207 protein-coding genes, 1 tRNA gene, 4 pseudogenes and 1 riboswitch (2 of these 213 only partly in view) are annotated in these 230,686 nt (G+C 44.4%); of the genes and pseudogenes, 156 read left to right on the top strand and 56 right to left on the bottom strand.

The genetic code is table 11. The features are described from left to right. Positions 1-425: the 3' portion of a ribose ABC transporter substrate-binding protein RbsB gene (gene rbsB / locus MHI53_RS24785; RefSeq protein WP_340372536.1), read on the top strand. The gene continues 496 nt to the left of window position 1, outside the view; 425 of the gene's 921 nt are visible here — the last part of the coding sequence; its start codon lies off the left edge, out of view; its stop codon occupies positions 423-425. A 254-nt stretch (positions 426-679) separates the two neighbouring features. On the opposite strand, the gene gdhA is transcribed toward rbsB, so the two are convergent. Then, a complete protein-coding gene (gene gdhA / locus MHI53_RS24780) occupies positions 680-2,062 on the bottom strand; it encodes an NADP-specific glutamate dehydrogenase (RefSeq protein WP_340372535.1) in 1,383 nt (460 codons plus the stop codon). A 443-nt stretch (positions 2,063-2,505) separates the two neighbouring features. Between gdhA and MHI53_RS24775 the strand changes: the two genes are divergently transcribed. Both MHI53_RS24775 and MHI53_RS24770 read left to right on the top strand, forming a co-directional pair. Then, the gene (locus tag MHI53_RS24775) at positions 2,506-3,498 is read left to right on the top strand and encodes a PTS sugar transporter subunit IIC (RefSeq protein ID WP_061141818.1); all 993 of its coding nucleotides are present in this window, start codon (positions 2,506-2,508) and stop codon (positions 3,496-3,498) included. Between the two features lie 105 nt (positions 3,499-3,603). Then, entirely contained in the window at positions 3,604-4,803 is a 1,200-nt protein-coding gene (locus tag MHI53_RS24770; protein ID WP_340372534.1) for a class I SAM-dependent rRNA methyltransferase, read from the top strand. Positions 4,804-4,885: 82 nt separating this feature from the next. Here MHI53_RS24770 and MHI53_RS24765 read toward each other — a convergent pair whose 3' ends face one another. Together MHI53_RS24765 and MHI53_RS24760 are read right to left on the bottom strand one after the other, a co-directional pair. Continuing rightward, positions 4,886-5,557 carry a lysoplasmalogenase gene (locus MHI53_RS24765; protein ID WP_340372533.1) on the bottom strand — a complete coding sequence of 224 codons (672 nt, stop codon included), beginning with the start codon at positions 5,555-5,557 and terminating at the stop codon, positions 4,886-4,888. Between the two features lie 94 nt (positions 5,558-5,651). Next, the gene (locus MHI53_RS24760; protein WP_340372532.1) at positions 5,652-6,920 is read right to left on the bottom strand and encodes a dicarboxylate/amino acid:cation symporter; all 1,269 of its coding nucleotides are present in this window, start codon (positions 6,918-6,920) and stop codon (positions 5,652-5,654) included. A 165-nt stretch (positions 6,921-7,085) separates the two neighbouring features. Here MHI53_RS24760 and MHI53_RS24755 point away from each other — a divergent pair, with 165 nt between their 5' ends. Beyond that, complete coding sequence (locus tag MHI53_RS24755) at positions 7,086-7,907, top strand: alpha/beta hydrolase (RefSeq protein ID WP_340372531.1); 822 nt, start codon at positions 7,086-7,088, stop codon at positions 7,905-7,907. A 201-nt stretch (positions 7,908-8,108) separates the two neighbouring features. On the opposite strand, the gene MHI53_RS24750 is transcribed toward MHI53_RS24755, so the two are convergent. From MHI53_RS24750 to MHI53_RS24740, 3 genes are all read right to left on the bottom strand, one after another. After that, the gene (locus MHI53_RS24750) at positions 8,109-9,065 is read right to left on the bottom strand and encodes a class F sortase (RefSeq protein ID WP_340372530.1); all 957 of its coding nucleotides are present in this window, start codon (positions 9,063-9,065) and stop codon (positions 8,109-8,111) included. 101 nt (positions 9,066-9,166) lie between these two features. Next, positions 9,167-10,510, bottom strand: coding sequence for a copper amine oxidase (locus MHI53_RS24745; protein WP_340372529.1), 1,344 nt, complete (start codon positions 10,508-10,510; stop codon positions 9,167-9,169). Between the two features lie 199 nt (positions 10,511-10,709). After that, positions 10,710-10,847 carry a hypothetical protein gene (locus MHI53_RS24740; RefSeq protein ID WP_340372528.1) on the bottom strand — a complete coding sequence of 46 codons (138 nt, stop codon included), beginning with the start codon at positions 10,845-10,847 and terminating at the stop codon, positions 10,710-10,712. Positions 10,848-11,264: 417 nt separating this feature from the next. Here MHI53_RS24740 and MHI53_RS24735 point away from each other — a divergent pair, with 417 nt between their 5' ends. After that, positions 11,265-12,020: a threonine/serine exporter family protein gene (locus tag MHI53_RS24735; RefSeq protein WP_061141816.1), complete on the top strand. Its 756-nt coding sequence runs from the start codon at positions 11,265-11,267 to the stop codon at positions 12,018-12,020. Positions 12,021-12,039: 19 nt separating this feature from the next. Beyond that, a complete protein-coding gene (locus MHI53_RS24730) occupies positions 12,040-12,486 on the top strand; it encodes a threonine/serine exporter family protein (RefSeq protein ID WP_061141394.1) in 447 nt (148 codons plus the stop codon). Between the two features lie 64 nt (positions 12,487-12,550). Here the strand turns inward: MHI53_RS24730 and MHI53_RS24725 are convergent, their stop codons facing one another. Next, positions 12,551-14,089 carry a cation acetate symporter gene (locus MHI53_RS24725; protein ID WP_061141393.1) on the bottom strand — a complete coding sequence of 513 codons (1,539 nt, stop codon included), beginning with the start codon at positions 14,087-14,089 and terminating at the stop codon, positions 12,551-12,553. A 13-nt stretch (positions 14,090-14,102) separates the two neighbouring features. Continuing rightward, positions 14,103-14,441: a DUF485 domain-containing protein gene (locus tag MHI53_RS24720; protein ID WP_100533244.1), complete on the bottom strand. Its 339-nt coding sequence runs from the start codon at positions 14,439-14,441 to the stop codon at positions 14,103-14,105. Between the two features lie 272 nt (positions 14,442-14,713). Between MHI53_RS24720 and MHI53_RS24715 the strand changes: the two genes are divergently transcribed. The 9 genes from MHI53_RS24715 to MHI53_RS24675 all read left to right on the top strand — a co-directional run bounded on the left by MHI53_RS24715 (position 14,714) and on the right by MHI53_RS24675 (position 23,577). Beyond that, positions 14,714-15,685 carry an HlyD family efflux transporter periplasmic adaptor subunit gene (locus MHI53_RS24715; protein ID WP_340372527.1) on the top strand — a complete coding sequence of 324 codons (972 nt, stop codon included), beginning with the start codon at positions 14,714-14,716 and terminating at the stop codon, positions 15,683-15,685. Between the two features lies 1 nt (position 15,686). Then, on the top strand, positions 15,687-16,427 hold the full coding sequence (locus tag MHI53_RS24710) for an ABC transporter ATP-binding protein (protein WP_061141390.1): 741 nt from the start codon (positions 15,687-15,689) through the stop codon (positions 16,425-16,427). Further along, positions 16,354-17,544 carry an ABC transporter permease gene (locus MHI53_RS24705; protein WP_340372526.1) on the top strand — a complete coding sequence of 397 codons (1,191 nt, stop codon included), beginning with the start codon at positions 16,354-16,356 and terminating at the stop codon, positions 17,542-17,544. Before MHI53_RS24710 ends, MHI53_RS24705 begins: the two co-directional genes overlap by 74 nt. A 109-nt stretch (positions 17,545-17,653) precedes the next feature. Beyond that, positions 17,654-18,325, top strand: a complete 672-nt coding sequence (locus tag MHI53_RS24700; RefSeq protein WP_100533558.1) for a response regulator transcription factor — start codon at positions 17,654-17,656, stop codon at positions 18,323-18,325. Between the two features lie 10 nt (positions 18,326-18,335). After that, complete coding sequence (locus MHI53_RS24695; RefSeq protein ID WP_340372525.1) at positions 18,336-19,574, top strand: HAMP domain-containing sensor histidine kinase; 1,239 nt, start codon at positions 18,336-18,338, stop codon at positions 19,572-19,574. 107 nt (positions 19,575-19,681) lie between these two features. Continuing rightward, positions 19,682-20,134 carry a hypothetical protein gene (locus tag MHI53_RS24690; RefSeq protein ID WP_340372524.1) on the top strand — a complete coding sequence of 151 codons (453 nt, stop codon included), beginning with the start codon at positions 19,682-19,684 and terminating at the stop codon, positions 20,132-20,134. A gap of 260 nt (positions 20,135-20,394) precedes the next feature. Next, positions 20,395-21,579, top strand: coding sequence for a nucleoside transporter C-terminal domain-containing protein (locus MHI53_RS24685; protein ID WP_061141385.1), 1,185 nt, complete (start codon positions 20,395-20,397; stop codon positions 21,577-21,579). Positions 21,580-21,747: 168 nt separating this feature from the next. Then, positions 21,748-22,701, top strand: coding sequence for a peptide-methionine (R)-S-oxide reductase MsrB (gene msrB, locus MHI53_RS24680; RefSeq protein ID WP_340372523.1), 954 nt, complete (start codon positions 21,748-21,750; stop codon positions 22,699-22,701). A 24-nt stretch (positions 22,702-22,725) separates the two neighbouring features. After that, positions 22,726-23,577 carry an STAS domain-containing protein gene (locus MHI53_RS24675; RefSeq protein WP_340372522.1) on the top strand — a complete coding sequence of 284 codons (852 nt, stop codon included), beginning with the start codon at positions 22,726-22,728 and terminating at the stop codon, positions 23,575-23,577. A 47-nt stretch (positions 23,578-23,624) separates the two neighbouring features. Here the strand turns inward: MHI53_RS24675 and MHI53_RS24670 are convergent, their stop codons facing one another. The 4 genes from MHI53_RS24670 to MHI53_RS24655 form a co-directional block, all read right to left on the bottom strand. Further along, positions 23,625-25,277 carry a glutamine--tRNA ligase/YqeY domain fusion protein gene (locus MHI53_RS24670; RefSeq protein WP_340372521.1) on the bottom strand — a complete coding sequence of 551 codons (1,653 nt, stop codon included), beginning with the start codon at positions 25,275-25,277 and terminating at the stop codon, positions 23,625-23,627. A 350-nt stretch (positions 25,278-25,627) separates the two neighbouring features. Further along, positions 25,628-26,368: an amino acid ABC transporter ATP-binding protein gene (locus MHI53_RS24665; RefSeq protein ID WP_061141381.1), complete on the bottom strand. Its 741-nt coding sequence runs from the start codon at positions 26,366-26,368 to the stop codon at positions 25,628-25,630. An 11-nt stretch (positions 26,369-26,379) separates the two neighbouring features. Next, a complete protein-coding gene (locus tag MHI53_RS24660) occupies positions 26,380-27,045 on the bottom strand; it encodes an amino acid ABC transporter permease (RefSeq protein ID WP_061141380.1) in 666 nt (221 codons plus the stop codon). Positions 27,046-27,071: 26 nt separating this feature from the next. Then, entirely contained in the window at positions 27,072-27,851 is a 780-nt protein-coding gene (locus tag MHI53_RS24655; RefSeq protein WP_061141379.1) for a transporter substrate-binding domain-containing protein, read from the bottom strand. A gap of 885 nt (positions 27,852-28,736) precedes the next feature. On the opposite strand from MHI53_RS24655, the gene MHI53_RS24650 reads away from it, so the two are divergent. Both MHI53_RS24650 and MHI53_RS24645 read left to right on the top strand, forming a co-directional pair. Beyond that, positions 28,737-29,411: a hypothetical protein gene (locus MHI53_RS24650; protein ID WP_340372520.1), complete on the top strand. Its 675-nt coding sequence runs from the start codon at positions 28,737-28,739 to the stop codon at positions 29,409-29,411. Between the two features lie 257 nt (positions 29,412-29,668). Then, positions 29,669-29,992 carry a hypothetical protein gene (locus tag MHI53_RS24645; protein ID WP_340372519.1) on the top strand — a complete coding sequence of 108 codons (324 nt, stop codon included), beginning with the start codon at positions 29,669-29,671 and terminating at the stop codon, positions 29,990-29,992. A 1,310-nt stretch (positions 29,993-31,302) separates the two neighbouring features. Here MHI53_RS24645 and MHI53_RS24640 read toward each other — a convergent pair. Next, positions 31,303-31,434 carry a hypothetical protein gene (locus MHI53_RS24640; RefSeq protein ID WP_340372518.1) on the bottom strand — a complete coding sequence of 44 codons (132 nt, stop codon included), beginning with the start codon at positions 31,432-31,434 and terminating at the stop codon, positions 31,303-31,305. A gap of 874 nt (positions 31,435-32,308) precedes the next feature. On the opposite strand from MHI53_RS24640, the gene purU reads away from it, so the two are divergent. Beyond that, positions 32,309-33,208, top strand: coding sequence for a formyltetrahydrofolate deformylase (gene purU / locus MHI53_RS24635; protein WP_285768120.1), 900 nt, complete (start codon positions 32,309-32,311; stop codon positions 33,206-33,208). Positions 33,209-33,266: 58 nt separating this feature from the next. Here the strand turns inward: purU and MHI53_RS24630 are convergent, their stop codons facing one another. From MHI53_RS24630 to MHI53_RS24620, 3 genes are all read right to left on the bottom strand, one after another. Continuing rightward, positions 33,267-33,908, bottom strand: coding sequence for an SIMPL domain-containing protein (locus tag MHI53_RS24630; protein WP_340372517.1), 642 nt, complete (start codon positions 33,906-33,908; stop codon positions 33,267-33,269). Between the two features lie 134 nt (positions 33,909-34,042). Beyond that, positions 34,043-34,237 (bottom strand): YwbE family protein, encoded by a 195-nt coding sequence (locus tag MHI53_RS24625; protein ID WP_061141372.1) that lies wholly within the window; start codon positions 34,235-34,237, stop codon positions 34,043-34,045. Between the two features lie 101 nt (positions 34,238-34,338). Next, entirely contained in the window at positions 34,339-35,859 is a 1,521-nt protein-coding gene (locus MHI53_RS24620; protein ID WP_340372516.1) for an FAD-dependent oxidoreductase, read from the bottom strand. Positions 35,860-36,225: 366 nt separating this feature from the next. On the opposite strand from MHI53_RS24620, the gene MHI53_RS24615 reads away from it, so the two are divergent. Together MHI53_RS24615 and MHI53_RS24610 are read left to right on the top strand one after the other, a co-directional pair. After that, positions 36,226-37,422, top strand: coding sequence for a ParM/StbA family protein (locus tag MHI53_RS24615; protein WP_061141370.1), 1,197 nt, complete (start codon positions 36,226-36,228; stop codon positions 37,420-37,422). 8 nt (positions 37,423-37,430) lie between these two features. Continuing rightward, a complete protein-coding gene (locus tag MHI53_RS24610; protein WP_061141369.1) occupies positions 37,431-37,976 on the top strand; it encodes a hypothetical protein in 546 nt (181 codons plus the stop codon). 109 nt (positions 37,977-38,085) lie between these two features. Here MHI53_RS24610 and MHI53_RS24605 read toward each other — a convergent pair whose 3' ends face one another. The 3 genes and pseudogenes from MHI53_RS24605 to MHI53_RS24595 form a co-directional block, all read right to left on the bottom strand. After that, positions 38,086-38,580 carry a DUF4825 domain-containing protein gene (locus tag MHI53_RS24605; RefSeq protein ID WP_340372515.1) on the bottom strand — a complete coding sequence of 165 codons (495 nt, stop codon included), beginning with the start codon at positions 38,578-38,580 and terminating at the stop codon, positions 38,086-38,088. A 148-nt stretch (positions 38,581-38,728) separates the two neighbouring features. Beyond that, positions 38,729-39,014, bottom strand: a pseudogene (locus MHI53_RS24600) (IS1595 family transposase); the annotation flags it as partial. A gap of 132 nt (positions 39,015-39,146) precedes the next feature. After that, on the bottom strand, positions 39,147-40,439 hold the full coding sequence (locus tag MHI53_RS24595; protein ID WP_061141368.1) for an NCS2 family permease: 1,293 nt from the start codon (positions 40,437-40,439) through the stop codon (positions 39,147-39,149). A 311-nt stretch (positions 40,440-40,750) separates the two neighbouring features. Between MHI53_RS24595 and MHI53_RS24590 the strand changes: the two genes are divergently transcribed. The 4 genes from MHI53_RS24590 to MHI53_RS24575 are packed head-to-tail and all read left to right on the top strand — an operon-like array spanning position 40,751 to position 45,393. Then, positions 40,751-42,244: a DEAD/DEAH box helicase gene (locus MHI53_RS24590; RefSeq protein WP_340372514.1), complete on the top strand. Its 1,494-nt coding sequence runs from the start codon at positions 40,751-40,753 to the stop codon at positions 42,242-42,244. Between the two features lie 14 nt (positions 42,245-42,258). Further along, the gene (locus tag MHI53_RS24585) at positions 42,259-43,167 is read left to right on the top strand and encodes a phosphotransferase (RefSeq protein WP_340372513.1); all 909 of its coding nucleotides are present in this window, start codon (positions 42,259-42,261) and stop codon (positions 43,165-43,167) included. 33 nt (positions 43,168-43,200) lie between these two features. Continuing rightward, the gene (locus MHI53_RS24580) at positions 43,201-44,385 is read left to right on the top strand and encodes a class I SAM-dependent methyltransferase (protein ID WP_340372512.1); all 1,185 of its coding nucleotides are present in this window, start codon (positions 43,201-43,203) and stop codon (positions 44,383-44,385) included. Positions 44,386-44,439: 54 nt separating this feature from the next. Continuing rightward, positions 44,440-45,393, top strand: coding sequence for an alpha-L-glutamate ligase (locus tag MHI53_RS24575; RefSeq protein WP_340372511.1), 954 nt, complete (start codon positions 44,440-44,442; stop codon positions 45,391-45,393). 110 nt (positions 45,394-45,503) lie between these two features. Here MHI53_RS24575 and MHI53_RS24570 read toward each other — a convergent pair whose 3' ends face one another. After that, positions 45,504-47,054 (bottom strand): ABC-F family ATP-binding cassette domain-containing protein, encoded by a 1,551-nt coding sequence (locus MHI53_RS24570; protein ID WP_100532195.1) that lies wholly within the window; start codon positions 47,052-47,054, stop codon positions 45,504-45,506. Between the two features lie 401 nt (positions 47,055-47,455). Then, positions 47,456-49,645: a DNA topoisomerase III gene (locus tag MHI53_RS24565; protein WP_340372510.1), complete on the bottom strand. Its 2,190-nt coding sequence runs from the start codon at positions 49,643-49,645 to the stop codon at positions 47,456-47,458. 123 nt (positions 49,646-49,768) lie between these two features. Between MHI53_RS24565 and MHI53_RS24560 the strand changes: the two are divergent. Then, a pseudogene (locus MHI53_RS24560) lies at positions 49,769-50,076 on the top strand (DNA topoisomerase III); the annotation flags it as partial. Positions 50,077-50,179: 103 nt separating this feature from the next. On the opposite strand, the gene MHI53_RS24555 reads toward MHI53_RS24560, so the two are convergent. The 3 genes from MHI53_RS24555 to MHI53_RS24545 all read right to left on the bottom strand — a co-directional run bounded on the left by MHI53_RS24555 (position 50,180) and on the right by MHI53_RS24545 (position 51,282). Then, positions 50,180-50,320, bottom strand: a complete 141-nt coding sequence (locus tag MHI53_RS24555) for a hypothetical protein (protein WP_155645404.1) — start codon at positions 50,318-50,320, stop codon at positions 50,180-50,182. A gap of 251 nt (positions 50,321-50,571) precedes the next feature. Then, positions 50,572-50,955 carry a hypothetical protein gene (locus tag MHI53_RS24550; RefSeq protein ID WP_340372509.1) on the bottom strand — a complete coding sequence of 128 codons (384 nt, stop codon included), beginning with the start codon at positions 50,953-50,955 and terminating at the stop codon, positions 50,572-50,574. Between the two features lie 253 nt (positions 50,956-51,208). After that, positions 51,209-51,282 (bottom strand) — tRNA-Arg (locus tag MHI53_RS24545). Between the two features lie 219 nt (positions 51,283-51,501). On the opposite strand from MHI53_RS24545, the gene MHI53_RS24540 reads away from it, so the two are divergent. The 20 genes from MHI53_RS24540 to MHI53_RS24445 all read left to right on the top strand — a co-directional run bounded on the left by MHI53_RS24540 (position 51,502) and on the right by MHI53_RS24445 (position 70,319). Further along, entirely contained in the window at positions 51,502-52,365 is an 864-nt protein-coding gene (locus tag MHI53_RS24540) for a polysaccharide deacetylase family protein (protein WP_340373726.1), read from the top strand. A gap of 77 nt (positions 52,366-52,442) precedes the next feature. Next, positions 52,443-52,617: riboswitch (cobalamin riboswitch) on the top strand. Positions 52,618-52,767: 150 nt separating this feature from the next. After that, on the top strand, positions 52,768-53,739 hold the full coding sequence (locus MHI53_RS24535; RefSeq protein ID WP_340372508.1) for an ABC transporter substrate-binding protein: 972 nt from the start codon (positions 52,768-52,770) through the stop codon (positions 53,737-53,739). Next, positions 53,702-54,769, top strand: a complete 1,068-nt coding sequence (locus tag MHI53_RS24530; protein WP_061141349.1) for an iron ABC transporter permease — start codon at positions 53,702-53,704, stop codon at positions 54,767-54,769. Before MHI53_RS24535 ends, MHI53_RS24530 begins: the two co-directional genes overlap by 38 nt. After that, positions 54,762-56,234, top strand: coding sequence for a heme ABC transporter ATP-binding protein (locus MHI53_RS24525; protein WP_340372507.1), 1,473 nt, complete (start codon positions 54,762-54,764; stop codon positions 56,232-56,234). Before MHI53_RS24530 ends, MHI53_RS24525 begins: the two co-directional genes overlap by 8 nt. Beyond that, positions 56,231-57,196, top strand: coding sequence for an adenosylcobinamide-phosphate synthase CbiB (gene cbiB / locus MHI53_RS24520; RefSeq protein WP_340372506.1), 966 nt, complete (start codon positions 56,231-56,233; stop codon positions 57,194-57,196). Before MHI53_RS24525 ends, cbiB begins: the two co-directional genes overlap by 4 nt. Then, positions 57,171-58,244, top strand: coding sequence for a threonine-phosphate decarboxylase CobD (cobD, locus tag MHI53_RS24515; protein ID WP_340372505.1), 1,074 nt, complete (start codon positions 57,171-57,173; stop codon positions 58,242-58,244). The genes cbiB and cobD overlap by 26 nt, the downstream gene beginning before the upstream one ends. After that, positions 58,217-58,792 (top strand): bifunctional adenosylcobinamide kinase/adenosylcobinamide-phosphate guanylyltransferase, encoded by a 576-nt coding sequence (locus MHI53_RS24510; protein WP_061141346.1) that lies wholly within the window; start codon positions 58,217-58,219, stop codon positions 58,790-58,792. The genes cobD and MHI53_RS24510 overlap by 28 nt, the downstream gene beginning before the upstream one ends. Further along, a complete protein-coding gene (gene cobS / locus MHI53_RS24505) occupies positions 58,789-59,580 on the top strand; it encodes an adenosylcobinamide-GDP ribazoletransferase (protein ID WP_061141345.1) in 792 nt (263 codons plus the stop codon). Before MHI53_RS24510 ends, cobS begins: the two co-directional genes overlap by 4 nt. After that, positions 59,538-60,155 carry a histidine phosphatase family protein gene (locus tag MHI53_RS24500; RefSeq protein WP_340372504.1) on the top strand — a complete coding sequence of 206 codons (618 nt, stop codon included), beginning with the start codon at positions 59,538-59,540 and terminating at the stop codon, positions 60,153-60,155. Before cobS ends, MHI53_RS24500 begins: the two co-directional genes overlap by 43 nt. Continuing rightward, entirely contained in the window at positions 60,107-60,535 is a 429-nt protein-coding gene (locus MHI53_RS24495) for a bifunctional adenosylcobinamide kinase/adenosylcobinamide-phosphate guanylyltransferase (RefSeq protein WP_340372503.1), read from the top strand. Before MHI53_RS24500 ends, MHI53_RS24495 begins: the two co-directional genes overlap by 49 nt. A 14-nt stretch (positions 60,536-60,549) precedes the next feature. Continuing rightward, positions 60,550-61,134 (top strand): cob(I)yrinic acid a,c-diamide adenosyltransferase, encoded by a 585-nt coding sequence (locus MHI53_RS24490; protein ID WP_340372502.1) that lies wholly within the window; start codon positions 60,550-60,552, stop codon positions 61,132-61,134. A gap of 1 nt (position 61,135) precedes the next feature. Further along, positions 61,136-61,630, top strand: a complete 495-nt coding sequence (locus tag MHI53_RS24485; protein WP_061141341.1) for an ECF transporter S component — start codon at positions 61,136-61,138, stop codon at positions 61,628-61,630. Then, positions 61,627-62,322: a hypothetical protein gene (locus MHI53_RS24480; RefSeq protein ID WP_061141340.1), complete on the top strand. Its 696-nt coding sequence runs from the start codon at positions 61,627-61,629 to the stop codon at positions 62,320-62,322. Before MHI53_RS24485 ends, MHI53_RS24480 begins: the two co-directional genes overlap by 4 nt. Before the next feature lie 336 nt (positions 62,323-62,658). Then, positions 62,659-64,197 (top strand): gluconokinase, encoded by a 1,539-nt coding sequence (gene gntK / locus MHI53_RS24475; protein WP_061141339.1) that lies wholly within the window; start codon positions 62,659-62,661, stop codon positions 64,195-64,197. Between the two features lie 80 nt (positions 64,198-64,277). Further along, positions 64,278-64,754: a Cys-tRNA(Pro) deacylase gene (gene ybaK, locus MHI53_RS24470; protein WP_061141338.1), complete on the top strand. Its 477-nt coding sequence runs from the start codon at positions 64,278-64,280 to the stop codon at positions 64,752-64,754. A gap of 91 nt (positions 64,755-64,845) precedes the next feature. Further along, positions 64,846-65,964: a PRK06851 family protein gene (locus tag MHI53_RS24465; protein WP_061141337.1), complete on the top strand. Its 1,119-nt coding sequence runs from the start codon at positions 64,846-64,848 to the stop codon at positions 65,962-65,964. A gap of 142 nt (positions 65,965-66,106) precedes the next feature. Further along, positions 66,107-66,976, top strand: a complete 870-nt coding sequence (locus MHI53_RS24460) for a Cof-type HAD-IIB family hydrolase (protein ID WP_061141336.1) — start codon at positions 66,107-66,109, stop codon at positions 66,974-66,976. Between the two features lie 27 nt (positions 66,977-67,003). Further along, positions 67,004-68,101 carry a PQQ-dependent sugar dehydrogenase gene (locus MHI53_RS24455; RefSeq protein WP_340372501.1) on the top strand — a complete coding sequence of 366 codons (1,098 nt, stop codon included), beginning with the start codon at positions 67,004-67,006 and terminating at the stop codon, positions 68,099-68,101. 573 nt (positions 68,102-68,674) lie between these two features. After that, positions 68,675-69,097, top strand: coding sequence for a MarR family transcriptional regulator (locus MHI53_RS24450; RefSeq protein WP_061141334.1), 423 nt, complete (start codon positions 68,675-68,677; stop codon positions 69,095-69,097). Between the two features lie 16 nt (positions 69,098-69,113). Continuing rightward, positions 69,114-70,319, top strand: coding sequence for an MFS transporter (locus MHI53_RS24445; RefSeq protein ID WP_340372500.1), 1,206 nt, complete (start codon positions 69,114-69,116; stop codon positions 70,317-70,319). Positions 70,320-70,451: 132 nt separating this feature from the next. Here MHI53_RS24445 and bshB2 read toward each other — a convergent pair whose 3' ends face one another. From bshB2 to pdxK, 3 genes are all read right to left on the bottom strand, one after another. Next, on the bottom strand, positions 70,452-71,117 hold the full coding sequence (gene bshB2 / locus MHI53_RS24440; protein WP_061141332.1) for a bacillithiol biosynthesis deacetylase BshB2: 666 nt from the start codon (positions 71,115-71,117) through the stop codon (positions 70,452-70,454). A gap of 77 nt (positions 71,118-71,194) precedes the next feature. Further along, positions 71,195-71,542, bottom strand: coding sequence for a YojF family protein (locus MHI53_RS24435; RefSeq protein WP_061141331.1), 348 nt, complete (start codon positions 71,540-71,542; stop codon positions 71,195-71,197). 124 nt (positions 71,543-71,666) lie between these two features. Continuing rightward, on the bottom strand, positions 71,667-72,494 hold the full coding sequence (gene pdxK / locus MHI53_RS24430; protein WP_198512518.1) for a pyridoxine/pyridoxal/pyridoxamine kinase: 828 nt from the start codon (positions 72,492-72,494) through the stop codon (positions 71,667-71,669). A gap of 356 nt (positions 72,495-72,850) precedes the next feature. On the opposite strand from pdxK, the gene MHI53_RS24425 reads away from it, so the two are divergent. The 4 genes from MHI53_RS24425 to MHI53_RS24410 are packed head-to-tail and all read left to right on the top strand — an operon-like array spanning position 72,851 to position 75,209. Next, complete coding sequence (locus MHI53_RS24425) at positions 72,851-73,486, top strand: molybdenum cofactor guanylyltransferase (protein ID WP_340372499.1); 636 nt, start codon at positions 72,851-72,853, stop codon at positions 73,484-73,486. Continuing rightward, the gene (locus MHI53_RS24420; RefSeq protein WP_061141328.1) at positions 73,476-73,940 is read left to right on the top strand and encodes a molybdenum cofactor biosynthesis protein MoaE; all 465 of its coding nucleotides are present in this window, start codon (positions 73,476-73,478) and stop codon (positions 73,938-73,940) included. The genes MHI53_RS24425 and MHI53_RS24420 overlap by 11 nt, the downstream gene beginning before the upstream one ends. Continuing rightward, on the top strand, positions 73,933-74,166 hold the full coding sequence (gene moaD / locus MHI53_RS24415; protein ID WP_061141327.1) for a molybdopterin converting factor subunit 1: 234 nt from the start codon (positions 73,933-73,935) through the stop codon (positions 74,164-74,166). Before MHI53_RS24420 ends, moaD begins: the two co-directional genes overlap by 8 nt. 23 nt (positions 74,167-74,189) lie before the next feature. Then, on the top strand, positions 74,190-75,209 hold the full coding sequence (locus MHI53_RS24410) for a MoeB/ThiF family adenylyltransferase (protein WP_340373725.1): 1,020 nt from the start codon (positions 74,190-74,192) through the stop codon (positions 75,207-75,209). Between the two features lie 75 nt (positions 75,210-75,284). On the opposite strand, the gene MHI53_RS24405 is transcribed toward MHI53_RS24410, so the two are convergent. Both MHI53_RS24405 and MHI53_RS24400 read right to left on the bottom strand, forming a co-directional pair. Next, positions 75,285-75,605, bottom strand: a complete 321-nt coding sequence (locus MHI53_RS24405; protein ID WP_061141326.1) for a general stress protein — start codon at positions 75,603-75,605, stop codon at positions 75,285-75,287. Positions 75,606-75,742: 137 nt separating this feature from the next. Then, complete coding sequence (locus MHI53_RS24400) at positions 75,743-77,176, bottom strand: phospholipase D family protein (RefSeq protein ID WP_340372498.1); 1,434 nt, start codon at positions 77,174-77,176, stop codon at positions 75,743-75,745. 148 nt (positions 77,177-77,324) lie between these two features. On the opposite strand from MHI53_RS24400, the gene MHI53_RS24395 reads away from it, so the two are divergent. From MHI53_RS24395 to MHI53_RS24385, 3 genes are all read left to right on the top strand, one after another. Then, on the top strand, positions 77,325-78,023 hold the full coding sequence (locus MHI53_RS24395; RefSeq protein WP_340372497.1) for a uracil-DNA glycosylase: 699 nt from the start codon (positions 77,325-77,327) through the stop codon (positions 78,021-78,023). Positions 78,024-78,278: 255 nt separating this feature from the next. Beyond that, positions 78,279-78,533: a YwdI family protein gene (locus MHI53_RS24390; RefSeq protein ID WP_157805546.1), complete on the top strand. Its 255-nt coding sequence runs from the start codon at positions 78,279-78,281 to the stop codon at positions 78,531-78,533. Between the two features lie 26 nt (positions 78,534-78,559). After that, positions 78,560-78,928, top strand: coding sequence for a DUF423 domain-containing protein (locus MHI53_RS24385; protein ID WP_061141322.1), 369 nt, complete (start codon positions 78,560-78,562; stop codon positions 78,926-78,928). Between the two features lie 79 nt (positions 78,929-79,007). Here the strand turns inward: MHI53_RS24385 and gerQ are convergent, their stop codons facing one another. After that, entirely contained in the window at positions 79,008-79,526 is a 519-nt protein-coding gene (gene gerQ / locus MHI53_RS24380; RefSeq protein ID WP_061141321.1) for a spore coat protein GerQ, read from the bottom strand. A 404-nt stretch (positions 79,527-79,930) separates the two neighbouring features. After that, positions 79,931-80,680 carry a hydrogen peroxide-dependent heme synthase gene (gene hemQ, locus MHI53_RS24375; protein ID WP_061141320.1) on the bottom strand — a complete coding sequence of 250 codons (750 nt, stop codon included), beginning with the start codon at positions 80,678-80,680 and terminating at the stop codon, positions 79,931-79,933. Between the two features lie 222 nt (positions 80,681-80,902). Here hemQ and pta point away from each other — a divergent pair, with 222 nt between their 5' ends. Further along, on the top strand, positions 80,903-81,889 hold the full coding sequence (gene pta, locus MHI53_RS24370; protein ID WP_061141319.1) for a phosphate acetyltransferase: 987 nt from the start codon (positions 80,903-80,905) through the stop codon (positions 81,887-81,889). A gap of 35 nt (positions 81,890-81,924) precedes the next feature. Further along, complete coding sequence (locus MHI53_RS24365) at positions 81,925-82,773, top strand: lipoate--protein ligase family protein (RefSeq protein WP_340372496.1); 849 nt, start codon at positions 81,925-81,927, stop codon at positions 82,771-82,773. A 179-nt stretch (positions 82,774-82,952) separates the two neighbouring features. Here the strand turns inward: MHI53_RS24365 and MHI53_RS24360 are convergent, their stop codons facing one another. Then, positions 82,953-83,699 (bottom strand): RsfA family transcriptional regulator, encoded by a 747-nt coding sequence (locus MHI53_RS24360; RefSeq protein ID WP_061141317.1) that lies wholly within the window; start codon positions 83,697-83,699, stop codon positions 82,953-82,955. Positions 83,700-83,978: 279 nt separating this feature from the next. Here MHI53_RS24360 and MHI53_RS24355 point away from each other — a divergent pair, with 279 nt between their 5' ends. From MHI53_RS24355 to MHI53_RS24345, 3 genes are all read left to right on the top strand, one after another. Further along, the gene (locus MHI53_RS24355) at positions 83,979-84,200 is read left to right on the top strand and encodes a DUF1450 domain-containing protein (RefSeq protein WP_048683566.1); all 222 of its coding nucleotides are present in this window, start codon (positions 83,979-83,981) and stop codon (positions 84,198-84,200) included. 223 nt (positions 84,201-84,423) lie between these two features. After that, on the top strand, positions 84,424-85,731 hold the full coding sequence (locus MHI53_RS24350; protein ID WP_061141316.1) for an HD domain-containing protein: 1,308 nt from the start codon (positions 84,424-84,426) through the stop codon (positions 85,729-85,731). Between the two features lie 32 nt (positions 85,732-85,763). After that, positions 85,764-86,273, top strand: a complete 510-nt coding sequence (locus MHI53_RS24345) for a hypothetical protein (protein ID WP_061141315.1) — start codon at positions 85,764-85,766, stop codon at positions 86,271-86,273. A gap of 562 nt (positions 86,274-86,835) precedes the next feature. On the opposite strand, the gene MHI53_RS24340 is transcribed toward MHI53_RS24345, so the two are convergent. Further along, the gene (locus MHI53_RS24340; RefSeq protein WP_034315897.1) at positions 86,836-87,021 is read right to left on the bottom strand and encodes a 2-hydroxymuconate tautomerase; all 186 of its coding nucleotides are present in this window, start codon (positions 87,019-87,021) and stop codon (positions 86,836-86,838) included. A 136-nt stretch (positions 87,022-87,157) separates the two neighbouring features. Here MHI53_RS24340 and MHI53_RS24335 point away from each other — a divergent pair, with 136 nt between their 5' ends. Further along, positions 87,158-87,823 carry a site-2 protease family protein gene (locus tag MHI53_RS24335; RefSeq protein WP_061141314.1) on the top strand — a complete coding sequence of 222 codons (666 nt, stop codon included), beginning with the start codon at positions 87,158-87,160 and terminating at the stop codon, positions 87,821-87,823. Between the two features lie 39 nt (positions 87,824-87,862). Next, positions 87,863-88,372: a YwhD family protein gene (locus tag MHI53_RS24330; protein WP_061141313.1), complete on the top strand. Its 510-nt coding sequence runs from the start codon at positions 87,863-87,865 to the stop codon at positions 88,370-88,372. Between the two features lie 148 nt (positions 88,373-88,520). Here the strand turns inward: MHI53_RS24330 and MHI53_RS24325 are convergent, their stop codons facing one another. Continuing rightward, on the bottom strand, positions 88,521-90,590 hold the full coding sequence (locus tag MHI53_RS24325; protein WP_340372495.1) for a PBP1A family penicillin-binding protein: 2,070 nt from the start codon (positions 90,588-90,590) through the stop codon (positions 88,521-88,523). Between the two features lie 198 nt (positions 90,591-90,788). Between MHI53_RS24325 and speE the strand changes: the two genes are divergently transcribed. The 6 genes from speE to MHI53_RS24295 all read left to right on the top strand — a co-directional run bounded on the left by speE (position 90,789) and on the right by MHI53_RS24295 (position 96,346). Next, a complete protein-coding gene (speE, locus tag MHI53_RS24320; protein ID WP_061141311.1) occupies positions 90,789-91,616 on the top strand; it encodes a spermidine synthase in 828 nt (275 codons plus the stop codon). A 13-nt stretch (positions 91,617-91,629) separates the two neighbouring features. Continuing rightward, positions 91,630-92,508, top strand: a complete 879-nt coding sequence (speB, locus tag MHI53_RS24315; protein ID WP_061141310.1) for an agmatinase — start codon at positions 91,630-91,632, stop codon at positions 92,506-92,508. Between the two features lie 76 nt (positions 92,509-92,584). After that, a complete protein-coding gene (locus MHI53_RS24310) occupies positions 92,585-92,731 on the top strand; it encodes a hypothetical protein (protein ID WP_155645402.1) in 147 nt (48 codons plus the stop codon). Positions 92,732-93,526: 795 nt separating this feature from the next. Further along, positions 93,527-93,967 (top strand): DUF1934 domain-containing protein, encoded by a 441-nt coding sequence (locus MHI53_RS24305; RefSeq protein ID WP_340372494.1) that lies wholly within the window; start codon positions 93,527-93,529, stop codon positions 93,965-93,967. A gap of 3 nt (positions 93,968-93,970) precedes the next feature. Next, the gene (gene argS, locus MHI53_RS24300; protein ID WP_340372493.1) at positions 93,971-95,641 is read left to right on the top strand and encodes an arginine--tRNA ligase; all 1,671 of its coding nucleotides are present in this window, start codon (positions 93,971-93,973) and stop codon (positions 95,639-95,641) included. 309 nt (positions 95,642-95,950) lie between these two features. Further along, complete coding sequence (locus tag MHI53_RS24295; protein WP_340372492.1) at positions 95,951-96,346, top strand: transposase; 396 nt, start codon at positions 95,951-95,953, stop codon at positions 96,344-96,346. A gap of 151 nt (positions 96,347-96,497) precedes the next feature. Here the strand turns inward: MHI53_RS24295 and uvsE are convergent, their stop codons facing one another. Together uvsE and cls are read right to left on the bottom strand one after the other, a co-directional pair. After that, on the bottom strand, positions 96,498-97,451 hold the full coding sequence (gene uvsE / locus MHI53_RS24290; RefSeq protein ID WP_340372491.1) for a UV DNA damage repair endonuclease UvsE: 954 nt from the start codon (positions 97,449-97,451) through the stop codon (positions 96,498-96,500). A gap of 23 nt (positions 97,452-97,474) precedes the next feature. Further along, the gene (cls, locus tag MHI53_RS24285; protein WP_340372490.1) at positions 97,475-98,677 is read right to left on the bottom strand and encodes a cardiolipin synthase; all 1,203 of its coding nucleotides are present in this window, start codon (positions 98,675-98,677) and stop codon (positions 97,475-97,477) included. A gap of 301 nt (positions 98,678-98,978) precedes the next feature. Between cls and MHI53_RS24280 the strand changes: the two genes are divergently transcribed. The 9 genes from MHI53_RS24280 (at position 98,979) to MHI53_RS24240 (ending at position 112,845) form a co-directional block, all read left to right on the top strand. Beyond that, the gene (locus tag MHI53_RS24280) at positions 98,979-101,108 is read left to right on the top strand and encodes a (Fe-S)-binding protein (RefSeq protein WP_061141810.1); all 2,130 of its coding nucleotides are present in this window, start codon (positions 98,979-98,981) and stop codon (positions 101,106-101,108) included. A 174-nt stretch (positions 101,109-101,282) separates the two neighbouring features. Further along, positions 101,283-102,473, top strand: coding sequence for an acetyl-CoA C-acetyltransferase (locus tag MHI53_RS24275; protein ID WP_061141306.1), 1,191 nt, complete (start codon positions 101,283-101,285; stop codon positions 102,471-102,473). Positions 102,474-102,502: 29 nt separating this feature from the next. Further along, on the top strand, positions 102,503-103,354 hold the full coding sequence (locus tag MHI53_RS24270) for a 3-hydroxybutyryl-CoA dehydrogenase (RefSeq protein WP_061141305.1): 852 nt from the start codon (positions 102,503-102,505) through the stop codon (positions 103,352-103,354). Positions 103,355-103,399: 45 nt separating this feature from the next. Continuing rightward, positions 103,400-104,530 carry an acyl-CoA dehydrogenase gene (locus MHI53_RS24265; protein ID WP_061141304.1) on the top strand — a complete coding sequence of 377 codons (1,131 nt, stop codon included), beginning with the start codon at positions 103,400-103,402 and terminating at the stop codon, positions 104,528-104,530. 30 nt (positions 104,531-104,560) lie between these two features. After that, positions 104,561-105,700 (top strand): acyl-CoA dehydrogenase, encoded by a 1,140-nt coding sequence (locus MHI53_RS24260; protein WP_061141303.1) that lies wholly within the window; start codon positions 104,561-104,563, stop codon positions 105,698-105,700. Positions 105,701-105,813: 113 nt separating this feature from the next. After that, a complete protein-coding gene (locus tag MHI53_RS24255) occupies positions 105,814-106,464 on the top strand; it encodes a TetR/AcrR family transcriptional regulator (protein ID WP_061141302.1) in 651 nt (216 codons plus the stop codon). A gap of 11 nt (positions 106,465-106,475) precedes the next feature. Then, positions 106,476-109,742 (top strand): fused isobutyryl-CoA mutase/GTPase IcmF, encoded by a 3,267-nt coding sequence (icmF, locus tag MHI53_RS24250; RefSeq protein WP_340372489.1) that lies wholly within the window; start codon positions 106,476-106,478, stop codon positions 109,740-109,742. 487 nt (positions 109,743-110,229) lie between these two features. After that, a complete protein-coding gene (rpoE, locus tag MHI53_RS24245; protein ID WP_311316466.1) occupies positions 110,230-110,823 on the top strand; it encodes a DNA-directed RNA polymerase subunit delta in 594 nt (197 codons plus the stop codon). A gap of 414 nt (positions 110,824-111,237) precedes the next feature. After that, on the top strand, positions 111,238-112,845 hold the full coding sequence (locus MHI53_RS24240; protein ID WP_061141299.1) for a CTP synthase: 1,608 nt from the start codon (positions 111,238-111,240) through the stop codon (positions 112,843-112,845). A gap of 303 nt (positions 112,846-113,148) precedes the next feature. On the opposite strand, the gene MHI53_RS24235 is transcribed toward MHI53_RS24240, so the two are convergent. Continuing rightward, the gene (locus MHI53_RS24235) at positions 113,149-113,682 is read right to left on the bottom strand and encodes a DUF2529 domain-containing protein (RefSeq protein WP_061141298.1); all 534 of its coding nucleotides are present in this window, start codon (positions 113,680-113,682) and stop codon (positions 113,149-113,151) included. Between the two features lie 280 nt (positions 113,683-113,962). On the opposite strand from MHI53_RS24235, the gene MHI53_RS24230 reads away from it, so the two are divergent. The 46 genes from MHI53_RS24230 (at position 113,963) to spoIID (ending at position 158,680) form a co-directional block, all read left to right on the top strand. After that, the gene (locus MHI53_RS24230; RefSeq protein WP_053348452.1) at positions 113,963-114,334 is read left to right on the top strand and encodes a response regulator; all 372 of its coding nucleotides are present in this window, start codon (positions 113,963-113,965) and stop codon (positions 114,332-114,334) included. Between the two features lie 246 nt (positions 114,335-114,580). Then, positions 114,581-115,438 (top strand): class II fructose-bisphosphate aldolase, encoded by an 858-nt coding sequence (locus MHI53_RS24225; RefSeq protein WP_061141297.1) that lies wholly within the window; start codon positions 114,581-114,583, stop codon positions 115,436-115,438. A gap of 187 nt (positions 115,439-115,625) precedes the next feature. Continuing rightward, the gene (gene fsa / locus MHI53_RS24220; RefSeq protein ID WP_061141809.1) at positions 115,626-116,276 is read left to right on the top strand and encodes a fructose-6-phosphate aldolase; all 651 of its coding nucleotides are present in this window, start codon (positions 115,626-115,628) and stop codon (positions 116,274-116,276) included. A 211-nt stretch (positions 116,277-116,487) separates the two neighbouring features. Further along, complete coding sequence (locus MHI53_RS24215; protein WP_061141296.1) at positions 116,488-117,771, top strand: UDP-N-acetylglucosamine 1-carboxyvinyltransferase; 1,284 nt, start codon at positions 116,488-116,490, stop codon at positions 117,769-117,771. Positions 117,772-117,872: 101 nt separating this feature from the next. Next, positions 117,873-118,835: a class II fructose-bisphosphatase gene (gene glpX, locus MHI53_RS24210; RefSeq protein WP_061141295.1), complete on the top strand. Its 963-nt coding sequence runs from the start codon at positions 117,873-117,875 to the stop codon at positions 118,833-118,835. A gap of 326 nt (positions 118,836-119,161) precedes the next feature. Next, positions 119,162-120,451, top strand: coding sequence for a transcription termination factor Rho (gene rho / locus MHI53_RS24205; RefSeq protein WP_061141294.1), 1,290 nt, complete (start codon positions 119,162-119,164; stop codon positions 120,449-120,451). A gap of 150 nt (positions 120,452-120,601) precedes the next feature. Next, the gene (gene rpmE / locus MHI53_RS24200) at positions 120,602-120,802 is read left to right on the top strand and encodes a 50S ribosomal protein L31 (RefSeq protein WP_053348458.1); all 201 of its coding nucleotides are present in this window, start codon (positions 120,602-120,604) and stop codon (positions 120,800-120,802) included. A gap of 138 nt (positions 120,803-120,940) precedes the next feature. Continuing rightward, entirely contained in the window at positions 120,941-121,546 is a 606-nt protein-coding gene (locus tag MHI53_RS24195) for a thymidine kinase (protein WP_061141292.1), read from the top strand. A 180-nt stretch (positions 121,547-121,726) separates the two neighbouring features. Next, positions 121,727-122,182: a hypothetical protein gene (locus MHI53_RS24190; protein ID WP_340372488.1), complete on the top strand. Its 456-nt coding sequence runs from the start codon at positions 121,727-121,729 to the stop codon at positions 122,180-122,182. Positions 122,183-122,332: 150 nt separating this feature from the next. Continuing rightward, positions 122,333-123,412 carry a peptide chain release factor 1 gene (prfA, locus tag MHI53_RS24185; RefSeq protein WP_340372487.1) on the top strand — a complete coding sequence of 360 codons (1,080 nt, stop codon included), beginning with the start codon at positions 122,333-122,335 and terminating at the stop codon, positions 123,410-123,412. Next, entirely contained in the window at positions 123,405-124,274 is an 870-nt protein-coding gene (gene prmC, locus MHI53_RS24180; RefSeq protein WP_340372486.1) for a peptide chain release factor N(5)-glutamine methyltransferase, read from the top strand. The genes prfA and prmC overlap by 8 nt, the downstream gene beginning before the upstream one ends. 133 nt (positions 124,275-124,407) lie before the next feature. Then, positions 124,408-125,292, top strand: coding sequence for a stage II sporulation protein R (gene spoIIR / locus MHI53_RS24175; protein WP_340372485.1), 885 nt, complete (start codon positions 124,408-124,410; stop codon positions 125,290-125,292). Between the two features lie 280 nt (positions 125,293-125,572). Beyond that, positions 125,573-126,625 carry an L-threonylcarbamoyladenylate synthase gene (locus tag MHI53_RS24170; protein WP_061141289.1) on the top strand — a complete coding sequence of 351 codons (1,053 nt, stop codon included), beginning with the start codon at positions 125,573-125,575 and terminating at the stop codon, positions 126,623-126,625. Between the two features lie 78 nt (positions 126,626-126,703). Further along, a complete protein-coding gene (locus tag MHI53_RS24165; RefSeq protein WP_061141288.1) occupies positions 126,704-127,270 on the top strand; it encodes a manganese efflux pump MntP family protein in 567 nt (188 codons plus the stop codon). Between the two features lie 190 nt (positions 127,271-127,460). After that, entirely contained in the window at positions 127,461-127,904 is a 444-nt protein-coding gene (locus tag MHI53_RS24160) for a low molecular weight protein arginine phosphatase (protein WP_340372484.1), read from the top strand. 22 nt (positions 127,905-127,926) lie between these two features. Beyond that, a complete protein-coding gene (locus MHI53_RS24155; RefSeq protein WP_340372483.1) occupies positions 127,927-129,216 on the top strand; it encodes a methyl-accepting chemotaxis protein in 1,290 nt (429 codons plus the stop codon). 127 nt (positions 129,217-129,343) lie between these two features. Further along, positions 129,344-129,790 carry a ribose 5-phosphate isomerase B gene (rpiB, locus tag MHI53_RS24150; RefSeq protein ID WP_057911903.1) on the top strand — a complete coding sequence of 149 codons (447 nt, stop codon included), beginning with the start codon at positions 129,344-129,346 and terminating at the stop codon, positions 129,788-129,790. Between the two features lie 81 nt (positions 129,791-129,871). Beyond that, entirely contained in the window at positions 129,872-130,465 is a 594-nt protein-coding gene (locus MHI53_RS24145) for a TIGR01440 family protein (protein ID WP_185113038.1), read from the top strand. Between the two features lie 521 nt (positions 130,466-130,986). Then, positions 130,987-132,228 carry a serine hydroxymethyltransferase gene (gene glyA, locus MHI53_RS24140; RefSeq protein WP_061141286.1) on the top strand — a complete coding sequence of 414 codons (1,242 nt, stop codon included), beginning with the start codon at positions 130,987-130,989 and terminating at the stop codon, positions 132,226-132,228. 219 nt (positions 132,229-132,447) lie between these two features. Beyond that, positions 132,448-133,077 carry a uracil phosphoribosyltransferase gene (gene upp, locus MHI53_RS24135; RefSeq protein WP_061141285.1) on the top strand — a complete coding sequence of 210 codons (630 nt, stop codon included), beginning with the start codon at positions 132,448-132,450 and terminating at the stop codon, positions 133,075-133,077. Between the two features lie 24 nt (positions 133,078-133,101). After that, a complete protein-coding gene (gene wecB, locus MHI53_RS24130; protein ID WP_340372482.1) occupies positions 133,102-134,244 on the top strand; it encodes a UDP-N-acetylglucosamine 2-epimerase (non-hydrolyzing) in 1,143 nt (380 codons plus the stop codon). Positions 134,245-134,535: 291 nt separating this feature from the next. After that, entirely contained in the window at positions 134,536-136,773 is a 2,238-nt protein-coding gene (locus MHI53_RS24125) for a S8 family serine peptidase (RefSeq protein ID WP_340372481.1), read from the top strand. Between the two features lie 286 nt (positions 136,774-137,059). Then, entirely contained in the window at positions 137,060-137,428 is a 369-nt protein-coding gene (locus tag MHI53_RS24120) for an ATP synthase subunit I (RefSeq protein WP_061141282.1), read from the top strand. A gap of 22 nt (positions 137,429-137,450) precedes the next feature. After that, positions 137,451-138,167: a F0F1 ATP synthase subunit A gene (atpB, locus tag MHI53_RS24115; RefSeq protein WP_061141281.1), complete on the top strand. Its 717-nt coding sequence runs from the start codon at positions 137,451-137,453 to the stop codon at positions 138,165-138,167. A 74-nt stretch (positions 138,168-138,241) separates the two neighbouring features. Then, positions 138,242-138,466, top strand: coding sequence for a F0F1 ATP synthase subunit C (gene atpE, locus MHI53_RS24110; RefSeq protein WP_061141280.1), 225 nt, complete (start codon positions 138,242-138,244; stop codon positions 138,464-138,466). Between the two features lie 152 nt (positions 138,467-138,618). Then, entirely contained in the window at positions 138,619-139,137 is a 519-nt protein-coding gene (gene atpF / locus MHI53_RS24105; RefSeq protein WP_061141804.1) for a F0F1 ATP synthase subunit B, read from the top strand. Next, entirely contained in the window at positions 139,134-139,670 is a 537-nt protein-coding gene (locus MHI53_RS24100) for a F0F1 ATP synthase subunit delta (protein ID WP_061141279.1), read from the top strand. Before atpF ends, MHI53_RS24100 begins: the two co-directional genes overlap by 4 nt. A gap of 24 nt (positions 139,671-139,694) precedes the next feature. Continuing rightward, positions 139,695-141,203, top strand: a complete 1,509-nt coding sequence (gene atpA / locus MHI53_RS24095; RefSeq protein WP_061141278.1) for a F0F1 ATP synthase subunit alpha — start codon at positions 139,695-139,697, stop codon at positions 141,201-141,203. Positions 141,204-141,240: 37 nt separating this feature from the next. Then, on the top strand, positions 141,241-142,101 hold the full coding sequence (locus MHI53_RS24090) for a F0F1 ATP synthase subunit gamma (protein ID WP_061141277.1): 861 nt from the start codon (positions 141,241-141,243) through the stop codon (positions 142,099-142,101). A gap of 92 nt (positions 142,102-142,193) precedes the next feature. Then, positions 142,194-143,591: a F0F1 ATP synthase subunit beta gene (gene atpD, locus MHI53_RS24085; RefSeq protein WP_061141276.1), complete on the top strand. Its 1,398-nt coding sequence runs from the start codon at positions 142,194-142,196 to the stop codon at positions 143,589-143,591. A gap of 25 nt (positions 143,592-143,616) precedes the next feature. Further along, complete coding sequence (locus tag MHI53_RS24080; protein ID WP_061141275.1) at positions 143,617-144,018, top strand: F0F1 ATP synthase subunit epsilon; 402 nt, start codon at positions 143,617-143,619, stop codon at positions 144,016-144,018. A gap of 338 nt (positions 144,019-144,356) precedes the next feature. Further along, a complete protein-coding gene (locus tag MHI53_RS24075) occupies positions 144,357-144,731 on the top strand; it encodes an NADH-quinone oxidoreductase subunit A (protein WP_061141274.1) in 375 nt (124 codons plus the stop codon). Then, complete coding sequence (locus MHI53_RS24070; RefSeq protein WP_340372480.1) at positions 144,722-145,234, top strand: NADH-quinone oxidoreductase subunit B family protein; 513 nt, start codon at positions 144,722-144,724, stop codon at positions 145,232-145,234. The genes MHI53_RS24075 and MHI53_RS24070 overlap by 10 nt, the downstream gene beginning before the upstream one ends. Further along, complete coding sequence (locus tag MHI53_RS24065) at positions 145,235-146,458, top strand: NADH-quinone oxidoreductase subunit C (RefSeq protein ID WP_340372479.1); 1,224 nt, start codon at positions 145,235-145,237, stop codon at positions 146,456-146,458. It begins immediately after the preceding gene. Positions 146,459-146,463: 5 nt separating this feature from the next. Beyond that, positions 146,464-147,561, top strand: coding sequence for an NADH-quinone oxidoreductase subunit D (locus MHI53_RS24060; RefSeq protein WP_100531089.1), 1,098 nt, complete (start codon positions 146,464-146,466; stop codon positions 147,559-147,561). Beyond that, entirely contained in the window at positions 147,562-148,569 is a 1,008-nt protein-coding gene (gene nuoH, locus MHI53_RS24055; protein ID WP_340372478.1) for an NADH-quinone oxidoreductase subunit NuoH, read from the top strand. 35 nt (positions 148,570-148,604) lie between these two features. Next, positions 148,605-149,024, top strand: a complete 420-nt coding sequence (gene nuoI / locus MHI53_RS24050; RefSeq protein WP_340372477.1) for an NADH-quinone oxidoreductase subunit NuoI — start codon at positions 148,605-148,607, stop codon at positions 149,022-149,024. After that, the gene (locus MHI53_RS24045; protein ID WP_061141268.1) at positions 149,021-149,539 is read left to right on the top strand and encodes an NADH-quinone oxidoreductase subunit J; all 519 of its coding nucleotides are present in this window, start codon (positions 149,021-149,023) and stop codon (positions 149,537-149,539) included. The genes nuoI and MHI53_RS24045 overlap by 4 nt, the downstream gene beginning before the upstream one ends. Further along, positions 149,536-149,850, top strand: a complete 315-nt coding sequence (nuoK, locus tag MHI53_RS24040; RefSeq protein ID WP_061141267.1) for an NADH-quinone oxidoreductase subunit NuoK — start codon at positions 149,536-149,538, stop codon at positions 149,848-149,850. Before MHI53_RS24045 ends, nuoK begins: the two co-directional genes overlap by 4 nt. 34 nt (positions 149,851-149,884) lie before the next feature. Continuing rightward, positions 149,885-151,756: an NADH-quinone oxidoreductase subunit L gene (gene nuoL / locus MHI53_RS24035; RefSeq protein ID WP_340372476.1), complete on the top strand. Its 1,872-nt coding sequence runs from the start codon at positions 149,885-149,887 to the stop codon at positions 151,754-151,756. Then, positions 151,753-153,276 (top strand): NADH-quinone oxidoreductase subunit M, encoded by a 1,524-nt coding sequence (locus MHI53_RS24030; protein WP_061141265.1) that lies wholly within the window; start codon positions 151,753-151,755, stop codon positions 153,274-153,276. Before nuoL ends, MHI53_RS24030 begins: the two co-directional genes overlap by 4 nt. Positions 153,277-153,279: 3 nt before the next feature. Next, positions 153,280-154,806, top strand: coding sequence for an NADH-quinone oxidoreductase subunit NuoN (gene nuoN / locus MHI53_RS24025; RefSeq protein ID WP_061141264.1), 1,527 nt, complete (start codon positions 153,280-153,282; stop codon positions 154,804-154,806). Between the two features lie 151 nt (positions 154,807-154,957). Continuing rightward, positions 154,958-155,200, top strand: coding sequence for a DUF1146 family protein (locus MHI53_RS24020; protein ID WP_061141263.1), 243 nt, complete (start codon positions 154,958-154,960; stop codon positions 155,198-155,200). Between the two features lie 162 nt (positions 155,201-155,362). Beyond that, positions 155,363-156,112, top strand: a complete 750-nt coding sequence (locus tag MHI53_RS24015) for a YwmB family TATA-box binding protein (RefSeq protein ID WP_340372475.1) — start codon at positions 155,363-155,365, stop codon at positions 156,110-156,112. Between the two features lie 32 nt (positions 156,113-156,144). Further along, complete coding sequence (gene murA / locus MHI53_RS24010) at positions 156,145-157,446, top strand: UDP-N-acetylglucosamine 1-carboxyvinyltransferase (protein ID WP_061141261.1); 1,302 nt, start codon at positions 156,145-156,147, stop codon at positions 157,444-157,446. Between the two features lie 196 nt (positions 157,447-157,642). Beyond that, positions 157,643-158,680: a stage II sporulation protein D gene (gene spoIID / locus MHI53_RS24005; RefSeq protein WP_260320131.1), complete on the top strand. Its 1,038-nt coding sequence runs from the start codon at positions 157,643-157,645 to the stop codon at positions 158,678-158,680. Positions 158,681-158,700: 20 nt separating this feature from the next. Here spoIID and MHI53_RS24000 read toward each other — a convergent pair whose 3' ends face one another. Then, positions 158,701-159,126 (bottom strand): VanZ family protein, encoded by a 426-nt coding sequence (locus MHI53_RS24000; RefSeq protein WP_340372474.1) that lies wholly within the window; start codon positions 159,124-159,126, stop codon positions 158,701-158,703. Between the two features lie 152 nt (positions 159,127-159,278). Here MHI53_RS24000 and MHI53_RS23995 point away from each other — a divergent pair, with 152 nt between their 5' ends. The 8 genes from MHI53_RS23995 (at position 159,279) to MHI53_RS23960 (ending at position 165,718) form a co-directional block, all read left to right on the top strand. Continuing rightward, a complete protein-coding gene (locus MHI53_RS23995) occupies positions 159,279-160,178 on the top strand; it encodes a M23 family metallopeptidase (protein ID WP_340372473.1) in 900 nt (299 codons plus the stop codon). Positions 160,179-160,609: 431 nt separating this feature from the next. Beyond that, positions 160,610-160,882 carry a sporulation transcriptional regulator SpoIIID gene (spoIIID, locus tag MHI53_RS23990; RefSeq protein WP_034315767.1) on the top strand — a complete coding sequence of 91 codons (273 nt, stop codon included), beginning with the start codon at positions 160,610-160,612 and terminating at the stop codon, positions 160,880-160,882. Positions 160,883-161,160: 278 nt separating this feature from the next. Then, the gene (locus MHI53_RS23985) at positions 161,161-162,162 is read left to right on the top strand and encodes a rod shape-determining protein (protein WP_061141258.1); all 1,002 of its coding nucleotides are present in this window, start codon (positions 161,161-161,163) and stop codon (positions 162,160-162,162) included. A gap of 271 nt (positions 162,163-162,433) precedes the next feature. Further along, positions 162,434-163,270 (top strand): flagellar hook-basal body protein, encoded by an 837-nt coding sequence (locus tag MHI53_RS23980; RefSeq protein ID WP_340372472.1) that lies wholly within the window; start codon positions 162,434-162,436, stop codon positions 163,268-163,270. Positions 163,271-163,325: 55 nt separating this feature from the next. Further along, positions 163,326-164,174, top strand: a complete 849-nt coding sequence (locus MHI53_RS23975; protein ID WP_061141256.1) for a flagellar hook-basal body protein — start codon at positions 163,326-163,328, stop codon at positions 164,172-164,174. Positions 164,175-164,345: 171 nt separating this feature from the next. After that, on the top strand, positions 164,346-164,600 hold the full coding sequence (locus MHI53_RS23970) for a DNA-directed RNA polymerase subunit beta (protein WP_061141255.1): 255 nt from the start codon (positions 164,346-164,348) through the stop codon (positions 164,598-164,600). A gap of 123 nt (positions 164,601-164,723) precedes the next feature. After that, positions 164,724-165,152 (top strand): 3-hydroxyacyl-ACP dehydratase FabZ, encoded by a 429-nt coding sequence (gene fabZ, locus MHI53_RS23965; RefSeq protein WP_061141254.1) that lies wholly within the window; start codon positions 164,724-164,726, stop codon positions 165,150-165,152. A 263-nt stretch (positions 165,153-165,415) separates the two neighbouring features. After that, positions 165,416-165,718: a hypothetical protein gene (locus tag MHI53_RS23960; RefSeq protein ID WP_061141253.1), complete on the top strand. Its 303-nt coding sequence runs from the start codon at positions 165,416-165,418 to the stop codon at positions 165,716-165,718. 108 nt (positions 165,719-165,826) lie between these two features. Here the strand turns inward: MHI53_RS23960 and MHI53_RS23955 are convergent, their stop codons facing one another. Beyond that, positions 165,827-166,261, bottom strand: coding sequence for a YwpF family protein (locus MHI53_RS23955; protein ID WP_061141252.1), 435 nt, complete (start codon positions 166,259-166,261; stop codon positions 165,827-165,829). Positions 166,262-166,633: 372 nt separating this feature from the next. On the opposite strand from MHI53_RS23955, the gene ssb reads away from it, so the two are divergent. The 9 genes from ssb to MHI53_RS23910 all read left to right on the top strand — a co-directional run bounded on the left by ssb (position 166,634) and on the right by MHI53_RS23910 (position 178,182). Further along, positions 166,634-166,996 (top strand): single-stranded DNA-binding protein, encoded by a 363-nt coding sequence (gene ssb, locus MHI53_RS23950; RefSeq protein WP_340372471.1) that lies wholly within the window; start codon positions 166,634-166,636, stop codon positions 166,994-166,996. 163 nt (positions 166,997-167,159) lie between these two features. Further along, positions 167,160-167,306: a hypothetical protein gene (locus tag MHI53_RS23945; RefSeq protein ID WP_155645400.1), complete on the top strand. Its 147-nt coding sequence runs from the start codon at positions 167,160-167,162 to the stop codon at positions 167,304-167,306. Between the two features lie 291 nt (positions 167,307-167,597). Continuing rightward, positions 167,598-168,602 (top strand): ABC transporter ATP-binding protein, encoded by a 1,005-nt coding sequence (locus MHI53_RS23940; RefSeq protein ID WP_185113036.1) that lies wholly within the window; start codon positions 167,598-167,600, stop codon positions 168,600-168,602. Then, positions 168,583-169,551 carry a dipeptide ABC transporter ATP-binding protein gene (locus MHI53_RS23935; protein ID WP_061141249.1) on the top strand — a complete coding sequence of 323 codons (969 nt, stop codon included), beginning with the start codon at positions 168,583-168,585 and terminating at the stop codon, positions 169,549-169,551. The genes MHI53_RS23940 and MHI53_RS23935 overlap by 20 nt, the downstream gene beginning before the upstream one ends. Positions 169,552-169,595: 44 nt before the next feature. After that, the gene (locus MHI53_RS23930; RefSeq protein ID WP_340372470.1) at positions 169,596-171,206 is read left to right on the top strand and encodes an ABC transporter substrate-binding protein; all 1,611 of its coding nucleotides are present in this window, start codon (positions 169,596-169,598) and stop codon (positions 171,204-171,206) included. Positions 171,207-171,320: 114 nt separating this feature from the next. After that, positions 171,321-172,325 carry an ABC transporter permease gene (locus tag MHI53_RS23925; protein ID WP_061141247.1) on the top strand — a complete coding sequence of 335 codons (1,005 nt, stop codon included), beginning with the start codon at positions 171,321-171,323 and terminating at the stop codon, positions 172,323-172,325. 12 nt (positions 172,326-172,337) lie between these two features. Further along, entirely contained in the window at positions 172,338-173,240 is a 903-nt protein-coding gene (locus tag MHI53_RS23920; RefSeq protein WP_340372469.1) for an ABC transporter permease, read from the top strand. A gap of 210 nt (positions 173,241-173,450) precedes the next feature. After that, a complete protein-coding gene (locus MHI53_RS23915) occupies positions 173,451-177,185 on the top strand; it encodes a S8 family serine peptidase (RefSeq protein ID WP_340372468.1) in 3,735 nt (1,244 codons plus the stop codon). Between the two features lie 595 nt (positions 177,186-177,780). Beyond that, positions 177,781-178,182 (top strand): hypothetical protein, encoded by a 402-nt coding sequence (locus tag MHI53_RS23910; protein WP_340372467.1) that lies wholly within the window; start codon positions 177,781-177,783, stop codon positions 178,180-178,182. A gap of 89 nt (positions 178,183-178,271) precedes the next feature. Here the strand turns inward: MHI53_RS23910 and MHI53_RS23905 are convergent, their stop codons facing one another. Then, positions 178,272-179,660: a PLP-dependent aminotransferase family protein gene (locus tag MHI53_RS23905; RefSeq protein ID WP_340372466.1), complete on the bottom strand. Its 1,389-nt coding sequence runs from the start codon at positions 179,658-179,660 to the stop codon at positions 178,272-178,274. Between the two features lie 179 nt (positions 179,661-179,839). Here MHI53_RS23905 and MHI53_RS23900 point away from each other — a divergent pair, with 179 nt between their 5' ends. Then, complete coding sequence (locus MHI53_RS23900) at positions 179,840-180,448, top strand: LysE family transporter (RefSeq protein WP_340372465.1); 609 nt, start codon at positions 179,840-179,842, stop codon at positions 180,446-180,448. Between the two features lie 68 nt (positions 180,449-180,516). Here the strand turns inward: MHI53_RS23900 and MHI53_RS23895 are convergent, their stop codons facing one another. From MHI53_RS23895 to MHI53_RS23885, 3 genes are all read right to left on the bottom strand, one after another. Then, positions 180,517-183,489, bottom strand: a complete 2,973-nt coding sequence (locus tag MHI53_RS23895; protein ID WP_340372464.1) for a DEAD/DEAH box helicase — start codon at positions 183,487-183,489, stop codon at positions 180,517-180,519. Continuing rightward, the gene (locus tag MHI53_RS23890) at positions 183,482-185,107 is read right to left on the bottom strand and encodes an SWIM zinc finger family protein (protein ID WP_061141241.1); all 1,626 of its coding nucleotides are present in this window, start codon (positions 185,105-185,107) and stop codon (positions 183,482-183,484) included. The genes MHI53_RS23895 and MHI53_RS23890 overlap by 8 nt, the downstream gene beginning before the upstream one ends. Before the next feature lie 501 nt (positions 185,108-185,608). Further along, on the bottom strand, positions 185,609-186,502 hold the full coding sequence (locus tag MHI53_RS23885; protein WP_061141240.1) for a helix-turn-helix domain-containing protein: 894 nt from the start codon (positions 186,500-186,502) through the stop codon (positions 185,609-185,611). Between the two features lie 545 nt (positions 186,503-187,047). Between MHI53_RS23885 and MHI53_RS23880 the strand changes: the two genes are divergently transcribed. The 4 genes from MHI53_RS23880 to MHI53_RS23865 all read left to right on the top strand — a co-directional run bounded on the left by MHI53_RS23880 (position 187,048) and on the right by MHI53_RS23865 (position 194,102). Next, a complete protein-coding gene (locus MHI53_RS23880; protein ID WP_061141239.1) occupies positions 187,048-187,365 on the top strand; it encodes a hypothetical protein in 318 nt (105 codons plus the stop codon). 626 nt (positions 187,366-187,991) lie between these two features. After that, complete coding sequence (locus MHI53_RS23875) at positions 187,992-189,431, top strand: hypothetical protein (RefSeq protein ID WP_061141238.1); 1,440 nt, start codon at positions 187,992-187,994, stop codon at positions 189,429-189,431. Positions 189,432-189,802: 371 nt separating this feature from the next. Continuing rightward, positions 189,803-191,809, top strand: a complete 2,007-nt coding sequence (locus MHI53_RS23870) for a penicillin-binding transpeptidase domain-containing protein (protein ID WP_340372463.1) — start codon at positions 189,803-189,805, stop codon at positions 191,807-191,809. Positions 191,810-192,038: 229 nt separating this feature from the next. Further along, positions 192,039-194,102 carry a SpoIID/LytB domain-containing protein gene (locus tag MHI53_RS23865; RefSeq protein ID WP_340372462.1) on the top strand — a complete coding sequence of 688 codons (2,064 nt, stop codon included), beginning with the start codon at positions 192,039-192,041 and terminating at the stop codon, positions 194,100-194,102. A 228-nt stretch (positions 194,103-194,330) separates the two neighbouring features. On the opposite strand, the gene MHI53_RS23860 is transcribed toward MHI53_RS23865, so the two are convergent. After that, positions 194,331-195,764, bottom strand: coding sequence for an alkaline phosphatase (locus MHI53_RS23860; protein WP_340372461.1), 1,434 nt, complete (start codon positions 195,762-195,764; stop codon positions 194,331-194,333). Positions 195,765-195,854: 90 nt separating this feature from the next. Continuing rightward, positions 195,855-198,692 carry a YhgE/Pip domain-containing protein gene (locus MHI53_RS23855; RefSeq protein WP_340372460.1) on the bottom strand — a complete coding sequence of 946 codons (2,838 nt, stop codon included), beginning with the start codon at positions 198,690-198,692 and terminating at the stop codon, positions 195,855-195,857. Between the two features lie 619 nt (positions 198,693-199,311). On the opposite strand from MHI53_RS23855, the gene secA reads away from it, so the two are divergent. The 3 genes from secA to MHI53_RS23840 all read left to right on the top strand — a co-directional run bounded on the left by secA (position 199,312) and on the right by MHI53_RS23840 (position 204,170). After that, a complete protein-coding gene (gene secA / locus MHI53_RS23850; protein WP_340372459.1) occupies positions 199,312-201,678 on the top strand; it encodes a preprotein translocase subunit SecA in 2,367 nt (788 codons plus the stop codon). After that, complete coding sequence (locus MHI53_RS23845; RefSeq protein ID WP_340372458.1) at positions 201,675-202,142, top strand: SLAP domain-containing protein; 468 nt, start codon at positions 201,675-201,677, stop codon at positions 202,140-202,142. The genes secA and MHI53_RS23845 overlap by 4 nt, the downstream gene beginning before the upstream one ends. Before the next feature lie 261 nt (positions 202,143-202,403). Further along, positions 202,404-204,170 carry an LTA synthase family protein gene (locus MHI53_RS23840; protein WP_340372457.1) on the top strand — a complete coding sequence of 589 codons (1,767 nt, stop codon included), beginning with the start codon at positions 202,404-202,406 and terminating at the stop codon, positions 204,168-204,170. Between the two features lie 556 nt (positions 204,171-204,726). Here MHI53_RS23840 and MHI53_RS23835 read toward each other — a convergent pair. From MHI53_RS23835 to tagD, 6 genes and pseudogenes are all read right to left on the bottom strand, one after another. After that, the gene (locus MHI53_RS23835) at positions 204,727-205,653 is read right to left on the bottom strand and encodes an LCP family protein (RefSeq protein ID WP_061141230.1); all 927 of its coding nucleotides are present in this window, start codon (positions 205,651-205,653) and stop codon (positions 204,727-204,729) included. Positions 205,654-205,917: 264 nt separating this feature from the next. Beyond that, a pseudogene (locus tag MHI53_RS23830) lies at positions 205,918-206,337 on the bottom strand (transposase); the annotation flags it as partial. Then, positions 206,286-206,468, bottom strand: coding sequence for a hypothetical protein (locus MHI53_RS23825; RefSeq protein ID WP_340372456.1), 183 nt, complete (start codon positions 206,466-206,468; stop codon positions 206,286-206,288). The pseudogene MHI53_RS23830 and the gene MHI53_RS23825, both read right to left, overlap by 52 nt. A 386-nt stretch (positions 206,469-206,854) precedes the next feature. After that, entirely contained in the window at positions 206,855-207,892 is a 1,038-nt protein-coding gene (locus MHI53_RS23820) for a LysM peptidoglycan-binding domain-containing protein (RefSeq protein WP_340372455.1), read from the bottom strand. 280 nt (positions 207,893-208,172) lie between these two features. Then, positions 208,173-209,336 carry a CDP-glycerol glycerophosphotransferase family protein gene (locus tag MHI53_RS23815; RefSeq protein ID WP_340372454.1) on the bottom strand — a complete coding sequence of 388 codons (1,164 nt, stop codon included), beginning with the start codon at positions 209,334-209,336 and terminating at the stop codon, positions 208,173-208,175. Continuing rightward, positions 209,329-209,727, bottom strand: a complete 399-nt coding sequence (gene tagD / locus MHI53_RS23810) for a glycerol-3-phosphate cytidylyltransferase (RefSeq protein WP_061141227.1) — start codon at positions 209,725-209,727, stop codon at positions 209,329-209,331. Before tagD ends, MHI53_RS23815 begins: the two co-directional genes overlap by 8 nt. A gap of 761 nt (positions 209,728-210,488) precedes the next feature. Here tagD and MHI53_RS23805 point away from each other — a divergent pair. The 5 genes and pseudogenes from MHI53_RS23805 to tagH all read left to right on the top strand — a co-directional run bounded on the left by MHI53_RS23805 (position 210,489) and on the right by tagH (position 218,456). Continuing rightward, positions 210,489-213,818 carry a CDP-glycerol glycerophosphotransferase family protein gene (locus tag MHI53_RS23805; RefSeq protein ID WP_340372453.1) on the top strand — a complete coding sequence of 1,110 codons (3,330 nt, stop codon included), beginning with the start codon at positions 210,489-210,491 and terminating at the stop codon, positions 213,816-213,818. Between the two features lie 90 nt (positions 213,819-213,908). After that, a complete protein-coding gene (locus tag MHI53_RS23800) occupies positions 213,909-215,447 on the top strand; it encodes a glycosyltransferase family 2 protein (protein ID WP_340372452.1) in 1,539 nt (512 codons plus the stop codon). Between the two features lie 232 nt (positions 215,448-215,679). Next, a pseudogene (locus MHI53_RS23795) lies at positions 215,680-216,840 on the top strand (CDP-glycerol glycerophosphotransferase family protein); the annotation flags it as partial. A 3-nt stretch (positions 216,841-216,843) separates the two neighbouring features. Beyond that, entirely contained in the window at positions 216,844-217,641 is a 798-nt protein-coding gene (locus tag MHI53_RS23790; protein ID WP_061141222.1) for an ABC transporter permease, read from the top strand. A gap of 17 nt (positions 217,642-217,658) precedes the next feature. Further along, a complete protein-coding gene (gene tagH / locus MHI53_RS23785) occupies positions 217,659-218,456 on the top strand; it encodes a teichoic acids export ABC transporter ATP-binding subunit TagH (protein WP_340372451.1) in 798 nt (265 codons plus the stop codon). Between the two features lie 41 nt (positions 218,457-218,497). Here the strand turns inward: tagH and MHI53_RS23780 are convergent, their stop codons facing one another. The 3 genes from MHI53_RS23780 to MHI53_RS23770 are packed head-to-tail and all read right to left on the bottom strand — an operon-like array spanning position 218,498 to position 222,642. Continuing rightward, on the bottom strand, positions 218,498-219,661 hold the full coding sequence (locus tag MHI53_RS23780; protein ID WP_340372450.1) for a glycosyltransferase family 4 protein: 1,164 nt from the start codon (positions 219,659-219,661) through the stop codon (positions 218,498-218,500). A gap of 19 nt (positions 219,662-219,680) precedes the next feature. Next, positions 219,681-221,207 carry a murein biosynthesis integral membrane protein MurJ gene (gene murJ, locus MHI53_RS23775; RefSeq protein WP_340372449.1) on the bottom strand — a complete coding sequence of 509 codons (1,527 nt, stop codon included), beginning with the start codon at positions 221,205-221,207 and terminating at the stop codon, positions 219,681-219,683. Positions 221,208-221,211: 4 nt separating this feature from the next. Continuing rightward, the gene (locus MHI53_RS23770) at positions 221,212-222,642 is read right to left on the bottom strand and encodes an O-antigen ligase family protein (protein WP_340372448.1); all 1,431 of its coding nucleotides are present in this window, start codon (positions 222,640-222,642) and stop codon (positions 221,212-221,214) included. A 111-nt stretch (positions 222,643-222,753) separates the two neighbouring features. Here MHI53_RS23770 and MHI53_RS23765 point away from each other — a divergent pair, with 111 nt between their 5' ends. The 3 genes from MHI53_RS23765 to MHI53_RS23755 all read left to right on the top strand — a co-directional run bounded on the left by MHI53_RS23765 (position 222,754) and on the right by MHI53_RS23755 (position 225,745). After that, positions 222,754-223,497, top strand: a complete 744-nt coding sequence (locus MHI53_RS23765) for a WecB/TagA/CpsF family glycosyltransferase (RefSeq protein WP_061141217.1) — start codon at positions 222,754-222,756, stop codon at positions 223,495-223,497. Positions 223,498-223,515: 18 nt separating this feature from the next. Beyond that, a complete protein-coding gene (locus MHI53_RS23760) occupies positions 223,516-224,619 on the top strand; it encodes a glycosyltransferase family 4 protein (protein WP_061141216.1) in 1,104 nt (367 codons plus the stop codon). Positions 224,620-224,695: 76 nt separating this feature from the next. Further along, on the top strand, positions 224,696-225,745 hold the full coding sequence (locus MHI53_RS23755; RefSeq protein ID WP_061141215.1) for an MraY family glycosyltransferase: 1,050 nt from the start codon (positions 224,696-224,698) through the stop codon (positions 225,743-225,745). A gap of 132 nt (positions 225,746-225,877) precedes the next feature. Here the strand turns inward: MHI53_RS23755 and MHI53_RS23750 are convergent, their stop codons facing one another. After that, on the bottom strand, positions 225,878-226,903 hold the full coding sequence (locus tag MHI53_RS23750; protein ID WP_061141214.1) for an LCP family protein: 1,026 nt from the start codon (positions 226,901-226,903) through the stop codon (positions 225,878-225,880). A 177-nt stretch (positions 226,904-227,080) separates the two neighbouring features. Continuing rightward, on the bottom strand, positions 227,081-227,716 hold the full coding sequence (locus MHI53_RS23745) for a YigZ family protein (protein WP_100530820.1): 636 nt from the start codon (positions 227,714-227,716) through the stop codon (positions 227,081-227,083). Positions 227,717-228,343: 627 nt separating this feature from the next. Between MHI53_RS23745 and MHI53_RS23740 the strand changes: the two genes are divergently transcribed. The 3 genes from MHI53_RS23740 to MHI53_RS23730 all read left to right on the top strand — a co-directional run. Continuing rightward, the gene (locus MHI53_RS23740; protein ID WP_061141212.1) at positions 228,344-229,486 is read left to right on the top strand and encodes a sensor histidine kinase; all 1,143 of its coding nucleotides are present in this window, start codon (positions 228,344-228,346) and stop codon (positions 229,484-229,486) included. 55 nt (positions 229,487-229,541) lie between these two features. Beyond that, entirely contained in the window at positions 229,542-230,225 is a 684-nt protein-coding gene (locus tag MHI53_RS23735) for a response regulator transcription factor (RefSeq protein WP_061141211.1), read from the top strand. Between the two features lie 184 nt (positions 230,226-230,409). Then, a protein-coding gene (locus MHI53_RS23730; RefSeq protein WP_340372447.1) for a DegV family protein crosses the window boundary here: on the top strand, positions 230,410-230,686 show its 5' end (the start). The gene runs 566 nt beyond the window's last position; the window shows 277 of its 843 coding nt (coding positions 1-277); it begins with the start codon at positions 230,410-230,412; its stop codon lies off the right edge, out of view.

The following is a 230,686-nucleotide window of genomic DNA, read 5'->3' as shown; positions in this document are numbered from 1 at the left end:
TTGAAGGTGTATCAGGAGCGTCAGCAACTCGCGAACGCGGAAAAGGCTTCCATAATCTTGCGGACAAGCAATTGGATGTCGTGACAAGCCAGACGGCAGAATTCGACCGGACAAAAGGCCTTAACGTAATGGAAAATATCCTGCAAGGCAATAAAGATATCCAAGCGGTATTCGCTCATAATGATGAAATGGCATTAGGTGCCATTGAAGCGATCAAGGCAGCAGGCAAAGATATCATCGTGGTTGGCTTCGATGGCAATGATGATGCATTGAAGGCAGTCGAGAACGGTGAACTACAAGCGACAATTGCCCAGCAACCTGCCCTTATCGGCGAAGAGGCGGTTAATGCAGCGGAAAAGATCTTGAAAGGCGACAAAGTGGACGAGACCATTTCCGTACCGCTGAAATTAGTCACGAAAAAATAAAAAAACAAATTTTGAGAGTGCCGGAGCTAATCCGGCACTCTATTTTTGAGAGGTTTTCTGCGTCTCGGAAACGCTGCATACGTGTCTTTCAGATGCCGCTGGACTTACTAACGCTTAGTAATTTCATAAGGGCTATATGATTTGAATGTACATTCCTATGTGGGGAGAATGAGCGGGCGCGGTGAAAAGACGGACATTATATTGCAAAAGTAAAGCGGCCCATGTGTAGGACCGCTTCATGATTTAGCTTAAAGCTAGAGTATCCCTTGAGTAAGCATGGCATCCGCCACTTTAAGGAATCCAGCAATATTGGCACCCACAACCAAGTTACCAGGCTCACCGTATTCTTCTGCGGCTTCTATACTGTTTTTATAGATGTTTTTCATGATGCCGTATAATTTTGTATCGACTTCTTCAAACGTCCAAGGCATCCTGGCACTGTTTTGAGCCATTTCAAGGGCAGACACAGCTACTCCGCCTGCATTTGCCGCTTTTGCAGGCCCAAAAAGAATGCCATTATTAAGGAATACATCAATTGCCTCAAGCGTTGAAGGCATGTTGGCACCTTCACCGACTGCTTTCACATTATTTTTGATCAATAATTTTGCCGCTTCTTCATCCATTTCATTTTGTGTGGCACAAGGAAGGGCGATATCACAAGGTACGGACCAAATGCCGTAGCTGCCTTCATTGTATTCAGCTTCCGGATGTGCATGGACATACTCACTCAACCTTTTTCGGCCCACTTCTTTTAAATGTCTAATCGTATCAAGGTCCAGGCCATTTTCATCATAGATGTAGCCATTGGAATCACTGCAAGCAACAACCTTAGCTCCCAGTTGTGCAGCTTTTTCCATTGCATAAATGGAGACATTTCCAGATCCGGAAACGACAACCGTGCTGCCATGGAATTGTAAGCCTTTGTCCTTAAGCATCTCCTCGACGAAGTAAACCGTCCCATAACCAGTCGCTTCGGTACGGGCCAAGCTTCCGCCGTAGCTTAATCCTTTTCCGGTTAAAACTCCAGCATGGTAGCTGCCTTGCATCTTTTTATATTGACCAAAAAGATAACCGATTTCCCTGGCGCCGACCCCGATATCTCCAGCTGGTATGTCTGTGTCCGGCCCGATATAGCGACCGAGTTCCGACATGAAGCTTTGGCAAAAGCGCATGATTTCCGAATCTGATTTGCCTTTCGGATCGAAGTCCGACCCGCCTTTTCCTCCTCCAATCGGCTGGCCTGTAAGAGAGTTTTTAAAGATTTGCTCGAAACCAAGGAACTTTATGATACTTGAATTGACTGTGGGGTGGAAGCGCAGACCGCCTTTGAATGGACCGATTGCACTGTTGAATTGAACACGAAAACCACGATTGACTTGGACATTGCCTAGGTCATCGACCCAGGAAACGCGGAAGTTGATCATTCTTTCGGGTTCGACCAATCTTTGTAATATTCCATTTTTCATATATATGGGGTGTTTTGCAAATACGGGGACAAGTGAAAGGAATATTTCTTTGACCGCTTGATGGAATTCACTTTCATGTGGATTACGCTCCTTAACCTGTGCGTATACGTGCCTTACATATTCTTTTGCTGCCTGTAATTCTTCATGATCGACTGTTAGTGAAGTTGTCATTGATTTCGCTCTCCTTATCGGTAATTGGGACATCTGATAGTATAAATGAATGATTGAAACGATCTGCCTTTGGGTGATTCTTTCATGATATACCTAAAAATCGCAACGAACAATCTGAATATTAGATCAATTATTACCTGTTTTGATATGAAAGATGGAGCTTAAAGTGAAAAAATACACATAGAACATATACTAGAATAATACAAATCATGATATTACTTGGATAAAACCCTACGAAAATCATACAATTGTAAGCGTTTTTATTTTATTAGTATATAAATACATCTTACATTGTCTGAAAATTCATGTTATTATACGGAAAGTGGCCAGTGAGTTGTGAATCATTGATCACAATTGATATTGTTGTTTTTATTTATAAGGTAAATTCAGATAAATGATAAGGAGTGAATATAGTGAGCAGGAAAGCATATATCAACGAGCGAATGTACAAAGCCTCAACAGGAATAGCTAACGCCGTATTGGTTACATTAGGGATCGGGTTATTGTTCGAATCGGTAGGCGGGTATTTAGGGTGGGAGGTCTTCCTTGCCATAGGCGGAGCCGCAAAGGTCTTGCTTGCGCCTGCGCTGGGGGCCGGCATCGCGTATCAGCTTGGCGGGAATTCGTTAATTATTTTTAGCGCCATGGCTTCTAGTGCCGTTGGCGGCGCTGCAATTCACAGAACGGCCGAGGGGGCGTTCACGATCGCTACGGGGCAGCCGTTAAGTGCCGTCCTGGCAGCAGTAGTGGCAACATATGTAGGTAAGCGGCTAATCGGCAAAACAAAGTTGGATATCATGGCCATCCCATTGGGGGCGGTTCTAGTCGGGGGAGTGGCCGGATATGGCCTGGCTCTAGTCACGACGCCATTCCTAACATGGTTAAGCGGTCAAATTACCGCTGCCGTCGGTGGGTCGCCTTTAATCGGCTCCATGGTCATCGCTTTGGTATGGAGCATTTTATTGATGACCCCGGCGTCATCCGCGGCGCTTGCGATCGCCCTGCAATTAGATCCCGTTTCCAGTGCGGCAGCTTTAATCGGATGTACCGTACAGTTTGTCGGGTTCACTGTCATGTCTTATAAAGATAATGATATGGGCGGGTTCCTGGCCCAGATGGTCGTTACGCCAAAAGTCCAGTTTCCTAATTTAATCAAAAAGCCATTATATGTCGTCCCGCCTTTCATTGCGGCAATCATTTGCGCCCCGATCGCTACCATGGCATTTGATTTTCAGGTGCCGTATGAGCTTGGAGGGATGGGGTTAAGCTCAATGATTGCCCCGATTGCCATCATTACCGGGCAAGGATTGTATACGTTCTTGGTTTATGTCGCAGTCGGCATGGTCTTGCCAGCCGTGATCACCCTTGTCCTGCATCGAGTATTGAAAATGATGGGTAAAGTGAAACCGGGCGACCTGCATTTAGAAGTATCATGAGCAAGGATTTTCGTGAAGCCAGCCCGTGTGACGGGCTGGTTTTTATTTATAAAGCGATTAGGGTAAAATGGAAAGGAAAGCATTTGCATAGATAGGATGATAAGGATGGGAAAAGAAATAGATATAAAAGTGAAAGCTAAGTTTGCAAGCAAAATCGGCAAGGGCTTTCCGTTGATCGCTAAAGAGTCGATCGCCAATCTCGATGACCTCCAGGAAGAGGGGTCTCTAGTACGTCTGGTCGATGAGAATAAGCGATTCCTGGCAAAGGGATATTACGGGAAACAAAATAAGGGCTACGGATGGGTATTGACCAAAAGCGAAAATGAAAAAATCGACCAAACCTTCTTTAATGGAAAAATCGGCGCTGCCGTTGAATTCCGTAAACCGTATTATGACGATCCCGAGACGACCGCTTTCCGGTTGTTTAATGGGGAGGGCGATGGAATTGGTGGTTTAATCATCGATCATTATGACGGTCACTATGTCATCAGCTGGTATAGCAAAGGGATTTATTCGTTTAAAGACACCATTATCAAGGCATTGCAGGATACGGTCGAGGTCAAATCGATTTATCAAAAGAAACGCTTTGATACGAAGGGGCAGTATGTCGATGAAGATGATTTCGTCATGGGTGAACAACCGGAATTTCCCCTACTTGTTAAGGAAAATGGAGTCCAGTTCGCCGTTTATTTGAATGATGGCGCGATGGTCGGTGTCTTCCTCGATCAGCGCGATGTCAGACGGAAAATCCGCGATGAATACGCAAAAGGAAAAACGGTGCTGAATATGTTCTCCTACACGGGGGCATTTTCCGTGTTTGCCGCTTTGGGCGGTGCGATTAAAACAACAAGCGTCGATCTTGCGAATCGGAGTTTACCGAAGACGATCGAACAGTTCGGCGTGAACGGAATAGATCCTGAAACACAGAACATCGTGGTGATGGATGTATTCAAGTATTTTAAATATGCAGTGAAGAAAGAGTTGAAATTCGACTTGGTCATCCTCGATCCGCCGAGTTTTGCCAAATCGAAGAAGTTTACGTTCAGCGCTGGCAAAGACTATACGAATCTATTGAAGGACACCATTGCAATTACTGAAGACGACGGAGTCATCATCGCTTCGACTAATTGCAGCACGTTCGACATGAAAAAGTTCAAGAGCTTCATCGATGCAGCCTTCAGGGAATGTAACGGGAAGTATGAAATCGTCGAGCAATTCTCATTGCCGGCTGATTTCAAGACAAGTCGGGAATATAAGGAAGGCAACTATTTAAAAGTGGTCTTCATCAAGAAAATCATGGGTTGAAAAAAAGGGCAATCACCGCTTATTTAAGGCGGCGATTGCCTTTTTTCATTGTTTCATGTGGAACGGAATCAACATCATCCTGTCATGTGCTGGGCGTTTCATTTTTCAGTCCGTTCGCAAAACCGAAAGAAGGGTCTTTGCGAATGCTGGTAGCGATGAAAAATTGGGCAGCATAATAGGTAAGCATGATCAGTGGACCAGAGAAGGCAATGACGTCGACGAATTTGTTCCAAGCTAGGATGGAATCGGAAATCACAAACAGCATCCCGCCGATGATTACAACGGCATTTCTGGTCATCATCGCCGTCCAGCCCATGAGCGAAATGACCGTCACATAACCGATTACAGGGATGATGAGGCCATTTTCACCCGTTTCTATCAAGGAAAGGATAATTTCCCGACAAATCACCGTCGAGTAAGCGGCAATCGGCAGAATCGTTGCGAATCGAAGCCAGGAAAAGTTCCATGATTTCAGGAAGGCCGCAATATAGAAAAGGTGGCCGATCAAGAAGGCGGAAAGGCCGATAAGAAACCAAATCAACAAGCCATCTCCAAGCATGCAAAAGAATAGTCCAAGGAGGATCGGAATTTGATATCGATTCCCTCGTCCTCCTTTTTTGCTGGCATAAAGCAAAATCAATAACATCGGAATCACTTTAAAGCTGATTTTCAGAAGCAATGGCTCTTCAGGTATGACGAATATATAGGCTAGTCCCGTAATAAGGATCGCCGCAGGCAACCACTTCGTTAACATCGGAATCCCTCCTTTACAGTTACATTCTATGCATCGGCATGGAACACCTTGCTCCTAAAAAAAAAGACGCCTGGAAAACCAGGCGTCCATTCGATCATAAGGCCGAATCTTCTTTAATAAAAGCTTGCTTTAACCAGTTCTTGCCCTCGACGAGCCGTGACACGAGCATGGCACAAACTGTGTTTCCTGTTGAGTTCAACAGTGTAGCAGGTGCATCGATTATCGTCGATATAACGGCAATGATCGGCAAAACTTCAACCGGGAAGCCGAATACGCTGAGAATCAGCATTTCCCCGATCATCCCTCCTCCAGGAATGGCACCCATGACAGCACCAACCAAAAAGGCAACGGCAAGGATGCTCAATATGCTTGAAATGCTGGTCATATCCTTACCGAATAAGCTGAATAGGAATACGATTTTCAGAACCCCGCCAAATACGGACCCATCCTTATGAGTGTTGGCTCCGAGTGGAATGACCGTTTCCGCAATATCCTTTGGCACGCCCATTTTCTTGACTGATTCCAGATTGACTGGAATGCACGCGGCACTGGAGCACGTAGCGATGGCTGTAATTGATGGTGCCAAGGCATTTTTCCAAAATAATTTGACGCCATCCTTCCCTCCTGCGATGAAGGCATACAAAGTGAAGAAGCCAAAATAATAAATTAAAGCTAAGACGAGATAAAGAACGAAGGTACGGGCATAGCCCTCCAAAATCTGCGGCCCGAGCTGTCCGATGATCGTCGCAAAATAAGCGCCAAGTCCAATGGGTGCATAGTACATGACGATCTTCACGACCTTCATCATGACTGCCGTTCCAGCTGTTAAAAATTCGGTGATCGGTCTAGCCTTCTCGCCGACAAGTGCAGTAGAAAGTCCAATTAATACCGAGAAAACGATAAGCTGGAGCATATTGCTCCTGGAGAACAGTTCGGGAAAATCGGATACGGTTACAGTGTTGACCAGTTGACTGAAGAAAGAAACTTCTTCAACCTTTTCCTCAGGGGAACTGTTTTCCATCAATTCTTTGATGGCTGTCGTATCTGTGCCCTCCAAAGGGTTTATGATGGTTGTCCCAATGAATCCAATCACGGCAGCCAATGCGGCTGTCGTCAGGAAAACGATCACGATGCTGCCCATGATTTTTCCGAGGCGGTTCATTCCACTCATATTGGCAATGGCCGAAGCGATGCTGAAAAATACCAAGGGAACGATGATCGTGAACATCAGATTTAGGAATAAGTCTCCCAGCGGTTGTATGACCGAGGTTTTCTCACCGAAAACGACGCCTGCTATCCCACCGATAATGATGGCAGTGAGTAGGATCAATGAGGATCGATAGTTTTTAAAAAAGCTCTTCATGAAAAATTCCGTCCTTTCAGGATGAAGATAATCAATAAAAATATACTTCATTATCAACTTTAGATGAAGGTTTGACAATATATTTTTAAAGGAAGGAATGTTAAAAGGCGAAACGCAATACATAATAAGAAGAAAGAATGAAAAGCGTGGGTAAGGAGGAGTAATATGACATTTTTTGATGTGGAAGAGGGTGTCCGGCTATTTTATGAAGAAAAGGGACAGGGCCGGCCAATCATTTTTATCCATGGAGTATGGATGAGCAGTCGCTTCTTTACAAAGCAACTTCCATACTTCTCCCAAAATTATCGCACGATATTGCTTGATTTAAGAAGTCATGGAAAATCAAACCAAGTTCATTACGGAAATACGGTTTCCGTATATGCAAAGGATCTCCATGCGTTCATTACTGAACGGGGATTGAAGGATGTCATCCTTGTCGGCTGGTCGATGGGGGCTTTTGTCGTCTGGGATTACCTGAAGCAATTCGGCGGGGGGAATGTCCATTCAACCGTGATCGTCGATGAGCTGGCTTCTGATTTTAAATGGCCTGACTTTGATATTGGTGCATTTGACATTGGCACATTGATCGCCTTCATGACGGAGATCCAAACGAATCGCACGCCTTTTTTACAAACCTTCCTATCCTCCATGTTTAAAAACGAATTATCCGCGGAGGATGCAAATTGGATGCTCGGGGAAGTAACGAGAATGCCTGAATCTATTGCCAGCAGCATTCTATTCGACCAATCAATCGTTGATTATCGTGAATTCCTGCCCCAAATTACCGTTCCCACGCTTCTTTGTTTTGGAAGGGAGGAAAAAGTGATTCCTGTTGCTGCAGGGGAGCATTTGCATGAACATATCCCGGAATCCCAACTCGTAATCTTCGAAGATAGCTGCCATTGTCCTTTTTTGGAAGAAAGCGATTTGTTTAACAAAACCATCGATGCCTTTATTCAAAAAGGAATAGGAAGGGCTGGAGGATAAGCATTTTCCCCGTTTCCAATGGCTAAGAAATTCGGGGGTGCGAAAGGAAGCGTATCGCTAAGCGGGATTTTCGCACCTTCCGTAACGATCAGGAGCTGATTACAGCGGTGGAAGGCAAAAGTAAAAGGACCGGTCCGGTTCAATACCGAATACGATCCTTGAAAGTGGTATCTAAAGTTCACTTTTAACAGTGGGCCTTTATCATTCGGCAATGCTGGATGGAGCGGATTCCTGCCCATATTCATTAACGGCTGTTACATAATAATGAGCTTTTGAGGCATTTTTATCTACATAACTTTTACGTTCGTACTCTGAGATGCTTCCAATGTGCGTGAATGTCCCTCCAGGCACTTTTTTGTATATCCGGTAGCCAATAATGTTTCCTTCTCGTACGGCATACCAGGATAACAAATCACCGCTTATTTTTACGTTCGTTGGCGAATCTGGCAGCTTCGCTTCATTTTCAAGCTGCATCGCTTCTTCTTCCTTTAATTCTGCATATACGACCAATCGTTCCTGATGCGTGCCTTTTGATCGGTCGAAGGTGCCTGTGCATGTAATTAAGTTCAAATGGCGCCCTTTGCTATATCCGAAGATTTCGTTAAGAGGGGCTTTGTCTCGTGGGTAGCTTTGTTTCTTTTTCACCACAAATGTGAGTTTTGTTCCTTGTTTGTCCTTAACCGTAATTTCATCGCCTTTTTCGAGGTCTTTCAAATGATAAAAAATGGCGGGTCCTGTCTTGCTGTCTACATGCCCTGCCAATACTGCATTCCCTTTCACCCCTGGTTTTGAACCAGGTTCAAACCAAGCGACACCGTCTTCAGTGGAAGGGGCATCCATTTGCCCTGTTTCCAATAAACCGACTTGCTCGATTGAAGCATTCACATCAATGGAAGGAATGGCTATATCCGTTGGGATAATGCCAGTGAATTTTTTATTGAGCGGTTTTTTTTCTGTCTTATGCTCCTTTAATACCGTGAATTCTTCTGCAAGTGTGACGCGGTTTTTTAAGTTTTCCTTTTGTATTTCTTTAACCTGTTTCATATCCTGCTCTTTCGTTTCTGATGCTTGAACCATTAATTGTTTCACATAAATCGTTCCACTTACTAGAATAATGGCTATTAAGATAAAACAAGCGAAATGAATTAGTTTATTCATATCATGACCTCATTTCAATCACTCAATTTGAAAAAAAAAAGAGAGATTACACTCTCTTTTTTTCATTATTATATAGGGTAAGGAAAATTTGTTTTTTCTTATTAAGACAGTTTTCTTTTACGTACGACCACTACTGCCATTAACGCGGCTAATGAACCTAACGCTGTCCAAATGACCGTTAGTGGGTTCGTTGTTTGTTCGGAAGCACCGCCCATGCCCGTTTTAGGCATATCGGATGGCATCGCCGTTCCGGCAAACTTGTCTGGGTTTTGCTTTACAATCGCATCGCCAAGCGCTTGACCGACACCAAACATTAATTTGTACCCTTCACGGTATGTGTCATAGCTTCCAGCATAGTCACCCGCTACATATTGTTCAAACGTTTTGATGACAGTATCTTCATGCGCTTTAACCGCTTCTTGAGCTGCCTTCGTTGGCAGATTCTCTCCTGTTGCACTACCTAGGAATGTACCAAACTCTTGTGCAAATTTATGGAGCTTATCTTTTGCGGCCTGTTCGCCTGCTTTATCGTCTTTTATTTGTGCACTAACGAATTCAGCTTGGGCATTGATGTGATCTCCCTGCCAAATTTTTTCGAATTGGGCGGCACCTTCATCACCATATACTGAACCGATCGCTGCTTTGAAATCAGCTGTATTGACATTTTCAGACCATCCAATATAATCATAGTCCTTTGCCCCTTCGAAGCCTTTTTGCATGCCCATTGTTGCTAAAGCAAAGTGTTCAGCTGTCAAACTATTCAATGTAGACCGTAAATCAGCGGCAGGTGTGTCCGCTTTTGAATTTTCAAATTTATCCGGCATTTGCGTTACAATGGAAGTGGATAACGCTTTACTGATGTCGAACATATGTTGGAAGCCTTCACGATATGTTTTGGCAGCACCTTCATAATCGCCTTCTACGTAGTCTTCAAATGTTTCTTTTACTTGTTCTTCATGCATGCGAAGCGCTTCTTTGGCTGCAGCTTCAGGTAGTTTACCTTCAGTCGCTGTACTTAAAAACTTGGCAAATTCGTTTACGAATTGTTCCACTTCTTTATCTACTTCAGCCATGGCAGCTTCATCATTATCCTTTGTCGCTTTCACAAAATCATCTGTATAGTTGTTATGCTCCCGGAAGATTCTCTCAAATTCAGCTGCGCCTTTCTCTCCATAAATGGAGGCAATGGCTGGTTCCATATCGACTGCATTTTGATCCAGGGCCTTGAATGCTTCGTCTGCATCTTTAGATCCTTCGTAAGCCGTTGTCATTGCTGCTACTGCCAATGTGAAGTGCTCAGATAATAAGTAGTCCAGGTCAGCCCGTAAATCGGCTGCCGGTGTCACCGCCGTTGGTTTCATTTCTGCAGCACTTACGTTGGCCATCGTTGGCATTAGTAGTGAAGCACCTAATACAGGAATAATAAATTTTTTACTCAATCTCATTTTATCCACTCTCCTCATTCATAATGTTTCACTCCGTTTTTCTTTACACCTAATAAACGGGGAGAGGGATGGGTTTGGATCACTATTTTTAAAAATAAATTTTTATTTTCTATTTTCTTGGTCTAAAGAACAGGTTTTTTCACCTGTTATAAGGAGGAGAAAGGGGAGGATTCAGTCAGCTGGATTAATGAAAACCGCACTATTCCTTATCTCTAATTTCTTCTAAGTTCTCTATTACACGGATATTTTGTTTTTCTATATTCTTTAATCTTTTTTCAATGATATTTGAAGAAAAAAATACGATTAGTATAAGAGCCATTCCAATTAGAATTTCCATATTTCCCTCCTTTGAAATCGAAGCCAATGCTTGAAGGATATGTATATACTTACTGTATAAAAGCTTATCACTTTCATAAAATCTTGATTAACAAGTAAAAAAAGAGAAATTAATAGTAGTAAATAGATGGAATGCGGAAAATGAGTCCACTTAAACCCATCTTTATTTTACTACAATTATCCAAACTGAACCTTTGTAAGAGAGATTTGTTTCAATTGCTTCCGGAAGCTCTCAATTTCAACAATTTAAGTGATTTCAGCATGCAATAAAGGGAATACTGGAACTAATGCAAGTCCTGCATGAACATTTTTATATCCTTTTCACGGGAATTGGGCTATTATGAGGTGGATTTAAGCTGGTAAGTTCGTGATTCTTAGAATGAGAGAAACTTACAGGGAAAGTGATGGAGAGGATAAAATGGATGAACAGTTGCCATACAATGAAATTATAGATGTTTGTTTACTTGCGGGGAAAATCATGCTCCAGAACGGGGCGGAAACCTCACGTGTGGAAGATACGATGGTCAGAATTGCTGCAGCGTTTGGATGTGGGGATTCACACAGCTTCTCGACCCCTACGGGAATCATTTTTTCCTTGGATGGCATGCACCCGGCTTCCAAATTGATCCGGGTTTCCACGCGGTCTACGGATTTACACAAGGTAACCTTGGTCAATAGCATTTCCCGGAGCATTTCGAGCAAGGAAATGACACCAGCGGAGGCTTTTTTACGGTTAAAGGAAATTGAAAGGGCGGGAATGGGTTATCCCCTTTGGGGCCAGATCTTTGCTGCCTTCATAGCGAGCGGATGTTTCTTGATCATGTTCCAAGGACAATGGAATGACTTCATCTGGTCCTGTATAGCGGGTGGCATGGGCTTTTCCTGTCTGCTTTATTTACATAGGTTACTGGAGGTTCGTTTTTTCGCTGAATTCATTGCCTCATTAGTGGTGGGCTTGGCGGCCATATTCTTTGTGTACATTGGCGTAGGAAGTCACTTGGATACGATCATCATTGGTGCGGTGATGCCGCTTGTTCCAGGGCTGTTAATTACGAATGCAGCCAGGGATTTAATCGCAGGCCATTTAGTTTCGGGTCTATCCAAGGGAGCCGACGCAGGTTTGACTGCTTTAGCGATAGGGGCAGGAATATCGGCTGCGTTTGTTTTCTTATGAGTTTTGGGGAGGAGAAAGGATGTTAGCACAGCTTATAACAAGTTTCATTGCCTCTGCCGCCTTTGGAGTCATCTTTAATGTACCGAAAAGTTCATTGTTCCAGTGTGGCTGTGTAGGGATGATCGGATGGATCTTATATTATTTTTTGGTTGAAAATGAGATAGACAGCATCATAGCGACTCTTGCCTCTGCCTTTGTCGTAGCGGTCATCAGTCAATATTTTGCTAAAAGGTTTAAAACACCGATTACCATATTCAATGTATCGGGAATCATTCCCCTCGTGCCGGGCGGCCTGTCTTATAATGCCATGAAGCATTTTGTCGTGAATGACTTTTATGTAGCGGTTCAATTGGCCGCTAAGGTTTTCATGCTGGCGGGAGCCATAGCGATGGGATTGATCTTTGCGGAAGTGATGAACCAACTGGTAATCAAGTACAATAGAAGAAAGATGAGATTAAGAAGGTAGGCAAAAAAGAGAAAGGAGAGTTGAGATCCTTTCTCTTTTTAATATTTTAAAATAAGATTCGCACTTACAGAGGATCTTTCATTCCCGTGTTGGCCGTCACCAGGATCTCGTCATATTTTTTGGCATCGGCTTTCTTGCTTGACAGCAATGTTCCGGCGATGGCGGCGATGAAGCCGATCGGAATCGAAACGATGCCTGGATTGGCAAGCGGGAATACTGGGTCGCCTACGAATATGGCGGCTCCCTCGATGGGTGACCAGACATTGGGGCTAAGGAAAACAAGAATCAAGGAACTGGCTAGCCCGACGACCATCCCCGTAACAGCGCCGGCGGTGTTAAAGCGTTTCCAGAATACCGTGAAGATGATGATGGGCAGGTTGGCACTGGCAGCGACTGCAAAGGCAAGGGATACAAGGAAAGCGACATTCATGTTTTGGGCAAACAAGGCAAGGATGATGGAAAGGACCGACACCCCGATTGATGCCCAGCGAGCCGCAACGACTTGTTCTTTGTCGGTGGCCTGGCCTTTGCGAATGATATGGCCATAAAAATCATGGGCAAAGGCAGAGGCAGCCGATAGAACGAGTCCGGCCACAACCGCCAAGATGGTAGCGAAGGCAACTGCAGACACGAAGGCGAACAGGAAGTCGCCGCCGATGGCATCGGCAAGCAGCGGAGCCGCCATATTGCCGGCAGCATTCGCCGCGATGATTTTGTCATAACCAACAAAGGCCGCGGCTCCAAATCCAAGGAAAATGGTCATGATATAAAAGATTCCGATGATCCATGTGGCATAAACGACGGACTTCCTGGCAGTGATGGCGTCTTTTACCGTAAAGAATCGGATGAGAATGTGAGGCAGTCCCGCTGTCCCGAGGACGAGAGCCAAATTAAGGGAAAGGGTATCCAATGGATCCTTGAATTTATTCCCCGGATTGAGGAAATCGCCCCCTAAAGGGGTTGCTGTTTTCATTTGCTTGAACATCTCGATCACACTAAAGTCGAATTTAGCCAACACGATCAGCGAGATGATGAACGTACCTGCCATCAATAATACGGCTTTGACGATCTGGACCCAGCTGGTGGCCGTCATCCCGCCGAATACTACATAAACGGTCATTAAAATGCCTACGATGATAACGGAGTACAGATAATCGATTCCGAGTAAGAGTTTTATAAGGGCACCTGCACCGACAAGTTGGGCGATCATATAAAAAGTGGATATGGATATGGTGTTAAGGGCAGCGACCCCGCGCACCTTCTTTTCATTGAAGCGGGCAGCAATCATATCCGCCAGCGTATATTTCCCAAGGTTACGCAACGGTTCGGCCACGATATAAAGAACGACCAGGTAAGCGACAAGAAATCCTATGCTGTAGAAAAAACCATCAAAACCGGACAGTGCGACCATCCCCGCGATCCCGAGAAAAGAGGCGGCAGACATATAATCGCCTGCAATCGCCCAGCCGTTTTGCCAACCAGACAGGCTGCTGTCCGCCGTATAAAAGTCGGCGGTCGTTTTTGTGCGCCGAGAAGCAAAATAGGTAATCACCAATGTTAAGCCGACGATGAGTAAAAATAGTATAAATGCGAGCATATTCATGATTATTTCACCCTTATCCTTTCGCTTCTTTAACGATTTTTTCAACCAATTCGTCAAAACGGGCCGCTTTTCTGGAATAAAGGATGCACAAGGTCCAGGTCATGATGAATTGGGCAAAAGCAAAGACCCATGCCCAGCTGATGTCCCCGAATGCATTGGAGTTAAGAACTTTCGAATAGGAAGTAAGGATGGGTAAGGTGAAATAAAAGACCATGAAAAAGATGGATAGCGGGACGATGAAATTGCGCTTTTTCTTCAGGAGTTCTTGAAACGATCGAGATTGGACGATTTTACTGTAATCCTTGGAAGCGCTTACTTCCGCTTGTTTTGCAATTGAATCGTTTGATGCCAAAGTGGTTCCCCCTTCACTTTTTAAGATTTGGTTTTAAATTACCAATTTTATGATACCAGCTTTTAGTATATATTTATCTGAATATATTGTAAATTCAAAATTTACAAATCGTCCCTTTTTCATTCGACATCAAAGACCGGAAAAAGTCGGCCAATGGCCGGAATATCGGTGAAAAAGGCCGGATTATTCCATTACGATAAAACGACCCTTAAGGAAAAATTAAGCTTCGTTAGCGATACTTCTTTCAGCAAAGGAAATCTGAAGGGAGAAAAATGATGAAAAAGTGGATGATGCTAAGCGCGGTATTGGTGCTAGCCATTGGGGGTTCGTTTTGGTTTTTCATGAAGGAAAAAGCGGAGCCAGCTGTGGCTAAGTCGGTGACGGCCCAGGTTGAAAAGGGAGACCTTGAAGTCGAGATAAGTGGTTCGGGTTCTGTTGCTGCAATCAATAGTGAGGACGTCACTTCCTCGGCCGCAGCCGAGGTGGATGAGGTGCTTGTAGAGAAAAATGAATCGGTTGAAAAGGGTGACGAGCTCATTACCTTCACGGATGGAAGTGATCCGGTAACGGCCCCATTCGATGGTACGGTAACCACGTTGGATGTAGAGGCGGGCGATAGAATATCAGGCAGTGATGTGGTGGCACATGTTACGGATTATAAAAAATTGAAAACAACGGTCAGTGTGGATGAGTTGGATATTCCAAGCGTCAAAAAAGGACAAACGGTCGAGATAAAAGCGAGCGCCTTCGAAGATGAAACGTTCACGGGGAAGGTGACCAGTGTATCAAGGGAGGGTACGTATGAAAATGGCGTCTCTTCATTCGATGTCACGATTCAAATTGATAAGCCTCGCGATATCAAAATTGGGATGTCGACTGAGGTGAGCATTTTGACGAATCGTGCGAAAGATGCCTTATATGTCCCGATTGAAGCAGTCCAAATGGATGGTGATCAGAAATATGTCAATGTCCAGGAGGCTGGTGCAACGGATGCAGTAGCCCGTTCAAAGACGTTGGTCGAGACTGGAATCAGTAATGATAGGTATATTGAAATAACTTCTGGGCTGGAAGAGGGACAGGAGGTTTCGTTACCGATAACGATCTCCAATGAAAACCGGACAGGCAGCGGCTTCAATGGAATGAGGGGCGGCCAAGGAATGCCAAGTGGCGGGGAAATGCAAATGCCAAGCGGAGGCGGGATGCCAGGCGCTGGCGGAATGCCGAGCGGCAAGGGAGGTCAGTGAAATGGTGAAACCCATCATCAAAATCCAAAATATGTCCAAATCATATGAACTGGGCGGTGAAACCGTTAAGGCGCTTCAGGATGTATGTCTTACCATCGATAAAGGCGATTTCATTTCCATCATCGGTCCATCCGGATCAGGGAAATCGACGTTCATGAATATGATAGGGTGCCTCGATAAGCCTGACACAGGTGAATATCTTCTTGACGGAAAAGAAGTTGAAAAAATGAAGGATAATGAGCTAGCGGCAATTCGCAATATTAAAATAGGGTTCATCTTTCAAAATTTCAATCTGTTGGCGAAGTTGACAGCGCTGGAAAATGTCGAGCTTCCCCTTGTCTATAGAGGAGTGAGCGTGAAGGAAAGAAAAGAGGCCGCCGTTGCCTGTCTTGATAGGGTAGGCCTGGGTGACCGGATGAACCATTTGCCGAATCAACTTTCCGGCGGACAGCAGCAAAGGGTGGCAATCGCAAGGGCATTGGCGGGCAACCCTCCCGTTTTATTGGCGGATGAGCCGACGGGGGCACTTGATAGCAAAACAAGTAAAGAAGTGCTGCAGATGCTAAAAGATTTAAACGAAAAGGGGCAAACCATCATCCTTATCACCCATGACATGGAAGTGGCAAAGGAAGCAACTCGTGTCGTTCGGATTCAGGATGGACAGCTTTTTGAAAGCGGAGGTGATTGGATTGAACTTGAGCGAATCGATGAAGATGGCCATACGCTCTATCAAAACCAATAAGGTCCGTGCTTTTTTAACCATGCTTGGCATCATTATCGGCGTTGCCTCCGTCATTGTCCTGGTTTCGATTGGGCAAGGGTCCTCACAGTCCGTTCAAGATGAGATAAATAGCCTGGGAACGAATTTATTGACGGTAAGTGTCACGGATACGGATTCAGTGGAGCCGACGGAGGACACGATTGATCAGTTTAAGGAACTAGACGGGATAGCCGATGTGGCGCCTGTGGTCACGGGCCGCGTTTATGCAAAAAACGGTGAAAATTCGGCCCAGGTCTCCATGACAGGTGCCACTTCAGCTTATTTATCGGTTCGGGACCTTGAGCTTAGTCAAGGGCGATTTTTGACGGACCTGGAAACGGAATTACGCTCCAAGGTCGTTATCCTAGGGTCTGATACAGCAAGCACGCTTTTTGAAGGTCAAAACGCGGTGGATCAAAACGTTCTTATCGGCGGTGTTTCCTATCGAGTGATCGGTGTGCTGAAATCAGTAGGAACCTCCATGGGCTCGAGCGGCGATGATGTAATCATTGCACCGATCACCACTGCCGAACGGGCGACGGGCAGCACGACGATCGGGACCGTTTATGTAAAAGCCAAGAACGAGAACATCGTGGAACGGGTCATGTATCAAGTGCAAGGTGTGATGACAGCTTCATTTCCTAGCCAAAGTGATAATTATTCCGTATCCAATCAAGAGGATTTGATGGAAACAATGAGCTCCGTATCCGATACGTTCACGCTCATGCTTGGCGGCATTGCCAGTATATCGCTGCTTGTGGGCGGGATAGGCATCATGAATATCATGCTGGTATCCGTCTCGGAAAGGACGAAGGAAATCGGGATCCGAAAGGCAATCGGGGCAAACCGGAAATCGATCCTTCTGCAATTTTTAATTGAAGCGGTCGTCTTGAGCTGCCTAGGGGGATTGTTGGGAGTGGCAATTGGATTCGGAATCGCAAGGTCGATTTCAGCTTTTTCAACATTAACGATTAGTTATTCATGGTCGGTGACACTGTTTGCCTTCTTATTCTCGATATTGATCGGGATTGTCTTTGGCGTATTCCCTGCCAATAAGGCATCGAAATTGAATCCAATCCAGGCACTGCGGCACGAGTGAACATACAAATTATAAAGAAAGCGGCTAGGAATATGCCCGCTTTCTTTTGTATATGAAAAAGGATAAAATCAACATAAATAGCAAGAGAAACGGTCAGGGGGGACTCTTCATGAAGATTTTGGTGGTGGAAGATAATGCTTCATTATTGGAATCGATCCGGCAAATTTTGGCGGATGAATATGAAGTCGATACGGAGACTAACGGGGAGGATGGGCTGTTCATGGCCCTGCAAGGCATTTACGATATCATTTTATTGGATGTGATGCTTCCGGGAATGGATGGCTTCGAAATCGTCCGAAACATCAGGGAAGCAAAAATCGATACAAGCGTTTTATTTTTGACGGCAAAGGATGGTCTTGAGGATCGTGTCAGAGGGCTTGAGATGGGCGGTGATGACTATTTAGTCAAACCGTTCCAGGCACCGGAGCTTAAGGCAAGGATACGTGCCCTCCTTCGCCGAAGCGGCATCATAACGCTTTCGCAGCATGTGAAGTACCGTGGAATCGAATTGCTGGAAAAAGAGAAGGATATTTCAGTTGATGGAAAGGTCATCAAAATGACCTTGAAGCAGTACGAACTATTGGAGTACCTCATTCAAAACAATGGGAAAATCTTGACCCGGGAGCAAATCTTCGACCGCATTTGGGGATTTGACTCGGATACGACGATTGCGATAGTCGAAGTGTTCATCCATCATCTCAGGAAAAAGCTGGAACCTTACAATTACCATAAGGACATTCAAACCGTCAGGGGCATTGGTTATATGCTCAAACAACCATAAGGGGATCATTATGTTCCAAAAAACAAGACTTCAACTAACATTATTGAATTCTATCGTCTTTATTGTCTTGATAGCCATATTAAGCCGAACGATTTATTTTTATACGGAAAATCAAATCTATAGGGATGTCAATGATTCGCTGAAAAAGGATTACAGGGGCTTCATCAATGGGGGCATGCCCGGAGGCCGGCCGCAAGGCGAGTTTCTCTTGGGACCGGGTCCGAGCGTCATCGTATGGGGACCTGAAGATACGATCATAGAGCCTAGACTTAGTGCGGACGATTTCTTCAAGGTCAATGAATCGAAATTCCACCCTGAAAAATTTGACGAGATCGAAGAAATCCCGGCGAATGGCTACACGTATCGCGCCCTTTCCACCAAGGTCGATACGGATTATGGGGAGTTGATCGTACAATTCATCAGGAATGTCGATTCCGAAAAAGATATGCTCGATCGCCTGCTGCTCATATTGTTTGTTGGCGGGGGCATTGGCAGCTTGGTGGCAGTTGGGGCCGGTTATCTATTGGCAGGACGGGCCCTTATTCCGGTAAAACGCTCATGGGATCAACAGCAGCAGTTTGTTTCGGATGCTTCGCATGAAATCCGCACACCGCTTGCCGTCATACAATCAAGGGCTGATTTGTTATTCCAATCACCGAACGCGACAATCGAGGAAAAAGCCGTCGATATATCGATCATTTCAAAGGAAGTCCGCCGCCTGAATAAGCTTGTTAACGGACTTTTGACCTTGACCAGGACCGATTCGAATCAGGTGCAGGTGAATAAAGCGAATTTTTTTCTCGACGACTTACTTATGGATATCGTGGAACAGTATACTGATATAGCTTCTTTTCAAGAAAAAACCATCGTTAGCCATGCTCCTGAACAGGTGGTGTTTCATGGCGATAAAGAAAGGATTCATCAGCTGTTGGTGATTCTGGTCGATAATGCGATGAAGTTCACGGAGGAAGGCGGGGAGATTTCGCTTTCCTGCATCAAGAATGCAGCGTCGATCATCCTTGCCGTTGAAGATAATGGAATAGGAATGCCACAGGAAGAACTCCCCTTGATTTTTAACCGGTTTTATCAAGTGGAGCAATCCCGTTCAGCAAATGAGGGCTCCGGTTTAGGGCTATCCATTGCCAAATGGATTGTACAAGCACATCAAGGGAACATCAAGGTTACGAGTGAACAGAATGTACGCACTCGTTTTGAAATCATTTTTCCTAGAAACCAAAAGAAAATGTAAGACGGCTGAAATATCTAACCCATTCCGTGTTGCTTAAGGAAAAATTAAGGGTCTTTTTAGATAATGTCTATCAGTAATCCATTTCTTTTGGCAAAGGAGAATCATCAATGGTGAATAAACTTGGTAAAATGCGTTTTTTAATCGCGATCGTGGCATTTTTTCTTTTAATCGTTCAAGCGGTAATGGGGATCATGATGTTTGTCGACAGTAGCGACAATGTGCCCATGAATGGCCAAGCGATGGCGGGGCAGCCTGCAGATCGCGGCACGGGGGCATCTGGAGATTCGTCCAAGAGCAGTGAATCCGCAGGTGAGGCTGACGAAACCGCACCAAATGATGCAAGCGGCAATTTGGGGAGGCCTCCACAAGGGTGGGCTGATGGCAGCGGAACAAAAGAAGAGATGCCAGGCGGCGGAGGCTTCCAGCGCGGGAATTCTCTAGCTCGTGAATACATCGATTTTTATCAAGGGGCAGGCGGCTTGGCAACATCCATCATCATCCTTCTGATCGGGGGAGCTGGAATTGCGACGGCGATATTGACGAGAAAGACGGCAGCCTGAAAATGGTAAAGAAGTTCATAAACAGGGAGGCTCCTCGAGAAGGGACCTTTCTTTTTGTTTTGAGAAAATCACACATGTAACTAATTGCCATTTTTGAATGAGAAATAATGATTGCACTTCAAAATAAATTAGTTTAATATATAGTTCTAAAGAGGTACGTACAACTATTTTGGATGAAAGAGAAAACGTTTGCATAAATTTTTTGAGGGTACCCTACTATTAATGCACGAACATTAAATTCACCTTAGTGGAGGCAGAATATGAAATTTCTGATTGCTATTTTAGGACTGCTTATTGTTTTTGGACTAGCCTTATTAGTGAGTAGTGACCGGAAGAAGGTTAAAATTAAACCGATTATCTTCATGGTGATCATTCAGCTAATTTTGACTTATCTTTTATTGAATACGAAGTTCGGGTTAGTGATCATCAACTCGATTGCCGATGGCTTTGGAAAACTCCTGGAATGGGCAAATGAAGGGATTAGTTTCGTATTTGGCGGCATTGCAAATGAAGGAGCAGCACCGTTCTTTTTAAATGTTCTTCTTCCCATCGTATTCATCTCGGCATTGATCGGGATCTTACAGCACTTTAAAATCCTTCCATTCATCATGAAATGGATCGGTTTACTGTTAAGCAAGATAAATGGAATGGGTAAATTGGAATCTTACAATGCGGTCGCATCCGCAATTGTCGGACAATCCGAGGTTTTCATAACCTTGAAAAAACAACTTGGTGCCATTCCGCCAGCACGGATGTATACACTTTGTGCATCAGCGATGTCAACCGTATCGATGTCAATCGTCGGAGCATACATGACAATGATCGAGCCAAAGTATGTCGTGACGGCAATTGTCATCAATATGTTTGGCGGATTCATCATTGCATCGATCATCAACCCTTATACCGTTACGGATGATGATGATATCCTCGTCGTTGAAGAAGGGGCAGAAAAGCAGTCATTCTTTGAAATGCTTGGCGAATATATCATGGATGGCTTTAAAGTCGCCATGACGGTTGCAGCCATGCTAATCGGGTTCGTGGCATTGATTGCAGGGATCAACAGCTTATTCGATATGATCATCGGCATCAGCTTCCAGGACATCTTGGGCTATATCTTTGCACCATTTGCTTTCATCATGGGTGTTCCGATTTCGGAAACCGTGACGGCTGGCGGAATCATGGCGACAAAGCTAGTGACGAATGAATTCGTTGCGATGCTGAGCTTAGGGGATGCCGCAAAAACATTGAGTGACCGTACGATTGGAATCGTTTCCGTTTTCTTGGTTTCCTTTGCGAATTTCTCTTCCATCGGGATCATTGCAGGTGCAGTCAAAGGCCTGCATGAGAAGCAAGGGAATGTTGTTGCTCGTTTCGGGCTGAAGCTTCTATATGGTGCGACGCTTGTCAGCATCCTATCAGCGATCATCGTCAGTGTGATCATTTAAGTAACTCATGCTATGAAATGAAATCGGATTTATCTTGAGAGGCACTTGGATATACTTCTAAGTGCCTCTTTCATATTTTGTTACAAGAATTTATAGAAATGGAAGGGTATCGGCATACCGGTATATAATACATAAAATGACTTGTCATGAAGGGAATGATGGTGGAAAATGAATGAGAATGAAACGGCCATTTTTGCAGGAGGTTGTTTTTGGTGCATGGTCGCTCCCTTTGATGAAACAGATGGAATTATTGAAGTGACATCAGGCTATACGGGAGGTATTGCTCCCAACCCGAGTTATAAACAAGTGATAACCGGATCGACTGATCATGTTGAAGCGGTTCAGGTGATATTCGATCCATCGATCATTTCATATAAGGAATTAGTGGAGATATTTTGGCGCCAAATCGATCCTACAGATGACGGCGGCCAATTCACCGATAGGGGACAGCCATATAAGGCAGCCATTTTCTATCGTGATGAACGCCAGAAACGGGAAGCCGAGCGATCAAAGGAAGAATTGATGATGAGCGAACGGTTTATAAAGCCGATTGTCACGGACATTTTACCATCGGGAAAATTTTATGCAGCTGAAGAGTATCACCAACAATTCCATCGGAAGAATCAATTTCGGTATGCATTATATCGTAAAGGCTCGGGTCGGGAATCCTTCATAAAAGAAAATTGGCCTAAGGATAACGCCCATCTTAGAAATAGGTTGACCGAGACCCAGTTTTATGTCACCCAGGAAAATGGTACCGAGCCACCTTTTGATAATGCCTATTGGAATCACTTTGAAGAAGGCATATATGTGGATGTCGTTTCTGGTGAGCCTCTATTCTGTTCAAAGGATAAGTATGATAGCGGATGCGGCTGGCCGAGTTTCACGAAGCCCATCATGTCGGCAAGTGTCCATGAGAAAGTAGATGTAAGCCACAGAATGACCCGCACGGAGGTGCGCAGCAGGGAAGCCGATTCCCATCTGGGCCACGTATTTCCTGACGGACCAGGCCCCAAAGGCACAAGATATTGCATGAACTCCGCCGCCCTTCGCTTCATTCCAAGGATGGATATGGAAAAAGAGGGATATGGGGATATATTGTTGCTTTTTAAGATGAAATAACTTTTTTGAGATAGGGGAACGAAAATGGAAAAAGTAGACGGGATTTTATATCGGTATATCCTTGATCATTCATCAACGATTACGGATAAATGGCTGGCTTTAAGGGAAAAGCAGGTTGGTTCGATCTATTCCGTGGATACCGATGCGGAAGTGGAGGAGCTCCTGAGGAAACAGAATACGTTGACGATCAAGACCGTGACCAGTGCATTACTAGAAGATAAAAATTCTTTTATTGAAAATATGGAGCATTGGGCGACTATGGTCGCTAAAAGCAGGGTTGAATCTGACACACCGATATACGAGGTATTGGAAGCGCTTAATAAAGTGAGGGAAACATACTGGGATTTCATCACTGACCATATGCTTAAGGATGATAATAAAATTCCGAAGGATACGATCATTCGCTGGAGCCGGCTAATTAACCAAGCATTCGATCAATTGAACCGTGAGTTCACTGAGCAGTATTATCTATTGACCCAAAAACGGTTGCTGGCTCAACAGGATTTGATCACGGAATTAGGTTCACCGGTCATTCCGATCGTTGACGCCATGGCGGTGTTGCCTTTGATAGGGGAAATCGATACCCATCGGGCAAAGGAAATCATGGATACGACTCCAAGCAAATGCATCAGCAAAAATATTTCTCATCTGTTCATCGATTTATCGGGGGTCACACTCTTGGATACGATGGTTGCCCAACAAGTCTTTGAATTGATAAGCACCCTTAAATTATTGGGCATACAATCGACCATTTCCGGAATACGTCCGGAGGTAGCCCAGACGTCGATTCAGCTCGGCCTCGATTTCAGCCAGGTCTCGACCTATAGCACGTTAAAGCAGGCCCTTTCCAAGCAAGGGGTCAAACTATACGCTTGAAAATAAGCAAAGAACCAGTGCCCGCGGGGCCTGGTTCTCTTTTTTGGTTACAGCTTGAATGAACTTTTCAATCCGACAATTTGGTTGAATACCAGGTGATCGGCCTTCGTGAGCTTTGGATCGACATTATAGTAGCCATGCCTGAAAAATTGGAATTTATCCTGAGGCTGTACATCTTTCATATTGGGCTCGGCGAAGCCTTGTAGAATTTCAATCGATTCCGGATTGACCCGCTCCAGGAATGTTTTTTCTTCTTCATCGTCCGCTGCGGAATCCAAGATCAAGGGTTGGTAGTTGCGGAATTCCGCTGGAATTGCTTGCGAAGCCTCGACCCAGTGCAATGTCCCTTTTACCTTGCGTCCAGTGAAGCCGGATCCGCTTTTCGTTTCCACGTCATATGTGCAGTGAAGCTCAATGACATTGCCAGCATCGTCTTTTATCACTTCTTCACATTTAATGAAATAAGCGTGCTTTAAACGGACTTCATTGCCCGGGAAAAGACGGAAGTATTTTTTTGGCGGATTTTCCATGAAATCGTCTTGTTCGATATAGATTTCACGAGAGAATGGGATTTTGCGCATGCCCATTTCCGGAACTTCCGGATTGATTTCAGCATCCAGCCATTCAACCTCGCCTTCCGGATAATTGGTGATGACGACCTTAAGCGGGTTCAACACAGCCATCGTCCGTGGGGCCTTCAGCTTTAAATCCTCCCTTACGAAATGATCGAGCATTTGGGAGTCCACGACACCGCTTGTTTTCGCGACGCCAATCTCTTGGCAGAATGCACGAATGGCTTCAGGAGTATACCCGCGCCTGCGCAAGCCTGAGATGGTTGGCATCCGGGGATCGTCCCAGCCGTCCACGAAGCGTTCGTCGACCAATTGTTTCAGTTTTCGCTTGCTCATTACGGTATTGGTCAGATTAAGGCGGCCAAATTCATATTGCTGCGGTTTACTTTCCATTTCACAATGTTCGACGATCCAGTCATAAAGCGGACGTTGATCCTCGAACTCAAGAGTACAAATCGAGTGTGTGACTCCTTCGATCGCATCTTCTATTGGGTGGGCAAAGGCATACATCGGATAGATGCACCACTTATTGCCGGTATTATGGTGCTCGGTATGGGAAATGCGGTAGATCACCGGATCGCGCAAATTGATGTTCGGCGAGCTCATATCGATTTTGGCACGCAGCACCTTTTCACCGTTTTCGAACTCACCGTTGCGCATCTTTTCGAATAGTTCAAGGTTTTCCTCAACCGTACGATTGCGGTAAGGGCTGTCTTTTCCAGGCTCTGTCAGCGATCCGCGATATTCCCGGATTTGATCGGCATTAAGGTCGTCCACGTATGCCAGTCCTTTATTGATGAGCAGCACAGCTCGTTTGAACATTTCATCGAAATAGTCGGAAGCGAAGAAAAGATTATCCCAATCGTAACCAAGCCATTTTACGTCTTCCTTGATGGAATTGACATACTCGATATCTTCCTTCAGCGGATTCGTATCATCGAAGCGCAGGTTCGTTTTGCCGTTGAAATCATCGGCCACCCCAAAATTCAAAATGATTGATTTGGCGTGCCCGATATGCAAATATCCATTTGGCTCAGGAGGGAAGCGTGTGATGATATGATCATGTTTTCCGGTCTCCAGATCATCTTTTATGATCGTTTTAATAAAATTCGAAGCGTTATTTTCCAACTGAATTCGACCTCTTTCATTTATATACTTCTTTTACTTTTACCTGTATATATACCATAAATACAGATATTTTTCCATGTTCGAGCCGGGAACAAGGTTTGGAGGCGCATTCTTAAACCATTCATCAAGTATATCGTTTTTGCCTCCAAAAAGAAAATATCCTTGAATCGTTCATTTTATGGGTCGAGTATGATCTTTACCTGGCAAATAAAATAAGCAATACAGGAACTTACGCCTGTATTGCTTATAATGATGTCCTGGCTTCAGGCCGGAAAATCGGTGTAGAAGGACGAATTATTCCCGGTCTTGGCCGGAATACCGGTGGTGAAGGACGAATTCTCCCTGCCAAATCAAAAGACTGTCGTTTGCAGGAACTCCTTTGTCCGCTCTTCTTTTGGATTTGTGAAGAAATCTTTTGGCGGGCCGCTTTCGACAACCCGGCCATCATGCATGAAAACGATCCAGTCGCCAACATCACGGGCAAAGCTCATTTCATGCGTTACGACCACCATCGTCATCCCTTCCAGGGCAAGCTCCTTCATCGTAGTTAGAACCTCGCCGACCAACTCGGGGTCGAGGGCGGAGGTAGGCTCATCAAAGAGCAGGATATCAGGCTTCATCGCAAGCGCACGGGCGATGGCAACACGCTGTTTCTGCCCGCCTGAGAGCTTGCTGGGATAAACATCGGCTTTATCTGATAAGCCGACTTTGGCAAGCAGGGCCTTTGCTTCTTCGATTGCCTGGGCCTTCGGCACTTTTTTGACGTGAGTGGGTGCTTCAATGACGTTTTCAAGGACCGTCATATGCGGGAAGAGATGGAAATGCTGAAAGACCATTCCGACTTTCGCGCGGATTTCATTGATATCATGGGTGCCTGGCTTGACCTCCGTCCCCTCAATGAGAATTTGCCCGCTATCTTTCTTTTCCAAGTAATTCAAGCAGCGAAGCAGGGTGCTTTTACCGGAACCGCTTGGCCCGATCAGACATACCACATCGCTATCCAATACCTTCATATCAATATCTTTCAGTACATGCAGATCCCCGTAAGATTTATTTAAATTCCTGATGCGAATCATTTCTTTTTGTTCCATTTCAATTCCCCCTATCGATCACTAATGGACAGTTTCTTTTCGAATAAATTGACGACAATGGTCAGGAATGCCACAAGAATCAAGTAGTAGACCGCTACGATCAATAAATACGTCATCTCATCGAAATTATTCGAGCCGAGCGTAGTGGCTACGTTAAACAGCTCATTCATGGAGATGAAGGCTGCTAGAGAAGAATCCTTCAGTCCGATGATGAATTGGTTGCCTAGCGGCGGCAATGCGCGGCGGAAGGCCTGTGGCAGGATGATTCTCCTCAATGCGAGTGAATTGCTCATTCCAAGGGAACGTCCGGCTTCCATTTGGCCTTTATCGATCGATTGAATCGTACCTCGCAATATTTCGGAGATATAAGCTCCGTTATGGAAGGCGAGGGCAAGAGACGCCGCCCAGAAGTCCGGCAATAAGAAGAGATTGCTGATACCGAAGTAGAGGATGAAGATTTGGACGATCAGCGGTGTACCCCGTACGAGGAATACATAAGCATCAGAAATCCAGGCAAGGACCTTTATATTGGAAATTTTTAAAAGGGCAAAAAGCAAACCGATGACGATCCCTACAATAATGGAGACTACCGTCAGTTCCAATGTGAGGAGCATGGCACGGATGAACACGTCCGACGAGCTAAATAATGTATCGAAAAAATGTGAAAAACTTGGCAATGTAATGACTCCCTTTCTATCATTCTTTATTCAGGCTTAGTAGTGATGTCCTCACCAAAGTACTTTTTGCTGATTTTCGCAAGCGTTCCGTCTTCCCGGAGGTTCTCTAGCGCCTCGTTGATGCGTTTAAGCAGCTGGGGATTGTCGCTTGGCAGGACGACCGCCTGCTCGCTGCGTTCGATCAATTGCCGGCCCTTGACATCGAAACCTTCCTTGGCTGCTTCCTTGCCGGTGACGAAGTCGGTGATGACGGCATCATGACGTCCTTCGCTCAACGCTTTAAGCGCGGTGATATCACTGTCATACGTTTTTACATGATTTGTATATTTTTCTGCAGTGGTTGCATATGTAGAGCCTTTCGAAGCCGCAACTTCCTTTCCCTTTAAATCATCAACCGTTTTAATATCGCTATCGGATCGGACGAAGATTTGGGGCCCCGAGTAATAATAGGGGGTCGAGAAGGCAACATGTTTACTTCGTTCTTCATTGATCGTATGGCTGGCAACCGCGGCATCCGCCCGGCCGGTTTTAACACCCTCGACGATCCCTTTGAATTTAATCCGCTTAGGGACTGGCTTAAGGTTAAGTTCCTTGGCAATGGCATCGCCCACTTCGATATCGAAACCTGTTACGGTCATGTCATCATTGACATAACTGAATGGCTTGAATTCACCTGAGGCAGCGAAAACAAACTGGTCCTTATCAATCAGCTTACTCCCATCCTCTAGCTGATCCTTTTCGGCACAGCCGGACAAAAGCCCGAGAATAACCAGTATGGATAGAATGAATGTAACGGATGATTTCATGATAATCTCATTTCTCCCTTCAAAAAAACTAATCGAAAGGTCTATACCCTTCCGAAGTAGTGGATAACCTTATTTTATCGGGAATATAAACAGAATATTATAAAAATACGGTGTGATTTGAACGAGAAGGAATTTAGACACAGGAGAACTGTCGGTGATTTTATAAGTGTTACTAAAGTGTAAACTAGTGACTTTAATTCATTTGATAGAATTACTTTCTCAAAACTGAAACCTGATGTTTCAATGTTGGAACAATACAAAAATGAGTTTTAGATACAATTAAATTATGGGCATTCAAAGGAGGTGACATGGGCACATCTTAGGTGAATCTTTACATGATATTGTCGAGGATGTATCCGGCTTGTATCAAGAAGATGATTGTATCCCTATGTAACTAGGCCAGATAGAGAGGAGAGACAAGATATGAAAAATCAAATTAATGAAACAATTCATTAGTTTGGGAAGTGTTAACTTTTTAATTTTAAAAGAAATGCATTCGTAACTTCTACCATTTTCCTTATTTCTTTTGCGCTATTAATACCTATTGCAAATGCAAAAGGAGTCAAAAGTGAAAATGAAGAAATTGAACAGCTTGCTGAAGATCTAGAGTTTTTTATGGAGTGTATTCTAATCCATATTATGTATATAATTTCAAAATAAAAGTATTCCCTTATAAATTTTTTCTAGTCTATTTATTTAATTAATTTTTAATAAATACAACCTATGTACTGTTTAACACCACTTAATTAATAGTACTTATTTTATGTTTGGAGGTTTTTTTTTGGGAGATATTATTTGGCAATTGTTGAACCTTGGAGGATTTTTGTTATTTATTTATTTGTTAGTTCTTGTTTTTAAAAAGTTAAGAAGTAAGGAGAAACAGGTATGAAAAAAATTGTTATTTCTTTTTTTATGATAGTTTGTTTAATTTTTGGATTGACTATAACGCCTTCGCTTGCTGATGAAAATGGAATTGATATTTTAGAAGCATCTACTTCTTCGGATTATGAAATTGTTGATATTGAAAAAGCTCAACAACAAAATGCAACAAAATCTGAAGAGAAAGAAATTGGAAATTTATTTAAAGAAAATGGTTTAGAACCACTAGAAATGTCCAAAATCCCTGAAGATGCGCAAGTGATTAATTTTGATAGTATTGAGGAGTTTGAAAAATTTCTTGGGGATACACAAGGAGTTGTTGAAATTGAAGAACAATCAAATGATATTGAATTATTAGGATTGATAACAGGTTTAAATGCTGTAAGTGCAGCAGTTAAAACTTACAAAACAAGCATAACAAAAGGTGTTTCTTCTAAAGTTAATCTTTATGCAGATGTAACTAGGAATTCTAAAGGAGTTATTACAAAAACTAAGGTATGGACTAGTCATACTGGTGTGACACTTGGCCTTTCTTGGAAACAGAATTCTGCATATGCTAATTTAAATTCAACTAAAAAGAATGGAACGGCATATGGTAAAGGAACAATGTCATGGGTAGTATTTGTAAAAGGTATAGGAACGATTTATTCATATGATGTGAGCCTATCTTTGAAGTTTTAAGAATACATGCATTAAGGAAGAAGAAGGCTACTTTGTCTTCTTCTTCCGTTTGTTTGAATAATGGCACCCACGACTAGAAGGCTGGCTCAAGTTTTGGCGTTTTTTCTTATTAATTATTTGGTTGCTACAAAATATTAATTATTAAATATTAATTATTAAATATTAAACAAATAGATGTTATATACCTATAAAAAAGGGATGTAACCCAAAGTAGTTGGGATACATTGGTATGTATTTGAAACAAGAGGAGAATTCATATGTTAAGTAGTTCCAATCAGGCGATATATAAGCCTGATTATATATCTCTGCTATTACTTCTCTTAGGAATCGTGTATTTGATTTATTTAGGGTTGACAATCGCTAGAATCAAATTAGATAGACTAACTATAAGGACACTTGCAATTTCCGTTCTAACTTATTTACTAGTTGGATTTTATATGGCAGGCTCGGGCTTTTATATTGATGAGGAGACCCCTAATAATCTAGTATTTAAGAAATACGGATTCCCGGATTTAATTTTATTAGCTTTTCCATATATATTTTTATCTTTAGCAGCAAGTTTAGGTGAGAAAAGAAATTAATAAAAATGAATATCTAAACAGAGAGACATCCGGTTTCACTATCAGTTTCTCCATTTCTGTGATTACTCCCCCCCTTTATGCATTATACTAAGGATAGTAATGTATGTAGGTAGTATCCAAATGATTTTAAACTGAGCATCACTCAATATAAGTTCTTTTATGGCAAATTACGATATACTTGTCCTAAATGACAATATGCTTCGTCGAATCAGTGAACTTGTTTACTTTTAACTATACTATATAGACATTGGAATATTTTTGTTACTTTATAAGTTTAAATGAATATTTCTTAAGGTGAAATAATATCATTACTTATATTAAAATGTGATGGACATCTAGATACATATATTACACCTTATGCTATTTGGGTATTAATTCAAGCTGTGATAACTTTTTTCGTATCTTTCTTTTAATACCACATTAATAGTACTTTATTTATTTTTCTATAAAAAAGGGAGGTCTTTTGGTGGGAGATATTATTTGGCAATTGTTGAATCTTGGAGGACTTTTGTTATTTTTTTATTTATTAGTTCTTGTGTTTAAAAAGTTAAGAGGTAAGGATAAACAGAAGTGAAAAATGTTCATTTCTTTTTTTATGGTAGTTTTTAGATTTTTCAATTGACTATAATGCCTTCGCTTACTTATGAAAATGGAATGGATATTTTAGAAGAACCTGACCTAAAGAAGGAAAATATGTATGTTTTTTAGACCAGATACGCCACAATGTAGGTGTACAATTACGATTCCTTTAACATAAGAGGTAAATATATGCTGCTGCGGCACATAGTTATTTTTATAATAGGTATCTTATCAACTTTCATTATTCAAGAGGATCTTTTCAACCAGTACAATCTTATGCTAAATATATTTTTTAGAATTACTTGGGCGTTATTTTTCTCACTAATTATTTGGTTGCTACAAAATTATAAGAGGAAAAGTGATTGAAAGCGATTGTTTTTAAAACAAGAGGTGATTTCATATGTTCAGCTTTTTTTTGCGAGCTTCCAGCGACTAACATGACTTTCTTAAAACCAAATTAAAGAAAAGAATGGGATAAAATTAAAAACTTATGATGGATTTCGAGTATACGAAGAAGAATAAATATTTGCTATACGTCTATTGTCTCTTTTTTAATACATCAAATGTATTAAAAAAGAGACATTTGTGCAAAAGCAGTTAGAGGAATTTCTCATGAAAAATTAAGGTTTTATGGCACTTGTGCAGCTGGCAATATCTTAAAAAAGAGAACGCCTTAAAGACGTTCCCGGTTTATCTTGAGCCACTCTGTCTCTAAACTTGAAACTTGAATATTAAAAGTTAGATTTTTTATTACGCTTTTTTCTTTTTACCAAATGGATAATGAAAGAAATTAAAGCAACGAATAATATGAATATAGTAATTTGATATCCTACATCAAACCAATTCACTATTGTTTCATTCATGTAATGCCTCCTCAACCATTGCATTAACTAGGTGATTTAAGCGTTTTCTAGATTTTTAGTCAATTTGAAGTCATTCCAGTACTATATTCTTTAGGAGTTAAACTTTGTTCAGGGATTGATCTTAGATGGGTTAAAACCGAGGAATGTGTTTGATTTGTTTAAACGTTTACCCTGAAAAACCCCTGTGTTATCTTCTTTTTAATACAATAGCTAATATTAAAGAAAGCTGCAGTGAAATGATAATTAAAAAGGAGATAATAAATTGTTCATCTAAAGGCGCAACAAAGATAAAGATATATAATAACAATACAGATACGAATAGAATGGATATGAAATAAATAATGGTTTGCCTCATGGCCCCTCCCTTTCTAACAACCAATCAATAAGACAGAGTTAAATACCCCCTGTTCTGTCTATAAGTGTGCTTTAATTAAAAATCCTGTCGAATTATTCCATTAAAACCTCAACCTGTAATAAAATTAACATGAATAATGCTTTTTTTGAGTTTCAATATAGAGCTAATCGATTTCATTTTTGAAACAATCTCATTGTTCATAGGGTGTATAAAAACGTGAAATTTTTTAGAGGGAGAAATTAGGAAGAATGATTGCGCTTATATTTACCTAGTCGTTACTGGCTTGGAGATAACGAGTTATTGCGTACAGGTCCATATGATCAGCCTATATGGATGCAAGTCTTTTTCCTTTATTCATGTATTTAGTTACTTATATTCAATGGAGTGGACCGCAGCCGTTTACAGGAAAAATGGCCCGTAGTTAAGCATCATTCCCTCCCATATTGATGACCGACTTTAATTCTGCCCATGACATGAAGTATAATGTAGCAAAATAGTAGAAGGGCAGTTGGGAAAATGGTGAGCAACTTTGTGCAAGGGCAATTAGAGGAATTTCGCGAAAAAAATCAAGATAGGGGCCGTTTGATTATTCAATGTCCGGACCAGCCAGGAATCGTTTCGACAGTTACGGCGTTTCTTAAACAATATGATGCAAATATCGTCGAGTTAAGCCAGTATTCGATGAATCCTGAGGGTGGTACTTTTTTTACGCGGATTGAATTCGATTGCCCGGGATTAAAGGAGAGGGCAGCGGAAATGGAATCGGCTTTTGAAGAGGTTTCGGAAGCCTTTTCAATGGAATGGACGCTTACGCATGTGAGTGATTTGAAGCGGACGGCCATTTTTGTCTCCAAGGAGCCGCATTGCCTGCTTGAATTGCTATGGGAATGGCAAAGCGGGGATTTGTTGGCCGATATAGCGCTCGTTATCAGTAATCATGAAGATACGAGACAAATTGTCGAATCGATGGGCATTCCTTTTTATTATATTCCTGCAAACAAGGATATTCGTAAGGAAGTGGAGACGAAGCAGCTTGGCCTTCTCGAGGAATTCAATATCGACCTGATTGTGTTAGCGAGGTATATGCAGATCCTGACGCCGGATTTCGTAGCGGCCCATCCGAATAAAATCATCAATATCCATCATTCCTTTTTACCTGCATTCATCGGGGCACGGCCTTATGAACGGGCATATGACCGGGGTGTCAAGCTGATTGGGGCGACCTCACATTATGTGACGAATGACTTGGATGAAGGTCCGATCATCGAGCAGGATATCGAACGTGTCGATCATCGTGATTCGGCAGGGGATATGAAGAAAATCGGCCGTTCGGCTGAACGGAGGGTGCTCGCCCGTGCCGTCAAATGGCATTTGGAGGATCGTGTCCTCGTCCATGAAAATAAAACGGTAGTCTTTTAAAGTGAAGTGCCCCCCTTGGCAAACCAAGGGGGGTTTTTAGCATGGAAAGAGGGGTGTTTTAGTACGTGTATTCGACCCTTACGGAGGCAGTGATGTTCAATTCCCCAGGCTGGATTGGGGTGGCAGCCATTTTTGCAAAGGAACTCGACTGGTAAAGCATGGGAGCTGCCGTTTCGGATACCTCTTCAACCTGATTGGGGATGGGATTCAATGGGATTCCTATCGTTTGGGCCATGGAGAGCGCTTTTTCGTAAGCATTATTTAATGCGAGCGAAAGTGCTTGGTTATAGTAAGCTTCTGGATTTGATAAGGAAAAGCGAATGCTCGTGACCGTATTGGCGCCGCTTTTGACAGCTGTGTCAAGTAAACTTCCGATTTTTTCGATGTCGGTCGTTTGGACCTGGATGATATGCTGGACTTTATAATTCTTGAACAATTCCTTTCCATCGATATAATCATATTGCGGATCGATTCTGTATTCACTCGTTTTCATATGTTCTTCGGGAATGCCCGCGGATTTAAGGGAGGCGATGACATTCGCGATCGCTTGGGAATTGGCCTGCTGTGCCTGCTGCGGGTCCTCATTCTCCGTCATGACCCCAAGGGTGATGGTGGCTTGATCGGGAGCTGCTTGCAGCGTTTCCGAGCCGGAAACCTTCAATGTATGTTCATCATTGCGGGCAAAAGATTGTTGATTCATTATGACACCAGCCTTTTTAAAGAGATACATAACCCTATTGTACGAAGTATGGGCGGGAAACATGATTGAAATATCGCTGTCATTCCCGTTTGCTTGAAAAATCAAAAAAACACTCGGCCTGGACCGAGTGCGGTTTACTTATGGATGACTTGGACCCTACCAACCTGGCCATCGGTCAATCTTACTTTTATTCCATGTGGGTGACTGCTGGAGTTGGTCAAAATATCCTTTACCGTTCCGTTTGTCAGTTTACCGCTGCGTTGATCAGCTTTCAGTACAATATCTACAGACGTACCTGGTGTAATATCTTTCCGGTTTTTACCGTTCATGCTCGATCCCATCCTTTTTGAGGTATTTGCAACGATTCGTTCATGCAGTAACTTCAGTATAAGGAAAACAGCGGGCCTAGTCGACCATTAGGTGAGGACCATTATTGTATTTTCTTCAAAGGCTCGACAGCTGGGCCATTCAGCACCTCTCCTGTGATGGAGAACCGAGAGGCATGGCAAGGGCAGTCCCATGTACGGTCACCGCTATTCCAGACAACCTCGCAGCCCATATGGGTACACGTGGAGTCGACGATATGAAGCTGGCCGTCATGATCGCGGTAACAGCCCGCCTTGTCTCCGTCGACTTTCACGATCGCTCCTTCATCGATGCCTACATCCTCTGGAGTTTTTTGGATGACGGCCAATTTCCCCTTAATCATATGCTTCGCGACATCGGCATTGTCTTCGACCATATTCATCAAACCCTTTAAGCGGGAAGGGTTATACAAATCGGCATACCGATTGTCCTTTTGCAAAATATGGTCGGTCATGATCTTTGCAGCGATCGATCCATTGGTCATGCCCCATTTAGCATAACCGGTAGCAATCAGGACGTTTGGATGATTGGGGGTCACCGGACCGACGAAGGGAATCTTATCCGGTGTCACGATATCCTGTGCCGACCAGCGATAAGGAATATCCGTAACATCGAAATAGTTCGAGCTGAAGTCTTTCAAAGCTTCATAATGCTCGATCGTCGAGACTCCCTGCCCCGTTTTATGGCCATCGCCGCCGACAAGGATCAGCTTCTCGCCAGCTTCACCTTCCGTGTAGCGGAGGGAGCGTGAAGGGCTGTCGGCACAATAATACATGCCGCCGGGATACTCCTTCTCGGTCCTGATTGCCAGTACATACGACCTTTTTACATGCACACGGGCGAAATATAGGCCCGTTTCATCATTGAAAGGGAAGTGGGAAGCCACGATTACTTGCTTGCTTTTGATGCTATGTCCCGTATCAGTCAAGACGGTCGGTGGATCGCCGTCTTCAATTTTCATTGCCGTTGTATATTCGTGGATTGTGCCGCCAGCCTCCTGGATTGTGGAAATCAGCGCCGTTAAATATTTCAACGGGTGAAACTGGGCTTGATCCTTCATGATCACGGCAGCTTTACAAGGGATGGAGAACGGGATTTCATCGGTGTAGTCACCCCTGATGCCAAGCTTTTGATAGGCTTTCAGTTCTTTTTGGATTTTGTTTTTATATTCATCCGTATTCGCGTAAACATAGGCATCCTGTGCGGTCAGGTCACAGTCGATGGAATGTTCGGCGACCAGGTCTTTGATTAGCTGCATTCCTTCAGCATTCGCTTCATAATAAAGCTTGGCCTTCTCTGCTCCATGGTCCGTGATCAATTGATCGTAAATGAGGCCATGCTGGGCCGTGATTTTCGCTGTCGTGTGTCCTGTCGTTCCATTCAGGATTTTGCCTGCATCAATGAGTGTGACCTTTACCCCCTGTTTCGCTAGAAGGTAAGCAGAAGTGATTCCGGTAATTCCGCCGCCCACGATTAAGATATCGGTGGTGATATCCGAATCCAACTTAGCAAATGAGGGAAAATCCAATGCATTACGCCAAAAAGGTTCCGGGAATTGAGGAAGATCTGTATTTTTCTCAGTCATGTAATTACCTCCATTACTCTCCAATAGTGAATTGTCCATTTATTACCATACCCAAAATCACTTTTTATACGCTTGTTTTTTGAAGGAGGGGGGAGATGCGGAATACATTATTTGGGTGTTTACAAAAACGTATACAAGTAAACAAAGATAGATGTATTGTACACAAATATGTAAACATGTTTACAAACATGTACACATGGCTATATATAAGGTGTGTACATATTTGTTCCTATTGTAAACAATTTGAAAACATTTCGACAAATATAGCTACAACTTATGAAGGATTGACTATCGTGGCAATTTTTTCTATCCTTGAGAAGGATGCTTCACTTAAATTTTTTTCTATGAAAAAGGGGATGTTTTTAGATGAGTTCTAGAATCGCAGCAGTAGACGTAGGTAATGATGCTATCAAAGCTATTTTTGGAAAGCTAGAGTCAGAGCTATATATACCAAACGTCATTGCAAAGGACATAGAAGATCGCCCGGTCATCGGGATTGAAGAACTTGATGAAAAAAACCCGTTGGAAGGGATTCATATCAGAGTTCATTCACCAGCCCTGCAAGATAATAATGCCATCTATCGCGTCGGGAATCTGGCAACAAAGAGTGATAACCCTACCGAATTGGATATGGGAAGCAGTAAATCGGAAGAAGATCAAACATTGGTCATGCTTTTTGCAGCCCTGGCTTTGGACGCTGCCAAACAAGGGAACAATGATACATTCAAAAAAGTGAATAATGTTGTGGAAGCCAATTATACACTTGGAACCGGCTTGCCCCTTCGTGAGGTTAAAGAAGGAAAAGACGTCGGGTACCGCTCGAAGTTACTAGGTTCGGTCCATCAGGTGGAATTCCTGATTACCCCTAAATACCAAGGGTTGAAGGTCAATATCAAATTCGATGAAGTGAAGGTCTATCCAGAGGGCTTTGCTGCTTATATCAATTTGGTCATGGACAATGACTTGAATATCATCAACCGTGAATTAATAGATAGAAGGATACTGATTCAGGATATCGGCGGACTTTCGACGGATATCGCGGTCATTAAAAACCGTAAAGTAGACGACGATAAGGCGCAAGGTTTCAACTTGGGAGTGGCTGAAGCGCTTGAGTCGATCCGTGAGGAAATCAGGAAAAAACATGGTGTCGAGCTGGACAGCAGGCGCGATGTCGTTGAAATCATCACGAAGAAAAATGATCGCAATCATATCATGGTCCGCGGAAGCCGGACAAGCGTGCATGATATCGTCGACCGTATTTTAGGTGAGCTTGCCAAGAAACAATATCGCCACCTGCGCAACGTCTGGCAAAAAAATTCCCAAACGGAAATTTGCTACTTTGTTGGCGGGGGATCGATTGTCCTGAAAGATTACTTGAAAACATTGAACCAAAATTTCGATGGCTACAATATCGACTTTTTCGAAGACGAGCGGGAAAGCGTTTGGATGATGGCAAACGCCTATTATAAATTGATTTCGGACTTCAATCGCCGGAATGCAAAAAAGGAACAAAATCAAGCCCATCCAAAGAGGAAAGAGCAAAGAACAGGCTCCATTAAATAGGTGGGAGAATGAAAAAAACAGCTTCTTCTGAAATTAAGAGAGGACAAGCCATCACTTTTCGTATCCCTTCGGATGTATCAGATTATACGTTAAGGCTGCTACAGAAATTGAAGGAAACGGAAAGAAGGAATTTTTCCAGTAAAATTGCCGAGTATGTTCTCGATGGAGTCGGGCAAGCCACCCATCAGGATCGGGAAATGATCGCCCTGCCGATGCCGAATAAGCTAAGCAAATCGCAGCGTGATTGGCTCAAGCATTCCCACTCGGAAGCTATGCTCGGAACGATCATGTATCACCTTTTATCCGATCCTTTACGCGCTACGGCGTTGCTTGCGTCTTTAAACGGCAATGTATTGAATGAGGAACCATATTTACAGGCCGAACCGGAGGAAGACGATCCGATCATGGAAGTCCAGGAAAACTTGCCCAAGAAGGAACTGGATGACTTTGACTGGGGCTTGAATGAATTGGAACGGCAAGAGGAAGAACCGGAGACGGAAGAGGAGAACCTCGACGATCTTCTTGGAGATTTTCTCGATCAAATGAATCAATGAATGAAAGAGAAGGATATCCGACGGCAAGTTGGATATCCTTTTTTGTTTTAAGCTCTGTTAAAGTTAGTTATTGAACCTAAAAAATAAAAGTCTCTGGTTAAGAGCACTTTTATTTTCTACTGTTAAAAAACTGATTAACTGATTCCTCAGACTTCAGGTGTTCCTGTATCCGTTTCTTTAAGTCCTGTTCATTTTCAAATCCATCCAACTTATTGTTGTACCACTCTTGTAATTTCTCTTTTGTTACAGAGAATTCATTGTCTGGAAATTTGAATGTAATCCAATCTACATTTTTGATCAAAGCAAAAAGAAATGTAGAGTTTGATATTACAGTTTCTTTCATTTCTTTATCTACTTTTTCCGCATCAATATCAATGTATTCCAAAGTAATTCCATATGGTTCTTTCTTGGTTTCCAGTGAAATTTGATTCAACTCTTTGTTGTGTGCCAATTCTTTTACGATATTCCCAACTGCACTGTTATCACCAACATATGAATTCTTATATTGAAACAAATCAGTTTTTGAATCAGCATTTAGACTGCATCCACTCAATAATATCATTGGGGATAACAATGATATAAAAAAAATGGTAATCCGCTTCACTAGATCCTCTCCTTTCATCTAATATTATCTAAAAATTCCATATGAATAAAATTAAGGAGAATTTAGAGAGACGTAAGCTATCATAAGTATCCGTCATTTCAAATACAAATGATGTTAGTAGAAATTCCTTGATATGCTGTTTAGTGCTTTCGTTACATTTTCGGGTACGGTACAAAACGGTGTTAGTTGTATCAATGAAGGTTTTTCCACAACATTTACAGCGATACCGTTGCCGACCATTATATTTTCCAAATCGAACAATGTGGACACTCAAATCCATCCTTGAAGCGAGTTTCTCTCCTTTCATTAATTAAACTACCACCAGCAGAGGAAGAAGGTTTAACATAGCGTTTAACCCATTGGTAAACGTGTTCTTTTTATGTATGTGGTAATGTGTCGATATACCTTAATAAGTTGCTAAACGATTTGCTCACCTTGATATCACTCGAACTCCTGTTCTTATTCTAATTATAGCAGGATTTCGGACAAGCATAAGATATCATCATTTACCTTTAACAGAGCCTTGTTTTAAAAAAAAGGGACCCACGGGGCCCCTCTGGAAACGATCAAGCTAGGAAAATCAGTTGATATAGAAACAGGATGGCAAAGATGTACACGAAAGGATGCACTTCACGAAACTTCCCTCTGGCCAATTTCAAAATCGGGTAGGCGATGAATCCAAGCGCTATCCCGTTTGCGATGCTCGACGTTAACGGCATGGCGACAATCACCAAAAAGGCTGGGAAGGATTCGTCAAAGTGTGTCCAATCAATTTCGTTTATGCTTTTGATCATCATGCTTCCGACGATGATCAAGCTTGGTGCCGTGATGGCCGCTACATTTGAAACAGCCCCTATCAGTGGGCTGAAAAAAGCGGTTATCAAGAAAAGGATCGCCACTACAAGTGCGGTTAAACCTGTCTTGCCGCCGGCTCCCACCCCAGCGGAGGATTCGACGGATGCTGCCGTCGGGCTAGTACCGAACATGGCGCCGACGGTCGTGCCGACTGAATCCGCAAAAAAAGCACTGCCCGATTTCTCAAGCTTATTATCCTTGAGCAAACCAGCCTGACGCACGATTCCCAAAAGGGCTCCCGTCGTATCGAAAAGCATGACAAGCAGGATGGAGAAGACGACGCCGTAAAGTCCATAGTTGATGACATCCGCAATGGACGTGATGGGATTCGCGACGATGATTCCTTCTGGTAGCGAAGGGGTCGACACAAGACCATCGATTTTCAACTGACCTGTAAAGAAAGCGATGATGGCCGTCAGGATCATGCCGATGAATATCGCTCCCTGTACATTACGAACGATCAGCACGATCGTGATGACCAAACCAATCAGTGTGAGCGCTACACTCGGCTCCCTGAAGCTTCCAAGCGTTACAAGGTTCGATTCATGCTGTGTTACGACACCTGACAGACGAAGCCCGATGAACGTGATGAAAAGGCCGATCCCGGCACTGATTGCATGCTTTAAATTGTTGGGGATGGCTTCGATCAACTTCGACCGGAATGAAGTGAGCGATAAAAGGATGAAGATGATCCCGGTAACAAAAACTGCCGAAAAGGCGACAGTGTATGAGATATCATGGGTCCCGAGAACCGAATAGGCAAAATAGGCGTTCAATCCCATTGCCGGCGCTATGACGATCGGGTAATTGGCTAAAAGGGCCATGCATAGGGTCCCGACTATTATGGCAATGACGGTTGCCGTGAAAGCCTGGTCGAAAGGAACACCGGCATCGGAAAGGATCATTGGGTTTACAACGATGATATAAGCCAGCGTTAAAAAGGTTGTAAGCCCCGCAAGCACTTCCGTCTTGATATTTGAATTCCGTTCTTTTAATTTAAACATGCGGTCACTCCCTTTTTTATATACAAAAAATCCTTGCAAAGCACTACAAGGAGGAGATGCTTACCATTTTCTCAAGTAAGTAGCTCGATTTATGATTCGGTAATAAAATCTTATAAATTATATTAGAAAAATAACTAAAGTACAATAGCATGAAAAATTTTATGTGACGGGTTTTCTCGAAATTAGATAATGATATACTTACAAATAGCTCAGAATAAGAAAAATGATCAGAAGCGAAGGAAGATACATCCACAATTTCAAGTTGATTTACCATTGAATAAAATGAAGAAATTCAGAAAGTAGGCAATAACATGAAAAATTTCATCGACCTTGGCGTCAGCCCGGCGATTAATACGATATTAAAGCAAATAGGAATAGCCACTCCAACTCCGATCCAGGAAAAAGCGATACCTGATATCCTGGCTGGAAGGGATGTCATCGGGAAGGCGCAGACAGGGACGGGGAAAACCCTGGCATTCTTGCTGCCAATCCTGGAAAAAGTCGATCCCGCGGCCTCCCACATCCAATCGCTGATCGTCACGCCGACAAGGGAGTTGGCTTTGCAAATCACTGCGGAATTGAAAAAATTCGCCAATGAAATCGAGGAGCTTCAAGTGCTTGCCGTTTATGGCGGACAAGATGTCGAGCAGCAAATGAAGAAGCTGACAAGGAATATATCGGTGGTCGTCGCCACACCTGGCAGGCTATTGGACCATTTACGAAGGGGAACCATCGACCTTTCCGAAACGCGGACGCTCGTGCTCGATGAAGCTGATCAAATGCTCCATATTGGCTTCTTACCTGAGGTGGAGGAGATCATGGGGCAGCTTCCCGAGCAACGCCAAACTCTGCTGTTTTCGGCCACGATGCCTGAACAAGTGCATCAGCTGGCTAAACGGTACATGGAAAGACCGTTGACGGCCGCTGTAAAGGCAGAGCAGGTGACGGTCGAGCAAATCAGGCAGCTTGTCATCGAGACGACCGACCGTGCCAAGCAGTCATCATTGATGAACATGCTTAAGGAAGAACAGCCATATCTGGCCATTATATTTTGCCGCACGAAACGCCGTGTTTCCGTATTGAATGATGCCCTAAAGGCCGCTGGCTTCAATTCCGAAGAACTGCACGGCGACCTCTCACAGGCCAAGCGTGAACGTGTCATGAAAAACTTCAGGGATGCAAAGCTGCAATACTTGGTTGCCACCGACGTTGCGGCACGGGGGCTCGATGTAGAAGGCGTGACGCATGTATTTAATTATGATGTCCCAGAAGATGCGGAAAGTTACATCCATCGAATTGGCCGTACAGGCCGGGCGGGCGAGAATGGCCTTGCTGTAACCTTCATCGCGACGAAGGATCTTCAGCTTTTAAGTGAAGTGGAAAAAGGGATTTCCATGAAAATCGAAAGAAGGACGATTGAAGGCGTGAAAATGTTCCAGCCTGATGAAGTGGCACATAAAAAGAAGCGTTATGAAGATTCCGCTGAAGACGGTGCCCGCCGGCCGCGTACTGGCGGGGGAAGACGCCATCGGGAGCGAATAGATACAAGAGGGCCGAACAGGGGCAGCCACCGTTCCGTGAACCAGGCGGACAATCGGGAATTGGACAAGGAGAAACCACGCGGTGGCCGGCCTGAGCGTGAGGATTCACGGGGGAGGCGCCCTGAAAAAGGTAAGGCACAAACTCGCGAAAATCCACGAGACAGCCGCCAAGAAGGACGCGGTTCCAAAGGGGCGCGTGCACAAGGACCAAGCAGCCGAAGGGGCGGTTCCGGCAGCAGCTCCAACAGAGGGAGAAACCGGTAAAAGGAGGAGACGGAGTGGAAAAGCCTTGGGTGGCAGAATATCCAGTTTCGCTGGAGCTGGCAGGGAAATTGATCATGCAGCAGTTTCCGGAAATTGAATGGAAAGAAATCAAGCAGCTAGGGGAAGGGTTCGATAACACCGTCATGCAAATCAATGGTGAATTTGTATTCCGTTTCCCGCGCCGTCCGCTTGCCGTTACGTTGATTCAGGTGGAGAATCACCTTTTGCCTTCCATTGCCGGAACTTTACCGCTCACTATCCCTGAACCGATCTTTTTTGGGGAGCCTAGTGCCATCTATCCGTATCCCTTTACCGGCTATAAGATGGTAAAGGGACATCTGCCTGCAGAAGGATCTGTTGCAAATGAGGTTGAATCGGCAAAAAGATTGGCCGGTTTCCTGAAGATCCTCCACAGCTTTCCGCTCGGTAAGGCCAGGCAGTCAGGTGTGGAGCCTGATGGGTTGAGAAGGCTCGATGCAGCCTTTCGCCGAGAATCGCTGTTTGCGCATGTCGCAACGCTGGAAAAGCTGGGATATATGGAACGGGCTCGTTCGGTTACATGCTTTGTTGAAAGGCTGGGCGACATGGACGTGCCGCGGCCCTCAACACTCGTTCATGGAGATATTCACGTCAGGAATGTCTTACTGGATGACGACGGCATTCTGGCTGGCATTCTTGATTGGGGAGATGTCCATATCGGAAGTCCAGCCATAGATATCGCCTTTTTATACAGTTATTTCCCAAGGAATGCGCGCCAAGCATTCTTTGAAGTTTATGGGAACATCGATAAGGAAACGGAGCGGTTAGCCCGCTTCAGAGCCGTCTATATGCTCGTTACATTGCTCGTCTATGGCATTGATCGCGAGGATGAAAAGCTGGTCGCGATCACGGAAAAAGGATTGGCATTGGCGATAGAAGAATAACAGGTAAGTGCTTTTGATGATTAGGAGGTTACTATGAAGGCAAGCTATTATCATACAATCACATTAATGGGGGAAATGCTGGACGAGGCCGATATTCCTTATCAATTTACAGGCCGTTCAGCCCTATTTGTCCAAGGAGTGGATGTCGATGTCGAGGGCATCGACCTGGACGTGCAATGGGACGTGTTCCAAGAGGCCTTGTCCCATTTCGGCGCATACTCCCCGACAAGTCCTGAAAGAAATCCTGAGCGTGCCTCCTTTACAATGGAAGTTGAGGGTGTTTCCGTCAAAGTTGGCTGCAGGTATAACACGACCATAAAAACCGACCCCTACCGCTTATCGATATCGCTTGGGGGGGCAGCTGTCTGGTGCCGGTCGCTGTACAGTTATTTCTATGATGATGAAATGAAAAGATACAGTGCCGAGATCCATGCTTACCTATCTGCCGAGCAGCAGGGTTTCACAGCCGAAAATGAACAGGCATGGAATCAGAATAATTATTTGGCGCTGGTCAATCGGTATGGCGAGCCTGTCGAAATCGCTGCTAAAATCAAGCAAAATCCAAAATGGCGTTTGCATCCATTTTATAAATATATAGGCGAGGCCAAGGATAAAAAAATCACACATTTGATGGGATCGAACGGTGTTAAAGCGGTGGCCTTGGCGATATTGGGTGCCTCCGTGAAGGTCGTCGACTTTTCCAGGGAAAACGCGGCCTTTGCTATGGAGCTCGCAAGCGGCGCCGGTGTCACCATCGATTATATCGTTTCCGACGTCCTTTCCTTGCCGGAAGAGCATGCATCAGGGAATCAGGATGTGGTATTGATGGAGCTGGGCGTGCTGCACTATTTGATTGATCTGCAGCCATTATTTACAAAAATCAAAGAGATGCTGAAACCGGGAGGCCAATTCATCCTCCATGAATTTCATCCGATTTCAACCAAACTGATTACCTCCAATGGTAAGAAACATAAGGTTGCAGGCAACTATTTCGCCCCGGAAATCGAAAACAACGAAGTCGCTTTTTCCAAGCATATGCCGGATGAAGAAAAAGGGGGCCTTTCAAAGGTTGTCCAGCGTAAATGGACAATCGGCGAGCTTATCACGGCAATAGGTCAATCAGGTCTTGTCATTAAAGTGCTCGAGGAAGAACCGAATCATAAAATTCACGATATCGGCATTCCAAAGACCTATACATTGGTGGCTGAACGGGTATAAGGGTACAGTCACAATTAAAGACATAAAATGTTAAACAATCAGGAGGAACCTTTTATGAGCAAAGTGTATATCATTCATGAAAACGAGGAATGGACGGCCCATTTAACCAAAAGAATGAATGAGTTGGAGCTTCCCTATGAAGAATGGCATCTTGATCAAGGTGTGGTCGATTTAACGGAGGAGCCGCCAGAGGGCGTTTTTTATAGCCGTATGAGTGCAAGCTCACATACTCGCGGGCATCGATTTGCGCCTGAAATGACGGAAGCCGTGCTAGCGTGGCTTGAACAGCATGATCGTACGGTCTTCAATGGGTCACGGGCGCTGCGGTTGGAGGTCAGCAAAGTCAATCAATATACGGCACTGACAAAGGCCGGAATTAAGACACCGAAAACGATTGCAGCTGTAGGCAAGGAAAATATCATCAAGGCAGCAGAGAAATTAAATGTCGCTTCGTTCATCACGAAACATAACCGTGCAGGTAAAGGACTCGGTGTTCAATTATTTCAATCAGTAGAAGCGTTGAAACAATATGTGGATGGTCCGGAATTCGATGAGCCAGTTGATGGGATTACATTAATTCAGGAATACATAAAAGCGCCGGAGCCATTCATCACTCGTTGTGAATTCGTGGGTGGCAAGTTCATCTATGCGGTAGAGGTCGATACATCCGAAGGTTTCGAGCTTTGTCCGGCAGATGCATGCCAAATCGGTGACTTATTCTGCCCGATCGGTGAAGAGGTGGAAGAAAAACCAAAATTTCAAATTGTGAAAGGCTTTCATGATCCGATCATTGAAAAATATGAAGCATTTTTAAAAGAGAATGGAATTTCGATCGCAGGAATCGAATTCATTCGTAACGGCGCTGGCGAAATCTACACGTATGACATCAATACCAATACGAATTATAACAAGGACGCCGAGGAAGCAGCGGGCCAATACGGCATGCTTGAATTGGCGAAGTTCCTGGGATCTGAATTGGCGAAAGAAAAACTTGTGCAAATGAAATGAATAAAACGGTGATCCTGACTGGACGGGCAATTTTTTATTTGCCCTTCCAGTCTTTTTTAATATAAAAAGAAGGTGCCCGTCTCTATTGGGCACCTTCTTTATGGATTGAATCAATTATTGCTCGACCACTCTTCAACATCCCATACCTTCGTCACCCAATCTTCATAGAAATCAGGTTCATGGCATACGAGGAGAATCGTCCCTTTATACTCTTTCAATGCACGCTTCAGTTCTTCTTTGGCAACGACATCCAAATGGTTCGTCGGTTCATCGAACAATAGCCAGTTGCTTTCGGTAAGCATAAGCTTGCACAACCTTACTTTGGCTTGCTCGCCACCGCTTAGATGGCTCATTGGGCGTGTAATATGCTCGTTTTTCAAACCGACACGGGCAAGGATTGCACGAACCTGCGGTTGGTCAAGATGCGGGAAGGCATTCCAGACCTCATCGATAGGTGTCGTATTTCCTGCCTTCACTTCCTGCTCGAAATATGAAGAAAAGAGGAAGTCGCCAAGTGATCTTTTTCCGCCAAGAGGATCGATTTTACCTAAAATCGTTTTTAACAGCGTCGATTTCCCGACTCCGTTACAGCCGACCACGGCGATTTTCTCTCCCCGTTCGATGGTCATCGACAGCTTCGGAAGCAATGGACGGTCATAACCGATTTCAAGGTCTTCCCCTTCAAATACATAACGGCTGCTTGCACGTGATTCCTTGAAATCGAAGGTCGGTTTCATGGCCGTTTCCGGACGGTCGATCCGCTCCATGCGATTCAATTGCTTTTGACGGCTTTTTGCCCGGCCTGTCGTTGAGTAGCGGGCTTTGTTTTTCGCAATGAAATCTTCCTGCTTTTTAATGAATTCACGCTGTTTTTCGTATGCGTTGATATGTTGGTTCTTATTCAATTCAGCAAGCTCAAGGAACTTTTCGTAAGTGGCCGTATAACGGGTCAGCTTCGAGAATTCCAGGTGGAAAATGACGTCAACGACACCGTTCATGAACTCGGTATCATGAGAAATCAAGAGAAAGGCATGCGGATATTCCTTTAAGTAGCTGCTCAGCCAGCGGATATGCTCGACATCCAAGTAGTTCGTCGGTTCATCAAGGAGCAGTACTTCAGGCTGTTCCAGAAGTAACTTGGCCAGTAAAACCTTGGTCCGTTGTCCGCCGCTCAGCGCCGAAACATCGCGATCCAGCCCGATTGCATCCAAGCCCAGTCCGCGTGCCGCTTCTTCAATTTTAATATCGAGATTGTAAAAGCCGCCCGCTTCAAGCTTGTCCTGAATTTCACCCATTTGCTCCAAAAGCTCTTCAAGCTCTTCGGGAGAGGCCGTACCCATTTTTTCCGTTACCTCATTAAGTGCCTTCTCCTGCTCGAATAGTGGTAAGTAGGCATCCCTTAGGACATCGCGAATCGATTTTCCTTTCTCAAGGATCGTATGTTGGTCAAGGTAGCCATATTCGACGCCGGGAGTCCATTCGACCCGGCCTTCATCATGGATAAGCTGCCCTGTGATGATATTCATCATCGTTGATTTTCCGACACCATTTGCCCCGACCAGCCCTACATGTTCTCCGGCCATCAGGCGGAAGGAAACATCCTTGAATAAGGTGCGATCGCCAAAGCTATGTGCTAATTTATCTATAGAAAGTAAGCTCATGTATGTTGAACCTCCCAGTTAATTTGAAAAAATCCCTACGTTTCATCATACTAAAAACTGCCCGGGATTGCTATCTAATCTATTCATTTACATATATGTGGGTGCAGTGAACTCCTTGGGTCGGAAGCCATAGCGCGAACCGAAACCGAGCCTTTTCATTTACATGTAAGAACGGATATTCATGATTTGAAAGATTCAAAACCATTCAAACAGAAGGACTTGCTTTCATTTATTGAATTTATACTAATGAGCAGATACTTATGGTATGCCCATGCTCCAAATTCCTCAACTCCAAACAGTGAAAAAGATTCGTGGTCAATTTCCTTTATAACTAACGGTGTGACAAAAAAATAGAAATGCCTATCTTAACTTCTAGACAGACACTTCTATTTTTATATATTTTAATCAAACTTCATCCCTTTTAATAAATCCGCAAATGGATTATTAATCGGTTCCGCTTCTTTTTCCTGCTCTTTTAAGTACTTTTGTACGGAACGTTTATCCACTTTTCCGCCAGTTTCTTTCTTCCGTCTTGCTTCAAAAGCAGACAGTTTTTCGCGATATCCGCATTTACATGTGAAGATTTGACCGTCGCCTTCACCACGCAATTCCATTTTCTTTTTACATTGCGGGCAGCGTGCATTCGTTACACGGGCGACGTTCTTTTTATGGCCGCATTCACGATCTTGGCAGACGAGCATTTTACCTTTTTTACTATTCACTTCAAGCATGGGCTTACCACAGTCTGGACAAGATTTCGTTGAGATATTGTCGTGTTTATATTTTTTGTCACTCGTTTTGATTGCACTGACAATCTCTTTTGTGTAATTTTTCATTTCATTGATGAACACGTCTTTTTTCAGTTTCCCTTTTGCGATTAGCTCGAGCTTTTGTTCCCATTCAGCTGTTGTCGCAGGAGATTTCAGCTTTTCTGGCACTAAATCCAAAAGCTGACGTCCCTTGGATGTGATATGGATTTCCTTGCCGCCGCGTTTTTCGAATAAGAACGAATTGAATAGCTTATCGATGATATCGGCACGAGTGGCGACTGTTCCAAGTCCGCCCGTTGATTTCAACGTGTCTGCAAGCTTCTTATCGTTTGTTTTCATGTATTTCGCAGGGTTTTCCATTGCTGATAGTAAAGTCGCCTCCGTAAAGCGTGCAGGGGGCTTTGTTTGGCCTGACGTTTGAGTGATTAATTTTGTCTTTAATACATCGTCTTTTTCCATACGAGGCAATAGCTGCTCTTTTACATCCTCTGTTGATTCTTCATCATCAAAGTGGTTTGCATAAACTTCTTTCCAGCCGGAATGAATCACGGATTTTCCTCTAGCGATAAACGTTTGATCGCCAATTTTCGTTTGCACCGTCAATTGCTCATATTCAAACGCAGGGAATAAAACTGCCAAGAAACGTTTCACGACAAGGTCGTAGATTTTGCGTTCTTTGTCAGTGAAGGCTGAAAGATTCACATAACCCTCGGTCGGAATAATGGCATGGTGATCACTGACTTTACTATCATCCACAAATGCTTTTGACGTCTTAATAGGCTTATTCAACACCTTATTTGCAAGAGGACGATATTCACCTATGGCACAGGCTTTTAAACGCTCCGGAAGCGTACCGACGATATCGGATGATATATATCGTGAATCCGTACGCGGATAAGTCAAGACCTTGTGATGCTCATACAATTTTTGCATGATGTTCAATGTTTCTTTAGCAGAATAGCCAAAGAGTTTATTCCCATCACGTTGTAACTCTGTTAAATCATATAGACCAGGTGCGAATGTTTTCTTTGCTTTGCGGTCAATGGAAACAACAGTCGCATCTTTACTTCCAAGCGATTTCACGATTGCATCGGTCTTTTCTTTATTAAAGCTGCGGCTATTTCCATTTTCATCTTGCCACGTTAACTTAAGTCCATCCGTTTGGGCTTCGATTCCATAATAGGTTTGCGGTTTGAAATTCGCAATTTCCTCTTCGCGTGCTGCAACCATTGCAACCGTCGGTGTCTGAACGCGTCCACAGTTTAATTGCGCATTGAATTTTGTCGTTAAGGCACGGGTTGCATTTAAACCGATATACCAATCCGCTTCCGAACGTGCTACTGCAGAAGTATATAAGTCTTCATACTCTTTACCAGGCTTTAAGTTATTGAATCCATCCTTAATTGCTTTATCCGTTACGGAAGAAATCCAGAGACGTTTGATGGGCTTATTCACTTTTGATTTCTCGATGATCCATCGTGCAACTAATTCTCCTTCTCTCCCCGCATCAGTCGCCACGATTATTTCATTCACATCATTGCGATTCAATTGTGTTTTAACCGCATTGAATTGCTTTCCGGTTTGTTTCATGACAACTAGCTTCATGCTTTCAGGAAGCATAGGCAGGTCTTCCAGCTTCCATGTTTTATATTTCATATCATATGCCTCTGGATCTGCTAGAGTAACCAGATGACCTAATGCCCACGTAACGATATACTTATCGCCTTCTAAAAATCCATTTCCTTTTTTATTACACTTCAATACATTCGCAATATCACGTGCAACTGAAGGCTTTTCAGCAATTACCACACTTTTTGACATTTGTTCAAACTCCCTTACTAACTATTTACCGTCTAATATAACATAATTTCAAGGCAGGAATGGCCTATACACTTCATTTGAGCCCTTGAAACGAAGCCGCCGGGATCGGGACAGTGGCAACTGTTCGAAAGCTTCTTGGTCGAAAAGAGAGGGAAGGGCCTTCACGTAAATTCAAAAGGAAAGCAAATCCTTGAGTTGGCGCCTGAAAACCTGAGGTCGCCTGCTTAGACGGCATAATGGGAGCAAAAGCTGAAGGCAATTGCAAAAGGAAAACTTGCCAAACAGGTTTTCATTAACGAAATGCGCCAGAAATGCAAGCAAGATCATGTGGCAGGTTGATGCGTGTAGTGAATAATGAAAAGGGGGAAATGCTTGTCTGTCAGGATCGTGAATGCGGCCACAAGGAAAGTGTTTCACGTGTAACAAATGCGCCGTATGCCTGCAGTGCGCACAAGAAAAAAGGATGGAGCATTCGCTCCATCCTTTTTCTGTATATTACTGCTTCGACTAAATTTCATTCAGTACGGTGCCATGTCATTCATATTCAAGTGTGTTGTCCATTTTTTTTGTGTGTTTTTCGGAATCTACTCGTATGAGCGTACTGAATGGCTGCTGATCACCTGGACTGAAAATCGCTTCATCATTCTCTGGATTCCATCGGCTGTAAATACTCATGATCAGTATCTTCCTCCTTTGGATGAGAAGAGTAGTAATTCCCATTTTGATTAGCATCTAACGCTTCAATTGACTCTAACGCTGATCACCGGGACTAAACACCGCTGCGTCATTCTCCTTGTTCCATTGGCTTCTGATTGTACTCATGCACATCATCTCCTTTGGTTGAGAATGTCTTACAGTATTTATATACCCGGGTAGGACAGGTTGAAACATTTATTTTGAATTTTTTTCGCAATCCTGCGCGAACATCATTTCACGCCAAGGTTTTCTATATATTCGTCGTCCTTTAGCTTTCCTGTAATTTTGTTATATTTAGCGGAATGAACAGGAACCCATTTATATTCACCCTTTTTCTTATTGAAAACATATAAAACTTCTATTTTCTTATTACTTGAATCTATTTCATACATAAGCTCAATAACCTCGCCATTGGAATACACAACGATACCTGTATCTTCCCTTTTCTGTATTTCATCATCGGCCACTGCATTTTCTTTTTGTAACCTTATATTTTCCTGCGTGATAACTTGATTAATCCGATTATCATATTTTTTTTGATCAACTTCCTTTTGATCTTCACAACCATATATAAAAAGCAGCGATGAAAAAATAAGGAACACGCTTATTTTCATGAAAGCCATGACCTCCTAAGGTTTTTCTATATGTATACAAAATTATACAATAAAGCAAGATATCATTGCCGCTGGCTGCATAAAAAAGGTACTTATTATTCAACGTTTATTTGTGTCACGGTGGAATCGCATTATGATAATTAGAATATTCAAAAAAATAAACAGGTAGAAAGTTATTTTGTAATTTTATTTTAGGAAAACAAACTGTTATATAAAACAAAAAACCCCTTAACATGTAAGGGGTTTTTTTTAGCGTCCCAGATAGGAATCGAACCTACGACCTACAGCTTAGGAGGCTGTCGCTCTATCCTGCTGAGCTACTGGGACATGTTAAAAGGTCGACGACTTGTTTATTATATTTGTTATAGGCAAACTTTTCAAGTGAGTAGCTTATAATTATGAAAAAAAATGCCTGGCGGGTCATATAACGATGATTTTTACCTTTTATTGCGTTAATTGGGATACTTTATTATTCGCTGATTTTCTGGTACTATTATGCTAGAAAAAAATAGGAGAATGATAGTGGGAAAATACAGATTGGTATGGATGGCAGCAGTGTTTGTAGTTTTCATTTTAGCTGGCTGTTCACAAGGTGTTTTAGAGAAAATAGGTAAAAAGACGGCTGCGCCGATTGTGGAAGAGAATATCGAGGTGGCTGCAGCAGAGGAGAATGAGGCCGAAATAGATTCGGAGGATGGAGCAAATCCTGAACGAATCGACACGAGTGGCTGGATAAGGGCCGAGTCCGCGGTTAGGCTTCCGATATTGATGTATCACAGCATATCGGAGGGGAATAACCTTCGGGTGCCGAAGGAGGAATTCCGGCTGCAAATGGCTTGGCTTCGGGAAAATGGCTACCAGACTTTATCGCCTAATGAAGCCTTTCTCGTTTTAAGCGAAAATATAATGCCAAGTGAAAAGTGTGTCTGGATTACTTTTGATGATGGCTATACAGATAACTACACCGAGGCTTTTCCTATATTGAAGGAATATGAGTTGAAAGCGACCATCTTCATGATCGGGAAGTCCATTGGTAAAGCTCATCACCTGACGGAAGATCAAATGATGGAGATGAGTGCGAATGGGATTTCCATCGAGAGTCATACAATCAACCATCTTGAGCTGAACCGGATGACTTCCGGACAGCAGGAAGCTGAAATGGTCCAGTCCAAGGATTTATTCGATCGCATTCTGAACCAGGAGACGACGGTACTTTCGTATCCAGTCGGCCGTTATAACGAGGAGAGCCTCAGGTTATCGGAAGAAGCCGGATACAAGATGGCAGTCACCACCGAACCTGGCGGGGCAACAAGTGATCAAGGGATGCATGCCCTGCATCGCGTTCGGATTTCACCGGGATTATCCGTAGGGGGATTTGCATCACTGATTGAAAATGCGTCCAATTACTGAAGCTGGACCGGCGTTTTGTGAAAAATCACCCAATAATCGCTTCTTGCATGGTGTATAATGATAAGCAGTGAAAATTATATACATATGAACGATTTGGTGTCTAAATGACTTAAAAGGGAAGCTGGTTCAATGCCAGCGCGGTCCCGCCACTGTATATGGGAGCTGACGGCTGTATGCCACTGTTTGGGATATGGGAGATGCCGTTGACGATGACCATGAGCCAGGAGACCTGCCAAGATTCGTACACCTGTGACCCACGCGGATGGGGAGGTGTGTGGCAGACCGTAAAGAGTCCGTAATGATATTGTTGCCATACAAGCATCTTCCGTTTGACGGGGGATGCTTTTTGTCATGAGGTCCTCGCTTAAGGCGGGCTAAAACTAAATGAAATGATTGTGGGGAATGAACGTGAAGAAGATTTTTGGCCTGATACTGGTGATGGTGCTGACGGCTGGCATGATGGTTGGCTGCAGCGGCACGGCCGATGAAGGAAAAGGAAAGCAGCAGACGAATCAGGCTACACAACAAGCCTTCCCGGTTACGATTAAAGATGCAACGGGCGAAAAGGTGACGATAGAAGAAAAACCGAAGAAAATCGTTACGTTGATACCAAGCAATACGGAAGTGGTCTTTGCGCTTGGTTTAGGTAATAAGGTTATTGGCGTGTCCGACAATGATAATTACCCGGAAGAAACGAAGGATATCGAAAAAGTGGGCGGCATGGAGATGAACACGGAATTGATCGTATCCTTGAAGCCCGATCTTGTTCTTGCCCATGCATCGAGTGCCCATAATTCGAAGGAGGGGCTCCAGCAGCTTAAGGATGCGGGAATAGATGTGCTTGTAGTCAATGATGCCCAAAGCTTCAATGAGGTGTACAAATCCATTGATATGATCGGGATGGCAACAGGCGAGCAAGCTAAGGCAAAAGACATCATCACGGACATGAAAACGAAGCTGAAGGTTATTTCTGAGAAGGCCAAATCGGTAAAGGAATCGGAAAGAAAGACCGTTTTAGTGGAGGTTTCGCCGTCCCCGGATATCTATACACCTGGTAAAAATACATTCATGAATGAAATGCTTGTGATGATCTCAGCTGATAATGCTGCAGCGGATGTGGATGGCTGGGCCAAAATGGATGAAGAGTCGATGATTGCAGCCAATCCGGATGTCATCATTACGACTTATGGTTATTACACAAAAGACCCGGTAAGTGGAGTGACGGGCCGAAAAGGGTGGCAAGACGTAACGGCGGTTAAGAATGCCCAAGTCTTTGATGTCCATTCCGACTTGGTGACCCGTTCAGGTCCACGTTTAATAGAGGGAGTAGAGGAACTTGCCAAATCAATCTATCCGAACGTATTTGACAACTAAATGGGCGCTTGCTTATTTGCTTGCGTCATTGTTTTTACTTTTTGCCAGTACGATCGGCATCTCATTCGGTTCGGTGTCCGTACCGATCCCCGTACTTATGCAAATAATCGGCAAGGAGATTTTTCATTTGCCGATTTCCGCTGATCCCGATGTGATGCTGACGAATATCGTGATGAACATCCGTTTGCCGCGTGTATTGCTTGCTGGTTTGGTCGGGGCATGCTTGGCGATCGCGGGTGCGGCATTTCAGGGGCTGCTCCGGAATCCGCTTGCCGATCCCTACACGCTCGGGATATCGTCAGGAGCATCAGTCGGGGCAGTGGTGACGTTATTCCTGAATATATCACTCCCGTTCATCGGCTTATATACGCTTCCTGCATTGAGCATCTTATGTTCCGTGATTACGATTTTTTGTGTGCTGACATTCGCAAAAAAAATGGATCGATCGATGAAGGTCGAAACGATCATTTTGACCGGAATCATCTTCAGCTCGTTTTTAAGCGCCTTCATATCCTTGATGATTGCGTTGACGGGGGAGGAATTAAGACAAATCATCGGCTGGCTCATGGGCAGCGTGTCCATGCGCGGGTGGAATTATATCGGAATCATTCTGCCGTTTTTCATCATTGGCTCGTTGATTCTGATCATGAATACGAGGGAATTGAATGCGATGACCTTCGGGGAGGACCGGGCAAAACATTTAGGTGTCGACGTGCAGAGGCGGAAAATGTGGATCCTGATCGCGGGCTCGATATTGACGGGCGCAGCGGTTGCCGTTTCAGGCACGATCGGCTTTGTAGGGCTGGTGATTCCCCATTTGGTCCGGAGGATATGGGGGCCAGATCATAGGCATCTGCTTCCGTTATCATTGCTGGTAGGAAGCGGGTTCTTGATTTTGGCAGATCTTGTGGCACGGACGATCATCGCCCCGTCGGAACTGCCGATCGGGGTCATCACCTCACTGATCGGGGCACCTGCATTTGCCCTCATTTTATTAAGGAGACGGAGAGTGGGTAGGACGGATGCTTGAAGTTAAAGGGTTAACAGGTGGATATGATAACAAAAGCGTTTTGGATTCCATCTCTTTCGACGTTCAAAAAGGAGAACTATTCGGGATCCTCGGTCCAAACGGCAGCGGAAAAACGACGCTGTTGAGTATGCTCAGCGGGGTGCTCGCTTACAAGCAAGGAAGCATACGGATCAAAGGAAAAGATTTGCAGGATTATTCGGCAAAACAGCTTGCACGGGTCATTGCGGTGCTTCCTCAACATTCCTCGTTAGCTTTTTCGTATACGGTGAAGGAAACGGTCTCGCTTGGGAGGTACGCCCATCAAACAGGCTGGTTCCACAGCTGGTCTGAGGAGGATGAAAGGATTGTCCAACGGGTGATGAAACAAACGGGAGTGGCCGAATTCCAGGATCTTCATTTCGAACGGCTATCAGGAGGGGAGAGACAGCGGGTCTTGCTGGCCCAGGCGCTGGCCCAGGAGCCTGAAGTACTTTTTTTGGATGAGCCGACGAACCACTTGGATCTATCGTATCAAAAGGAACTTCTTGATTTGATGAGGAAGATGGCAAAGGAGCAGGAATTGACCGTCATATCGATTTTTCATGACTTGAATCTGGCTGGATTATATTGTGATCGGCTCTTGCTGCTTGCAAAAGGGAAAATCCAAGCCCTTGCTGCCCCTCATGAAGTGCTTCAACAGGACCGGATCCAGGAAGTCTATCGTACGACGATTGAAAAGCATCCGCATCCTGCACTTCCGAAGCCGCAAATGTTCATCGTTCCCCAAAAGCATGGCAGCGATTACGAACCATTCGAAATCAATGAATCCCATTTGACGGTCGGGCGGGAGATGATCCGGTTGAATGCCCCCAATCCCCTTAGAACGATGTCTTCTGGAGTGACTGGATCGGGGATGGGCTGGCATCGATATTTCGTGAATAGGCACGTCCATCACGATTATGATTGCGCCGACCATCTTGCGGAAATGGCGGATTATTTAAAAGCCAATAACATCGATCCGCAGGAAACGGTAGGGATGATGACGGCAGTCTTCCTTGATACGGCTGCCTTCCAATTAGTAAAAGCGGAAGGTTTCTCGGTTTTCATCATCGTGACGGCTGGAGTCGGCAATGCGATCGACGCTTCATTAGCGGACCGCCACTCCTGGAGTTCTGCGCCAGGGACCATCAATACATGGATATTCGTAAATGGCCACCTGGCAGAAGAAGCGTTCATTCACAGCATCGTTACCGCGACCGAGGCAAAAGTAAAAGCGCTTCATGATTTGCAGGTGCTGGACAAGGTGACGAACACCTATGCGACAGGAACATCGACCGATAGCATCTCGATTGCAGCGACACAAAGAGGGGAGAAGCTTCAATATGCAGGAACCATCACCCCGCTAGGGAAGCTGATCAGCCGCGGAGTATATGATTGTACCGCCGAAGCAATAAGGAATAGTCGTAAACGGAATGAGGCATTATGATCTATCATCACCTTTTTGCCGTTACGCTGGCGTTTTTCCTTGATTTGATAATAGGAGATCCGCCGAATTGGCCGCATCCAGTCAAATGGATCGGAACGATGATAAGCAAGCTCGATCGCACATTCAATGAAGGCGTACATAAGAAAAGAAATGGACTGTTCATGCTGGCTATCGTCTTGACGACGGTACTATTGCTTACAGGTCTGTCGGTTTATTTGGCCTATCTTATCCATCCGCTGGCGGGAATCATTTGGGAAGCTGCCGTGATTTCCACTACGATTGCCCAAAAGGGTTTGAAGCAGGCTGGAATGGAGGTGTGCCGTCCGCTGAATGAAAGGGATTTTCCTGAAGCGCGGCTTAAGCTTTCCTATATCGTCGGCCGTGATACCGACATGCTTGATGAGTCCGAAATAGTCAGGGGCACTGTTGAAACCGTAGCTGAAAATACGAGTGATGGAGTAACGGCCCCGTTGTTTTGGGCAGCGGTTGGCGGGGCGCCGCTTGCGATGGTATACAGGGCAATCAATACGTGTGATTCGATGGTTGGCTACAATAATAATAAATATGGCCAATTTGGCTGGGCTTCGGCAAAGCTCGATGATATCGCGAACTACCTTCCCAGCCGTCTCACTGGATTTTTGATGCTAGTATGCTCGAAGTCTAGCCATCATGATCTTCAGGGCAGATGGAGGATCTTATTCAGTGATGCGAAGAAACATCCAAGTCCGAATAGCGGCTGGTGTGAAGCAGCCGTAGCGGCGATTTTGGGTGTGCAGCTTGGCGGGCTCAATATGTACAAAGGAGTAGTTTCTGACCGGGCGCGCATGGGTGTTCCGCTTGTTCCGCTGGAGGCAAAACATATACCAAAAACGATTGCCATCATGCATCGATCGTCTTTTCTATTTTTACTGATGCTTTGGCTGGGGGGAATTGCATTTGAAATTACCATCTCATGGTTCTAATCCACATTATCTTTACGAAGCGCTGGAAATCGAAATGCCTGGATCGATCATCGATTTCAGCGCAAACATCAACCCATTGGGACCGCCTTTGCGAATCAAGGAACGATGGTCCGGTTTTTTTGAAGGGGTCATGCATTACCCGGACCCCCATGCCGTTGAACTGACAAAAGCGATTGCAGAGAAAGAAGCGCTTCCCATGGCATCGGTTTTGGTAGGGAACGGTGGTGCAGAGATCATCATGTTGGTGGCCAGCATTTTGACCGATCGGAAGGTGTTGATCATCCAGCCGGCTTTTGCGGAATATGAGCAAGCTTGTTTGGCAGCTGGTTGTGAGGTCGACTTCCACCAGCTTGATGCTCCTGATTGGCAGCTGGATGTGGCTCGCTTGATTCCGAGATTACGTGAATATGATGCGGTTTTCCTCTGCACTCCCAATAACCCGACGGGCGTGTCATTTGACCGTGGGGCTGTGATGGAATTGATCAGCGAATGCCAAAAAGCGGATTGCCTGGTTGTCATCGATGAGGCGTTTTATGATTTTACCGAGGACGCCTTTACGTATGCGCCATTAATCAACCGATTTCCACATTTGCTTGTTCTAAGGTCGATGACGAAAATCTTTGCGATTCCGGGCTTGAGACTAGGCTATTTACTTGCCGAATCGAACATCATCAAGACGGTGAAAAGCTATAAACCGCATTGGAGCGTCAACCAAGTCGCATTGGAAGTGGGCAGAATCTGTCTAGAAGAAGAGGCATATATAAGTGAAACAAGAGAATATATTCAATCACAAAAACAGAAACTATCCCGGTTTTATCGGGAGCTTGGAGTAACAGTCTCCGACAGCACGGTCAATTTTTACTTACTGAAAGATGAAACGCTCTCTTTGTTTCCCTTTTTGCTGAAAAGAGGAATCGTCCCGCGTCATACCGATAATTTTCCCGGGGTGGACGGAATGTGGCTCAGGTTTGCAGTGAAGGATGAACGTGATAACGAGGCGCTGATGGAGGGGGTAAGGCAGTGGAAAAGGCAAGGCTCTGCTTTGTAACTGGCGGTGTCCGCAGCGGGAAAAGCAGTTTTGCAGAAAGAAAAGCGCTGGAATATGCACGCCTGATGGAGGGGAACTTGCATTACCTCGCCTGCGGGCGTGGCAGTGATGCTGAAATGGGGGAACGCATCCTAAGGCACCAAAAAGACAGGCAAAGAAGCCCGATCGCTTGGCAGACCTCTGAATATGCAACGGATATTACTAGAATCGCAGCGAAAATAGATTCCGATTCCATCATCCTGCTCGATTGCCTGACAACCTTGCTCGATCATGAACTTTTCGGTCCTGGAGTTCCGCTTGAAGCGGAATTTTTACATAGCATTCAGGCAAAAATCATCAGCGCCATCGATGAGCTAAGACAACAATCGGGCTGCTTGATCATCGTCAGCAATGAAGTGGTCCAGGAACCGATTTTCCAAAATGAATTGCTGCATATATACGGAAGGATGCTTGGCAAGCTCCATCGAACGATCGTAGGACAGGCGGATGAGGCGTATCTTGTTGAATCGGGGATTCCGTTGCAGATGAAGGGAGGAAAACAGGCATGAACGGATGGATCGGATTTTTAATCAACCTGCAGTTCTTTACGGTTTTTCCAATCAAAAAGCAGCTTCCGATGGAAAGGAAATATATGCACCGGGCCATTCAAACCTTTCCCTTGGTAGGCCTTTTACTAGGTGTGATCATGGGCGGAGCCTTATATGTGCTAGTGGAGTGGACGCCGTTTTCATCCCTTGCGATTGCCTTTTTCCTTTGGTTTTTGACAATTGCGTTATCGGGCGGCCTGCACCTTGATGGTTGGATCGATGCTAGCGATGCTTTTTTTTCCTATCAGGATAAAGAGCGCAGATTGGAGATCATGAAGGATTCGAGAACAGGTGCATTCGGTGTCATCTCCGTCATCGTACTTTTGGCCGCGAGATTTCTCTTCATCTATGAAATCGTCGAACGGGCCAATGAATGGACTTACTTCTTGATCATCGCTCTGCCGCTCTTGAGCAAATGCGTGATGGGTTATTTACTGATCCGGATGCCGCTTGCTAAAGAAGAAGGGCTGGGCGCATTTTTTCAACAGGCGGTAAAGAAGAGCAGTTTACCCATATACGGACTGTATCTCCTTGCGAGCCTGGCCGCGGCCTTGGTCATCGATGTTAAGCTTGTTGCCCTACTTGTTATCATGTGCTTGGCAGCGCTACTTTTCCTGCTTTATCTCAAACGTAAAATCAACAGCTGGTTCGGCGGGATAACCGGGGATGTCTTGGGGGCATCCGTGGAAGGGGTTGAGCTTTGGTTATGGCTGATTCTGTGGCTATTACACTACTTCGCCATGGGCTGACAGTAGCGAATGAGCGAAGAGCCTATCTAGGCTGGAGCGATTCACCTTTAAGTGCAGAAGGAGAGAAGCAAATTCAGGCTTTAAGGGGTTCTTACCCCATGTACGAAAAAATCCATACGAGCGATTTACCTCGTTGTGTGGAAACGGCAAGGCTGCTGTTTCCGGATGCTGAAATTATCAAAAACCGCTCCTTCCGCGAAATGAACTTCGGTCATTGGGAAGGGCGGACATACGATGAATTGAAGCGTGATAGCAAATATCTGGATTGGCTGGAACACCCCATGGAGGCCATGGTGCCTGGCGGGGAAAGCTACCCGGAATTTTCGGAACGGGTCCAAAATGGCTGGAACGAATGGATGGCCGATGAGGAAGGCCCTTATGTTTTAATGACCCATGGCGGGGTGATCCGGGATTTATTGGTCCGCTTTGCCCCGGCGGAGAAGGCTTTTTTCGATTGGGGCATATCCCACGGCAGGGGCTATGAGCTGATTTGGAAGGACCGGAACAGTTTAAGGAGGGGTGAGCGATGCACTTTGTTACAGGCGGTGCCTATAATGGAAAATCTGAATGGGTAAAGCGGGTGTATGAACTGGAGAGTGAGGTCCTGTGGCTTTCCGGTTATCAAAAAGAACAGCCAAGGCGAAAGGATTTCCAAGGCAAGACCGTCGTATTGCAAGGCTTGGATGGCTGGATTCAGGCGGATGCCAGAAAGATGACGACTGATTCAATTCGCGAAAAATGGCAGGAAATCATCGCCGACTGGCGAATATGGGAGAAGGAAAGGGCTGAACGCAGCTGCATCGTCATCGGCTCTGACCTATCCAAAGGAATCGTGCCGATGAAAGCAACCGATCGTCGCTGGCGTGATGCCTGCGGCTGGGTCTATCAGGATGTGGCATCCTTATCGAGCCGGGTTGATATCATCTGGTATGGAATTAACCAGCGAATAAAATAGAGGAGGCAATTGGAATGAAAATCTATACGCGTACAGGAGATAAAGGACAAACGAGTGTTATCGGGGGGCGCCTTGACAAGGACGACATCCGGGTCGAATCATATGGAACGGTCGATGAGGTGAATAGCTATATCGGCCTTGCGGTGGCTGAATTGGACGCAGCGCTATTTGCCGATGTACTGGCAGATCTCGAGAAAATCCAGCATGAGTTATTTGACTGTGGCGGTGATCTGGCGACGGTATCCGAGAAGGCCCCGCAAAAGCTGACGGATGAGGCGATTACGTATTTGGAAGAACGGATTGACGCGTTCATCGTCGAAGCGCCGGAATTGGAAAAATTCATTTTGCCAGGCGGATCGAAAGCGGCAGCAACCATCCATATCGCCCGTACGGTTACTAGAAGGGCGGAACGATTGGTCGTTTCCTTGATCAAGTCGGGCGCAGCCGTCTCCCCTTTATCGCTTCAATATTTAAACCGTTTATCGGATTACTTCTTTGCGGTAGCACGTGTCATCAACTTCCGGCTAGGTGTGAAAGATGTGGAATACATCCGCAGTGCAAATGTATTCCGTGGAGGGAAAAGAAAGGAAAAGGAGTAACATGGACGTAAGAAGAATCAGTGTGATCGCTTTATTCATTGCCTTATCCGCCGTGGGGGCGATGCTCAAAATCCCTTCCCCGATCGGCAGTATCGCCTTGGACAGTTTTCCGGCCCTTTTGGCGGCTGTCATCCTCGGCCCGGTATCGGGAGCGCTCGTAGCGGGACTTGGACATATCATTTCAGCGTTCATCGGCGGCCTGCCATTGGGGCCATTTCACTTTTTGATCATGGCTGAAATGGCCGTGCTCGTATGGATGTTTGGCGTTTTATTCATACAAGGAAAAAAACTGTCCGCCTATTTCCTCTTTTTTATCGGCAATTCATTCATTTTGGGCCTGCCGTTTGTGTTTCTGGTCAGTCCCGGATTCTATATGCTGACAGTGCCGGGATTAACAGCTGCATCGGCGATAAATATTGCCTTGGCGGCCCTTTTACTGCCCCGCTTGCAGCCTATCTTGAGAAAATCGATTCTTAAAGATGGATCGATATCATGAGTGATTCCTTGGTTTTGCCATTCTCCGAATCGGAATCATTGATACTATCAAGTGACAATAGTGGCGGAATAGGACTGAAGGAAAACGATTTTGTTCAGGTTCCATATGAAATCGTCGGCTATTATTCCTTCAGGGTGGCCGTCATGGAATGCTTAAGCGTTGGCGGAATTCCCATATCGGTCGTCCTCCATAATTTTTGCGGCGATGAAGCTTGGGAGGGCTTGAGCAAAGGTATCATGCAAGGCTTGGACGAATTGGGTCTGGATCTTCCGATTACGGGAAGCACGGAAACGAACATGCCGCTGCTTCAATCGGCTCTTGGTCTCATCGTCCTTGGCAAGCGAAGGAATGACCTGGCAATGCAACCAAACCATTCACGGAAAATGGCCCTCATCGGCAGGCCGCTCGTCGGGGAGGACGTGCTGAAACAGCAAGAATGGGTTGCCCCTCTATCCTTATATAAAAGTCTTTGTGAGCTTGAAGGAGTGGAGGCGCTTCCAATCGGATCGAAGGGAATCGCCTATGAATGGAAGCACCTGGACCGAAGCGGGGAAGGTGTTCCCGATTGTATAAGCAATAGAGTCGATATCGAAAAATCATCCGGCCCATCCACCTGCTTCCTTCTTGCTTATCCCTTATATTTGGAGGAAGAAATCAAGCGTAAAGCAGGGCCTCTTTTTATTGGTGAATGACAGCACTTCAGAATAGATGGGGCATCGGGTTTAGTTCATCATGAACGGATTCGCTGCTCCTTTTTTCATTGAAATTGCGAGCCGCCTCTAAAAAATGATAGATATGGATACTCTAGTAAAGCGGTTCAGGGATCACTCATCGTGTTATCCAGATCGGATCCGTAATGCCCGTCCTTCTGCAGCGTGTGTTAAGATGAAATTATTGGTATTAAATGAAGGATATTTCACAAATGAAAAAAATCTTAATGGTTGTGGACTCGATCATAGCAATCGTTCCACAGCTTCCATTTTTACTATTGAATTCAATCGTTTAAGAGGAAGGAGCATGATGTTAGTATGGCAGGTTATATGATGGGCATCGATATCGGCACGACAAGTACGAAGGTCGTTCTTTTTTCAAAAGGGGGGGAGGTCGTCCAATCATGTTCGAAAGGATATCCCCTTCATAGCCCTACCCCGTCCGTTGCTGAACAAGACCCCGAGGAAATATATAAAGCGGTCATCCTGGCGATAGCCGAAGTGATGATAGCAAGTGAAGTGGGCAAGGACGAACTGGGCTTCCTATCATTCAGTTCAGCGATGCATAGCTTGATCGCCATGGGGAAGGACGGCAGGCCGCTGACGAATAGCATGACTTGGGCAGATAACCGAAGTGTTGCTTATGCAGAGCAATTGAAGGCCTCGGAACAAGGGATGCAATTGTATCATCGGACAGGGACCCCCATTCACCCGATGTCCCCGATTACGAAAATCATGTGGTTAAGAAACGAGCATCCGGACATTTTTGAAGATACATACAAATTCATCGGAATCAAAGAATATATCTTTTATAAATTCTTCAATGAGTATGTGATGGATCACTCGCTAGCTTCCGCAACGGGTATGTTCAACTTGAATGAGCTGAAATGGGATGAAGAGGCACTTAGCATTGCCGGAATCGATGCGGACAGGCTGCCGGCGCTTGTCCCGACAACACAGGTCCTTTCTGGCTTAAGTACGGAATTGGCCGCAGCCATGAACATTCAGGAAGGCACCCCGTTCGTGATCGGTGCGAGTGATGGCGTACTTGCCAACTTAGGGCAAAATGCCATCAAGCCAGGGGTCCTGGCAATCACGGTCGGCACGAGCGGTGCAGTAAGGACCGTCAGTGATCGCCCGCTTACTGATCCAAAAGGCAGGACCTTCTGTTACGCTCTTACTGAAAATCATTGGGTGATCGGCGGGCCGGTCAATAACGGGGGCATCACCTTCCGCTGGGCTCGAGATCAATTTGGCCGTGTCGAAATTGAAAAAGCGAAGGCTTCCGGACTGGATTCTTATGAAATTTTGACGGATATGGCCTCGACTATTGCACCTGGATCGGATGGGCTCATTTTCCACCCGTATATGGCTGGGGAGCGTGCGCCATTATGGAGTGCCGATGCAAGGGGCTCCTTCTTTGGATTGGCCCTTCACCATACACGTGATCATATGGTCCGGGCGGTACTCGAAGGCGTGATGTATAACCTCTATAGTGTCCTCCTTGCTGTAAGGGAACTGGCTGGCGCACCCGAGAAGATCCATGCAAGTGGCGGGTTTGTCCGCTCGAAGCTGTGGCGTCAAATCATGGCTGATGTCTTCAATCAGAACGTGACGATCCCTGAAAGCTTTGAAAGTTCTAGCTTAGGGGCAGCCGTGCTTGGGCTTTATGCTTTAGGGGAAATCGAAAGCCTCGATGAAGTGGAAGGGATGATAGGCGATACGGATGAGCTTGTGCCGATCGAGGCTAACGTTAAAGTTTACGAAGAGCTGATGTCGATCTATTTATCCGTGAGCAGGCAATTGGAGGCTGACTACAGCCGCATTGCCGAATTTCAAAGACGCCATTTGGAATGAACGTGAAGGAAAGGCACAGCTGCATAAGCACTGTGCTTTTGTTTTTGATAAGATGGTAAAAAAGATAAGGGGAATGTCATATGGGAGCCAGTAAAACGAATGCAATGCGAATTCTTGATAACCATTCAATCGAATATGGGATGATGAGTTATGATGCACGTGATGGAAAGATCGATGGAATTACCGTCGCCGAAAAAATCGGAAAGGCGCCTGGAAGCGTCTTTAAAACGCTCGTTACCCATAGCGGGCCGCAGCAGCTTTATGTTTTTGTGATTCCAGTAGCGGCCGAACTGGATATGAAAAAAGCGGCCAAGGCGGCAGGAGCGAAAAAAATGGAAATGCTCGCCGTCAAGGACCTTCAAAAAAACACCGGCTACATACGGGGGGGCTGTTCACCGATCGGCATGAAAAAGCAATACCCGACCTTCATCGATGAAAGTGCATCGAACTTGTTTGAAATCATCGTAAGCGCGGGGAGGATCGGCACCCAGATTGTCCTGAATCCGGCAGATTTCCTCGAAATCACGCAGGCGGAGTCCGTCGCTCTTATCAAATAGGACAATGGCATCCTTGGGCATTCACCTATTTGATTTTTGCCGCATACGCTGTCTTGAAGATCACATTTCTATTGTGAGGGAGAGTGTGGAAGTGACGGGAAAAGTGATGCATTATTTCGCCGGCGGCAATACCGCTAAAGGTTTTTATAGTTTATATGATTCGAATTTGGCAGGTTTGGAAAGATTATTCATTTTAAAAGGCGGACCTGGTTCGGGAAAATCGACCATCATGAAAAAAATCGGCCAGGAATGGCTGGATAAAAACTTTGATATCGAGTATTTACATTGTTCTTCCGATAATGATTCCATCGATGGGGTCATCATACCGGCTTTGAAAATCGGTCTTGTGGATGGGACCGCTCCGCATGTGATTGAACCGAAGGCACCAGGGGCTGTAGAGGAATATGTCAATTTGGGGTCAGCCTGGAATTCACAGCAGCTCGCTTCGGAAAGAGCGTCCATCATAAGGCTGACGAATGCGAGAAGCAAAAGCTTCGAGAAGGCCTATGCCCTTTTCTCCGAAGCATTGAAGATACATGATGAATGGGAGGACATCTATAAGGCAAACATCGACTTCGCTAAATTGAATGGGCTGACCAATAAATTGATAGAAGGCTTTTATCGAGATATCGTCCTTAATAAGAAGGCGGATGTTCGTCATCGTTTTTTAGGTGCCGCCACGCCAAAGGGAGCGGTCGATTTCATACCGAATATCACGGAGGGCGTACAGAAACGCTACTTTTTAAAAGGGCGTCCCGGTTCGGGAAAATCGACGATGCTGAAAAAGATTGCAAAGGCTGCGGAGCAAAGGGGCTTCGATGTGGAGGTGTATCATTGCGGTTTCGATCCGCATAGCCTGGACATGGTCATCGTCCGCGAGGTAGGTATCGCCATATTCGACAGCACAGCTCCTCATGAATATTTTCCGAGCTGCGAAGGTGATGAGATCATCGATATATATAAAACGGCGATCCTGCCGGGAACGGATGAAATTTATGCCGATCAGATCAAGGATGTTTCCTCCAGGTACAGGGAGAAGATGAATGAAGCGACAGCAAGCCTGGCCAAAGCAAAAGAGCTGCATGACGAACTTGAAAAAATTTATGTGAAAGCCATGGACTTTACTGCGATAGATGACATTCGTAGTGACATTCATGAACAGATCATTGAACGGGCGCAGGCGATTGACAGCCAAACGATCCTGCATTAAAAAATTGAACTGCACCTCTCCTTATCAGGTGCAGTTTATTTATATTTTTTCGATCAATATTCACTGCAAGGTTGTAAAACGTGTTTATCGACGCTCTTTCGGTTAGAATAGGGATTATATTGTAATAAAGGAGCCGGTTGAATTGATAAAGACGATTGCGATTGACATGGACGGAACATTATTAAACAAAATGCAAAAGGTCAGTGTGGAAAATAAAGAGGCGATCCAGAAGGCACAAAGAGAAGGGGTGGAAGTGATCATCGCCACTGGGAGATCATACGTCGAAGCAAGGTTCGCTTTAGATGAAGCGAATATCGATTGCCCTGTCATCTCTGTGAATGGGGCGGCCTTGTTCACAAAGGAAGGAAAGATTGCCGCTTCGAATCCAATGTCTGCTGCCACTGCAAAAATGGTCGCTGAAATCCTTGAGGAACAAGGGATTTATTTCGAAATTTATACGAGCCAGGGGATTTATTCCAAAAATTACGAAAAATCAATATCCGTTTTGGTGGACATATTCGTAACGGCCAATCCCGAGATGGATGCCGAGAGAATGAGGAAATTCGCAGAGGAGCGCTTGCAGCTTGGACAAGTTACATCGATCTCCGACTATTCCGAGCTATTCAGCCATTCTAATGTGGAATATTATAAAATCCTCAGCTTCTCCAAAGATTTAGATTTATTGAATCAAGTTGCTTCGAAATTGAACGGGCAAGGTGGAGTCACCGTCACCTCATCAGGACGTGAAAATGTGGAAATCATGAGTACGGAAGCCCAAAAAGGTACGGCGCTCGAAGCATATGTGAAGGAAAAATCCGGTTCCATGCAGGAAACGATGGCCATCGGCGATAATTATAATGATGTATCCATGTTTGAACGGGTAGGCTTGGCTGTGGCCATGGGAAATGCCCCGCTCGACATTCAAAAACTGTGTGATGAAGTGACAGGCAAGAATGATGAATCAGGTGTAGCGCAGGCAATATTGAAGGTGCTCAAACAGTCAGCCTATTAAACTCACGAATCGAAGGGGGAAAGGCGTTTGAAAAGATGGCTTCTATATTTCCTTATGGCTGCATTGACTCTGGCAGGTTGTAATGGCAAAGAAGAGGACAGCAAAACCGATCCAAAGCCTGATAAAGAAGTGGCGGGCACGCTTGGTCAAGATCCTGAAGTACTCGTGACGAATCTGCATTCCCCATGGTCGATCCAAAAGGTTGGGAGTGCGATGTATGTTTCAGAACGGACAGGCTCCATCGTGGAATGGAACAAGGGCAAGCTGACACGGCAACCGGTCGAGCTTAAGAAAACATTATCTTCAAAAGCGGAAGCTGGACTGCTTGGTTTTTTATTGACGCCCGACTTTTCTGAAAGCAGGCGAGCCTACGCCTATTATACGTACGAAGATGGCAGTGGGAATTCCATCAACCGAATCGTCTCCCTGCAAAAGGACAATGATAAATGGCTGGAGCGAGAAACGTTAATCGATGGAATACCAAGCGGTGACTACCATCACGGCGGACGCCTCAAGCTTGGCCCCGATGGCATGCTTTACGCAACAACAGGGGATGCCAAGAAACCGGAAATCGCACAAGATACTGTTTCATTAGGCGGGAAGATTTTGCGCATGAATCCAGACGGCACCATTCCTAAAGATAATCCTTTCGCAAATTCGTACGTCTATTCGTATGGCCATCGCAACCCGCAAGGACTGGCCTGGGATGATGCCGGGAAGTTATATGAAAGCGAGCACGGAGAGTCCGCTCATGATGAAATAAATGAAATTGATCCAGGCAAGAACTATGGCTGGCCGGAGATTGAAGGTGATCAGCAAAAACCGGATATGATCAATCCATTGATCCACTCAGGCGAAAACACTTGGGCCCCCTCCGGACTGGCCTATTTTGATGGGAAGCTATTTATTGCAGCCTTAAGAGGTGAATCGCTTAAGCAGTACGATATCAAGAGCGGCAAAATGACGGATATCATCACGAATGCCGGGCGGATCCGCGATGTCTTCGTGGATGAAGAATTCCTATACTTCATAAGTAACAATACGGACGGACGAGGAAATCCCGATGAAACAGATGATAAACTTTATCGTCTGCCCCTATCCCAATTAGAAGGAAATATGCCCTGAAGGATTCAGGCCCCCGCTAATAGAGGCAGCGAAAAAATGCCCGCAGTTGTGCGAACGCTTACCTACACCGATTTTTATTGTTACACGTGAAGCCCTCGCCCAATGGCGGGGGCTCCTGCTGCTGCATGAATTGGTGAGTAACGCGCTGAAATCGTGAAAATAAGCAGTAGTCATGCGGAGAAACCGCGTCAAATTGATGAGCAACGCCAGAAATTGGCGCGAAACAGCAAAAAAGCGTGTGAAAAGCGATATCTTTCCGAGAACCCGCCTCACATTTCGAGGCAACGCCCAAATTGGCGAGTAAAGTCGTCAAATTGGCGAGTAAAAGTCCCAAATTCGCCGAGTGAATTCCCGATATTCGCAAGCAACTTCCGAGAAACCGCCCCGAACCGACAATGGTTATCGTCTGCCGAGTAACCATCCCGAATCATCCGCAATCAGTCAAAACGAACATTTGATCAAGAACCTGCTGTTAAGTTGTGTTCAGGGCTCGGATTCTTCGTTTGGAGGCTGGACTTTAATAAAGAAATATTGTATAGTTACCTAGGTAACTACTTTACAGGAGGAATACCTATGCCCTTCCATGATGGGTTTTTTCATCAAAATTTACAGTTCTCGAGGTCATTTACAAAAAAGTTGAACGAACAATTGGCTAAGGTTGATCTTTTTCATTCTCAGTGGTTGATTGTTTTTTATTTGAATCAATATGGGAGTTCGACGCTTGTGGAAATCAGCAACTATCTCGATGTGGAGAAGCCGACGGTTACACGGACGGTGAACCGTTTGGAGGAACGTGATTTAATCGAACAAATACCCGGGAAAGATAAGCGGGAACGGAGAATACAGTTAACGGAGTCCGGTAAAAGGACTTTTCAAGAGGCCAAAAAAGTGGTGGAGGAATTTGAGCACCAATTATTGAGTGGTATGGCCGAAGAGGATCTTGAGGTAACGCAAAAAACCTTGAAATTCTTGAAGGAAAAATTAAAACAATTGTAAGGAAGAAGGATTTTACATGAATCAAAAACCAAAGCTGTGGACGAAAGATTTTCTGATTGTGTCTTCAGCGAACTTTTTTCTCTTTTTAACTTTTTATGTGTTGATGGTGACATTGACGATTTACACGATCGATCAATTCCATGCGTCTCAAGCCCAGGCGGGACTCGCTTCAAGTATTTTTGTCCTTGGGGCTGTGCTGGTCAGACCGGTTGCCGGGAAGAAAATTGACCAGGTCGGCCGCAAAAAAATGCTTTTTGGTTCCTTGATTTTATTTTTGTTAGCTTCGATTGGCTATTTCATGGTCAATGGTTTGTTTCTTCTATTGATCGACCGGCTTATTCACGGTTTCGCTTTTGGTCTTGCGACGACTGCAACCGGAACGATTGCCGCAGATATCATTCCGAATGAAAGGCGTGGGGAGGGGACAGGGTATTTTGCGATGAGTACAAACTTGGCCATGGCTTTCGGTCCGTTTATCGGTTTGCTGATCACCCAGCATTTTAGTTATTCAATCATCTTCTATGCTGCCTCGGTGTTTGCCGCATTTGCTTTAGTCGCTTCGTTGTTCATGAATGTGCCAGAAGGCGAAAAGGGCAAAGTTTCATCACGAAAAGGGTTTAAGATCAGTGATTACTTTGAAAAAAGTGCCCTGCCGATTGCCATTTTCATCGGATTTGCCGGATTTACTTATTCGAGCATCTTGTCTTATTTAACATCGTTTGCAAAGGAAATGAATTTGATGGATGCCGCAAGCTTTTTCTTCGTCGTATTTGCCGTATTCCTGCTTGCGTCGCGACCGTTTACAGGACGGATGTTTGATGTGAAGGGGGAGAATGCGGTGATTTATCCGGCCTTGATTTTTTATGCGGTCGGCATGGTCATCCTCAGCCAATCCCATCATGGAATCACGCTTCTGGTAGCCGGTGCTTTTATCGGTGTTGGGTATGGTACGTTCCAATCAAGCTGCCAAGCGATTTCCATCAAGGAGGCACCGTCAAATCGGATGGGTTTGGCCACTTCCACGTTTTTCACCATGTATGATTTCGGGATTGGGGTTGGCCCGTTCCTATTGGGTTTCCTTATCCCATTTACCGGATTCAAAGGGTTATTCATCGGCATGTCGAGTTTCTCATTCATACTTATCGGAATTTATTTCTTGGTACATGGTAAAAAAGCCTCGAGCAGAAAGAAACTGCAGGCGGAAGAGCGGATGTCTGCTTAAAGTATAAAATGAAAAAATGAGGGCATGCTAGTTATATGATTGATTTTCCAAAGTATCCCCCTTTCTCCGCCTGTATATAACAGGCGTTTTTTTTATGCCATAAACAAAGAAACCGCCTAATGGGCGGTTTCTTCAAAATTTATAGGTCCATAATCGTTCCTTGCGTATCCACTCTAGGAAATCGGCATCCTGATTTTCGAATTTTTCCTTCCAATCAAGTACCATCGCCTCCGTTTGGGAACGGTGAGCCGTAACGGCAGCAACTTTTTTCTCTTCGACCGCAGTGATATCATGGATGATGTCAGGTTGCCCTAACTCTTGGATGCAGTTGTTGGAGAATGCGACACAATGAAGTTTTGGACGTTTCGTTTCCTCGATTCTTTCCACGGCACGAACCACGGCCCTCGCCGTCGCTTCATGGTCAGGATGGACGCTGTATCCTGGGTAAAACGTGATGATCAATGATGGATTCAATTCATTGATGGCATCGGTAAATATGGACGTCAGCTTTTCATCATCCTCGAATTCTATCGTCTTATCACGCAAGCCGAGCATGCGTAAGTCTTCAATGCCGATCGCATTTGCTGCATCGATCAATTCCTTTTTACGGATTTTGGGGAGCGATTCTCTCGTTGCAAATGGCGGATTGCCTAAATTACGTCCCATTTCTCCTAGTGTTAAGCATAAATAGGTAACAGGTGTGCCCGCTTCTCTATGGATGGCAACCGTACCGGAAACCGAGAAGGCTTCATCATCGGGATGTGGGAAAATGACTAAAACATGACGTTCTTTTTCCAAGGTATATTTCTCCTTCCGTTTACTTACATTGAGTATGGTTAAAGGTAAATGGGAATGGGATTAAAGGTATGTCAGGATCATTCAAAGGGTGTGGGACTGAGCTGCATGGAGACGGCAAGCTTTCCGGAAAAATCAAGACCTGCGACTAGCAACCTTCCTTGTTCATCCACTTCGAAGTGGTTTACGCCTTCTGCATATACCCAGCCGATATTGAGCTTTAAGCCGATGCGGTAGGGGCCGTCCCCAACGATCTTGCCATGTTCATATTGTATAAGAGCGTTACGAATATAAGCACCTGCCGAAAAGAAGGCTTCATCTACATGAGTGGCATAGGCACCATTTGTCGTTTCCAGGTGAAGATATACATCTTTTCCGGCGAAAGAATCAATAGCATTTTGCACCTCGGTGCGGTCTATAGGTTTCATTCTATAATTTCCTCCTTAACTGGGCGGCTAGATAAGCTTTTCCTTCTTCCCATTTTACTAAATAAAATCAAAAAAAGCGAAAAAGGCCGCTCGATGAATTGGAGCGGCCCGTAAACGTGATGATTTATTTTTGTGTGTTTTGCGCATTTCCATATTTATGGTATGCCCCATGGTTGACCGGTCCTACATAGTCATTCATCTTCCAGGAATGGCGAACCGCTTCTGTAATGAAGTCTTTCGCGATGTGGATGGCCTCTCGCGGGCTTTTTCCTTCAGCCAGCTGCGCTGTAATCGCCGCTGATGATGAACAGCCGGCACCATGTGTATTGGTTGTTTCAATTTTCTCGGATTCAAGGATTTCAAATTCTTTTCCATCATAGAGAAGGTCGATGGCTTTATCAAGATCAAGCTTATTTCCACCCTTGATCAAGACATATTTTGCACCAAGTGCATGTATTTTTTCGGCGGCAGCCTTCATATCATCGATCGTTTTGATAGGCGCCGTCCCTGCTAATTGGGCAGCCTCGAAAAGGTTAGGCGTCACTACCGTTGCACGCGGAACGAGTAGATCACGCAGAGCCACGGCTGTTTCAGGGTGCAATACTTCATCCTCACCTTTGCATACCATAACTGGGTCGATTACGACTTTGTCCAATTTCAACTCGTCAATTTTACGGGCAACGAGTTCGATGATTTCAACTGAACCGAGCATACCTGTTTTCATGGCGTCAATTCCGATTGATAGAATCGTTTCGATTTGGGCCTCCAAAACATTTACTGGTGTAGGGAATACATTATGGGACCAGCCATTCTTAGGGTCCATCGACACGATTGTCGTTAAAGCGGACATACCGTAAATGCCGAATTCTTGAAATGTCTTTAAATCAGCTTGAAGACCTGCTCCGCCGCTGGAGTCAGATCCAGCAACTGTCATAGCTTTTTTCATAGTCATTATGTGACCTCCTCAGGAGAATTAGATATCGATATTATCATCATACCAGGTAATATCCTATTTTTAGAATATACCAAAATTTATTTTATGTAAAACTTAGTTGTTTCCCCGTCTGCGGGCCTGAAAATGAGGTAAAGTGTGTGCCTCTGATGGGCACTTTTCATAAGTGTATCATATCGCATTTCGTTTATCGGAAACCAGGATTCCAAGATGTGATCCAATCAATCTATGGTGTCATTATTCTCGAAGTTGCATTAAACTATTTACATACAATGGATGCTTTTTTGGGATACATAGTAGGTATAGCATTACCGTAGTAGGCTCGATTAAACCGAAAAAAGGGAAGGATGATGCGGATGGAATCGACGATGTTGCTTCTAGCTGGTGGAAAATCAAGCCGGATGGGCAAGAATAAGGCATTACTGACAATAGCTGGCGATGTGAACATTTCAAGAGTGGCATCCGAACTGAAAAAGGTGTCCGATAACGTGTTGGTCATTACGAATACATTCGACGATTATCGTTTTCTGCAACTTCCGTTAATTGCTGATTTACATAAAGATCATGGACCGCTTGGCGGCTTGCATGCAGGTATGACTGCCTCGCAAACTCAGCTGCACTTCCTTGCAGCCTGTGATATGCCCTTTGTGAGTGCCACTGTCATTCATGAATTGATGGCCAATTACGAGCCTTCATTCGATGCGGTCATTCCGGAGATAAATGGGCGGCTCCAGCCTCTTTTTGCGGTTTATCACAAAACCTGTCTCCCTGTACTGACGGAGTGTTTGATGAGCCGGGAATTGAAAATGAGCCGTTTTCTGGAGAAGATCTCGGTGAAAATCATTAGGGAAAAAGACTTTAAGCTATATCACGAAAACCCTGAATGTTTTCAACACGTATTCTTCAATATGAATACGAGGGAGGACTATCAAGAAGCTGTCCATATTAAGCAAACGGAATGGGATATAAAGGGTGGTAGAGATGAATTATAAAATTTCAAAGGATCCGATCGTCATTCAGGAAGTGATTGATAAAGTAGTAAAACGAAATGCAGGTGCCGTCACGACCTTCATTGGGACGGTACGGGAAATGACCAAGGGCAAAAAGACCTTATTCTTAATTTACGAAGCCTATGAACCGATGGCGATCAAGAAATTAGAGCAAATCGGTGCGGAGATCAAGGAACGTTGGCCTGAAGCGGAAACGGCGATCACCCATCGTGTAGGTAAACTCGATATTACGGATATCGCAGTCGTCATTGCCGTCAGTACGCCGCATCGAAACGATGCATATGAGGCGAATCGGTATGCGATTGAAAGAATCAAGGAAATTGTCCCGATTTGGAAGAAGGAACATTGGGAAGATGGGGAGACGTGGGTCGGGAACCAGTTGGAGACCTTACCATATCCATCAGGAAAACCGAAGGAGATGGACATCCATGATTAACGTGCTTTTATTTGCCCAATTGAGGGATGAATCAGGAAAAGAGTCCATTTCTATAGAAGGAAATGGCTGGAGTGTGGACGAGCTGAAAAGAAAATTGAAGGCGGACTATCAATTAGGGAGCCTTGAAACCGCAATGACGGCAGTCAATGAAGAATTTGCCGATGATGACACGATCTTATCGGACGGGGATACAGTGGCCTTCATTCCGCCTGTAAGCGGGGGCTGAGCGAATTGGATAAGGTGGGCGATGTGAAAGAACGATATTCCAGGCAAACGTTATTTGCCCCGATCGGTGAGCGGGGTCAATTGGAAATCCAAAAGAAGCATGTTTTACTCCTGGGGGCAGGCGCATTGGGGGCTGCAAACGCCGAGGCCCTTACCCGTGCGGGAGTAGGGAAAATCACCATCGTGGATCGGGATTATGTGGAGCTTAGTAATTTACAGCGCCAGCAAATGTATACGGAACGGGATGTCGAAGAGAGGCTGCCAAAGGCTGAAGCCGCAAAGCGTCATTTACTCGAGATCGATCATGGAGTGGAAGTGAATGCCCTCATCATGGACGCAACCGCGCAAAACCTGGAGCAGCAGCTTGGCGGGGTTGATTTGATATTGGACGCAACCGATAATTTTGAAACTCGGATGATCATTAACGATTTGTCACAAAAGCTTCATATTCCATGGATTTATGGGGCATGCGTCGGCAGTGTCGGCATGGCCTTGACGATCCTTCCCGGAAATACGCCTTGCCTGCACTGTTTGCTTAAAACGATCCCCATTCAGGGCATGACCTGTGACACAGGGGGCATCATATCACCGGCGGTCACGATGGTGGCGGCCCACCAAATGGCCGAGGCTTTGAAAATCCTTTCAGGGAATCGGGAAGCGATTCGTCCGGCACTCGTTACCTTTGATCTGTGGCGAAATCAATACCAATCTGTGAAATTAACAAAAGCGAAAAAGAAAGATTGCCTTTCTTGCGGCGAGCAGAGATCTTATCCTTTTTTAACCGGAGATAACGCAACGAAAACAGCGGTCCTTTGCGGAAGGGACACTGTGCAGGTCAGGCCGCCCAAGCCAGTTAAGCTGCGACTCGAGAAGCTGGCAAAAGGTCTGGTTGGAAGTGGCTATGCAGTGAAATTCAATCCTTTTCTCCTCTCCTGCGAAAAAGAAGGAGTGCGGATGGTCATTTTTGAGGATGGCAGGGCGCTGATACACGGTACGAAGGATATGATCCAAGCAAAAGCAGCCTACCAAAGTATACTAGGATAATGAATAGTAAAAAACGGGACCCGTTGACGGGCCCCGCTTTTTATATATAGGGTAATGCTACCTTATGTCGTTGGATTATTTAGAAGCGACGATGACGACTTTTCCTTCGTCAAGCACTTCCTCGTAACGTTCTGCTTCCATGTCGCTAAGGCCGAGGTTGCTCATGCGGTTACGAAGCTCGTCTCCACGTGATTTAAAGAGATTGCCAACCGTATCGAGGAAGCCCTGTTCCTTCATTCCTACATCTTCCGTATTCGTATTCTCGGTAAGGTGCTTCGAACGGGTTTTGTCATGAGCGAACAAGTAAACATCGTCCTTCGTATATCCTGAAGTGACTAACTCGTCGATTTTTTCCTTTGCTTGTAAACCGTTTTCTACTACATGTACTTGATACATATAAACTCCTCCTTGAATTTTAATGTAAGATTCTCTGGAATATAGGTAAATGGAATCTTGTTTATCGTGATTGTTAATTAGCTATAGTAGTATATAACCTTATTTACGAGTGCCTAAACATCTTATGACAAAATAATTTAATAGGTGGTGAAGCGAAACACCTTCTGGATGCGGTATGTTAAATATTTGAAAACGGGAAGGTCCTTCTGATATTCACTATAATCGGCCGTGTATGTTCCGTTGCGATTTGTCCAAAGTCTTTGAAAATAGTCAGCGACATCATAAGAAATGTCCGCATCTTTTGGTGCATGGATTTCAACATTCGCTTCAAGGTTAAAGTCATCGAGATTACGTGAGGTGTAATTGGCTGATCCGCCAAGAACGATCGTTTCCTTTTCCTTTTGTATCATCATCAGCTTTGTATGGAACTGTTCTTTATCGGTTTTGTACCAGCGGATTGAAATATTTTCATCCCCCAGCTTCTCAAATTCGGCGGCCACCGGGAGATTCGGGAGGCCGATTTTTTCACTTCCGAAGGCGTTTTGATTCGGGTCCAAGATCATCTGAATCTTCACGCCCCGTTTAGCGGCGTCCGTTAACGCTTCGATCACCTCACGATCGGCAATGTAAAACATGGCAAGGTGGATTTTGTCCCCTTTCCTCGTTTCTTTTATCGTTTTAAGGACATGCGTATTGATTTTTCCTTCCGTGAGCAATTGCACCGAGATCGGTCCTCTATCTTCAGCCGCCTCGTTGAATTCCGGGAATGCCTTTGGACCGCCGGAGAAATTCGAAGCCGCTTCCTCCGCTTTAATGAAATCACCGATGATATTCCCCTTCATCTGAAACGCGATATTGGAATGGAATCCGCTTGCGTCATGGGGGTTGGCAGATGAAATGATCGCCGTTTTTTCGGTCGCGACCACTTTTCTGTGGTTGGCTTTAATATTCATCAGCCTAAGGTAAGAACGAAAGGTGACCTTTGGTGCTGTCTTAGCCATTGGATTCACGATCCAGCCTTTTCCCTCTTCGCCAAACCATTGGAAAAAGGTCCGATATACGCCGGAATAAAGAGGGTTCGGGTCGCGAAGTCGGTCTAAATTGGTCACCACGACATCGATGCCATTTTGCTTCATGGTTTCTAGCGCATCCAACTTGTAAGCATTATAGGAAGTATTCACTTCATCGGTAATGAATATCACCTGGAGTCCGGGTTTCTTTTTCTTTTGGGCAACCAGTTTATCCGTCAGTGTCTTGGTTAGCTTTGGGAAGTTTACCTTTTCATCATAAAAATCATTAAACAAAAACATATCGATTATGATATAAGAATCCGCCTCTTCGATGGCATTATTGATGGTTTGAAAAATTCGTTGCTCATGTTTAAGATTCCCTTGTTCATCGTGGTAGGAAAGGTCATAGATGAAGTCGACATCCTCGACATGATGAACCTTTCCTTCATAGGAAATGCCCTTGGGAAGGGGCTTGTAGCTGTTATAGACGATCACTGCCGTAATGACAAGCAAAATGCCAACCAGCAGGTAAAATCGTTTTCTTTTGTACCATTTTTTCATAGGGAATCCTCCAACATGGTTAAATTGCTTGCTAACTATCTGTTTTCCCAATTAAGGGGTATAAAGAAACATATATCATGGTCTATCAAAAAGGCGAAGGCCGTTCGTTTGTTATAATATAGTCTAAAAGAAGAAAGGGGCTATGCATATGGAAAAGCAAATATTAACAAATGATTGGTGGCCTCTATTGAAAGAGGAATTCAAAAAAGAATATTACCAGGAGCTAAGGGAATTCATAAAGCGAGAGTACAAAGAGCAGGTCATTCATCCGGATCAGGACGCTATTTTCAATGCACTTCACTATACGGCCTATGAAAACGTGAAGGTCGTCATTCTTGGCCAGGATCCTTACCATGGGCCCGATCAAGCGCATGGCCTTAGCTTTTCCGTTAAACCGGAGGTGCGCATTCCGCCTTCATTAAGAAACATCTTTAAGGAACTGCATGCTGATTTAGGCACTGACATTCCAGATGAGGGATACCTTGTTGAGTGGGCAAAACAAGGTGTGCTTCTTTTGAATACCGTCTTGACTGTCCGTGAAGGAGAAGCGCACTCACACCGGGGAAAAGGGTGGGAAAACTTTACGAATCAAGTCATCCGCCTGCTGAGTGAGCGGCAGAAACCGATCGTTTTTATCTTATGGGGGAAACCGGCACAAACAAAGATGCCTTTGATTGATGAAAGCCGCCATAAAATCATTACATCCGTGCATCCGAGTCCGCTCTCGGCTTCCCGTGGGTTCTTTGGCAGCAAACCGTTTTCCAAAACCAATCAATTTCTTATGGAAATGGGGGAATCGCCCATTGATTGGGAAATCTCGGGTGCGATGAGTCGAAAAGGAACATGAAGCGGGTGAATTGTATGTCGTGCCGTCATTTTTACGTCACGTGGGATCCCAACTTTCCAAAAGGGTGCCGCGCCTTTCCATTCAAAACCGCAAACCTGCCGTCTCTTGATGTGTTTAGATCATCGGGGCAGGTGTGCCTCGAATTTACAGCCAAGAAAAATATGAAGTAGTAGGTTTTACAAAGGTGTTTTCTTGCTTGATTTTTGCTATGCTAGTGATGAAAGTTTTGACCTGTATATGGACGAGGTGGAAAATTTGGATATTTCTTCAAGAAAAATGCTGGATAAAATCGAAGAGCTTGCTTCGAAGGCAAAGCAGGCAAACTCAGAGGATAAGGTGCAGGGATATGTCATTGCCATTAAAGCCTTATGTGAAGTAATGGTTGATGAAAAAGTGGGAAGCGGCATTTCGAAGCCAATCACATTGTCTCAGCCCATCATGACGGCTACACCGAATGTAGAGCCGGTCAAAATGGATGAAGCCAATGGAGAGTCTTTATTCGATTTTTAAAAGCAGCGAAGGGAAGCGAAATCATAGTGAAACTGTTCATCATTTTAGGTGCAATCAATGGGTTCATTGCTGTCGCACTAGGTGCATTCGGTGCCCATGGGCTCGAAGGGAAGATACCCGATAAATATTTGGAAACATGGCAAACGGCCGTTCAATATCAAATGTTCCATGCGGTCGGTTTATTAGTAATCGGTTTATTGGCTGGAAAAATCTCAAGCCCGTTAGTCAATTGGTCTGGCTGGCTTATGTTAATCGGAATCATCCTCTTTTCCGGAAGCCTGTTCGTTCTAAGCGTCACGCAGATCAAGGTGTTAGGCGCCATCACACCGCTTGGAGGAGTGTCGTTCTTGGCAGCTTGGGTATTGATGGTCATTGCTGCCTATAAGTACTTGTAAGGGCAGGATCAAAAAACATCTCCATGAAAAAGGGCCTCAAAATCGATACGATTCTGAGGCCCCTTTTTTATCATCTCATTCACCTTGGCGAATAGGTGGCAAGCCCTGCGCCTCCATATGGATAGTCGTATTCGATTTCTTCATCAAAGGTAATGTAGTCCAAGTACACCATCGGGATTAAATACCGTTTGCCGGTTTGCGGGTCGCTTATGATCAAATGGTCACGTCCTGCAGCTTCGATGATTCCTTTGAAGATCTTTGCATTCCATTCCTTATTATTTTCAAATGTTGTATAAACGGTCGCTAATTTCCCTTTGTTCAAACGCAGGATGTTTTCGATGTATGATGCTTCGACTGGAAGCATGCCAGGTACCTGTGGTCCGGATGTCGATTGATTCATCGGCATCGGGATCTGCTGCGGCGTGCCGGCTATGGTTGGCTGTTGTGGCTGGTATGCCGGCTGTTGATAGGCTTGCTGCGGAAAAGACTGTTGTTGCTGGTATGGTGTCTGCTGCCGCTGGCTGGACTCATTGTTTTCATTCGGGTAATAGGGGCTTCCACCATACGGGTAGTTACCATAAGGATTATTTTGTGACATTGCATTCCCTCCTAAAGTTCAAGGCTTTTTGATTATTTTGGTGGCGAAAATCCGAGTACTTGAAGCAACAGTGCGATTTATAGCGACCGCTCGAAACAATCCCCGGCAGCTTAAAAACCCACAATGAATTTTAAGCGATACATAACGTTGCCTTTCCTGGTTTACGCGGGTAAAGTGATATCCGCTAAACGTAATCTAAATAGAAGTAACGTTCCTTCACCTCGCTGGATTTAGGCGTTGCCTTGTTTTCTTTTCCTGAAACGTCGAATGAGCCGGTAAAAATTACATTCATCACTATTGAAAATGTATGGGATGTGTGTTGGATTTATTCCATAGCTGGGGAAAATAAAAAGGAGGGAGGTGAAAAAAGAGAAAAGCTTCCGGAAGCCGGAAGCTAAAGTATCTTATACGTAGAGGAAAGAGGCTATGTTTTCTTCAGGCAGAATATTGCCTACAAAGAAAGAGCCGAACGCAGCGTAACGGGCGCTCACTTCATCAAAACGCATTTCATAAATTAATTTCTTGAATTGAAGGACGTCATCCGCGAAAAGTGTTACGCCCCATTCATAGTCGTCAAAACCGACCGAGCCGGAAATGATTTGTTTTACCTTGCCAGCATAACTGCGGCCGATCAAGCCATGTGAACGCATTAAGCCTTTGCGTTCTTCCATGGAAAGCATATACCAGTTGTCATCGCCTTCACGGCGCTTGTCCATTGGATAGAAGCAAACATGTTTCGCCTTTGGCAGGATCGGATACAGTCTGGAACGTACATGAGGGTTCTGATAAGGGTCCTCACCATCTCCTCCTGCAAGGTAATTGCTTAGCTCCACCACTGAAACGTATGAATAAGCCGGAATGGAATATTCGGCAAGCTTCGTTTTATTGAATTCATTTTCGATTGCATTCAATTCTTCCATTGTCGGGCGGGCAAACATAAGCATGAAGTCCGCTTTCTGGCCAACGATGGAATATAGGGCATGGCTGCCTTCGTTGTCGCTTTGGGTCATATTCCATTTATCGAGTAAACCTTGGAACTCCGAGATGGCTAGTTGGCGTTCGTCACTTGATAACGTTTTCCAAGATGCCCAATCGATCAGGCGGAAATCATGTAAACAATACCAGCCGTCCAGTGTTTGTGCTGCTTCACTCATTACGATCACTCCTAAGTCTTATTATAGCTTTAATATAACATAGTTTCAGTATAAGGAAATTTAGGTCAACCCGCAAACGCCATCACTGTTTTCGGTGCTGAGATGTGGCTGGAATTTAGCGGGCCGCTGGAGTATTCTAAAAAAGGCAGGGTAGGAAAGAATGGTTCAATGATTAAACATAGTGCAATCAGGGGAAACGTATCTAAAAAGGAGGAAGCGCCAGTGAGCAATTTATTTGAAATGTTGGAATCAAAAGTTATGGGTCATAATTTAAAGATCGTTTTTCCAGAAGGTTCGGATGAACGGATTTTGGGAGCCGCAGGCAGGCTTGCCAAAGCAAAACTGGTTACACCTGTATTGATCGGGGATATCGAATTGATTTCCGAAAAGGCCAGGGGATTGAAAATCGCCCTTGATGCAATCGAAATATATGATCCGAAGAATTACATCATGATGGATGAAATGGTAGAAGCGTTTGTAAAGGTCCGTGCCGGTAAAGCGACAGTCGAACAAGCACGTGAAATGTTAAGGGATGAGAACTATTTCGGAACGATGCTCGTCCACATGAAACTGGCACACGGAATGGTAAGCGGTGCGGCGCATTCCACGGCCGACACGGTTCGTCCCGCACTGCAGATCATTAAAACTAAGCCAGGCGTCCAAAAGACATCGGGAGTCTTCATCATGGTCCGTGGCGAGGAAAGATATGTGTTCGCTGATTGTGCAATTAATATAAACCCCACTTCCCAAGATCTTGCCGAAATTGCCATTGAAAGTGCCAAGACTGCTCAAATGTTCGATATCGAACCGCGCGTGGCACTGCTGAGCTTTTCGACGAAGGGATCTGCCGTTTCGCCTGAAACACAGAAAGTCGTCGATGCTGTCGATTTAGCGAAAGAAATCGATCGGGAAATCATCCTCGACGGTGAATTCCAGTTTGATGCGGCGTTCGTTCCTTCGGTGGCAAGACAAAAAGCGCCGGATTCCCTTATTCAAGGAGATGCCAATGTTTTCATTTTCCCAAGCCTCGAAGCAGGGAACATCAGCTATAAGATGGTCCAGCGTTTAGGTGGCTTCGAAGCGGTCGGCCCGATCCTTCAAGGTCTGAACCGGCCTGTGAATGATCTTTCAAGGGGATGCAATGAAGAGGATGTATATAAACTGGCCGTCATTACAGCGGCGCAGGGGTTTGCGGCCCAGTACCAATAAGCGGTTCCTTAGATAACATGTAAAGGGAGATTTCTATGAGTGAAACAGGTTCATTATTAATGCAGCAAGAGTGGCGGGTGATAGATCAATCTTCCGTTGGTCCCCAGTTCCCGGCTCTGGAATCCTTTGCAATGGATGATACATTATGTGCTTCCGTCGGTTCAGGTAACTCAGTGGCCGTAGCTAGGGCGTGGGTGCACCATCGAACCGTCGTCATGGGCATTCAGGACACGAAGCTGCCTTTTCTCAAGAAGGGTTTGGGTCATTTAGAGGAACACGGTTTCCAGGCCATTGTCCGCAATTCCGGGGGGCTGGCCGTCGTGTTGGACGAGGGGGTCCTTAATCTCTCGCTCATTTTCCCTGAAAACGAGCAAAAAATTGAAATCAATCGTGGCTACGATGCGATGTGGGAGCTTGTTCAATTGATGTTCGCCGATTTCCCGGTCAAGATGGAGGCAAGGGAAATCGTCGGCTCCTACTGTCCGGGAAGTTATGATTTAAGCATAAATGGACAAAAGTTTGCTGGCATATCCCAACGCAGGATCCGCAATGGGGTAGCGGTGCAAATCTATTTGTGCGTCAATGGAAGCGGGGCCGAGCGCGCCAGTCTCGTGAAAGGTTTTTATGAGGCAGCGAAAGGCAATGCGGAAACGAAATTCGCTTATCCGGCTATCGTCCCTTCTGTAATGGCGTCCCTTTCGGAATTGCTGGATGTGCAATTGAGTGTCCAGGATGTGATGCTCAGGTTCCTCAATGTATTGAAGGAGCATAGCGGAAGGATATTCTCGGACACGCTTTCCCCAGGGGAATGGCCGTTATATGAGGCCTACTTGACAAGAGTGTTGGAGCGGAATGACAAAGTATTTGCTTCATTGAATGTTTGAATGTGGAAAGCCGTCCCTGTAAGTTCAGGAACGGCTTTGTTCACTTCATACGATTTTATCATTCACTGAAACTTGGATAAGGAGAAAAAGAGCCTTACTCCAGACTCCTTTTCCGATCGATTTATTTAGTATCGGCCATCCTCATGTGGTCGGGCAAACATGCGCTCCACATTATTTCATCATTCAGCCATTTTTTCCAAATTTCCATTCCGATCCATTTTGAATTTCGTTGCCGGGCGCTCCTCTTCCTCTAACAAAACGAGTTTTCTTGCCCGATTCATGATATTCATCAAAGTCTCATAATCTTCCTGCATCAAGCCACTATTTTGTTCGAGATGGCTGATTTTATTCTCGAGCTCTTCATTTCGTTTTTTCAGACCCTTGATTTCAAGCTTCAATCTTTCATTTTCGGTTTTTAATACTTCTGCCTGAAGCGTACGCCCATTCATAGATTCAAGGTAGGCGATGACGGTATCGAGGTTCAGGGCCCTTTCCGTGGATACTGGCGCATTGTGGACCCTAGGCGCCAAGGCTTCGGCCACCACGAATTCTTCAGCAGCCTCATAACTGCTAGCATCGGCTTCCATTTCCAGCTCTAGCTCCTCTTCTTGCACTTGGGGTACCATTATGTCGGATATGGTAGGGGTCGGCGGTGTATAAAGAAGCCGTTTTTTCGCTGCTTGATCCTTTCCAAGGATCCTTTGCCGCTGCTTCCGCTGTTTCTTGGCAAGGGATAGCGCTTTATCATAATTATGGCGGACCACCGCATTCCAGCGGAATCCGCAGGCGGCAGAGGTGCGATTCAGCTTATCTCCTACTTCTTCAAATGCATTCAGCTGAGTGCTTCCTTCCCGCACATGGCGCAATACCGTTTCTGCCAAAAGCAAATCATCTTCTTCTGTCCATGCGTCTTGACGAACCTTCATTTCTACATACTCCCTTTCTGGTAACTTTTCAAATGAATAACTATATAAAAGATCGTGTGGCCATGATTTAAGCTGTGTTCTACTAGCATTTTGGACAAATTCTGGATTTTTTATACAAAAAGGTTGAAAGGATACTAGTTTTTTGACTGATTACGTCTTTTCCCATCCTTTTCGCTCATCAAGTCCACTTGATATTCATAGGTAGAAGCGGTAAAATACCTTTTAGCCATATAATTGGATGAATAAATAGTTTGTTATGGGAAGGATGGTGACCGGAGGATGTCCAATGAATTCAGGGTGTGCGATGATTGCTTGGCGGTGAATATTAAGACGTTGATCCCCCGTCTTGAAAAGCTTGATCCCGACGCGAAAATTGAAGTGGGCTGCCAATCATATTGCGGTCCAGGCAGAAAGAAATCATTTGCCTTTGTCAATAACCGTCCGGTTGCTGCACCGACAGAAGACGAGTTACTAGATAAAATCAATAAAAAACTAAAGTAGGATCCATGCAGGATTGCTTTTTTAATAAAATGAACAGGCTGACATCACCCGGATTGAAACAAACTGCGGTGATTTTTTATTTCCTTATTTTTGGGGCAAAACCAAATGGAATCTTCCGTTTTCTTACAGAATGCCCCCGCTTGCTAGCAAGGGGATAGTTAGGGTTTTTTGTCAAAACGCGATATAATGGATGCATCGAGACTATGAAAAAAGAGGGTAGTTCATGGAATATTCCCGCGAGAAATTACAAGAAGAAAAAGTATTCAAGGACCCGGTGCACCGATATATACATGTTCGTGACCGGGTTATATGGGATCTGATCGGAACGAAGGAATTCCAGCGCCTTAGAAGGATCAAACAGCTGGGAACGACGTATTTGACCTTTCATGGTGCGGAGCATAGCCGGCTCAGCCATTCGCTTGGAGTTTATGAGATTGTCCGGAGGATCGTCGATGATGTCTTCGAGGGAAGGCCGGAATGGAAGCCGGAGGAACGTTTACTATCATTGTGCGCGGCCCTGCTGCATGATTTGGGTCATGGACCTTTCTCTCATTCTTTTGAAAAGGTATTCGACCTCGACCATGAGCAATTCACCCAGCAGATAATCGTCGGCGACACGGAAGTGAATAAGATCCTCCTTAGGGTAGGCCGTGATTTTCCTAAAAAAGTGGCTGAGGTCATCGCAAAAACCTATAAAGGCAAATTAGTAGTCAGCCTGATTTCCAGTCAGATCGATGCTGATAGAATGGACTATTTACAGCGTGATGCCTACTTTACCGGCGTGAGCTATGGACACTTCGATATGGAAAGGCTGCTTCGGGTCATGAGGCCGAGGGAAGAGCATGCCGTGATCAAGCAAAGCGGGATGCATGCAGTGGAAGATTATATCATGAGCCGCTACCAAATGTATTGGCAGGTTTATTTCCATCCAGTCACGAGAAGTGCAGAGGTCATTCTCACTAAGATCTTACATAGAGCAAAGCATTTATACGAAGCCGGTTATGAATTTGCTCAGGAACCGCATCATTTTTATTCATTGTTCAAGGGGGAAGTGACCTTGGCTGACTACTTGAAAATGGATGAAGCGGTGATGCTCTATTACTTCGAGGCTTGGGAAGAGGAGAACGATGCGATTTTAAAAGATTTATGCACGCGCTTCGTTAACCGGAAACTATTTAAATATGTGGAATTCCATCCTTCGAACAATCAGATGAACAGATTGATGGAATTAAGGACGCTTTTCAAAAAGGCAGGGATCGATCCGGATTATTATCTCGTCGTCGATTCTTCTTCAGATCTGCCGTATGATTTTTACCGTCCTGGTGAGGAAGAGGAAAGACTGCCGATTCACTTGCTGAAAAATAATGGCGAAATTCGTGAATTGTCGCGTGAATCCGAAATCGTCGACGCCATATCAGGCAAAAGAAGAACGGATCATAAGCTGTACTATCCAGCAGATATATTGCGTGATGAATCGACGAAGAAAAATTTAAAAAAACAGATCCGTGAGCTTTTGGAGCTATCGGATTGAAGTGGTACATTTATGGTGAGGAGTGACGAGCCTTGTTTAAGGATCATGCAAATATTATCAATGCAATTTCTACTGCCGGTGAAATCTCAGGGCGGAAAAAATTACAAAAAATCGTGTATATCGCGAAAAAGCTTTCATTTCCGTTCCACGAGAAGTTTCAATTTCATTTTTATGGACCGTATTCGGAGGAGCTGACCTTACGGATTGAAGAGCTTTGCGAGATGGGCTACTTGAATGAGGTAAGGGAAAAAAAGGCAGGCTATTATCAATATTGCTATTCCATAACGGATGCGGGCCAGGATTTCCTATCCATACAGGAAGTGGAGATGCCTGCCCTCGAGGCATGCTTACATGATATGAATGAGCAGAATGCCCGATTCTTGGAGCTGGTTTCAACGGTGTTATATTTCGACACGCTTGAAAAAGAGGAAGTCACCGAGAAGGTATTCACACTGAAAAGCAAACAAAAATACACACCTGAAGAAATTGATGAAGCATATGCATATATTGATCAGCTAAAAACAAAAGCTAAGCCGAATTGAGCTCCCTTTTTAAAAGGCAAAAAAAGCTAGGCACTATGAAGGGGAGGCTGTCTGTATTTTGCAGGCGGCATCTTTTTTAGGTTCCATTGCATGAATAAGGCGTGAAACTTATGGGGCATATCCCGGCAGTTTTACCTTAGTGTGACATGGATTGACCCCTTTTCATTTTCTTCACCGACGAGATGTGGTTGGTAGAGTGAAACCTCTAAATGGAATGATTAAAGCCGATGTAAGTCATTATGGAAGGCGTCCTTGGCCGATTCTTCATAGATTTAAATTCACCGCTTTGTCAACACTGCAGGCAAAGGGGCTTTACCGCATGTGAGGAGAGATCACGGGATCGCCTGCAGTGATGAAACGGATAAAGTACAATGGTAACTCTATCTGCCTTTTATGCATGAACAGACCAGCAAAGAAACATCGTTCAAATATTAACTCGTTCAATCGACGTGATTTTCCCCATTTTAAACAAAAGTGCCCTGCAGGATGGATCTTTTTTAAGGGTCCATCCTGCAGGGTACATTTTAAATGAATGACTTAGCTTTCCCCGTTATGTAAAAACTCATAGGTCGCTTTTACGGACACCGGCTACTGCCAAGTGGTTTTTTGACATTTCTTCAATGAAAATCGTCACGGCTTCCGCTGGTGCTCCGGTTGTTTCCGTAACCGCGGCGGTCACCTTCTCGACTAGAGCTTTTTTTTGTTCGTCCGTACGGCCTTCAAGCATTTTGACTGTTACATATGGCATCATGATCCCCCCTTTCGTTCTTATCTTGTAGTGTTTCACAATGAAAAAAGAATTGCAAGACACGGAAGTCAGAGTTTTTTTCACTTCTTGGTCTTTTGATGTATACTAACGGTAATATATATTGGGGGAGAAGCTATTGGATCAATTAGAACGGTTTTTGGCTTATGATTTGGAACAACTTCCATATGTCATTGTGTCATTGTTGATCGCATTTACGGTTCATGAATTTTCACATGCGTATGTCGCCTATAAGTTCGGTGACCCGACTGCAAAGAATGAAGGGCGAGTGACGTTGAATCCGATATCCCATTTGGATCCGATCGGGACTTTGCTGATACTGATCGCCGGGTTTGGCTGGGCAAGGCCTGTCCCGGTCAATCGTTTTCATTTCAAGAATCCAAAGCTGGCCGGAGTGCTCGTCTCTTTTGCGGGTCCGTTCAGTAACTTGATCGTTGCCATTTTGGGTTATTTGATTTTTTACGGGCTGCTTGCAGCAGGAGCTGGACCTGATTTACCTTTTTTCGTCCAGCCCTTCCTGAATGTGCTCATAAATTTGAACGTCCTTTTATTTGTATTCAATCTGATCCCGCTGCCGCCGCTCGATGGTTATCGGATCATACAGGATCTTGTTTCAGCGGATTTGCGGGCAAAGATGACCCAGTATGAGCAGTATGGGTCGCTGATTTTTTTGATTTTGATCATCACGCCGCTTAGCAACTATACAATTAGACCGATTATGGATACGGGTATTAAATTTGTAGGAAGCAGTTTGAGTCAATTTTTTTCACTATTATTTTTTTAACAAATAAGAAATGACAAACCATAAAGGGGGATATGAAACATGGAAGAACAACCGAAGAAAAAGGTAGGCTTCAATATCATCAAAAATGATCCTACTGAGGGGCATGGCGGATACGGGGCTGGGGTTTTGACGCTCGATAACATTTCACCGGTCATCATCGATGTCGATGCAGGGGAAGCCGAGGTGGATATCGGTGCGATGCACGCGAGAAGTGTCGTGGAAAAGGGGATCAAATTCCTGAAAACCAAAGAAGAGGTCCCGAATGCAAAGCCGTACTGGCTTGTTTGGGTGACGATCGAAGCGACTCAAAACGGCCCTCAATATGCAGGTGTGACTGCCTGTGAAATGTTGGTCGACCGTTCCATCAGACGCGGCTACAAATCCCTTCCGGAGCATGTTAATCGGATGGATAAGTCGCTTAAACGTCATATCATCGTCGAGGACATGGATGATAAATCAAAGCGTGTACTGGCAGACTTCCTGAAAAACCATGATGCGGGAATGTGGGAGCGTTCTTCAGTGAAGCTCAAGGAATCATTGACGGTATAATTGTGATTTCCATGCTGAATTATGAAGTTTAGTGAAAATTGCACTTGTAGGAAACGGATAAAATCAGTAAACTTAAAGACAGCAGTTTAGACACTGTGGAACTAGGACAGAAAAAACCCGAAGCCGCTTGCGGTTTCGGGTTTTTTCGTTATTGCCAAGGCTTCAGGACCTTTTTGTACCAGGGGGTCTTTTTTTGCTCGGCTTCATCTGGAACCTGCACAGGTTTTTCGCCTTTAAAATGCTCGGCACAGTATTCGATAGGTTCTGTACCTTTCACATAATAAGTCAATCTAGAGACAGGGCAATCCTTTGTTGCCAATTTACCGCTTGCAGGATTCACGTTGACTCCGATGACGTTTTTCGTTTCCTTGAACGGTTTGGCCGGTGTTCCCTGCAGGCCCTTTTCCATATAGGCCGCCCATATTTTTTTTGCATAGCCTTTTTCAGCAGGATTCTCGATTTTTTTACCTTGATCGTAGCCAGTCCAGACCCCTGCCACAAGTTCAGGCGTGTATCCGATCATCCAGCTATCTGTCGGGGTGGACCCTGATTTACCTGCATACGGGCGGGTCAGTTCGGAGCTGATGGTGCTGCCGGTCACTTTCGTATAGCCATTTAAGGTTTCATCGAAAACCCCGGTTAGCATCTGTGTCATGACGAACGCTTTATCCGCATCGAGAATTTGTTCCGGTTTCTTATTTTGTGCATAGATGACTTCCCCTTTTTGGTTTTCAACCTTTTTGATGAATACGGGCTTCACCTTCTTGCCGCCGTTAGCGAGAATGCTGTATGCATTGACCATTTCTATCGCCCGTACACCAGAGGTGCCGAGTGCCAGCGATGGCACGGCAGCCATTTTTGCCGTTATGCCAAAGCGGCGCGCCGTATCGACCAAGGTTTGTTCCCCTAGGAACAAGTGTGTTTTTACGGCGAAAATATTATCTGAAAGAGCAATGGCCTGGGCCATCGTGATTTCTCCTTCCGCATATTGATGGTTGTAATTATGCGGTGTATAGGAGGAGTGACCATCGTCGAACGTAAAGGTGGTCGTCTCGCTTTTTAAGGTGGTCGACGGTGTGAAGCCATTCTCCAGCGCCGAATAATAAAGCAGTGGCTTCATGGTGGAGCCAGGCTGGCGGACGGCCTGTGTGGCCCTGTTGAACGGTGACTCCGCATAATCCTTCCCGCCGACCAATGCCCGGACTTCCCCTGTAGCCGGATCCATTGCCACGATCGAGGCTTGTATGCCTGAAGAATCGGGTATGGTAGTGGAAACAACATCTTCGGCGACAGCCTGCTGGGCTTCGTCGAGTGTGGTAAATACCTTCAGGCCGCCGAGCTCGATCGTCCTGTCATCCAAATGAAGCTGGGATTTCAAAGCCTGCTTGACCGCATCCTGAAAATAGGGAGCGGTTTTATTGGTGACCGTTCCATGCTCGCCTTTTAATGTCAGCGGGTCTTGCAGGGCTTCGGTGATTTTTCTTTCTGAAATGTAGCTTTTGTTTTTCATGGCCTGCAGGACAACCTTCTGCCTGGATTTCGCTTTTTCAAGGTCATCCAATGGAGAATAGTTGGAAGGGCCTTTAGGTATCCCGGCCAGCATGCTGGCCTCTGCGAGCGTAAGATCCAAGGCATCCTTGCCAAAGTAATACTGGCTCGCGGCCTGGGCCCCATATGCGCCATGGCCATAGTAAATCGTATTTAAATAGCCTTCAAGGATTTCCTTTTTGGAATAGTTCATCTCCAGGCGTATTGTATAAAAAGCCTCATTGAACTTGCGTGACCACGTTTTATCATGACCGAGAAACAGGTTCCGTGCATATTGCTGGGTAATGGTGCTGGCACCCTGGACCTTGGACATGGCCTGTATATCCGCAAGAATGGCCCCGCCGATCCGCTTTATATCAAAACCATTATGCGTGTAGAATTGGCGGTCCTCAACAGCGACAGTTGCTTGGATGAGCTGGGGTGAAATGGCATCCATTCCGGCCCAATAGCGTTTCTGGCCATTATCCGTTTCACCGATCACATTTCCATCATTGCTATAATAGAGGGTGGATTGCGGCACGACCAAAGGCGGCGGACCTAATATTTTGGCATAAATCAGTAAAGAGAGAAGCAATACAAAGAGTATGATGAGCCCGATTGTGGCAAGGATAATGATGGCCCGTACATATTTGGTCGTCCTTTTAAATCGTTCGCTTGGAATCAATTCCATTGCTTTCACCTCTCTTGAATCTAGTATCTATTACTATTATGGAAAAAAAAGAATTTTTTAAACATAAGAAAGGCAATTAGGAAATTTATCTTGCAATTCTGCTAGATTCGTCTATAATTTTTCTAGCTAATGACTAAACCGAATTTGGGGAACCTATTAGGTGACTGACAATATGAAATGGAAAAGGAGCGTTAATAAATGAGCATTTGGTTTACTGAAAAACAAACAGAGAATTTTGGTATTACGATGAAAGTGAATCGTACTTTACATACGGAGCAAACTGAGTTTCAAAAGCTGGATATGATTGAAACGGAAGAGTGGGGCAATATGCTATTGTTGGATGACATGGTCATGACTTCACAGCGCGATGAATTCGTTTACCATGAAATGGTAGCCCATGTTCCTTTATTCACTCATCCTAATCCAGAAAACGTTTTGGTTGTAGGCGGAGGGGACGGAGGCGTTATCCGTGAAATCCTTAAACACCCAAGCGTAAAAAAAGCCACGCTGGTGGATATCGATGGGAAAGTCATCGAATACTCGAAGAAGTTCTTGCCTGAGATTGCCGGCATGCTTGAAGACCCACGTGTGGACGTACAAGTTGGGGATGGCTTCATGCACATCGCCAAAAGTGAAAATGAATATGACGTGATCATGGTTGATTCGACTGAACCGGTCGGACCTGCTGTCAATTTATTCACGAAAGGTTTTTACGCGGGAATTTCCAAAGCGTTGAAAGAAGATGGGATATTTGTGGCACAATCAGATAATCCTTGGTTCAAAGCCGATCTAATCCGTGATGTACAACGTGATGTAAAAGAAATATTCCCGATCACCAGCCTTTACTTAGCGAATATCCCGACGTATCCGAGCGGCCTTTGGGCGTTTACGATCGGATCGAAAAAATATAATCCATTGGAAGTTGCGGAAGAACGCTTCCATGAAATCGAAACGAAATATTATACAAAAGAACTTCATCAAGCAGCTTTCGTTCTGCCTAAATTCGTTCAAGACTTAGTGAAATAAGGAGGCGTCGACCATGAGATTCGAGGAAGCCTATTCAGGCAATGTATTCATTAAAAGCCATCCCGATTTCGAGGAATCGGAAGCTGTGCTTTACGGCATGCCAATGGACTGGACAGTAAGCTTCCGTCCGGGTTCCCGCTTTGGCCCGACCAGGATCCGCGAGGTTTCGATCGGTTTGGAGGAGTACAGCCCGTACTTGGATCGTGAATTGGAAGAAGTGAAATTCTACGATGCGGGCGATATCCCATTGCCGTTCGGCAACCCGCAGCGCAGCATCGATATGATTGAAGAATTTGTCGACGGTGTGTTGGATGCCGGTAAATTCCCATTGGGGATGGGCGGGGAGCACCTCGTCACATGGCCTGTCATAAAAGCCATGTACAAAAAGTATCCTGACATGGCCATCATCCATATGGATGCCCACACAGATTTACGTGAGGATTATGAGGGGGAACCGCTTTCCCATGCCTCGATCATTCGTAAATCCGCAGAGCTTATCGGTCCGAAGAATGTATACTCATTCGGCATTCGCTCCGGTTTGAAGGAAGAGTTCCAATGGGCAAAGGAAAATGGCATGCACATCTCTAAATTTGAGGTTCTGGAGCCGCTGAAAGAAGTATTGCCACAGCTGGCAGGGCGTCCCGTCTATGTAACGATTGACATCGATGTCCTGGACCCTGCACATGCGCCTGGAACAGGCACGGTAGACTGCGGCGGCATCACTTCCAAAGAGCTTTTGGCTTCGATACATGAGATAGCTCGTTCTGAAATTAATGTCGTCGGCTGTGATTTAGTGGAAGTTGCACCGATTTATGATCCATCCGAGCAAACGGCGAACACGGCAAGCAAGCTGATACGCGAAATGATTTTAGGCTGGGTTCAAAAAGGCTAAGGATCGAACTTTAATAAAAAGTACCCTATGGAATGGACACGTTGAAAAAAGTCTATCCTGTAGGGTACTTTTGTTTATGAGTAGAGTGCAAAATGTCCGCAGTGTTGGAGAAATTTGCGGAACATGCGAATCACGGGAGACCCTGCAGGCTGAGAGCCGAGTAGGCTCGGACCGCCGCCCTCTGGATAAGCGCGATCGCCTGCAGTGGATTGAAACGGTCTAAGGTACAGTTACTCGTCAGTTTGTGCTTTGCATTGAATTTAAAGCGGGGTTCCGTATAATTTACCCTTTTCACACGCAATTGGGGCCGTTTCTATTGTATTTCTTGCGTTACTCACGTTTTTAACCCGGGTTCCCCGTATAATCACTGCTTTCTTTCACCATTTCGGAGCTTTACTCGCGAATTTAGCCACTTTATTCGTGAGTTTGGCAGTTTTATTCGTGAATTTCGTGCTTTTATTCGTAAATTTGGCGCATTTACTCGCGAGTTTGGGCTTTGCTACTTATTTGAGGAGGTTTCTCATAAAAATCGCGCTTTTCACACGCTTTTAGTACCGTTTCTCTTCAGCTACATGTGGACAATCTGGATGTCATCTTCATTTTCACGCAACGTGAAATGAAACGGAAAGCAGCGAGACTCTTGTGGTAAATACGAGACACGGGAGAACCCGCGGGCTGAAAGCCGAGGAGGCTCCCGGACCGCCCGCGGTGCAATGAAGCGATTGAATTTGAAATTACCAAAACTGTGGGAAATTAGAGAAAGTTTTGTTCGGATGAAGTAGAAAGGAACTGTCGGTCAAATTCTTACTAATTCTCTCCCTTGTTTTTAAAAAAAGTGTCTTTTCCATAGGGTGCATTTCCAAACCCAAAAGAAAACTTTCACTGAAAATCACTTTCCAGGCTATTTCCTTCTATCCCTTTCTGGATTTGCACTTTATTTTCCGATGCAAGTTGAAACTTCCTTGAAGAATATTTATACTTATGAAGTTAAGGACGACGTGATGAAGGAAGTGTTGAGTTGACTCTTCATGATATAGATAAGCATGCCATTAGAGTGACCTTGCAAACAAAAATCAAGCATGGCGCTGAAACGGACACGTATGAGCTGGTCACATTTGGTACAAAAATGTACAAGGGTGCCGATTTGTATTTGCAATATAAAGAGGAAAATGAAGCTGGTCAAATACAAACGACCATCAAGCATAAAATGGATGAAACGATCCTGCTAAGGAACGGTGCCATTAAAATGAGGCAGCTTTTCCGCTTGCAGGAAGCGACAAATGGACATTATGAAAGTATATATGGCCGGTTGGGACTACGGACGACCACGAAAAAAATCGATCATCAATGGGATGAGCAGGCCAAACAAGGGAAACTTGTCCTTAAATATACATTACATATGCAGGGAAGCGAACCCGGTCAATATGAAATGACGATTTCCTACAAGGAGGAAGCATAGCACATGAATATAGTTAATGAGGTACAGGAAAAACTGAAAGAAGAAATTAAGGCTGCGGTTATCAAGGCAGGCCTGGCAGCAGAAGAACAGATTCCGAATGTAGTATTGGAACTGCCAAGGGAAAAGTCGCACGGAGATTATTCGACGAATATGGCGATGCAATTAACGAAGATTGCGAAGAAAGCGCCAAAAATGATTGCTGAAGCGATCATTGAAAACTTCGATAACTCAAAGGCTTCCATTGAAAAAATTGAAATTGCAGGGCCAGGTTTTATAAACTTCTACATGAATAATTCATATTTGACCGAATTGATCTCTGCCATATTGAAAGCCGATGGATCATATGGGGAAAGCGATTTTGGAAAAGGTGAAAAAATCCAGGTGGAATTCGTTTCCGCAAACCCGACAGGTGATCTTCACCTCGGTCATGCGCGCGGTGCAGCAGTAGGCGATACGTTATGCAATGTCCTTTCCAAAGCAGGCTATGATGTTTCACGTGAATATTATATCAATGATGCAGGTAACCAAATCAATAATTTGGCCATTTCGATAGAAGCACGTTATTTCCAAGCGCTTGGTCTTGAAAAGGAAATGCCGGAGGGCGGTTATCACGGTGAGGATATCAAGGGCTTCGGTAAAAAGCTTGCCGAAGAATATGGCGATAAATTCGTAAATGCCGATGAAAAAGTGCGTTTTGATTTCTTCCGTGAATACGGCTTGAAATGTGAGATGGAAAAACTGAAAACGGACTTGGGCAATTTCCGTGTCGGATTCGATGTATGGTACTCCGAGACGTCCCTTTATCAAGATGGCAAAATTGACGAAGCGCTCAATGTATTGAGGGAAAGGGGCCATGTCTATGAGCAAGATGGGGCAACATGGTTCCGTTCAACGGAATTGGGTGATGATAAAGACCGCGTGCTCATCAAACAAGACGGGTCTTATACCTATTTGACACCGGATATTGCCTATCACCGTAATAAACTGGAGCGTGGCTTCGAAACATTGATCAACATATGGGGTGCCGACCACCACGGATATATCCCTCGTATGAAAGCGGCGATTGAAGCTTTAGGCTACAAACGCGAGCAGCTTGAAGTGGAAATCATCCAGCTCGTACATCTGTATAAAGATGGCGAGAAAATGAAAATGAGCAAGCGTACGGGTAAAGCCGTCACGATGCGTGATCTTATTGATGAGGTTGGCCTTGATGCAACACGTTATTTCTTTGCGATGAGAAGTGCCGATACGCATATGGATTTTGATTTGGATCTTGCCGTATCGCAATCCAATGATAACCCGGTTTATTATGCACAATATGCACATGCCCGGATATCAAGTATTTTGCGCCAAGGTGTGGAGCAAGGAGTCAGCTATGAAGGAATCACTGATTTTTCTGCCCTTTCCACTGAAAAAGAGGTCGAGCTGTTGAAAAAACTGGGCGAGTTTCCTCAGGCGATTGCTGAAGCAGCCGAAAAACGGATGCCTCACCGCATGACGAATTATATCTTCGACCTAGCTTCCACTTTCCATAGCTTCTACAATGCAGATAAGGTTCTGGATGTGGAGAAAATGGAACGAAGTCAAGCGCGCCTTGGACTAGTCAAATCCGTTCAAATCACTTTAAAGAACGCATTGGCTATAATCGGCGTTTCAGCACCGGAAAAAATGTAATCAGCAATAGCGACTGTTCCTAATGGGAACAGTCGCTTCAGACTGTAGACAAACTCGATGAAAATCGAGTTTGTCTATTTTTATGGCCTGTACAATTTAGACGTTGATTTCCACTCCAGGCACTCGCTTTCCGCGGGCGGTCGGGGAGCCTCCTCGGCTTTGCCTGCGGGGTCTCCCCTAGACGCGCTTTTCCCGCAGGAGTCTCGAACACCCGCTCCAATCAATTTTGTCTTACCTTTTAGATAGAACACTTTTGACTGGAGTCATTTTTGTTTTAAAATTGAAGTATTAAAACTTGAGGTGATGAGGATGCTTTCTAAACATGATTCTATTCAGCGAGATCAACTTGAAATGATTACTTTAGATCAACTGGTGCCACCGAACCATTTGGTTCGTAAAATGGAGGCTGCCATTGACTTCACTTTCATTTATGACTTGGTGAAAGATATGTACTCAGAGGTAGGACGCCCAAGTATTGATCCAGTTATTTTAGTTAAACTGACTTTCATTCAATATACCTTCGGTATTCGTTCCATGCGTAAAACGATTGAGCGTGTATTCGCAGATGCAAAAGAAAAGCATGGTATGCGTTGGACTACTTTAAGGGGACTTAAAAAATTGTCGATGCAGGCGATGCTTACTTTCGCTGCCATGAATTTAAAGAAGATGGCCACTTGGACATGGCAAGGTCCTAAAACGGCTTAACATAGTGGCTCGAAGAGCCCAAATCTCGTAACCTTTGGTCAAAATTTCAAAGGAATTTCAAAAGGGGTTCGGGATTTTTTAATTCCGAACCCCTTTTGTCTACAAACTGTAGCGACTGTTCCTAATGGGAACAGTCGCTTTTTTTGGACTTTCAGCATTCGACGGAGCCACCGCTGACCCTTTTTACACCGCGGACCTTGGCGATTTCTTCGATCAGCTGCAGCATGGCCCGATCCTTCATCTTGGCTTCGATCATGAAATCGACATCCTGCCTAAGCTCCCTAAGTGCTTTGAACAGGGGCATGATGAATTCCATATCAATATAATCAGCATGCGAGCGAAATGCACTTAATGATTTCGGGGAAGAAATATGGATCTTTGGGACCACTCCTGCGTTGCTCCACGTCTTGATGACCTCGGTGAGCAGCTCGTTAAGCGGCTCATCTGATAGGTTGGCCAGATGGTGGTGGTAATCGAAGACGAGCGGGATGCCTTCCCTTTTACATACACGGAGGGTTTCTGAGGCTGTATAGGTTTTATCGTCATTCTCGAAGGTCATTCTTGCCTTGACATGCTTTGGAAGCAATCTAAGGTTGTCATGGACCCTTACTAACGCTGACTCTTTATCACCATAGGCCCCGCCGACATGGATATTGATGAAAGAGGAATCGGCAATTCCCATGGCATCGAACATGTTATAGTGAAACTCCATATCCTTTACGGCATTATGTGTAATCCCTGGTTTGGGGCTGGTGAACAGCGTAAACTGGTTGGGATGAAAGCTCACCCGCATGTTATGTGCGGTAACCCATTCGCCAAGCTGCTTCCATTCCTTTTTGAAGGGAGTGACGAAATCCCATTCCACATCTGGGTGTGTGGCTAAAGGAACGATGGAGCTGGACATCCGGTAGATTTCTATTTGGTGGGCCGTGTTATATTGAAGGACCCTAAGGGTATTTTCAATGTTCTGCCTCGTCACACTCAGGAGCCGGTCCATTCCCGTTTCCGGGCCGAGCTCGCTATATCGCTTGAAAGTAAGCGTCTTTGCTGGTGAGGCCTCCCATAAACAGGTTGCGTTGGATACAAAGCCAAATCTTATCTTCATTTGCATTTTCTCCTTAAACGATGTTAAAGAAAAGGAGATAGGATGGAAGCCAGCGATTCTTTTGCTGTACGAACAAGATTCGTGGAAGAAAGCTTGTCCCCGTTCATTAGCTTCGATTCCGCAACGTCCACTGCCAATTCCTTTTCTACATCTTCTATGAATGTCCGGTCATAAATCAAACAGTTGATTTCCCCATTTAAAAAACAACTTCGTTTATCAAAGTTAGCTGTACCGATATCACAAATTGTATCATCAATCAGTATCACTTTAGAATGGTAGAACCCTCTCTGGAATTGCATGATGGCAGCTCCTTCTTTTATCAATACCCGGAAATAGGGAAATGAAGCCTCTTTTACTAGGGCATGATCGGAATTTTCGGGAACGATGACCGTTACGGAAACATTACGTGAAAGGGCCTCCCTTAATTCATGAAACAGGGAGTTGCTTGGAATGAAGTATGGCGTGCCGATGATGATTTTTTCTTTAGCCTGCCGAATCAAGCCAATCAAGGTCTGTTCTAAATCGCATCCATTCGTGACAACGACCTGATGTGCCTGCGACCCGGCTTTCAGGTTAGGAAAATATGCCGGTGTTCCCCGAAGATCCTCGTTTGTATCGTGAAACCAATCCGAAAGAAAGACTTCCTGAAGGTCCTTGACTCCTTCCCCCGTCATTTTTAAATGGTAATCCCGCCAAGGGTTCAGCTTGTCCCCTTGATTTATATATTCCCTGCCGATATTAAAGCCGCCAAGATAGCCGATTTTCCCATCAATCACCGTGATTTTTCGATGATTCCTTTTTTGTATCGTATAGAAAAGAAAGGGGAGTTTCGGTTTAAAGCTGAAAGAAAAATGAACGCCGCTTCGTTTGAGCTGCCGAATGGTTGTGCTCGATATTTGCTTGCTTCCAACCCAATCGGCCAAAAGCCGTACCTCCACGCCCGTTTCCGCTTTCGTTTGCAGCAGCTTCAAAAAGTCCTTGCTGAACTGATCGTTTTTCACGATATAAAAAAGGATATGGATGGAATCCTGAGCGTGTTTGATTTCTTCCGTGAAATCCTCAAACAGGATTTTCCCTGACGTGAACACGGTCATCTCGCTTTTCCGAGGCGGATAGTTCGTGTTCGCTGCCTCCTTCGTATATCGCTTATGCCCCAGCTTTAAATCTATCAAGCACCAAGTGAAGATCAATAATAAAATGGAGGCAAGCGTCGTGATTATCTTCAAAAAAATCCCCCCTACATGATTTACATGTAGTTTGGCTCTAATTCCCTGTAAGTAACCATAGAATGGAGTGAAGGGAATAGGCTTTTTTTATGTTATGGAAGGGGGAATATCCAGAATTGTCGAACTATAATGATTAGGGTGGAGAAAATCACATTTATTTTATAAAGAAAAAAGTTGACTGAATGCTCATTCATTATATAATGGAGGTAATCAAATTTCAGGAAAATGCCAAATTTTCTATTTATTAAAATGGTTGCCTGGCATTTTACAATTTACGAAGAGGGGGAAGGACTGCATGGAAATGAATGGCTTACTGTGGATCAACTTGATTGCTTTTCTACTTGTAACCGCTTACGCCGCTGGTTTATTTATCTATTTGATTAGAACTCGTTTAGCATATATAAAACTTGGCAAAAAAGTGGAATTCGATAACCGTGTGAAAGATCGTTTGGTTAAAATTGGGGTTTATGTATTTGGACAGAAAAAGCTCTTCAAAGATAAAAAGAGCGGAATCATCCATGCGATGCTATTTTATGGCTTCATTTTAGTGCAATTTGGTGCACTTGACTTTTTCATTAAAGGGTTAAGGCCAGGGTGGCATTTGCCGTTAGGACCTCTTTATCCTGCCTTTACCTTCTTCCAGGAAATCGTGACGCTCACGGTTCTGGTGGCAATCCTTTGGGCTGGTTACCGCCGTTATGTTGAAAAGCTTGTCCGCCTGAAAAGGGATTTCAAAGCGGGATTGGTTGTCATCTTCATTACCGGCATCATGATTACCGTACTGCTGGGGAATGGAATGGGAATGATTTGGCATGAACATGATGCAACCTGGTCAGAGCCAGTCGCATCAAGCATAGCCTTCCTATTCGGCTGGATGGGAACAGCCGCAGCTACTGCCGTGTTTTATGTAGCTTGGTGGATGCATCTAATGATCATCTTATCGTTCCTTGTTTACATCCCGCAATCGAAGCATGCACACTTGATTGCCGGTCCGATCAATGTATTCTTGAACCGTCTGGACAATCCAGGGAAATTGAAGCCGGTCGATTTGGAAGAAGAGATCCTGGACAAAGAAGGCAACCAATACTATGGTGCCAAATATATCGAGGATTTGACACAATACCAAATGGTCGATCTTTATGCCTGCGTGGAATGCGGGCGCTGTACGAATATGTGTCCGGCAACCGGTACCGGGAAAATGCTGTCACCGATGGATATCATCATCAAGATGCGTGACCATTTAACGAATACAGGAGCTGCTGTAACAACGAAGCAGCCATGGGTTCCATCCTTTGTGTTCGGCAATACCACTGGAAATAAGATCGCTCTTGCCAGCAGCGGCGAGGGAGCCCAGGAATCGGCCGCAGCAATTGAAAGCTACAGCCCGAGCCTTATTGGCGAAGTCATTACGGAAGAAGAACTATGGGCTTGCACGACCTGCCGTAATTGTGAGGATCAATGCCCGGTAATGAATGAACATGTCGACAAAATCATCGATATGCGCCGATATTTAGTGCTGACCGAAGGCAGGCTTGATCCTGATGCCCAACGTGCAATGACCAATATTGAGCGTCAAGGAAACCCTTGGGGGCTGAACCGTAAAGAGAGAGAAGATTGGAGAACCTTGAGGGAGGATGTCAGTGTTCCTACCGTGAAGGAATTGCAAAAGGCAGACGAAGAATTCGAATATTTATTCTGGGTCGGTTCAATGGGATCTTACGATAACAGAAGCCAGAAGATTGCCCTTTCCTTTGCCAAGTTAATGAATGAAGCGGGCGTCAAATTCGCGATTCTGGGAAATAAAGAGAAAAACTCAGGGGATACCCCGCGTCGATTGGGTAATGAGTTTGTTTTTCAGGAGCTTGCCATGAAGAACATCGAAGAGTTCCAGAAGAACGACATCAAGAAAATCGTGACGATCGATCCGCATGCCTATAATATTTTTAAAAATGAGTATCCGGATTTTGGCTTGGAGGCGGAAGTGTACCACCATACGGAACTGCTTGCAAAGCTCGTCAGCGAAGGCAGGCTGGTGCCGCAATATCCAGTTAATGAAACGATTACTTTCCACGATTCCTGCTACTTGGGAAGGTACAATGAGGTATATAGCCCACCGCGTGAAATCCTGCAATCGATTGCTGGCGTGAAACTGATCGAGATGGAGCGCAACCGTGAAAAGGGCATGTGCTGTGGTGCCGGAGGCGGTTTGATGTGGATGGAAGAGGAAACAGGAAACCGCATTAATGTGGCGCGTACGGAACAAGCACTTGCCGTCAGCCCGACCGTTATCAGCTCGGGATGTCCTTATTGCCTGACCATGCTATCTGATGGGACGAAAGCAAAAGAAGTCGAGGAAAACGTTAAAACGTATGATGTAGCCGAGCTTCTCGAAAAAGCGATCATTGGTGAAAGCAAACCGATCGCATCTTAATCAATATATGATTGCCTGCTTCTTATATGATCGCTTTGAGGAAGCAGGCGATTTTTTTATTTAAATATTTAAATTATTGTCAAAATTATGTAAGATAATATTAAGCGCTTACATAACGTTCGGCTCCTTATTGAGCGAGCGTTCAATCAATTTTAATTAAGGGAGGAAATAAGGATGGCAAAAACAGTGATAATCAGTGGTGTGAGAACGCCCTTCGGTAAATTTGGCGGAGGCCTTAGCAGTTTTACGGCATCACAGCTTGGCGGGATGGCGATCAAGGAGGCACTTGAACGGGCTGGAATCGAGGGCGGGCAGGTCGATGAGGTAATCATGGGGAATGTGCTTCAGGCAGGTCAAGGGCAAATCCCTTCACGTCAGGCAGCGCGACATGCCGGTATTCCTTGGGAAGTGAAAACGGAAACGATTAATAAAGTATGTGCATCAGGGCTTCGCAGTGTCACAATGGCCGATCAGATCATTCGTTTAGGTGATGAGGAAATCATTGTTGCCGGGGGAATGGAGTCCATGAGCAATGCACCTTACATTCTTCCGAAGGCACGCTGGGGCTTAAGGATGGGCGATGCGCAGATGAAGGATACGATGATATCCGACGGACTTAGCTGCAGTTTCACAGGGGTACATATGGGCACTTACGGAAACAGTACTGCCGAGGATCTTGAAATTACCCGTGAGGAACAAGATGGCTGGGCTTACGATAGCCATCAAAAAGCGCTTAAAGCGATGGATGAAGGCATACTGGCAGAAGAAATCGTTGCCGTACAGGTTCCGGTCAGAAAAGGGGATCCGATTACGATCGAACATGATGAAGGACCAAGAAAGGATACATCTGCCGGGAAGCTCGCCAAATTAGGGCCTGCTTTTAATAACGAGGGAACGATTACGGCAGGGAATGCACCAGGAGTCAATGATGGAGCGGCGGCTCTCATATTGATGAGTGAGGAACGTGCCGAAAAAGAAGGGAAAGCTCCATTTGCTTATATTTTGGCACATGCCGAAGTGGCAGTTGAAGCGAAGGACTTCCCGAAAACGCCTGGCTTGGTCATAAATGAAATCCTGAAGAAGGCAGGCAAATCGGTGGAAGACATCGATTTATTCGAAGTGAATGAAGCATTTGCAGCTGTGGCACTGGCCAGCGGGAAGATTGCCGGCGTCGAGGCGGAAAAAGTGAATGTCAATGGAGGTGCAGTGGCCTTAGGTCACCCGATCGGGGCAAGCGGTGCCCGCATCATCATCACGCTCATGCATGAGTTGAAACGCCGTGGCGGGGGACTGGGCATAGCAGCGATCTGCAGTGGCGGCGGCCAAGGAGATGCGATCTTAATCGAGGTGCCAAAGCAAAGTTGATAGTTTCATAGATGATGAGGAGGGTTTTCATGAACATTCAAAAAGTGATGGTCATCGGTGCGGGACAGATGGGGTCTGGCATCGCCCAGGTTTGCGCAATGGGGGGCTATGAGGTTCTCTTGCATGATTTACAAGCTGAATTTGTGGAAAAGGGCTTAGGAACGATCACCAAAAACCTTTCGCGACAGGTCGAAAAAGGGAAAATGAAGGCCGAGGATAAGGATGCAGCCCTTTCCAGGCTGACGTCATCGACTGATTTGCAAAATGCAGCCGAGGTGGATTTGGTGATTGAAGCTGCAGTGGAAAATATGGAAATAAAAACGAAGCTATTTGCCGAGCTGGACCAAATCGCGCCACAACATGCCATACTTGCCACCAATACTTCTTCACTGCCGATTACCGAAATAGCAGCGAGCACGAAAAGGCCTGCCAATGTCATCGGCATGCATTTCATGAACCCGGTTCCAGTGATGAAGCTAGTGGAGGTCATCCGCGGTCTTGCTACAGCCGATGAAGTATATCAAAAGGTGGAAAAGATGGCCGAATCCTTGAACAAGGTGCCGGTGGAAGTGAATGATTTCCCCGGTTTTGTAGCGAATCGGATTTTGATGCCGATGATCAACGAGGCCATCTATACGCTATATGAGGGCGTTGCCACTAAAGAGGCGATTGATGATGTGATGAAGCTCGGGATGAACCATCCGATGGGACCGCTTACGCTAGCTGACTTCATTGGACTCGACACATGCTTATATATTATGGAAACCCTTCATCAAGGGCTGGGCGATGATAAATACCGTCCGTGTCCGCTGCTAAGGAAATATGTAAAAGCTGGGTGGCTGGGCAGGAAATCAGGACGTGGCTTTTACGAATATAACTGATAACTGATCATTGAAAAGCATCTGCAGCTAGGGAGGAATGAAGGAATGGATTTCAAGTTTACAGAAGAACAGCAAATGATGCGGAAGATGGTAAGTGATTTTGCGGAGAAAGAAATTGCCCCTCATATCGACGCCATGGAAAAAGGCATGTTTCCGAAAGCGATCCTGCAAAAAATGGGCGATCTTGGCTTGATGGGAATTCCGATCCCCGAACAATACGGTGGCGCGGGGATGGACTTCATGTCTTATATCATCGCCATCAACGAGATTTCCAAAGTAAGCCCCACCCTAGGTGTCATATTGTCCGTCCATACTTCTGTTGGAACGAATCCGATCGTTTATTTTGGAACCGAGGAGCAGAAACGAAAGTATGTGCCTAAGTTAGCCGCAGGACAATATTTAGGCGCATTTTGCTTGACCGAGCAAAGCTCCGGCTCCGATGCTGCGAGTTTGAAATCGAAGGCTGTAAAAAAAGACGGTCTATATCGAATAAATGGATCCAAAGTATTCATCACGAATGGCGGTGAGGCGGATGTGTTTATCGTTTTTGCCTCAACCGATCCGAAGGCCGGCAGCAAGGGAATCTCTGCCTTCATCGTCGAAAAGGGTACGCCTGGCTTAATCATCGGTAAAGACGAGCGTAAAATGGGGCTTCATGGCTCGAGCACCGTGCAGGTGACCTTCGAAGATATGAAAGTGCCTGAGGGCAATCTGCTTGGAAAAGAAGGTGAAGGCTTCAAGATTGCGATGGCCAATCTGGATGCCGGCAGGATCGGGATTGCGTCCCAGGCGCTGGGAATTGCTGAGGGTGCCATGGAACATGCCGTCCAATATGCAAAGGACAGGGTGCAGTTCAACAAACCGATTGCATCGCAGCAAGGGATTGGCTTCAAGCTGGCGGAAATGGCCACCGGCATAGAAGCTTCCAGATTACTTGTCTACCGGGCGGCGTTTTTACGCTCAGAGGGCTTGAAGTGCGGCAAGGAGGCTGCGATGGCTAAGCTATTCGCTTCGAGGACGGCCGTCGAGGTGGCGATAGAAGCTGTCCAAGTATTCGGAGGTTATGGATATACGACGGAATATCCCGTAGAACGCTATTTCAGGGACGCAAAGGTAACGGAAATATATGAAGGCACCAGTGAAATCCAAAGAATGGTCATCAATAAGAATCTTTAAATACATCGAAAAGGGCAGGGGAAGAATATCATGCAGTTTAAATTGACCGAAGAACATGAAATGATCAGAAAAATGGTGCGCGATTTTGCGCAGAATGAAGTGGCTCCTACGGCTGCCGAGAGGGATGAAGAAGAACGATTTGACCGTGAAATTTTTGATAAAATGGCCGAACTTGGTTTGACGGGAATTCCGTGGCCGGAGGAATACGGGGGAATCGGGAGCGACTATTTGGCGTATTGCATTGCGATCGAGGAACTTTCCCGAGTCTGTGCTTCCACTGGGGTTACGTTATCAGCCCATACATCTCTTGCAGGCTGGCCAATCTACAAATTCGGATCCGAGGAGCAAAAGCAAAAATATCTTCGCCCGATGGCACAGGGTGAAAAAATCGGCGCGTATGGCCTGACTGAGCCTAGCTCAGGATCCGACGCAGGCGGCATGAGAACGACCGCGAAGCTTGTTGGTGATGAATATATCATCAACGGTTCGAAAATTTTCATTACGAACGGCGGAATTGCAGATACCTACGTTGTCTTTGCTTTGACAGATCCCGAATCGAAGCAAAAAGGAACGAGTGCTTTCATCATCGAAAGTGACTTCCCGGGTTTCAGTGTTGGTAAAAAAGAGAAGAAGCTGGGAATCCGTTCATCACCGACAACGGAAATCATTTTTGATGAATGCCGGGTGCCGAAGGCAAACCTGCTTGGCAAGGAAGGGGAGGGCTTTAAAATCGCGATGATGACGCTTGATGGGGGCCGTAACGGAATAGCCGCCCAAGCTGTAGGCATTGCCCAGGGTGCATTGGATGCCGCGGTCAATTATGCAAAAGAGCGCGTCCAATTCGGCAAGCCCATCTCTGCACAGCAAGGAATCGGTTTTAAACTGGCGGATATGGCAACCGGGGTTGAAGCATCAAGATTATTAACCTACCAGGCTGCCTGGTTGGAATCCGTGGGTCTTCCATATGGAAAAGAGTCGGCCATGTCGAAACTATTCGCTGGTGATACAGCCATGAAAGTAACGACGGAAGCCGTACAGGTTTTTGGTGGTTATGGCTATACAAAGGATTATCCAGTAGAACGGTATATGCGCGATGCGAAAATAACCCAGATCTACGAAGGTACACAGGAGATTCAGAAGCTGGTCATTTCAAGGATGGTTACGAAATAGAGTTGAAAATGAGGTTTTCCGCTTGAGGCACCGCCTTGACGGAATGCCCTTTTCAATTTATTGGAGAATGTCTTTGTTGGGTATATGATTCGCTTCATAAAAGGGGTTTGAAAATGGAAAAAAGAGAAGTACTTGCGTCTGTGAAGGATGAGCGGCTGGTGGAAAAAAGACGTACCCAAATGATCAAAGGGGCGGTGACGCTTTTTAAGGAAAAGGGATTCCATCGGACGACTACCAGGGAAATTGCCAAAGCGGCTGGCTTTAGTATTGGTACGTTATACGAGTATATCCGAACCAAGGAAGATATTTTATATCTCGTTTGTGACTTTATTTACGATGAAGTTCAGGAAAAGCTTCAAAAAGAAATCGATCAGAGTGATGGGACACTTGATAGTTTGAAGATGACAATCGCCTATTTTTATAAAGTGATGGATGATATGCAGGACGAAGTGCTGGTGATGTATCAAGAGGTGAAGGCGTTGACGAAGGATGCCCTGCCTTACGTGTTGAACAAAGAAATCCGAATGGTGGGCATGTTCGAAAAGGTCATAACGAAATGTGTTGAGAACGGGGAACTTTTGCTGACGGAAAAACAAATCAGCCTTCTTTCGCATAACATCTTTGTCCAGGGACAGATGTGGAGTTTTAGAAGATGGGCTTTGCATAAAGAGTATACGCTTCAAGAGTACATCGATGTGCAGACGCAATTATTGATTCAAAATGTATCATTTCATAAAAGTGCTGATATCAAGTCGTTTCAATAAGGGGGAGCTATATGAGTACCGTTGAAGTGTATAGACCGAAAAACCATATCAGATTCGTGACAGCTTCGAGTTTATTCGATGGCCATGACGCATCGATCAACATCATGAGAAGGATCCTGCAGTCGAGCGGGGCAGAGGTCATTCATCTAGGTCATAATCGATCTGTTGAGGAAATCGTGAATGCAGCCATACAGGAAGATGTTCAAGGCATCGCGATGTCATCCTACCAAGGGGGCCATGTAGAATATTTTAAATATATGTATGACCTGTTGAAGGAAAGGGGAGCCGAGCATATTCGGATTTTTGCCGGAGGTGGCGGGGTCATCATTCCGAGGGAAATCAAGGAGCTGCATGAATACGGGATAGCCCGTATCTTCTCCCCTGATGAAGGGCGGGAATACGGCCTCCAAGGCATGATAAATGTATTGATGGAGGAATGTGACTTCTCCACGGTCAAACCTTCTTTGCAGGAACGCTTTGATGAGCTGATCGCAGGCGGGACGAATGCGATTGCCCAATATATCACTTTCGCTGAAGGCAGGGTTGAGGCTACGGATGAAGCAGCCGCAGCAGTGGAAAGCCTATTCGAACAAATCAAGACGTCTGAAAGGAAGGTGCCTGTTTTAGGGATTACAGGAACGGGCGGCGCGGGTAAAAGTTCATTGACCGATGAATTGATCCGGCGTTTCCTTAACGAAATCAAGGATAAGAAAATCGCCATACTGTCCGTCGATCCGACAAAACAAAAAACGGGCGGTGCCTTGCTGGGCGACAGGATCAGGATGAACGCAATTTTTTCAGAGCGTGTATATATGCGGAGCCTGGCCACGCGTCATTCGAAAAGTGAGCTGTCCTTGGCGATTAAAGATGCCATATCCGTCGTGAAGGCAGCTGGCTTCGATCTAATCATCGTCGAAACGAGCGGAATTGGCCAGGGCGATGCAGAAGTTGCCGAGATTTGTGATGTGTCCATGTATGTGATGACAAGTGAGTTCGGCGCACCTTCCCAGCTGGAAAAGATCGATATGATCGATTATGCAGACTTGATCGTCATTAACAAATATGAGCGCAAAGGCTCTGAGGATGCAAAAAACCAAGTTCAGAAACAATATCAACGTAGCAGGACCCTTTTTGATCAAGATCCATCGGAAATGCCGGTTTATGGCACGATAGCCTCCCAATTCAATGACCCGGGGACCAATGCATTATTCGCTGCCCTGATAGAAAAACTTAATGAAAAAGCAGGGACGGAATGGAGCACTGCCTTTTCGAAGGAAGCGGATGTTTACAAGCAAAATGTCATCATTCCGAATGACCGCCGTTATTATTTGCGGGAAATAAGCGATACGGTCCGGACGTATCATAAACGCTCGGCGGAGCAAGTCCGCATCGCCCGCAGGCTTTTCCAGCTTGAAGGTGCCATTGAGGCGGTAAAGGAAAATGATAACGACAAAGAAATTCTTGCGTCTTTGGAAGATTTGAAAAAAGAAACGGCTGCCAAGTTATCCCCCGATTCGAAAAAATCGCTCTCGGGCTGGAGCGATTTAAAAGAAAAATATGCAGGGGAGCAGTTTGTAACGACGATCAGGGACAAAGAAATCGTCACGAAGCTAAAAACGAAAAGCTTATCGGGTTTAATGATCCCGAGAGTGTCCCTGCCTAAATTTGTTGATTACGGTGAGATTTTGGCGTGGATATCCCGTGAAAATGTTCCGGGCTTCTTCCCGTATACAGCTGGAGTCTTTCCATTCAAGCGTGAAGGGGAAGATCCAAAACGGCAATTCGCCGGTGAGGGATCCCCGGACCGGACCAACCGCCGATTTCATTATCTATCCAAGGATGATACTGCTAAACGGCTTAGTACGGCTTTCGATTCCGTAACATTATATGGCGAGGATCCTGATCATCGTCCAGATATCTATGGCAAGGTAGGGGAAAGCGGCGTCAGCATTTGTACGTTGGATGACATGAAGAAACTGTATGCAGGTTTTGATCTTTGCCACCCATCAACATCCGTATCCATGACCATCAATGGACCGGCACCGATCATATTGGCCATGTTCATGAACACGGCAATCGAACAACAGATCCAGCGAAAGGCGGAAGAGCTCGGCCGACCGCTTACGGATATGGAGGTACAGGAAGTGGAGGCCTTCACTCTTCAGACGGTACGCGGAACAGTTCAAGCGGACATCCTGAAAGAGGACCAAGGCCAGAATACATGCATCTTCTCCACGGAATTTGCATTAAGGCTAATGGGGGATATCCAAGCCTATTTCATCGATCATAAAGTCAGGAATTACTATTCTGTATCCATATCCGGTTATCACATTGCCGAAGCCGGGGCCAATCCGATTTCACAACTGGCCTTCACTTTGGCGAATGGCTTTACGTACATCGAATATTACTTGAGTCGCGGAATGAATATCGATGATTTCGCCCCGAATTTGTCGTTTTTCTTCTCGAATGGGCTCGATGCTGAATATACGGTCATCGGAAGGGTGGCAAGAAGGATTTGGGCGACGGTCATGAAGGATAAATATGGTGCGAATGACAGGAGCCGGAAGCTGAAATACCATATACAAACATCAGGCCGCTCCCTTCATGCGCAAGAAATAGATTTCAATGATATCAGAACGACACTTCAGGCTTTGATGGCCTTACAGGACAACTGTAACTCCCTGCATACGAATGCTTATGATGAAGCCATCACGACGCCTACCGAAGAATCTGTACGCCGTGCCATGGCCATTCAAATGATCATTACGAAGGAGCATGGACTTTCAAAGAATGAAAATCCGATTTCCGGTTCTTTCATTGTCGAGGAATTGACGGATATGGTTGAGGAGGCCGTGCTTCAGGAGTTCGATCGCATCAATGATCGAGGCGGCGTTCTTGGCGCTATGGAGACGCAGTACCAGCGGGGCAAAATCCAGGATGAATCCATGCATTATGAAATGAAAAAGCATACCGGGGAATTGCCGATCATCGGGGTCAATACGTACCTGAATCCAAATCCTCCTTCCGAGGATGCCGTCAACAGCATGGAAATTGCCCGTGCAACAAAGGAAGAAAAGGAAGGGCAAATCAAAAACTTGCGGGCATTTCAGGAAAGAAATAAGCAGTTCACTGATGAAGCCCTAACCAAGCTGAAGGCCGCGGCCATGAATGGTGACAATATATTTGCCGAGCTCATGAAATGTGTGAAAGTGGCTAGCCTTGGCCAGATAACCCGTGCGCTATATGATGTAGGCGGGCAATATCGCAGAAATATGTAAGGGTGGGCAAAAGGGGACTCCGTATTGAAGGGGTCCCTTTTTCTCAATAACGATGCCCCTTTTTTTGGAAAAATGAAAATTTCCCCTTATAATAATTTGGAAAAGGGGCAAAAATGATGAATCAGCCCCATTGGAGCTGAATGAACCTGGAAATGCTCGATTAATAATTGGTTCCTTTTTTGCCATCATTCTTTTATATGAGCATCGATTGGGTGCCATCTCCTTTTTCATCATATCCTTTGCCTTTTTTTACGGCAGCTTATCGTCAAAAATCGCAGAAAGAAAGTAAATGACCAAGCACTCCCCATAGCAGGGCCATTAAGGTAAATCTGTGAAAGTATCAGATAGAACTAGCATAAACCCATTTGGATTGTTTATAATGGAGTATATGTCTAGCAGGAATTGTCGTTATTTTATCGAAATACTGTTTTAGATTATTTTTTTATGTGAAAAAACACGGAAGCCAGTGTTTGAATAGAGAAGGGAAGTGCGGAATTTGAGTTTAAAACAATACTCAAAAGAGCAATTATTGGAAATGTCCTTAATAGAGATGGCATATGATTTGTTAGTGGAAAGAAATGAACCGATTCCATTCAAAGACCTAGTCAGTGAGTTAGCTTCGCTGCATCATTTATCCAAAGCTGAAGTGGCAAAAAAAATTGCCCAATTCTACACGGATTTAAATGTGGATGGCCGTTTCACTTCACTTGGTGACAACCGTTGGGGATTGAAAACATGGTACCCGGTTGATCAGATCGAAGAAGAAGTCGTCCATGTCGTTAAACCGAAAAAGAAAAAGAAAGCGAAAAAGGCTGCTGTCGTTATCGATGATTTCGATGAGCTTGATGATGAAGATCTTGATTTCGATGAAGATGTCGATGATCTGGACGAGGATGAGGATGACGACGATGATGATGATATCCTAGGTTCTCCAGTTATCGATGAAGTCCTTTTGGATGATGACGTGGAAGATGATGATGATTTGGAAGAAGAAATAATTGAAGACGATGCATTTGTCCTGGAAGACGATGAGGACGAAGATGAAGAGGAAGAAGAGCTAGATGAAGAGAACGAAAAATAAATAATCGCCCTTGACTTTTTGAGGCGAAATTTGTAGAATCATTTTTGGGCTCCTTTAAAAAGGACACAATGATTAAATTATATCGCTCCCTTACTTTTTTTGTAAGCGGAGCGTTTTTGTTTTTAATGATGGAATGGATAAATGACATCATTTTTTTATTTTTAAAAATGATTTCTCGTAGAATTGTAAAAACTATGGAGAACCTATTTATGTTTTACTGTCATTTGCGGAAGTTTAACCTTGTTCATGCATCGTGCATGACTCTCACTAAAGACCTTTAAGTGATTAATGGCATACCGCTTTACGTCTTTTGGCTTTTGACCGCTTATCTGGCGGTGTATTGGTGCAAGTTCCAATTGACCTGTATATCAAGCAGCAGGATCGGAAGAAAACATTCTATTAGGAGGATATGAGATGACAAAATATATTTTTGTGACAGGTGGAGTAGTTTCTTCCTTAGGAAAAGGGATAACGGCCGCTTCTTTAGGAAGACTTTTGAAAAATAGGGGATTGAATGTGACGATCCAGAAATTTGACCCGTATATCAACTTGGATCCAGGTACGATGAGTCCATACCAACACGGTGAAGTGTTCGTTACGGATGATGGCGCGGAGACGGATTTGGACCTAGGTCACTATGAGCGGTTCATCGATATCAACCTTGGCAAACACAGCAATGTGACAACAGGGAAAATTTATTCAACCGTCCTTAGAAAAGAACGCCGCGGCGACTATTTGGGCGGAACGGTACAAGTCATCCCCCACATCACGAATGAAATTAAAGAGCGGGTTTTCCGTTCAGGCAATGAAACGAATGCGGATATCGTCATTACGGAAATCGGCGGTACGGTAGGGGATATCGAATCTCTTCCATTCCTTGAAGCGATTCGCCAAATCAAAAGTGATATCGGAATCAACAATGTTATGTACATTCACTGTACACTTGTCCCTTATATTAAAGCTGCTGGTGAAATGAAAACGAAACCGACACAGCATAGCGTGAAGGAATTGCGCAGCCTCGGCATTCAGCCGAACATCATCGTTGCACGTACAGAAAGCCCGATCTCACAAGATATGAAGGATAAAATTGCTTTATTCTGCGATATCGATAAAAAGTCGGTTATCGAATGTCTGGATGCAGATACGCTTTACTCCATCCCGCTTGCCCTTCAAGCGCAAAATATGGACCAAATCGTTTGCGATCACTTGAAATTGGATTGCGGCGAGGCGGATATGGAAGATTGGAAGGAACTAGTCAAAAAGGTTACTTCTTTATCGAAGAAAACGAAAATCGCTCTTGTCGGAAAATATGTGGAGCTGCAAGATGCTTATCTTTCTGTAGTGGAAGCACTTAAGCACGCAGGCTATGCGTTTGACGCCGATGTCGAAATCGACTGGGTCAATTCGGAAGACGTAACGAAAGAAAATGTTGCTGAGCTTCTTCAAGATGCAGACGGCATCCTTGTTCCGGGCGGTTTTGGAGATCGTGGCATCGAAGGGAAAATTGCTGCGACAGAATATGCCCGTACGACAAAAACACCATTCTTCGGAATCTGTTTAGGCATGCAATTGGCGTCCATTGAATATGCGCGCAACGTTTTAGGATTGCCGGAAGCCCATTCTGCCGAGATTCAAGCGGATACTCCAGATCCAATCATCGATCTTCTTCCAGAGCAAAAGGATGTAGAAGATTTGGGCGGTACACTTCGTCTTGGTTTATATCCATGTAAGCTTATCGAGGGCACCAAAGCTTACGAGGCTTATAATGACGAGGTTGTGTATGAACGTCACCGTCACCGTTATGAATTCAATAATCATTACCGTCAGGCGATGGAAGAAGCAGGCTTCGTCTTCTCTGGAACAAGCCCAGATGGCCGTCTGGTCGAGATCGTTGAATTGAAAGATCATCCATGGTTTGTGGCTTCTCAATTCCATCCGGAATTCACATCACGCCCTAACCGTCCACAGCCACTATTCCGTGACTTTGTCGGGATGTCCTTAAAGCGCAGCGAAAAACTTTAATAAATAAAAAAACAGCCTCTAAGGCTGTGTCAGACTGCAGGCAAACTCGATGATTAATCGAGCTTGCCTGCAGTTTTTTTGTTTAGGTTTTGATGAAGGTCGAAAACTGTCTGCCCAGATGCAGCTGTCGGGAAAAAGTACAAAAAGTGTGTGAAAAACGCAATTTTTAAGAGAACCGGACTCAAATTCAATGCCAAGCCCAAACTCGCGAGAAAAGTGGCGGGGACTGTTAGCTTCGGTCCGATTGTAAATCAAAAAGGTACCGGGATAGATCATTCCGATACCTTTTGTAGTTCAAGAAGGTTAGTCTTCTTCATTTTGATATTCTTGGATAATTTCCTCAAGAGTGAATTTAATTCCGTAATAAGCGAAAAGGGCAGCAATGAGGGTGGGGTAGCCATAGCGGTTTCCAGCTTCATCGGGAATCAGTCCACGGTGGATCCGTAAGTCGATATGTACGTCAGCCAGTTCCGTAAGAGAGTCCTCATCGGTCGCTGCGGAGGTGGAAACGGCGACAAAGGGTATATCTTTTTCTTTAAGGGCTTTGGCAAGCTTCAATGCTTCGCTGTCATCGGATTTCCGGCTGAAAATAAGGAATCGATCTTCTCTTGAAATAGTTTCGCCGTGTTCATATCTTTTTGCTTTCGGAAAGGGCTCTGCCCCGTCCATCGCCTCGGCCGTGACGCCTTGCATTTCACCAAAGCCTTGTATGAAGATGGAGCCATCCCCAACCGCGGCCTGAGCCAGCAGACGTCCGGCATCCTCCATTTCAAAGGCTTCATTATCCATCATTTTTTTAAATATACCACTTAGCTGTGTCGAGAAAATTTTTAACATGATCAGGGACTCCTTTTAAAAAATATTCCCTTTATTATAAAGGACTTTCCGCTGCATTGACAGGCTTCTGGATTTTTGGTCAGTATGGATCGATTTGCTGAATAGGTCAGAAAAACCAAAAAATAAAAATTCCTTTTAGCTATGTGGCAGGAATTTTGTTACAATTATCGAATAGGAACATAGAATTCAAGTTTGTGAAAATGTGAAAGTAAATACATGTTTGGGTAATATGCCGGTTAGGCTGATATTTTTAAAAATCGGAAAGAGGAGAGGTGATAAAATGTCAGGGAAGATATTGATAGTTGATGATCAATTCGGCATCCGTATTTTATTGAACGAGGTTTTACATAAAGAAGGGTATGATACATTTCAAGCCGCAAATGGAATCCAAGCTCTGGAAGTCCTGAATAATCATTCACCGGATCTTGTATTGCTCGATATGAAGATTCCTGGAATGGATGGAATAGAGATCCTGAAACGGATGAAAGTCGTCGATCCCGATATCCGGGTCATCATCATGACCGCTTATGGGGAACTTGATATGATTCAAGAAGCGAAAGATCTAGGGGCGATGACCCACTTTGCAAAACCTTTCGATATTGATGATATTAGAAAAGCGGTTCGTGAATACCTACCGATTCAGTCAAGCTGATGGTTTTGAACGGATGATACTATTGGCTATAGGGTTGCCGCGGCTATCTTTTTCAAGATGTGCCGCGTTTTTTTGGAATAAATTTTAATGCTCGGGATAGTGTATTTGTTGCTGTTTTTTTGATGTATTGATATGCTACAAGAGGAAAGATATTCTGATCGATAAGCGTATGCTACTTCGATTTTAGGGAATATCTAGAAAGAAATAACTTTAACATAATTACACCCATCAGTAGGAGGAAATCAAATGCCTTTAGTTTCTATGAAAGATATGCTCAATAAAGCTCTTGAAGAAAAGTATGCAGTAGGTCAATTCAACATCAATAACCTAGAGTGGACTCAAGCTATTCTAGCCGCTGCGGAACAAGAAAAATCCCCGGTCATCCTTGGTGTTTCCGAAGGGGCTGCCCGTCATATGGGTGGTTTCAAAACGACTGTCATGATGGTTCAAGGTTTATTGGAAGATATGAAAATTACAGTTCCTGTGGCCATTCACCTTGACCATGGTTCAAGTTTTGATAAATGTAAAGAAGCGATCGAAGCTGGATTCACTTCAGTGATGATCGATGCGTCACATCATCCGATCGAGGAAAACATCGAAACGACGAAGAAGGTTGTTGAATTCGCCCATGCCCGTAATGTATCCGTTGAAGCGGAAGTAGGTACGGTTGGTGGACAAGAAGATGATGTAATTGCTGATGGCGTCGTGTACGCAGACCCTCAAGAATGTGAACAATTAGTCAAAGAAACGAATGTCGATTGTTTCGCACCAGCTTTGGGATCCGTTCATGGACCATACAAAGGTGAGCCGGATCTTGGTTATAAAGAAATGGAAGAGGTACGTGATTTAACGCAAAAACCACTAGTTCTTCATGGCGGGACAGGCATTCCGACAAAGGATATCCAAAAAGCGATTTCGCTTGGAACATCCAAAATCAACGTGAATACGGAAAATCAAATTGTATTCACGAAAGCTGTACGTGACGTCCTTAACAATGATTCTGAAGTGTATGATCCACGTAAATTCATGGTTCCTGGCCGTGAAGCGATCAAAGAAACGGTCATTGGCAAAATCCGTGAATTCGGTTCCAACGGTAAAGCATAACATCACATCCGACGTAGGGCTCGAAACCCATATCTCTTGGATGATGAAGGCAATAACTCCATTGGTGGGATCTTCCCCCCAATGGTTTCTTTTAGATTCAGGATTAATGGGGGTTCTATTTTTTGAACAATTAGAATTCAAGGGGAATTTAGAGAAATAAAAAACGATTACATATGGAGGGTATTTTATGAAATTCTTTATTGATACAGCAAACATGGAAGAAATCAGACAAGCGCATGAACTTGGCGTTTTAGCAGGAGTTACGACTAATCCGTCCCTAGTGGCAAGAGAAAAGGGCGTTTCCTTCCATGATCGTTTAAAGGAGATCACCAGCCTAGTGGAGGATTCCGTTTCTGCTGAGGTCATTGCGCTAGATTTTGAAGGAATGATGGCTGAAGCGAAGGAACTTGTTGCGATTGCGCCTAATATCACGATCAAGGTACCGATGACTCCGGATGGTTTAAAGGCTGTTGCTGCGCTGACGAAACAAGGTGTCAAAACAAACGTGACCCTTATTTTCAGTGCCAACCAAGCATTATTGGCAGCGAGGGCAGGAGCGACTTATGTATCGCCGTTTTTAGGGCGTTTGGATGATATCGGTCAAAACGGCCTGCATTTGATTTCGGACATTGCTGACATTTTTGCGATCCATGATATCAAGGCGGAAATCATTGCCGCTTCCATCCGCCACCCGATGCATATTACGGATGCTGCTCTTAAAGGGGCCCATATTGCAACGATTCCTTATAAAGTATTGATGCAATTATTCCACCATCCCTTGACTGACAAAGGAATCGAAGCGTTCTTGAAGGATTGGAATTCTCGTACAGAAGCATAATGCCTTACCGCTAAGTCGCTATAGATTGCATCGGTCGAATGGAAAATAACATAATTTAGAAATTTTTATCATTTTTTTACATGATTTTTCTACTTTTGTGTAAACTAAGAAACTAGATAGTAAATGTTGTCGGATTATGCAAATTTCTTGTGGAAAAATATTACTTTTTTGAAAGCGGCTTCTAAGTGCTTAGCGTGGAAGGGAGTTTATTATGGAAAAACTTAAAATTGCCGGTGGCTACCCTTTAAAGGGGAGCATTCGTGTCAGCGGAGCAAAAAATAGTGCGGTCGCCCTTATTCCTGCAACGATTTTAGCGGACTCACCTGTAACGATTGAAGGCTTGCCTGATATCTCGGATGTACAAATGCTAAAAGAGTTGATGGAGGAAATTGGCGGTGAGGTTTCCTTTGATGATGGAGAAATGACTGTTAATCCCAGCAGGATGATATCAATGCCTCTTCCCAATGGAAGAGTGAAGAAGTTGCGTGCCTCCTATTATTTAATGGGTGCGATGCTTGGTAAATTCAAAAAGGCAGTGATAGGCTTGCCGGGGGGCTGTCATTTGGGACCCCGCCCCATAGATCAGCACATCAAGGGTTTTGAAGCACTGGGTGCACAAGTGACGAATGAACAGGGGGCCATTTACCTTAGGGCCGACGAGTTGCGGGGAGCACGCATCTATTTAGATGTCGTCAGTGTCGGGGCAACCATCAATATCATGCTTGCGGCCGTGTTGGCCAAAGGGCGAACCGTGATCGAGAATGCTGCGAAAGAGCCGGAAATCATTGATGTTGCCACTCTTTTAACCAATATGGGTGCGAAAATCAAAGGTGCCGGAACGGATATCATCCGCATTGACGGTGTCGAGAGCTTGCATGGGTGCAGACATACCATCATACCAGACCGGATTGAGGCAGGGACCTTCATGATCTTGGCAGCTGCTGTCGGTGAAGGCATCTTGATCGATAATGTCATACCCCAGCATTTGGAGTCATTGACAGCCAAAATGAGGGAGATGGGTATAAACATTGAAGCTGGCGACGATCAGATATTCGTCTCACCGGGTGAAAAATATAAAGCGGTTGATATCAAGACGCTGGTATATCCAGGATTCCCGACGGATCTCCAGCAGCCGTTCACGTCCCTTTTGACAAAAGCGAGCGGCTCCAGCATGGTGACCGATACGATATATGGGGCGCGCTTCAAGCATATCGATGAATTGCGCCGCATGAATGCAAAGATCAAGGTCGAGGGACGGGCAGGCATCATCGATGGTCCCGTTCAGCTTCATGGTGCAAAAGTGAAGGCGAGTGATTTGCGTGCCGGAGCAGCTTTGGTAATTGCCGGCCTGATGGCTGAAGGGATCACCGAGGTGACGGGCCTTGAACATATAGATCGTGGTTATAGCCACTTAGTGGAGAAGCTTGCTGGATTAGGAGCGACGATCTGGCGTGAAGAAATGACCCAAGAAGAAGTGGAGCAGCTTAAAAGCTGATCCCTTTTCTTGTTGCCTCACTGTGTTACGTTATATGATATAATGTGTTATACTAATATATATATATAAATCATGCTAGTGTACATAAGGGGGAGCGGGAAATGGAAAGAAGTTTATCGATGGAGCTTGTTCGCGTAACGGAAGCGGCGGCCTTGAATTCTGCACGTTGGATGGGAAGAGGAAAGAAAGATGAAGCGGATGATGCAGCAACGAGTGCCATGCGCGATGTGTTCAATACGATTCCCATGCAAGGGACGGTTGTAATCGGTGAAGGGGAAATGGATGAAGCGCCGATGCTCTATATTGGCGAAAAGCTTGGTACCGGTCTCGGACCGCTAGTGGATGTCGCGGTCGACCCTTTGGAAGGCACCAATATCGTGGCATCGGGCGGCTGGAATGCATTAGCCGTATTGGCGATAGCGGACAAGGGGAACTTGCTGCACGCCCCTGATATGTATATGGATAAAATTGCCGTTGGTCCTGAGGCTGTTGGCCAGATTGATATCAATGCTTCTGTACTGGACAACCTTAAGGCTGTGGCAAAGGCAAAGAATAAAGATATCCAAGATGTCGTAGCAACGGTTTTGAACCGGGATCGTCACTCGAAGATCATTCACGAGCTTCGTGAGGCGGGAGCGCGGATCAAGTTGATCAATGATGGAGATGTAGCGGGTGCCATCAATACGGCCTTCGATCTTACTGGTGTTGATATCTTATTCGGTTCAGGCGGAGCTCCGGAGGGCGTCATTTCAGCCGTTGCCTTGAAATGCCTGGGCGGGGAAATCCAAGGCAAGCTTCTTCCGCAGAGTGATGAAGAAGTGGAACGCTGTGGGAAAATGGGTCTTGATCTAGGAAAGGTCCTCAGGATGGAAGACCTCGTTCGCGGAGATGACGCCATTTTTGCTGCAACAGGTGTGACTGATGGTGAACTTTTACGTGGTGTCCAATTCAAAGGGCATTATGGCGAGACGCAATCCGTAGTCATGCGCGCAAAATCTGGAACCGTTCGTTTCATCGATGGACGCCATAGTCTAAAAATTAAACCGAATGGTTTGATCGACTGAGGCATTTTTCAGAAAAAGTCCCCAGGGAAAGCGAGCGGTTTCATCGCTCGCTTTCTCTATAAAAAAATTTAAGTTGAATAATTAAAATAAAAAAAGTAAAATAAAGCTTGGTCTACTATTAATTGATTACTATATATAAAATCTGCCCTTTCACTCCAAACTTCTAGCAGCCTTCAAATCATTTTCTTCTTTACATGTAAAAATGTATCATCCTTTCTAAGAAAACTCTGGTCGGGTACATGGATTGCGGTTTTTCTTCCATCTAACAAACCATTTCTTTTTTTGTATGGGTGAAAACGTTTAATTAATAAAAGTGTGGTGTCATAATGAATTTAACTATTTCTAATTTAGAAAACATGAAACTTAAGGATCTCTATGAGCACGCCCGTGAATATAAAGTTTCCTATTACAGCAAACTTTCAAAAAAGGAACTTATTTTCGCCATCCTGAAGGCACAGGCCGAGCAGGATGGTCTCCTGTTCATGGAGGGCGTTCTTGAGATCATCCCTTCAGAGGGGTTCGGTTTCTTGCGGCCAATCAATTATTCTCCAAGCTCGGAGGATATTTATATTTCCGCTTCCCAAATCCGCAGATTCGATTTGCGCAATGGTGATAAGGTTTCCGGTAAGGTAAGGCCGCCGAAGGAAAATGAACGCTATTACGGATTGCTCCATGTCGAGGCCGTCAATGGCGATAATCCGGAGTCGGCGAAAGAGCGTGTTCATTTCCCGGGCTTAACACCGCTGTATCCAAACAGGCAAATCAAGCTGGAAACTACGCCCAAGAACTTATCGACTAGAATTATGGATGTCCTGGCACCGGTCGGTTTTGGCCAGCGCGGTCTGATTGTTGCACCGCCTAAGGCTGGGAAGACGATGCTTATCAAAGAAATTGCCAATGCGATAACCACGAACCATCCTGAATCGGAATTGATCGTCCTTTTGATCGATGAACGGCCGGAGGAAGTGACGGACATTGAACGTTCCGTTGCCGGTGACGTGGTTAGTTCAACGTTCGATGAAGTGCCGGAAAACCATATCAAGGTTGCGGAACTGGTGTTGGAACGAGCGATGCGCCTCGTCGAGCATAAGCGGGATGTCATCATCCTTATGGACAGCATCACCCGTCTGGCCCGAGCTTACAACCTTGTCATCCCGCCGAGCGGGCGTACGTTATCAGGGGGGATTGACCCTGCTGCCTTCCATCGCCCAAAACGCTTTTTCGGTGCGGCTAGGAATATCGAGGAAGGCGGCAGCTTGACGATCCTTGCTACGGCACTGGTGGATACCGGTTCAAGAATGGATGATGTCATTTATGAAGAATTCAAAGGCACTGGTAACATGGAGCTGCATTTAGACCGTGCCCTTGCTGAAAGACGCATCTTCCCGGCAATCGATATCCGCCGTTCAGGAACACGTAAAGAAGAGTTGCTAATTCCGAAAGATCGACTCGATAAACTATGGGCGATCAGGAAGACGATGTCAGACTCACCCGATTTCTCGGAGAAATTCCTTCGCCGTCTAAAACAGACAAAAGGCAATGAAGAATTCTTCAGTAAACTGGATGAAGAGATGTCCGAGAGGAAAAAGGGACCGGCAAGCATTAAACGTTCTTAAAACCGGTAAAGAAACAAACTGTTGCACAACTAGTTTTAAGTTGCTATAATGGGTTCATGTGTTTTTACAATAAATGTGAGGGTGTTTTAGACTCACCTTGAAGTATATAACTCTGTTTCGAATGATTCAGGGCAGAAGGAGCTGAAAAGAATGAAAACTGGAATTCATCCAAATTACAAGCTTTCAAAAGTATCTTGCTCTTGCGGAAACACTTTTGAAACTGGTTCAGTTAAAGAAGAGATCAAAGTTGAGACTTGTTCAGAGTGCCACCCATTCTATACTGGTCGTCAAAAATTCGCTGAAGCTGGCGGACGTGTTGATCGTTTCAACAAAAAATACGGTATTAAATAAGCCGGACTTTTTAAAAAACAGGCAAGTATTTTTCTTGCCTGTTTTTTCTTTTCTGTAAACAAGCAACAATTTATATAAAGCCGGGTCCACTTCAATTTTGGCCAATGGATCGACAGGTGGAAGGGAGTAGCTGTTTCCATGTATGTAATGAAACAAACAGGCTGGATCGAGCTTATTTGCGGAAGCATGTTTTCAGGTAAATCTGAGGAATTGATTAAACGAGTCAGCCGTGCTCAATTTGCCAAAGAGCAAATAGCTGTTTTTAAACCAGCTATAGATAATCGCTATGCGGAAGAGGCTGTCGTATCACATAATGGCTCTTCAGTGATGGCAAAGCCGATTGCCCATTCAACAGATATCTTTAAGTTTTTGGACAAACCCCTGGATATCATTGCAATAGATGAAGTTCAATTTTTTGATCATGAAATTATCGGGGTTGCCCAGCATCTTGCGGACAGCGGTTATCGAGTGATTATGGCTGGACTCGATCAGGATTTCAGAGGTGAGCCATTCGGTCCTATGCCGGTTCTATTATCGTTAGCAGAGTCTGTGACTAAGCTGCAGGCTGTGTGTGAAGTGTGCGGATCACCTGCGAGCAGGACGCAGCGCTTGATCGATGGCAAGCCGGCCTCCTATGATGAGCCGATCATCCTTGTGGGTGCATCGGAATCATACGAGCCCCGCTGCCGTCATCATCATGAAGTTCCAGGTAAGCAGGAAGCTGGGATTAAAGAGCATATTTAAATCAAGGGTGCCCTATGGTCGAATGAGATCTTAGGGCGTTTTTTTATTGGAATGAACATGCGAAGGACCAGTGATCCAGACCAATACATGGAAGGCGAACAAAAGATTAATTATAGTCCCATTTTGGGAAAGCTAATGAGGAAATGATCTTGTTGACCAACCAAAATGGAGGGTGAAAATATGAAGTTGAAAATGATATGGATGGCGGTTATTGTGCTTACTGCACTGACGGCATGCGGTCCAAATGACAAGGCAATCAATAATGAATCGGAATATGGCGATCAAAGCCGTGATGGCAAGGATTTTGTCGGCAGCGGTTTAAAGCATGTATCCAATAAGGATTGGGAAAATGAAGCGGAACGGCCTTCCGATCAGATCCTCAACACGCCTGATCATACATCCAACAATTCCCCATCCATGGGGCAGGAGATAGCTGTTATACGGGATGCCGTTAAGTCTGAAACGGAGTATGAAGCAGGGTCGGTCTGGATTAACGGCAATACCATACATGTTACGGTCCATGATAAGGGTAAAATCAAGGACGATCACGAAAGAAATGAAGAAAAGAAGCGACTGGAAGATCTGATTACGGGTGTGGTGCCTCAATACAAAATAGATGTTGAATTAAAGAAATGACCATATTCTTGAATCCTCTTTGACGTTGATTATTCACCTATACTATAATTAACCTAGAAGTGAACTGAGCTGGGGCACTGAACGACTTATTTATAGTGAAAAAAGATGGATTACTTCCGATTCATATCGTTGAATCGGGAAATTTATGAGGTGAATGATTTGTTTGATCGATTGCAAGCTGTAGAAGATAGATATGAAAGATTGAATGAACTTTTAAGTGACCCGGAAATCATCAATGACTCCAAGAAATTAAGGGAATACTCCAAGGAGCAATCCGGCATTCAAGAAACCGCGTCGGCTTATAAGGAGTATAAAACGGTTCGTGGGCAACTCCAGGAAGCCAAGGCGATGCTCGATGACAAACTTGATGCGGATATGCGTGATATGGTAAAAGAGGAAATCAACGAACTTGAGGAGACGATAAAAGGTCTTGAAGATAAGTTGAAAATATTGCTCATTCCAAAGGATCCGAACGATGATAAAAACGTAATCATGGAAATTCGCGGCGCTGCTGGCGGAGATGAAGCGGCTTTGTTTGCCGGCAGCCTATACCGCATGTATAGCCGTTTTGCCGAGGTGCAGGGCTGGCGTACAGAGGTCATCGAGGCAAGTCCCACTGGGCTTGGGGGCTACAAGGAAATCATCTTCATGATTAATGGAAATGGCGCTTATTCTAAATTGAAATTCGAAAATGGGGCCCATCGTGTTCAACGTGTGCCTGAAACCGAGTCTGGCGGACGGATTCACACCTCTACGGCCACGGTCGCCGTTTTACCGGAAGCGGAGGAAGTGGAAGTCGAAATCCACGATAAGGATGTTCGGGTCGATACGTTTGCTTCAAGCGGTCCTGGAGGGCAAAGTGTCAATACGACAATGTCTGCCGTGCGATTGACGCATATCCCGACCAATACGGTTGTATCTTGCCAAGATGAGAAATCACAGATCAAGAACAAAGAAAAAGCCATGAAAGTGCTGCGGGCGAGGGTATACGATAAAATCCATCGTGAAGTGCAGGCGGAATATGATCAGAACAGGAAGCTTGCAGTCGGGACGGGCGATCGTTCCGAACGGATTCGTACGTATAACTTTCCGCAAAACCGCGTTACGGATCACCGTATCGGTTTGACGATCCAAAAGCTCGATCAGATCATGGAAGGCAAGCTTGATGAGGTCGTGGATGCTTTGATCATGGAAGACCAATCTTCCAGGCTGGAAAATGCAGATGAGTGATTCTGCGCTGAAAGTGTTCGAAGCCCTTAAATGGGCTTCTTCTTTTTTAAAGGAGAATGATCGTGATGCCAATGCCGGAGAAATCCTATTGCAGCATTTCTTGAAACAAACCCGCTCCATGCTGTTGGCGAACCTGCATGATGAGCTAAGTGAAGCTGATTTTGGGCGTTTTAAGGAGGCTGTGGAACTCCATGTTGAGGGAACGCCGATCCAATATATAATCGGCAGTGAAGAGTTTTATGGACGGACCTTCTGCGTGAATGAAGAAGTGCTGATACCGAGGCCTGAAACGGAGGAATTGATTTATCATGCACTCCGTATGATGCCGTCCCTTTTTAATAAGCGCGAGAAGCTCCGTTTAGCGGATATCGGTACCGGCAGCGGTGCAATTGCGATTACGATGAAGCTTGAAGAAACAAGCTTGCTCGTATCGGCAACGGATATAGCGGAACCTTCCCTTGAAGTGGCGAGGGGAAATGCTAGAGCGCTTGGTGCCGAGGTGCAGTTCATGCAGGGAGATTTGCTTTTGCCGTTCATTGAGCAAAACCAAAAGGTGGACATCCTTTTATCGAACCCTCCATATATCCCGATTGATGATCAAAAGTCCATATCAGTGGTGGTAACGGGTCATGAGCCGCATCGTGCCTTATTTGCCGGCAGCGACGGTCTGGACTTTTACCGCCGCTTTATGGAACAGTTGCCGCTGGTCATGAATGTACCGGGACTGATTGGCTTCGAGGTGGGCGCTGGGCAGGGGCAGGCGGTTGCTGATATGCTGCTGCGGACGTTTCCTGACGCTCGGGTATCGGTTGAAAATGACATCAATGAAAAAGATCGAATGGTCTTCGCTGCATTAACATGATCCGTCCCTCCTTTGGGACGGATTTTTTTGTTTGGCTTGCATATGGAATCTACCTGCTTACCATTTTTTTTATTTTACTAGTTTAAGATAGATGGAAAATGGTGAGACTGATTCATGTGAGGGGGCGAAGGCGATGAAAACTAAACATTTAGCCATTATTTATCTAGTAATCTTAACGATAGGAACGATTGTAAGTATATATATGCCGAAAGCGGAAGTGGTCGGTGCCGAAGAAACCAAGGTGATCCCGGATGAGGCAATCCGCCTGAGGATACTAGCAAATAGCGATGAAGAAAAGGATCAAGCAGTCAAAAGGTTGATTAGGGATGAGGTTAATAAGGATATCACGAAGTGGGTCCAGGAGCTTACCTCCTTGGATGAGGCGAGGGATGTAATTACCTCTCATCTGCCTGATATTCAAGCCAAGGCGGAGGCGGTCGTAAAGGAGAATGGCTTGGAACAGTCAGTGAAAGTCGATTTTGGCCAAGCGGAATTTCCGACAAAACTTTATGGACAATACTTATATCCGGCCGGGGAATATGAAGCCGTGATCATCACGCTCGGCGAAGGTGAAGGCGCGAATTGGTGGTGTGTCTTGTTTCCGCCGTTATGCTTCCTTGATTTTTCAAATGGGACGGCAGTGAGCCAAAGTCCGATAACGGAGGAAGAAGAGGAAGCGCAGTCAGCCTCGAGGGGCAAGGTGTATGCTGCAACGAAGGAAGAACAGAACTCTGCTCCAAACGAACAAGCTAAAGCAGTAGTTACCAAGGAACAGGGAAAAGCGCCTGAGGAATTGGTTAAGGAAGAAGTGGCAGCGGAATCGGCAAGACCGGCAGCACAGGTGGATACAGTGAAGGAAGAAGCTGTGAAATCAGAGGGAAATGCGAAGGCGGCGCCAGAGGAGGAAGAAAAGCTGGCAAAATCGACTGAACAGAGCCAACAATTGTATGAAGGGGAAAAGGAGCCCGAGGTGGAAGTGAAGTCATTATTCGCAGAAATTTTCAATGATCTATTTTAAAAAGAGGGCAATGACCCTCTTTTTTAGTTATTGAACAACATATCCACAGAGTTATTAACAAAATATCGAAAAAGTCTGTCATTAATCATTAATATCCACAAACTTATCCACCGTTTCGATATGCTTATCCACAATTTGTGGATAACGCTTGAATTCTGTGTATACTTCTTTTATACTTTCAAAGTACTTTTAAGTAAAATCTATGCGATTTAATGAAAATATCGCTCATATAAAAGCGATTGGATAAAAAAAGAAATGGTAAAAGGCGATGGTGTTTAAAATGAAAACGAAAGTTTGGTCAGTGGATAAAAATGTGGATAATTTACAAAGTTATCCCCAAATTACAGAATCGGCTGAATTGTTAAAGGCCGGCCAAGTGGTTGCTTTTCCTACAGAGACCGTTTATGGACTAGGAGCGAATGCCAAAAGTGACGAGGCGGTGAAAAAAGTGTTTGAAGCGAAGGGCCGTCCAAGTGATAATCCTTTGATCGTCCATATAGCCTCTAAGGGGCAACTGGAGGATATTGTTGAAGACATTCCCGAAAAGGCTCGCAGGCTTATGGCTGAATTTTGGCCAGGACCTTTGACATTGATCTTGAAACATAAACCGGGCAAGCTATCAAACCTTGTGACAGCCGGATTGAACACGGTTGGCGTCAGGATGCCCGATCATCAGGTTGCCCTCGGCATCATTCGCACGAGTGATCTGCCTATTGCTGCTCCCAGCGCCAATACTTCAGGCAAACCAAGCCCTACTTCGGCTAAACATGTCGAGGATGACTTATTCGGGCGGATTGCAGGCATAGTCGATGGAGGCACGACAGGTGTAGGGGTGGAATCCACAGTTCTTGATTGCACGGTGGAGGTCCCGATTATTTTAAGGCCCGGCGGGGTGACTCTGGAACAACTGAAGGCCGTCATCGGCGATGTGCAGCAGGATGTCGCTTTGAAGAATCAGGATACGGCCCCAAAGGCTCCAGGCATGAAATATACTCACTATGCACCGAAAGCCCCTCTATATTTAGTCAAAGGTCATCCAGCTTTCCTGCAAAGGCTCGTCGATGAAAAAAGAAAGGCAGGGCTCAGGGTGGGCATCATAACGGCTCTTGAGCACGAAGCTGATTATAGGGCGGATCATGTGGTTGTCCCTGGTTCATTGGCGGAATTGGATACTGTTGCCACAGGGCTATATGATGCTTTGCGTCAGTTTGATGAGCTGGATGTGGATATCATTTTTAGTGAAAGTTTTCCTGAATCAGGTATTGGTGCTGCAGTCATGAATCGGCTTGAGAAGGCGGCAGGTCACCAAGTCATTGACGAATGGCATGTATAAATAAGCGCTGATTTTTATCCTTCTATTTCTTTTCGGACATGCATAACATGTAGTAGGCACGTCCGAGGGAGGATTGGGATGAATACATTTGCTGGAGAAATCATCACCTTATTGCTTATGGCATTCGCGTTGGGAATGGATGCCTTTTCAGTCGGTCTCGGCATGGGAATGTTTAAGCTGAGATTGAGGCAAATATTTTCTATAGGGCTGGTTGTAGGCATTTTTCATATTTGGATGCCTTTGCTTGGTATGGGGGCAGGGCGTTTCATTTCCGATAAATTTGGAACCTTTGCCACATATGCAGGTGGTCTTTTGCTGATCATACTTGGAATACAAATGTTCATTCCGGGTAAAAAGGATGAATCTGGTTCAAGGGAAAATAAGATGCTGGCGCCTGTTGGAAAAGGCCTGTTGATTTTCGCCTTAGGTGTAAGCTTGGATAGCTTTTCGGTAGGCTTGACCCTGGGGATTTACGGTGCAAAAACGGTTGTGACCATCCTTTGTTTTGGGATTGCTGCCACCCTTTTGACGTGGGCAGGTCTTTTACTGGGAAGAAAAATGCAGGGGTTGCTCGGTGTTTATAGTGAGATTCTTGGCGGCAGCATCCTATGTGCATTTGGTTTGAAATTATTGTTCTCGTTATAAATAAATCCAACATCATATTCGTCCTTCCTCAACTGTTCCGTTTCTGGGGCGGTTTTTATTTTTGTTTCTGGTTAAGGGCGGAAACGCTCAATCATGGGCAAAGGGGATTTTATATAGGCAGTGTCGTTTTTTTTTTTTGACTATAAAAAATCTGCGAAGGCTTATAATGGATAAAAAGGGAGGCTTTAAAATGATCCGAATATTATTTGTATGTACAGGCAACACATGCAGAAGTCCAATGGCAGAAGCGATTTTGAAGAATAAGAACCTTCCGGGTGTGGAAGTGAGGTCAGCTGGCGTTTACGCCTCCGCTGGACAAGGTGCTTCAATGCACGCTAGTCATATTCTCGTTGAAAATGACATTGTCCATAATCATCGATCGAAGCCTCTAACCAAAGAGGAAATGGAATGGGCGACTCATATTTTCACCATGACCCAAGGGCATAAAGCCGTCATCATCAGTGGACACCCCAATATGATCGATAAGACTTTTACTTTAAAAGAGTTCGTTCTTGACGATAAATATGATAGAGACATAATCGACCCATTTGGAGGTTCGGAAGGCATTTATCGGGAAACGTTCAAGGAGCTGCAAGATTTAATTGAAAAATTGGTCATGAGGCTGCAAGAGTAAGAAGTCTACAGGGGGAAATAGCATGGTGGGAAATTCGGGTTATAAGTTTGGTTTGAGAAAAAAATTAGTTATCTTCATCACGGTCCTCGCTCTGATCACCTACTCGATCTCAGCGTTTTTCATCTTCGTGGTCCAGCCCATGTTTTTTGCCAACATGCATTCACTTAGTTTTGGTGCAGGGACACTTTTATTAGGGATATTGTGGTCAGGGATTCTTGCGTTTTTTGCAGCAGGTGTCATTACCAAGCCATTGAAAAATTTGGAAAAGGCCGTGCTGATTGCCGCCGATGGCAGCATTAATGAAGCGGTTGTACTGCCGAAGACGGATGATGAAATCCGTTCATTGGGCATTGCCTTCAACCATATGCTCTCTAACCTGCGGGAGATGGTTCGGAATATTGAAGCGAATTTCCATGAGACGAATGAAAAGGTCATCCATATTTCTCAAGAATCATCAAAAGCATCGGAACAGGCAGAAAACATGGCAACGACGATCGGGGAAATTTCGAAAGGGGCGGAAACCTCAGCCGCTTCCATCATGAATACGGCCGAATCGATTGACGAGGTCAGCATTTTAGCCCAGGAGGTTCAAACAAAAGCGCAGGAGTCCGTCGGTCTATCAGGTGAAATGGCTGCAGAGCTCATCAAGAGTAAAACGGTAGTCAATTCCTTGGTCGACGGCATCAATCAGCTTGCATATGGAAACCAACAGTCTTTGGAATCAGTCGAGCGCTTGGAGGAGCATGCAAAAAAAGTGGAACAAATCATCGGGCTTGTCGGAAATATCGCGGCACAGACGAACCTGCTTGCACTGAATGCCTCCATCGAAGCAGCCCGGGCGGGGGAGCATGGAAAAGGTTTTGCAGTTGTTGCTGAAGAAGTCCGGCTGTTAGCGGATCAAAGTGCTAAAGCTGTGCAGGGCATTTCGAACTTGGTTCAAAACATTCAGGTTGAAGTCAGGGCTGTCGTCAAGCAGATAAGTGATCAGGTCAAAACGGCAAATGAAGAGGCTCAAAAGGGGACGGAAACGGATATAGCTATAGAAGGCATGACAAAAACGGTACATAATGTTGTCGCTGCGGTAAAAGATATTACAGAGCTTATTGATCGTCAAATGGAAAGTGTAGAGGAAACATCCAGGCAGTCCCAGGAAGTGGCTGCCATTGCTCAGGAGACTTCTGCTGGAGCGATGGAGGTTATGGCTGTGACAAACGAGCAGGTAAACATGATGGAAAATGTCGAAAAATCGGCGTTGGAACTCAAAAACCAAGCGGAAAATCTGAAAAGCACCATTACACGCTTTCACACTTGAAAATTCCCTGCAGGAAACCGGAGCGGTTTCCTGCTTCTTTTTAGGCATGGACGGCGGCCGCCATCCTTTATCTTTTCACAATTTTGTGACACAATGAAATCAAATAAAAAGCAAGAGGAGGATTTTGATGAAAGTTGCGATTGCCTCGGATCATGGTGGAATTCATATCCGTGAAGAAATCAAGAATTTAATGAATGAGTTACAGATCCCGTTTGAGGATTTTGGCTGTGAATGCAGTACGTCAGTCGATTATCCGGATTATGCTTTGCCTGTTGCTGAAAAAGTGGCAAAGGGTGAGTTCGATCGGGGCATCTTGATCTGTGGTACAGGGATTGGGATGAGCATTGCAGCGAATAAAGTCAAAGGGATACGCTGTGCTTTGGTGCATGATGTCTATAGCGCTAAATTGACCCGTCAGCATAATGATACCAATATGCTGGCGATGGGAGAGCGTGTCATCGGACCTGGACTTGCCAGGGAAATCGCTCAAACATGGCTGACCTCGGAATTTGAAGGCGGCCGCCATCAAAATAGGATCGGAAAAATAGCCGACTATGAAGGAAAACATAGCTGAAGCGTAAATCCTTGAAAAGGATATGCAGTGATTTGACTTTTCTTCGGATAGCAAGTTTTCTTATTGAAAGGATGCGTTTTCATGTCAAGTGGAGCTAAAATTTCAAATGAACTTGAGAGATGGGAAAACCAGTTTCGGGAACTTTTGCATGAGTTTCAAGAAGAGGCGGCCTTGAAAGAGAAACAACTGTTGGTCATTGGCTGCAGTACAAGTGAAGTGGTGGGAAAACGGATCGGCACGGAAGGAACGCTCGATGTTGCCGGGATGATATTTTCCGTTGTGAGCGATTTTCAAGAAAAAACCGGTGTCCAAGTGGCCTATCAATGTTGCGAGCATCTTAATCGGGCCTTGGTCTTGCAAAGGGAAACGGCTGTGCGAAGAGGGTATGAAGAAGTGTCCGTCATACCGGTCAGGACGGCAGGCGGATCAATGGCAACATACGCCTTTCAACAATGGAAAGATGCCGTAGTCGTGGAGCATATTAAAGCGGAAGCGGGCATGGATATTGGGGATACCTTCATTGGTATGCATTTAAAGCATGTGGCCGTTCCGCTTCGATCTGCCATCAAGGAAATAGGGCACGCACATGTGACGATGGCAAAAACCCGCCCCAAACTTATCGGCGGGGAGCGGGCCGTCTATCAGGACATTTCCGTCAACAAGAGTTGTCATTGAGTAGACGGTTGGCTCGCACGCCTGGTCTCGTATGAGGCATGTTCCGTTTATAAGCAGGGTTTCGGAGGTCTCATTCCGGAACCCTTTTTGATTATTTGGATGGCCTGCACAAGAAACAAAGGTCCTGATCCGAGTGGAAAGTGACGTTTTAAGGGTAATATCTGAAATGCTTCGTGAAACCGACATCGCCTGACTGTAGACAAGCTCCATCAAGCCATGCCATTTTTAAATCGTCATAAATGGAAGGGAACTGTATTTCAGGGGGGATGGAAGTCATTTTAGCTTGTGAACCTAGGTTAAATGAAGTATTATACAAAAATAATAAGTTAAATACGAACATTTACAAATGTAAAAACATTTAACGTTCGATAAAATTACACTATCACTTCTAAAATAGACATGTTAAAATGGAGTAGAATTTTCTAATTATTATGGGACAGGCTTTTTCATGTCTTTATGAAGACATGTTGCACATAAATACTAAAAAGCGAATCACGCACATTTTGAGGAGGAATTACGGAATGAATCGTTTAGCCAAGCAAGATGAGCAAGTGTTTAACGCAATTCAACTGGAATTAGGGCGTCAAAGAAGTAAGATCGAGCTTATTGCTTCTGAAAACTTCGTGAGTGAAGCGGTCATGGAAGCTCAAGGATCGGTCCTAACCAATAAATATGCAGAAGGTTACCCTGGAAAACGTTATTATGGCGGTTGTGAGTATGTCGATATCGTTGAGGATCTGGCCCGTGATCGTGCAAAAGAGATTTTCGGCGGAGAGTATGTGAACGTACAGCCGCACTCTGGGGCTCAAGCCAATATGGCGGTATACTTCACGGTACTTCAAACAGGCGACACGGTGCTTGGCATGAACCTTTCCCATGGGGGACATTTAACACATGGCAGCCCGGTAAACTTCAGTGGCGTCAATTATAATTTTGTAGAATATGGTGTAGACGAAAAAGACCACCGTATCGATTATAATGATGTATTGGAAAAAGCGCGTCAGCACAAACCAAAAATGATCGTCGCAGGTGCGAGCGCGTATCCACGAGAAATTGATTTCAAGCGATTCCGCGAGATTGCAGATGAAGTTGGAGCATATTTGATGGTAGATATGGCCCATATCGCAGGTCTTGTTGCTGCAGGATTGCACCAAAGTCCTATCCCTTATGCTGATTTCGTAACGACAACAACTCACAAAACACTTCGCGGACCACGCGGTGGGATGATCATTTGTAAAGAAGAATTTGGCAAGAAAATCGATAAATCAATTTTCCCGGGTATTCAAGGCGGGCCATTGATGCATGTAATCTCCGCTAAAGCTGTTGCATTCGGCGAAGCGCTTCAAGAAGATTTTAAAGTGTATGCACAGCAAATCATCGACAACGCCAAACGCTTGGGCGAAGGTTTGAAAAAGGAAGGGTTCACCCTTGTTTCTGATGGGACGGACAATCACTTGATTCTTCTTGATGTACGCTCTACAGGATTGACTGGAAAAATCGCTGAGCACGTTCTTGATGAAATCGGAATTACGGTTAACAAAAATGCGATTCCTTATGATCCGGAAAAACCATTCGTAACGAGTGGTATTCGTATCGGTACCGCTGCTGTGACATCGCGTGGCTTCGGTTTGGAAGATATGGATGAAATAGCATCGATCATCGGACTTGTTCTGAAGAATAATGAAGATGAGGCTAAACTTGAAGAAGCGAAACAACGTGTGGAATCGTTAACGAGTAAGTTCGAATTATATCCTTCATTGTAATATCCGAGCCGCTCCTTTTTTAGGAGTGGTTTTTTCTGCGGATTATAATTGAAGAATCTGAATTGTGAAAATAGGTCTGACATCTAAACCTTTATTGAAGATTGAACCTTTTTTCTGTAAAATAGGTTGAAGTGAATTTAAAGGCACGAAAATTTTTCTATTCAAATAGGGAAATCATAAAAAGAGCAAAATTAAGCAATGGAATTGGAGAGATGCCAAATGGGAAAAGTTTTTGTTTTCGATCACCCGTTAATTCAACACAAATTAGCCTATATACGCGATATAAATACAGGAACAAAAGAATTCCGCGAACTAGTTGATGAAGTGGCTTCATTGATGGCGTTTGAAATCACAAGGGATATGCCGCTTGAAGAGGTGGAAATCCAAACACCGGTAAGCACAGCGAAGGTGAAAATGCTCTCGGGTAAAAAAGTGGGGATCGTTCCAATCTTGCGTGCGGGCATAGGGATGGTGGACGGAATCATTAAATTGATTCCTGCTGCCAAGGTCGGACATGTCGGTCTATACCGTGATCCGGAAACATTGAAACCTGTCGAATATTATGCGAAAATGCCGAGTGATTTGGCTGAGAGGGAATGTATCGTCGTTGATCCAATGCTAGCTACCGGCGGTTCTGCCATCGAAGCGATCCACTCCATTAAAAAGCGCGGTGCGGTCAATATTAAATTCATGTGCCTGATTGCAGCTCCAGAAGGTGTGGATGCATTAAAAGAAGCTCATCCTGATGTGGATATTTATATTGCAGGACTTGATGAGAAGCTGAATGAACATGGTTACATCGTTCCAGGTCTGGGAGACGCGGGAGATCGTTTATTCGGCACAAAATAATGGATGGAAACTGAGGTGTAACGAATGAACGAACCGATAAAGGTCATGACAATTTTCGGTACGAGACCGGAAGCCGTCAAAATGGCTCCGTTAGTTTTGGAATTCCAAAAACACCCAGAACATTTCAAGCCGATCGTTGCCGTTACGGCTCAACATCGTCAAATGTTAGATCAAGTTCTTGAATTATTCTCGATCCAGCCGGATTATGACCTGAACATCATGAAGGATAGGCAAACACTTGCCGATATCACAACGAGGGCATTAAACGGTCTTGATTCCATCATGAAGGAAGCCGAGCCTGATATCGTCCTTGTCCATGGTGATACGACTACAACGTTTGTCGCCAGCCTGGCTGCCTTTTACAATCAGGTCGTCATTGGCCATGTAGAAGCGGGGTTGCGCACTTGGAATAAATATTCCCCATACCCGGAAGAGATGAATCGCCAACTTACCGGGACGATGGCGGACTTGCATTTTGCTCCGACTTCAAAAGCGGAAGCGAATCTGTTGAACGAAAACAAGAAGGACAATATCTTCGTGACGGGGAATACGGCGACTGATGCTTTAAAAACGACGGTACGGTCCTCATACAGCCACCCCGTTTTAACTGGATTGGGAGAAGACAAGCTCATTTTACTGACTGCTCATCGCCGGGAAAATCTAGGGGAGCCGATGCGGAATATCTTCAGGGCTGTCAAGAGACTCATTGCCGAGCATGATGACATTCAAGTCGTTTACCCAGTCCATTTAAATCCACTTGTTCAGGAACTGGCAAATGAAATTCTCGGAGAGGAATCCCGGGTTCATTTAATCGAGCCATTGGATGTATTGGATTTTCATAACTTCGCTTCAAGGGCTTATTTGATCATGACCGACTCTGGAGGCATCCAAGAAGAAGCGCCGTCACTTGGGGTACCCGTCCTTGTTTTAAGGGATACGACTGAACGTCCTGAAGGGATATTGGCTGGTACTTTAAAATTGGCGGGCACTGATGAACAGATGGTCTTCAATATGGCACATGAATTACTGACGAACGAAGAAGAACATGAAAAAATGTCCAAGGCTTCGAATCCGTATGGTGATGGGAATGCTTCAGCTCGTATAGCGGAAGCGATCCGTTACTATTTCAAGCAAGTGGATGTACCGCCAACTAGATTTGATTCATAATGAAGGATAATTTTAGACTGCAGACAAACTCGATTTGTCTGCAGTTTTTTTTGTTTGGATGGTTGGACTTTACCGTTGCATTCCATTGTGCGTGAAAAAGAAGGGCGCGTTTCGTTTCACTGGGGACCATCGTGAGTTACTTGCATAGGTCAGCTATATTGCCGGTGATTGCTTCAAATTCAAGAATGGGGCTGGGAAGTAGAAAAATAAAAAGGAAAAGCGATACTGCTTTTCCTTTTTATTTGCATACTCCAAGGTTGTTGAGAAAAGCTAACAGCTAAGGGGATGATTATGTTGAAGCTGGTAATGAAATTGTTCATATATATAACTGTTTTTCTTCTATTATTTACTTATTCATATGAAAAGGAAGCGGCATCCATCATTTTGCCGCCGTTGCCCAAGTTATCCGAATCTAAAAAAGTGACGGTCGTTGTCACGATGGATCAAGCTATTGAGCGAAAAAAAATCAGTGAACTGCTTGGGAAATATCCAACTCTCCAGTTACGGACGGTTTATTCGGTTGCGCTTAATGGTTTTTCGTTACGGGGAAGCCTCAATGAGATCGAACGGCTTAAAAAGGAAAATGATATCCAGGCGGTTACGGAGGTTTCCACGTATCATGCTGTCTTGGATGAAAGTGTCCCATACATAGGAGGAGAGAGGGTGAGAGCTTTCCTTGATGAGGAGAACCATCGAATCACCGGAAAAGGAGTCAAAGTTGGGGTGATCGACACAGGGATTGATTATACACATCCGGATTTACAACGGGCTTATCGGGGAGGGAAGGATCTGGTTGATGGTGATGGAGATCCGATGGAAACTAAAAAACAGGGTGAGCTGGATACATTACATGGAACGCACGTTGCAGGTATCATAGCTGCCAATGGAAAACTGAAGGGCGTAGCCCCGGAAGCGGAGATTTATGCATATCGGGCGCTGGGTCCAGGCGGTGCTGGGGATACCGAGCAAGTTTTGACGGCTATCGAGTCGGCAATGAAGGATGAGATGGATGTATTGAACCTATCTCTCGGCAATAACGTAAATGGTCCGGATTTACCGATATCGCTTGCGTTGAATAAGGCGGTCGAAAGCGGCATCGTAGCCGTGACTTCGAATGGAAACTCCGGTCCGGAGGTATGGACTGTCGGTTCTCCAGGAACCTCGGAAAAAGCGATTTCCGTCGGAGCATCCACTCCTCCTTTAAAGGTTCCGTTCATGGTTTACGGCCTAGGTTCGAAAAAGCATCATACGCGCTTGCATTCATTTCAAGGGTCGAGGAAATGGAATCTGGCGTTTTCCGAAGAGGTGATGGATGGCGGTCTTGGAGATGAAAAAGACCTGAAGCATGCCCAGGATAAGATTGTGTTGCTGGAGCGCGGGGTACTCACTTTCCAGCAGAAGGCATCCAATGCGGCGAAGGCGGGTGCCGAAGGAGTGATCATCTATAATAATACGGGCGGGACCTTTACAGGAAGCCTGGAAAAAGAAATGAATATCCCAGTGGCTTCTATTAATAGAAGAGATGGGTTGCGCCTTAAGAAAGTCATGGAGCAAGAGCATAGTCATACCGTTCGCTTCTTATATAAAAACGAACAAGATCGGCTCGCTGATTTTAGCTCAAGAGGTCCGGTGACAGTATCATGGGGAATAAAGCCGGACGTATTGGCGCCTGGAGTCCAAATTGAAAGCACCATTCCTAATGGATATATGTCACTCGACGGAACCAGCATGTCAGCTCCGCATGTGGCAGGAGCGTGCGCGTTGATTTTGCAAAAGCATCCGGACTGGACCCCCGATCAAGTGAAATCGGCATTGATGAGCACATCCAAGCCATTAAGGAAATCTGCCGGCGAATTTTATCACACATATGAACAAGGGGCGGGACGCATCCAGATCGACGAAGCCTTAAAGGCGGACACGCTCTTGAATCCAAGCTCGTTATCATTTGGGATGTATACGAAAAAGGGTGGAATTGAAGAGCATCATGAAACGATATTGATTGAAAATACGGGAACGAAAATGAGGAACTATTCGTTTAAAGTGCCACTAAAGGAGAAGGGGCTCACATGGGAGTTGCCGAAATCCCTTACTTTGAAGCCGAAGGAAAAGAAAAGGCTGAAAGTGGGGCTTCAGGTAAACCCGGCTGATTTGGAAAAGGGAGTCTTCGATGGCTACCTTCTTATAATGGAAGGAACGAAAAGAATTTCCCTTCCCTATTTATATGTGAAAGAAGAGCCTGATTATCCAAGGGTGATGGGTTTTGATTTTGGACAAGGAGATCAAGCTGGAACTTATCGTTACGAAATGTACCTTCCGAGGGGGGCCGACGAATTCGGGATTGCCCTTTATGAGGAAGATAGCTTAAAATTTGCAGGATATCTGGATTGGTCGAAGCCGGCACCTTCTGGTTTGATCAAAAAGAATGTCCTGAGGAAGAACTTGCCACCTAAAGGAGTGTATAAAGCAATTATCTTTGCAAGGAGGAATGGAAGGGAAGATCGGGTGGAAAAGACGTTACATATTGAGTGAACATAAGACAATATGTAAAATAAATCGGATGTCAATAGCATAAAAAAGATAATTTGTGAACGTTTCGTTAATAATTACAAACCTGTGACAAATTTCACTAACCACTCATTGACATTGATTCTAGCCTATTGTATGCTAACAAAGGATGTAGAATGAGAGGGGTTTCATACGTCAATAACGTGACAAATAGGAGTGCTTTTTCGACTCTCTATTTGGACTTATTACGGGCAAATTTACCTTGCTAACCCACAGATCTACAATATTTCTAGGGAGATTACATGATAAAATGCTAGAATTGGAAAAAATGTTCAATAGGCAGCTGAAATACATGCTGTATCTAATGGGTATTTATGTGATTGGGGTGGCATTCACATCATATGATTCAGTCTTCCAAGGATTGTTGCTTGGTACTGCCTTCAGCCTGTTTATTTTTTGGTCCATGGTCAAAAAAAACAAAAAGTTTGCCCAAGAAGTAGCGGAGGGTAAAAAAACGCGCTCACTTGGTAGTTTAACTAGAATGTCTGTGGCGGGTTTAGCTGCAATTATCGCATTGAAGTATCCCTATGAGTTTCAAGTGGTCTGCGTGGTTGTGGGATTAATGACGGTTTATTTTGTCATTATGATAGATTTTTTTATACAAAACATACGTAGGTAGTAAAGAAGAGAGGTGAATACTGTTGAATCATGAAGCTCCTATGTGGGAATTTATGGAGACTGGAATACATTTCAACTTGGCTAATGTGCTAATGATGACTATCGCAAGTCTCATCGTCTTCATTATTGCTGTAACAGCAACTCGTAAACTTGCGATGAAGCCAACAGGAATGCAAAACTTTATCGAATGGGTTATGGATTTTGTGAAAAACATCATCAACAGCAATATGGATTGGCGTACGGGTGGTCAGTTCCTTATGTTGGGAATGACATTAATATTGTACGTATTTGTTTCGAACATGCTAGGATTGCCTTTCTCCGTTGTAATAGGAGGAGAGCTTTGGTGGAAATCACCTACATCTGATCCAGCAATAACTCTAGCCTTGGCAGTCATGGTATTGGGATTGACCCATTATTATGGTATCAGGATGAGAGGTATGAAGAATTATGCAAAAACTTACGTCCAACCAATGGGTTTCTTGTTTCCGTTAAAGATTATTGAAGAGCTTGCCAATACGTTAACTCTTGGATTGCGGCTATACGGAAATATCTATGCGGGTGAGTTACTATTAACCTTACTGGCTGGTCTAGGCACAAGCAGCGCATTTGGTGCGATTGGTGCTGCCATTCCAATGTTGGCTTGGGAAGGGTTCAGTGTGTTTGTCGGCTCCATCCAAGCATTCATTTTCACTATGTTAACAATGGTTTATCTTTCCCATAAAGTAAGTGACGACCATTAATTATAAGTATTGTTCATTTTGAACATTATATTGATCAAAAAAAATAAAACAACATTTCAAGGAGGAAATTTATCATGACAGGTTCTTTAGGTCTTATAGCTGCTGCTATCGCAGTTGGATTAGGTGCACTAGGTGCGGGTATTGGTAACGGTCTTATCGTTGGACGTACAATTGAAGGAATGGCTCGTCAGCCGGAAGCTCGTGGTATGCTTCAAACGACTATGTTCGTCGGTATCGCTTTAGTTGAAGCATTACCAATCATCGCGGTAGTTATCGCGTTTATTGTTCTAGGTAAATAAGATAACTTGAAAGAGTTCCATAATGGCGAAGATGATCCAAGGAGAACCTTCGCCATTGCTCTGTGTTAAAGTGAATAATTATTATGGCAGGATACTGTCAATTGAAAATACAGAACTTCAATAGTGAATCTCATGAAGGGAGTGAACCGAGCGTGTTAACAAGCAATTTTGTACTTGGTCAAGCAGGCCACTTTAATGGTGGAGATATCTTATACCAACTTTTCATTTTCATCGTATTGTTAGCGTTGCTTAAAAAGTTTGCATGGGGTCCATTGATGGGCATCATGAAAGAACGTGAAGCGCATGTCGCAAACGAAATCGAAGCAGCTGAAGTTAGTAGAAAAGAAGCGCTGAAGTATCTGGAAGAACAGCGTGAAATCGTAAAACAATCTCGCACAGAAGCGGGACAACTTATAGAGAATGCTAAACAACAAGGTGAGGCTCAACGCGAAGATATCATTAATCAAGCGCGTGCTGAAGCTGAACGTGTTAAGGAATCAGCAAAACGTGAAATCGTACAAGAGAGAGAAAAAGCAGTTGCCGCATTGCGCGAGCAAGTTGCATCTTTATCTGTCATGATCGCATCTAAGGTGATTGAAAAAGAACTATCACAAGCTGATCAAGAAAAATTAATAAATGAATATATTCAAGAGGCAGGAGAAGGTAAATGAGCGATATAACTGTAGCAGGACGTTATGCTGTAGCTCTTTTCCAAATTGCGAAAGAGCAAAATCTCATTAACCAACTTGAAGAAGAGCTTCGCATAGTGCATGAAGTTTTCACGAAGGATAAGGAGCTTTTAAGTTTCTTGGCTCATCCTAAAATGACTGGCGATGCAAAACGTGAAGTGATGAAAAATGCCTTTGCAGGAATATCACCTTCCGTTCAAAATACTGTAATGCTAATGGTTGAGCGCCATCGCACAGCTGAAGTCGCTCCCATGGCAGCAGAGTTCATTGAACTAGCCAATGAAGAAAACTCAGTTGCGGATGCGACTGTCTATACAGTCAATCCTTTAACTGAAGCTGAAGCGGAAGCTGTGTCTTCAGCTTTTGCTGCAAAAATCGGCAAACGGAATCTACGCATTACCAATATTACGGATAGCACGATCATTGGCGGAATGAAGCTCCAAATCGGCAACCGTATTTATGACGGGACGATCAGCGGTAAGCTAGATCGCCTTAGCAAACAACTATTAGGTTAATATTCACAGATAGGGGTGAAATTCATGAGCATCAAAGCTGAAGAAATCAGTGCGCTGATTAAAAAGCAGATTGAAAACTATCAGTCGGAAATTAAAGTAAGCGATGTGGGTACAGTCATCACGGTTGGTGATGGTATCGCACGCGTTCATGGTTTAGATAATGCAATGTCTGGGGAGCTCTTAGAATTTTCCAATGGTTCAATGGGTTTAGCACAAAACCTGGAGCAAAATAACGTAGGTGTTGTTATTCTTGGACCGTTCAGAGACATTAAAGAAGGCAGTGAAGTACGCCGTACGGGCCGTATCATGGAAGTGCCTGTAGGAGAAGAATTAATCGGACGTGTCGTGAATCCGCTTGGACAGCCATTGGATGGCCTTGGTCCAATCGCTACAACGAAAACTCGTCCAATCGAAAGCCCTGCAACTGGTGTAATGGACCGTAAATCAGTTCATGAACCACTGCAAACAGGTATTAAAGCAATTGATGCATTGGTTCCAATCGGTCGCGGACAACGTGAGTTAATCATCGGTGACCGTCAAACTGGTAAAACATCCGTTGCGATCGATACAATCCTTAACCAAGCTGACCAAGATATGATCTGTATCTATGTGGCTATCGGACAAAAGGAATCAACGGTTCGTGGAACAGTTGAAACGCTTCGTAAAAACGGTGCATTGGATTACACAATCGTAGTATCTGCATCAGCATCTCAACCGGCACCACTTTTATACCTAGCTCCTTATGCTGGTGTGACTATGGGTGAAGAGTTCATGTTCGCTGGTAAGCACGTTCTTGTCGTGTATGATGATCTTTCGAAACAAGCATCTGCATACCGTGAACTTTCCTTGCTACTTCGTCGTCCTCCAGGCCGTGAAGCATTCCCAGGGGATGTATTCTACTTGCACTCCCGTTTACTTGAGCGTGCAGCAAAATTGAACGACACTTTAGGTGCTGGATCAATCACTGCACTTCCGTTTGTTGAAACACAAGCAGGCGATATCTCTGCTTACATTCCAACAAACGTTATCTCCATCACGGATGGACAAATCTTCCTGCAATCCGATTTGTTCTTCTCGGGTGTTCGTCCTGCGATCAACGCTGGTCTTTCCGTATCCCGTGTTGGTGGATCTGCACAAATTAAAGCGATGAAAAAAGTTGCCGGTACATTGCGTTTGGACTTGGCTTCTTACCGTGAATTGGAAGCATTCTCTCAATTCGGTTCAGATCTGGATGCTGCAACACAAGCAAAACTTAACCGTGGTGCTCGTACAGTTGAAGTTCTTAAACAAGATCTAAACAAACCGATTAAAGTTGAAAAACAAGTCATGATTTTCTATGCTTTGACTAAAGGTCATTTAGATGATATTCCAGTTTCGGATATCCTTCGTTTTGAAGAAGAATACTATGTGTTCCTTGATCGTTCTCATCCGGAATTATTAGATCACATTCGCACAACTAAAGGTCTTCCTGAAGACGCTGCTGTCGTTGCTGCCATTAACGAGTTCAAAAAGAACTTCGTTATTTCTGAATAATAAGGTCTAACTAATTTTTAAAGGGTGGTGAGAATGAATGGCCTCTTTACGCGATATTAAGTCTCGGATTACTTCAACGAAAAAGACGAGTCAAATTACAAAAGCGATGCAGATGGTATCTGCTTCTAAAATGAACCGTGCCGAAGCTAATGCTAAAGCATATGTTCCATATATGGAAAAAATTCAAGAAGTGGTATCCAGTATTGCGAACGGAAGTACGGGTGCCTCTCATCCAATGCTTACTTCACGTCCAGTTAAGAAAACCGGATACTTGGTTATCACATCGGACCGTGGTTTGGCTGGGGCCTACAATAGTAGCATCCTTCGCCAAGTTCATAAGACCATTCTTGAACGCCATAAATCCAATGATGAGTTCGTCATTATCGCAATCGGAAGGGTTGGCCGTGATTTCTTTGTCAGCCGTAATATGCACGTAGAGCTTGAAGTAATTGGAGTTCCCGATCAGCCGTCTTTCGCTGACATCAGCTCCCTTGCAAAATCCACAGTGAACTTATATTTGAATGAGCTGTGTGATGAGCTTTATATGTACTATAACCATTATGTCAGCCCGATCCAGCAGGAAGTAACGGAAACGCAAATCCTTCCGTTATCTGACTTTGATACTTCCAATTCAACATTGACGACTTATGAATTTGAACCGAATGCGGAAGAAATCCTTGAGGTATTATTGCCTCAGTACGCTGAAAGTTTGATTTATGGTGCTTTGTTAGATGGTAAAGCAAGTGAGCACTCTGCACGTATGACTGCAATGAAAAATGCAACAGATAATGCAAAAGAGTTGATTGACTCACTTTCATTACAATATAACCGTGCACGTCAGGCAGCGATCACTCAAGAAATCACCGAGATTGTCGGCGGTGCAGCTGCTCTAGAATAGAACCATTAAAGGGGCGGTCAGCCCGGACTAGGCTTGGCTGTCCCATAATATCGATACGATAGTCGTTATAAGCAACGTTAGGAGGGAAAACGATGAATATAGGACGCGTTACTCAAGTTATGGGTCCGGTTGTTGACGTGAAATTCGAAGACGGACAACTTCCTAAGATCTATAACGCGTTAAGAATCGAAAATACAGCGTCTGGTACAGGACTAACTCTTGAAGTGGCCCTTCAACTAGGTGATAATACAGTTCGTACTGTAGCAATGTCTTCCACTGATGGGTTAACCCGTGGTGCAGAGACACTTGATACAGGAGCTCCAATTTCCGTTCCTGTAGGTGAAGTTACTCTAGGTCGCGTTTTCAACGTTTTAGGGGAAAACATTGACCTATTCGAACCACTTACAGCAGAGGTGCGTCGTGATCCGATTCACAGACAAGCACCAACTTTCGAGGAATTATCAACACAAGTTGAAATTCTTGAAACGGGTATTAAAGTAGTAGATTTACTTGCCCCTTATATCAAAGGTGGTAAAATCGGTCTCTTTGGTGGAGCCGGTGTTGGTAAAACTGTACTTATCCAAGAACTTATCAATAACATCGCACAAGAGCACGGCGGTATCTCCGTATTCGCTGGTGTAGGTGAGCGTACTCGTGAAGGTAATGACCTTTTCTACGAGATGACTGATTCCGGTGTTATCAAGAAAACAGCGATGGTATTCGGACAAATGAACGAGCCACCTGGTGCACGTATGCGTGTCGCTTTAAGTGGTTTGACAATGGCTGAATATTTCCGTGACGAACAAGGACAAGACGTTCTTTTCTTCATCGATAACATCTTCCGTTTCACGCAAGCAGGTTCCGAGGTTTCTGCCCTACTAGGCCGTATGCCATCTGCGGTAGGTTACCAACCAACCCTTGCAACGGAAATGGGTCAACTGCAAGAGCGTATCACTTCAACGAATAAAGGTTCCGTTACTTCCATTCAAGCGATTTATGTACCTGCCGATGACTATACGGATCCGGCTCCGGCTACTACTTTCGCTCACTTGGATGCAACAACTAACCTTGAGCGTAAACTTTCTGAAATGGGTATCTACCCAGCGGTTGATCCGTTGGCGTCATCTTCTCGTGCTCTTAGCCCGGAAATCGTTGGAGCTGAGCATTATAAAGTGGCACGTCAAGTTCAATCAACTCTACAGAAATATAAAGAACTTCAAGATATCATTGCGATCTTGGGTATGGACGAATTAAGCGAAGACGAAAAAGTTATCGTTGCCCGTGCTCGTAGAATCCAAAACTTCTTGTCACAAAACTTCCACGTGGCTGAACAATTCACTGGTCAAAAAGGATCTTATGTACCAGTTAAAGAAACAGTCCAAGGATTCAAAGATATCCTAGCTGGAAAATATGACGACCTTCCTGAAGATGCTTTCCGTCTAGTTGGCCGCATCGAAGAAGTTATTGCTAAAGCAAAAGAAATGGCTTAATTAAAGGGACCTAGGAGGGAATGAAATGAAGACCATTAAAGTCAATGTTGTTACTCCCGATGGCCCAGTATATGATGCAGAAGTTGAAATGGTAAGCACTAAAGCTAAAAGCGGTGAGATGGGAATCATGGCTGGACACGTTCCAACCGTAGCCCCGCTTACCATTGGTGCTGTCCGTCTTAAGAATGGAAGCAACACAGACTATGTAGCTGTAAATGGTGGCTTCTTGGAAGTCCGCCCTGATGTGGTAACCATTTTGGCTCAATCTGCTGAAAGAGCTGAAACTATCGATCTTACACGTGCTCAAGCAGCAAAGGCACGTGCAGAACAAAGATTGCAAAATAATGATGGATCGAATGATGTCAAAAGAGCTGATCTAGCTCTTAAACGTGCAATCAACCGAATCCAAATTGCAGAAATGCGATAACCATATATGGTGAAAACACCTGAATGAACCAACCGGTTCATTCAGGTGTTTTTTTCTTTCTTGTCATGGAAGGTCGTAATGGGAAAAAATCTGCTGAAATCCCTCGAATGATGGAACAAACTATTTTCCATATAAATCCTCCACTCGTCGACATCTGATAGTCAAAATGTTATAATGTATACGCTTACATTTTTACTTCCACCCCCCCTCTCGCCACGTTGCTTCTAAAAGATTGCTACTCTGCATAAATATTTAAAACGGCATCCAACAAAAAAGAAGACAAGCAAATTGAACATGTATCCATTAACTTTTGAATGATCCATAAAAGGGAGATGAATATGGGACAGCTGCATTTATACCAAAATAATTATTTAATCGTATTTGTTTTTCTTTGTCTCGGGATATTATTACCTGTTATTGCACTGTTTCTTGGCAAGCTGCTTAGGCCTTACAAACCGACGGATATGAAATATACGACGTATGAAAGCGGTATCGATCCTTTTTCGGATTCAAGGGTCCAATTCAATGTTCGATATTATTTATTCGGATTGATGTTCGTCATTTTTGATGTAGAGACGGTCTTTCTCTACCCGTGGGCAGTGGCCTATGATGAGCTAGGATTGTTTGCGCTTATTGAAATGCTATTTTTCGTCATCATCCTAATGCTAGGACTAATCTACGCTTGGAAAAAGAAGGTGTTGAAATGGAATTGAAATTAGACGACCTCACCCCTGCCGAAATGGATGAGATGCGACAAAGCATTTTTTTATCAACGCTTGAACAAATTAAGGGCTGGGCTAGAAGCAACTCCCTTTGGCCAATGACATTCGGTTTAGCATGCTGTGCAATTGAAATGATGGGTGTAGGCTCCTCACATTACGATTTGGATCGTTTCGGATCTTTTTTCAGGACGTCACCCCGGCAATCTGATGTCATGATCGTTTCAGGTACGGTAACGAAAAAAATGGCACCAATCATAAGTAGATTATATGACCAAATGCCAGAACCTAAATGGGTCATTGCCATGGGCTCCTGCGCAACGGCAGGGGGTCCGTATGTGAAGTCCTACTCGGTGGTCAAAGGGGTTGATCAAATCGTGCCAGTCGATGTATATATCCCCGGTTGTCCCCCAAATCCGGCAGCTCTTATTTATGGAATCAATAAATTAAAAGAAAAAATCCGTTACGAGGCGAAAACCGGAAAGCGGGTGATATAGATGAATGAGGATCAAGACCTAGCGAAGCAAAAGGCAGCCGCAGCGGCGAAGGCAAAGGCGGCAGCACTCGCACGAAAGCAAGCGAAGGAGGAAGGGTCGGAGAAACCGTCAGGAGAAGAAGACCTAGCGAAGCAAAAGGCAGCTGCAGCAGCGAAGGCAAAGGCGGCAGCGCTCGCACGAAAGCAAGCGAAGGAGGAAGGGTCGGAGAAACCGTCAGGAGAAGAAGACCTAGCGAAGCAAAAGGCAGCCGCAGCGGCGAAGGCAAAGGCGGCAGCGCTCGCACGAAAGCAAGCGAAGGAGGAAGGGGCAGAGAAACCGTCAGGAGAAGAAGACCTAGCGAAGCAAAAGGCAGCCGCAGCGGCGAAGGCAAAGGCGGCAGCACTCGCACGAAAGCAAGCGAAGGAGGAAGGGGCAGAGAAACCGTCAGGAGAAGAAGACCTAGCGAAGCAAAAGGCAGCTGCAGCGGCGAAGGCAAAGGCGGCAGCGCTCGCACGAAAGCAAGCGAAGGAGGAAGGGGCAGAGAGTCCGCCAGGAGAAGAGGACCTAGCGAAGCAAAAGGCAGCCGCAGCGGCGAAGGCAAAGGCGGCAGCGCTCCCACGAAAGCAAAAATCTGCCGGTAGTGAGGGAGATCCTGAAAAAGCGAAGGCTAAAGCCATTGCAGCGGCTAAGGCGAAGGCAGCTGCTGCTGCCAAGTCCAGGGCCAACGTGGATGAAAGGACGGAAGATGACAATAAGAATCAGCCATCCCCAAACCAGCCCACACTCAATCAAATTGTTCATGCTATTGAAAGGCATGTAGGACAAGATGCATTAATAGACCACTATATTAATAACCTATCAAAGGATGTACCTACAATAGTGGCGAATCCTGATACATACTACTCAATAGCTAAATTACTGCGTTATGATGAAAAGCTTAACTTTTCTTACTTATCGGAACTCCACGGCACCGATTTTGAAACCCATATGGAAATCTATGTACATTTGCATTCATTCGACATGAATCAATCCATTGCCCTTAAGGTGAAGCTGGACAGAGATTCTCCAGCCATTCCCTCACTGGTCCCGTTATGGCAAGGGGCCAGTTGGCCGGAATGTGAGGCCTATGATTTATTAGGTATCAATTTTCGTGAGCACCCTGACTTAAAGCGGATTTTACTTGGTGATGATTGGAAAGGGTATCCCCTTAGGAAAGATTATCAGCCTTATGATGTGGAGGTGTAACCCCAATGTTAAGGACGGAAGAAATGCTTCTCAATGTCGGACCGCAGCATCCGAGCACGCATGGCGTTTTTCGGCTCGTCATCAAGATTGATGGCGAAATTATAAAAGAGGCCACCCCCGTTATCGGGTATTTGCATCGTGGTACGGAAAAGCTGGCGGAGAACCTGCAATATACGCAAATCATTCCATATACCGATCGGCTCGATTATCTGGCGGCGATGACAAATAATTATGTGTTATGTCATGCTGTCGAAACAATGATGGGATTGGAGGTCCCTGATAGGGCTGAATATTTGCGGGTGATCGCCATGGAGTTGGGCAGAGTGGCGAGCCATCTTGTTTGGTGGGGGACATACTTGCTTGATATAGGAGCGACGAGCCCTTTTTTATACGCGTTTCGCGAGCGTGAAATGATCGTCAATTTATTGACCGAATTGTCTGGGGCACGGCTTACATTCAATTATATGCGAGTGGGCGGCGTGAAATGGGATGCCCCCGAAGGCTGGATTGCAAAGGTCGCCGAGTTCGTGCCGTATATGAGGGAGCAGCTTGCCGGTTACCATGAGCTGGTGACAGGGAATGAAATCTTTGTGAACCGGGTTAAAGGGGTTGGCATCTATACGAAGGAGGAGGCGCTGCAGTATTCACTTAGCGGTGCCAACTTAAGATGCACGGGTGTCAAATGGGATTTGCGGAAAAACGAACCATATTCGATTTATGATCGGTTCACCTTTGATGTTCCCACCCGGGAGGAGGGAGATGCTTTTTCGCGGTATCATTGCAGGATGGAAGAAATCGAAGAATCATTGAAAATCCTTGAGCAGGCGGTTGAGCAATTTCCAGAAGGGCCGGTCCTTGCCAAGGTTCCCAAAATCATAAAGGTGCCAAAGGGTGAAGCCTTTGTGCGAATTGAGTCACCAAGAGGCGAAATCGGCTGTTATATTGCGAGTGAAGGGAAAAAGGAGCCATATCGGTTGAAATTTCGCCGGCCTTCTTTTTATAATCTGCAAATTCTCCCTAAATTATTGGAAGGGGAAAATATGGCGAACTTGATAACGATATTAGGAGCCATCGATATCGTTCTAGGGGAGGTGGATGGATAAATGATCAAGGATTTACTCCACTCCGCTCCAAGCTTGCTGAATTTTGGCATTTATTTTGGTTTGGCGGTCCTGCTGTTATTCGTCGTCCTGGGGTTTGTCACTTATGGAATCCTCTCGGAACGAAAAATCATGGGGTTCATGCAGCTACGGATCGGCCCGAACCAAATTGGCGGGAGATGGGGTCTCTTGCAGACCGTTGCCGATGTTTTGAAACTTCTGATCAAGGAAGATACGATCCCGAAAAAAGCCGACAGGCCGCTTTATATATTGGCGCCGGTGATCGCCTTTGCCCCCGCTTTCATGGTCCTTGCCACTTTGCCGTTCACCGATGCGTTCCAATTTGCCGATATTGGTGTAGGTTTGCTGTATTATGTGGCGATATCCGGCATTTCGACGATCGGTATCGTCACGGCGGGCTGGGCGTCCAATAATAAATATTCGTTGATCGGTGGCATGCGCGCAGCCGCGCAAATGATCTCTTATGAAATTCCCTTGGTGATGTCGTTAGTGGGAATCGTCCTTTTGACAGGCAGCTTGAACCTGAACGACATCGTGGCTGCCCAAGAGAAGGTTTGGTTCATTTTCCTTCAGCCGATTGCCTTCATCGTCTTCATGATTGCGTCTGTGGCTGAGCTGAACCGGGTCCCTTTTGACCTTCCTGAAGCGGAATCGGAGCTTGTAGCAGGGTATCATGTAGAATATTCCGGATTTCGCTGGGCCTTCTTTATGTTATCGGAATATGTTTATATGTTTGCAATGGCCACATTAACCACTGTATTATTTTTAGGAGGATGGAATTCTATTCCGTTTTTGGATTTTATTCCGGCTGCCATTTGGTTCGGCCTCAAGTTCAGTGCGGTGTTCTATATATTGGTTTGGATCAGGGTGACCTTTCCTCGGATAAGGGCCGATCAATTAATGGAGTTCGGTTGGAAGGTGCTGCTCCCGGTTGCATTAGCCAATATATTCTTGACGGCCATCATAAAAGAAATCGTTCACCTTATTTAAAAAACTTAAAGCTGATCGGAAAGTGAGGGATGAACATGCTTGGTTTAGCTAAAGGTTTAAGCTATACATTAAAGAACTTGACCCGGAAAAAAGTGACGTATGACTACCCGAATGAACCGATGCCGCTTCCTGACCGCTTCCGCGGAATCCAAAAATTCTACCCTGAAAAGTGCATCGTATGCAATCAATGTGTGACGATTTGCCCAACGGACTGCATACAATTAACGGGAAAAAAACATCCGGACCCTTCCAAAAAGGGGAAGATCATTGACACGTATGACATTAATTTCGAAATTTGCATCTTGTGTGATTTATGCACGGAGGTTTGCCCCACAGAAGCGATCGTCATGACGAACCAGTTTGAGCTGGCGGAGTATAGCCGTGATCATTTATTCAAAAATTTGGAGTGGCTTGATGAAAATGATGAGAATATCCGGAAGGTGAATAAAGTATGAGTGTATCCGGCGAACTGATTGCCTTTTTTGGCTTGGCACTCGTCGCCATATTGGGCGGGGTGCTGCTAATTACATTAACGAAAGTGGTGCACATGGTCATTGCACTCGTTTTTACCTTTTTAAGCATTGCGGGCATTTATCTGCTGCTTTCGGCGGAGTTTGTCGCCATCGTCCAAATCCTGATTTATTCCGGGGCGATTACGATCGTGATGTTATTCGGAATCATGTTGACGAACCATCGGGAACACGATGAACCGGCAAAAGGGGGGCGGGGGAAATTACCTCTGCTGTTAGCGATTGCAGGATTCGCTGTAGCCGTCTATCTGGGAATCTATGATTTGGATATACCGGTACAGCCGACTGCCTTGCATGAGGAAAATACAAAACAAATAGGAATCGCACTGTTCTCTAAATATGTGATTCCGTTTGAAGTAATGTCGGTACTCCTGCTGGTGGCTTTAGTCGGAGCCATCGTATTAGCTAAAAAAGATGATGAGGAGGGAGATCGATCATGACGGGAGTTCCCTTGTCTGCTTATCTCGTATTGGCGCTCGTTCTTTTTTGTATAGGGCTGTATGGGGCCTTGACGAAAAGAAATGCTGTGATCGTTTTGATTTCGATCGAGCTGATGCTGAACGCCGCCAATATCAATTTAGTTGCCTTCAGTAAATTCGGGGTAACACCATCGATTACGGGCCAGGTGTTTTCTTTATTCACGATTACAATCGCTGCAGCCGAGGCGGCTGTAGGGCTGGCAATATTAATGTCCCTTTACCGCAAGCGGAAGACGGTCAATGTCGATGAAATGGATATCATGAAGCATTGAGGGTTCATATGAATGAAGAAGGGGATTTGATACGATGATGGAGAACGCTTGGCTCATACCGATTTTTCCACTCGTCACGTTTATGGTTCTGCTTCTATCAGGTGGCCGGCTACGGGAGCGGGGGGCATATATAGGAATAATCTTTACGTTGGCTTCTTTTGTTTTATCGATGCTTACCTTGATGGAAAGGTTCACAGCACCTACTTATAAAACAACGATGGATTGGCTTGCGATAGGGGGCACGCAGCTTACGGCCGGATTCGAAATTAACCAGCTTAATGCCTTGATGCTTGTGATCGTTTCCTTTGTCAGCCTGCTGGTCCAAATCTATTCGTTGGGGTACATGAAGGGTGAAGAGCGATTCTCCACTTTTTATGCTTATCTGGGCTTTTTCACCTTTGCCATGCTTGGACTGGTCATGGCGCCGAATTTACTGCAGCTTTATTTCTTCTGGGAATTGGTCGGGGTAGGCTCCTTCCTGTTGATTGGGTTTTACTTTTATAAACAGGAAGCCAAGAATGCAGCGAAAAAGGCATTCATCATGACCAGGATCGGGGATGTAGGGCTATTGATCGGGATTATCCTCTTATTCTGGGAAACGGGCAGCTTCGAATATGGGGAGATTTTTCAAGCCGTTCACTCGGGTGTGATATCGGATGGGAGCTTGACGTTGATCGCCATCCTCATTTTTATTGGTGCCGTTGGGAAGTCGGGGCAATTTCCGCTTCACACATGGCTTCCTGATGCAATGGAGGGCCCAACGCCGGTTTCCGCACTCATTCACGCCGCAACCATGGTGGCCGCAGGCGTATATCTTGTAGCGACCATGTTCCCGTTATTCCTCGCTAGTGAAGCGGCCATGCAGGCTGTCGCCGTAACAGGCGGGTTCACAGCCATTTTCGCCGCGAGTATCGCTTCTGTCCAAAAGGATGTCAAGCGGGTATTGGCTTATTCGACCATCTCCCAGCTTGGCTTCATGATGCTTGCTTTAGGTACTGCGGGATATGTGGCCGGTGTGTTTCATTTAATGACCCATGCCTTTTTTAAAGCACTGTTGTTTTTGGCTGCTGGCAGTGTCATTCATGCCATACATACACAGGATATTGAAAGGATGGGCGGATTATGGGCGAGGCTGAATTGGACAGGGCCGCTGTTCTTGACTGGAACTCTGGCGATATCAGGGTTTCCCTTGCTCTCGGGCTTTTTCAGTAAAGATGAAATTTTGATGGCGGCATGGGTGAATGGTAACTATTTCTTGTTTTCACTCGCGGTGATCACCTCTTTTTTAACTGCCTTTTACATGTTCCGGCTATTTTTCATGATTTTTGCCGGAAAGTCTCGCAATCAAGCAAATCAGGTCAAGGAATCTCCTGCGGTCATGCTGCTTCCCATGCTTGTTTTAGGGGTACTGGCTGTGGTCGCTGGATATATCCAAACCCCGTGGTTCGGGACCTTCCTTGGTGAGTGGCTTGTAGAGGGGAATGAAGCTGTGCTTGGTGCCGGACATAGTGAGGGACCTGTTTGGATCATGGTCCTTGCCGTGCTAGTGGCGCTTGCCGGGATCGTCCTTGCCTATATGATGTACGCTAAAGCGAAGCTGCCCCGGGGCTGGCTCGTGAAAGAAAACTCCACATTATATCGAGTTTTGGAAAATAAATATTATATTGATGAAATTTATTATTTTACTATAGTTCATGCAACGAAAGGGCTTGGCTTATTTCTATCTTATATTGAGAGGTTCATCATCGGTGGCTTGATATCGACGGTAACCGGTTCAATAGAAGGGTTGGGGAAAATAGGATCTAAACTGCAATCAGGGCAGGTACAGCAATATGGGATGATCGCGTTTCTGGGTCTTGCGGTATTGCTGGTCATATTTGGTTTAACTGGGGGGTATTTAAGATGAATGCCTATTTGCTCTCGCTTTTGGTGTTTTCACCTTTGCTTGGAATCTTGATGGTCGCCCTGATGCCAAAAAATGAGGGAAGGACCATCAAGCAATTTGGCTTTTTCGGAACGCTTCCCCCCCTATTCCTCTCGTTCTTTTTATGCAGCCAATATTATTCGGGAGTGGCTCTTTCCAGCTTTAACATTAAGGTCGATTGGATCAGGTTCGGAAATTTGGAGATGTATGATCCCAAGCTTTTTACCGTGAATTTTGAGTTGGGGCTGGATGGGTTGAGTCTCATTTTCCTATTACTGACGACCATCATTTCTTCAATGGCGGCAATCGCCTCGATATATATAAAGCGCGGATGGAAAGGCTATTACTTGTTATTTTTGATCCTGGAGATCGGGATGCTCGGTGTCTTTACGGCAGAAAATCTGATTCTTTTCTTCATCTTCTTTGAAATGACGTTGATTCCCGCCTTCTTCTTAATTGGCAAGTGGGGCTTCCTTGAGAGGGAAAAGGCGTCGTATCATTTTCTGATTTATAACGGGATCGGTTCGGCCGTACTATTGGTGGCCATTTTGATTTTGTTTGCCAGGACAGGTACGACCAACATTGCGGCTTTGACCCAAATGATGACAATGGGCGGTGTATCGCTGTTTGCTCCGATTTCGAGTTCGATGAAATATGGATTATGCCTGGCCTTTCTGATTGCATTTGCGATAAAGCTGCCCGTATTTCCATTTCACAGCTGGATGGTGCGGGTTCATGCAGAGGCGCCTCCCTCCATTGTCATGATTCATGCTGGTGTTCTATTGAAAATAGGGGCTTACGGGATCATCAGGTTTGGAATGGGGATATTCCCTGAACAATATAAAAGCTTGGCATTTGCGATTGTACTGATGGGAGTCATCAGCTTTTTATATGGAGCCTTGCTAGCGATGCTGCAAACGGACTTCAAGCTTGTTTTAGCTTACTCATCGATCTCGCATATGGGGATCGTCATGATGGGGCTGGGGGCCTTGAACGATGCGGGGCTGCAGGGGGCGATCTTTCAAGTCATCTCACACGGCTTAATAGCTGCACTTCTGTTTTTCCTGGTGGGTGCATTGAACGAAAGGACAGGGACCACGATGCTCCCTGCGCTTGGGGGATTGGCGAAGTCGATGCCTGTATTTTCCGGGTTTTTACTGGCATGCGGTCTGGCTTCGCTCGGTCTGCCGGGCATGTCCGGCTTCATCAGTGAATTCATGGTGTTTCTCGGCTTATTCAAAAGTCAGCCTTTGCTTGCTGCAATCGGGGTGATCGGACTTGTTTTGACAGCCGTCTATATACTGAGGGCAGTCATGCGGATGACGTTTGGCAAGAATGATAGCTTGGTAGAGAAAGAGAAGCGGGATCTTGAAAGCTGGGAGTTTGTACCGGCATTGGCGCTTCTCGGCCTGATCATTGCGATCGGCGTGTATCCAAATATGTTAGGCGGGCCTCTTCAAGGTACGATAGAAGCCGTGATGCTAGCTCTAGGGGGGCGATGATAGATGGATTGGAACACGATGCTTTCTTATAATTGGGGAGCGATGATGCCTGAATTCATCATCCTTGGCACGACCATGGCTCTGTCGATATTGGATTTGTTCTGGCCGGTGCACTTTAATCGAAGGAAATTGGCGTGGCTCGCGCTAACCGGCATCATTTTGGCAGGTTTGTCGCTTGTCAGCCTACTATCCTTTGAGACAGTCAGTATTTTGTCCGATACATTTCGTTTGGATTCATTTGCAAAAGCCTTTAAACTCCTGTTATTGGTCGGAGCGGGGCTTATCATCCTTCTCGCTGAAGGCTATGAGCCAAAAGAGGGATTGCGTGAACACCGTGGGGAATTTTATTATCTGTTCCTGACCGCTTTGCTTGGTGCGATGATCATGACCTCAAGCGGGGATTTGATAACACTGTTTGTCGGGCTGGAGCTGCTTTCCCTTTCATCCTATATATTAGTCGGAATACGCAAACGCGACCGTTCCTCTAATGAAGCATCGATGAAGTATGTGATAAACGGCGGGATTTCCACGGCCATCACCTTATTCGGGATGAGTTATTTATATGGGGTTACGGGTTCAGTCAATCTAGGGGAAATGAGCCGGACGATGGCCGGGATGACGGACAGCCAGCTGCAATATATCATGGGCCTCGCCTTCTTCATGGTTTTTGTCGGGTTATCCTTCAAGATAGCTGCCGCTCCCTTTCATATGTGGGCACCGGATGCTTATGAGGGTGCACCGATACCTGTGGCGGCCTTCTTAAGCGTCATTTCGAAAATGGCAGGTTTTGTCATACTGCTGCGCATTTTTCTTTCCTTGTTCCTGACAGCTCCAGGTGATGCCTTCGGGGCACTCGACTTTTTGGAAAAAAATGATGGCTATATAGCATTCATGGCTGGTCTGACAATCATCATTGGAAATGTGGTTGCGTTAAGGCAGCAAAATGTAAAACGATTATTTGCCTACTCAAGCATTGCCCATGCAGGGTATCTCCTTGTAGCTGTGGCTACATTGGGCGGAGGGTATTTCCTGCTGGATACGATCTGGTATTATTTACTGGCATACGTATTGATGAACATCGGCGCATTTGCAGTCATTCAGCTGCTGTCCAGCCAAAGCGGTACAGAGGATATCAGCATTTTTGCGGGACTGGGAAGGAAATCTCCTTATCTGGCACTTGCATTCACCATCTATATCCTTTCGCTGGCCGGAATTCCAGGGACGAGCGGTTTCATTGGCAAACTGAATATCTTCCTCGGGACATTCATTACCGAGCCTGGCCATTTCGTCCTTGCCGGAATCATGATTGCAGGAACCATCGTCTCCTATGTGTATTACTTTGGATTATTGGTCCAGGTCTTTTTCCGGCCGATCCATTCAGATAAGGTCATAAAGGTTCGCTCGGGTGTTTCTGCCGTTCTGATCATTTGTGCAATCGGCACCGTACTTTTGGGGGTGGTTCCAAATATCGCCTTCGATTTTATTCATGAACAATTTGGTGATTTTACAGACTTTATTTCGGGTAAATGATATAATGCCTATAAATAGGGGCTTGTTCCATGGGATCAAGCCTCTATTTACGATTTATAAAAAGATATTTTGCAATTCTTCCTTTTATATTCCAAATATGAGGGCGTTTTGTGTTAGAATAGAAGACGGGTGTCTTTTAGGAGGTATGTACATGTTTTCAGCAATGGGACAGCAGGCTTTAACAGGGATAATTGCACATTTGTTTTTCATCGCAGTTACCTGGTGGGCCCTACAGGCATTACATTTCGATAAAATGTTAAGATCGAATTCGGTCATCAAGGCCAGGGTTTTATATATTTTATTGACGGTTGCCATAGGTTCAGTTGTGAGTAATTTCTTCCTTGATTACCTGGGATTTGCCAACCAACTCCCGTATATGTTCAGTGATGACTGATAGGCTGTAAGACTCTGTTTATAGCAAAATAAGATCCTACTCTTTTATTCGCCATGCCTTCCCAAGCAACATGCCAGCTGGAAGGTATCATCAATTGTCGGAAAACTTGAAGTATGATTTCTCTCCTTATGGTAATAATGCATAAAAGGGGAGGGATTTAACATGTATAATGTAAACAAAAAAATGTTAATATACATAGTATTTCTTGGTTTGATGGTGATTTTAATTGGGAATAGTACGATTGTGGCAGAAACTAAACCAGATATAGTCAAAATGGTTAAACTGTTACAAGAAGATAAGGATTTGGACATAGGTGATTGGTCTGTACTCGCTAGAGAGATAAATAAAGAGATTGCAACTAAACAAGAGTTCGAAAGCGAAGTTTACGCTTTGAAACAAAAATACCCTCAATTTCAATGGCACCGGAAAGATGATGCTTCCGGCTGGAAGGCTGAGGCGTTAACGTACAATATCGATTCAGGTCTAACCGAGTCTATCAAAATAATGACAACGAAAGAGGAACTTGATACAGTTACCTATGTCATTTATGAAGTGAAGGGACAGAAATGGAAAAAAGGCAATCCAGCCTTTTTTACAACCACATTCCAGAACAGGGTAAATGACCTATTTATAGGGACTCCTTCAATTTTTTCTTGTATTAAAGGGTCTATCAATGATAATATGGATTCGGTTTTAAACTCTAAAACTGAAGACCTGTTAGATATGTTCCAAGCAAGGGAAATTGAGAGTGTGCATGAAACAAACTTTACATCAATATCTGCACATTCAACATTGTTTAAACAACCTTTGACAAAAGAAAAATTAAATTTGCAGTTTGGGCTACGGACAGAAGGATTGGGTGAACGAACGAACTTTGTAGTTGGCACACCAATCATAACGTTTGAATATTAATATAGAGAAAATGGACGCGGAGGGGAATACTTTTGGAAAAAATCATCGTCCGCGGCGGAAAAAGGCTTAGCGGGACAGTTAAAGTAGAAGGTGCTAAAAACGCCGTTTTGCCAGTTATCGCTGCAACATTATTAGCAAGTGATGGGAAAAGTATCATTAAAGATGTTCCTACGCTCTCCGATGTATATACAATCAATGAAGTATTGCGCAACTTAAATGCAGATGTTGCCTTTCATGATAATCAAGTAACTGTAGATGCATCAAGAGAGTTATTAGAAGAAGCACCATTTGAATATGTGCGTAAAATGAGAGCTTCCGTTTTAGTGATGGGCTCCTTATTAGCAAGGAATGGCCGGGCCCGCGTGGCTCTTCCAGGCGGCTGTGCCATCGGCTCACGTCCTATCGATCAGCATTTAAAGGGCTTTGAAGCGATGGGAGCAAAAGTAAAGGTCGGCAATGGTTTCATTGATGCCGAAGTCGAAGGAAGGCTTAAGGGTGCACGTGTGTATCTAGACTTCCCGAGTGTGGGTGCCACCGAAAACATCATGATGGCAGCAACACTTGCCGAAGGTATTACTGTTCTGGAAAATGTGGCCAAAGAGCCTGAAATTGTAGATCTTGCGAACTTCCTTAATAAAATGGGTGCCAAAGTAAGAGGTGCCGGTACGGGTACGATGAGAATCGAAGGCGTCGATAAATTATATGGCGTTGAACATCATATTATACCTGACCGTATCGAAGCTGGTACCTTCATGACAGCGGCAGCCCTTACTGGCGGCAACGTTCTTGTTCAAGGAGCTGTACCTGAACACCTTACTTCCCTTATTGCCAAAATGGAGGAAATGGGAGTCAAGATCCTTGAAGAAGAAGATGGCTTGCGCGTCATCGGGCCAAAAACCTTGAAGGCGATTGATATCAAAACAATGCCGCATCCTGGTTTCCCGACTGATATGCAGTCCCAAATGATGGCATTATTGTTGCGTGCCGAAGGAACAAGTATGATTACGGAGACCGTTTTCGAAAACCGTTTCATGCATGTTGAGGAATTCCGCCGTATGAATGCCAATATCAAAATCGAGGGCCGCTCCGTTATCGTTAATGGACCGACGAACATTCAAGGTGCTGAGGTAGCTGCAACGGATTTACGTGCCGCAGCAGCGCTTATCCTGACTGGATTGGTTGCGGATGGCATCACTCGCGTTACGGAATTGAAGCATCTTGACAGAGGTTACGTGAACTTCCACGGTAAATTGGCAGCTTTAGGCGCCGATGTGGAACGCATTAATGAAGATGTACCGGCAGAAACGAAAAAAATTGCCGATCTAAACGCATAAGATAGCTTGTAAAACCATTTACGTTTGAGTCATTGAAACGTGAATGGTTTTTTGTTGTTGGTACATGTATGGCACTTGCAGGGAGTTCCCGTTTTTCTATTCATAAATGCTTGTCCTTCGACATACATTTGTTATATAAAGATCCTGCCCATAGTTAAGCGCGGCAGAGAAAACAAGTGTAGGGAGGCTCAGGAGTTTGAAAGCAATCAAACCGATGATCGTACTATTCATAGCAGTAGCATTCGTAATTATCATGATTCCAGCAGTGCTTGTGCTTCCGTTTTCAAATGATAAGACAAGTGGTGAGTTAGCAGAACAATTAGAGAAGAAAGTGAAGAACAGCAGTAATGAAGTGAGTGCCAATGAAATGAGTTCCGTTGAAGTTGCCGTTTACCGTACCCATGCAAAAAAGATTGAAAAGGTGCCGTTGGAAACGTATTTGACTGGCGTCGTTGCAGCTGAGATGCCAGCGGAATTCGAGGAAGAAGCACTGAAGGCACAAGCGTTGACGGCCAGGACGTACATTGTCAATCAGCTTATTGGCGAGAGTCGCTTAGGTTTACCTGACGGTGCCGATGTGAGTGATACGGTCATGCATCAAGTTTATAAAAATAACGATGAGCTCAAAAAACAATGGGGCTCTGATTATAAATCGAAGATGAAAAAAATCAGCAAGGCCATCAAGGAAACGGAGGGGCAAATCCTAACCTATGATGGAAAGCCGATCACAGCCACATTTTTTTCCACAAGCAATGGCTATACGGAGAATTCGGAGGACTATTGGCAAGCGGATTTCCCTTATTTAAGAAGTGTATCGAGTCCGTGGGATAAAGAGGAGTCACCAAAGTTTTATAATAAAGTTGTCGTGAACACTGCCGATTTTGAAAACAAACTTGGAGTAAGTCTTTCATCAGGCACAACGATAGGGACTGTCGTTGAAAGGACTTCAGGTAATCGCGTCGGTATAGTGGAAATCGGGGGCAAGAAATTGACAGGAAAACAGATTCGTGAAAAGCTCGGGCTGACATCATCGGATTTTAACTGGGAGCGCCAAGGCAACCAGATCGTCATTACGACAAGGGGCTCAGGGCACGGCGTAGGGATGAGCCAATACGGTGCAAATGGAATGGCCAGGGAAGGAAAAAACTATGAAGATATCGTAAAGTATTATTATAAAGGAGTCAAAGTACAGTCCTCCAATAAGTGGCTGAATACGATGACCGCAAAAAAATGAGAGACGGGATATCCCGTCTCTCATTTTTTTGCGGTCGCTTTTTCGATGATGGTCAAAAAGCCCCGTTCATGCTTGAAATAATGATATTGGACATGGAAATAGACAGCAGCCACTCCAATGATATCTTTTATTATATCTATTAAGGTTGCTGAGCGGTACGGAATGAAGGATTGATGGTATTCATCCAAGACTCCGTAGAGGCATGCTACAAGGGCAGCCAGCAAGCTTAGGCCTGGTTTCAGTTTTTGGTTTGCGGCAAGGGCCGATACGAATAATATGAACAAAAGGGCGAATTCCACAAGATGAAGCGCCTCTTTTATAAATCGGTCAATCGACGATGATGGGAGGTCAAGAATCATGTCATCGGGGTTGCCTGACATGATCCAGATCGCAATCATATATAGAAAAGGCAGTAAGGTTAACACGAGTTTAAGGGCTTTTTTCATAAATTAAACATCCTTCGGCAGTAAGATACCAAACATTTTACCATTCCGCGAATAAAATCGGTTTCATTTCCACAAAATAAATCTAAAAAATTTTTTTCATGCGTGTATATAATCTTAACAAAATGTTCAGAATGATTGCTGAGGTGATTAATATGAGAGAGGAAGAAAAGAAATCAACTTCCACAATCCGACGTATACTAAAACAGCGTTGGGCGTTAGCAACAATCTATATCGCAAGTGCAGCCATAATCTTAGCCGCGGCCTTCTTATTACAAAATAGTTTTAATGATTCAGCTAATGATAGCAAAGAGGAATCAGCTGAAACAGGTAAAAACTATGGCGAGCCGTCAGTAGAGGTCAATAGTAATCTTGAAACAACCAAGATGCCTGTGGCCAATGCAGATAAGACGGTAATCAAGAAACAATTTTATGATGTGAATGCAGATGAAAAGGCACAAGAAGATGCTTTGGTTTTCTACAACAATAGATATGAGCAAAACAAAGGGATCGACATTGCAATGGAAGACGGAAAGTCTTTCGATGTTAAGGCTTCATTAAGCGGGAATGTAACGAAAGTTCAAAATGATGCCTTACTTGGAAATCTAATCGAAGTAGCGCATGAAGATGGTGTCGTTACTCGTTATCAATCTGTTAAAGACATTAAAGTTGCCGTTGGCGATAAGGTAAAGCAAGGACAATCGCTTGCTGCAGCCGGAAAAAGCCAAATCAATGAAGAAGCGGGCGTACATGTTCACTTCGAAATCAGAAAAGATAACATCGCGTTGAACCCAATCGAGTTTTTTGATAAACAAGCTTCTGCCATTCAAGCTGCAACTGAAGCGGAAGGAAGCGAACTTGACGACTCAGCCAAAAAAGAAGAAACACCTGCAGTCGAAGAATCTGAAACTGGCAAGGAAGAGACTCCTGCCGTTGACGAAACTGACGAAGGCACCGAGTTAGAGAATGGCACGGATAAGGAAGGCTCAACTCCAGCTGAAGATACAACGGAAGAAAGCGGTTCTTTAAAAGATTCGTTAAATCAATCTAATTAATAAAAAGATTTTTCATAAATCAAAACGAAAACCTTGGGCGTTACGAATGACAACAACTGAAAATTTGGTAAAAGAAAGCCGTTCACTCTGGACGGCTTTCTTTTTTTTCGGGGAAATACGTTCACTTTTGCTGAAACTTTTGAATTTCCGACAAATTTCTTGGGAAATAATTTTCTCCTTACAAAATAAAACAGGTCATACTTAGAAATATATCCAAACCTCCTGTCCCATTAGGCATATATTCTTAACCAAGCTAATAAGATGTTATAAACCATGCAAAGAGAGTGTTTGAGGTGAGGAATCGTTTATTACAAATTATCTAATAGGTGAATAATTCTATCTTTCATTGTTTATAGGGCAGCGGTATTCGATTCGAAAAATACGAATCTCATTTCACACTTCTCACATCCAATTTGGGGAGGTCGAGTGGTGTGCACGATTACATCAAAGAAAGAACCATCAAGATAGGAAAGTATATCGTGGAAACTAGAAAAACGGTCCGCGTCATTGCAAAAGAGTTCGGAGTCTCTAAAAGTACAGTCCATAAAGACTTAACGGAGAGGCTGCCAGAAATTAATCCTGATTTGGCTAACGAAGTAAAGGATATATTGGATTATCATAAATCCATCCGTCACCTTAGGGGCGGGGAAGCAACGAAATTAAAATATAAACGCTCTGAAAGAGAAGAAGAAATCGTCAAATAAACAGGGGACCATTCCGGCATTTGGATGTGAGTCGAGCCATCAGGGACAGGATGAAATCCGAACCTTGACGGCCATTCACTGCCGGGTTTTTTTTTTGGCAAAAACAAGGATAGTACATATGGTATTGAAATTACTTACATTTTGGTAAAATAGGAAATAAAAGTATTCATTAACGTTTATTTATAATTCATACTTACTTGTGTCAATGCAATATGGTAAAATAAACAATTAGGACAGAAGTAGGTTATATGTGAGGATATTCAAGGAGGATTTAAGAAATGTTTGCTAGAGATATTGGGATAGATCTTGGAACAGCCAATGTTCTTATACATGTCAAAGGTAAAGGAATTGTGTTAAATGAGCCTTCGGTAGTGGCGATTGATAAGAATACGAACCGTGTTCTTGCAGTCGGGGAAGAAGCTCGTAAAATGGTAGGCCGGACCCCGGGAAACATCATCGCCATTCGCCCTTTGAAAGATGGAGTCATTGCCGATTTTGATGTAACAGAATCGATGCTTAAGCATTTTATCAATACATTGAATGTCAAGGGCTTCCTTTCCAAGCCGAGGATTCTGATTTGCTGCCCGACAAACATAACGAGTGTCGAACAAAAGGCAATCAAAGAAGCTGCTGAAAAAAGCGGCGGGAAAAAAGTATTTCTTGAAGAAGAACCGAAAGTGGCTGCAATCGGCGCCGGCATGGATATTTTTCAACCGAGCGGCAATATGGTCGTGGACATAGGCGGAGGTACGACGGATATTGCCGTACTGTCAATGGGTGACATCGTTACATCTTCTTCCATTAAAATGGCCGGTGACAAATTCGACAACGAAATCCTGCATTATATCAAGCGGAAGTACAAGCTTCTGATTGGTGAGCGTACAGCGGAAAACATCAAGATCCAGGTTGCGACGGTATTCCCAGGTTCACGCAATGAAGTCATCGACATTCGTGGCCGTGATATGGTGTCGGGCCTGCCTAGGACCATATCTGTCAACTCTGAAGAAATCGAGGAAGCTCTTCGCGAGCAGGTTTCCGTCATTGTACAAGCTGCCAAAAGCGTGCTTGAGCGGACACCGCCTGAACTTTCGGCTGACATCATCGACCGCGGCGTCATCTTAACGGGCGGGGGAGCCTTGCTTCATGGCATCGATTTACTGCTTGCCGAAGAACTTAAAGTCCCTGTACTGGTTGCAGAGCATCCAATGGATTGTGTAGCAATAGGAACTGGGATCATGCTCGATAATATGGACAAGTTGCCAAGGCACAAATTCAACTAAAAAGCGGATGGAAATCTGCATCATAAGATAAGGGTCTAAGGTTCAGACAAACATGGGGCATAGTGAAAGTGCGTGCGGTTCTAGTACTGATGAGCAATAGGCCCTCTTCTTTTATATCGGGTATTTAACACCATTCCTTTAAATCTGACCTAACCAATATTATTTCTGCCTAAAGCTTTTCATTTTCCTTAAGATACCGATGTTCATGTCCGATAAGAAAGATATGAGGAAATGAACGGCAGGAGTCTTTAAAGAATGAGGAGTGAAGAAGATGCTAAGAGGATTTTATACAGCTGCTTCCGGGATGATTGCCCAGCAAAGGCGCACTGAATTACTCACAAACAATATGTCCAATGCCAATACAACAGGGTATAAAGCCGATCAAACGAGTGTAAGGTCTTTTCCAGAATTGCTCATCAGCAATATGGGGAGCAAGACGGTTCCTACTGAAAATAAATTGGCCATCCCTGGATTCTCCAAGGTCGGGGGGCTTAGCACCGGCGTTTACGTACAGGAGGCTAACCCGTTATTCACCCAGGGTACATTGGAGGAAACGGGACTCCATACCGATATGGCCCTGGCTGATGAGAACCTGCCGATCAATGCAGATCGACGGAAAGGTTCCGTGCTTTTTACTGTCCAGAATGAGGATGGCGGGCTCCGTTATACGCGTAATGGCAGTTTTACCCTGGATGGGCAAGGCTATTTAACCACTCCTTCAGGTCAATATGTCCTGAATGAAAATAAGGAACGGATCAAGCTTGAGAGCGACCGTTTCAGCGTTACGGATGACGGTGTCATTTTAGAGGGGAATGTTCAAACCGCACGACTGGGCATCGGTTATTCAAATGATCCATCTTCACAGCTGATGAAGGATGGGGAAGGCCTGTATAAGGCTGTGGATAATGAGGAATTACCTAGCGCATATGCGGCCGTAGATGGCGGTTTTTCTACCAAGCAAGGCTTCCTGGAGGGCTCGAATGTCGATCAATCGAGGACGATGACGGAATTGATGTCCGCATATCGCTCATTTGAATCCAGTCAGAAGGTCCTTCAAGCCTATGATAAAAGCTTGGATAAAGCGGTCAATGAAGTTGGCAGGCTTTAAGTGAACATAAGAAGAAAAACGTCACTGGAAAATTGACCATGTAAGGGGAATAGTCATGAATCGGACCATGATGACAGCGGCAAATACGCTGAACCAACTTCAAAGCAAAATCGATCAAATAAGCAATAATATCGCCAATGTTGATACGACTGCCTACAAAAAGACCCAAACGAGCTTCAATGACTTATTGATACAGAGTTTCAATAATCAACCGAATGAGTCCAAGGAAAAAGGCAGGCTGACGACACCGGGCCTTCGGCAGGGAACAGGCGCTATGCTGAGCCAATCCCAATTGGTGCTTTCACAGGGAGCGATAAAGACGACAGACCGTAACCTTGATGCCGCATTGACCAAGGAAGACCAATTCTTCACTGTGAGCGTTCAGGACGGTAAAGGGGTCAATACAAGGCTAACACGGGATGGGGCATTTTACTTATCTCCTAACGCGAATGATCCGGACCAAATGATGCTTGTTACATCTGCGGGGCATCAAGTGCTTGATGAAAATGGTGATCCCATCCAGATTGACGGGAATATTACAGACATTAAGATTTCGGAAGATGGAGTTCTGACGGTGAATACTGAAGAATATGGAAGGGAAAGCTTCGGACTTGGCGTCGTCTCGGTCACGAAACCGCAATTCCTTGACCGTCTAGGCGGAAATTTACTTGGCCTGCCCGAAAACATCGATGGCCTTGATGTAACCGTCGACGATATCATGACTGCACTGACAGGTGATTCCCGAAATCAAATAGCCGTCCGCCAAGGTGCCCTCGAGTCCTCCAATGTCGATTTATCAAAGGAAATGTCGGATTTGATCAATGTTCAGCGATCTTATCAATTTCAATCCCGGTCCATCACGATGGCAGATCAAATGAACGGATTGATCAATGGTATCCGTTAAGATATCTGGAAATTAAAATGCCTTCCTGCGGATTTACAGCAAATCGGTTATAATGGATTCATGACAATGAGAATCGTTTGGGGCTATCATTTTGCATAGTTGCCGAATTCCTGGAGTAAAGGGAAAATAAATCGGCGAGTTTTCTTAGGTAAAGGAGCTTTCACATTCTATATGGAACAAAATCGTGTAATGAGACAACAAATTGAAGAAGAGATAAATGAAGTCGAGACGAAACCGCATCGCAGGATCAAGGTCCGTCTTTTGCCAATTTGGCTTCGTTTACTAATTGTTATTGGATTGATATTCATTGCTGTATTATCAGGGGCGCTTTTAGGCTATAGTGTCATTGGGGGAGGGCATGCCCTGGATGTTTTCCAAAAATCGACATGGACCCATATTATTGACATAGTGAACAAGGACGCGTAATTTTCCCTTTCTTGGGGTGGGAATTACGCGTTAACCGATTTAATTACTGGGTCACTGCACCGCCTTCAAGGGCATGGGCGAGCCTTGTCATGTTTATAAAATGAATTCGCAGGAGGAACGAATATGCTTGATATCACACAAATTAAAGAAATCATCCCGCATCGCTATCCATTTTTATTGGTGGATCGGATCATCGAAATAGATGAAGGGAAACGGGCGGTAGGATTGAAGAATGTCTCTGCCAATGAAGAATTCTTCAATGGCCATTTTCCTGATTATCCAGTTATGCCTGGGGTTTTAATCGTTGAAGCTTTGGCACAGGTCGGTGCTGTAGCCGTTTTGAAACAAGAAGAATATAAAGGACGGCTTGCATTTTTTGCCGGAATCGATAGCTGTCGCTTTAAAAAGCAAGTGAAACCGGGCGATCAACTGCGTCTTGAAGTTGAAATAGTGCGGATGAGAGGATCGATGGGCAAGGGGAAAGCGGTCGCAACTGTAGATGGCGAAGTAGCATGTGAAGCCGAAATCATGTTTGCCTTTGGTGACAAATAAATCATCCACCGTTTTTTAAAAAGATGGTTTAAGCGGCCACTAGGCGGTGTATATAATAAAGAGCACTGCTTGCTTTTGAACGCAAACTGAATTTCAGACCCTTTTTTTATTCTCCCTTTGAAGGCTGGACATTTTATGTCCGGCTTTTTTTTGATCGATTTCGGATGTGGCACATTTTCTTTTTAAATTTTAAATAGGACGCAAGTTATTTTCACATTCGGGCAAAATAGCTAATGATTAAGAAAGAAGGGAGGTTGCCAAAAATGATGAAGAGCAGAATTTTAGCACTAATTGGGGGATCTTTATTATCCATAATGTTCCTTGCCGGATGTGGAACGAATGATAATGATAACAATCCCGCGCCAGAAGATGACAACAACATCATGGAAGATGATAACAATGGCGTAAATGATAATGACGGCGGCACAGATGATACCGACATGAATGATAATGATGTGAACGATCTGGATAAAGATGATGACGGTATGATGGAAAACGATGATACCGACATGAATAACGACGACGATGACTTAATTAAAGATGATAAAAAAGATAACAATAAGTAATAGCAAAAAATGATAAAAGACTGGCTAGTGAAGAAGGATGTATATCCTTTCATCTATGTCAGTCTTTTTTATGTGTATATTCGGTTAGGGGGTTAAGGGGCAAATTCTTTATTTATTCGTTGCCAATTTAGGCTTCGAGCGGATTTTTTGTTTGAATTCATTTATCAATTCATCACCGACAAGACCTTTTTCGACCAAATCTTCAAGCAGGAGTTCTGCATATTTGCTGCGCGTCTTCTGGATATGACCGACGAATAAGAGGCTATAATGGTTACCTACCTTTCTAATCGTACGCAAGGCGGTGTGAAATAAAGCCGGTTCATTATCTTTTTTTGTAATGACGGCCTGGATATAGACCTCACCGTCTATATTTGGAAGCGATGGCTCAAGCTCCTTGAAGTGATTTTCATCCACAAAGGCTTCCAGCAGCCAGGTCCTGGCATCGTTTTCCTTATTTATTATCAGCCCGTCTGTTAATGCAATATCAATCAAGTGTAAATTCTCCGTAACAATTTGCAGCGAGATCAATTTAAACGATTTCATCTAATTCCTCCGTTTCTTGCCAAAAGAGCGGAATATACCCCTCTCATACGTAATTTTTAATCTATCCAAAATGACCTTTGTCGATTAATCCTTATAAAGGTAATTATATCATACTAAAAGACGGCCCCTTAATGAAATGAAAACCCAGCAATTGTCTAAATTATGAAGGATAGGATAAAAATTTGCAAAATATTTAATTTTGTTAACTATTTGGTTATTAACTTATTTTAAGCAGGATAATTAGATTTTTAATCGATTTACATCCTTTTCAAGAAGGTTAAGGCTGAAATTAGACCGTTTCCGCCATTTTTTTATTGAATGAAGAACGAGTATGATTAAAGCATCTTAAAGGGAGGGAGAGAAAAAGACAAGATGATTAACCAAGTAACCCTTGTCGGCAGGCTTACGAAGGATCCCGTGTTAAGGTATACCCCCGACGGCAAGGCTGTTTCCAACGTCACTTTAGCGATCAACCGTAACTTCCGTAATACGGTTGGTGATTACGAAGCGGACTTCGTACAATGTATCATATGGAAAAAGTCGGCTGAAAATACTGCCCAGTATTGTAAAAAAGGGACACTGATCGGCATCACGGGCAGGATACAAACGAGGAGATACGAAAACAAGGATGGCAAGAACATATACGTAACGGAAGTGGTTGCAGAGATGGTTCAATTCCTAGGGCCTAAACAGCAAGAAGTGAAGCTAGAAGATTTCGAGCATATTGGCTTATAGACTTGGAGGTTGAGCAATTGAGCGAAGAGTGCAAGGTGTGCCATGGAAAAAAAGCTTCATTATATAAAATTGTGCAGAACAATAAGCGGTTGGAAGAACGCGTTAGCATTTTAATTGGCCATGTGGCAAGGGCGCAGGTGAGAAACTGGGATAATGAAAATGAATGACGAAAGGTCAAAGTGTCGCTTACTGGAATGAATTACAAAACAAGTATTTATATGACCATAATGAAAAATTAGCGGAAAGGATTTCGGCCCTCGAAAAAGGTGAAGGATTTTTAGGTGACAGAAAGAAACTTCGCAACGCTTGAGGGTGATGGCAAGCTCTCTCCCCCCATGATGATCCCCCTATAGCTAATACAGTTTCCCCGCTTGATACTCCGTTTTACCTCATCCTGGAATCAAGTTAGTTGATTCCCCCTCTTTTAGTGACTGCGAAAAGCAGTCTTTTTTTTATGCCAAAATACGCATTTTTCACGAAAATAAAAATATTATTCTGTTAAATTAGAATTTTTAGAAAACATATTGTAAAATTTTAATTTTGATGCAATAATAAACCAAATAATATAATGGTAAAAAAGTTATATATAGGAAGTGATATGATGGTCGAACCGATTATAAAGGTGAATGGGCTGCGAACCAGTTTTCGTACGGACGATGGTGTCATTCCTGTTGTGAATTCAATCGATTTTCACGTCAATCCCGGTGAGGTGTTAGGGATTGTAGGGGAATCGGGATGCGGGAAAAGCGTAACTTCTTTGTCCATCATGGGACTGGTTTCTTCGCCGACTGGCAAGGTCGAAGGAGAAATCCTGTTTAAAGGGGAGAATATCGCGAATGCCTCTGAAGCGAAAATGAGGAAGATTCGCGGGAATGACATAGCGATGATATTCCAGGAACCGATGACAAGCCTGAATCCTGTGTTCACGATTGGCGACCAGCTGGTGGAGACGCTCCGGATACATAAAAAGTGGAGCAAAAAACAGGCCAGGCTTAGGGCTGTTGACATGCTGAAGCTGGTTGGGCTTGGCCGTGCCGAAGAATTGATCAATGAATATCCCCATCAGCTTTCGGGCGGGATGAGACAGAGGGTCATGATCGCCATGGCCATGATCTGTGAGCCGAAACTCCTTATCGCGGATGAGCCGACAACGGCCTTGGACGTGACGATTCAAGCACAAATCCTTGAGTTAATGAAGAACTTGAATAAAGAAACCGATACGGCCATCATGATGATCACCCATGACCTTGGGGTTGTGGCGCAGATGTGTGAACGTGTCATTGTCATGTATGCCGGCAAGGTCATAGAGGAAGGGAATGTGCAAACGATTTTCCAAAATCCAAAGCACCCTTATACCGTCGGACTGCTTCAGTCGATACCGGACATGCGAATAAAGAAAGAGCGCCTTTACTCGATTCCCGGCAATGTCCCAAAACCTGGGACAAGCAATCTTGGATGCCAGTTTGCGCCGCGCTGCTCCCATGCCATGGAGCAATGTGTGAATGAGACCCCGTCTCTATTGGATTTTGGCGATGGTCAGCAAGTCCGTTGCTGGCTGTATGAAGATGGGAAAGGAGCAGCCATGCATGAATCAAACATTGGTTAAGGTGGAAAACCTTAAGAAGCATTTTCCGATTAAAGGCGGTGTTCTAGGAAAGACGGTTGGCGAGGTCAAGGCAGTCGATGGCCTGTCGTTTTCCATTTATAAAGGGGAAACCTTGGGACTTGTAGGTGAAAGCGGTTGCGGGAAGTCGACGACGGGAAGGCTATTGCTTCGATTGCTCGAGCCGAGTGAGGGGAATGTCTACTTCGAAGGGAAGGACCTGACTTCCTTATCCTCACGGGAAATGAGAAAAATGCGCCGTGAAATGCAGATGGTGTTCCAGGATCCATTCGCTTCCCTCAATCCTAGACACACCGTTGAAAAGATCTTGGAAGAACCGCTTATCGTTCATGGCGTAAAAGATAAAAAGGTCCGTAAGGCGCGTGTTCAGGAGCTGCTCAAGGTTGTCGGCTTAAGCGGTTACCATGCGAAAAGGTACCCGCACCAATTCAGTGGGGGCCAGCGGCAGCGCATCGGGATTGCCAGGGCACTTGCCGTTAACCCAAAGCTGATCATCGCCGATGAGCCGGTATCCGCACTGGACGTGTCCATTCAGGCGCAGGTCTTGAACCTCCTGCAGGATTTGCAGGAAGATTTTGATTTGACGTATCTTTTCATTGCCCATGATCTTGGCGTCGTGAGGCATATCTCTGACCGTGTCGGTGTCATGTATCTGGGACATATAGTCGAATTGACGGAGAGCGAGGAATTGTATGAGGATCCTCTTCACCCGTATACACAGGCTTTATTATCGGCGGTGCCGATTCCCGATGTGGAGTACAAGGGAGATAGGGTGATCCTGCAGGGCGATGTTCCAAGTCCTTCTAACCCTCCAAGCGGCTGTCCGTTCCATACGAGGTGCCCCAAAGCGATGCTGGAATGCAAATCGGAAAAGCCAATCTTGCATGAACATAAACCTGGTCACTACGTTGCTTGTCATTTATATAACTGACATGACGGCGTATACATAAATTCTCGAAAATAAGGGGGAAGAAAATGAAGAGAACATTAGCTTTATTGTTGACTTGTATCCTGGCCCTTTCACTGGCGCTTGCTGGATGCTCCTCGTCCACATCAAAAGAGGACGGCAAAGGGGGATCGGATGAAGCGAAAGGCGGTACATTGATTTATGGTAAAGGCGGGGATGCGGTCGGTCTTGACCCAGCTATCGTAACCGATGGCGAGTCATTCATCGTCACTCAGCAAATCTTTGAAACGCTCGTAAAATACGGGGAAGACAATACAGAGATAAAACCTGGTCTTGCCGAATCTTGGGATGTGTCTGATGACGCAAAGACCTATACATTCAAATTGAAAACCGGCATCAAGTTTCATGATGGTACGGATTTCAATGCAGATGCGGTCGTGAAAAACTTTCAACGTTGGTCACAAAGCAAGGATGAAGGAAAATTTGCTTACTATGCCTCCATGTTCGGAGGATTTGAAGGTGATGAAGGTCATGTCATCAAGGAAGTGAAGGCCGTCGATGCCAATACGGTGGAATTCACATTGAACCGCCCACAGGCGCCTTTCCTGAAAAACCTGGCGATGCCTACATTTGCCATTGCCAGTCCTGCTGGATTGGAAAAAGAGGGCGACAGCTTCACGAAGAACCCTTCTGGAACAGGTCCTTTCAAATTTAAGTCTTGGAAGCCAGGCGATACGATCGAAGTGGTGAAAAACGATGACTATTGGCAAAAAGGTCTGCCAAAGCTTGATGGAATCACGTTTAAGGTCATTAAAGATAACTCTGCGCGTTTAAATGCTGTAATCAAAGGTGAAATCGATCTAATGGACGGCTTGAACCCAAGCGATATCAGCAAAGTTACAGGAGATGACAAACTGCAGTTATTCGAACGCCCATCCATGAATGTCGGTTACTTTGGATTCAATGTAGAGAAAAAGCCTTTCGACAAGAAAGAAGTACGTCAGGCCATCTCCCATTTGATCAACAAAAAGGAAATCATCGATAACTTTTTCGAAGGCACAGCGGAGCCTGCAAAGAATCCAATGCCGCCATCCGTTTCTGGGTATAATGACAACATCGAAGACTATGATTACAATGTCGAAAAAGCGAAAGAACTTCTGAAAAAGGCCGGTTATGAAAAAGGATTCAAAATGGATCTATGGGCAATGCCAGTACCACGCCCGTATATGCCAGATGGCCAAAAAGTGGCCGAGGCCATTCAAGCGAGCTTAAAGCAGGTTGGCATCGAAGCAAATATCGTTTCATACGAATGGGCTGCCTATTTAGAGAAAGTGCAGGCTGGTGAGGCTCAATCCTTCATGCTAGGCTGGACAGGCGATAATGGCGATGCAGATAACTTCCTTTATGCCTTATTGGATAAAGATAATATCGGCTCGAACAATTATTCCCGTTATGCAAATGATGAAGTGCATGATCTATTGATCGAGGCACAGTCCACGGCAGATGAAGCCAAGCGAAATGAGTTATATGGCAAAGCCCAGGAAATCATCCATGATGATGCCCCGTGGGTTCCGCTAGTCCACTCATTACCGCAGCTAGCCGGATCGAAAACAGTCAAAGGGTTTGTTCCACATCCAACTGGTTCTCAATCCCTTATTAACGTTTCTTTAGAAAATTAACCGTAAGAACCGGGTAGTATGTAGTTTTGCATGCTTCCCGGTTTTGTTATGGAATGCATTTCAAAAGAATTGAGGGTGCTCAAAGGACCCTTATGCTAAAGGAGGGAGATTGTCATGTTTTCCTATACCGTACGACGTTTAGGATCTCTCATTCCAGTACTGCTCGGAATGGCATTTATTGTATTCATGATGATTCGGGCGATTCCAGGTAATCCGGCACAAGTGATTCTTGGGCAGCAAGCAACAGAAGAGGCTGTTACGGCCATGACCAAGCAACTTGGACTGGATAAACCTTGGTTCGTTCAATTTTGGGATTATTTATCGGGGTTGGTCCAGGGGGATCTCGGTATATCGCTAAAAACGAATAGTCCCGTTTCCGAGGAAATTGGGCCCTATTTAATGGCTACGATAGAGTTGGCATTGATTGCGATGATCATCGCTGTCGTCATTGGGGTGAATGCCGGAATCATCTCGGCTTGGTTCCAAAATTCATGGTTTGACTATGTGGCAATGGTGATTGCGTTGGTTGGCTTGTCCATGCCGATCTTCTGGCTTGGATTGATGGAGCAATACATCATTTCCATTCAATGGGACTTGCTTCCGACGACGGGCCGGGATAATATCAGGGATCCCGTCGAGGCCATAACCGGCCTTTACTTGATTGATACACTCATGAATGGCAGGATTGATCAGTTTTTTGAAGTGATCAGGCATCTTATTTTACCGGGATTGGCGCTTGCAACCATTCCAATGGCGATCATCGCAAGGATGACACGTTCATCCATGCTTGAAGTGATGAGGTCGGATTTCATCCGCACCGCCCGTGCCAAGGGAATGAGGATGTTTTGGGTCGTTTACAAGCACTCCTTGAAAAATGCCTTGATTCCTGTAGTGACGGTCATCGGCCTGCAGACAGGATTGCTGTTGGGCGGGGCCATTTTAACGGAAAACATTTTTGGCTGGCCAGGTATCGGTACATATATTTATGATGCAATCCTATCCCGGGATTATCCGGTCATCCAGTCCGGGATTCTTGTCATCGCCTTTTTGTTTGTCATGATCAATCTAATTGTGGACTTGTTGTATGCAGCGATCGATCCTAGGATCAAGTATAAATAGGGAGGGAAACTCATGCCTGAAATAGCAACGAATACTTCGCCAATCCTTCCTCATAAAGAGGTAGAGGATCAAGTCATCTCTCCCTGGAAGGAAGGGTGGAAGAGCTTTAAGAAGAACAAGGTGGCCCTGGTCGGTCTGGGTATCGTTTTATTTTTCATCTTGATCGCCATCTTCGCTCCCCTCATTGCACCATATTCATTTGAGGGGCAAAAGCTAAGTGATAAACATTTGGCGCCATCTGCAGAACATTGGTTTGGAACGGATGAATTCGGCCGTGATATTTTAAGCCGGGTCATTTATGGCTCCCGGATATCAATCGGAGTCGGCTTTTTATCTGTAGCCGGATCCGTCGTGGTCGGATCCTTCCTTGGAATCATCGCCGGCTATTATGGAAAATGGCTGGATACGATCATTTCAAGGATCTTTGATATCATTTTGGCGTTTCCCAGTATCTTGCTTGCCATTGCCGTAGTAGCGGTTTTGGGACCTTCCCTTCGTAATGCGCTAATTGCCATTGCCATCGTCAATGTCCCGATATTCGGGCGGCTTTTACGCTCACGGGTGTTAACGGTGAAAGAAGAAGAGTACGTTACGGCTGCAAAGGCCATTGGGATGGGAGATGGCCGGATCCTCCTGCATCACGTCCTACCGAATAGCCTTGCGCCGATCATCGTGCAAGGGACCTTGGCGATTGCCACGGCCATCATTGAGTGTGCAGCACTCGGCTTCCTCGGTCTAGGGGCACAGCCGCCAGCGCCAGAGTGGGGGAAAATGCTGGCCGATTCTAGATCCTTCATCATTCAGGCCCCGTGGACGGTCCTTTTTCCCGGACTGGCGCTCATGCTTACGGTCCTCGGCTTCAATCTAATGGGCGATGGCCTTCGCGATGCTTTGGATCCACGAATGAAAAATTAGCGATGAAAGGGTGATGTTAGTTCCAACATCACCATCTTTTTGTCGTTCATAGTGTAAATCTATTAAAATATGAAAAATTAATGACAATATACTAGTTTTAAATAGGAAAATAGTGACTATTATCTCTTAAAATCACCCCAAAAGTTGTGATATTTTTATATACAGTAAGAAAATTCCAAATATTGATGATTTTAGAGGAGGAAAAGTTCATTGATTAAACGCAGCTTGTCCATTCTAGCAATCTTTCTATTAGTATTTACTGCAAGCGTTTCCGCAGCCAAGCTTCCGAACTCACCGAGCGGCTCTGGTGAAGGGAAGAAGAATCAGCAAAGTATCCTGAAGTTGAAGAAAGATGATATCGGAAAGAATTATAAAAGTGACGAGAAGGTCAGGGTCATCGTAGAGATGAAGGAAGCGCCCGCGATTGAGATAGCTTCCAAGGAAGGCAAGCTGTTTAAACAGTTATCGAAAAGCAAGAAACAACAATTAAAATCCGAAAAGCTGGCTAACCAGAAGAAATTGAAAAACAAGGTGAAAGAGAAGAAAATCGCGTTCAAGGAACTTGAGAGCTTTACGACAGTAGTCAACGGGTTCAGCGGTGAAATTCAATATGGTGAAATCAAAAAGGTCGAGGCCATGCCAGAAGTTGCTGAAGTACATATTGCGAACGAATATGAGCGGCCGATGGAAAAGCCCGATATGATTTATAGTAAAGAACTTGTCCAAGCCCAGGAAGCTTGGCGGGAATATGGTTATAAAGGAGAAGGAATGGTCATCGGGATCATCGATACGGGAATTGATCCATCACACCGCGATATGGTCCTGAACGATGATAATAAAGCAGAGCTGAGTGAAAGTGAAGTAAAGGGGATGAAGAAGTCAAGCCATCTATTAGGCAACTATTTTACTCCTAAAGTTCCATATGGATATAACTATATGGATGAAAATGAAGAAATCCTTGATCTTGGTGAAGGTGCCTCGATGCATGGGATGCATGTCGCAGGAACGGCTGGCGCCAATGGAGATGAAGAGCACGGCGGAATTAAAGGGGTTGCTCCAGAAGCCCAGCTGCTTGCTTTGAAGGTATTCGGAAATGATCCTGCCATGAAGACGACATGGGGCGATATTTATATCAAGGCAATCGACGATGCCATCATTTTAGGGGCGGATGTACTGAATATGAGCCTTGGCTCGACTGCAGGCTTTGTATCAGAGGACGATCCCGAGCAGCAGGCGGTATCGAGAGCTGTAGATAACGGGATTCTCATGTCGATCTCGGCAGGAAACTCGGCTCACTTCGGTAATGGATTTGCCAATCCATCAGCCTCCAACCCCGATATTGGCGTATCAGGTTCACCTGGTGTTGCTTATGACTCGGTCCAAGTGGCATCCGTCGAGAATAACTTTATGGATTTGGATGCGGTGACCTTTAATATTAACGGACAAGAAGGCAAGGCTCCGTTCATGTCGGCATCAAGCGTACATCCGAATGCGTTAAAGGAAAAAACGTATGACTTGGTTGCTGCAGGAATCGGGTCGCCAGAGGAGCTTGCGAAAGTTGATGTGAAAGGCAAGTTTGCCCTCATAGAGCGCGGCACGCTTTCTTTTATCGATAAGGCTAAGAATGCCCAGGCAGCAGGGGCTGCCGGCGTAATTATTTTTAATAATGCCGATGGGTACATTTCGATGCAGACGGATGCAAGCATAACGATTCCCCAGCTGTTCATGCTGAAATCAGATGGAGCTAAGCTGAAAACGGCCATAACTGCTGGAGAAAAGGTTAAGGTCAGCTTCAATGGCGATAAAACAAAATCGGCAAACCCGGAAGCGGGAAAAATGAGTGCCTTCAGTTCGTGGGGCGTTGCGCCGAATTTGGACTTCAAGCCAGAAATCACTGCTCCAGGCGGGCAGATATACTCGACGTTGAACAATGATGAATATGGGATGATGAGTGGTACCTCGATGGCGGCACCACATGTTTCCGGCGGCTCTGCCCTTGTTCTGGAAAGAGTGGATAAAGACTTTAAATTAACAGGACATGCACGAACCAATTTGGCTAAAAACCTGATGATGAACACGTCAAGACCAGTGAAGGATCAAGGGGTCGTCAACAAGGCACTTGGTTGGGAAAATCCTTATTCGCCACGCAGGCAGGGAGCTGGAGTCATGCAGCTTCATTCAGCATTGTCCACGCCAGCCGTCGTGACGGAGGCATTCACGAAAGAAGCGAAGGTAGCCATGAAAGAGGTTGGCAATACGTTTGCTTTTAGCTTGAAGGTCGAGAATTTCAGCAACAAAGCAGTCAAATATGATGTAAAAGGAAATATTCAAACGGACTACGCCATCCAAGGTCAACTCGGCTATTCCGCTCATCAGTTGGAAGCGCAGGAAATTAAGGACGCTTCAATCAAAATCAATAATAAAGATACAAACAAAATAACGGTACCGGCGAAAAAGTCGGTAACCTTTGAAGTGAAAGTCGACATATCCAAAGCAAAAGTGCTTGGCGATGATCTTCAGACGCTTGTCGACATTGACAAGGTCTTCCCGAATGGATATTTTGTGGAGGGGTTCGTTACTTTGAAGGATCCAGCAGACACCAACCCGGAGCTGCATGTACCGTATGTAGGGTTCAAGGGAGAGTGGGATAAGGCACCGATCCTTGATGGGACGGTATATGATAAAAAGTCTTTCTATGGCGCGGCGGGCGCAGTAACGACAACAGGTAAAGATTTCGATTACCTTGGCCGTGACCGTGTAGCAGATTCATTCGACAGCAAACGCATTGCGATTTCCCCGAATGGTGATGGCGCACAGGATGACTTCGTGCCGCTTCTATCATTCTTGAGGAACGCAAAAAAGGTAGAGTACAGCATCCTGAATGGTGAAAACAAACAAGTAAGGAAACTTCGCACCGAGAATAATGTGAGCAAGAACTATTATGATAGTGGGGAAGGAACTGCTTATACACTTGATCCAGCCCGGAAATGGGATGGGAAGGTCAATAATGCATTGGCCAAAGATGGTGTCTATTATTTTGAAATTAAAGCGATGATAGATTACGAGGGTGCAAAATGGCAGACATATAAAATGCCGATCAGAATCGATACGGTAAAGCCAACTGTCAGGATTTCGAAAAAGGGTAATGTGTTGACGATCCAAGGTAAAGATAATCTGAATGGTTCGGGAATAGCTTATTATGATGTACAGGTCGACGGAAAATCAATCGTGGAAAAGCCGCTTCCGGCGACTTCGAAACAATTCACCCTGCCTGATCTACGAGGGGAAAAGGTACAGGTGGTGGCGATTGACAATGCAGGCAATGAAAAAGCGGCCGAAACGGAATTAGCCAAGGATTCGGCGCCAATCGATAACTATGCACCGGCTGTGAAAATTAAAAGTCCTGAAACCTTAAGCGTGAACAATAAAAGTAAAATCAAAATAACGGGGGAAATCGAGGAAGCATCGAAAATCAAGGAATTTAAAATCGATAACCAAACGGTCCCTGTAACGTATAACAAAACGAATAAGAAATATGAATTCTCTTATGAAAAGAAATATGCAGATGGCGTCCAAAGCATGACGGTCAAAGCGACAGACAATTGGGATAACACGGTATCGTTTAAAAAGGTGTTCATGGTCGATACGACAAAACCAGGCTTGAAGGTTAAAGGCGTGCCGGCAACTGTGGGAGCAAAAGCGAAAAATCCGAAGGTGGACGTGACGGTGGAGGATAATTTCGATGAAATCCGCCTTTACTTGAACGGAAGTGAAGTTTTCTATAATGAGTTCAAGGAACCATACAAAATGAGGGCTTTTAAGAAAGAGATAAAGAAATTGGAACTGCCGCTCAAATCGGGCAACAACAAAATCGTGTTTAAAGTGACCGATCTTGCCGGCAATGAATCGAAGAAGGAATACAACATAGTCAAAGCAAAGAAATAAATCCCATACTGTAGACAAACTCGGGTATTAATGGAGTTTGTCTACAGTTTTTTTGGTTTTGATACGTGAAAGTTGGAGGAATGATCCCTATGAGCGTTCCATTGCCCTGCCGGCGCTCCGGGAATGTCCTACCCTGGAGGGAATCCCGATGATCCTATTTGTAGCTGGCGGGAAACGGTACAAAAAGCATGTAAAAGTGGAAAACCTGCCTCAAATTCGATGCAAAGACTGAACTCGCTAGTAAAAGCTCGAAAATCACGAGTAAAGTCGTTAAATTCGCGAGTTACTTTCCTTAGACCCTCTCATTACACTGCTGGAACTCGGCTTATCGTGGCGGTCCTTGAGCCATCTTGATAGGCGACTGCGGTGTCTTCCCTGGACACGAATTCCAGCAGGAGTTTCGCACCCTTCGTTCCAATCAGGTAACGATTCGTGCATAAATCGGAGAGAGGATTCAATTGCTGACAAACTTTTTTGTTTGGAGCAGTTTTTAAAACCGTTTATTGGGTTATATGAAAATATTTTTATAATTTAGCAGGTAAATGGAACGAGTGAAAAGAATTAGGTATAAAGAACCAATGAAAGGAGGGAGTTTATGAATTATAAGAAGGACTCGAGCAATAAGGAGGGTGTTCGTGGAATTACAGTGAAAATTGAAAGAAGGAACAGGGCCCCGGCTTCCCTGGCAAAACCGAGTTTTTTTGATGCGCTTCAACATGTCAGTTCTCCATTTGAAAGAAAGCCCCTCTCGGATTCAACTTATCAAAATTTTCCACTATGTCAATTAGTAACTCTTTCTTTCTTCGAAAAGGGCGCCAGGACATCCATTAAATATGACCCACATAAAGAAATGATCACGATTGAAGAGATTCCGGAAGAATATCAGGTGAATAAAGGCAGCGCGCTAACTGCAATTCTGGAGCATATCATGATCGATCATGGAAAACACCATTCCTTTTTCATCACCAATTTGAGTGAGAAAATCATAAAAAGGTGAGCAGCTTCTCCGTAGGGTCATCTTTAGTTTAATTAGGAGAGGGCTGCCATGGCAGCCCCTAAGTCATGTCTAAGCAGATTTTCCTGGGCTCAAATCAATCGCCGGATGATGTTCGAGAGGGTTTGAATCCCATAAGCCAGTTGATCCTCGGAGGCATATGAGTACGAGAGCCGAAGATGTGTATGGTTATTTGGTTCATATATGTACCCAGGATTGATGAGCAGGTGCTCTTTTATCGCTAGCTTGAAAAGGGTCGGGTTCACAATTGGTTTGCCTAATTCTACCCATATATAAAATCCGCCTTGAGGTGTTTGCCATTTGGCAATCCCTTCAAAATATTGATTGAGTAGAGCCAGTGTGAAGTCCCTGCGTGCCAGCAATTCACGGCGCAGCCAATCTAAATGTTTCGAATAAAGGCCCTGTGATAACCATGTGGCTACAAGGTGCTGCGAAAGTGCACTCGAGCCGTAGTCCATTTGCATTTTTATATCTGCCAGACGTTCAATAACAGGCATCGGACCAGCAATCCACCCGATGCGCAACCCTGGGCTCAATGTTTTCGACATACTGCCGATGTGCAAGACCAGGCCATCGGCATCAAAGGATTTTAAGGGTGGCGGTGGTTCTTTTTCCAACCATAAATCACTATAAACGTCATCTTCAATAATCGGGATTTGCTCCTTTTTGCATATGGATAGAAGATCCAACCTTTCTTCTTTTGTCCAAGTCGCATTGGTTGGGTTGTTAAACGTTGGGACCGTATACAATAGAGACGCTTTCCGCTTCCTGTTGATCCGCTTTATTTGATTCGGGATAGTTCCCCGGCCTTGTTTGGATAGGCCGGCCAAATGCATGCCCGCAGATTGAAAGGGGTGAACCGAATTCAAATAAGAAGGTGATTCATGTAAGATCAACGATCCTTTTGGAAGCAAGCCAACTGCGATCAATTGGAGTGCCTGAAGCCCTCCGGAGACGATCATGAGCGAGCCGGGACTTACGTTTACTCCTTTTTCCTTTAAATGATCACTTATGCTTTGCCGCAGTCTTTTATCGCCCTTCGGTTCGGAATAGCCTAATGAATATGCATCAAAAGCGGTGGATTGCAGCGTCCGCTCGATTTTTTTAACAGGCAAAAGCGAGGGGGAAAGCTCGCCGGTGCCCAATCGGATCATGGCAGTGTCCGCTTCATGAAGGTTAATGTCTTGAATCGTCTGTATATTGGGTTCATGCAGTCCGTTCCGGACATATTTTCTCCAGTCGGGCTGCTTACTTGCGGCTAGCACGTTCCAAGTGTTATTGGAAACGAATGTACCGGATCCCACCTTCGTTTCCAATAGTCCGTCTGCAATCAGCTCATCAATAGCTGTAATGATCGTACTTCGGTTTACTCCAAAAGAATCCGCCAATGAGCGCTGCGATGGAAGCTTGGTGGCCACTGGCCATTCCCCGCTTGTTATTTGCTGTTTCATCCAATCCACTATTTGCTGGTGAAGGGATAGGCTTGAGTTCCGGTTTGGTCTCCATTCGATAACGATAAGGAAAACACTCCTTTCATATACGATTCATTATTGATTGGTTGGGTGAAAGCACTCCCGAATGGATGGTCAATTCCTTTGTTTTTTTCATTATACTGAAAGTGAAGGAGGAAGGTATTCGTATGGGACCATTTTTTCATGGATTGCTATTGGCGTTAGGCTTGATCCTGCCATTAGGCGTGCAGAATGTATTTATTTTCAATCAGGGAGCAATCCAGCCGACCATAAAAAGGGCTTTGCCTGCAACGATCACTGCTGCCATTTGTGATTCGGCACTCATTCTGTTGGCCATCTTCGGCGTTTCGTTGATTGTCATGCAATATGATTGGCTGCATCTGGCATTGCTCATTATGGGAATCACATTTTTATTGTATATGGGTTTTCAGATTTGGTCTTCCGGTGCCACTCCACAAGCAGATGCGGAAACTAAGCAAATGTCAGCAAAAAAACAGATAATTTTTGCTTTATCGGTATCATTGCTCAATCCACATGCAATCTTGGATACGATCGGTGTAATCGGATCGAGCTCGCTTGTATATTCAGGAACAGATAAAGTGATTTTCACGGTTACGTGCATCGCAGTGTCATGGTGCTGGTTCCATGGACTATGTTTGGCGGGACGATTGCTGAAAAAGGTTGATACTACTGGCAAGTTCCTTGGTATGTTAAATAAAGTATCGGCCATCATCATCTGGATTACGGCTCTTTATTTATTGAGTTCGATTTTTTAGAATCGATTTTCACTCCATCAAACGGAAAAAGGAGAATGCCGATTCGATAGGCATTCTCCTTTTGTTCCTTATTGAAGAGCGACCAGGTCCTTGATTTCCTCTGTGGAAAGTTCGGTGATCCAGTTGTCACTGCTGATGATTTCGTCGTTCAATGCTTGTTTTTTATCGAGCATTTGATCAATCTTTTCTTCCAGTGTCCCTGTACAGATTAGCTTATGAACATGAACGAATCGCTGCTGTCCAATTCGGTAGGCACGATCCGTGGCTTGATTCTCGACAGCCGGGTTCCACCAGCGATCATAATGGATCACGTGGTTTGCTTCCGTTAGGTTAAGACCGGTGCCGCCAGCCTTTAATGAAAGAATGAAGATGGGGAATTCGCCATCTTGGAAGCGTGTAATCATATCATCGCGCTGCTTCTTGTTTGCACTCCCGTTCAGGAATGGAACTTCGATGTTATACCGTTTTTCCAGCAATTCTTTCATCATGTTGCCCATCCCGATATATTGGGTGAAAATGAGACAGCTTTCATCTTGTTCGCGGACGGCATCAACAAGCTCGGTAAGCTTCTCGAGTTTGCCAGATCGGTTAGCCGCCTTCAGGATGTTTTCCTTATCCATTTCTTTTAAATAAAGAGCTGGGTGATTGCAAAGCTGCTTCAGCTTGTTCAGCATCTGCAGGATGATGCCTTTTCGTTCAAAGGCTGATAGTTGTTCGATATCAGTGAAGGTATCCTTGATCAGCTGTTCATACAACGATGCTTGTTCGGTAGTAAGCGGGACGAACTCCTTCTGCTCCTGCTTATCGGGAAGGTTGAGTGCGACATCTTTATCCCTTTTTGTACGACGGAGCAAGAACGGCTGTATTAAACGCTGCAATTCCTTGATTTTATCTTTTTGTTCATCCCGTTCGATGGTGGCCACATATTTTTCCTGGAATTGGCCCAGCGTTCCAAGATATCCTTTGTTAATGAAATCGAAAATCGCCCATAGCTCACTTAAGCGGTTTTCCATGGGGGTACCCGATAAAGCGATATGATGCTGGCCATTGAGCTTACGGACTGCCTTGGATTGCTTGGTTTGGGCATTCTTGATGTTCTGTGCTTCATCGAGGATGACGCTGCTCCATTGGATGGAGGAGAGCTCAGCGACATCTTGGTGCGTCAGGCCATATGAGGTTAACACAATATCGTGCTGTGCCGCATTTTTGGCGAAGGTATCGCCTTTTGAACGATTCGATCCGTAATGAAGGTGGACTTTAAGTGTCGGCGCGAATTTTTCCAATTCCTTCTGCCAGTTGCCAAGGACCGACGTAGGGCAGACGATGAGCGCAGATTGTACGGATATAGGTTCAGGAGTGGGGACAAGGGGATCTTCTGCATCACTGACCCCTGGGCCGACTTCCTCTTCGACGATGATCGTTTCACTCTTTTGTTCGTCACTGGATGTGACGGGCAGCTCTTTACCGGCTCCTTCTTTGTTTTTGACATGAAGCAGGTAGGCAATCATCTGGACTGTTTTCCCCAGCCCCATATCGTCGGCTAGGCAAGCGCCAAAGCCATGCTCCCTTAAAAAAAGCAGCCAGCTCATGCCCAGCTTTTGATAGGGGCGCAGGTCGCCTTGAAGTTCGGTAGGGACGGGAAGGAGGGATATGTTTTTGGCTTCCCTGAGCCTTCCGATCATCTTACGGAGCTCCTGATTCAATTCAAATTGAATTCGGAGCATATCTTCATTTTCCGCATCGATATCTCCACCTTCATCTTCTCCATTCAATAATTCCTGCTGCAGCAGGTCTGACAGCTGTATTCCTTTTTCGTTGGCTGTTTCCATCAGTACCTGAATTTGTTTAATGAAAGCCGGATCAAGCTTGACCCATTGACCGCGAATGAAGACGAGCCGCCTTTTTTGGTCGACGAGCTCCTCGAACTCCGCCTCGGTGAGCTCCTTGCCATTCAATGAGAAACGCCAATCAAAATCCATTAAAGCCTTCAGCCCTACGTAAGAAGGACCGCGGTTGGATTGGCTCTTTACTTTGGCCTTCACCTTCAAGGAGGACTCCTTCAGGGCTAACCACCAGGAGGGAAGGAGGATTTCAACGCCAAGGAAAAGAAGTTTTTCACTTGCATCGGTCAAGAACTCCCAGGCGTCCGTTTCCGAAATTTCCCTTTTCAACCTTCCGTTTTCTCCAAGCCAAGGCACGACGAGCTGCCAGCGTTTCGTGGCCCGCACCACTTCGCTAGCATATTTGTTCCAGCCGCGCGGCAGTTTTTTTCCGGTATAGGTTTCAACGATATTTTCATCCCTTTTGGAACGGAGGGTTACGTCGAGCACCCAGGGCCCATTGCCGTCAGGTGGCTCCGTTAACCGGAGTCCAATAGTGAAAGGCTTCGGATCCGGCTTTGCCCCTAGCCATTCCTGCCAGCTCTCTTTGTCAAAAAAGGCCTGCAATTCTTCCGGAGATAGTCTTGAATCCTTTAATGCGCCGACGGCTTCGCTCCATTTATGGTGCATGGGTGAATAGTTCTTTAAATACATGTTAGCGGCACCGTTATACCACTTCTCGATGAATGTCCGATTCGTTTCCGCTTCTGGAGAAGGTAGATCCAATGCAATGCTTTCTTCCCAAAAGGAAGGGACGAATTCCTCCTCGACTTCTTCCGGCAGCTTCCAGCCGATGGAGTCCAGCTGCAGATTGGTGAAATCGGGCACTGGGATGCCCGCCTCGATGGATTCATGAAGGACGGGAGCCGCTGCCAGGCAAAGCGATGATATCTCGGACCATTCCCATTCGATGAAGGAGTTGAAGCTCTCCTTCGCAAAAAAATTGAGAAGTCCCCACGCATCAAGAATGAATACAGGATTTCCATCCATGGTATCGGTAGCCATTTTCGTGCCATAAAAGCTTGCGTCATCCCAATTGAAGAGCAGCCTGCGTATATGATTCGTGTTGAGGAAGGCATTGTCCTCATTGACGGCACCAAGGGCGTAGGATCCGTTTTCGAGAGCCGCTATTTTGATTTTTAATTTCCCTGGATTAAACATCGATAAGCTTACCCCTTTTTAATTCTTCTTGGAAAGCGCGAAGCCGTTTAGTTGAATCGGCTACATATAAAATATAGCGTTCGAAGGTGTCTTCCTTTTTCGTCTTTTTATAGATGGTGCGCATCTTTTTTAAATAACGGACGGCTTGCTTATAGGCAGGCCTGTTTTTTAACGACACCTTTTCCTGTACCGCATGATAGTACAGGGGCAGGATTAGCTCTGGCTCTTTAGAGACCACTTCTTTGATGGACTCACTGCTGATTAAGTCAATGCTGATTTCAGAGTATATATGCATCTCCACCCATTTTTTGTAATGTCCTTGTTCAAAAAGGAAATTTGCATAGTTCCAATAGCTGTGCGGAAGGGTGGCTCTGTAAAACTTCTCGAGTAAATCCGTTCGCTTCAATTTATAGCAGCAACTGCTGATTAAAGTCGTAAACGTCCTTACGAAATCCACCCGCTGATAATAATCGGATAAATCTGCGAGGAACTCCTGGACATTCGCGATGATGAATTCAATGAATGGGATGCCGCGTGACCGGTTGTCTGATTCAGACAGGAGATTCAGCCAATAGAAAATGTACGGACAGGCATCCTTCTTCAGTTCATGAAGAAGCTCAATGGCCTGTTTATCTTGATTCTCCAGAAGGGACAGGTGAATGGCTGCGAGGGAGTAGGACGTCCTCTCCGTCGTGCCCGTATACTTGTCTGGAAGTTCTTCCTTGATTCGTTCAAGCTCCTCTTTGCGCCACGAGGAGTTGGAGAATAAGTAGCTCCATATTTCCCGGTAGAGATCGATTTTTTCATATTCAAGACCGAATCCGCCGTCCAGCAGCTTAGCTACATCCTCCTTGATGCTGAAAACGAAGGGGTCAAAGGCAAATGGCCGCGCTTGCCGGCTAAGCGGCTGCACGGTTTCATGCAGTTCTTCCGCAAGGTCGACAGCAAGTGCATAAAAGACCCTGATCGTCTGGGTCTGGCTTTTATGTAGCTGAATCATTCTCAGTGTCAGCTGCATCGTGCAAAATTGCGTAACGAATTGGTAGAGCAGTTTCCATTCCCTTTCCATCGGAGCTTTGGAACTAAGGCGTTTAAAATATGTTTGTATATGGTTTTCAATCATATAGTTTGGCTCGCCAATATGGGGCTCGACATGTTCCGAGAAGGTGACGTCCACGAACTGCTTCCAAGATGGATAGCTTTTATCCAGAATGATGGGAGTTTCCTCCGCTTGTTTCAGTAATTCACTTGCCCGTTTTACTTGCTGCAGAGCCTGGGCGGCTGATTCGATCTTTGGTGCTTTCCATTCGTTAAGCCAGTCGGAAACGCTAGCGTGTTCGGAGTACACTGCAAAGAAAACGGCCATTTGATGCCTGCAAATGAATCTTGAATCACATGTACAGCTGCCCTCTTGAGGGAAGAGGAGATTCAACCTGGCCTTATGGCGCGTTTCGTCCTGTACCTCGGCCGCTACCGTATCTGCCGCTTCTTCTTTAATTACAACAAGCCCCTGACGGTATAACTGGAGTCCTTGATTCACCACGTCCGAATCTTCTGGATTCCCGGCCTCCAACAATTCCGCCAGCCGCTCCCCAACTAACAACAACTCCCGCTCCATACTCTCCTCCTTTTAGGGTCCATCCCTGTTTGCCAATATTATATTTTTGCTGATCATGAGGATCAGTGCGTTAACAATCGTATTATGCCTCGTTGAATCGAGGGTTTGGCATCTTGGCCTCATTTAGGCTGCCTTTTTCATGACCATTCCCTTACCGGATTATTCCTTAAGGATGAACGAATCATTCACATCGGCAAGCCGTACTTTCGTTTAACTCCCGTAAAAGTCAATATCGTCAAAAAAGCCCTTGAATATAAGTGGTCTCGATATATGGACTTCGGCCGGGAATGCCCCGGATCCATTTTCCCCATGCCATAAAAACTAAAGCGGCGGGTGCTGGGGCCCTTTTTTATAAGATGATTTTTGAAGCATCTCTTTATTATACTTCATTTTGACGTGAAATTTGAAATGTAGATACAGGTTTTGAAGCTGAAGGGCGAGAGCCAATTGTGAAGTGAAGGGAAAGAGCCATTCCCGCGGGAATGGCCATGAAATGAAGAATTAGTTTATTTTCATTTCATTTTTCCAGCTTTCCAACTTTTTGTTGATGAAGGTAACAAAGGCATGATTTTTTTGCAACGAGAAGAGGAAGGCTGACTTCTCCAAGTAGTCTTTACCTTCTTTAAAATTGCCCACCAGTTCGTAATTGTAGCCTAAATGATAATGTAAATCGGCCAAAGCATATAATTGATCATGTTCAAGGCACCATTTGATGGAATCCTGACAGCAGGCAATCGACTCTTCAAAGCGTCCAAGGCGTGTTAAAACCCTGCAAAAATTGTAGGACAGGCGGGTCTTTAACGTCTTATCCGTCATGAAGGGAATTGCCTTCAAGTGATCCAAAGCTTTCTTTAGCAGGGCATATGCATTTTCGTATCGTTCCTCGGCCACATACATGACACCAAGGCTGCTTAAAATTTCAAGCTCGCGTTCCGAATAGATTTTATCCGTAGTATGAGTAATGGCGATGGCCTTGGAAATAAATTCAATGGCTTTTTCCAAGTCTTTATTTTTTTCGTATTCGTAGATCCCTTTGTGCCAAAGAATCAGTTGATGGTTCTTTTTATTCTGAAGAAAAAGGGGATTGTTTTCCTCCGCCTTGACTATTTGCTGCATTTCCTCATAATTTCGTGTCCGTCTGGCTATCTTTAATTGATAAATCACTTCTTCCACGTAATCCAGCCTAGGTGTCATTCCGATATCGAAAAAATAGTTTACATCAACACCTAACCGTTGGGAAATCAAGTAAAGGGTGGAGGCATATGGATAGACATCGCCTTTTTCGATCTTGCTGATCTGTGCTTGTGTACATATACCGGATGCTAACTCTTCTTGGGAAAGTCCGATTTGTTTACGTAGCTCTTTGATCTTTTGTCCAACTGCAAAAAAATCCATTATGATTCTCCTTAAAATATGCCTAGAGTTATATTTTATCATGAAAAATCGGTGAAAACTGTATGTACATGCCCTTAGCGGTTTAAATAGATTATTTAGTCGGAATATCCAGTTTTATGAAGTGTGGTTAAATATAACTATAGAATTAATTTCTATTTTAACCAATATTTTTTAATAAGAAAAGGAGGTTTGACCTATGAAAAAAAGTACTAAAGCATTAGTCGTATCTTTTCTTCTCATCGCTGCGATCGTAATCGTCCCTACTGAATTGCCAGGCCTTTACGCAGAACTTCCAGGTTTATATAAATAATAAGAATTGAAGCTTTCATTCAGACCTTTGAGCATCTTCTTATGAAGATGTTTTTTTTATTCCGTTGACGATTATTCTTTTGCGCATATTCCTCTAGTTATAATTATCCATGCATGGGGGATATAAGGTCCATTTAGAAGGTGTGGAAGAAATGGGAGTGTAGTTTGGAACACCTATTTCCCTTTCTGAATTTTGTTATAGTGTATTTAACAAAAGGGAGAGAGGTGTAAGGTTAATGATTGATATTAATATGAAAGTTCAACCCTCTTTTTACGATGATGAATGTGCCATTGTGTTTTCTTTTTATTTTGATAGGGCGACCAGGAAAATCGGTGAAGCTGTGGTGTACACATGCGAAAAATCAAATGAAAAAGAATGCGATCAAGATCATATAGATACAAATGTCCAGGAAAAAATCGCTTATATTAAAGAGTTCTCGATTGTTGATGAATATCAGGCAACCTCCATGAAGAAAATTAAACATTTTTTGAATGTAATCGGTATCAAAAAATGTGTAAAGTACAATCTGCAGGGAAATGAAATCAAATTTTAATCGCAAAAACTCATGACCTTCTATTGTGTCATGAGTTTTTGCCATTTAAATGGGAGTTCCGCCCGTTCATCTTCATTTTTTTGATGAATTCACTCATTTGTTTCCTCTCGGTAGGTTTTGAATGATTTGCTTTTTGGAAAAACTTCAAGGGTTGTTTATTGCTATCGGATTTCATGATGTTCTCTCCTTTTCTTTTTTTTATTTACCCTTTCCCGCCCTTATAAAACATGGTTCCTAAAGTGACTGAGCAGACGCTTTTCATTATTCCTACAGTTATAAATTCATTTGCCAGTCTCTGTCTATGAGGATTTATTGGCCGTTAATACGGTGTGAAGGCCGAATATGAAGGAATTCGGTGTTTTATCATCTTCGCATTACATGCTAAAATGGTCCGAATATCGGATTTTTCATTAGAAACATCAGTTTCTAGTACCCTAAAGTGAAGAGGGTTGAAGAACCCTTTTCGATGGCCCCCGAGCAAAAGCTCGGGGGATCTTTTTTTCTGTTTTCAATTGTCCATTTTATTTCTATAATATGTTCCGTTTTGTTTACGTATACTTGGGTAAAGATAAGGAACAAGATGGTTCGTAACTTGAACACCGCAGTTTAATCGGAGGAATATAATTATGGAAGTGAAGCTAGAAAAAAATGATTCAACGAAGCGAAGTTTCCAACAGTATCTATTTCCGTTCACGCTCGAAGGGAATAAAATTGAAACATTTGTGCAAACGTTGCTGGAAGACCATTTCGTTTTCTTGAACTTGAGAGATATGGAACAGCAAGGCCAATTTTACGGTGAGCATAAGATTTCACACCGCAATTTGGAAAAGTATTTCATGCCCTATATCGAACCGATCCTATTTCCAGCGAATTTGAAAGAAAAAGAAGGATTGCGGCGTTTTACGAAAAAGCTCGATATTGATTGTACCTTCGAATCCCCCTTTTTAACTACCTCATTCATCATTAATTCTGTTGATATCTTCATATGCCCATTTCATATTGGCATGATGAACCTGCGTGTTACATTACCTGAAGGGCTTTCGTACGATGACGTGCTATATTTTGCCGATACTTTTCGAATTCTCGAACCGATTGCTGAAGATGAACAGAAGACAAAAGTCGGCTGCAGGAAAAACGAGTATGAACAAGTAAAGGATTTCATCTTCAACGAACTAATGCCGCCAATGGAGGAATTTATCGATGAGGAGCAGACAGATCCCACTTATTTCGGAAGTTTGCCCTTCTTTATCGATGAACGAATGTATGTCGTCAGTTATATTGAATTGCCTGAGGATCATGTCATCAGTAAAAATGATTTATTTCGGGCAAGTGAGCTGAATGGATACGACAGTGATGGGGAGCCATACATCGGCGCATTGAACCCCGCTTATATTGATAAGTATTACAAGGAGCGGGTGTATGACAGGTGGGGGGAAGAAACTTTCTATGTTACGAGCATGTACCATTTTGCTTGTGTCACGAAAGCGAAAGGGAAGCTGCAGTTGCAATTGGCAAATGAAATGTACGGCCAAAACTTCTATTCGATATTGCTTTTCTTCTACTATAAAATTGTGCTGCTAAAGCTGGTTCATGAGCATTCCCAGATAGATATCGAAAAAGATCAATCCAATACGGAGCAACTGATCTTCATGATCACGGAGTTTACTACGAAGTATTTATTTACTGAAGTTAATAGCACGGCGTCAGGCAAAGAGCTATTCAAAATAACGGATGAAACCTTCAGGATTGCGCCGCTCTATAAGGAGGTAAAAGAAACGCTTTCTTACCTCTATCAGAATCAGGATAAACTCTCTGGTAAGAGCAGTAATTATCTCTTACAGATCCTGACGATTTATACGGTCGTCTCAGGAATATTCGGGATGAATCTTTACATTGAAGATTGGAAAAAGAGATTGCCTTGGAAGGCGTATATGGATTATACCTTATATGAATGGGTAGCTGTATTCGTGACAACAAGCGGTCTTATCATTTCATCCATCTTAGGCTTCTTCTTCTTGAAGAAATGGCTGCATGAGAAAAAAAGCCGAAAAAAAAGAATGCTATAGTCCATATTCAAAAAATTAGGCCGTAGGCAGCTCGATAATGGAGCTGTCTGCGGTTTTTTTGTTTGTAAGATCCGGCTGTTTCGTATCATTCCACTTAGCGTGATACAAAGATGATGGTTGTTGTTTACCATGTTTTGGATTTGCGCTTTATCAGTTCGGTTTCACGGCAGGGGCTTAGCTTTCCGCGGGCGGTGGACATGTGGATAGCCCCGTTTTTTTCTACAATCTGGTTCCTGTATCCAGGACTTATGCTTTAGTAAAACTATGATAAAGTAGCAAAAAGAAGAAATTGGTCATACAAATTCCCCCATTCCCCTAATATTTTGATAAACTATACGTATATCATTCTAACTATTCATTAGGAGGAAATCATGAAGAAACTGGCTTTAGTTTCCAGCTTATTGTTGATAAGCGTACTGTTCCTGGCCGGCTGCTCGGATGAGCCAAGTCCGGAAGAGCGCTTTGCGGCATACACCAAACTTTGGAATAAACAGGATTTTACGAAGATGTATGACTACCTGTCACCTGAAACAAAGAAAGAAATCAGCGCGGATGAATTTGCGGAGCGTTATGAAAAAATCTATAAGGGCATAGAAGTCGACCAGTTAAAGGTGAATTATAAACAGCCCAAAGAAGAAAAAAAGCATAAAGATGGAGAAGAAGTAAATCTTGCTTATACCGTTGATATGTCAACGCTGGCAGGGGCGGTCAATTCCGATCATCAGGCGACCCTTATCAAGGGAGGGGAGGGTGACCAGGAGAATTGGTACATTAAGTGGGATGAAAGCTATATATTCCCCCAGCTAAAAGCTGGTGAAAAGATATCGGTTCAAACCTATCCAGCCATTCGCGGTGAAATAGTCGACCGGAATGAGCGCGGACTTGCCATGAATGGAGCAGTCTCCGAAGTGGGGATCGTGCCAGAGAAAATGACCAACGAAACCGAAACGGTCAAAAAGGTCGCTGGGATGCTTAATATGTCCACTGACGAGATAGATAAGAAGTTAACGCAATCTTGGGTGAAGCCAGGTTATTTCGTGCCCATCAAGAAAATGTCCAGTGATGATACGGCAGCATTGGAAAAGCTATTGGCCGTTCCTGGGGTATCGGTCAATAATACGGAAGCCCGGATCTATCCATACAAAGAAGCTACGGCCCATCTCATCGGATATGTCGGTGCGGCATCTGCCGAAGATTTGGAGAAATTGCAAGGTAAAGGGTATACCGCAAGCGATGATATAGGCAAGCGCGGTCTTGAGGAAGTGTTGGAAGGTCGCTTGAAAGGAAAGCCAGGAGGCAAGATCTATATTAGAACAGAAGCTGGCGAAGAAAAAGTGATTGCTGAAAAGCCTGCTGAAGAGGGAGAAACGATTACATTAACCATCGATGCGGAGCTTCAAAAGGATATCTTCAAGCAATATAAGAACGAAGCTGGATCAGCAACGGCTCTTGATCCGGTAACGGGCGAAACGCTTGCACTTGTATCAAGTCCCTCCTTTGACCCCAATAAATATATTTTTGGGATAACAAAGGAGGAGCAGAAAGCGCTGGAGGAAGATTCCCGGAAGCCATTGCTTAATCGCTTCAGTTCGACCTTCGCACCGGGCTCGACGATAAAGGCCCTCACGGCGGCAATCGCCTTGAAAAATGGAGTCGATCCGAACGAGGCGATCAAGATCCAAGGGAAAACGTGGGCTAAATCGACATGGAAAGACCATTCCATCACAAGGGTCTCTGACCCGGGTGTCCCCATCGATATGGAGAAAGCATTAATTTATTCGGATAATATTTATTTTGCCCAGAAAGCATTGGGGCTTGGTAAGGAAAAATTCACAAGCGGACTCAAAGCATTTGGTTTCGATGAACCATTGAACTACGATTATCCGATCAAAGCATCCAGCATCGGTAAAACCGACAGTGAAGGTCGTTTGGCTGATGCCGGTTACGGCCAGGCGCAGGTCCAAATGAGCACGCTTCACTTGGCCATGGCCTATTCAGCCTTCTTGAATGAAGGAAACATCATGAAGCCGACCTTGCTGACAAGAGAGAAAAATGAAACGGAAATATGGAAGAAAAATGCCGTTTCTGCCGAGCAGGCGAATGCGATCACCAAAATGCTGACACAGGTGGTGGAACACCCTAAGGGGAGCGGCCATGGAATAAATGATCTTGGCATCAAAATCGCAGCCAAGACGGGAACGGCTGAAATCAAGGCATCCAAAAATTCTGATGGAACGGAAAATGGCTGGTTTGTAGCCATGGACACGGAAGATCCGGAGCTTCTTATGGCCTGGATGATAGAAGATGTTAAGGGAAGGGGCGGCAGCCATTTGGTTGTCGATCATATGAAGCCCGTTTTGAAGAAGTATTTGAAGTGAAGGGTATAAGCCTAATCATCATCATAAAAAAGCTGGACGTGGTTTTTTCCATGTCCAGTTTTTTTCATGCGAGTACGGCTTGGAAGTTATGATCGTGAATGAAGGATTATAAGGAAGATATCCAGAATGTATAAACGAGGTTTATTTATAATGAGGAAAAATAAGGATTCAATCATGGAAGCTATTGAAAATCTTTAAAAGATATAGGATAGGAAAGAGGTTGAAAGGGATGGGAAGTTTAAAGGGTTTATTTCTGGCTTTCTTTATCATTTTCGCTATATTTCCCTCTCTAGAGGCAAACGCAGCTAAAGAAAATGCAACGATGGAAGTGAAATTGAAGAATTACTTGGGAAATCGAACGAGTGTCAAAATTACGGCAACAGGGGACTATCAGACTTCCGGAGGAGAGATATTCATCAAGGCAGGAGAAGAGATGAAATTGAACGTGGAATCAGGAAAACTTGCCGTGTATAAAGATTCGGATAAAGTAGGAACATGGGCTTCATTAAAAATCACTCCGGTTAAGGGTGATGCCCTGTTATCCCTAAATGGCCGGCCGTATCATGGCTCATTCTTATTTACGGTGGCGGGAGGTTACATTCGACCCATCAATCATGTGCATATCGAGGATTATGTAAAGGGTGTGGTCCCGAAGGAAATGCCTGCCCTTTGGCATCCTGAAGCATTGAAAGCTCAAGCAGTCGCCGCCCGTACATATGCTGCTCACCATCAATCGAAATTGATCGATGATACGATTTCCTATCAAGTGTATGGAGGAGCGGAAGGGGACAGCCGTACGGATTCAGCCATCGAACAGACAGTAGGCTTGGTTCTCAAGCATGATGGTGAAATAATCGAGGCGTTCTTTTCCTCAAGCAACGGGGGTGTGACCGAATTGAATTCCAATGTTTGGTCAGTCGGAAATCCTCTAGGCTATTTATCTATCCAACAAGATTCCTATGATCCGAAAACCAAATGGGCGATAAAGCTTGATAAGCAACAAATCGACCTGTCAAACAAAGACTTATCCAAGCCGGATGAGTGGTGGACGAGTGTACAGGAAAAAGATAAAACGGTTGTACCTCATCTTAAGGCTTGGCTGAAAAGGAATGGCTATGCGAACCGGGATATAAAAATAACGAAGGTTCCCGTTTTAAGCTTTGCTGGTAAAAAAACGGGCGGACGAGCTACGAAGGGGTCCATTAAACTGAATTTCTTTGTAAGGGGTCTTGTTGATAAAAGCGGAAAACTTTCCGAGCAACAAATCGAGCTTACTGATGTACCGGCTTCGAAAATCAGGGCCATGGTCGGTAGCGATGTGATGAAAAGCTATTTGGTGGACGATTCGGCTTCTGATTCTTCCAGAATTGATGTTGAAGGGTCTGGTTACGGGCATGGGGTCGGTTTAAGTCAGTTTGGCGCGAAGACAAGAGCGGAGGCAGGTCAAACATATCAGGAGATCTTGGCATTTTATTATCCTAACACGACTATCGCCAGGGAATATGGCGAAGCATCAGGGATAATAGAAGAGGTTCACATCAATAATGCGGCATCCATAGACATGAAAGCGGATCTTGATTATGTGAATGATAAAGTCACGATCATCTACTCACTTAAAGAAGATGCAGCGGTATCCCTCCTGATTAAAGATGGTGAAGGCAAAACGGTGGCTACACCAATCAGTGACCAATCTTTGAAAAAGGGAAGTCACACGGCGGTCTGGAAAGCGAATGATGTGCACACTGGTACGTATGCAGCGGTAGTTTCTGCAAGGGACCGAAGCGGGAATGAAGCAAGGGGGACACTGGGAATCAACATAAGTAAGGGGTCAGCACCCATGATTACCGATATCGAAACAATGGGAGACTACAGTACAGAAAAAGTGAATATAGCATTTACGATAAATGAAGACTCGAAAGTGGCAGTGGAAATCAAGAACAGCCAAGGCAAAGTGGTGGGGGTCCTTGCCGAAAGGCAGTTCACCCAAGGGAGCCAATCAGTTAACTGGGATTTTGGCAATATATCCAACGGATTATTCACGGTGTCGATATCCGCCAAGGATGGGGGAGGCAACAGGAAAACCATCTCTGCACAAGTCCAGATCAGGAAGACGACGGGCATCGTGACAGCAAGAGAATTACGTATAAAAGAAAAGGCAAATTCAGCTGCTAACACCATCGGGACGCTTTATGAGGATCAGGCACTAACGATATTGGCTCAACAAGGGAAGTGGTATAAGGTGAAAAAGGGAAGCCAAGTCGGGTTTGTGCCAAAAAATCATGTAAAGAAATGAATAGGAAAGGTACTGCCTTTGGTGTCATCCATGAATGGAGTAGAACCCCTGCACTGCAGTCACTTTGCCTTCCACAAGCGGTTGGGGAGCCTCCTCGGCGCTTGCGCCTGTCTTTACAGCAATTCCCGCAGAAGTCTCGCACCTTCCGTTTCATTTCACTCTGCGTAAAAACGCCGATATAGCTGCCCATGCCTGCATTTTGGCGGCCATCATAAGCGAGGGATGTATTCATTCCTCGTTATTTTCTTTATGCAATCCGGGTGTGAAGGGGACACCGGCAGCTTTTGTGATGATTTTTGAAATATCGGTATTTTCAAGGACGCCGTCAATGGCTTCACTGCCTGGGCCTGCCGCAAACACGGGAATCATATTGGCCGTATGGCCTCCAGTTGAACTGGCAGCCCGGATGCTCCTTTCAGCGACACCAGCTTTATGGTGCCTGGCGATGGTGCTGCCGATTTCCCAATCGATCCGATGCTGCGGGTAGACGAGCGTCCGGTTCTTTCTAACATTGTCGATGAATTGAAGCACTTCCTGATCTGTAAGGGATATATGGGCATATTTCTTGAATACGGAAGCGACACTTTCCGGATTGATTTCGTTATTTCCATTGAATGTAAGTTGTTTGGACATATATTCAGTCGATACCCGAATCTTTTTCAATGCCGCGATATCCATCGTTTCCGAAGCGGAAATTCCCATGGTTTCATGGTCAGCCAGCACAACGATCAATGTATCATTTCTGTTTTTGGCCCAATTCACAACCTCTTTCACGGTTTGATCGAATTCAATCGTTTCCTTCCATATTCCTGTGAAATCCGCAGCATGCTCCATCGAGTCGATCCGTGCACCCTCTGACATCAAGAAAAAGCCCTTATCACCTTGTGATAAAATTTGGATCGCTTTGGCGGTCATTTCGGGCAGTGATGGTTCTTGGGAATTCAATACTTCCTTATCAAGCTTGAAATTCATATAAGTGGGGTGAAATAGCCCCAATAGTTTTTTTGTTTTATCCATGGAACTGAGTTCGTCTTTAGTCGTCGCAATCCCATAGCCCGCATTTTTGAATTTCCTGATTAAGTCCTCGCCGTTTTGCTTATCTGCGCCAAAATAGCTGGCACCTCCGCCGAGAATGACATCAATTCGGTTGTCGAAGAGCTGCCTCGCGATATGGGCGCCGCCTGTCCAACGGTTCGGTACACTTGCACCAAAGGCCGCTGGGGTCGCATCGACGACCATATTGGTCGAAATGATCCCCACTTTTTTGCCATCGTTCTGAAATGCATCCAATACACTATCCACCTCATTGCCATTCACATCGACGCCGATTGACTCATTGTTGGTTTTGACGCCAGTCGCAATCGCGGACCCGCCTGCAGCGGAGTCGGTCACGTGATTATTGGCGGAATAAGTGCGCATCAAGGCTACGTGCTCCAGTTTTTCCAAATGTAATGCACCTGTTTTCCCGTACTCCAATTGCCGGGCAATTTCGATTGCACCTAACCCCATGCCATCGCCGATTAGCAAGATGACATTTTTCGGTGTGTTTTTCGTTTCAGCCTGAATGGGGTGGGAGATGCCGATTAAGCAGGAAAGAATGAGTAACCCAATGCGCTCGGGCTGGAAAAGTTTTTGAAGTACTGATTTTTTAGATATTCCCATTATCTGTAACCCTCCGTTCGATAGGTGTCTCCCTATTATTTGTAAAAGTCCATAAAAAATCCCCTCCTTATATTCAGGAGGGGATGGGCGTTATGCTTCCATATGTGCTTGTTGCGAAGTGCGCCTTGCCTTGAACCAGATCGCTGTTAGCGAAAGAAGCGTAAACACGAGAAGGAAAGCGCCAAGAACGCTTACACTCGACCAAAATAAATCATGATTGTTTAAGGATATGATTGATTTAAAGCCATTGATTGAATGCGTAAGCGGAAGAAAATGACTCATTCTTTCCAGGTTTTCAGGAAGCATTTGCACAGGCAAGCTTGAACCAGTTGTGGATAGTTGTAAAACCAGGAATACAAATGCAATGAATCTGCCTATATTGCCTGCCAGTACGACTAGGAAAAACACGATCGCCAGGAAGGTTAAGCTGACGAATATCGAGAATAAAACCAGCATGAGGCCATTTGTAAACGTTGATTTCAAATAAAAAGACGCGAAAATGGAGGCGATTAGCGCCTGTGCCGCGGCAAACGCCGCCATCGTTCCTAGCTTATTGGCATACCATCTGAAGGCCGAGATTTCTGTAATGGCCGGCTTTTGTAAGTCGAAAAGACATGCCATGACCAAAACACCTACAAATAGCGCTAATGAAAGGATATATGGCGCATTAGCATAGCGATATTTAGGGAATGCATGGATGGCCTTCCCGCTCAATTGGACGGGTGCGGCGAACATGTCGATATTCGGTTGGTCCGCGTGGATGTTACTCAATTTACCGGCGCCGCCTGAAAGTCCAGCCGCCAGCTCCTTGCTGCCATCTTTGATGGCACCTAAACCGCCATCCACTCGATGGACACCATCAGCTAAAGGGCCCCAACCAGTTTTTACGGTGTTCGTACCGTCACTTACCTGGATCATCCCCTCATTTAGCTTGTTTGCACCCGCTGTTAACTGATTCCAGCCAGCCATTACGGTTTGGTTACCGGCAGCTACGGCTCCGGTTCCGGCTGCAAGCTCACCTGTTCCGTCAGCCAATTTGCCTGAACCACTTGCTAGTTCATTACTTCCGGAAGCTGCCGAACCGATCCCATCGGAAAGTGCTGCCGAGCCTTCGGCCAGTGTGCTTGTGCCTTCAGCCAATGCTTTATTGCCATCAGCCACCGAACGGGTACCGTCGGCAACCGCGCCTGAGCCAGCAGTCAAGGCTTCACTTCCTTCAGCTACTGAACGGGTGCCATCGGCAAGTGCTCTCGAGCCGTTTGCCACAGCGCCTGAACCATCAGCCAATTTCTTATTTCCTGAAGCCACACTGCTTGTCCCATCGGCAACCTTTTCGGCACCATCTGATAGTTGGTTTGCCCCTTGGACGACATCTTGGGTTCCTCCATATACCCGTTTTTGCCCTTCCAGCAACCCATTCAGTCCCGCCTCTAAATCAGTCGAGCCCTTTAAAGCGTCTTTTAGTCCCTGTGAAATTTGGTCCGTTCCCCCAGCCAAGGTTGGGGTTTGGCCAGCCAAATCGCTCAAACCTCCCGCGACCCTTTCACTTCCAGCTACTAACTGCTGATAATCAGGGCTGTCTTTTAGGCCTGGAACTTGTTCTCCAAGCTTTTTGATACCTTGCACTACATCCTTTGAACCCGGGGCCAACTGGCCAACTGCTGCATCCACGGCAGCCGCTCCTTTGGCAGCATTGCTACTGCCAGCTTCCAGTTGTGATAAACCGGTCTTCAGTTCATTGCTGCCTGATTCAGCATGTTCCAAGCCATCCAATACTTGCTTTGCTCCTCCATTCAGGGATGTTGCCCCAGTGGCTAAATCTTTCACGCCTTTATTTAACTTTTGTGCGCCATCATTCACTTGATTGGCGCCCCCGGATAATTCCTTTGCCCCGGTATAAAGGGAGCCTGCCCCATCCTTTAGGTTTTGTGCGCCATCATTGACTTGATTGACGCCTCCGGTTAACTTCCTTGCCCCTGCATAAACGGCATGAGCGCCATCATCCACCTGACTGGCCCCGCCGCTAAGCTTTTGCGCTCCCGTATTGGCATCATTAAGGCCGCCGTTGAGCCTTTGGGCACCGGAATTCAATTCGGTCATGCCGATATTCAATTTTTGGATGCCTGCATCTAATTTCCGGGCGCCGCCGTTTACCTGCTGCATACCGGTATCGACTTGGTTAGCCCCATCCGCCAATTTACCGATATCCGCTTGCTTACCTGCCAATGAGTTATACATGGTTCCCGTTCCGACCTTTAATTGGGCTGCCCCCCCTGCTAGCTTGTCGATATCAGGCGCTTTTTGCTGCAAGGATTCGAGGATTTGAGCCGTACCGCTTTTTAGTTTCCCAGCTCCGTCATTGATTTTTTGTGAGCCGCCAGCTCCGTCGTTGAAACCGTTTTCAATTCCGGCCATTTGCGAGAGAAGGGCCGTCGTATAACTGGCCGTCACTTTATTCGACAGATTTTCACGAATGCGTTCAGTGGCGCTTTTTGTGACTTGAGCCGCCATGTAATGCAGCCCTTCGTTCTGAATATATGTTAATTCAGGTTTAACAGGATTTTCGTCTAAGACCGTCGTTACATTTTGAGAGAAGTTTTCCGGAATTTCGATGACCATGTAATAGTCTGTATTCTGAAGGCCTTTCTTTGCCGTTTTATCATCGACAAAATCCCAGCCAAGGGTATCACTTTTCCTTAGCTCCGCTACTAAATCTTTACCGACATTAACCGGTTTATCTCCCAACGTACTACCTGCATCCTTATTGACTACGGCAACCGGCAAATTAGACAAATGATCGTACGGACCCCACTTAGCAGTTAGAATGAGTGCTGCGTAAATGAATGGAATGAATAAGACTGCTAGTATGGCAATGATCCAACCAGCCCTATTTGTGGAGCCGCCAAACCGTAACCCTGAACCTTTCATACATTACCCCCTATATGCTTTGATAGTCATGAATGGGGTGGGAAATGTCCCGCCTAATTCATAACACAGTATATTCTGACTAGATTTGCTAAATCCTCCTTCGATTTTACAAATATTTTCAAGTTTTTTCGGCCTAATTAGTTAGAAAGTTTCAAAGAATAATGATTCGTTTGTCTAATAAACGCTTCTTTAGTCGGATGTGAAAATGAAAAGTCAATATGAATGGGTGTTCATTCATTATTGTTCTACGAAAGTAAGGAAGAAATATTATACTGTTTTTGAAAATCGAATAGTAATTTTTATTTTGAAAAAAGGCTGTTTCGTTAAGGTTGTTGTTTTTAAAACGAGACGATTTAAGGTTGGTTGGAGCGGAGCAGCGGACTCCTGCCCGCGCCGTTGAAAGCCCAATCGGCCACACCGCATTACTGGGGAATAGCAACAACCTATACGAAATCAGTCTAAAAAAAGAAAGAATGCACATCTTGGACCCGATAGCGGGGGAAACGGAAAAAAAGATTTACTATTGATTGCAATATATAGATGATTTTTAATAAACAGTAAATATATAACTGATATACTTTCAGTAGAGTTCAATTGAAATAGTAGAAGAGGGGACCATATGCTAACGGGTATGAAAAAGTTCTTCAAGGAAAGCTCCAAAGATCTAAAGCGAATATATAAATTGGCAGATGCTGTGAACCGGCTTGAAGGTGAATATGAAAGATGCTCAGATCAAGAGTTAAAGCGAATGAAGGATAAATTCAAATGCGAATTGGATGCCGGGAAAAATATGAGCGAGATTCAGACCGATGCTTTCGCGGTCGTTCGGGAGGCCTCTAAACGGGTGTTGAAGCTAAGGCACCATGACGTTCAGCTACTGGGCGGCTTCGTCCTGAACGAAGGGGGCATAGCCCAGATGAATACGGGTGAGGGAAAGACGCTTGCAGCAACTTTACCTAGCTATTTGCAGGCGCTGGAGGGAAAGGGTGTCCATATCATTACGGCCAATCAATATTTGGCCAGACGAGATAAAGAGCTGATGGGTCAAATCCATGAATTTTTAGGGCTGACCGTTGGTTTGAATATATCCGGCATGGAGGCCGCTGAAAAACGTGAAGCCTATGCGGCAGATATCACGTATGGAACGGCAACCGAATTCGGCTTCGATTATTTGCGTGATCAGATGGTTTTACGGAGAGCGGGAAAGGTGCAAAGAGGCCACAACTTTGTCATTGTCGATGAGATTGACAGCATCTTGATTGATGAAGCACGGACACCATTGATCATTGCGGGTCATTCCGGTGAAGGGACCGCGCTTCACGAAATCACGGCACAATTCATGAAGTCCTTTATAAAAGACGAAGATTATGAGGTCTCGGTGGAATCAAGTGCCGCCTATTTTACCAATCAAGGTGCATCCAAGATTGAGCGGGCCTTTGGCATCGACAATCTGTATGACCTGGAACATCGGGAGCTATTACACAATATATCACAGGCGCTTAAAGCCCATGCGATCATGAAACGGGATGTAGACTACATCATCATCGACCGTCGGATTTCCTTGATCGATAAGTTCACGGGCAGGGTGATGGAGGGACGAAGCTTCAGCGATGGTCTTCAGCAAGCCATTGAAGCAAAAGAGAACCTCGAGATTTCCGCAGAGAATGAAACGCAGGCTGCGATAACGCTACAAAACTATTTCCGTTTATATCAATCAATGTCCGGGATGACAGGCAGTGCCATGCCATCCAAGGCGGAATTCTGGGAAACCTATCAGCTTCCTGTGATTGAAATTCCCACCAATAAGCCGATGATTCGCTCGGATGAGCCGGATTTGATTTATAAGGATGAAATCGGCAAAATCAATCAAATCGTCACGGCTGTAAAACGAATTCATGAAGAAGGAAGGCCGATCCTAATCGGAACGACCTCAATCGAGCAATCTGAAAAAATATCGGTTCATTTAAAGCGTGTGGAAGTTAAGCATCAGATCCTGCATGCGAAGACGGAAAAGGATGAGGCTGAAATCATCGCCAAGGCCGGGAGAAAAAACGAGGTGATGCTGGCAACGAACATGGCTGGAAGAGGGACCGATATATTACTCGATGAAGCTGTAAAGAATCTGGGAGGTCTTCACATCATCGGTACGGAGCGGCACGAAAGCAATCGGATTGATATGCAGCTTAGAGGACGTGCAGGCAGGCAGGGTGAACCAGGGTCCACTCAATTCATCATTTCCTTGGAGGATGAGTTGTTTGATTACTACGATGAAGAAGAAATGGAACGGTACTTAAAGAAAATCAAAACGGATGAGACAGGGTTGGTGGTTAGCCCTGCACCTGATAAATTCGTGAGGAAGGTTCAGGAAACGATCGAGCAGCAGCATCAAGCAAGCCGTACCCATTTATTCAAGCTGGAGCAAGCCCTGAATGAACAAAGTACAATCATTTACGCAATGAGAGATCGAATTCTTGATTTGGAGACGGAACGGCTGCATACTGCTTTACTTGAATATATCGAAAAATACATTCGCAGGCTCGTAGTGAAATATTATCCTGAGCATACGGATGAGCCTGGGCCTTCCGCCTTGATTGAAGAGCTTTCCTTTGTTTTTCCTTCCTTGGACTGGCAGGTAAGTGATTTTGGCAAATTGGATGTTCATCTAGTTGAAGCCAAGGCGATGGGGACTTTAGCTGAAATGAAACAGAGGCTGGAAATCTTTCAGGACGCTAAAGACTGTGGAAACCAGCTGCGTACTTTCATCCTGCACCATATTGATGCCAATTGGAGGAATCATTTAGACGAAATGAATGGTTTGAAGGAAGGGGTTGGCTTGAGCGGATATGGTCAACAGGATCCGTATATGTTGTTTGAGAAGGAAGCGCTTAGTCGATTCAACATGATGTTAAGAACTATCGAGGAGGAAATCAGTATTCATTTTTTGGAATATATGAAGAGCGGCCATGAGGAGAGTGGTGATGGATGAGTTTATTTAATAAAGGAATCAATGAAAGGAAAGTTTGGTTAGCTTCGAATGAAGATGACGTACTCAAGGAGGCTGACGCTGTTCAAACTGCGCTGCTATTTCATGAGGACTGGCACATTTCAAAGCAAGAGGAATACGTCTATAGGTTTCACCATCAGCAGCTGCCCTTGTTGAAGCCCAATCAAATTTCGATATCCGGGGTGAAACTTGTAAGGGAAGAGGAAGATGTCATTGCCATCGCTTTTTTACGAAATTCATTGGAAAAACCGATCCGGTTTGAAGTCGTGAATATATTGTTAGTGGATGGGAGCGGAAGAGCATTGGCAAAAAAGGCATTTGATCTTTCGGTGCTCGGTGAGGTGCCTGCACGTTCAAGCATAGCGTGGCAATTCCTTTTCGAGGAACATGATAGGCTGACGGAATTGATTCCTGATGATTGGCAGATTGTGTTTGAATGGACATGAACGTAGGAAAACCTGCACATGTTCTGGACAAAGGGGTTCTCCTTTTTTTGCCTGCCTGTGAAATGCGAGAATGAAGAAGGAGTTTAGCAACAAGGAAAGCCCTCATCCATTGATGGAGGCTTTTTTTTATGCCAATTATTTATCCTGTTTTATGTTTTCTGTCTGCAAAGTTTCATAAATGGCAACGCTAAGTAATATTTATAAGAATCTTCCGTAACCAGGCCTGACCCTGGAAATCATGAAGAGGAAAGTGGCAGGAGCATGAAGGATAACGTTAACCAGCGATTGAAGGAGAGGCTATTAGAGATTTTGTCGGTTTCAATCGTGACCATGCTTTTCATATATACGAATGCCAAGATGGGCAATCATCTCTCTATAGGAATAATCACGATCATCGTAGGCATTGCCGGCTTTATTGTTTATCTGAAGGAGTGGGTATCGAACAGGGTCGTGAAAGGAGCGTTTTTTTCACTGTCCTTACTATCGATCATGGCCTTTTTCCTTGCCGATATTTGGTTTTACCGTTATTACGCGACACCCATGAATTCTTATTTGTGGATGCAAAAAAGTAATCTGAATGGGCTGGGTGAGAGTATATTCAGCATGATGGAAATCAAGGATGCCCTCTTTCTTCTGGTGGGCATTCCAATCGCCGAGTCGTTCGTGAAAAAGAAATATCCCCTCAAGCACATGGCGCTTATACCGGCACTGCTATTCCTGATGGTCGCGGGGCTTAAGCCGGTAAAAAATATTTTCATCGACAAAGTCGATATCACCCGGCGCTATGAGGCGAATACGTTTTTGCGGAACTGGGGTCCGATTGGACATCATGTATTGGATACGTATGCCTACTTTGCGGATTCAGGAAGGCATGTGATGTCTGCGGATGATAAAAAAGCCGTTTCCGATTACTTCAATAAAAAGACCAAGCCGTTTCATGACTTATCTGGCTCGCTGAAGGGGAAGAACCTCATCCTTATCCAGGTGGAGTCATTACAGGCATTTCCGCTATTTCAGAAGAGTGCCGGACAGGAAGTCACGCCCTTCATGAATGAACTTGCCAAAGAAGGATTGTATTTTCCGCATGTATATCCCCAGACAGTATTCGGGAATTCGTCTGATGGTGAGCTGATTACGAATACGGGTGTATATCCTTTGAAGCAAGGTGCGACATTTTTTCGGTTCCCTTATAATGACTTTCCTGGCCTTGCCAAAGAGTTAAAAAAATCGGATTATCAAAGCTTTGCTTTTCATGGAGATGAGGAGGACTTTTGGAATCGTCAGCATGCGTATCCCTCATTGGGGTTTTCCGAATATTATTCAATAGAGGATATGCAGCAGGATGAAATCATATCAATGGGGTTGGGAGACCGCAGCTTCTTCAATCAAAGCTATAAGATCTTAAAAGATAAACAAGATCCGTATTATGCTTTTTTTGTGACATTGACCAGTCATGTTCCCTTTTCGCTGCCAAAGGAAAGAATAACGTTGAAACCTGAAGCAGGAAAGGAAGAAAGTTACCTGACTAAATATTTTGAGGCCATGCATTATACGGATTCGGCGATCGGCGAATTCGTTAAGAAGCTGGAGGATGCCGGCAAGCTGAAGGACAGCGTGATCGTCCTTTACGGTGATCATGATGGGCTTTTTTTAAAAGATAAACCCACGGTTGAAGCGTACTATGGACGTAAGATTAGCGATGACGAGTGGATGGCCAAGTATATGCCCATCCCGGTCATCATGTATCAGCAGGATATGGAAGGAAAAACGATTGATAAGGTAGCGGGGCAGGTAGATATTTTACCGACCCTTTATGATTTGTTTGGTATTAAGAGCTCTACATACTTTGGCGAAAGCATGCTGAATGGGAAGGAGGGGCGTGCCTTGATATTGAAAGGAGATTATGGCTCCCAAATGAAAATAAATGCAGAAGGCAAGGTCGAAGAATTCTCACCAAAAGACCAAAGGGAAATTGATCTGAGTGATCAAGTGATCATTACCGACTATTTTAAACAATCGGGGGATTGAAGAAAGGATGTAGACAAACTCGGGTAACAATGGGAGTTTGTCTACAATCTTTGTGGGACTGGATTTCCAACATATGTTTAATTGCATTCTGTGTGAAAACAGAGCTAGGATATCAATTGCCTACAGTATTGGGGGGATTTGTAAGTAGACCGTTTCATTTCCTGCAGGCGCTCGCTTATCCAGAGGCGGTCCGTGAGCCAGCCTTTGCTTTCCGCCTGTGGGGTCTCACGTAGACACGCAATTCCCGCAGGAGTCTCGCTGCCTTGCGTTCCCTTGCCCTATGCGTGGGGATTGAAATGGAGCTTCAGCCCACAGTTTTGGAGGGTTTGTAAATTGGATGTTTCGTTTCCTTTAGATGTAGCACAGAGATGGCTTGCCCATTGCTCAACAGGAAGGCTTAGGAAAGAAAACGGATTCGGTTCCACGGACAGTTGGTTGCCGATGATGATCTAGATAAGTATCTGCTTAAATGAAAAGGGCTTCGGAATGAGATCATTCCGAAACCCTTTTTTTGTCTGAAGTCTGAGAGGATGGCAATTAAGTCATCCTCTTTCGGTTATAATCCCAAATGTGTTTTGATCCGGTTTTGGGCTTCGAGTTTTTTATCGTCGGGGACAATGTTGTAAAAGATGCCATTCACCCTTTGATTGTCACCTTGAAGTGTATATTGTTCAATGTTCTTCAGTGAAGATTTATAGTTATTCTGGATGCTGAGCATTTCGTTGAAGGTTAAATTGGTTTCAACGTTTTTCCCTAATGCTTTGAAGATATCATCATAATTGGTGAGTGTCGAAAGGCTTGAACCCTTTTTCATGACAGCTTGGATAACCTGGCGTTGCCGCATTTGGCGTCCATAATCACCGCGAGGATCTTCCTTACGGATACGGGAATAAATCAAGGCTTCTTTACCATTTAAGTCAATCGTGCCTTTTTTGAAGGTATAGCCTTTATAAGCAAGGTCCATATCATTATCGACGGTGACACCGCCTACCGCATTCACGATATCTTGGAAACCTTCCATATTCATTTTGACGTAATAATCGATCGGAATGTCTAGATACGCTTCGACTGTGTTGATCGACATGGAAACTCCGCCGAATGCATAGGCATGGTTCATTTTATCAGTCGTACCTTTACCGATGATTTCGGTGCGTGTGTCTCTTGGCAAACTCAACAATTCAATGGATTCTTTTTTAGGATTGACTGTCATGACAATCATCGTATCTGATCGGCCTTTGTCATTTTTTCTTTCATCCACACCAAGGATAAGGATTGAAAAGGGATCTTTGCTTTTGAATTTAATATCATCTACACGCTTATCCGTTTTATGCTCCGTTCCCTGCATCGTGTGAATTGCGCCTGCAAGGGATTGATAAACGGAGGCTGCATAAACGCCTGCGCCTATGAAAAGGATAAGTAGGGTAAAGCCGATTATTTTAAACGTTTTGCGTTTCTTTTTCTTCTTTTTATGTTCAGATCTCATCTAAATTCCTCCCTGAACCATCCAACAAAAATGGAAGGTATGAAAAAGTGCCTAGCCCTAACTATACCTTTTTTCTGTTAAAAATAGAATAGTATCTTTTTGTAGGTAGAGTGCATTTTTACCTATTTTCACTTAAAAAAACGAAGGATGTCAGTCAGTTTGTAGACAAAAGGGGTTCGGAATTAAAAAATTCCGAACCCCTTTTGAAATTCCTTTGAAATTTTGACCAAAGGTTACGAGATTTGGGCTCTTCGAGCCGCTATGTTAAGCCGTTTTAGGACCTTGCCATGTCCAAGTGGCCATCTTCTTTACATTCATGGCAGCGAAAGTAAGCATCGCCTGCATCGACAATTTTTTAAGTCCCCTTAAAGTAGTCCAACGCATACCATGCTTTTCTTTTGCATCTGCGAATACACGCTCAATCGTTTCTTTGCGTTTCGCATATATAGGTTTTACCTCTTGATGATGACGCAGATGATCTGCTTCTTCCACATATGCTTGCCAGATATGCCGTGTCACTACTTTTTGATGGTCTTTGCTTTCCGTACACCGTGATAAAAATGAGCATGTTGCACAAATTTGTTTGGGCGATTTGTACTCGCGATAGCCCTCTTTATTTGTTGTTGAGTACTTTAAAGTTTCTCCCGAAGGGCAAAGGTAACAATCAAAGTGTTCATCGTAAACACCAAGTCATAAATGAAAGTGAAGTCAATGGCAGCCTCCATTTTACGAACCAAATGGTTCGGTGGCACCAGTTGATCTAAAGTAATCATTTCAAGTTGATCTCGCTGAATAGAATCATGTTTAGAAAGCATCCTCATCACCTCAAGTTTTAATCCTTCAATTTTAAAACAAAAATGACTCCAGTCAAAAGTGTTCTATCTAAAAGGTAAGACAAAGTTGATTGGAGCGGGTGTTCGAGACTCCTGCGGGAAAAGCGCGTCTAGGGGAGACCCCGCAGGCAAAGCCGAGGAGGCTCCCCGACCGCCCGCGGAAAGCGAGTGCCTGGAGTGGAAATCAACGTCTAAATTGTACAGGCCATAAAAATAGACAAACTCGATTTTCATCGAGTTTGTCTACAGTCTGGGATGTCAGGTTGTACTGATCCCTTCGCCGCCGATTTTTTTATTCTAAGGAATGAGGATGTGTCGTTTTGACATGAAAATGTCCAGGCCATAAGTGAAAGCCTGGACATGGCAATTTATAAACTTTTATAACCGATGATCCTGCTCTGGAAATAAGAGTTTGAAGTAGAAGTGATTGTTACGCCCTTACTTGACGAGGCGTGGATGAACTGACCTCCGCCCAAGTAGATGCCCATATGGCTAACTACGTGTTTATTTGAACCGGTTGCAAAAAAGATAAGATCACCGCTTTTAGGTGAGGTCACCTTTTTGCCCATATCATAGTATGTGGAGGATGAGAGCCTGGAAACCTCATATCCGGCCTTCTTAAATGTATAGTAAATGAAACCGCTGCAATCGAATCCTGATGGCGAGGCGCCTGCCCACGAATAAGGCGTTCCTATCAATTTCTTCGCTTCGGAAACGAGCTTGGTTACTTTACTTCCTGAATTCGGTGTTTCTATCTTGTCATCATTTTTCCCTGGATTGGCAGAAGTGGATGTTTTGCTTAATTTCAGTTTTTGACCCACTCTGATTAAGTCCGAATTTAACGAGTTGGCCGCTTTAAGCTGCGCTACTGATACATTGGTCTTTCTGGAAATTCCTGAGAGCGTGTCGCCTTTCACCACAATGTATGTAGCCGAATTCACCGGGGGCTGTGTATCATTGGATGGCTTGGAGCTGTTGGGTAATTCAACGGTAGTGGTTGTAGTTGATTTGGATACGATAAGTTTGGCGCCTGCATAAATTCTGTCGGATTTAAGGTTGTTCATTTTCATCAATTCAGCTAGTGTCAGGTTATGCTTGTTCGCTATCCGGGTTAACGTATCGCCAGAGACTATGGTATATGTGGTATTCTTTGTTTTTTTCATGGAAACCGAAGAATGGTTTGATGTTGTTTTGGAGTTTGATGTCAATAACTTTTGATTGATTTTCAAAAAGTCGGTTTTTAAATGATTTAGCTGTTTTAAGTCTTGTACCGTCGTATTATGTTTCTGTGCGATCTTGCTTAGCGTATCGCCGCTTTTCACTGTATATGTACCGGCAAGGGCAGGAGAAACGAAAGTTGAAGATAAAATGGCTATTGTCGAAAATGCGACTACACTTTTTTTCACGATTTTCCACCTCTAATATGTCTTTTTCCCTATTCTAACAAAATAATCCTGCGAAAAAATATTACATTTTTGTTACAAGGGGAAAATAGTAGTATTATACTGGTTTATATTGGTTTGGAAATGGTGATTAAACCAACAATATTTTCTATATTATGAGTCTTTTTTCATATATGTCTGAAAAATCAAAAAGTTTGTCACACGCTGTTAAAATACCCTTTTTTTACAAAAAAAATGACGGTTATACGAACAAAACCCCCTTCATTCATGAAGGGGGTTTTTGTTATTTAAAAAGATAATCAACTACATTTCGGCTTGAGGCTCCTGCCGAGTATTGGTTCCATTTTTGGTTAAAGGGAGCGATCTTCACTAATGAGCGATCGGAGAAACGGATTTCCCTCAGCAGCTCCTTCGTGGTGGATACCACCGGTCCGGGCATGGATGTTGTATAATCCTCCCAAAATCCCCGCTCTTGTTCATACTCGGCTAAATCATAGGCAAAGAAAATCATCGGTCTATTTAAAAAGGAGAATTCAAACGGAATGGAAGAGTAGTCAGTTATTAAAAGGTCTGTACTTATAAGCAGTTGATTGACATGAAATTCACTCGTTACAGAATAAACGAACCCAGGGAATTTAATCTGAAGATCATGATCTGCTTTAACAGCGGGATGCAGTTTAAGCAGGATGGCATAATTTTCATCGTGCAGTTCTTTATACAGTAATTCCAAATCGAGTGCAATCTTCCCATCATCCAATCCATCATTACGGAACGTAGGGGCATATAGCATGATTTTTTTGTGCTCCAGTTCCGGAAACTTGGCAAGAAACGCACGGCGTGCCATTTTTTTTGAATCTTCATCGAAAAAGAAATCGGTTCGAGGTATCCCGGTCCTTAGGATGCGTGATGCTGGCAATTGAAAACTTTCTTGATAAATTTCTGCCATTCTGTCTGAACCTGCCGTAACATAATCGAATGTATCATAGACCTTTAAAAACCTTTTACGTGCAGCGGCAGAACGGTTTTGAATGGAAGGGTCTTTTGCGCCGAATTGTTTAACGGCACCTGCCGCATGCCAAACTTGAACACATTTTACTTGCTTCTTGAATGAAATCGCAGAAAGAAAGCCAAAATAATTATCAATGATGATCCATTTGGAAGTAGCGATATGGTAAATCGATTGGAATAAGGCCATGATATTTTTAGATTCAAACGGAAGGACGATGGATTTCCCACCGTCCTTCACATGTATAAGACTGCTCGGCTTCATTAGAAACACTTTTTGAACAGGTATGTCCTGCTTGTCCATTTCATCTGCAATATATTGGCAATTATCCCCGAATGATGTGACAAAGGTCGTTTTGTCTTGTAAAGGGAAGAGTTTAAAGATAGAGAATAAAATCTTGAAGCATAAAAGATAAATCCCTATCGCGAATTCTTTAGCCATTGGTAACTTGTAAAAGGTCATCTTTAATTTGGGAAGTCGAAATGCCGATCGTTCTTGGAAGGTAGACCACTTCACAAACTTCGGATAATTCATCGAATTTGCCTTTCCAATCATCGCCCATTACGAAGATATCCACGCCTTCACGAATGATATCTTCCTTCTTTTGTTCCCATTTATCTTCAGGTATGACTTCGTCCACATAGCGGATCGATTCAAGAATCATTTTTCTATTTTCAAAGCTATGATAAGCCTTTTTATCTTTTATAGCATTAAATTCATCAGTGGAAATGGCAACGATAAGATAATCTCCTAAATCTTTTGCGCGTTTCAATAGATTGATATGTCCCCAATGAAGCAAATCAAAGGTACCATAAGTGATTACTTTCTTCATTTTTATTCCTCCTGTAAGACCCTTTATTTCTCTTTACATATGATGAGTCATAATAATATATAGTTGGACCATTAGAATACTATATGAAATGTTTGCCTCTGCGGCAAAACCAAAAATGTCTTACCTCACTAATTATAACTTAATAGCTTTACAAATAAACAACAATTTATTTACAATTAAACCACATTTTTTTACATCGATGTTCCTTATAGATAACACTATTAAGTTAAGGTTACATGTCGACTACATTGTATTCTTCTCTAGGGAACGTTAATTATAATGTACCTATGGAGAGAGAAGTATATTAAAAAGTATACAAATATAATATCAAACTCCAATCACTCTTATCTTATGGTCCCGAGAGATCATATATGAATCACATTTTATCATGTTTAGGAGGGAACAACTAGAGTAACTCCAGGAGGGCTTACCCGTTAGGAATGGAGGGGGACAGAGGGGCATCATGTATAGGCTCCAAATCTGTCGGTTACCATTGTAAGACACCTTTATTAAATGGAAGGAACCTGCTTTGACATCAAACATCTATCATTCGATATGCCATTCATGAATGGGGTGATGGGCCACCCAACCGATTTCAGCCAGTCAACGGCCATTCTGCTGAGCAAAAAGGATTGGGTGGTAATATATGGGCGGTTCAATTATCGGTTCCATGATATTGAGTCTACAACCAAAAAAGATTATGATTTTAACGTACAATATAGATTCATCTTATTTAAATAATTTGTTATAGGTGGTTTAAAATGATAAAGAAGCTTCTTGGAAAAAGAAAAGCAACAAAAACTCCTAAAATTAAGCTTAAACAAGTTCTGACCATTGGGCAAAAAGACAATATGTTGTTTATAAAAGGTGCATTTTCAAAAGAACATTATTTTGCAAAAGAAATATGGATATTTTCTAGAGACCATGAAGATAAAAAACTCAAAATTGCTGAAATTGCCGGTTCAGCCAATTTTGAGTTTGGCATAAATCTCGCGGATTTAATACGGAAATTAGAAGGCAGCGACCCTTCTGTTTATGACTGTTATATGAAGATTTCCGTTCCAGTTGAGAAGCTAAGTAAAAAAACAATCCTTAATATCGAGCATAAAGCTGAATATGTAGAAGGATCTGAACAGATCCATATAGAATATCCGATTCGTCTAGGCCGCTTTCAGGAAACGCACATTGAAAATCTGAATTTCTACTCCTTTGAAGATAATCAAATGATTTTTTCGATAACTAATAAAGGGAATTTATCTCTATATGTCAATAATCCCCCTAAAGTAATGATTAAGTCTCAAATTGAAAAAATAACCAATAAATCGAAAATGTTGCATATTAATGGGCAAATTTTCACCAAGCACTCAAAGGTCATAAAAGGTGAGGGCATCATCAGAGGAAGGCAAAGCGGCAAGGAATACAAAGCGAATATGTCTTTTATCCATAATCGTGAAATGCATATCATAAAGTATGGGCTGAATCGTTACATATATAAGATGATGCTGGATTTGGAACAACTGGTCAGTGCCGATTTGCAAGATGATATATATGATATTTACATGAAATTACATTTGCATGATCAGGAAGTGCCGAAATTGGTACGCGTAGGGCGTCCGACGACCAGAGCTAAGCTATTCACTAAAAAGACCGACGTCAGGTCGGATCAAACGGTGGCTATCGTCAACCCGTACTATACCTTTAAAGCATCCAACTTGTCTTTGGAAGTGTTCAATTTCCCTAAAGAAAGTTATCGATATTTAAAAAGGATGATGGGGTGGAGGCGAATTCTCGGTTCATTTAAAAAGAAAAAAGATGTCTGGTTAATTGGAGAAAGAACGTATAAAGCCCAGGATACCGGCTATCATTTTTTTAAATACATGAGGGAAGAACATCCTGAAAGGGAAGTTTATTATGTAATAGAAGAAAATTCCGTCGAAGCCAAGAACGTCGAGCCCTTTGGAAATGTACTATATTTCAAATCAAAGGATCATATTAAAAAGACATTGGAGTCCACACGCATCATTGCTTCACATCATCCAGACTATTTATATCCTTTAAGAACATCTGAATTTAAAAATCGGGTTAAGGGTGTTAAGGTGTTTCTTCAGCATGGTGTTATGGGTACGAAAAACATGGTGGCGAACTATGGAAAAAAGGCCACTTCCGGTTTTAATACGGATGTGTTCCTAGTAAGTTCAGAATTCGAAAAGGATATGATCGTAACCGATTTTGGATATAACGAAAAAGAAGTATTCGCAACAGGACTATCCAGGTTCGACTCACTGTTCAAGGACGACGTTTTAATGAAACGGCAGCTGTTGATCATCCCGACCTGGAGAGATTGGATCACTTCCGATGAAATATTTTTGGAAAGCGAGTATTTTGAAAGGTATCAGAAATTGGTGAATCATCCGGTTTTACATGAATTATCTGAAGAAAATGGGTTTGAAATCATTTTTTGCCTTCACCCTAATATGCAGAAATTCACTGCTTATTTTAAAGATGCGCCAGTTAGGGTAATAAGTCAGGGTGAGGTGGATGTCCAAAGATTGATCAAGGAAAGTGCGATCATGATCACGGATTATTCAAGTGTCGCTTTTGACTTTAGTTTCCTGCATAAACCGGTGATTTACTATCAATTCGATAGGAATCGTTTCATAGGCAAAAGGCCATCACATTTGGATTTGGATAACGACCTTCCCGGTGAAATCGTTAATGAATTGGATGAATTGCTGGATAGGTTAGCCGAATATGCCAAAAATGATTTTGTCATGAAGCAAAAGTATATCGACAAGGCTGACCGCTTCATAAAATATCGCGATGTACATTCCAATTCGAGAATATTCGAAGTGATTCAGCATGCAAAAAAGGATCAAGATACGTTCATTAAAGTGTATAACCATCCGTTCCTTAAACTTGTTATGACTCGATTTAGAAAAAGTGAATATTATTTCCCTGTGATGAAAAAAGCATATAAAATGATGTCTAGACTTCTCCCTGTCGATAAGAACCTCATTCTGTTTGAAAGTGGAATAGGCAAGCAATTCGCAGACAGTCCGAAGTATATTTATGAAGAGTTACTTAAAAGGGACAATAAACATAAAAAAGTTTGGGTCTATAATGGCAATTTACCTGTAAAAGGGAAGAATACGAAGCTGATAAAGCGCCTAAGCCCGGAATACTATTATTATTTAGCCAGAGCAGGATACTGGATAAATAATCAAAATTTCCCTACCTATATAAGCAAAAGGAAGGAAACGACTTATATCCAGACTTGGCATGGCACCCCCCTGAAAAAAATGCTATTCGATATAGAACAGATACAGGGAAGGGACGAAGGTTACTTAAATCGGGTGCATGCGGCGACCAAAACATGGGATTACTTAATATCACCGAGCGAATACGCATCCACGGCCTTCAGAAGTGCCTTTAAATATGAGGGGGAAATATTGGAAACGGGGTACCCGAGAAATGATCTGTTTTATAAGGAAGACGCTTCCATCATTGCCGAATCCGTTTCGGACAAGCTGAAGATTCCAAAAGGGAAGAAAGTCATCTTATACGCCCCTACATTCCGGGATAATCAAACATCGAAAAATAATAAATTCGTTTTCGAGTTGAAATTCGATTTGGAAAGAATGAAGCAAGCGCTTGGCGATGAATATGTCCTATTGTTGAGGATGCATGTGGTCATAAGTAATAACCTCAGCATACCGAGCGAATTCGGGGATTTCGTCATGAATGTATCCAATTATTCAGATATACAGGAACTATACCTGATTTCTGACATATTGATCACGGATTATTCTTCAGTCATGTTCGACTATGCGAATACTGCCCGGCCGATTCTGTACTATACTTATGATCTGGAGGATTACCGAGATAACATCCGCGGATTCTATATGGATTTTGATAAAGAAGCACCAGGTCCATTTTTGAAAACGACCGAGGAGCTTATCGATGCCATTACCAATATCAATGGAATAAACAGTGAATATAAAGAAAGATATCGTCTATTCAGGGAAAAATATTGCGGCATAGAGGACGGTAAAGCTACAAAGCGAATCGTGGATAAATTTTTCGAAGATTGATGACTTAAAGGGTATTGTTCTTTTAGTATCTGGTGAACGGGCTGCCTAATCGAAACATGCACCTCTACACATAGAAGGAGAGGATTTCGAATGAATATCTTGGTACGTCAAAAAGCGAGGGAACTTTTAAAGGGCAGTGCTGTAAAAATTAAAAATAATCCGTCAAGCTTAAGAAATAAGTTTTTAGGAAAAGAAAAAAAAGTCACGATAGTTACTGCTGCTTATAACTCTGGAAAATTCATCAGGAAAACGATTGAATCCGTCATAAATCAATCCATCGGAATCGATGAGATCGAATATATAATCATTGACGACTGTTCGACTGATGATACGTATACAATCATTCAAGAGTATGTGGCTAAATATAAAAACATTTGTTCAGTGTCCCTTCAAGAAAATAACGGGTCCCCAGGGACCCCCAGAAACATCGGAATTGAATTGGGAACAAGCAAATATATAACCTTTTTAGATGCAGATGACTGGCTTGCGCCTGATGGACTGGAAAGCCTCTATAACATCCTGGAGGAAACTGGTGATGATTATGCAGTGGGCAAAACGGTTAAAGTCGAATCCGAGTCAGAAAGTGTTATCGGTGAGTTCGCTTCGGTTAAAGAAAGAAGAAGCATTACCCCACTGGATGTCCCGCACTTTTTCTATCACATGGGTCCTACGGCGAGAATGATGAATCTGTCGATGGTTAAAGAAAATGAAATTGGTTTTCCCAATATGAAATTCGGTGAAGATAAATGGTTCTTCACGGATGTTTTCTTTACGGTCGGAGCGGTTTCGACTACTAAAAAACCTATTTATTATGTCAATAGGACTTCAGAAAATCCAGCTTCTTTAACGCGCGTTACAAGTGTGCTGGACAAAAGAAAAGCGGATATTGAAATCATAAAGCATATTCAATCCAAAGACATTGCCCCTGAATTGAAAAAGATCGCTCTTAACCGGATTTATGAGTACGATTTAGTCAAATCGTTCGACAGCCAAATTTTCGTTAAATCCAACAACAAAGAAGATTTCATTGAAATATTAAGGGAAGCTGTTGAAACTGCGAAAAACTTGCCATATGATTTTCAGGATGAATTCAAAGTGCCTATTTATAAATTGGCGCTTGAACTATTCATGGAGGATCGGATTGATGATTTCGTAAGGGTATTTCAATGGTTAAAACAAGATGCCAATAAAAAATATCATATCGAAGATGGGTTGCCTTATTATGAACTTCCATTTTTGGAAGGGACATATCGCTTCGTCAGGATCCCGATGCTTGCTCGTGCAATAGATTCCTATATCATCGATAATGTCTACCACCAAAGCTTTGAAATATACGGTGATGATATAAACAGCATCGAGTCTGTATTAATACGGGATAGAAAAAGGATCGATAATGAAATCACATGTGACGTACAAATAGAAGGCAATCGAGGGCATTTCACTGTTTCGCTGGATGACATCGATAAAATGGAAAAGTCCCTATTTACAGTGTTTATTCGATATAATGAATATCAACTGATCAATATTAAAAGAATCCTCAAAAATAAGATGACGTATAATAAGAAGAATGTGGAGTTTTATACAACGGTGGCAAATAATTTGGGGCTGGCAATTAAGTCTTTGGAGTAGCTGTTCGAAGTACGCCAAAAAAGCTCCGCCTATTGTTGGGCGAGCTTATTTTTGGTGTATGTGAGGTCGGGGATGTGTCTCGATAAGCGGGAATGACGGTGCTCCATGGTTCATTTATATCAGCATTCACCATTATTAATTAATAAAAGGGAGATCGGATATGTCAAACGAAAAAACGGAAACCTCAAAGAGACCTTCCTTTCTATCGCTATTTAAACGCATCGCCAAAGCCATTATATTAAGAGGATATCAAATGTTCTTCGCAATGGCAGGCAGGGTATTGCCGGTGGACCAAAAGCTGGTCATGTTCGAGAGCTTTTTGGGCAAGCAGTATAGCTGTAATCCACGAGCGATTTATGAATACTTGCAGAGTCACCATCCTGAATATAAAATGTATTGGAGCGTGGATAAAAGGTATAAGGCTCATTTCGAAGAGGCAGGCATTCCATATCTCCATCGTTTCTCGTTAAGTTGGCTGCTTAAAATGACCAGAGCCCGCTATTGGGTAACGAACAGCAGGCTCCCGCTTTGGATTCCGAAGCCGAAGCACACGATCTATTTGCAAACGTGGCATGGGACGCCACTAAAGAAGCTTGCGGCCGACATGGAGGAAGTTCATATGCCGGGGACGACGTCGGAAAAATATAAAGAAAATTTCCATGCCGAATCAAGAAAATGGGATTATTTACTATCGCCGAATGCTTATTCAACGGAAATATTCGCCCGCGCCTTCAACGTCGATCCTACTAAAATTCTGGAAACTGGTTATCCCCGTAATGATTTACTTTACAATGGGAATAATCGTGATACAATCGACTCATTGAAACAGAAGTTGGGTATTCCCTTAGAGAAAAAAATCATTTTATATGCTCCCACTTGGAGGGACGATGAGTTCTATGATAGGGGAAAATATAAGTTTGAACTAAAGCTGGATCTGAATCGAATGCAACGGGAATTGGGAAACGAGTATGTCATCTTGCTCCGACTTCATTATTTGGTTTCCGAGAACATGGATTTATCGGCGTATCAAGGGTTTGCCTATGATTTATCCAGTTACGAAGATATAAGCCATTTGTATCTTATTTCGGATTTATTGATTACCGATTATTCATCCGTATTCTTTGATTACGCAAATCTGCAGCGTCCGATGCTCTTTTTTGTATATGATATCGAAAAATACAGGGACAAGCTTCGCGGGTTTTACTTTGATTTCGAAAACAATGCACCTGGTTCGTTAGTAAAAACATCCGATGCGGTCATTGATAGTATCAAGAAGATTAAATTTGAAAATACGAATGATATCAATCATTTTCACGAACGGTTTTGTGCACTTGAAGATGGCCAGGCTTCACGCCGTGTCGTAGAAAAAGTGTTTTTAGGAAGGTCTGTGTAATATATGAGTTCAGCTTTGACCGTTTTAAAAGAACAAATCAACAATTTTTATTTAGTCAGGCGCTTATCCGTCTATGAGGTAAAAAGCGCCAATAGCAATAACTATCTTGGAATCCTATGGGAAATCATCAATCCGATGATCCAAATTTCAATTTATTGGTTTGTGTTCGGTTTCATCATCTTAAATCGCGGTGACAACTTCCTTCCATGGCTGATGGCGGGAATCGTGGTCTGGTTTTTTGTGAATCCGGCTACAACCCAAACATCAAAATCGGTCTATTCCCGACTGAATATGGTATCCAAGATGAGTTTCCCGATGAGTGTCATTCCTTCTTATGTCATCTTTGCTAAACTGTATCAGCATCTCATGCTGCTTGGAGTCATCATCATCCTATTAAGCTTCACGGGATATTTCCCTACAGTTTATATCATACAACTTCCGTATTATGTTGCCGCAACGGTTGCGCTCTTGTTTTCATTTGGCTTGATTACTTCAACGGTATCAACCATCATTCGTGACGTTCATAATCTAATCGTGTCCTTAATGAAAGTTTTGTTTTATTTAACGCCAATCCTCTGGGTATTGGATGCCAAGGAGCACCCGCTCATTCTCAATATCATGAAGCTGAATCCGCTCTATTATATTGTGGATGGGTATCGCGCTTCGTTATTGGGGGAATCATGGTATCTGATCGAGCATTGGGAATATACGCTTTATTTCTGGGCAGTCATTATCATTTTGTTTATGATAGGTTCCTCGCTGCATGTTAGATTTAGAGATCGCTTTGTTGACTTTAAGTAAACAGGAAGTGAGAAAAGTTGGAAAAATCTGTAATAGTAAAAGATGTAACGAAAAAGTATAAATTATATAATAAAAACTCGGAAAAATTATTGGACCTCCTTTTGCCTAAAAGCTATGGGGAGGAGTATTTTGCCTTGAGGAATGTAAGTTTTGAAGCGGAGAAGGGCGATGTAATAGGATTTGTCGGTGTGAATGGATCCGGGAAATCCACTTTGTCCAATATCATTGCCGGCATTATCCCGCCTACTGACGGAAATGTCCAAACGAACGGGAAAACGGCTTTGATTGCCGTTGCCTCGGGCCTGAATAATCAATTGACCGGCAGGGAAAACATTGAGCTGAAAATGCTGATGCTTGGATTCGATAAGCAGCGGATCAAAGAACTTGAACCTGAGATCATCGAGTTTTCCGAGCTAGGCAAGTTCATTGACCAACCGGTGAAATCTTACTCAAGCGGTATGAAATCGAGGCTCGGTTTTTCCGTTTCCGTGCATATCGACCCTGATATCCTGATCATTGATGAGGCCTTATCTGTCGGGGATAAAAACTTTGCTGAAAAGTGCTTGGAGAAAATGAACGAATTCAAGGAAAAAGGCAAAACGATGTTCTTTGTCAGCCATTCAATCGGTCAGATGAAGAAATTTTGCCAAAAGGCTTTATGGCTTGAGTATGGGGAGCTAAAGGCGTATGGTCCCATGAAAGAAGTCATGCCGCAATACGAAGCATTCTTGAAGGAATATAACGCCATGTCCAAAAAAGAACAGAAAAAATACCGCGATGAACAAATGAAAAGACGAAGTTCACAGCTCGTATGAAAAAATAAGCAGCCCCAATTCATTGGGACTGCTTGTTTTTTTTAGAGCACTTCATTGTAAGCGGTCTCGAACCGCTTGGCTGCGGAGAGGTGCGAATATTCGCCTTCCATTTTTGATCGTGCCCTCGAAGCTAACGTGGATGCATATGGAGGATCATGAAGTAATTTTAAGATGGATTGTGCAAGTGCCTTTGTATCCTTCTCCTTTACAAGTAGGCCATCCTCACCATCCACAATGATTTCCTTCAAGCCTCCGATTGCACTGGCAATGACGGGGGAGCGGCAGCTCATCGCTTCCAATGCAGAAATGGAAGTAGCCTCTTCCACCCCGTGCGAGTGTACGCTTGGGATGAGGACGACATCTGATGCTTCATAGAGATGATGCATATTCTCGAACGGCACGGACCCGATGAATCTTACGGAATCGGTTAATTGGAGACTGGCTGCCGTTTCCTCGAGCCGGGCGAGCTGCTCCCCTGTGCCGGCATAGACCAATATCGTTTCCTGATGGGCTTTGAGCACCTCCGGCAGGGCAAGGAGCGGATAAATGACGCCGTTCTTTTCTGTCATCCTTCTAGGCACGAAAAGCATCTTCTTATGTAGGGGGATCTGGAAATCCTGACGGGTTTGCTCCCGTTTCGCGCTTTCCGGTGCAAAAGCTGACAGGTCAATGAAGTTTTTGATCGCTTCCGCCTCGATATGGGCTAAATGGTGTATATAATCTTTGATTCTCTGGTCGACCGTCACGACTTTTGCTGCGGATTGATAAGCTTTTCGTTCAAGCTCCCGAATGGTCAAATCTTCTGCACTATCCGGGAGGAGCGCCCCCCTGCTGACTGCCTCGAATGAATAATACCCATGGACGGTTTGCACCGTTGGAATTCCGGATTCAACGGACGCGAGCGTAGCGAAAATATCCTGTGCATTAATGACATCATAGTGCTTATTCAAGCTTTTTATCGAAGAAGCCAATAATTTTTGGCGTTGTCTGTCATTGAAGAGCTGGCCGCTTCCTTGTTTTACTTTGTTCAATAAAAAACCGGGTGCCTGGGCGAGCATTTTCTTCTTGAAATGGGGTAATTGGGAGAAAGATAATACGTCTACCGTATGTCCCCGTGACATCAGCCCTTTCTTCAATGTCGTGATATGACTGGAAAGCCCCCCTTCGTGAGGGTAGTCGAATATCGTTGTAATCAATATGTTCATGATCGGCACTCCTTTTCCTTCATTTCGATTTGAGCCTGCTCCATGATTTCAGGCTGCTCACTTTAAAAACCATCGATAATCCGAGGTACAGTCCAAATACCAATAACGAGATGAACACTAGTTCCACAATGATGGGGAACGCCAAAGCAAGCGGGTGAAGCCATCGGGCAAGTCCGTAAATGATGGCTCCGATGATGAGCAGCTTGCCGCTTTCGAGCAAGACATCCCTGAAAACCGCGGTGTCCTTCCTCCCGTCAGCCTTCAGCCAAAGGCAGCAAAACAGGTAGAGCGATTGAAGGAGCATGGAAATCCCTGTAGCCATGGCAATGCCGCCGACTCCGAGATGCCGCGATAGGAACCAGCTGAGCATGACGTTAAGGAGTACGGCGAACAAGCAGGAATACATGGCCGCTTTTGTTTTTTTTAAGGCATAGAAAGCGTTCATCAAATAATCCCTAAGTGCAAAGAAAGGGAGGGCGGCTGAATAAAAGAAAAATGCCGTATAAGTCGTTTCGGTAGCCGAAGCATCAAAAGCCCCGCGTTCAAAAGCCAAGGTAATCAAGCCATTTCCGCTGACTAACATGACGATCACGAAAGGCACCGCCAAAAAAACAAGTGATTTCATCCCTCTTAAGGTCAATTCGAGGAAAGCATTGTAGCTGATGAGCGCCCGTTCGACGATGGAAGGATACAAGACGGTAATCAGCGGTGTGAGGACAATGCTTAACGGCAGCCATAATAGCCGGTTCGCATAGTTCAGCGCCGCTACGCTCCCGGTTTCGAGCGAGGTGGCGATGATCCGGTCCACGACACTATTCAGCTGGATGGCCAGAGCAGCGATGATGATCGGATAAAAGGTGGACAGTGTTTGGACGATCTGCCGCTTATGAGGCAGGAAAGAGAGGACGGGCCGGATGCCGTATCTCTTCAATGACGGGTATTGAATCAGGAATTGGCTGGCTGCACCGAATACAAAGCCCCAGGCCACCCCCTCCACCCCAAAGGGGGCAGCACACAACACGGTGGCCACTATAATGACCGTGTTTTGGGCAGTGGAAGTAAGCGCCGGCAGGATGAAACGCTTATTCGCGTTCAGGACGCCGGTTGCCATGTATGAAAGCGTGAAAAATAGTAAGCTAGGCAGCATGATCCGGGTCAGTGATTCCGTCAGCTCAAGCTCTGCACCCGAAAAACCGGGCGCAACCAGCATCACGAGCGGCTTTGCGAAAATCATGCAAACAATGGTCATGACTCCTGCGGCCAGCATGAAGAAGGAACCTAATAGACTGATGAAATCGTCCGCCTTGATTGGATTTTCCGCTTTCTTTTCCAAATAAATCGGGATGACGCCAGCCTGGAGCCCGCTGCCGAGAGCCGTAAACAATATGGTGGGAATGAGGCTCGCCACGAAAAAAACATCTGCCGTGGATGAAGCCCCGAAATAGGCGGCTATGATCGACTCCCGGCCAAAGCCGAGAACTTTCCCGACGGCTGTGATGATGGTGACGAGCCCGACCGATTTAAGTACATGTGAACGAGTAGGCATATTTTCAATCCTTTAAAATGATGTCCTTTTGTAAAGTGATTCCCAAACAACTATAAAAAAACAAGGTAAACGTTTTATCCTCGAGAATATTGTAAAAAAGTCCGGCTGTTAAGGCCGCCAGCAACAGGCAAGCGGTGAAGGCTCCAAAGATCCCCTTTTTCGATGTCGCGATCTTGCGGAAGGAGACAATGATGAAAGTGAGAATGGCAAGAAAACCAAGCATGCCTGTCTGAACCAGGATCTGGATATATTGATTATCCGTATACATCCTTTCTCCTATTTGATATTCACCATAGATCGGCGAAGGGAAGGAAAGGGTGGCGGAATCCCCGAATGTCGCAAGCCCCGTACCTATGATGGGATGGTCCTTGAAGATTTCGATGCCCTTGAACACGACATATAAGCGTCCCCATTCCGTACTCTGGTGAAGAATCTTATCTGAAAACATTTCCGAAAAACGGCCGGACAGGGCCTGTTCATGATCGGAAGCGGTGTTGCTCCCGATCACCAGATTATCCATCGGAACGGCAGCGGATAGCTCGACTTTATTTGAAGCGAATAAAACTGGGTAGTAAATGAAAAGCAGTCCCAGCAAGCATGCCCCTAATGAATAGGTAAGAAATGATTTATTTCTCGTCCAAAATACGAAGACGAGCGCCGCGAACCCAAATGCAATCATCGTCCCCCGCGAATAGGTGAGCAATAGCGTCCCGGCAAGCAAGATTGATGCCAGAAAGACGAGGACTTTGTATTTTTTCAGCGAGCGAAATAGGAAAAAGCTTAGAAACAGCTGAATGCTTAAGTAAAGGGCGAACACATTAGGGTTGGCAGCCGCCCCATAGATTCTCATCTTGTTCGCAGAAGAGAGGTTCCACATTTCCCATGCATGGGGAAGCAGGATCGTACGCGAAAAAATTTTCTCGATTAGGCCATGAAGGCAAAGGATGACCGTAAATACTAGGGTTGCCTTCAAAAAGTGAAAGATATCCTTTCTTTCTAGATTTAATTCACCGATAATGTAAAGAAGCAAGAATGTTATAAGCAAGGCCCGGAGTTCAAAGGAAATGGGCAGGATTCCCACGCCGGTTATGAGTGCAGCTACTGTACCCACCAAGCAATAAAGCCAAAAGGACAAGGTGAAATGATATTTCGAAAATGACCAATCGTTCTTTTTGAACCTTTCCAAAATCAATGAAAAGAATAAGGTGAGTATGATCAGGTCACCAGAATAGGTTAGGCCGCCATTCAGTTCCATGAATAAGGGACGGGCCGGAAAATAAATGAATAAAATGAATAAGAGACTTTTTTTATTTATACCGACAAAAACGAGCATCAACGCCGTCGCTAAGTAGCCAATGATGGGGTGAGGCACTGCAGCGGCTACGAGCAGGCAAAGTATAAGGATGGGTAAAGCATATTTTTCTGGAAGCTTCAAATGAGTAACCACCTTTGAATCGATTATCAGGTTCTATGATGTGTATGAAAAAATTTCTTGAATAATACCCCACCCTTTAGATGTATAGTACATATGAAAGGCTGAAGTGAAATGACTGAAAAGTTTGTTGAAATACTCTCAATTCCATTCGTCGATAGCAATATGGATGAATTTGTGAATAGTATCATCTATCCAAGAATCATGAACCAGGAAAAAACGTTTGTCGTTACGGCAAACCCGGAAATCGTTGAATATGCCAATGAGCATCAGGATTATAAGGACATCATTCTATCGGCGGATTACATCACGCCCGATGGCGTTGGTATTATTATGGCCTCTAAATGGCTAAATCAACCTTTGGAAGAGCGGATTACAGGATTCGACTTGATGAATGAACTATTTCGGATCGCTGATGGAAAGGGTCTGAAGATATATTTGCTTGGGGCGGAGGAAGATGTGATTGAAGCAGCCGCCCTTAAAGTGAAACGGCAATACCCGGGAATCGAGTTGGTTGGATATCACCATGGTTATATTGATATAAAGGACGAACGCTTGGCTGTGTCCATTGCGGAACTCGAACCTGACATCATTCTGACTGCATTGGGGTTTCCTCGGCAGGAGAAATGGGTTTCAATGCACGATCCCTTATTTAAAAAAGGGGTATTCATGGGAGTGGGAGGAAGCTTCGACGTCCTCGCAGGAAAAGTGAACCGTGCCCCGGTTTTTTGGCAAAAGATGCGTCTGGAATGGTTGTACCGACTGATCCAGCAACCTTCCCGGTGGAAACGGATGCTCGCACTGCCGAGATTCGTTTTCAAGGTTAGGCGGTTAAGGAAAAAGGTGCAGCGTTCCTGAACATAAGGAGTGGACTGGATGAAAGTCTTGCATTTGAATGCTGGTAATGAAACGGGCGGCGGCATGTTCCATATTATGTCCTTACTTGACCAATTGAAAAAAGAGGAGTGCATGCTTGGGGTGTTCGAAGAAGGGGAACTCTACCGGCGGTCGGTTACGGCCGGGATAAAAACAGAACTTTTTCATCAACATTCCAAATATGACCTATCCGTTTTGAAACGTTTACGGGACTTTATCCGTCTAAATCATATAGACATCATCCACACCCATGGGCCGCGGGCGAATATATACGGTGCTTTATTGAAGCGCCTCATAAAACGCCCTTGGCTACTTACCGTTCACAGCGCGCCCCATCATGATTTCCTGGGCCAGGGCATAAAGGGAAAGCTGTTTACTGGCCTGCATGTAAGGTCATTCCAACATGCCGATCATATATTGGCGGTTTCCGACCGCTTTAGACAGGACTTGATCGATCAAGGAATCGATCCGTCCAAGGTCACGAAGATCCTGAATGGGATTGACTTCGAAAAAGAAATGCCGATTCCCTTTCAGAGAGGTGATTTCGGGCTTGGGGAAGATGACTTCATCATCATCATGCCTGCAAGACTGGAACCGGTGAAAGGCCATGAATATGCGTTGAAGGCATTGAAAACCGTGGTTTCCAAGTCACCGCATGTTAAACTAATGCTTGTAGGGGACGGGAGCAGGAGGAAGACCTTGGAAACGATCGTCCTCGAAACCGGTTTATCCGGTAACGTCATCTTTTTGGGGCATCGTGCAGATATGGAAAGAATTTATCCATTGGGGGACGTCACATTGCTGACATCCTTAAGCGAGAGCTTCCCGCTTGTTCTGCTTGAAGGGGCAAGGTCAAGCCTTCCTGCCATCACGAGCGATGTTGGCGGTGTGAAGGAATTGATTCCCGATGGGAGCAAGGGCTGGGTTACGGAAATCGGAAATGCCGGCAAACTTGCAGGAGCCATCTTTCATGCTTTGGAATTGAAGGAATCCGGGAAACTGACAAAGATAGGGTCGGATTTACAAAAATTTGCAAAAAACAACTTTTCTATAGAGATTTTAGCTGAAAACGTATATAATGTTTATTTGAGGATGAAAAATTAAAATAACCATTTATATATAGGTTTTCTTATAGATCGTTACGGGTATTAGATTTTTAGTTGAATTGAGGTGGTTCTTAATGTTAATTGGGGCCTTGTTGGTATCCTTTTTATTATCCATTTTTTTGACTCCTTTTGTCGGAAAACTGGCCTTTAAATTAGGAGCTACCGATAAACCGAATGAGCGAAAAGTGCATAGTAAAATTATGCCGCGAATGGGCGGTTTAGCCATATTTTTGAGTTTTTTCATTACTTTTTTACTCTTTACGAAAGATTTCTCGGGACAATTGCCACTCCTGGTCGGCGCTCTCATAATCATATTGATCGGCATGGCTGACGATATTTATGAATTAAGGGCTGCACCGAAATTTCTGGGCCAGATCCTGGCTGCCCTCATCATCGTATTGTGGGGCGGTCTTGAAGTGGAATTCATCAATTTACCGTTCTTTACCGATACACTGGAATTTGGGATGTTAAGTACACCGATCACCATTTTGTGGATTGTCAGTATCATCAATGCCATCAACCTAATAGATGGACTGGATGGACTTGCGGGCGGTGTTTCGACCATTGCATTAGTGACGATCGCAACGATGGCGCTTATCAAAGGCGATTTATTCGTTGCCACGGTAGCCTTGATCGTAATTGGAAGCACTCTTGGCTTCCTGAAATATAATTTTCACCCGGCAAAGATCTTCATGGGGGATACAGGAGCCCTGTTCCTTGGTTATATCATTGCCGTCCTGTCCCTGCTAGGGTTCAAAAACGTTACGATGATCTCCCTGATCGTGCCGATCATCATCTTGGGCGTGCCGATTTCGGATACATTTTTCGCGATTATCCGCAGGCTTGTCAATAAGCAGCCGATTTCCGCTGCTGATAAATCCCATCTGCACCACTGCTTAATAAATTTGGGGTTCACTCATAAACAGACCGTTTTGCTCATCTACGCCTTAGCTGCTTGCTTCGGCTTGGCAGCCATCATTTTCTCGTTTGCCACAATGTGGGGGGCCTTGATCCTTGTGACGGGTCTGCTGCTGATCATCGAGATTTTTGTCGAGAAGATCGGTTTGGTCAATTCAAACTACCAGCCGCTGCTGAAGATGCTCAATTTTAAAAACAAACCATGATAGATGAACAACTAGATTACTAGATTCTTGCATGAATTGTTTAAAAAGCTCCAACCGTGCCTGTACGCGGTTGGAGCCTTTTTTTGTTTAGGTTTACAGAAAAAACCCCACTTTTACAAGTGGGGTTTTTTATCATTCTTCTATTTGTGGCTGGACGGCTTCGGTTTGATTGGTGACTTCTTTAGGTCCCAAATTCAAATGTGATTGAAGCAATAGCTTTGTATTGGCTACGGATGTTTCATTCAGCTGATAATAGTAGGTTCCGTTAATGGTGGAATCCTGTCCTTCAAGCTTGAGTGTCTCAAGATTAAGGCCGTTATCGCCAGTTACATATTTTATGAAACCTTTAATTTGTGAGAATTGTAGGTTCGTTGTCATATTGTCACCGACAGCTTCCATTACGTCTGTATACTTCGTTAAAGACCCAGCGGATGTTGCCTTGGAGATGATGGCTTTAAGGACTTCCTGCTGACGCTCGCCGCGTTGGATATCACTGTCCTGTTTACGTGTCCGGGCAAAGGCAAGGGCTTCTTCACCATCAACCGTTTGAATTCCTTTTTCCAGATGGATCGCATTCTTTTTGTCATGTGAATCCATTTCGTGCATTTCGTATGGTACGTCCACTTCGATTCCATCCAATGAATCGACAACATCTATGAAAGCATTGAAGTTCATGCGGACATAATAATCGACAGGGACATCAAATAATTCCTCCACGGTGTCCATCGTCGCCTTTGGACCTCCGGCTGCATGGGCCGCATTGATTTTTGTGGTGACTCCCTTGGCAGGTACATACACATATGAATCACGTGGAATGCTTAAAAGTTTAATCGACTTTTGATCTTTATTGAATGTAGCCAGGATTAGCGCATCCGAGCGTGAATTTCCTTGATAGTCACGTTCGTCACTATCATCGATTCCTATGAAGAGGATCGAGAAATTATCTTCGAGAGGATCGACGGATGCACTCCGCTTCGCCGAAGCCTCCACCGGATCATACGAATCATGGAATACATTCTGTGCCTTCATATATAGAGTTGCAGCATAAGTGGAAGCGCCCAGGCCCAGTACAAGCAGGGGCACCAGGAATATCCACAGCCTCTTTCGCCTTTTTTTCTTTGTCTTTTTTATTTTATAGACACGCCTAGTAGTAGACATCTTTTCTTCTCCTTTTAAATAACGAACTTCAGACATAAATCGCTATTTTTCGAATCTATCTATTTATATTTCGTCATATATTAACCCTAATTTTACAATGATTTAATAAATTCGTAAAATAAATATTTCTTTTCAATTGTATTACAACCTAAAAAAGGAAAAAAATGCAGGGGGAAATCAGGCGAATGCCTCTTCCAAATAAAGCATTTCGCCTTCTGCGATCTGTCCTTGACCATTTGTCAGCTCTGTCATCCAGGAGATATAGGATTCTTTTTGTGCCTCTTCCGCGTATACGAGGATCGTTACCTGATCGAGGTATTGAATTTCCTTTATTTGATAGATGGAAGAACGTAATTCGTTCTCCAATTTTCCAAGCCACGTATAGTCGATCGTTGTCGAAATGACCCGCATTAACTTTCTGATGACGATGCCAGTGGCATTTATCCCTTCTGAAGTCGATTTGCTATAAGCGCGGATGAGACCTCCGGCACCTAGCTTGATGCCCCCGAAATATCTTGTGACCACTACGGCGGTGTCCTTCAAATCTTTTTTCTTAAGAACCTCAAGGATCGGGACGCCTGCCGTGCCGCTTGGCTCCCCATCATCGAGGGCCTTTTGGATTTGGTTTTGTTCACCGATCATATAGGCTGAACAATTATGTGTAGCATCTTTATGCTTTTTCTTGATTTCCTGGATGAATGCCTGGGCGTCTTCTTCCGTTTCGGCTCGGGTAATGTGCGAGATGAAACGGGATTTCTCGATGATGATTTCATGTTCCCCGCGTCCTGCCACCGTTAAATATTGAGTGAGCATACCTATTCCACCTTCATACTTACTATTAGTTGATTCATTATAAGTCTTTGTGTAAAAAGTGGCAATCCTGTTTCGTTTTTGGGGCAGATGTGTAAAGAAACTTTAATATAAGAAAAAGAAGTCCGTGTTATAATTAGTTCTATTGCCTGTCATGTGTGCAGCGAATATTATGCTTAAAAGAATAACATTTACGAAAAACAACGGGTTTTGGTCACAAGTCCTCGCTTGTTCCGATCGTGCCCGTTCAATTCGATGATTTTGCCATTTAATAAATCGATCTGTTTCATATAATAATCAATGGAGTGGAATAGTCGATTCGATTGAAAAGGATCATTTGTATTGGGCTAATGGGAATGGATTTGCCTTTAAAGGGTATGGTAGACTACCAATTCGGCCATAATACCTATAACCGGGAGATATGTACCATATATGTACATTTCGTAAAAATTTGACAATGAAATTAACGTATTTTTCTTCTTTTTTTGGTACAATATGTTCATGAAGGTTACTGCATATTAACGTTTCCTGAAATAACCATTCATGAAAAAGGAAAGAACTTTTTTCCATATACATAGTCTTTAAGACAATAAATTTTTTAAGTCTTTTGATTTAAGTGGAGGGATCTTAATGTCCATAAAAAAGGTTGATGCTAAGGCATTGGACAAGATCTTAGAAACAATGGTGAGCACTGTTAGTGAAAGCAAGGATGAAGTCTTTGACATCGGCGAGCAATGCCGCAAAGATTTTGAATCATTAACAAAAGAGCTTGATGATGTGAAAATCAGGGTTGCCATTGTAATAACCGACAGCGATGCACTGGATTCAAAAGCCAGATTTGCTCGAAAAAGGCTTTCCGAGGTCAGTATGCACTTCAACCATTTTTCTGAAGAGCAGGTACGGGATGCTTATGAAAGGGCACACAAGCTGCAAGTCGACCTGCAAATAAACCGGCAATTGGAGAAGGAACTTCGAAATCGCCGGGATGAACTTGAATTAAGGTTACGGGCCCTGCAGCAGACGATCGATAAAGCGGTACATCTTGTTTCGCAAATATCGGTCGTACAAAACTATTTGACCCAGGACCTGAAATTCGTAGGGGAAGCATTGCAGGAAGCGAAACGCAAACAAGACTTCGGCTTGAAGATAATTGAAGCCCAGGAGCAGGAACGCAAGAAGCTCTCGCGGGAAATTCATGATGGTCCAGCACAAATGCTCGCGAATGTCATGATGCGTTCAGACTTGATTGAACGTGTCCAGCGGGAGAGAGGTCCTGATGAAGCGCTCGTGGAAATCCGCAGTTTGAAGGTCATGGTAAGGAATGCCTTATATGAAGTGCGCAGGATCATTTATGATCTTCGTCCCATGGCACTTGATGATTTGGGCCTTGTTCCTACCCTCAGAAAGTACCTGCAAACCACCGAAGACTATAATGATGGCGTGCATTTGAATTTCGTCAATCTTGGACAGGTCAAAAGGCTTCCTTCTGACATGGAGGTCGCATTATTCAGGCTCGTGCAAGAAGCCGTACAAAATTCATTGAAGCACGCGGAGCCAAAACAGGTTCAAGTTAAACTGTCCATTTCGAAAGAGATGGTGACCGTTGTCGTCAAGGATGACGGAAAAGGGTTTGACAGTTCCATTCAAAAAGAAGGCTCATTTGGCTTGGTAGGAATGAGAGAGAGGGTCGAGCTGCTTGAAGGTGAAATGACGATCGATTCACAGCCAGGCGCAGGCACTTTGGTATTTATACAAATTCCCTATCAATTATAAATTATAGAGAATAGGCATTTTAACATTTTAAATAGAAACTAGGAGGAAGAAGCCGTTGAAGACTAGTATCATCATTATCGATGACCATCAGCTTTTCCGTGAAGGCGTAAAGCGCATATTAGATTTTGAATCATCATTCGATGTTGTTGCCGAGGGTGATGACGGAAGTGAAGCAATGGATCTCGTTGAGACACATAAACCAGATGTTGTTATCATGGATATCAACATGCCGAATATGAATGGGGTCGAAGCAACCAAAATGCTTGTGAACCGCTACCCTGAAACAAAGGTCATCATCCTTTCGATTCATGATGATGAGAATTACGTCCAGCATGCGTTGAAAACGGGAGCCCAAGGTTACCTATTGAAAGAGATGGACGCCGATGCGTTGATCGATGCCGTTCGTGTAGTGGCGGAAGGCGGTTCATATCTTCATCCGAAGGTTACGCATAATTTGGTTAAAGAATATCGCCGCTTGGCTGCCGACGAGGGTACCGATCGTGATTCCGTCCATACGATAGAAATCAGGAGACCGCTTCACCTCTTGACTCGCCGCGAATGTGAAGTGCTTCAACTTTTAGCTGACGGAAAAAGCAACCGCGCCATTGGCGAAACGCTATATATCAGTGAAAAAACAGTCAAGAACCATGTAAGTAACATTCTTCAGAAGATGAATGTGAATGACCGTACACAAGCGGTTGTCCTGGCTATTAAAAACGGCTGGGTAGAAGTGAAATAATTCTTCCGATTATATCCGGCTCTTCAGTTTTCGCAATGCGTACTGAGGAGCCGGACTTTTTTTACTTGTATACTTTTACAAATTTTAGGTATTGGAAAAGCTCTTTAATGCAAATGGAGGCATTTTCAGCTAAAATGTTGAATATGAACAAAAAGAGCAAATTTTTATAAGGATGGTACTCATTATGAAAACGGCAGTCGTAACAGATAGCACTGCATATATACCTAAGGAAACGCGTGAACGTTTACATATACATATGATGCCGCTTAACGTCATTTTCTCCAATGAAGCTTACCGGGAAGAAGTCGATATTACTGCGGATGAGTTTTACGAGGAAGTGAAGAGGCAGGAGAAATTGCCGACGACTTCACAGCCTCCGATCGGACTGTTCGTCGAGAAGTTTGAGGAGCTGGAAAAGGAATATGATGATGTCATTTCGATTCATTTATCGAGTGGCATCA

Source organism: Peribacillus sp. FSL E2-0218 (genome assembly GCF_037992945.1).
GTDB lineage: Bacteria > Bacillota > Bacilli > Bacillales > DSM-1321 > Peribacillus > Peribacillus simplex_B.
Note: the sequence above shows the minus strand (reverse complement) of the source record. Positions and strands in the feature narration are given on the sequence as shown.

Bases quoted from the DNA above. Each gene is read 5' to 3' on its own strand.
- glpX (WP_061141295.1), top strand. From the start codon at position 117,873: ATGGAAAGAAGTTTATCGATGGAGCTTGTTCGCGTAACGGAAGCGGCG.
- moaD (WP_061141327.1), top strand. From the start codon at position 73,933: ATGATTAACGTGCTTTTATTTGCCCAATTGAGGGATGAATCAGGAAAA.
- MHI53_RS24260 (WP_061141303.1), top strand. From the start codon at position 104,561: ATGCAGTTTAAATTGACCGAAGAACATGAAATGATCAGAAAAATGGTG.
- MHI53_RS23755 (WP_061141215.1), top strand. From the start codon at position 224,696: ATGTTAATTGGGGCCTTGTTGGTATCCTTTTTATTATCCATTTTTTTG.
- MHI53_RS23960 (WP_061141253.1), top strand. From the start codon at position 165,416: ATGATGAAGAGCAGAATTTTAGCACTAATTGGGGGATCTTTATTATCC.
- MHI53_RS23760 (WP_061141216.1), top strand. From the start codon at position 223,516: ATGAAAGTCTTGCATTTGAATGCTGGTAATGAAACGGGCGGCGGCATG.
- MHI53_RS24435 (WP_061141331.1), bottom strand. From the start codon at position 71,542: ATGAAACCTATAGACCGCACCGAGGTGCAAAATGCTATTGATTCTTTC.
- MHI53_RS24395 (WP_340372497.1), top strand. From the start codon at position 77,325: ATGGAAAAGCAAATATTAACAAATGATTGGTGGCCTCTATTGAAAGAG.
- MHI53_RS24480 (WP_061141340.1), top strand. From the start codon at position 61,627: ATGAGTGATTCCTTGGTTTTGCCATTCTCCGAATCGGAATCATTGATA.
- MHI53_RS23800 (WP_340372452.1), top strand. From the start codon at position 213,909: ATGAATATCTTGGTACGTCAAAAAGCGAGGGAACTTTTAAAGGGCAGT.
- MHI53_RS24145 (WP_185113038.1), top strand. From the start codon at position 129,872: ATGTCAAGTGGAGCTAAAATTTCAAATGAACTTGAGAGATGGGAAAAC.
- MHI53_RS23970 (WP_061141255.1), top strand. From the start codon at position 164,346: ATGGAACAAAATCGTGTAATGAGACAACAAATTGAAGAAGAGATAAAT.
- MHI53_RS24535 (WP_340372508.1), top strand. From the start codon at position 52,768: ATGAACGTGAAGAAGATTTTTGGCCTGATACTGGTGATGGTGCTGACG.
- MHI53_RS24625 (WP_061141372.1), bottom strand. From the start codon at position 34,237: ATGAACGGTAAAAACCGGAAAGATATTACACCAGGTACGTCTGTAGAT.
- MHI53_RS23900 (WP_340372465.1), top strand. From the start codon at position 179,840: ATGGGACCATTTTTTCATGGATTGCTATTGGCGTTAGGCTTGATCCTG.
- MHI53_RS24080 (WP_061141275.1), top strand. From the start codon at position 143,617: ATGAAGACCATTAAAGTCAATGTTGTTACTCCCGATGGCCCAGTATAT.
- MHI53_RS24640 (WP_340372518.1), bottom strand. From the start codon at position 31,434: ATGAATGAAACAATAGTGAATTGGTTTGATGTAGGATATCAAATTACT.
- MHI53_RS23895 (WP_340372464.1), bottom strand. From the start codon at position 183,489: ATGTTTAATCCAGGGAAATTAAAAATCAAAATAGCGGCTCTCGAAAAC.
- MHI53_RS24400 (WP_340372498.1), bottom strand. From the start codon at position 77,176: ATGAAAAAATGGTACAAAAGAAAACGATTTTACCTGCTGGTTGGCATT.
- MHI53_RS23980 (WP_340372472.1), top strand. From the start codon at position 162,434: ATGCTAAGAGGATTTTATACAGCTGCTTCCGGGATGATTGCCCAGCAA.
- MHI53_RS23875 (WP_061141238.1), top strand. From the start codon at position 187,992: ATGGAAGTGAAGCTAGAAAAAAATGATTCAACGAAGCGAAGTTTCCAA.
- MHI53_RS23865 (WP_340372462.1), top strand. From the start codon at position 192,039: ATGGGAAGTTTAAAGGGTTTATTTCTGGCTTTCTTTATCATTTTCGCT.
- MHI53_RS24125 (WP_340372481.1), top strand. From the start codon at position 134,536: ATGTTGAAGCTGGTAATGAAATTGTTCATATATATAACTGTTTTTCTT.
- MHI53_RS24755 (WP_340372531.1), top strand. From the start codon at position 7,086: ATGACATTTTTTGATGTGGAAGAGGGTGTCCGGCTATTTTATGAAGAA.
- MHI53_RS23940 (WP_185113036.1), top strand. From the start codon at position 167,598: ATGGTCGAACCGATTATAAAGGTGAATGGGCTGCGAACCAGTTTTCGT.
- speE (WP_061141311.1), top strand. From the start codon at position 90,789: ATGAGCATTTGGTTTACTGAAAAACAAACAGAGAATTTTGGTATTACG.
- MHI53_RS23805 (WP_340372453.1), top strand. From the start codon at position 210,489: ATGATAAAGAAGCTTCTTGGAAAAAGAAAAGCAACAAAAACTCCTAAA.
- MHI53_RS24045 (WP_061141268.1), top strand. From the start codon at position 149,021: ATGAGTGTATCCGGCGAACTGATTGCCTTTTTTGGCTTGGCACTCGTC.
- MHI53_RS24580 (WP_340372512.1), top strand. From the start codon at position 43,201: ATGAAGGCAAGCTATTATCATACAATCACATTAATGGGGGAAATGCTG.
- MHI53_RS24195 (WP_061141292.1), top strand. From the start codon at position 120,941: ATGTATGTAATGAAACAAACAGGCTGGATCGAGCTTATTTGCGGAAGC.
- MHI53_RS23985 (WP_061141258.1), top strand. From the start codon at position 161,161: ATGTTTGCTAGAGATATTGGGATAGATCTTGGAACAGCCAATGTTCTT.
- MHI53_RS24075 (WP_061141274.1), top strand. From the start codon at position 144,357: ATGGGACAGCTGCATTTATACCAAAATAATTATTTAATCGTATTTGTT.
- MHI53_RS24405 (WP_061141326.1), bottom strand. From the start codon at position 75,605: ATGTATCAAGTACATGTAGTAGAAAACGGTTTACAAGCAAAGGAAAAA.
- MHI53_RS24225 (WP_061141297.1), top strand. From the start codon at position 114,581: ATGCCTTTAGTTTCTATGAAAGATATGCTCAATAAAGCTCTTGAAGAA.
- MHI53_RS24425 (WP_340372499.1), top strand. From the start codon at position 72,851: ATGGAATCGACGATGTTGCTTCTAGCTGGTGGAAAATCAAGCCGGATG.
- MHI53_RS24310 (WP_155645402.1), top strand. From the start codon at position 92,585: ATGAGTAGAGTGCAAAATGTCCGCAGTGTTGGAGAAATTTGCGGAACA.
- MHI53_RS23930 (WP_340372470.1), top strand. From the start codon at position 169,596: ATGAAGAGAACATTAGCTTTATTGTTGACTTGTATCCTGGCCCTTTCA.
- secA (WP_340372459.1), top strand. From the start codon at position 199,312: ATGCTAACGGGTATGAAAAAGTTCTTCAAGGAAAGCTCCAAAGATCTA.
- MHI53_RS24295 (WP_340372492.1), top strand. From the start codon at position 95,951: ATGCTTTCTAAACATGATTCTATTCAGCGAGATCAACTTGAAATGATT.
- MHI53_RS24100 (WP_061141279.1), top strand. From the start codon at position 139,134: ATGAGCGATATAACTGTAGCAGGACGTTATGCTGTAGCTCTTTTCCAA.
- MHI53_RS24750 (WP_340372530.1), bottom strand. From the start codon at position 9,065: ATGAATAAACTAATTCATTTCGCTTGTTTTATCTTAATAGCCATTATT.
- MHI53_RS24765 (WP_340372533.1), bottom strand. From the start codon at position 5,557: ATGTTAACGAAGTGGTTGCCTGCGGCGATCCTTATTACGGGACTAGCC.
- gerQ (WP_061141321.1), bottom strand. From the start codon at position 79,526: ATGTCACAAAATAATCCTTATGGTAACTACCCGTATGGTGGAAGCCCC.
- rho (WP_061141294.1), top strand. From the start codon at position 119,162: ATGAATTTAACTATTTCTAATTTAGAAAACATGAAACTTAAGGATCTC.
- nuoL (WP_340372476.1), top strand. From the start codon at position 149,885: ATGATGGAGAACGCTTGGCTCATACCGATTTTTCCACTCGTCACGTTT.
- MHI53_RS24575 (WP_340372511.1), top strand. From the start codon at position 44,440: ATGAGCAAAGTGTATATCATTCATGAAAACGAGGAATGGACGGCCCAT.
- MHI53_RS23855 (WP_340372460.1), bottom strand. From the start codon at position 198,692: ATGAAAGGTTCAGGGTTACGGTTTGGCGGCTCCACAAATAGGGCTGGT.
- MHI53_RS24235 (WP_061141298.1), bottom strand. From the start codon at position 113,682: ATGTTAAAAATTTTCTCGACACAGCTAAGTGGTATATTTAAAAAAATG.
- MHI53_RS24015 (WP_340372475.1), top strand. From the start codon at position 155,363: ATGTATAATGTAAACAAAAAAATGTTAATATACATAGTATTTCTTGGT.
- atpD (WP_061141276.1), top strand. From the start codon at position 142,194: ATGAATATAGGACGCGTTACTCAAGTTATGGGTCCGGTTGTTGACGTG.
- MHI53_RS24330 (WP_061141313.1), top strand. From the start codon at position 87,863: ATGGAAGAACAACCGAAGAAAAAGGTAGGCTTCAATATCATCAAAAAT.
- atpE (WP_061141280.1), top strand. From the start codon at position 138,242: ATGACAGGTTCTTTAGGTCTTATAGCTGCTGCTATCGCAGTTGGATTA.
- MHI53_RS23880 (WP_061141239.1), top strand. From the start codon at position 187,048: ATGATTGATATTAATATGAAAGTTCAACCCTCTTTTTACGATGATGAA.
- MHI53_RS23920 (WP_340372469.1), top strand. From the start codon at position 172,338: ATGCCTGAAATAGCAACGAATACTTCGCCAATCCTTCCTCATAAAGAG.
- speB (WP_061141310.1), top strand. From the start codon at position 91,630: ATGAGATTCGAGGAAGCCTATTCAGGCAATGTATTCATTAAAAGCCAT.
- MHI53_RS24275 (WP_061141306.1), top strand. From the start codon at position 101,283: ATGGCAAAAACAGTGATAATCAGTGGTGTGAGAACGCCCTTCGGTAAA.
- MHI53_RS24325 (WP_340372495.1), bottom strand. From the start codon at position 90,590: ATGGAATTGATTCCAAGCGAACGATTTAAAAGGACGACCAAATATGTA.
- MHI53_RS24165 (WP_061141288.1), top strand. From the start codon at position 126,704: ATGAATACATTTGCTGGAGAAATCATCACCTTATTGCTTATGGCATTC.
- MHI53_RS24280 (WP_061141810.1), top strand. From the start codon at position 98,979: ATGAATGGCTTACTGTGGATCAACTTGATTGCTTTTCTACTTGTAACC.
- MHI53_RS24270 (WP_061141305.1), top strand. From the start codon at position 102,503: ATGAACATTCAAAAAGTGATGGTCATCGGTGCGGGACAGATGGGGTCT.
- MHI53_RS24350 (WP_061141316.1), top strand. From the start codon at position 84,424: ATGGAATATTCCCGCGAGAAATTACAAGAAGAAAAAGTATTCAAGGAC.
- MHI53_RS24495 (WP_340372503.1), top strand. From the start codon at position 60,107: ATGCACTTTGTTACAGGCGGTGCCTATAATGGAAAATCTGAATGGGTA.
- MHI53_RS24590 (WP_340372514.1), top strand. From the start codon at position 40,751: ATGAAAAATTTCATCGACCTTGGCGTCAGCCCGGCGATTAATACGATA.
- MHI53_RS24240 (WP_061141299.1), top strand. From the start codon at position 111,238: ATGACAAAATATATTTTTGTGACAGGTGGAGTAGTTTCTTCCTTAGGA.
- glyA (WP_061141286.1), top strand. From the start codon at position 130,987: ATGAATCGTTTAGCCAAGCAAGATGAGCAAGTGTTTAACGCAATTCAA.
- MHI53_RS24760 (WP_340372532.1), bottom strand. From the start codon at position 6,920: ATGAAGAGCTTTTTTAAAAACTATCGATCCTCATTGATCCTACTCACT.
- MHI53_RS24745 (WP_340372529.1), bottom strand. From the start codon at position 10,510: ATGAGATTGAGTAAAAAATTTATTATTCCTGTATTAGGTGCTTCACTA.
- MHI53_RS24715 (WP_340372527.1), top strand. From the start codon at position 14,714: ATGATGAAAAAGTGGATGATGCTAAGCGCGGTATTGGTGCTAGCCATT.
- MHI53_RS24020 (WP_061141263.1), top strand. From the start codon at position 154,958: ATGTTTTCAGCAATGGGACAGCAGGCTTTAACAGGGATAATTGCACAT.
- MHI53_RS23750 (WP_061141214.1), bottom strand. From the start codon at position 226,903: ATGTCTACTACTAGGCGTGTCTATAAAATAAAAAAGACAAAGAAAAAA.
- msrB (WP_340372523.1), top strand. From the start codon at position 21,748: ATGAATGAGAATGAAACGGCCATTTTTGCAGGAGGTTGTTTTTGGTGC.
- MHI53_RS24700 (WP_100533558.1), top strand. From the start codon at position 17,654: ATGAAGATTTTGGTGGTGGAAGATAATGCTTCATTATTGGAATCGATC.
- ybaK (WP_061141338.1), top strand. From the start codon at position 64,278: ATGGGAGCCAGTAAAACGAATGCAATGCGAATTCTTGATAACCATTCA.
- ssb (WP_340372471.1), top strand. From the start codon at position 166,634: ATGATTAACCAAGTAACCCTTGTCGGCAGGCTTACGAAGGATCCCGTG.
- icmF (WP_340372489.1), top strand. From the start codon at position 106,476: ATGAGTACCGTTGAAGTGTATAGACCGAAAAACCATATCAGATTCGTG.
- MHI53_RS23745 (WP_100530820.1), bottom strand. From the start codon at position 227,716: ATGCTCACTCAATATTTAACGGTGGCAGGACGCGGGGAACATGAAATC.
- MHI53_RS24230 (WP_053348452.1), top strand. From the start codon at position 113,963: ATGTCAGGGAAGATATTGATAGTTGATGATCAATTCGGCATCCGTATT.
- MHI53_RS24255 (WP_061141302.1), top strand. From the start codon at position 105,814: ATGGAAAAAAGAGAAGTACTTGCGTCTGTGAAGGATGAGCGGCTGGTG.
- MHI53_RS24365 (WP_340372496.1), top strand. From the start codon at position 81,925: ATGAGTGAAACAGGTTCATTATTAATGCAGCAAGAGTGGCGGGTGATA.
- MHI53_RS24725 (WP_061141393.1), bottom strand. From the start codon at position 14,089: ATGAATATGCTCGCATTTATACTATTTTTACTCATCGTCGGCTTAACA.
- MHI53_RS24120 (WP_061141282.1), top strand. From the start codon at position 137,060: ATGCTAGAATTGGAAAAAATGTTCAATAGGCAGCTGAAATACATGCTG.
- atpA (WP_061141278.1), top strand. From the start codon at position 139,695: ATGAGCATCAAAGCTGAAGAAATCAGTGCGCTGATTAAAAAGCAGATT.
- MHI53_RS24155 (WP_340372483.1), top strand. From the start codon at position 127,927: ATGGTGGGAAATTCGGGTTATAAGTTTGGTTTGAGAAAAAAATTAGTT.
- MHI53_RS24620 (WP_340372516.1), bottom strand. From the start codon at position 35,859: ATGACTGAGAAAAATACAGATCTTCCTCAATTCCCGGAACCTTTTTGG.
- MHI53_RS24160 (WP_340372484.1), top strand. From the start codon at position 127,461: ATGATCCGAATATTATTTGTATGTACAGGCAACACATGCAGAAGTCCA.
- fabZ (WP_061141254.1), top strand. From the start codon at position 164,724: ATGCTTGATATCACACAAATTAAAGAAATCATCCCGCATCGCTATCCA.
- MHI53_RS24730 (WP_061141394.1), top strand. From the start codon at position 12,040: ATGTTAGCACAGCTTATAACAAGTTTCATTGCCTCTGCCGCCTTTGGA.
- MHI53_RS24340 (WP_034315897.1), bottom strand. From the start codon at position 87,021: ATGCCATATGTAACAGTCAAAATGCTTGAAGGCCGTACGGACGAACAA.
- MHI53_RS24485 (WP_061141341.1), top strand. From the start codon at position 61,136: ATGGACGTAAGAAGAATCAGTGTGATCGCTTTATTCATTGCCTTATCC.
- MHI53_RS24675 (WP_340372522.1), top strand. From the start codon at position 22,726: ATGGAAAAAGTAGACGGGATTTTATATCGGTATATCCTTGATCATTCA.
- MHI53_RS24595 (WP_061141368.1), bottom strand. From the start codon at position 40,439: ATGTTTAAATTAAAAGAACGGAATTCAAATATCAAGACGGAAGTGCTT.
- MHI53_RS24645 (WP_340372519.1), top strand. From the start codon at position 29,669: ATGTTAAGTAGTTCCAATCAGGCGATATATAAGCCTGATTATATATCT.
- MHI53_RS23910 (WP_340372467.1), top strand. From the start codon at position 177,781: ATGAATTATAAGAAGGACTCGAGCAATAAGGAGGGTGTTCGTGGAATT.
- MHI53_RS24360 (WP_061141317.1), bottom strand. From the start codon at position 83,699: ATGAAGGTTCGTCAAGACGCATGGACAGAAGAAGATGATTTGCTTTTG.
- murJ (WP_340372449.1), bottom strand. From the start codon at position 221,207: ATGCCTACTCGTTCACATGTACTTAAATCGGTCGGGCTCGTCACCATC.
- MHI53_RS24500 (WP_340372504.1), top strand. From the start codon at position 59,538: ATGGCTGATTCTGTGGCTATTACACTACTTCGCCATGGGCTGACAGTA.
- uvsE (WP_340372491.1), bottom strand. From the start codon at position 97,451: ATGAAGATAAGATTTGGCTTTGTATCCAACGCAACCTGTTTATGGGAG.
- rpmE (WP_053348458.1), top strand. From the start codon at position 120,602: ATGAAAACTGGAATTCATCCAAATTACAAGCTTTCAAAAGTATCTTGC.
- MHI53_RS24000 (WP_340372474.1), bottom strand. From the start codon at position 159,126: ATGAAAAAAGCCCTTAAACTCGTGTTAACCTTACTGCCTTTTCTATAT.
- MHI53_RS23815 (WP_340372454.1), bottom strand. From the start codon at position 209,336: ATGGCTAAAGAATTCGCGATAGGGATTTATCTTTTATGCTTCAAGATT.
- MHI53_RS23935 (WP_061141249.1), top strand. From the start codon at position 168,583: ATGAATCAAACATTGGTTAAGGTGGAAAACCTTAAGAAGCATTTTCCG.
- MHI53_RS24685 (WP_061141385.1), top strand. From the start codon at position 20,395: ATGAAATTTCTGATTGCTATTTTAGGACTGCTTATTGTTTTTGGACTA.
- MHI53_RS24450 (WP_061141334.1), top strand. From the start codon at position 68,675: ATGCCCTTCCATGATGGGTTTTTTCATCAAAATTTACAGTTCTCGAGG.
- MHI53_RS23765 (WP_061141217.1), top strand. From the start codon at position 222,754: ATGACTGAAAAGTTTGTTGAAATACTCTCAATTCCATTCGTCGATAGC.
- MHI53_RS24665 (WP_061141381.1), bottom strand. From the start codon at position 26,368: ATGGAACAAAAAGAAATGATTCGCATCAGGAATTTAAATAAATCTTAC.
- MHI53_RS24420 (WP_061141328.1), top strand. From the start codon at position 73,476: ATGAATTATAAAATTTCAAAGGATCCGATCGTCATTCAGGAAGTGATT.
- nuoI (WP_340372477.1), top strand. From the start codon at position 148,605: ATGCTTGGTTTAGCTAAAGGTTTAAGCTATACATTAAAGAACTTGACC.
- MHI53_RS24555 (WP_155645404.1), bottom strand. From the start codon at position 50,320: ATGAGTATTTACAGCCGATGGAATCCAGAGAATGATGAAGCGATTTTC.
- MHI53_RS24090 (WP_061141277.1), top strand. From the start codon at position 141,241: ATGGCCTCTTTACGCGATATTAAGTCTCGGATTACTTCAACGAAAAAG.
- cbiB (WP_340372506.1), top strand. From the start codon at position 56,231: ATGATCTATCATCACCTTTTTGCCGTTACGCTGGCGTTTTTCCTTGAT.
- MHI53_RS24030 (WP_061141265.1), top strand. From the start codon at position 151,753: ATGAATGCCTATTTGCTCTCGCTTTTGGTGTTTTCACCTTTGCTTGGA.
- MHI53_RS24060 (WP_100531089.1), top strand. From the start codon at position 146,464: ATGTTAAGGACGGAAGAAATGCTTCTCAATGTCGGACCGCAGCATCCG.
- MHI53_RS23825 (WP_340372456.1), bottom strand. From the start codon at position 206,468: ATGCTTTCTAAACATGATTCTATTCAGCGAGATCAACTTGAAATGATT.
- MHI53_RS24525 (WP_340372507.1), top strand. From the start codon at position 54,762: ATGCTTGAAGTTAAAGGGTTAACAGGTGGATATGATAACAAAAGCGTT.
- MHI53_RS23860 (WP_340372461.1), bottom strand. From the start codon at position 195,764: ATGGGAATATCTAAAAAATCAGTACTTCAAAAACTTTTCCAGCCCGAG.
- MHI53_RS23890 (WP_061141241.1), bottom strand. From the start codon at position 185,107: ATGGAGCGGGAGTTGTTGTTAGTTGGGGAGCGGCTGGCGGAATTGTTG.
- MHI53_RS24215 (WP_061141296.1), top strand. From the start codon at position 116,488: ATGGAAAAACTTAAAATTGCCGGTGGCTACCCTTTAAAGGGGAGCATT.
- spoIIR (WP_340372485.1), top strand. From the start codon at position 124,408: ATGAAAACTAAACATTTAGCCATTATTTATCTAGTAATCTTAACGATA.
- MHI53_RS24190 (WP_340372488.1), top strand. From the start codon at position 121,727: ATGAAGTTGAAAATGATATGGATGGCGGTTATTGTGCTTACTGCACTG.
- tagD (WP_061141227.1), bottom strand. From the start codon at position 209,727: ATGAAGAAAGTAATCACTTATGGTACCTTTGATTTGCTTCATTGGGGA.
- MHI53_RS24740 (WP_340372528.1), bottom strand. From the start codon at position 10,847: ATGGAAATTCTAATTGGAATGGCTCTTATACTAATCGTATTTTTTTCT.
- MHI53_RS23780 (WP_340372450.1), bottom strand. From the start codon at position 219,661: ATGAACATATTGATTACAACGATATTCGACTACCCTCACGAAGGGGGG.
- MHI53_RS23740 (WP_061141212.1), top strand. From the start codon at position 228,344: ATGTCCATAAAAAAGGTTGATGCTAAGGCATTGGACAAGATCTTAGAA.
- MHI53_RS24735 (WP_061141816.1), top strand. From the start codon at position 11,265: ATGGATGAACAGTTGCCATACAATGAAATTATAGATGTTTGTTTACTT.
- MHI53_RS24550 (WP_340372509.1), bottom strand. From the start codon at position 50,955: ATGAAAATAAGCGTGTTCCTTATTTTTTCATCGCTGCTTTTTATATAT.
- fsa (WP_061141809.1), top strand. From the start codon at position 115,626: ATGAAATTCTTTATTGATACAGCAAACATGGAAGAAATCAGACAAGCG.
- MHI53_RS23885 (WP_061141240.1), bottom strand. From the start codon at position 186,502: ATGGATTTTTTTGCAGTTGGACAAAAGATCAAAGAGCTACGTAAACAA.
- MHI53_RS24490 (WP_340372502.1), top strand. From the start codon at position 60,550: ATGAAAATCTATACGCGTACAGGAGATAAAGGACAAACGAGTGTTATC.
- MHI53_RS24695 (WP_340372525.1), top strand. From the start codon at position 18,336: ATGTTCCAAAAAACAAGACTTCAACTAACATTATTGAATTCTATCGTC.
- nuoN (WP_061141264.1), top strand. From the start codon at position 153,280: ATGGATTGGAACACGATGCTTTCTTATAATTGGGGAGCGATGATGCCT.
- MHI53_RS23840 (WP_340372457.1), top strand. From the start codon at position 202,404: ATGAAGGATAACGTTAACCAGCGATTGAAGGAGAGGCTATTAGAGATT.
- MHI53_RS23835 (WP_061141230.1), bottom strand. From the start codon at position 205,653: ATGAGATCTGAACATAAAAAGAAGAAAAAGAAACGCAAAACGTTTAAA.
- MHI53_RS23955 (WP_061141252.1), bottom strand. From the start codon at position 166,261: ATGAAATCGTTTAAATTGATCTCGCTGCAAATTGTTACGGAGAATTTA.
- gntK (WP_061141339.1), top strand. From the start codon at position 62,659: ATGGCAGGTTATATGATGGGCATCGATATCGGCACGACAAGTACGAAG.
- MHI53_RS24065 (WP_340372479.1), top strand. From the start codon at position 145,235: ATGAATGAGGATCAAGACCTAGCGAAGCAAAAGGCAGCCGCAGCGGCG.
- rpiB (WP_057911903.1), top strand. From the start codon at position 129,344: ATGAAAGTTGCGATTGCCTCGGATCATGGTGGAATTCATATCCGTGAA.
- MHI53_RS23945 (WP_155645400.1), top strand. From the start codon at position 167,160: ATGACGAAAGGTCAAAGTGTCGCTTACTGGAATGAATTACAAAACAAG.
- MHI53_RS24610 (WP_061141369.1), top strand. From the start codon at position 37,431: ATGAAAAAAACAGCTTCTTCTGAAATTAAGAGAGGACAAGCCATCACT.
- MHI53_RS24650 (WP_340372520.1), top strand. From the start codon at position 28,737: ATGAAAAAAATTGTTATTTCTTTTTTTATGATAGTTTGTTTAATTTTT.
- pdxK (WP_198512518.1), bottom strand. From the start codon at position 72,494: ATGACTATGAAAAAAGCTATGACAGTTGCTGGATCTGACTCCAGCGGC.
- MHI53_RS24690 (WP_340372524.1), top strand. From the start codon at position 19,682: ATGGTGAATAAACTTGGTAAAATGCGTTTTTTAATCGCGATCGTGGCA.
- MHI53_RS23845 (WP_340372458.1), top strand. From the start codon at position 201,675: ATGAGTTTATTTAATAAAGGAATCAATGAAAGGAAAGTTTGGTTAGCT.
- MHI53_RS24775 (WP_061141818.1), top strand. From the start codon at position 2,506: ATGTACAAAGCCTCAACAGGAATAGCTAACGCCGTATTGGTTACATTA.
- hemQ (WP_061141320.1), bottom strand. From the start codon at position 80,680: ATGAGTGAAGCAGCACAAACACTGGACGGCTGGTATTGTTTACATGAT.
- MHI53_RS23925 (WP_061141247.1), top strand. From the start codon at position 171,321: ATGTTTTCCTATACCGTACGACGTTTAGGATCTCTCATTCCAGTACTG.
- MHI53_RS24570 (WP_100532195.1), bottom strand. From the start codon at position 47,054: ATGAGCTTACTTTCTATAGATAAATTAGCACATAGCTTTGGCGATCGC.
- MHI53_RS23870 (WP_340372463.1), top strand. From the start codon at position 189,803: ATGAAGAAACTGGCTTTAGTTTCCAGCTTATTGTTGATAAGCGTACTG.
- gdhA (WP_340372535.1), bottom strand. From the start codon at position 2,062: ATGACAACTTCACTAACAGTCGATCATGAAGAATTACAGGCAGCAAAA.
- MHI53_RS23790 (WP_061141222.1), top strand. From the start codon at position 216,844: ATGAGTTCAGCTTTGACCGTTTTAAAAGAACAAATCAACAATTTTTAT.
- cobS (WP_061141345.1), top strand. From the start codon at position 58,789: ATGAACGGATGGATCGGATTTTTAATCAACCTGCAGTTCTTTACGGTT.
- MHI53_RS24710 (WP_061141390.1), top strand. From the start codon at position 15,687: ATGGTGAAACCCATCATCAAAATCCAAAATATGTCCAAATCATATGAA.
- wecB (WP_340372482.1), top strand. From the start codon at position 133,102: ATGAACGAACCGATAAAGGTCATGACAATTTTCGGTACGAGACCGGAA.
- MHI53_RS23995 (WP_340372473.1), top strand. From the start codon at position 159,279: ATGAGAGAGGAAGAAAAGAAATCAACTTCCACAATCCGACGTATACTA.
- MHI53_RS24655 (WP_061141379.1), bottom strand. From the start codon at position 27,851: ATGAAATCATCCGTTACATTCATTCTATCCATACTGGTTATTCTCGGG.
- MHI53_RS23975 (WP_061141256.1), top strand. From the start codon at position 163,326: ATGAATCGGACCATGATGACAGCGGCAAATACGCTGAACCAACTTCAA.
- MHI53_RS24630 (WP_340372517.1), bottom strand. From the start codon at position 33,908: ATGAATCAACAATCTTTTGCCCGCAATGATGAACATACATTGAAGGTT.
- MHI53_RS24615 (WP_061141370.1), top strand. From the start codon at position 36,226: ATGAGTTCTAGAATCGCAGCAGTAGACGTAGGTAATGATGCTATCAAA.
- MHI53_RS24540 (WP_340373726.1), top strand. From the start codon at position 51,502: ATGGCAGCAGTGTTTGTAGTTTTCATTTTAGCTGGCTGTTCACAAGGT.
- MHI53_RS24770 (WP_340372534.1), top strand. From the start codon at position 3,604: ATGGGAAAAGAAATAGATATAAAAGTGAAAGCTAAGTTTGCAAGCAAA.
- MHI53_RS24565 (WP_340372510.1), bottom strand. From the start codon at position 49,645: ATGTCAAAAAGTGTGGTAATTGCTGAAAAGCCTTCAGTTGCACGTGAT.
- MHI53_RS24445 (WP_340372500.1), top strand. From the start codon at position 69,114: ATGAATCAAAAACCAAAGCTGTGGACGAAAGATTTTCTGATTGTGTCT.
- MHI53_RS24355 (WP_048683566.1), top strand. From the start codon at position 83,979: ATGTCCAATGAATTCAGGGTGTGCGATGATTGCTTGGCGGTGAATATT.
- MHI53_RS24070 (WP_340372480.1), top strand. From the start codon at position 144,722: ATGGAATTGAAATTAGACGACCTCACCCCTGCCGAAATGGATGAGATG.
- MHI53_RS24170 (WP_061141289.1), top strand. From the start codon at position 125,573: ATGAAAACGAAAGTTTGGTCAGTGGATAAAAATGTGGATAATTTACAA.
- nuoH (WP_340372478.1), top strand. From the start codon at position 147,562: ATGATCAAGGATTTACTCCACTCCGCTCCAAGCTTGCTGAATTTTGGC.
- MHI53_RS24265 (WP_061141304.1), top strand. From the start codon at position 103,400: ATGGATTTCAAGTTTACAGAAGAACAGCAAATGATGCGGAAGATGGTA.
- upp (WP_061141285.1), top strand. From the start codon at position 132,448: ATGGGAAAAGTTTTTGTTTTCGATCACCCGTTAATTCAACACAAATTA.
- prmC (WP_340372486.1), top strand. From the start codon at position 123,405: ATGAGTGATTCTGCGCTGAAAGTGTTCGAAGCCCTTAAATGGGCTTCT.
- nuoK (WP_061141267.1), top strand. From the start codon at position 149,536: ATGACGGGAGTTCCCTTGTCTGCTTATCTCGTATTGGCGCTCGTTCTT.
- argS (WP_340372493.1), top strand. From the start codon at position 93,971: ATGAATATAGTTAATGAGGTACAGGAAAAACTGAAAGAAGAAATTAAG.